The organism is Chloroflexota bacterium (assembly GCA_015478725.1).
GTDB lineage: Bacteria > Chloroflexota > Limnocylindria > Limnocylindrales > CSP1-4 > C-114.
This window is the reverse complement of the sequence record JADMIG010000002.1, coordinates 1-226,634: the sequence shown is the minus strand read 5'-3', so window position 1 is coordinate 226,634 and position 226,634 is coordinate 1. Positions and strand designations below refer to the sequence as shown.

The 226,634-nt window shown below is 70.7% G+C and carries 225 protein-coding genes, 2 tRNA genes, 1 other RNA gene and 4 pseudogenes (1 of these 232 running past the window's edge); 109 read left to right on the top strand and 123 right to left on the bottom strand.

Going from position 1 to position 226,634, the window contains the following annotated elements; all coding sequences use genetic code 11:
• The 15 genes from IVW53_03880 to IVW53_03810 all read right to left on the bottom strand — a co-directional run.
• Positions 1-34, bottom strand: partial view of a F0F1 ATP synthase subunit A gene (locus tag IVW53_03880; protein MBF6604702.1) — the start only. It extends 1,052 nt beyond the left edge of the window; the window shows 34 of its 1,086 coding nt (coding positions 1-34); it begins with the start codon at positions 32-34; its stop codon lies off the left edge, out of view.
• Positions 35-75: 41 nt separating this feature from the next.
• Entirely contained in the window at positions 76-342 is a 267-nt protein-coding gene (locus IVW53_03875; GenBank protein MBF6604701.1) for an AtpZ/AtpI family protein, read from the bottom strand.
• Between the two features lie 114 nt (positions 343-456).
• Positions 457-1,554 carry an undecaprenyl/decaprenyl-phosphate alpha-N-acetylglucosaminyl 1-phosphate transferase gene (locus tag IVW53_03870; GenBank protein ID MBF6604700.1) on the bottom strand — a complete coding sequence of 366 codons (1,098 nt, stop codon included), beginning with the start codon at positions 1,552-1,554 and terminating at the stop codon, positions 457-459.
• Between the two features lie 7 nt (positions 1,555-1,561).
• Entirely contained in the window at positions 1,562-2,890 is a 1,329-nt protein-coding gene (locus IVW53_03865; GenBank protein MBF6604699.1) for a serine hydroxymethyltransferase, read from the bottom strand.
• Positions 2,891-2,976: 86 nt separating this feature from the next.
• Entirely contained in the window at positions 2,977-3,630 is a 654-nt protein-coding gene (locus IVW53_03860; protein ID MBF6604698.1) for a threonylcarbamoyl-AMP synthase, read from the bottom strand.
• Positions 3,627-4,487, bottom strand: a complete 861-nt coding sequence (locus IVW53_03855) for an HAD family phosphatase (GenBank protein MBF6604697.1) — start codon at positions 4,485-4,487, stop codon at positions 3,627-3,629. Before IVW53_03855 ends, IVW53_03860 begins: the two co-directional genes overlap by 4 nt.
• On the bottom strand, positions 4,480-5,409 hold the full coding sequence (gene prmC / locus IVW53_03850; GenBank protein ID MBF6604696.1) for a peptide chain release factor N(5)-glutamine methyltransferase: 930 nt from the start codon (positions 5,407-5,409) through the stop codon (positions 4,480-4,482). Before prmC ends, IVW53_03855 begins: the two co-directional genes overlap by 8 nt.
• Positions 5,410-5,474: 65 nt before the next feature.
• Entirely contained in the window at positions 5,475-6,560 is a 1,086-nt protein-coding gene (prfA, locus tag IVW53_03845) for a peptide chain release factor 1 (GenBank protein MBF6604695.1), read from the bottom strand.
• 22 nt (positions 6,561-6,582) lie between these two features.
• Positions 6,583-7,578: a DUF1385 domain-containing protein gene (locus IVW53_03840; GenBank protein MBF6604694.1), complete on the bottom strand. Its 996-nt coding sequence runs from the start codon at positions 7,576-7,578 to the stop codon at positions 6,583-6,585.
• A 62-nt stretch (positions 7,579-7,640) separates the two neighbouring features.
• The gene (gene rpmE, locus IVW53_03835) at positions 7,641-7,853 is read right to left on the bottom strand and encodes a 50S ribosomal protein L31 (GenBank protein ID MBF6604693.1); all 213 of its coding nucleotides are present in this window, start codon (positions 7,851-7,853) and stop codon (positions 7,641-7,643) included.
• 84 nt (positions 7,854-7,937) lie between these two features.
• Positions 7,938-8,240: a 50S ribosomal protein L27 gene (gene rpmA, locus IVW53_03830; GenBank protein MBF6604692.1), complete on the bottom strand. Its 303-nt coding sequence runs from the start codon at positions 8,238-8,240 to the stop codon at positions 7,938-7,940.
• A 5-nt stretch (positions 8,241-8,245) separates the two neighbouring features.
• The gene (gene rplU / locus IVW53_03825) at positions 8,246-8,995 is read right to left on the bottom strand and encodes a 50S ribosomal protein L21 (GenBank protein ID MBF6604691.1); all 750 of its coding nucleotides are present in this window, start codon (positions 8,993-8,995) and stop codon (positions 8,246-8,248) included.
• A 154-nt stretch (positions 8,996-9,149) separates the two neighbouring features.
• Positions 9,150-9,956, bottom strand: a complete 807-nt coding sequence (locus IVW53_03820) for an ABC transporter permease subunit (protein ID MBF6604690.1) — start codon at positions 9,954-9,956, stop codon at positions 9,150-9,152.
• Positions 9,953-11,014 (bottom strand): ATP-binding cassette domain-containing protein, encoded by a 1,062-nt coding sequence (locus IVW53_03815; protein MBF6604689.1) that lies wholly within the window; start codon positions 11,012-11,014, stop codon positions 9,953-9,955. The genes IVW53_03820 and IVW53_03815 overlap by 4 nt, the downstream gene beginning before the upstream one ends.
• Before the next feature lie 115 nt (positions 11,015-11,129).
• Positions 11,130-11,864 (bottom strand): DUF2344 domain-containing protein, encoded by a 735-nt coding sequence (locus IVW53_03810; protein ID MBF6604688.1) that lies wholly within the window; start codon positions 11,862-11,864, stop codon positions 11,130-11,132.
• A 44-nt stretch (positions 11,865-11,908) separates the two neighbouring features.
• On the opposite strand from IVW53_03810, the gene IVW53_03805 reads away from it, so the two are divergent.
• The 3 genes from IVW53_03805 to IVW53_03795 are packed head-to-tail and all read left to right on the top strand — an operon-like array spanning position 11,909 to position 14,855.
• On the top strand, positions 11,909-13,108 hold the full coding sequence (locus IVW53_03805) for an AI-2E family transporter (GenBank protein ID MBF6604687.1): 1,200 nt from the start codon (positions 11,909-11,911) through the stop codon (positions 13,106-13,108).
• Positions 13,105-13,629 (top strand): DnaJ domain-containing protein, encoded by a 525-nt coding sequence (locus IVW53_03800; protein MBF6604686.1) that lies wholly within the window; start codon positions 13,105-13,107, stop codon positions 13,627-13,629. The genes IVW53_03805 and IVW53_03800 overlap by 4 nt, the downstream gene beginning before the upstream one ends.
• Positions 13,626-14,855 (top strand): cation:proton antiporter, encoded by a 1,230-nt coding sequence (locus IVW53_03795; GenBank protein MBF6604685.1) that lies wholly within the window; start codon positions 13,626-13,628, stop codon positions 14,853-14,855. Before IVW53_03800 ends, IVW53_03795 begins: the two co-directional genes overlap by 4 nt.
• An 81-nt stretch (positions 14,856-14,936) precedes the next feature.
• Here IVW53_03795 and rodA read toward each other — a convergent pair whose 3' ends face one another.
• The 3 genes from rodA to mreD are packed head-to-tail and all read right to left on the bottom strand — an operon-like array spanning position 14,937 to position 18,502.
• The gene (gene rodA, locus IVW53_03790; protein MBF6604684.1) at positions 14,937-16,094 is read right to left on the bottom strand and encodes a rod shape-determining protein RodA; all 1,158 of its coding nucleotides are present in this window, start codon (positions 16,092-16,094) and stop codon (positions 14,937-14,939) included.
• A gap of 21 nt (positions 16,095-16,115) precedes the next feature.
• Positions 16,116-18,005: a penicillin-binding protein 2 gene (gene mrdA, locus IVW53_03785; protein MBF6604683.1), complete on the bottom strand. Its 1,890-nt coding sequence runs from the start codon at positions 18,003-18,005 to the stop codon at positions 16,116-16,118.
• Positions 18,002-18,502: a rod shape-determining protein MreD gene (gene mreD, locus IVW53_03780; protein MBF6604682.1), complete on the bottom strand. Its 501-nt coding sequence runs from the start codon at positions 18,500-18,502 to the stop codon at positions 18,002-18,004. The genes mrdA and mreD overlap by 4 nt, the downstream gene beginning before the upstream one ends.
• Before the next feature lie 254 nt (positions 18,503-18,756).
• On the opposite strand from mreD, the gene IVW53_03775 reads away from it, so the two are divergent.
• The 19 genes from IVW53_03775 to IVW53_03685 all read left to right on the top strand — a co-directional run bounded on the left by IVW53_03775 (position 18,757) and on the right by IVW53_03685 (position 40,697).
• Positions 18,757-19,191 (top strand): hypothetical protein, encoded by a 435-nt coding sequence (locus IVW53_03775; GenBank protein ID MBF6604681.1) that lies wholly within the window; start codon positions 18,757-18,759, stop codon positions 19,189-19,191.
• Between the two features lie 6 nt (positions 19,192-19,197).
• Positions 19,198-20,517 carry an ISKra4 family transposase gene (locus IVW53_03770; protein ID MBF6604680.1) on the top strand — a complete coding sequence of 440 codons (1,320 nt, stop codon included), beginning with the start codon at positions 19,198-19,200 and terminating at the stop codon, positions 20,515-20,517.
• A 294-nt stretch (positions 20,518-20,811) separates the two neighbouring features.
• Positions 20,812-21,651 carry a ParA family protein gene (locus IVW53_03765; protein MBF6604679.1) on the top strand — a complete coding sequence of 280 codons (840 nt, stop codon included), beginning with the start codon at positions 20,812-20,814 and terminating at the stop codon, positions 21,649-21,651.
• The gene (locus IVW53_03760; protein ID MBF6604678.1) at positions 21,648-22,520 is read left to right on the top strand and encodes a ParB/RepB/Spo0J family partition protein; all 873 of its coding nucleotides are present in this window, start codon (positions 21,648-21,650) and stop codon (positions 22,518-22,520) included. Before IVW53_03765 ends, IVW53_03760 begins: the two co-directional genes overlap by 4 nt.
• Positions 22,517-24,475 carry a DNA topoisomerase (ATP-hydrolyzing) subunit B gene (gene gyrB, locus IVW53_03755; GenBank protein ID MBF6604677.1) on the top strand — a complete coding sequence of 653 codons (1,959 nt, stop codon included), beginning with the start codon at positions 22,517-22,519 and terminating at the stop codon, positions 24,473-24,475. The genes IVW53_03760 and gyrB overlap by 4 nt, the downstream gene beginning before the upstream one ends.
• 100 nt (positions 24,476-24,575) lie before the next feature.
• Positions 24,576-25,106 carry a PaaI family thioesterase gene (locus IVW53_03750; protein ID MBF6604676.1) on the top strand — a complete coding sequence of 177 codons (531 nt, stop codon included), beginning with the start codon at positions 24,576-24,578 and terminating at the stop codon, positions 25,104-25,106.
• Positions 25,103-26,167, top strand: coding sequence for a DNA alkylation repair protein (locus IVW53_03745; GenBank protein MBF6604675.1), 1,065 nt, complete (start codon positions 25,103-25,105; stop codon positions 26,165-26,167). The genes IVW53_03750 and IVW53_03745 overlap by 4 nt, the downstream gene beginning before the upstream one ends.
• Before the next feature lie 44 nt (positions 26,168-26,211).
• Complete coding sequence (gene gyrA / locus IVW53_03740) at positions 26,212-28,725, top strand: DNA gyrase subunit A (GenBank protein ID MBF6604674.1); 2,514 nt, start codon at positions 26,212-26,214, stop codon at positions 28,723-28,725.
• A 45-nt stretch (positions 28,726-28,770) separates the two neighbouring features.
• Positions 28,771-29,871: a ribose-phosphate pyrophosphokinase gene (locus IVW53_03735; protein ID MBF6604673.1), complete on the top strand. Its 1,101-nt coding sequence runs from the start codon at positions 28,771-28,773 to the stop codon at positions 29,869-29,871.
• Entirely contained in the window at positions 29,868-30,119 is a 252-nt protein-coding gene (locus IVW53_03730) for a hypothetical protein (protein MBF6604672.1), read from the top strand. The genes IVW53_03735 and IVW53_03730 overlap by 4 nt, the downstream gene beginning before the upstream one ends.
• 60 nt (positions 30,120-30,179) lie before the next feature.
• Complete coding sequence (gene secA / locus IVW53_03725; GenBank protein MBF6604671.1) at positions 30,180-33,206, top strand: preprotein translocase subunit SecA; 3,027 nt, start codon at positions 30,180-30,182, stop codon at positions 33,204-33,206.
• A gap of 208 nt (positions 33,207-33,414) precedes the next feature.
• On the top strand, positions 33,415-33,639 hold the full coding sequence (locus IVW53_03720; protein ID MBF6604670.1) for a hypothetical protein: 225 nt from the start codon (positions 33,415-33,417) through the stop codon (positions 33,637-33,639).
• Positions 33,640-34,765, top strand: a protein-coding gene (gene prfB, locus IVW53_03715) for a peptide chain release factor 2 (protein MBF6604669.1) whose coding sequence is annotated in 2 segments (ribosomal slippage) — positions 33,640-33,699 and positions 33,701-34,765 — 1,125 coding nt in all. Because the reading frame shifts where the segments join, the coding sequence is not laid out codon by codon here.
• Positions 34,762-35,736, top strand: coding sequence for a GNAT family N-acetyltransferase (locus tag IVW53_03710; protein MBF6604668.1), 975 nt, complete (start codon positions 34,762-34,764; stop codon positions 35,734-35,736). The genes prfB and IVW53_03710 overlap by 4 nt, the downstream gene beginning before the upstream one ends.
• A 184-nt stretch (positions 35,737-35,920) precedes the next feature.
• A complete protein-coding gene (gene ftsE / locus IVW53_03705; protein ID MBF6604667.1) occupies positions 35,921-36,622 on the top strand; it encodes a cell division ATP-binding protein FtsE in 702 nt (233 codons plus the stop codon).
• Between the two features lie 9 nt (positions 36,623-36,631).
• Positions 36,632-37,516: an ABC transporter permease gene (locus IVW53_03700; GenBank protein MBF6604666.1), complete on the top strand. Its 885-nt coding sequence runs from the start codon at positions 36,632-36,634 to the stop codon at positions 37,514-37,516.
• 10 nt (positions 37,517-37,526) lie between these two features.
• A complete protein-coding gene (locus IVW53_03695; GenBank protein ID MBF6604665.1) occupies positions 37,527-38,873 on the top strand; it encodes a S41 family peptidase in 1,347 nt (448 codons plus the stop codon).
• Positions 38,874-39,133: 260 nt separating this feature from the next.
• On the top strand, positions 39,134-39,619 hold the full coding sequence (gene smpB / locus IVW53_03690; GenBank protein MBF6604664.1) for an SsrA-binding protein SmpB: 486 nt from the start codon (positions 39,134-39,136) through the stop codon (positions 39,617-39,619).
• Between the two features lie 10 nt (positions 39,620-39,629).
• Positions 39,630-40,697: a proline racemase family protein gene (locus IVW53_03685; GenBank protein ID MBF6604663.1), complete on the top strand. Its 1,068-nt coding sequence runs from the start codon at positions 39,630-39,632 to the stop codon at positions 40,695-40,697.
• Between the two features lie 15 nt (positions 40,698-40,712).
• Here IVW53_03685 and IVW53_03680 read toward each other — a convergent pair whose 3' ends face one another.
• The gene (locus IVW53_03680; protein MBF6604662.1) at positions 40,713-42,485 is read right to left on the bottom strand and encodes an urease subunit alpha; all 1,773 of its coding nucleotides are present in this window, start codon (positions 42,483-42,485) and stop codon (positions 40,713-40,715) included.
• Positions 42,482-43,105, bottom strand: coding sequence for an urease subunit gamma (gene ureA / locus IVW53_03675; GenBank protein ID MBF6604661.1), 624 nt, complete (start codon positions 43,103-43,105; stop codon positions 42,482-42,484). Before ureA ends, IVW53_03680 begins: the two co-directional genes overlap by 4 nt.
• A gap of 187 nt (positions 43,106-43,292) precedes the next feature.
• Here ureA and ssrA point away from each other — a divergent pair.
• Positions 43,293-43,665: a transfer-messenger RNA gene (gene ssrA / locus IVW53_03670) on the top strand.
• A gap of 34 nt (positions 43,666-43,699) precedes the next feature.
• On the opposite strand, the gene IVW53_03665 is transcribed toward ssrA, so the two are convergent.
• The 8 genes from IVW53_03665 to rpmH all read right to left on the bottom strand — a co-directional run bounded on the left by IVW53_03665 (position 43,700) and on the right by rpmH (position 51,401).
• Positions 43,700-45,445 (bottom strand): NAD-dependent malic enzyme, encoded by a 1,746-nt coding sequence (locus IVW53_03665; protein ID MBF6604660.1) that lies wholly within the window; start codon positions 45,443-45,445, stop codon positions 43,700-43,702.
• 92 nt (positions 45,446-45,537) lie between these two features.
• The gene (locus IVW53_03660) at positions 45,538-46,254 is read right to left on the bottom strand and encodes a hypothetical protein (GenBank protein ID MBF6604659.1); all 717 of its coding nucleotides are present in this window, start codon (positions 46,252-46,254) and stop codon (positions 45,538-45,540) included.
• 111 nt (positions 46,255-46,365) lie between these two features.
• Complete coding sequence (locus IVW53_03655; GenBank protein ID MBF6604658.1) at positions 46,366-48,210, bottom strand: VanW family protein; 1,845 nt, start codon at positions 48,208-48,210, stop codon at positions 46,366-46,368.
• Between the two features lie 109 nt (positions 48,211-48,319).
• Positions 48,320-49,468 (bottom strand): Jag N-terminal domain-containing protein, encoded by a 1,149-nt coding sequence (locus IVW53_03650; GenBank protein MBF6604657.1) that lies wholly within the window; start codon positions 49,466-49,468, stop codon positions 48,320-48,322.
• Positions 49,469-50,659 carry a membrane protein insertase YidC gene (gene yidC, locus IVW53_03645; protein MBF6604656.1) on the bottom strand — a complete coding sequence of 397 codons (1,191 nt, stop codon included), beginning with the start codon at positions 50,657-50,659 and terminating at the stop codon, positions 49,469-49,471.
• 20 nt (positions 50,660-50,679) lie between these two features.
• Positions 50,680-50,877 (bottom strand): membrane protein insertion efficiency factor YidD, encoded by a 198-nt coding sequence (yidD, locus tag IVW53_03640; GenBank protein MBF6604655.1) that lies wholly within the window; start codon positions 50,875-50,877, stop codon positions 50,680-50,682.
• A gap of 21 nt (positions 50,878-50,898) precedes the next feature.
• The gene (gene rnpA, locus IVW53_03635; protein MBF6604654.1) at positions 50,899-51,234 is read right to left on the bottom strand and encodes a ribonuclease P protein component; all 336 of its coding nucleotides are present in this window, start codon (positions 51,232-51,234) and stop codon (positions 50,899-50,901) included.
• Positions 51,235-51,266: 32 nt separating this feature from the next.
• Positions 51,267-51,401, bottom strand: coding sequence for a 50S ribosomal protein L34 (gene rpmH / locus IVW53_03630; GenBank protein ID MBF6604653.1), 135 nt, complete (start codon positions 51,399-51,401; stop codon positions 51,267-51,269).
• 522 nt (positions 51,402-51,923) lie between these two features.
• Between rpmH and dnaA the strand changes: the two genes are divergently transcribed.
• From dnaA to IVW53_03600, 6 genes are all read left to right on the top strand, one after another.
• Complete coding sequence (gene dnaA / locus IVW53_03625) at positions 51,924-53,303, top strand: chromosomal replication initiator protein DnaA (GenBank protein ID MBF6604652.1); 1,380 nt, start codon at positions 51,924-51,926, stop codon at positions 53,301-53,303.
• A 440-nt stretch (positions 53,304-53,743) separates the two neighbouring features.
• Positions 53,744-54,862, top strand: a complete 1,119-nt coding sequence (dnaN, locus tag IVW53_03620; GenBank protein MBF6604651.1) for a DNA polymerase III subunit beta — start codon at positions 53,744-53,746, stop codon at positions 54,860-54,862.
• On the top strand, positions 54,859-56,073 hold the full coding sequence (locus IVW53_03615; protein MBF6604650.1) for a DNA replication/repair protein RecF: 1,215 nt from the start codon (positions 54,859-54,861) through the stop codon (positions 56,071-56,073). Before dnaN ends, IVW53_03615 begins: the two co-directional genes overlap by 4 nt.
• The gene (locus tag IVW53_03610) at positions 56,070-56,384 is read left to right on the top strand and encodes a DUF721 domain-containing protein (GenBank protein MBF6604649.1); all 315 of its coding nucleotides are present in this window, start codon (positions 56,070-56,072) and stop codon (positions 56,382-56,384) included. Before IVW53_03615 ends, IVW53_03610 begins: the two co-directional genes overlap by 4 nt.
• Before the next feature lie 26 nt (positions 56,385-56,410).
• Positions 56,411-58,711 (top strand): hypothetical protein, encoded by a 2,301-nt coding sequence (locus tag IVW53_03605; protein MBF6604648.1) that lies wholly within the window; start codon positions 56,411-56,413, stop codon positions 58,709-58,711.
• A 51-nt stretch (positions 58,712-58,762) separates the two neighbouring features.
• Entirely contained in the window at positions 58,763-59,335 is a 573-nt protein-coding gene (locus IVW53_03600) for a bifunctional nuclease family protein (protein ID MBF6604647.1), read from the top strand.
• A gap of 41 nt (positions 59,336-59,376) precedes the next feature.
• On the opposite strand, the gene IVW53_03595 is transcribed toward IVW53_03600, so the two are convergent.
• Genes IVW53_03595 through IVW53_03585 form a run of 3 tightly spaced genes read right to left on the bottom strand, consistent with a single transcriptional unit; the run spans position 59,377 to position 63,222 of the window.
• Complete coding sequence (locus IVW53_03595) at positions 59,377-60,195, bottom strand: glycosyltransferase family 2 protein (GenBank protein ID MBF6604646.1); 819 nt, start codon at positions 60,193-60,195, stop codon at positions 59,377-59,379.
• Positions 60,195-61,829, bottom strand: coding sequence for a DUF2723 domain-containing protein (locus IVW53_03590; protein MBF6604645.1), 1,635 nt, complete (start codon positions 61,827-61,829; stop codon positions 60,195-60,197). Before IVW53_03590 ends, IVW53_03595 begins: the two co-directional genes overlap by 1 nt.
• The gene (locus tag IVW53_03585; protein ID MBF6604644.1) at positions 61,819-63,222 is read right to left on the bottom strand and encodes a hypothetical protein; all 1,404 of its coding nucleotides are present in this window, start codon (positions 63,220-63,222) and stop codon (positions 61,819-61,821) included. Before IVW53_03585 ends, IVW53_03590 begins: the two co-directional genes overlap by 11 nt.
• Positions 63,223-63,356: 134 nt before the next feature.
• On the opposite strand from IVW53_03585, the gene IVW53_03580 reads away from it, so the two are divergent.
• A complete protein-coding gene (locus tag IVW53_03580) occupies positions 63,357-68,639 on the top strand; it encodes a phospholipid carrier-dependent glycosyltransferase (GenBank protein MBF6604643.1) in 5,283 nt (1,760 codons plus the stop codon).
• A 27-nt stretch (positions 68,640-68,666) separates the two neighbouring features.
• Here IVW53_03580 and IVW53_03575 read toward each other — a convergent pair whose 3' ends face one another.
• From IVW53_03575 to IVW53_03545, 7 genes are read right to left on the bottom strand one after another with little or no spacing between them, the layout of a single operon-like run.
• On the bottom strand, positions 68,667-69,863 hold the full coding sequence (locus IVW53_03575) for a glycosyltransferase family 4 protein (protein ID MBF6604642.1): 1,197 nt from the start codon (positions 69,861-69,863) through the stop codon (positions 68,667-68,669).
• The gene (locus IVW53_03570; protein MBF6604641.1) at positions 69,860-70,681 is read right to left on the bottom strand and encodes a PHP domain-containing protein; all 822 of its coding nucleotides are present in this window, start codon (positions 70,679-70,681) and stop codon (positions 69,860-69,862) included. The genes IVW53_03575 and IVW53_03570 overlap by 4 nt, the downstream gene beginning before the upstream one ends.
• Positions 70,678-71,688, bottom strand: a complete 1,011-nt coding sequence (locus IVW53_03565) for a hypothetical protein (GenBank protein ID MBF6604640.1) — start codon at positions 71,686-71,688, stop codon at positions 70,678-70,680. Before IVW53_03565 ends, IVW53_03570 begins: the two co-directional genes overlap by 4 nt.
• Positions 71,685-72,728 carry a lysophospholipid acyltransferase family protein gene (locus IVW53_03560; protein MBF6604639.1) on the bottom strand — a complete coding sequence of 348 codons (1,044 nt, stop codon included), beginning with the start codon at positions 72,726-72,728 and terminating at the stop codon, positions 71,685-71,687. Before IVW53_03560 ends, IVW53_03565 begins: the two co-directional genes overlap by 4 nt.
• The gene (locus IVW53_03555; GenBank protein MBF6604638.1) at positions 72,725-74,002 is read right to left on the bottom strand and encodes an inositol-3-phosphate synthase; all 1,278 of its coding nucleotides are present in this window, start codon (positions 74,000-74,002) and stop codon (positions 72,725-72,727) included. Before IVW53_03555 ends, IVW53_03560 begins: the two co-directional genes overlap by 4 nt.
• Positions 73,989-74,744: a CDP-alcohol phosphatidyltransferase family protein gene (locus tag IVW53_03550; protein MBF6604637.1), complete on the bottom strand. Its 756-nt coding sequence runs from the start codon at positions 74,742-74,744 to the stop codon at positions 73,989-73,991. Before IVW53_03550 ends, IVW53_03555 begins: the two co-directional genes overlap by 14 nt.
• Positions 74,741-75,106, bottom strand: a complete 366-nt coding sequence (locus IVW53_03545) for a winged helix-turn-helix transcriptional regulator (GenBank protein ID MBF6604636.1) — start codon at positions 75,104-75,106, stop codon at positions 74,741-74,743. Before IVW53_03545 ends, IVW53_03550 begins: the two co-directional genes overlap by 4 nt.
• Positions 75,107-75,278: 172 nt before the next feature.
• Between IVW53_03545 and IVW53_03540 the strand changes: the two genes are divergently transcribed.
• The 4 genes from IVW53_03540 to IVW53_03525 all read left to right on the top strand — a co-directional run bounded on the left by IVW53_03540 (position 75,279) and on the right by IVW53_03525 (position 79,177).
• A complete protein-coding gene (locus IVW53_03540; protein MBF6604635.1) occupies positions 75,279-75,713 on the top strand; it encodes a hypothetical protein in 435 nt (144 codons plus the stop codon).
• 6 nt (positions 75,714-75,719) lie between these two features.
• Positions 75,720-77,039 carry an ISKra4 family transposase gene (locus tag IVW53_03535; GenBank protein MBF6604634.1) on the top strand — a complete coding sequence of 440 codons (1,320 nt, stop codon included), beginning with the start codon at positions 75,720-75,722 and terminating at the stop codon, positions 77,037-77,039.
• A 327-nt stretch (positions 77,040-77,366) separates the two neighbouring features.
• Positions 77,367-77,555, top strand: coding sequence for a hypothetical protein (locus IVW53_03530; protein MBF6604633.1), 189 nt, complete (start codon positions 77,367-77,369; stop codon positions 77,553-77,555).
• Positions 77,556-77,569: 14 nt separating this feature from the next.
• A complete protein-coding gene (locus IVW53_03525; protein ID MBF6604632.1) occupies positions 77,570-79,177 on the top strand; it encodes an MFS transporter in 1,608 nt (535 codons plus the stop codon).
• On the opposite strand, the gene IVW53_03520 is transcribed toward IVW53_03525, so the two are convergent.
• Together IVW53_03520 and IVW53_03515 are read right to left on the bottom strand one after the other, a co-directional pair.
• Positions 79,178-79,483, bottom strand: coding sequence for a hypothetical protein (locus tag IVW53_03520; GenBank protein MBF6604631.1), 306 nt, complete (start codon positions 79,481-79,483; stop codon positions 79,178-79,180).
• A gap of 161 nt (positions 79,484-79,644) precedes the next feature.
• Positions 79,645-79,834, bottom strand: a pseudogene (locus IVW53_03515) (hypothetical protein).
• Positions 79,835-79,964: 130 nt separating this feature from the next.
• On the opposite strand from IVW53_03515, the gene IVW53_03510 reads away from it, so the two are divergent.
• The gene (locus tag IVW53_03510; GenBank protein ID MBF6604630.1) at positions 79,965-80,696 is read left to right on the top strand and encodes a TlpA family protein disulfide reductase; all 732 of its coding nucleotides are present in this window, start codon (positions 79,965-79,967) and stop codon (positions 80,694-80,696) included.
• A 53-nt stretch (positions 80,697-80,749) separates the two neighbouring features.
• Here IVW53_03510 and IVW53_03505 read toward each other — a convergent pair whose 3' ends face one another.
• The 16 genes from IVW53_03505 to IVW53_03430 form a co-directional block, all read right to left on the bottom strand.
• A complete protein-coding gene (locus tag IVW53_03505) occupies positions 80,750-82,213 on the bottom strand; it encodes an NADH-quinone oxidoreductase subunit N (protein MBF6604629.1) in 1,464 nt (487 codons plus the stop codon).
• A 17-nt stretch (positions 82,214-82,230) separates the two neighbouring features.
• The gene (locus IVW53_03500) at positions 82,231-83,781 is read right to left on the bottom strand and encodes an NADH-quinone oxidoreductase subunit M (GenBank protein ID MBF6604628.1); all 1,551 of its coding nucleotides are present in this window, start codon (positions 83,779-83,781) and stop codon (positions 82,231-82,233) included.
• Between the two features lie 5 nt (positions 83,782-83,786).
• Positions 83,787-85,748: an NADH-quinone oxidoreductase subunit L gene (nuoL, locus tag IVW53_03495; protein MBF6604627.1), complete on the bottom strand. Its 1,962-nt coding sequence runs from the start codon at positions 85,746-85,748 to the stop codon at positions 83,787-83,789.
• Positions 85,749-85,770: 22 nt separating this feature from the next.
• A complete protein-coding gene (nuoK, locus tag IVW53_03490; GenBank protein ID MBF6604626.1) occupies positions 85,771-86,082 on the bottom strand; it encodes an NADH-quinone oxidoreductase subunit NuoK in 312 nt (103 codons plus the stop codon).
• Positions 86,079-86,615, bottom strand: a complete 537-nt coding sequence (locus IVW53_03485) for an NADH-quinone oxidoreductase subunit J (protein ID MBF6604625.1) — start codon at positions 86,613-86,615, stop codon at positions 86,079-86,081. The genes nuoK and IVW53_03485 overlap by 4 nt, the downstream gene beginning before the upstream one ends.
• Before the next feature lie 7 nt (positions 86,616-86,622).
• Positions 86,623-89,319, bottom strand: a complete 2,697-nt coding sequence (locus IVW53_03480; protein ID MBF6604624.1) for an FAD-dependent oxidoreductase — start codon at positions 89,317-89,319, stop codon at positions 86,623-86,625.
• Positions 89,320-89,335: 16 nt separating this feature from the next.
• Positions 89,336-90,667 carry an NADH-quinone oxidoreductase subunit L gene (locus IVW53_03475; GenBank protein ID MBF6604623.1) on the bottom strand — a complete coding sequence of 444 codons (1,332 nt, stop codon included), beginning with the start codon at positions 90,665-90,667 and terminating at the stop codon, positions 89,336-89,338.
• 4 nt (positions 90,668-90,671) lie between these two features.
• On the bottom strand, positions 90,672-91,334 hold the full coding sequence (locus tag IVW53_03470) for an NAD(P)H-dependent oxidoreductase subunit E (protein MBF6604622.1): 663 nt from the start codon (positions 91,332-91,334) through the stop codon (positions 90,672-90,674).
• A gap of 22 nt (positions 91,335-91,356) precedes the next feature.
• The gene (locus tag IVW53_03465; GenBank protein ID MBF6604621.1) at positions 91,357-92,703 is read right to left on the bottom strand and encodes an NADH-quinone oxidoreductase subunit H; all 1,347 of its coding nucleotides are present in this window, start codon (positions 92,701-92,703) and stop codon (positions 91,357-91,359) included.
• On the bottom strand, positions 92,700-93,938 hold the full coding sequence (locus IVW53_03460; protein MBF6604620.1) for an NADH-quinone oxidoreductase subunit D: 1,239 nt from the start codon (positions 93,936-93,938) through the stop codon (positions 92,700-92,702). The genes IVW53_03465 and IVW53_03460 overlap by 4 nt, the downstream gene beginning before the upstream one ends.
• Positions 93,939-93,947: 9 nt before the next feature.
• Positions 93,948-94,499, bottom strand: a complete 552-nt coding sequence (locus IVW53_03455; protein MBF6604619.1) for an NADH-quinone oxidoreductase subunit C — start codon at positions 94,497-94,499, stop codon at positions 93,948-93,950.
• Between the two features lie 3 nt (positions 94,500-94,502).
• Positions 94,503-94,985 carry an NADH-quinone oxidoreductase subunit NuoB gene (nuoB, locus tag IVW53_03450; GenBank protein ID MBF6604618.1) on the bottom strand — a complete coding sequence of 161 codons (483 nt, stop codon included), beginning with the start codon at positions 94,983-94,985 and terminating at the stop codon, positions 94,503-94,505.
• Between the two features lie 224 nt (positions 94,986-95,209).
• A complete protein-coding gene (locus tag IVW53_03445; GenBank protein MBF6604617.1) occupies positions 95,210-95,617 on the bottom strand; it encodes an NADH-quinone oxidoreductase subunit A in 408 nt (135 codons plus the stop codon).
• 438 nt (positions 95,618-96,055) lie between these two features.
• On the bottom strand, positions 96,056-97,129 hold the full coding sequence (locus IVW53_03440) for a hypothetical protein (GenBank protein ID MBF6604616.1): 1,074 nt from the start codon (positions 97,127-97,129) through the stop codon (positions 96,056-96,058).
• 38 nt (positions 97,130-97,167) lie between these two features.
• Positions 97,168-97,512: a metal-sulfur cluster assembly factor gene (locus IVW53_03435; protein MBF6604615.1), complete on the bottom strand. Its 345-nt coding sequence runs from the start codon at positions 97,510-97,512 to the stop codon at positions 97,168-97,170.
• On the bottom strand, positions 97,505-98,188 hold the full coding sequence (locus IVW53_03430; GenBank protein MBF6604614.1) for a MarR family transcriptional regulator: 684 nt from the start codon (positions 98,186-98,188) through the stop codon (positions 97,505-97,507). Before IVW53_03430 ends, IVW53_03435 begins: the two co-directional genes overlap by 8 nt.
• Here IVW53_03430 and IVW53_03425 point away from each other — a divergent pair.
• The 7 genes from IVW53_03425 (at position 98,136) to IVW53_03395 (ending at position 102,098) form a co-directional block, all read left to right on the top strand.
• Positions 98,136-98,882 (top strand): hypothetical protein, encoded by a 747-nt coding sequence (locus IVW53_03425; protein ID MBF6604613.1) that lies wholly within the window; start codon positions 98,136-98,138, stop codon positions 98,880-98,882. The two genes, IVW53_03430 and IVW53_03425, sit on opposite strands and share 53 nt — an antisense overlap.
• A 328-nt stretch (positions 98,883-99,210) precedes the next feature.
• Positions 99,211-99,669 carry a hemerythrin domain-containing protein gene (locus IVW53_03420; GenBank protein ID MBF6604612.1) on the top strand — a complete coding sequence of 153 codons (459 nt, stop codon included), beginning with the start codon at positions 99,211-99,213 and terminating at the stop codon, positions 99,667-99,669.
• 45 nt (positions 99,670-99,714) lie between these two features.
• Positions 99,715-99,978, top strand: a complete 264-nt coding sequence (locus tag IVW53_03415) for a DUF2249 domain-containing protein (GenBank protein ID MBF6604611.1) — start codon at positions 99,715-99,717, stop codon at positions 99,976-99,978.
• A 3-nt stretch (positions 99,979-99,981) separates the two neighbouring features.
• A complete protein-coding gene (locus IVW53_03410) occupies positions 99,982-100,458 on the top strand; it encodes a carboxymuconolactone decarboxylase family protein (GenBank protein MBF6604610.1) in 477 nt (158 codons plus the stop codon).
• Positions 100,458-100,850: a DUF488 family protein gene (locus IVW53_03405; GenBank protein ID MBF6604609.1), complete on the top strand. Its 393-nt coding sequence runs from the start codon at positions 100,458-100,460 to the stop codon at positions 100,848-100,850. Before IVW53_03410 ends, IVW53_03405 begins: the two co-directional genes overlap by 1 nt.
• Positions 100,847-101,476 (top strand): DinB family protein, encoded by a 630-nt coding sequence (locus IVW53_03400; GenBank protein MBF6604608.1) that lies wholly within the window; start codon positions 100,847-100,849, stop codon positions 101,474-101,476. The genes IVW53_03405 and IVW53_03400 overlap by 4 nt, the downstream gene beginning before the upstream one ends.
• Before the next feature lie 229 nt (positions 101,477-101,705).
• Positions 101,706-102,098, top strand: coding sequence for an AraC family ligand binding domain-containing protein (locus tag IVW53_03395; GenBank protein MBF6604607.1), 393 nt, complete (start codon positions 101,706-101,708; stop codon positions 102,096-102,098).
• A 303-nt stretch (positions 102,099-102,401) separates the two neighbouring features.
• On the opposite strand, the gene IVW53_03390 is transcribed toward IVW53_03395, so the two are convergent.
• Together IVW53_03390 and IVW53_03385 are read right to left on the bottom strand one after the other, a co-directional pair.
• Positions 102,402-103,610, bottom strand: coding sequence for an SAM-dependent methyltransferase (locus IVW53_03390; protein ID MBF6604606.1), 1,209 nt, complete (start codon positions 103,608-103,610; stop codon positions 102,402-102,404).
• The gene (locus IVW53_03385; GenBank protein ID MBF6604605.1) at positions 103,607-104,734 is read right to left on the bottom strand and encodes a hypothetical protein; all 1,128 of its coding nucleotides are present in this window, start codon (positions 104,732-104,734) and stop codon (positions 103,607-103,609) included. Before IVW53_03385 ends, IVW53_03390 begins: the two co-directional genes overlap by 4 nt.
• A gap of 29 nt (positions 104,735-104,763) precedes the next feature.
• Between IVW53_03385 and folK the strand changes: the two genes are divergently transcribed.
• Complete coding sequence (folK, locus tag IVW53_03380) at positions 104,764-105,393, top strand: 2-amino-4-hydroxy-6-hydroxymethyldihydropteridine diphosphokinase (GenBank protein MBF6604604.1); 630 nt, start codon at positions 104,764-104,766, stop codon at positions 105,391-105,393.
• A gap of 39 nt (positions 105,394-105,432) precedes the next feature.
• On the opposite strand, the gene glpX is transcribed toward folK, so the two are convergent.
• Both glpX and purH read right to left on the bottom strand, forming a co-directional pair.
• Positions 105,433-106,428, bottom strand: coding sequence for a class II fructose-bisphosphatase (glpX, locus tag IVW53_03375; GenBank protein ID MBF6604603.1), 996 nt, complete (start codon positions 106,426-106,428; stop codon positions 105,433-105,435).
• A gap of 1 nt (position 106,429) precedes the next feature.
• Entirely contained in the window at positions 106,430-107,977 is a 1,548-nt protein-coding gene (gene purH, locus IVW53_03370; GenBank protein ID MBF6604602.1) for a bifunctional phosphoribosylaminoimidazolecarboxamide formyltransferase/IMP cyclohydrolase, read from the bottom strand.
• A gap of 135 nt (positions 107,978-108,112) precedes the next feature.
• Between purH and IVW53_03365 the strand changes: the two genes are divergently transcribed.
• On the top strand, positions 108,113-108,586 hold the full coding sequence (locus IVW53_03365) for a hypothetical protein (protein ID MBF6604601.1): 474 nt from the start codon (positions 108,113-108,115) through the stop codon (positions 108,584-108,586).
• 7 nt (positions 108,587-108,593) lie between these two features.
• The gene (locus IVW53_03360) at positions 108,594-109,058 is read left to right on the top strand and encodes a cupin domain-containing protein (GenBank protein ID MBF6604600.1); all 465 of its coding nucleotides are present in this window, start codon (positions 108,594-108,596) and stop codon (positions 109,056-109,058) included.
• On the opposite strand, the gene IVW53_03355 is transcribed toward IVW53_03360, so the two are convergent.
• The 12 genes from IVW53_03355 to IVW53_03300 all read right to left on the bottom strand — a co-directional run bounded on the left by IVW53_03355 (position 109,052) and on the right by IVW53_03300 (position 123,344).
• Positions 109,052-109,699 (bottom strand): CoA pyrophosphatase, encoded by a 648-nt coding sequence (locus tag IVW53_03355; GenBank protein MBF6604599.1) that lies wholly within the window; start codon positions 109,697-109,699, stop codon positions 109,052-109,054. The two genes, IVW53_03360 and IVW53_03355, sit on opposite strands and share 7 nt — an antisense overlap.
• A 2-nt stretch (positions 109,700-109,701) precedes the next feature.
• Positions 109,702-112,497: an ATP-dependent chaperone ClpB gene (gene clpB, locus IVW53_03350; protein MBF6604598.1), complete on the bottom strand. Its 2,796-nt coding sequence runs from the start codon at positions 112,495-112,497 to the stop codon at positions 109,702-109,704.
• Between the two features lie 29 nt (positions 112,498-112,526).
• Positions 112,527-113,624, bottom strand: a complete 1,098-nt coding sequence (locus IVW53_03345; protein MBF6604597.1) for a J domain-containing protein — start codon at positions 113,622-113,624, stop codon at positions 112,527-112,529.
• A gap of 45 nt (positions 113,625-113,669) precedes the next feature.
• Complete coding sequence (gene lon / locus IVW53_03340) at positions 113,670-116,153, bottom strand: endopeptidase La (protein ID MBF6604596.1); 2,484 nt, start codon at positions 116,151-116,153, stop codon at positions 113,670-113,672.
• A 166-nt stretch (positions 116,154-116,319) separates the two neighbouring features.
• On the bottom strand, positions 116,320-116,670 hold the full coding sequence (locus IVW53_03335) for a MerR family transcriptional regulator (protein ID MBF6604595.1): 351 nt from the start codon (positions 116,668-116,670) through the stop codon (positions 116,320-116,322).
• A 614-nt stretch (positions 116,671-117,284) separates the two neighbouring features.
• Positions 117,285-117,962 carry a TrkA family potassium uptake protein gene (locus IVW53_03330; protein ID MBF6604594.1) on the bottom strand — a complete coding sequence of 226 codons (678 nt, stop codon included), beginning with the start codon at positions 117,960-117,962 and terminating at the stop codon, positions 117,285-117,287.
• A gap of 2 nt (positions 117,963-117,964) precedes the next feature.
• Positions 117,965-118,465: a TrkA family potassium uptake protein gene (locus IVW53_03325; protein ID MBF6604593.1), complete on the bottom strand. Its 501-nt coding sequence runs from the start codon at positions 118,463-118,465 to the stop codon at positions 117,965-117,967.
• Entirely contained in the window at positions 118,462-118,923 is a 462-nt protein-coding gene (locus IVW53_03320; GenBank protein MBF6604592.1) for a universal stress protein, read from the bottom strand. The genes IVW53_03325 and IVW53_03320 overlap by 4 nt, the downstream gene beginning before the upstream one ends.
• 154 nt (positions 118,924-119,077) lie before the next feature.
• A complete protein-coding gene (locus IVW53_03315; protein ID MBF6604591.1) occupies positions 119,078-121,141 on the bottom strand; it encodes an APC family permease in 2,064 nt (687 codons plus the stop codon).
• Positions 121,141-121,860, bottom strand: coding sequence for a metallophosphoesterase family protein (locus IVW53_03310; protein MBF6604590.1), 720 nt, complete (start codon positions 121,858-121,860; stop codon positions 121,141-121,143). Before IVW53_03310 ends, IVW53_03315 begins: the two co-directional genes overlap by 1 nt.
• Before the next feature lie 18 nt (positions 121,861-121,878).
• Entirely contained in the window at positions 121,879-122,715 is an 837-nt protein-coding gene (gene rsmG, locus IVW53_03305) for a 16S rRNA (guanine(527)-N(7))-methyltransferase RsmG (protein ID MBF6604589.1), read from the bottom strand.
• A 275-nt stretch (positions 122,716-122,990) separates the two neighbouring features.
• On the bottom strand, positions 122,991-123,344 hold the full coding sequence (locus IVW53_03300) for a metal-sensitive transcriptional regulator (GenBank protein ID MBF6604588.1): 354 nt from the start codon (positions 123,342-123,344) through the stop codon (positions 122,991-122,993).
• A gap of 120 nt (positions 123,345-123,464) precedes the next feature.
• Here IVW53_03300 and IVW53_03295 point away from each other — a divergent pair, with 120 nt between their 5' ends.
• The 3 genes from IVW53_03295 to IVW53_03285 are packed head-to-tail and all read left to right on the top strand — an operon-like array spanning position 123,465 to position 125,027.
• Positions 123,465-124,028 carry a hypothetical protein gene (locus IVW53_03295; GenBank protein MBF6604587.1) on the top strand — a complete coding sequence of 188 codons (564 nt, stop codon included), beginning with the start codon at positions 123,465-123,467 and terminating at the stop codon, positions 124,026-124,028.
• A 7-nt stretch (positions 124,029-124,035) separates the two neighbouring features.
• Positions 124,036-124,602: a hypoxanthine phosphoribosyltransferase gene (gene hpt, locus IVW53_03290; GenBank protein MBF6604586.1), complete on the top strand. Its 567-nt coding sequence runs from the start codon at positions 124,036-124,038 to the stop codon at positions 124,600-124,602.
• Complete coding sequence (locus tag IVW53_03285) at positions 124,599-125,027, top strand: hypothetical protein (protein ID MBF6604585.1); 429 nt, start codon at positions 124,599-124,601, stop codon at positions 125,025-125,027. The genes hpt and IVW53_03285 overlap by 4 nt, the downstream gene beginning before the upstream one ends.
• A 20-nt stretch (positions 125,028-125,047) precedes the next feature.
• Here IVW53_03285 and IVW53_03280 read toward each other — a convergent pair whose 3' ends face one another.
• The 6 genes and pseudogenes from IVW53_03280 to IVW53_03255 all read right to left on the bottom strand — a co-directional run bounded on the left by IVW53_03280 (position 125,048) and on the right by IVW53_03255 (position 130,544).
• Complete coding sequence (locus IVW53_03280; protein MBF6604584.1) at positions 125,048-125,752, bottom strand: ABC transporter ATP-binding protein; 705 nt, start codon at positions 125,750-125,752, stop codon at positions 125,048-125,050.
• 59 nt (positions 125,753-125,811) lie between these two features.
• Positions 125,812-126,600, bottom strand: coding sequence for an ABC transporter ATP-binding protein (locus tag IVW53_03275; protein ID MBF6604583.1), 789 nt, complete (start codon positions 126,598-126,600; stop codon positions 125,812-125,814).
• Positions 126,598-126,804: pseudogene (locus IVW53_03270) on the bottom strand (ATP-binding cassette domain-containing protein). Before IVW53_03270 ends, IVW53_03275 begins: the two are co-directional and overlap by 3 nt.
• Entirely contained in the window at positions 126,801-128,063 is a 1,263-nt protein-coding gene (locus IVW53_03265; GenBank protein MBF6604582.1) for a branched-chain amino acid ABC transporter permease, read from the bottom strand. The pseudogene IVW53_03270 and the gene IVW53_03265 overlap by 4 nt, the downstream one beginning before the upstream one ends.
• Positions 128,060-129,001 carry a branched-chain amino acid ABC transporter permease gene (locus IVW53_03260; GenBank protein ID MBF6604581.1) on the bottom strand — a complete coding sequence of 314 codons (942 nt, stop codon included), beginning with the start codon at positions 128,999-129,001 and terminating at the stop codon, positions 128,060-128,062. Before IVW53_03260 ends, IVW53_03265 begins: the two co-directional genes overlap by 4 nt.
• Before the next feature lie 220 nt (positions 129,002-129,221).
• Positions 129,222-130,544 (bottom strand): branched-chain amino acid ABC transporter substrate-binding protein, encoded by a 1,323-nt coding sequence (locus IVW53_03255; GenBank protein ID MBF6604580.1) that lies wholly within the window; start codon positions 130,542-130,544, stop codon positions 129,222-129,224.
• Positions 130,545-130,960: 416 nt separating this feature from the next.
• Between IVW53_03255 and IVW53_03250 the strand changes: the two genes are divergently transcribed.
• The 4 genes from IVW53_03250 (at position 130,961) to IVW53_03235 (ending at position 135,011) form a co-directional block, all read left to right on the top strand.
• Positions 130,961-131,425 carry a hypothetical protein gene (locus tag IVW53_03250; protein MBF6604579.1) on the top strand — a complete coding sequence of 155 codons (465 nt, stop codon included), beginning with the start codon at positions 130,961-130,963 and terminating at the stop codon, positions 131,423-131,425.
• Positions 131,426-131,486: 61 nt separating this feature from the next.
• A complete protein-coding gene (locus IVW53_03245) occupies positions 131,487-133,415 on the top strand; it encodes an NYN domain-containing protein (protein ID MBF6604578.1) in 1,929 nt (642 codons plus the stop codon).
• Positions 133,416-133,428: 13 nt separating this feature from the next.
• The gene (locus IVW53_03240; protein MBF6604577.1) at positions 133,429-134,697 is read left to right on the top strand and encodes a DNA polymerase III subunit; all 1,269 of its coding nucleotides are present in this window, start codon (positions 133,429-133,431) and stop codon (positions 134,695-134,697) included.
• The gene (locus IVW53_03235) at positions 134,694-135,011 is read left to right on the top strand and encodes an acylphosphatase (GenBank protein ID MBF6604576.1); all 318 of its coding nucleotides are present in this window, start codon (positions 134,694-134,696) and stop codon (positions 135,009-135,011) included. The genes IVW53_03240 and IVW53_03235 overlap by 4 nt, the downstream gene beginning before the upstream one ends.
• A 42-nt stretch (positions 135,012-135,053) precedes the next feature.
• Here IVW53_03235 and IVW53_03230 read toward each other — a convergent pair whose 3' ends face one another.
• On the bottom strand, positions 135,054-135,860 hold the full coding sequence (locus tag IVW53_03230; GenBank protein ID MBF6604575.1) for an SDR family oxidoreductase: 807 nt from the start codon (positions 135,858-135,860) through the stop codon (positions 135,054-135,056).
• Positions 135,861-135,976: 116 nt separating this feature from the next.
• Here IVW53_03230 and IVW53_03225 point away from each other — a divergent pair, with 116 nt between their 5' ends.
• The 5 genes from IVW53_03225 (at position 135,977) to IVW53_03205 (ending at position 139,883) form a co-directional block, all read left to right on the top strand.
• Positions 135,977-136,252 (top strand): hypothetical protein, encoded by a 276-nt coding sequence (locus tag IVW53_03225; GenBank protein ID MBF6604574.1) that lies wholly within the window; start codon positions 135,977-135,979, stop codon positions 136,250-136,252.
• Between the two features lie 103 nt (positions 136,253-136,355).
• Positions 136,356-136,685, top strand: coding sequence for a hypothetical protein (locus IVW53_03220; protein MBF6604573.1), 330 nt, complete (start codon positions 136,356-136,358; stop codon positions 136,683-136,685).
• Between the two features lie 4 nt (positions 136,686-136,689).
• On the top strand, positions 136,690-137,358 hold the full coding sequence (locus IVW53_03215) for a hypothetical protein (protein ID MBF6604572.1): 669 nt from the start codon (positions 136,690-136,692) through the stop codon (positions 137,356-137,358).
• Positions 137,355-138,107, top strand: coding sequence for a hypothetical protein (locus tag IVW53_03210; GenBank protein ID MBF6604571.1), 753 nt, complete (start codon positions 137,355-137,357; stop codon positions 138,105-138,107). Before IVW53_03215 ends, IVW53_03210 begins: the two co-directional genes overlap by 4 nt.
• A 141-nt stretch (positions 138,108-138,248) precedes the next feature.
• Positions 138,249-139,883: a diguanylate cyclase gene (locus IVW53_03205; GenBank protein ID MBF6604570.1), complete on the top strand. Its 1,635-nt coding sequence runs from the start codon at positions 138,249-138,251 to the stop codon at positions 139,881-139,883.
• A gap of 39 nt (positions 139,884-139,922) precedes the next feature.
• Here IVW53_03205 and IVW53_03200 read toward each other — a convergent pair whose 3' ends face one another.
• Positions 139,923-140,579, bottom strand: a complete 657-nt coding sequence (locus IVW53_03200) for a TetR/AcrR family transcriptional regulator (protein MBF6604569.1) — start codon at positions 140,577-140,579, stop codon at positions 139,923-139,925.
• Positions 140,580-140,629: 50 nt separating this feature from the next.
• Here IVW53_03200 and IVW53_03195 point away from each other — a divergent pair, with 50 nt between their 5' ends.
• The gene (locus tag IVW53_03195) at positions 140,630-140,860 is read left to right on the top strand and encodes a hypothetical protein (protein ID MBF6604568.1); all 231 of its coding nucleotides are present in this window, start codon (positions 140,630-140,632) and stop codon (positions 140,858-140,860) included.
• 36 nt (positions 140,861-140,896) lie between these two features.
• A complete protein-coding gene (locus IVW53_03190) occupies positions 140,897-141,412 on the top strand; it encodes an LURP-one-related family protein (GenBank protein ID MBF6604567.1) in 516 nt (171 codons plus the stop codon).
• Positions 141,413-141,526: 114 nt separating this feature from the next.
• Here IVW53_03190 and IVW53_03185 read toward each other — a convergent pair whose 3' ends face one another.
• Positions 141,527-141,715, bottom strand: coding sequence for a hypothetical protein (locus tag IVW53_03185; protein ID MBF6604566.1), 189 nt, complete (start codon positions 141,713-141,715; stop codon positions 141,527-141,529).
• 328 nt (positions 141,716-142,043) lie between these two features.
• Here IVW53_03185 and IVW53_03180 point away from each other — a divergent pair, with 328 nt between their 5' ends.
• A complete protein-coding gene (locus tag IVW53_03180; protein MBF6604565.1) occupies positions 142,044-142,400 on the top strand; it encodes a VOC family protein in 357 nt (118 codons plus the stop codon).
• Between the two features lie 99 nt (positions 142,401-142,499).
• Complete coding sequence (locus IVW53_03175) at positions 142,500-142,976, top strand: DUF1801 domain-containing protein (GenBank protein MBF6604564.1); 477 nt, start codon at positions 142,500-142,502, stop codon at positions 142,974-142,976.
• 107 nt (positions 142,977-143,083) lie between these two features.
• Here the strand turns inward: IVW53_03175 and IVW53_03170 are convergent.
• Both IVW53_03170 and IVW53_03165 read right to left on the bottom strand, forming a co-directional pair.
• Positions 143,084-143,194: pseudogene (locus IVW53_03170) on the bottom strand (transposase).
• Positions 143,195-143,551: 357 nt separating this feature from the next.
• Positions 143,552-146,440, bottom strand: a complete 2,889-nt coding sequence (locus IVW53_03165; protein MBF6604563.1) for a DUF2791 family P-loop domain-containing protein — start codon at positions 146,438-146,440, stop codon at positions 143,552-143,554.
• 131 nt (positions 146,441-146,571) lie between these two features.
• Between IVW53_03165 and IVW53_03160 the strand changes: the two genes are divergently transcribed.
• Positions 146,572-146,823, top strand: coding sequence for an SCO4226 family nickel-binding protein (locus tag IVW53_03160; protein MBF6604562.1), 252 nt, complete (start codon positions 146,572-146,574; stop codon positions 146,821-146,823).
• Positions 146,823-147,380: a hypothetical protein gene (locus IVW53_03155; protein ID MBF6604561.1), complete on the top strand. Its 558-nt coding sequence runs from the start codon at positions 146,823-146,825 to the stop codon at positions 147,378-147,380. Before IVW53_03160 ends, IVW53_03155 begins: the two co-directional genes overlap by 1 nt.
• A gap of 155 nt (positions 147,381-147,535) precedes the next feature.
• Here IVW53_03155 and IVW53_03150 read toward each other — a convergent pair whose 3' ends face one another.
• The 4 genes from IVW53_03150 to IVW53_03135 form a co-directional block, all read right to left on the bottom strand.
• Complete coding sequence (locus tag IVW53_03150; GenBank protein MBF6604560.1) at positions 147,536-148,501, bottom strand: succinylglutamate desuccinylase/aspartoacylase family protein; 966 nt, start codon at positions 148,499-148,501, stop codon at positions 147,536-147,538.
• Positions 148,502-148,586: 85 nt separating this feature from the next.
• Positions 148,587-149,384, bottom strand: a complete 798-nt coding sequence (locus IVW53_03145) for a methyltransferase domain-containing protein (GenBank protein MBF6604559.1) — start codon at positions 149,382-149,384, stop codon at positions 148,587-148,589.
• A gap of 53 nt (positions 149,385-149,437) precedes the next feature.
• Complete coding sequence (locus IVW53_03140; protein MBF6604558.1) at positions 149,438-149,692, bottom strand: zf-HC2 domain-containing protein; 255 nt, start codon at positions 149,690-149,692, stop codon at positions 149,438-149,440.
• Complete coding sequence (locus IVW53_03135; protein ID MBF6604557.1) at positions 149,689-150,327, bottom strand: sigma-70 family RNA polymerase sigma factor; 639 nt, start codon at positions 150,325-150,327, stop codon at positions 149,689-149,691. Before IVW53_03135 ends, IVW53_03140 begins: the two co-directional genes overlap by 4 nt.
• A 174-nt stretch (positions 150,328-150,501) precedes the next feature.
• Here IVW53_03135 and IVW53_03130 point away from each other — a divergent pair, with 174 nt between their 5' ends.
• Complete coding sequence (locus IVW53_03130; protein MBF6604556.1) at positions 150,502-151,065, top strand: OsmC family protein; 564 nt, start codon at positions 150,502-150,504, stop codon at positions 151,063-151,065.
• A 60-nt stretch (positions 151,066-151,125) separates the two neighbouring features.
• Here the strand turns inward: IVW53_03130 and IVW53_03125 are convergent, their stop codons facing one another.
• Positions 151,126-151,755, bottom strand: coding sequence for an LUD domain-containing protein (locus IVW53_03125; GenBank protein MBF6604555.1), 630 nt, complete (start codon positions 151,753-151,755; stop codon positions 151,126-151,128).
• A 215-nt stretch (positions 151,756-151,970) separates the two neighbouring features.
• Here IVW53_03125 and IVW53_03120 point away from each other — a divergent pair, with 215 nt between their 5' ends.
• From IVW53_03120 to IVW53_03110, 3 genes are read left to right on the top strand one after another with little or no spacing between them, the layout of a single operon-like run.
• The gene (locus IVW53_03120; GenBank protein MBF6604554.1) at positions 151,971-152,291 is read left to right on the top strand and encodes a helix-turn-helix transcriptional regulator; all 321 of its coding nucleotides are present in this window, start codon (positions 151,971-151,973) and stop codon (positions 152,289-152,291) included.
• Positions 152,288-153,538, top strand: coding sequence for a type II toxin-antitoxin system HipA family toxin (locus IVW53_03115; protein MBF6604553.1), 1,251 nt, complete (start codon positions 152,288-152,290; stop codon positions 153,536-153,538). The genes IVW53_03120 and IVW53_03115 overlap by 4 nt, the downstream gene beginning before the upstream one ends.
• Positions 153,539-153,583: 45 nt before the next feature.
• On the top strand, positions 153,584-154,066 hold the full coding sequence (locus IVW53_03110; GenBank protein MBF6604552.1) for a hypothetical protein: 483 nt from the start codon (positions 153,584-153,586) through the stop codon (positions 154,064-154,066).
• A 20-nt stretch (positions 154,067-154,086) separates the two neighbouring features.
• Here IVW53_03110 and IVW53_03105 read toward each other — a convergent pair whose 3' ends face one another.
• Positions 154,087-154,491, bottom strand: coding sequence for a type II toxin-antitoxin system VapC family toxin (locus IVW53_03105; GenBank protein ID MBF6604551.1), 405 nt, complete (start codon positions 154,489-154,491; stop codon positions 154,087-154,089).
• Entirely contained in the window at positions 154,488-154,754 is a 267-nt protein-coding gene (locus IVW53_03100; GenBank protein MBF6604550.1) for a type II toxin-antitoxin system prevent-host-death family antitoxin, read from the bottom strand. Before IVW53_03100 ends, IVW53_03105 begins: the two co-directional genes overlap by 4 nt.
• 246 nt (positions 154,755-155,000) lie before the next feature.
• Here IVW53_03100 and IVW53_03095 point away from each other — a divergent pair, with 246 nt between their 5' ends.
• From IVW53_03095 to IVW53_03075, 5 genes and pseudogenes are all read left to right on the top strand, one after another.
• Positions 155,001-155,591 carry a hypothetical protein gene (locus IVW53_03095; protein MBF6604549.1) on the top strand — a complete coding sequence of 197 codons (591 nt, stop codon included), beginning with the start codon at positions 155,001-155,003 and terminating at the stop codon, positions 155,589-155,591.
• Positions 155,575-156,468 (top strand): helix-turn-helix transcriptional regulator, encoded by an 894-nt coding sequence (locus IVW53_03090; protein ID MBF6604548.1) that lies wholly within the window; start codon positions 155,575-155,577, stop codon positions 156,466-156,468. Before IVW53_03095 ends, IVW53_03090 begins: the two co-directional genes overlap by 17 nt.
• A gap of 199 nt (positions 156,469-156,667) precedes the next feature.
• Positions 156,668-156,775 (top strand): annotated as a pseudogene (locus tag IVW53_03085) (NAD(P)H-binding protein).
• A 20-nt stretch (positions 156,776-156,795) separates the two neighbouring features.
• Positions 156,796-157,092, top strand: coding sequence for an NAD(P)H-binding protein (locus tag IVW53_03080; GenBank protein MBF6604547.1), 297 nt, complete (start codon positions 156,796-156,798; stop codon positions 157,090-157,092).
• Positions 157,093-157,158: 66 nt separating this feature from the next.
• The gene (locus IVW53_03075) at positions 157,159-157,593 is read left to right on the top strand and encodes a DUF1801 domain-containing protein (GenBank protein MBF6604546.1); all 435 of its coding nucleotides are present in this window, start codon (positions 157,159-157,161) and stop codon (positions 157,591-157,593) included.
• A gap of 314 nt (positions 157,594-157,907) precedes the next feature.
• On the opposite strand, the gene IVW53_03070 is transcribed toward IVW53_03075, so the two are convergent.
• The 6 genes from IVW53_03070 to IVW53_03045 all read right to left on the bottom strand — a co-directional run bounded on the left by IVW53_03070 (position 157,908) and on the right by IVW53_03045 (position 163,728).
• Positions 157,908-157,983, bottom strand: a tRNA-Arg gene (locus IVW53_03070).
• A 970-nt stretch (positions 157,984-158,953) separates the two neighbouring features.
• Positions 158,954-159,445 carry a peptidylprolyl isomerase gene (locus IVW53_03065; GenBank protein ID MBF6604545.1) on the bottom strand — a complete coding sequence of 164 codons (492 nt, stop codon included), beginning with the start codon at positions 159,443-159,445 and terminating at the stop codon, positions 158,954-158,956.
• A gap of 9 nt (positions 159,446-159,454) precedes the next feature.
• Positions 159,455-160,171, bottom strand: coding sequence for a peptidylprolyl isomerase (locus tag IVW53_03060; GenBank protein MBF6604544.1), 717 nt, complete (start codon positions 160,169-160,171; stop codon positions 159,455-159,457).
• The gene (locus tag IVW53_03055; protein ID MBF6604543.1) at positions 160,168-160,866 is read right to left on the bottom strand and encodes a hypothetical protein; all 699 of its coding nucleotides are present in this window, start codon (positions 160,864-160,866) and stop codon (positions 160,168-160,170) included. Before IVW53_03055 ends, IVW53_03060 begins: the two co-directional genes overlap by 4 nt.
• A gap of 7 nt (positions 160,867-160,873) precedes the next feature.
• Positions 160,874-162,619, bottom strand: coding sequence for a DUF885 domain-containing protein (locus IVW53_03050; GenBank protein ID MBF6604542.1), 1,746 nt, complete (start codon positions 162,617-162,619; stop codon positions 160,874-160,876).
• A complete protein-coding gene (locus tag IVW53_03045; GenBank protein ID MBF6604541.1) occupies positions 162,616-163,728 on the bottom strand; it encodes a hypothetical protein in 1,113 nt (370 codons plus the stop codon). Before IVW53_03045 ends, IVW53_03050 begins: the two co-directional genes overlap by 4 nt.
• Before the next feature lie 129 nt (positions 163,729-163,857).
• Here IVW53_03045 and IVW53_03040 point away from each other — a divergent pair.
• Positions 163,858-163,934, top strand: a tRNA-Asp gene (locus tag IVW53_03040).
• A gap of 9 nt (positions 163,935-163,943) precedes the next feature.
• On the opposite strand, the gene IVW53_03035 is transcribed toward IVW53_03040, so the two are convergent.
• On the bottom strand, positions 163,944-164,939 hold the full coding sequence (locus IVW53_03035; GenBank protein ID MBF6604540.1) for a DUF2029 domain-containing protein: 996 nt from the start codon (positions 164,937-164,939) through the stop codon (positions 163,944-163,946).
• A gap of 11 nt (positions 164,940-164,950) precedes the next feature.
• A complete protein-coding gene (locus tag IVW53_03030; GenBank protein MBF6604539.1) occupies positions 164,951-165,898 on the bottom strand; it encodes a PIG-L family deacetylase in 948 nt (315 codons plus the stop codon).
• Between the two features lie 82 nt (positions 165,899-165,980).
• On the opposite strand from IVW53_03030, the gene IVW53_03025 reads away from it, so the two are divergent.
• The 4 genes from IVW53_03025 to IVW53_03010 all read left to right on the top strand — a co-directional run bounded on the left by IVW53_03025 (position 165,981) and on the right by IVW53_03010 (position 169,734).
• Positions 165,981-166,478 (top strand): YbaK/EbsC family protein, encoded by a 498-nt coding sequence (locus IVW53_03025; protein MBF6604538.1) that lies wholly within the window; start codon positions 165,981-165,983, stop codon positions 166,476-166,478.
• A 73-nt stretch (positions 166,479-166,551) separates the two neighbouring features.
• Positions 166,552-167,799 carry a CoA transferase gene (locus IVW53_03020; protein MBF6604537.1) on the top strand — a complete coding sequence of 416 codons (1,248 nt, stop codon included), beginning with the start codon at positions 166,552-166,554 and terminating at the stop codon, positions 167,797-167,799.
• Between the two features lie 120 nt (positions 167,800-167,919).
• The gene (locus IVW53_03015; GenBank protein MBF6604536.1) at positions 167,920-168,738 is read left to right on the top strand and encodes an SDR family oxidoreductase; all 819 of its coding nucleotides are present in this window, start codon (positions 167,920-167,922) and stop codon (positions 168,736-168,738) included.
• 18 nt (positions 168,739-168,756) lie between these two features.
• Positions 168,757-169,734 (top strand): ribokinase, encoded by a 978-nt coding sequence (locus IVW53_03010; protein MBF6604535.1) that lies wholly within the window; start codon positions 168,757-168,759, stop codon positions 169,732-169,734.
• Here the strand turns inward: IVW53_03010 and IVW53_03005 are convergent.
• The 7 genes from IVW53_03005 to IVW53_02975 form a co-directional block, all read right to left on the bottom strand.
• Complete coding sequence (locus IVW53_03005) at positions 169,720-170,139, bottom strand: hypothetical protein (protein ID MBF6604534.1); 420 nt, start codon at positions 170,137-170,139, stop codon at positions 169,720-169,722. The genes IVW53_03010 and IVW53_03005 overlap by 15 nt on opposite strands.
• Complete coding sequence (locus IVW53_03000; protein MBF6604533.1) at positions 170,139-170,633, bottom strand: hypothetical protein; 495 nt, start codon at positions 170,631-170,633, stop codon at positions 170,139-170,141. Before IVW53_03000 ends, IVW53_03005 begins: the two co-directional genes overlap by 1 nt.
• Complete coding sequence (locus tag IVW53_02995; protein ID MBF6604532.1) at positions 170,630-171,319, bottom strand: hypothetical protein; 690 nt, start codon at positions 171,317-171,319, stop codon at positions 170,630-170,632. The genes IVW53_03000 and IVW53_02995 overlap by 4 nt, the downstream gene beginning before the upstream one ends.
• A gap of 129 nt (positions 171,320-171,448) precedes the next feature.
• Positions 171,449-172,312, bottom strand: coding sequence for a metal ABC transporter permease (locus IVW53_02990; GenBank protein MBF6604531.1), 864 nt, complete (start codon positions 172,310-172,312; stop codon positions 171,449-171,451).
• Positions 172,309-173,154 (bottom strand): ABC transporter ATP-binding protein, encoded by an 846-nt coding sequence (locus IVW53_02985; GenBank protein MBF6604530.1) that lies wholly within the window; start codon positions 173,152-173,154, stop codon positions 172,309-172,311. Before IVW53_02985 ends, IVW53_02990 begins: the two co-directional genes overlap by 4 nt.
• A gap of 3 nt (positions 173,155-173,157) precedes the next feature.
• On the bottom strand, positions 173,158-174,099 hold the full coding sequence (locus tag IVW53_02980) for a zinc ABC transporter substrate-binding protein (protein ID MBF6604529.1): 942 nt from the start codon (positions 174,097-174,099) through the stop codon (positions 173,158-173,160).
• The gene (locus IVW53_02975; protein MBF6604528.1) at positions 174,096-174,518 is read right to left on the bottom strand and encodes a transcriptional repressor; all 423 of its coding nucleotides are present in this window, start codon (positions 174,516-174,518) and stop codon (positions 174,096-174,098) included. The genes IVW53_02980 and IVW53_02975 overlap by 4 nt, the downstream gene beginning before the upstream one ends.
• A gap of 180 nt (positions 174,519-174,698) precedes the next feature.
• Here IVW53_02975 and IVW53_02970 point away from each other — a divergent pair, with 180 nt between their 5' ends.
• Together IVW53_02970 and IVW53_02965 are read left to right on the top strand one after the other, a co-directional pair.
• Positions 174,699-175,568 (top strand): thioredoxin domain-containing protein, encoded by an 870-nt coding sequence (locus tag IVW53_02970; GenBank protein MBF6604527.1) that lies wholly within the window; start codon positions 174,699-174,701, stop codon positions 175,566-175,568.
• On the top strand, positions 175,565-175,993 hold the full coding sequence (locus tag IVW53_02965) for a vitamin K epoxide reductase family protein (GenBank protein MBF6604526.1): 429 nt from the start codon (positions 175,565-175,567) through the stop codon (positions 175,991-175,993). The genes IVW53_02970 and IVW53_02965 overlap by 4 nt, the downstream gene beginning before the upstream one ends.
• A gap of 11 nt (positions 175,994-176,004) precedes the next feature.
• On the opposite strand, the gene IVW53_02960 is transcribed toward IVW53_02965, so the two are convergent.
• The 5 genes from IVW53_02960 to IVW53_02940 form a co-directional block, all read right to left on the bottom strand.
• Positions 176,005-177,267, bottom strand: coding sequence for a hypothetical protein (locus tag IVW53_02960; GenBank protein MBF6604525.1), 1,263 nt, complete (start codon positions 177,265-177,267; stop codon positions 176,005-176,007).
• Between the two features lie 50 nt (positions 177,268-177,317).
• On the bottom strand, positions 177,318-178,472 hold the full coding sequence (locus IVW53_02955; GenBank protein MBF6604524.1) for a multicopper oxidase domain-containing protein: 1,155 nt from the start codon (positions 178,470-178,472) through the stop codon (positions 177,318-177,320).
• A gap of 97 nt (positions 178,473-178,569) precedes the next feature.
• Positions 178,570-178,995 (bottom strand): Rrf2 family transcriptional regulator, encoded by a 426-nt coding sequence (locus IVW53_02950; protein ID MBF6604523.1) that lies wholly within the window; start codon positions 178,993-178,995, stop codon positions 178,570-178,572.
• Between the two features lie 78 nt (positions 178,996-179,073).
• Positions 179,074-180,324 carry a hypothetical protein gene (locus IVW53_02945; protein ID MBF6604522.1) on the bottom strand — a complete coding sequence of 417 codons (1,251 nt, stop codon included), beginning with the start codon at positions 180,322-180,324 and terminating at the stop codon, positions 179,074-179,076.
• On the bottom strand, positions 180,321-182,633 hold the full coding sequence (locus IVW53_02940) for an MMPL family transporter (GenBank protein ID MBF6604521.1): 2,313 nt from the start codon (positions 182,631-182,633) through the stop codon (positions 180,321-180,323). The genes IVW53_02945 and IVW53_02940 overlap by 4 nt, the downstream gene beginning before the upstream one ends.
• Before the next feature lie 211 nt (positions 182,634-182,844).
• On the opposite strand from IVW53_02940, the gene IVW53_02935 reads away from it, so the two are divergent.
• Both IVW53_02935 and ablA read left to right on the top strand, forming a co-directional pair.
• Entirely contained in the window at positions 182,845-183,168 is a 324-nt protein-coding gene (locus IVW53_02935) for a hypothetical protein (protein ID MBF6604520.1), read from the top strand.
• Positions 183,169-183,464: 296 nt separating this feature from the next.
• Entirely contained in the window at positions 183,465-185,000 is a 1,536-nt protein-coding gene (ablA, locus tag IVW53_02930; protein ID MBF6604519.1) for a lysine 2,3-aminomutase, read from the top strand.
• A 325-nt stretch (positions 185,001-185,325) separates the two neighbouring features.
• On the opposite strand, the gene IVW53_02925 is transcribed toward ablA, so the two are convergent.
• Positions 185,326-186,744: a S41 family peptidase gene (locus tag IVW53_02925; protein MBF6604518.1), complete on the bottom strand. Its 1,419-nt coding sequence runs from the start codon at positions 186,742-186,744 to the stop codon at positions 185,326-185,328.
• 160 nt (positions 186,745-186,904) lie between these two features.
• Here IVW53_02925 and IVW53_02920 point away from each other — a divergent pair, with 160 nt between their 5' ends.
• The 6 genes from IVW53_02920 (at position 186,905) to IVW53_02895 (ending at position 192,762) form a co-directional block, all read left to right on the top strand.
• On the top strand, positions 186,905-187,372 hold the full coding sequence (locus IVW53_02920; GenBank protein MBF6604517.1) for a hypothetical protein: 468 nt from the start codon (positions 186,905-186,907) through the stop codon (positions 187,370-187,372).
• Positions 187,373-187,598: 226 nt separating this feature from the next.
• Positions 187,599-188,462 (top strand): sulfurtransferase, encoded by an 864-nt coding sequence (locus IVW53_02915; GenBank protein MBF6604516.1) that lies wholly within the window; start codon positions 187,599-187,601, stop codon positions 188,460-188,462.
• Between the two features lie 109 nt (positions 188,463-188,571).
• Positions 188,572-190,086: an anthranilate synthase component I family protein gene (locus tag IVW53_02910; GenBank protein MBF6604515.1), complete on the top strand. Its 1,515-nt coding sequence runs from the start codon at positions 188,572-188,574 to the stop codon at positions 190,084-190,086.
• On the top strand, positions 190,083-191,003 hold the full coding sequence (locus tag IVW53_02905; GenBank protein MBF6604514.1) for an aminotransferase class IV: 921 nt from the start codon (positions 190,083-190,085) through the stop codon (positions 191,001-191,003). Before IVW53_02910 ends, IVW53_02905 begins: the two co-directional genes overlap by 4 nt.
• Positions 191,000-191,407, top strand: a complete 408-nt coding sequence (locus IVW53_02900; protein ID MBF6604513.1) for a hypothetical protein — start codon at positions 191,000-191,002, stop codon at positions 191,405-191,407. Before IVW53_02905 ends, IVW53_02900 begins: the two co-directional genes overlap by 4 nt.
• Positions 191,404-192,762: a DUF885 domain-containing protein gene (locus IVW53_02895; protein ID MBF6604512.1), complete on the top strand. Its 1,359-nt coding sequence runs from the start codon at positions 191,404-191,406 to the stop codon at positions 192,760-192,762. Before IVW53_02900 ends, IVW53_02895 begins: the two co-directional genes overlap by 4 nt.
• A gap of 21 nt (positions 192,763-192,783) precedes the next feature.
• Here IVW53_02895 and IVW53_02890 read toward each other — a convergent pair whose 3' ends face one another.
• The gene (locus IVW53_02890) at positions 192,784-193,329 is read right to left on the bottom strand and encodes a hypothetical protein (GenBank protein MBF6604511.1); all 546 of its coding nucleotides are present in this window, start codon (positions 193,327-193,329) and stop codon (positions 192,784-192,786) included.
• A gap of 83 nt (positions 193,330-193,412) precedes the next feature.
• Between IVW53_02890 and IVW53_02885 the strand changes: the two genes are divergently transcribed.
• The 8 genes from IVW53_02885 to IVW53_02850 are packed head-to-tail and all read left to right on the top strand — an operon-like array spanning position 193,413 to position 198,943.
• Complete coding sequence (locus IVW53_02885; GenBank protein ID MBF6604510.1) at positions 193,413-193,895, top strand: hypothetical protein; 483 nt, start codon at positions 193,413-193,415, stop codon at positions 193,893-193,895.
• 19 nt (positions 193,896-193,914) lie between these two features.
• Complete coding sequence (locus IVW53_02880; protein MBF6604509.1) at positions 193,915-194,268, top strand: DUF433 domain-containing protein; 354 nt, start codon at positions 193,915-193,917, stop codon at positions 194,266-194,268.
• A 55-nt stretch (positions 194,269-194,323) separates the two neighbouring features.
• Entirely contained in the window at positions 194,324-194,692 is a 369-nt protein-coding gene (locus IVW53_02875; GenBank protein ID MBF6604508.1) for a DUF59 domain-containing protein, read from the top strand.
• 24 nt (positions 194,693-194,716) lie between these two features.
• A complete protein-coding gene (locus IVW53_02870) occupies positions 194,717-195,361 on the top strand; it encodes a cob(I)yrinic acid a,c-diamide adenosyltransferase (protein MBF6604507.1) in 645 nt (214 codons plus the stop codon).
• Positions 195,362-195,401: 40 nt separating this feature from the next.
• On the top strand, positions 195,402-196,106 hold the full coding sequence (locus IVW53_02865; GenBank protein MBF6604506.1) for a Bax inhibitor-1/YccA family protein: 705 nt from the start codon (positions 195,402-195,404) through the stop codon (positions 196,104-196,106).
• A 53-nt stretch (positions 196,107-196,159) separates the two neighbouring features.
• Positions 196,160-197,011: a polysaccharide deacetylase gene (locus IVW53_02860; GenBank protein ID MBF6604505.1), complete on the top strand. Its 852-nt coding sequence runs from the start codon at positions 196,160-196,162 to the stop codon at positions 197,009-197,011.
• Between the two features lie 37 nt (positions 197,012-197,048).
• The gene (locus tag IVW53_02855; GenBank protein MBF6604504.1) at positions 197,049-198,266 is read left to right on the top strand and encodes an amidohydrolase; all 1,218 of its coding nucleotides are present in this window, start codon (positions 197,049-197,051) and stop codon (positions 198,264-198,266) included.
• Entirely contained in the window at positions 198,263-198,943 is a 681-nt protein-coding gene (locus tag IVW53_02850; GenBank protein MBF6604503.1) for a GNAT family N-acetyltransferase, read from the top strand. Before IVW53_02855 ends, IVW53_02850 begins: the two co-directional genes overlap by 4 nt.
• Here IVW53_02850 and IVW53_02845 read toward each other — a convergent pair.
• Positions 198,919-202,443, bottom strand: a complete 3,525-nt coding sequence (locus IVW53_02845; GenBank protein ID MBF6604502.1) for an AAA family ATPase — start codon at positions 202,441-202,443, stop codon at positions 198,919-198,921. The two genes, IVW53_02850 and IVW53_02845, sit on opposite strands and share 25 nt — an antisense overlap.
• 217 nt (positions 202,444-202,660) lie before the next feature.
• Here IVW53_02845 and IVW53_02840 point away from each other — a divergent pair, with 217 nt between their 5' ends.
• The 9 genes from IVW53_02840 (at position 202,661) to IVW53_02800 (ending at position 210,814) form a co-directional block, all read left to right on the top strand.
• The gene (locus IVW53_02840; protein MBF6604501.1) at positions 202,661-203,902 is read left to right on the top strand and encodes an ATP-binding protein; all 1,242 of its coding nucleotides are present in this window, start codon (positions 202,661-202,663) and stop codon (positions 203,900-203,902) included.
• Positions 203,903-204,761: 859 nt separating this feature from the next.
• Positions 204,762-205,193: an Rrf2 family transcriptional regulator gene (locus IVW53_02835; protein MBF6604500.1), complete on the top strand. Its 432-nt coding sequence runs from the start codon at positions 204,762-204,764 to the stop codon at positions 205,191-205,193.
• Positions 205,190-206,086 (top strand): Fe-S cluster assembly ATPase SufC, encoded by an 897-nt coding sequence (gene sufC / locus IVW53_02830; protein MBF6604499.1) that lies wholly within the window; start codon positions 205,190-205,192, stop codon positions 206,084-206,086. Before IVW53_02835 ends, sufC begins: the two co-directional genes overlap by 4 nt.
• Positions 206,087-206,091: 5 nt before the next feature.
• Positions 206,092-207,369, top strand: coding sequence for a cysteine desulfurase (locus IVW53_02825; protein ID MBF6604498.1), 1,278 nt, complete (start codon positions 206,092-206,094; stop codon positions 207,367-207,369).
• Between the two features lie 2 nt (positions 207,370-207,371).
• Positions 207,372-207,791 carry an iron-sulfur cluster assembly scaffold protein gene (locus tag IVW53_02820; protein MBF6604497.1) on the top strand — a complete coding sequence of 140 codons (420 nt, stop codon included), beginning with the start codon at positions 207,372-207,374 and terminating at the stop codon, positions 207,789-207,791.
• A 42-nt stretch (positions 207,792-207,833) separates the two neighbouring features.
• Positions 207,834-209,033, top strand: a complete 1,200-nt coding sequence (gene moeB / locus IVW53_02815) for a molybdopterin-synthase adenylyltransferase MoeB (protein ID MBF6604496.1) — start codon at positions 207,834-207,836, stop codon at positions 209,031-209,033.
• Positions 209,030-209,302, top strand: coding sequence for a MoaD/ThiS family protein (locus IVW53_02810; protein MBF6604495.1), 273 nt, complete (start codon positions 209,030-209,032; stop codon positions 209,300-209,302). The genes moeB and IVW53_02810 overlap by 4 nt, the downstream gene beginning before the upstream one ends.
• Before the next feature lie 88 nt (positions 209,303-209,390).
• The gene (locus tag IVW53_02805) at positions 209,391-210,359 is read left to right on the top strand and encodes a cysteine synthase family protein (GenBank protein ID MBF6604494.1); all 969 of its coding nucleotides are present in this window, start codon (positions 209,391-209,393) and stop codon (positions 210,357-210,359) included.
• Positions 210,275-210,814 (top strand): M67 family metallopeptidase, encoded by a 540-nt coding sequence (locus IVW53_02800; protein ID MBF6604493.1) that lies wholly within the window; start codon positions 210,275-210,277, stop codon positions 210,812-210,814. Before IVW53_02805 ends, IVW53_02800 begins: the two co-directional genes overlap by 85 nt.
• Positions 210,815-210,817: 3 nt before the next feature.
• Here IVW53_02800 and IVW53_02795 read toward each other — a convergent pair whose 3' ends face one another.
• From IVW53_02795 to IVW53_02775, 5 genes are all read right to left on the bottom strand, one after another.
• Positions 210,818-211,672 carry an ABC transporter ATP-binding protein gene (locus IVW53_02795; GenBank protein MBF6604492.1) on the bottom strand — a complete coding sequence of 285 codons (855 nt, stop codon included), beginning with the start codon at positions 211,670-211,672 and terminating at the stop codon, positions 210,818-210,820.
• A gap of 3 nt (positions 211,673-211,675) precedes the next feature.
• Positions 211,676-212,476: an ABC transporter ATP-binding protein gene (locus IVW53_02790; GenBank protein ID MBF6604491.1), complete on the bottom strand. Its 801-nt coding sequence runs from the start codon at positions 212,474-212,476 to the stop codon at positions 211,676-211,678.
• Positions 212,473-213,243: an energy-coupling factor transporter transmembrane protein EcfT gene (locus tag IVW53_02785; GenBank protein ID MBF6604490.1), complete on the bottom strand. Its 771-nt coding sequence runs from the start codon at positions 213,241-213,243 to the stop codon at positions 212,473-212,475. The genes IVW53_02790 and IVW53_02785 overlap by 4 nt, the downstream gene beginning before the upstream one ends.
• 68 nt (positions 213,244-213,311) lie before the next feature.
• Positions 213,312-214,133 (bottom strand): hypothetical protein, encoded by an 822-nt coding sequence (locus IVW53_02780; protein ID MBF6604489.1) that lies wholly within the window; start codon positions 214,131-214,133, stop codon positions 213,312-213,314.
• A 217-nt stretch (positions 214,134-214,350) separates the two neighbouring features.
• The gene (locus IVW53_02775; GenBank protein MBF6604488.1) at positions 214,351-215,403 is read right to left on the bottom strand and encodes a nucleoside hydrolase; all 1,053 of its coding nucleotides are present in this window, start codon (positions 215,401-215,403) and stop codon (positions 214,351-214,353) included.
• A 463-nt stretch (positions 215,404-215,866) separates the two neighbouring features.
• Between IVW53_02775 and IVW53_02770 the strand changes: the two genes are divergently transcribed.
• Genes IVW53_02770 through IVW53_02755 form a run of 4 tightly spaced genes read left to right on the top strand, consistent with a single transcriptional unit; the run spans position 215,867 to position 219,313 of the window.
• Positions 215,867-217,657: a 5-(carboxyamino)imidazole ribonucleotide synthase gene (locus tag IVW53_02770; protein MBF6604487.1), complete on the top strand. Its 1,791-nt coding sequence runs from the start codon at positions 215,867-215,869 to the stop codon at positions 217,655-217,657.
• Entirely contained in the window at positions 217,654-218,199 is a 546-nt protein-coding gene (gene purE, locus IVW53_02765; GenBank protein ID MBF6604486.1) for a 5-(carboxyamino)imidazole ribonucleotide mutase, read from the top strand. Before IVW53_02770 ends, purE begins: the two co-directional genes overlap by 4 nt.
• Positions 218,196-218,672 (top strand): hypothetical protein, encoded by a 477-nt coding sequence (locus IVW53_02760; protein ID MBF6604485.1) that lies wholly within the window; start codon positions 218,196-218,198, stop codon positions 218,670-218,672. Before purE ends, IVW53_02760 begins: the two co-directional genes overlap by 4 nt.
• Positions 218,654-219,313 carry an NUDIX hydrolase gene (locus IVW53_02755; protein MBF6604484.1) on the top strand — a complete coding sequence of 220 codons (660 nt, stop codon included), beginning with the start codon at positions 218,654-218,656 and terminating at the stop codon, positions 219,311-219,313. Before IVW53_02760 ends, IVW53_02755 begins: the two co-directional genes overlap by 19 nt.
• On the opposite strand, the gene IVW53_02750 is transcribed toward IVW53_02755, so the two are convergent.
• From IVW53_02750 to IVW53_02740, 3 genes are all read right to left on the bottom strand, one after another.
• A complete protein-coding gene (locus tag IVW53_02750) occupies positions 219,306-220,781 on the bottom strand; it encodes an aldehyde dehydrogenase (GenBank protein ID MBF6604483.1) in 1,476 nt (491 codons plus the stop codon). The two genes, IVW53_02755 and IVW53_02750, sit on opposite strands and share 8 nt — an antisense overlap.
• A gap of 70 nt (positions 220,782-220,851) precedes the next feature.
• Positions 220,852-221,658, bottom strand: coding sequence for an ROK family protein (locus IVW53_02745; GenBank protein ID MBF6604482.1), 807 nt, complete (start codon positions 221,656-221,658; stop codon positions 220,852-220,854).
• Between the two features lie 69 nt (positions 221,659-221,727).
• A complete protein-coding gene (locus IVW53_02740) occupies positions 221,728-222,495 on the bottom strand; it encodes a glucose 1-dehydrogenase (protein ID MBF6604481.1) in 768 nt (255 codons plus the stop codon).
• 149 nt (positions 222,496-222,644) lie between these two features.
• Here IVW53_02740 and IVW53_02735 point away from each other — a divergent pair, with 149 nt between their 5' ends.
• Positions 222,645-223,583 carry an NAD(P)H-binding protein gene (locus tag IVW53_02735; protein MBF6604480.1) on the top strand — a complete coding sequence of 313 codons (939 nt, stop codon included), beginning with the start codon at positions 222,645-222,647 and terminating at the stop codon, positions 223,581-223,583.
• 21 nt (positions 223,584-223,604) lie between these two features.
• Here IVW53_02735 and IVW53_02730 read toward each other — a convergent pair whose 3' ends face one another.
• Together IVW53_02730 and IVW53_02725 are read right to left on the bottom strand one after the other, a co-directional pair.
• Positions 223,605-224,639, bottom strand: coding sequence for a polysaccharide deacetylase family protein (locus IVW53_02730; GenBank protein MBF6604479.1), 1,035 nt, complete (start codon positions 224,637-224,639; stop codon positions 223,605-223,607).
• 116 nt (positions 224,640-224,755) lie between these two features.
• Positions 224,756-226,150, bottom strand: coding sequence for a glutamine synthetase (locus IVW53_02725; protein ID MBF6604478.1), 1,395 nt, complete (start codon positions 226,148-226,150; stop codon positions 224,756-224,758).
• Positions 226,151-226,634: the final 484 nt, after the last annotated feature.

Genomic DNA, 226,634 nt, shown 5'->3' with positions numbered 1-226,634 from the left:
TCGCGGCGGCGGTTGGGCGGGGATCGCTCGACAACGATGGCTCCACTCACGGACGCAGCGTGACCGCCGCGTCGCTCAGTCTTCGTCAGTCGGCCTGTCCGGGGCGGTCGGCCGGGCTGGTGTTTCGAACCGGGCGAGGAAGCGTGTCACGAGACGGTACATCGCCCACGCTCCCACTCCCGCGCCCATGAGGAACCCGCCGATGACGAGCGCCGGAGAGGTCCCCAGCTGTCGATCGATCCAGTCCCCGGTGAGGGCGCCGGCCAGGGTGGTCACCAGGAGGACGATCCCGATCTCGGAGAAGAGGGCGAGGTAGGCTCCCGCCTGACCAGGCTCGATCATGGGCTCCCTGACAACGGCGGGCGGAGTATAGCAGCTGCCGATCGGAGGTCGGGCCGCTGTGTCGGCGGATGTGGCAGCGTGCGGGCACGGGCCCGGCGACGCGGCGGCACGTGCTCAGCCCGCCTGACCCCGCCGCGAGCGATCCGTCTCGCGCCGGGTGACGACGAACAGGGCGAGGCCGGACAGGGCGAGGAACAGGAGGAAGGACGCCACCTGGCCCGCCGCCGGGAGGGTGAGGGCGAGCACCCCCAGGACGGCGCAGATGCCGTAGATAAGGAGGACGGTCTGCGTGTGCGACAGGCCGAGGTCGAGGAGTCGATGGTGGATGTGGCCGCGGTCGGGCGTGAACGGCGATCGGCGTGCCGCGATCCGGCGGACGATGATCCAGAACGTGTCGATGATCGGGACGCCGAGGACGAGGAGCGCGACCGCCACTTTCGCCGAGCCGAGGATCGACAGGAGGGCGAGGGTGTAGCCGATGAACATGACGCCGCTTGTGCCGGCGAAGATCGTCGCGGGGTGGAAGTTCCAGCGCAGGAATCCGGCGAGCGCACCCACCAGCGCGAAGCACAGCGCGGCCACGAACGGCTGACCCTCCGGACCCACCGCCACGGTCAGGCTGATGAGCCCGAGGGTGAGCGCGGCGATGAGTCCGATCCCGGACGACAGGCCGTCGAGCCCGTCGATGAAGTTGATGCTGTTGATCATGCCGAGGATCCACACGACGGCGAAGACCACGGCGATCGGACCGTCGAGCGCGATGGTCCCGCCGAGCGGGTTGTTGATGACGTCCGGTGTCGCACCGAACGCAACGGCCACGACCGCGACCGCGAGCTGACCGCCGAGCTGCCAGCGGGCGCGGAGCTGCCAGCGGTCGTCGAGCGCCCCGACGAGGGCTGCGAGTGCGCCGCCGACCACGAGCGCGGTCAGCTCCGGTGTCCCGATCGTGGTGGGCGGCCGGAGTGCGCCCTCGCCGCGGTTGATGACGAGGAAGGCGAGCATCGCCACGATCGAGGCGACCGCCACCGCGATCCCGCCGCCGCGTGCCACCGGGCTCGTGTTGACCCGGCGCTGGTCCGGCAGGTCGAGCAGCGCGAGGCGATGGGCGAAGCGGCGCACGAGCGGCGTGAGCCCGAACGAGAGAACACCGGCGAGCAGGAGGACCCCGAGAAGGACCGGCAGCGCCTCCGCCGCGCCGACGGCGAATCTCACGGCGGCGTCACGCCCGGGCGAGCCCCGGCACCGGGAACCGGTCCACGATCTCGCGGACCTCGGCGGCGAGCCGAGCCTGCTCGGCAGGCTCGTCCCGACTGGCGATCGCAGCGACGATGATCCGCCCGATCTCGCGCATCTCGGCAGGGCCGAATCCGCGGCTCGTGGCGGCAGGGGTGCCGACCCGGATCCCGGACGCGATGTTCGGCGGGTTCACGTCGAACGGGATGGCGTTCTTGTTCACGGTGATCCCGATCTCGTCGAGGAGTCGTTCGGCCTCCCGGCCCGTCACCCCGAGCGGCGTGACGTCGACGAGGATGAGATGGTTGTCGGTGCCGCCGCTCACGAGCCGCGCGCCGTTCGAGGCGAGCGTCTCGGCGAGGACGCGGGCGTTCTCGATCGTGCGCTCCATGTCCCGCCGGAAGCCGTCCGTGAGGGCCAGCTGGAAGCCGACGGCCTTGGCCGCCACGACGTGCATGAGCGGCCCGCCCTGGACGCCGGGGAACACGCTCCGGTCGATCGTCGCCGCGAGGTTCGGCCTGACCATCGGATAAGCGGCCGGGTCCGCCGTCGAGGGCAGCTCCCTGCGGCTGAAGATGAGCCCGCCCCGCGGCCCGCGGAGCGTCTTGTGCGTCGTCGTCGTGACGAGGTCGCTGTGGGGGAACGGGCTGGGATGCAGTCCCGCCGCCACGAGCCCGGCGATGTGGGCCATGTCCACCCAGAGGAGCGCGCCGACGCCATGGGCGATCTCCGCCATCCGCTCGAACTCGATGATCCGCGGATAGGCGGACGCACCGGCGATGATGAGCTTCGGGCGGACCTCGCGGGCCTGGATGGCCAGCGCGTCATAGTCGATCCGCTCGGTGTCCCGCCGGACTCCGTAGCCATGGATCTCGAAGTAGCGGCCGCTGAAGTTGAGGGCCATCCCGTGCGTGAGGTGGCCGCCCTGGTCGAGCTTCATGCCGAGGACCCGGTCGCCCGGACTCACCGTCGAGAGATAGACGGCCATGTTCGCCTGGGCACCGCTGTGAGGCTGGACGTTCACGTGCTCGGCGCCCGGAAAGAGGCGCAGGGCGCGTTCCTGGGCGAGTCGCTCGGCGACGTCCACGAACTCGCAGCCGCCGTAGTACCGCCTGCCCGGCAGCCCCTCGGCGTACTTGTTCGTGAGCGATGAACCCTGAGCTTCCATGACGGCCGCGAACGTGTAGTTCTCGCTCGCGATGAGCTCGATCTTGTCGTGCTCGCGCGCTCGCTCCCCCTCCATCGCCGCCCACAGGTCCGGGTCGATGTCCGCGATCCGCGCCCACGCGAGTTCCGTCGAGCCGGTCAGCACCATGTCCTGATCCTCATCTGGCGTGCCGTCCCTCGCCCGGCCGATGGACCCCGCCCGGTATCGTGCCACATCGCGACCCGGCTACGTTCCTAGCCGCGAAGGTCGTGGGCCAGGCCGGCTGCGTCGAGCGCGGCGGCGAGGGACGCCGGCGAGATCGCGCCGGCGCGGAGCAGCCGCGGACGCCGGACCGTGCAGTCCACGACGGTCGACGGGGCCACGCCCCGGGCAGGGCCGCCATCGAGGACCAGATCGACCATCGCCCCGAGGGCTGCGGCGGCCTCTGCCGCGTCGTGGGCATCCGGCTCCCCGGAGCGATTGGCCGAGGTCGTCGGGAGCGGGCCAACGGCTCGAGCCAGGGCGCGGGGCGTCGCGTGGTCCGGCAGTCGGACGCCGAGGGTCCTCGTGTCGGCGGTCAACGCCCGCGGAAGGCGCGCCGCGCGCCGGAGCGGCAGGACGAGGGTGAGTCCGCCCGGCCAGCCCGTGGCCGCGAGGGTCAGCGCGGCCTCCGGCAGCTCCACGAGCCGCTCCACCTGGTCGAGCGCGTCGACGAGCACGGTGATCGCCTTGTCCGGCGGGCGCCCCTTCGCGGCGAAGAGGCGCTCGATGCCGCCGGCCGTTCGAAGATGGACGGCGAGGCCGTAGACCGTGTCCGTCGGGATCGCGACGAGGCCGCCGGCCTCGAGGACCCGGATCGCCTCGCTGCGACCGGCGTCCGAATCCTCGACCACGCGCGGGCCGGTCACGCCGCCCCCGTTCGAGAGACCACGAGCCTCTCGAGGATCGTGGCGACGCCTTCGACCTCCACCGGCGGCGCGACATGGCGGGCCACCTCGATCACCGCAGCGGGAGCGCCGGCCATCGCGACGCCATGACCGACCGCCTCGATCATCTCGAGATCGTTCCACTGGTCGCCGATCGCCATCGTCTGCGCGAGCGGGACGCCGAGCCGACGGGCGAGCCAGCGCACTGCGCGGCCCTTCGAGACGCCGGGGGCGAGGAACTCGATGAAGCGCGGGTGGCTGATCGTCGCGGTCGCCCGTCCGGCGAATCTCCGCCGCGCCTCGGGGAGGGCCGCGGCGATCGACGCCTCGTCGCCGACAGCGAGGACCTTGGTGATCGGGTGGCCGATCGCGGCCACGAGGTCCGGAACGAGCTCGGCCCGGGCACCCATGAAGCTCGAGTAATCGTCCGCGTTCGGGTCGTCCGCCCGGAGGATGAACCGCTCGAGGTGGTTGAGGTGCGGGTCGAGGCCATGGTCGCGCGACCACACGACGACCTCCCGGGCGATCTCGGCCGCCATCGGGGTGTGGACGAGCAGGCGCCCGAGGACCGGACGCCGTCCCTGCGGATCGACCGCCGCCGGCATCGCCCGGATCAGCGCCCCCTGGTAGGCGATGAGCGGGTCGCTGAGGCCGAGCGCCTCAGCGAATCGCATCGCGCTCGACGCCATGCGGCCGGTCGCGATCGCGACGTGGACGCCGTGGGCGCGCGTGGCCGCGACGGCGGCTCGCGTCCGTTCCCCGAGCACGAGGTCGGCACCCACGAGCGTTCCATCGATGTCGAGGACGACGAGGCCGATCGGCAGGCGCGACTCAACCACGGGCCGGCCCGCCTGACGGCTCGGACGGCGCTGGACCGATGCGGGCGACGCGTGGCTGACCCGCGAGATCTCGCTCCACGGTGCACGGCCAGCCCGGGACGGACTCGGCGGCCGCGTCCACGATCGCCGCCGCCTGGTCCGCGCCGATCTCGAGGAGCGCGACGCCGGCCTCCGTCACGGTCTGCGGCAGCCGCCGCAGGAGTGCGCGGATGACGCCGAGCCCGTCGGGGCCGCCGTCGAGCGCGAGCCGTGGCTCGAACGATGCGGCGACCGGCAGTCCGGCGATCTCGGCCGTCGGGATATATGGGAGGTTGGCGACGACGACATCGAACGGAAGCGGGACGACCGGAGGGAGGAGGTCCGCCTCGACGAACCGCACGCGATCGGCGACGCCGTGACCGACGGCGTTCTCGCGGGCCAGGTCGAGCGCCTCCGGCGACAGGTCCGTGCCGAGGATCTCGACGTCGGAGAGGCTCCGTCGGCGGCGGAGGGCGACGGCGAGCGCGACGGCGACCGTGCCGCTCCCTGTCCCGACGTCGGCGATGCGGAGCGGCGGGGTGCCCGGCGGTCGCGGTGACGCGACAAGGCGGCGCATCGTCTCATGCTCGGCGAGCTCGACCAGAAGCTCGGTCTCCGGCCGCGGGATGAGCGCTCGAGCGTCGGATGAGAGGGCCAGGCCGAAGAACTCCTTGAAGCCGCGGATATAGGCGACCGGTTCGCCGCCCGCCCGTCGCTCGAGGTCCGCGGCGAAGGACGCGCGCTGGCCATCGGCGACCGGCGCCTCCGGGTGGGCGAGGACGGCGGTCCGCTCCACCCCGAGCGCGCGGGCGAGGAGGAGTTCGGCATCGATCCGGGGGCTCTCGGACCCGGCCTCGCGGAGGCGGTCCACTCCAGTCCGGAGCAGCTCGGCGACGGTCGACACGATGTGGTGCGACGCGGTGCGGTCCGCTCGTCGGCGCCGACCCGAACGGTCGCCCGCCGAGGGCGTCAGGCCGCGCCGTCCTCCACGAGATTCGCGAGCCGATCCGCCTGGTCGGTCGTGATGAGCGCGTCGATGAGGCGGTCGAGGTTGCCCTCGAGGACCCCCGGCAGATTCGAGAGGTCGAGGCCGATGCGATGATCCGTCACCCGATCCTGGGGGAAGTTGTAGGTCCGGACCTTCTCGGACCGATCGCCCCCGCCGACGAGGCTCTTGCGAGCAGCCGAATCGGCCGCCCGCTGGGCCGCGAGCTGGCGGTCGTAGAGCCGCGATCGGAGGACGGCGAGCGCCTTCGCCTTGTTCTTGTGCTGGCTCTTCTCGTCCTGGATCTCCACGACGAGGCCGGTCGGGAGGTGGGTGATCCGGACGGCCGAGTCGGTGGTGTTGACGCTCTGGCCGCCCGGACCGGACGACCGCTTGACGTCGATCCGGAGATCACGATCCTCGTCGATCTCGATCTCGACCTCCTCCGCCTCGGGCATGACGACGACGGTCGCCGTGCTGGTGTGGATCCGGCCGGACGATTCGGTCGCCGGGATCCGCTGGACGCGATGGACGCCGCTCTCGAACTTCAACCGCGAATAGGCGCCGTCCCCGGCGATCTCGACGATCGCCTCCTTGATCCCGCCGATACCCGTCTCATTGACGTTGATGAGCTCCGTCCGGTATCGATGCTGCTCGGCATAGCGTAGGTACATCCGGAGGAGCTCGGCTGCGAAGAGGGCCGCCTCATCGCCGCCGGCGCCGGCGCGGATCTCCATGATGACGTTCTTGTCGTCGTTGGGATCCCGGGGGAGGAGGAGCATCCGCAGCTCGTCGACCTGGCGAGCCTCCGCCGCGGCAAGGCGGTCGACCTCGTCCCGAGCCATCGTCCGGAGGTCATCGTCCGATTCGGACTCCCGCATCTCACGAGCTCCGGCGAGCTCCCGGCGGGTCGCCTCGAGCAGCCGGTAGGCCCCCACGACGGGCTCCATCCGCGCGAGTTCGCGCCCGAGCCGGCGAAGCGCATCGGGGTCCCTGAGCGTCTCCGGTCGGGAGATCTCGACATTCAGAGCGTCGTACTGCCCGGCGATGTCGGCGAGCTTGGCGTCGATCGCGCTCATCGAGCCGGCGGGCTCAGCGGATCGCGTCGTCGACGGCGACGGTCGACAACGGGTCCGGGATGTCGACCGCGGGCGCGGGACCTGCGCCGGGGAGCATCGCGAGCGGCGCCCGCGGGAACTCGGCGCTGCCGGACGGCACCGTCGCGCCGTCGGCGAGGAGGGCCTCCTCGAGCGCGACGATCGCGACCTCGATCATGTCGTCCGTCGGCTGACGGGTCGTGATCATCTGGACCCAGATGCCCGGCAGGAAGAGCGCGTGGACGACGGGATTGGCCCGGTGGCGGGCGCCCCAGCGGAGGAGCTCATAGCCCGCCGCGGCGATGACGGGGATGAGGACGATCCGGCTGCCGACCATGACGAGCGGCTCCTGCCTGCCCACGAGCGAGAAGGTGAGGATCGAGAGCGCGACGACGATGACGAGGAACTCGGTCCCGCAGCGCTGGTGGGCCGTCGGATAGCGTCGGACGGCATCGACCACGAGCGGATCGCCGGCCTCGAGCGCATGGATCGACATGTGCTCCGCGCCGTGGTACTGGAAGACACGACGGACATCCGGCGCCCGCGAGATGAGGAGGAGGTAGCCGATGAACAGGCCGACCCGGATCAGTCCCTCGACGAGATGCTGGACGAGGCCGTTCTGAGCGCTGCCGGCGGCCGCACTCGCGAGCACGAGCGGCAGGACGAAGAAGATGCCGATGCCGAAGAGGAGCGTCAATCCGAGCATGAGGGCCACCGCGCCACGGCCGAGCTCGATCCCCTCCCCGCTCGCCGCGACCGAGGCGCTCCGGACGAGCCAGCGCGTCCCGACGACAAGCGTCTCGTAGAGGACGACGAGCCCCCGGACGAGCGGCCAGCGCGACGAGGCGCGCCCATGGAAACCGCTGTCGAGACGTTCCGTCGCCGTGACGATCCGGCCGTCCGGCGCCCGCAGGGCGACCGCGATGGCGTCGCGGCCGCGCATCATGACGCCCTCGATGAGGGCCTGACCACCGTACGCATAGCCGGGCATGGCGGAAGTCTACCCGGCCCCGCCGCCGGCCCGGCTGGCCGGGCGGCTCGATGACCGGACGATCAGGCTCGCGTCGAGCGCTCGAGCCGCTTCTGGAAGCGCTCGACCTGACCGGCGGTGTCGATGATCGTCTGCTTGCCGGTGAAGAACGGGTGGCACTGGCTGCACACGTCCACCCGAAGCTCGGGCCGGGTGGAGCCGACGGTGAACGAGGAGCCGCACGTGGCGCAATGCGTCACGGCCTGGTGGTACGTGGGATGGATGCCGGTCTTCACGGGGTTCTCCTCCGCCGCCGTCCGCACGGGTCGCTCCCGCCGGTGGTCGGTCGGTATGGCGTCGGTCATCCGACGCCGGGCTGGCTAGACGGTCGCTTCAGCCGTGGCGGCGGCGACCGGTCGGGCGGGCAGGCCGTCCGGGACGACCCGGATGCGCTTCTTCGCCTTCGTTGCATGCTCGAACTTCACGCGACCCGTCACGGTCGCGAAGACGGTGTAGTCGTGGCCGAGACCGGTCCCGGCGCCGGAGAGGAAGGTCATCCCGCGCTGCCGGACGATGATGGAGCCCGCCGGGACGAGCTGTCCGTCGCCGACCTTGACGCCGAGCCGTTGGCCGACACTGTCGCGGCCGTTCTTCGAGCTGGAGCCTGCTTTCTTGTGGGCCATCGGGCTTACGTGTCCTTCTTCGTGCGCGGGCGCTTCGGCGCGTCCGCAGCCGGCGCGTCACCGGCGGTCGGGGTCCGCGGGCCCTTGGCGGGCGCACCGGTCGCGGGCTTGCCCGACTTCGGTGTGCTCGTGCGTGCCGTGGCGGGCGTGTGGGCGGGCTTCGCGGCCGAGGCCTTCGTCGTCGCACCCTTCGCGGTCGAGCCGGGCTTCGCGGTCGAGGCCTTCGTCGCGGCCTTCGTCGTCGCACCCTTCGCGGTCGAGCCGGCCTTCGTGGTCGTCGCGGCCTTCGCCGTCGCTGCCGAGGCCTTCGCCGCATCGGCAGCGAGCCTGGACGCGAGCGCAGTGTCCTCCGCGGCCTGCCGGGCGGCGGCCTCCTCGAGGCGCTGTCGCTCGGTCTTCGCCGCCGCCTGGGCCTTCCGCACCGCCTCCGCCGCACTCTTGCCGCCGAACACGATGTCGGCGACGCGGAGGATGGTGAGCTCCTGGCGATGGCCCTTCTTCACGCGCCGGCGCGCCTTCGGGCGGTACTTGAACGCAATGACCTTGTCACCGCGATCGAACCGCACGACCTCGGCACTCACGGTCGCGCCGTCCACGACAGGCCGACCGATCGCGGTGGTCTCGCCGTCCGCGACGAGGAGCACCCGATCGAGGGTGATCGTCTGGCCCGGCTCGACCTCGAGCAGCTCGACCTCGAGCTCGGTCCCCACCTCGACGCGATACTGCTTGCTGCCGGTCTCGATGACTGCGTACATGGATCCTCAGGTCGTGCGGCTGCCGGCGGGCGAACCGGGCGCGGCTGGACATGCCGATGCGCCCTTCGTCTCCAGGCGCGGGAGGCGGAGTGTACGCGTCCGCCACGCGGACCGTCAAACCGTGGCGCGGCTGCCGCGGCGCCGCGGGCCACGGTCAGCCGCTGATCTCGGCCCGTTCCGTGAACACGGCCGCGACGATGAGAGCGCCGACGAGCCAGGCCGCGACGATGATGACTGCCTGGTCGGGCGGCAGCGGATCGGCGATGCCGCCGCCGTTCGCCCCGGTGGTCGCCCGGGGAATGACCGCATTCGCGGCGTTGAACGGGAGGTACCTGACGATGTCCGGCAGGAAGATGCCGGCGAACTGCTCCCCGAAGTAGACGCCGATGCCCGTCCCGATCCCGGCGAGCTGCGACCGCGCGATCGTCGCGATGGCGAAACCGAGCGCGCCGGCCTCCGCGACCGCGAGCCAGCCGCGGGCAAGCTCGTCCGGCAGCCGGCCGATGGTCGCCGCGTCGCCGAGGCCGCTCGTCGAGACTCCCGCAAGCCCGGCGGCGAGGAACGCGACCACGACGCCGACGAGATAGGCGAGGACGAGGCCGAGGCCGAGGAAGACGGCGACGGCGACGAACGTGGCGACCATGTACCGGCTGCGGCTCTCGCCGCGCGCGACGGCGTTCTTCAGCGTGCCCCAGCTCCACTCCGAGCCCGCGATGGCGGCGCCGTAGATGACGGCGAAGAGGCCGCCGAGCCCGAGGACGAACGAGAGGACGAACGAATACGCACCGGGGAACGTGACGAGCAGGAGCGCCGCGGACCGACCCGTCTCGGTCGGCTGCTGCTTCGCGGTCGCCCCCACCGCGAGGAGAATGAGGGCGAGCAGGCCGACGAGGAGGCCGAAGCTGATCCACGTGACCATCCGTCGAGCGAGCTTGCGCAGCCCGGAGGCGAAGACTCTCACGCGCCGCTCCCCCATCCGCTCGGAAGGGCGCTCGCCGCGGCCGCGCCGGCGCGACCTGCCCGATCCGCCGGCGTGGCCGCGCCGGGCGTCGACGCATCGGCGGTGAGCTCGAGGAAGAGCGTCTCGAGGTCGCTCCCGGTCTCGAGACCTGAGGCGAAGATCCCCGCTGCCGCGAGATCGCGATTGATCCGCACGGCCTCCGTGCGACCGCCGGCCACGCTCAGCCAGGCGATCTCCGCCGCGTCCGCCCCGCTGGCGGAGCCATGTTCCTGGACGGTGGGGGTGGTGCCGACGGTCCCGGCGACGACCCCGCTGGCACGCTCGAGCTCGGTGGTCGCGACCCGGACGCGGACGACCCCCTCGCTCTCGAGGAGGTCCCGCATGAGGCCTTCGCGGATGAGGCGCCCGCCGGCCACGATGCCGACCACGTCGGCGAGCTGCTGGACCTCGCCGAGGATGTGACTCGACACGAACACCGTCTTGCCGTTCGACGCGAGATAGCGGAGCGTGTCGCGCATCGCGACGATCCCGGCGGGATCGAGCCCGTTCGCCGGCTCGTCGAGGAGGAGGAGCTGGGGGTCGCTGAGGAGCGCCGCCGCGATCCCGAGCCGCTGGCGCATCCCGAGCGAATAGCGGGAGACGGCGTCGCTCGCCCGGGCCGTCAGACCGAGCAGCTCGAGCAGCTCGTCGATCCGGCGGCGCGGTACGCGGGCGCCGGTCGCGGCGAGGACGCGCAGGTTGTCGCGTCCGGACAGGTACGGATAGAAGGCCGGCGACTCGATGAGCGCTCCCACCTCGAAGAGCCGATGGCGGTCACCGCGCCCGAAGGGCCGGCCGAGCATCTCGATGCGTCCCGAGTCGGGGTGGATGAGTCCGGTCAGCAACCGCATCGTCGTCGTCTTCCCGGCTCCGTTCGGCCCGAGGAAGCCGTACACCACGCCGGCCGGGACGGACAGGTCGAGGCCGGCGAGGGCGACCCGCTTCCCATAGCGCTTGTGGAGGTCGCGCGTCGACAGGGCGAGCCCGTCCGTCTGGCCGGACTTCGTGCTGGTGGTCATCCCCGGTCATCCGTCATCACTGGAGCACCCAGTGTACGGCAGGGACGCCGGCGCACCACGTCCGCCGCTTGGCACACCACGCCGATCGGGACCCTCACCCGGCCGATCGAGACGCTCACGAGGGGAGCGGCTCGTCACCCGTGATGACGACCCGTTCGCGGATCGCCTGCTGGATCCGCATCGCGCGGCCGGTCCGCGCGGCGATCGCGGCGACCAGCTCCGCCGGCCGCCCCATCGGACCATCGCCGCCGAGCCGGAGGCGCATCCACAGACCGAACTCGCCGCTCCCCGCGGTGTCCGCGGTGTCCGCGGGGCGGGCCTCGATCGCCATGGATCGCAGCGCGATGAGCGAGGGGCGGATATCGATCTCGACCGTCCGCCCGCCCTTCTCTCTTGGGACTGCGATCCGGTCCGCGGACACGAGCGCGGCGATCGCCCCCGCGAGGGCACCGGGCACTGCCGGATCGCCGCTGTCCACGCCGACGATGATCCGGTAGTCGGCGGCCGCGATGGATGCCGTGAGCGCGGGCGCCCCCGGCCAGACGTCGTACAGGTCGGCGAGCAGGAGACCGGCGGGGAGGACGCCGGCGAGCGCCTCACGCACCTCATGGATCCGGCGCCGCTCGGCGAGCCCGAGATCGAGCGGCTCGCGCTCGCCAGCCATCCCCGCCGGCAGGGGCGGACCGAACCACAGCCGCGGTCGCGGCGTCGCGCCTTCGGCCATCGCGACCGGCAGACCCGACCGGACGACGGCGGCCTCCCAGTCCGTCACGAGCGCCCCGGCGAGCGGTGCGTCCACGTTCGCGAGGGAGGCGATGAGGAGCCGCCAGCGCTGGCGGATCCCGGTCATCGAGCCGCGGTCCGGGAGGTCACGTCTGGTAGTCTGCGCCAACGATGGTGGAGGACGCCCACTCCCGATCCGTTGCGGTCCCCACCGCCCCGTCGGACGCGGCCGTGCCGGGTCGCGGCGGCCATCGGCTCCGGCGGCCGACCCCCCGCGTCGCCCTCGTCATCGTCGCCGCGGTCGCCCTCGCGTTCGTCCTCTACCTCGGCCGGGACGCGCTCAGTCCGTTCATCGTCGGGCTCCTGCTCGTCTATCTCCTCGACCCGGCTGTGGAGCGGCTCGGCCGGATCGGCCTGCCGCGCGGCCTCGCGATCCTCCTCCTCTACGCGGTCCTCGTCGCGGTGGTCGTGGCGGCCCTGAACCTCACGATCCCGCCGCTCGTCCAGCAGGTCGGGCAGTTCTTCGGCGACACGCCGAAGCTCGCGGCGCTCGTCCAGGACCAGCTCGTGCGGCTCCGCCAGGCGTACGAGTCGCTCCAGATCCCCGCGCCGGTCCGGGCGACGGTCGACCAGTTCCTCGCCCAGGTCGGTCGGGGGACCACGTTCAACCCGAGCGATGTCCTGCCGGTCTTCAACTCGGTCGCGGCGTTCGTCGCCTCGACGTTCGGGTACCTCATCATCCCGGTCTGGGTCTTCTACCTCCTCAAGGACCTGCCGTCGCTCACCCGGTCCTTCGATCGCTCGCTGCCCGACGAGTGGCGCGACGACGTCTGGGCGGTCATCCGCATCGCCGAGCGGGTCTTCGGTCAGTGGGTCCGCGGCCAGATCGTCCTCGGGACCACCGTCTCGCTCGCGACGTTCCTCGGCCTCGTCTTCCTCGGCCAGGTCGTCGATCCGATCTTCTCCCAGTTCGCCCTGTTCCTCGCCATCCTCGCCGGGCTGCTCGAGCTCCTCCCGATCCTCGGCCCGATCATCGCGGCCGTCCCGCTCGTCCTCCTCGGGGCGACGGCGAGCGCCCAGGCCGCCCTGGCGGCGCTGCTGCTCGCCCTCGCGATCCAGCAGCTCGAGAACTACCTCCTCGTCCCGAAGATCCAGGGCGGGGCGGTGAAGCTTCATCCCTCGGCCGTGATGTTCGCCCTCATCCTCGGCGGCGCCATCGCCGGCCTCCTCGGCGCGATCCTCGCCCTCCCGATCGCCGCCACGGGCCGCGACATCTTCCGTCACCTGTTCCGACGCCTCGGTCCGGCGGCCATCGACCGCCAGGCCGGTGGCGGGACGACCGCGAACCCGACCGCGGACAGGGCCCCATGACCAACCGGGAAGCCGAGGCGGGCCAACCACTCGATCCCTACAAAGCCCTCCAGGTGGATCCGGAGGCGGACCCGGAGGTCATCCAGGCGGCCTACCGGCGTCTGGCGCGAAAGTGGCATCCGGACGTCGCGGTGGGGCCGGACGCCGCGGCACGGATGGCGCGGCTGAATCGCGCGTGGGAGATCGTCGGCGATCCTGAGCGCAGACGGGAGTACGACCGGATCCGGGCGGCGGTGGATCGCGGAGCGGCCAGCGCGAGCGAGCGGACCGCGGACGGCGCCGGATCAGTGGGCCCGCCGCCGGGCAACGCGTCGGGCAGCGTCCTCAACTTCGGGCGCTATGCCGGCTGGTCCCTCGGGGAGATCGGCCGCGCCGACCTCGAATACGTCGAGTGGCTGGACCGGACGCCGATCGGGAGGCCGTATCGGGAGGAGATCGACGCGATCCTCCGTCGCACCGGCCGACGACGAACCGCCGCGGCCGAAGCGGCACAGCGCCGCGGCCTGTTCCGGCGTCGATGACGGACGACGCCACCCTCCGGATCGTCGAGCTGTTCGTCGGGCTCGTCGCCGCGGCCTCGATCGTCGCGCTCGTCGCCCGCCGCCTCGGCCTGCCGTACAGCGTGGCGCTCGTCGTCCTCGGTCTGTGCATCGCCGCCATCGGGCCCGGACTGCGTATCTCGATCACACCCCAGCTCGTCCTCGTCGTTCTCGTCCCGGGGCTCGTGTTCGAGGCGGCCTACCGGCTCGACATCGAGGAACTGCGCCGGACGTCGCTCGGCGTCGTGGTCCTCGCCGTGCCCGGCGTCCTCATCTCGGCGGTCACCGTCGCCCTCCTGCTCTCGCTCACGGGGCTCCCGTTCGGCCTCGCCTTCATCGTCGGCGCGATCACGTCGGCGACGGATCCGGTGGCCGTGGTTGCCACCTTCCGGGCGCTCCATGCGCCCCGACGCCTCTCAACGCTCGTCGAGGCCGAGAGCCTCTTCAATGACGGGACCGCGATCGTCGTGTTCGGTCTCGCGGTCGCCGCGCTCAGGACGCCGACATCGCCGGTCGATGCCGTCGTCTCGTTCACGTCCATCGTCGTGGTCAGCGCCGCGATCGGGGTGCTCCTCGGCGTCGTCGCCACCCGGATCATCGCGTTCGCCGACGATCACCTCGTCGAGCTGGCGATCTCGGTCGTCCTCGCCTACGGGACGTACCTGCTCGCCGATCGGCTCCAACAGTCGGGCATCATCGCCACGGTCGTCGCCGGGATCGTCCTCGGAACGTACGGTCGGCGGATCGGGATCGCGGGCCGGACGTTCGACGCGCTCGACGCGACGTGGGAGTTCGCCGCCTTCCTCCTCACCGCCCTCGTGTTCCTCCTCATCGGACTCGCCATCACCGTCGGCCAGCTCGCGACGGACGCGCCCGCCATCGCCCTCGGCGTCGTCGGGATCCTGCTCGCCCGCGCGGTCGTCGTGTACGGGCTCCTCGGCGGCGCGGACCGCCTCGTCCACCGCGCGCGGCACGGGCCCCCGATGCCGATCGGCTGGCTGCACGTCCTCTTCTGGTCCGGCCTGCGCGGCGCCATCGCGGTCGCCCTCGCCCTGTCGCTGCCGGCGGACCTGGCGGAGCGGATTCACCTCCAGGGCATCGTCTTCGGCGTGACCCTCTTCACCCTCCTCGTCCAGGGTACGACGAGCGACCTCGTCCTCCGTCGGCTCGGGATCAGGGACGGCGGGCGGGCTGCGGAGGTGGTCTGACCGACGGAGTCAGGATGGGGGGCGTGCGATACGCCTGGACGAGTGGCCCGACGACCGGGCCCACGGTCCCGGATCAGCCTGTCACCACTCCGCGCGCATCTGGCGGATGTTCACGCTCTGGAGGATGCCGAGCCCGAAGGCCAGGCTGATGAGCGAAGCGCCGCCATGGGTGACGAACGGCAGGGGGATACCGGTGATCGGCATGAGCCCGATGACCATCCCGACGTTGACGACGAACTGGAAGAAGATCATCGACCCGACCCCGGCCGCCACGAGCAGCCCGAACGGATCGCGGGAGCGCCAGCCGGCGACGAGGACTCGCCAGATGAGCGCGCAGAAGAGGAGGAAGACGACGAGGGCGCCGATGAATCCGAGCTCCTGACCGAGCTTGGCAAAGACGAAATCGGTCGTCTGGACCGGAAGGAAGCTGCCGTCCGCGGTCCCGTTCGTGAGGCCCTTGCCGAACGGCCCTCCCGAGCTCACCGCCGTTTGCGCCTGGAGGAGCTGGAAGCCCGAACCCTGGGGGTCGGCGGCGGGGTCGAGGAAGCTGATGAGCCGCTGCTTCTGGTAGTCGCGGAGGACGTACGTCCAGGCGATCGGGATCGCCGCGAGGATCACGGCCACGAGCGCGCCGAGCCAGCGGAGACTCGCCCCCGAGAGGAACAGCATCCCGATGAGGATCGCCCCGAAGACGAGTGAGGTCCCGAGATCCGGCTGCAGGGAGACGAGGATCATCGGCGGGCCGACGAGGAGACACGCTCCGAGGATCGGCCAGGGGCGATCGAGCGAGCCCTGCCGGCGAGCGAGGTAGTTGGCGAGGACGATGATCATGAGGATCTTCGCGATCTCACTGAACTGGACCTGGAACGGCCCGATCGAAACCCAGCGGGCGGCGCCGCCGAGTCCGTCGCCGATCGCGAGCGAGAGGACGAGGATCCCGAGGTTCACGAAGTAGAGCGGCCAGGCGAATGTCCGGAACCACGTGTAGTCGAACGCGGTCGCGAGGGTGAAGACGACGATCGCGAGCCCGGCCCACATGAGTCCCCGAACGAAGGTCGAACCCGGGGCGAGGACGGCGACGCCGCTCTCCACGCTGTTGCTGTACGCCATCGCCAGTCCGAAACCGGCGAGGAGCAGGGCGTAGATCGTGAGCTGGAGGTCGTAGGCCCGCCAGACAGCGCCGATGGAACGAGCGGCCCATTGCTGGGCGCGAGCGGGTTCGACCCGGAGGACGCCCATCAGCCGCCGCCGTGACGCATGTCAGTTGCCGCCATAGAAGTTGCCCTTCGCGAGGAGGGCCGGCAGGCGAAGATCGACCTTGAGGTTGTAGTGGAGCTGCAGGTAGTACTTGGCCATCTCCGTCGCGACGTTGCCGACCGTGTTCGCGTCCTGGGCGAAGGCGACGACCGCCAGCTGCGAGTCGGGCTTGCTCACATCGCCGTGCGCGGGGACGAAGCCGACGAACCACTCGTGGAACGGCAGGCGGCCCTTGCTGTCCCGAACCCCGAACTCGGCGGTGCCGGTCTTGCCGGCGACGACGATCGGCAGATCGACGAGGTTGTACGTCATGCGGCTCTCGACGACCTGGCGGGCGGCGAGCCGCATGATCTGGAGATCGGCGGTCGGCGCCGGGACCTTGCGGATCACCTTCGGCGCGAACGGCCGGACGATGGAGCCGTCCGGGCCGAGGATCTCGCGCACGACCTGGGGCTGGTACAGGGTGCCGCCGTTGGCGAGGGCGCAGTAGGCATCGAGCAGCTGGAGCGGTGTAGCGGTGTCGTAGCCCTGGCCGATGCCGGCCTGGGCCAGCTCGCCCTCCTGCATCGGCTGGCCGAACGTGTCCTGCTTCCATTGTTCGGTCGGGACGATCCCGGACACTTCGCCCGGCAGGTCGATCCCGCTCGGCCGCCCAAAGCCGTACTGCGACGCCCAGTAGGCCAGACGGGTCACGCCGAGGCGCATCGCCACCTGGTAGAAGAACGTGTCGCTCGAGAACGCGAAGCCGTCCTGGAGGCTGATGTCGCCGAAGCCACCCGAATGCCAGTCCCAGAACTTCGTGTTGCCGATCATGATGTACGAGGCGGTGTGGAGCGTCTCGGTCGGCGTGATCTTCCTGTCCGCAAGGGCCCCGGTCGCGGTCACGAGCTTGTACGTCGACCCTGGCGGGAACTGCTCGGCGATCGCGTGGTTGAGGAGCGGCTGGTCCGGGGCGTTGAGGAGCGCCTGGTAGGCCTTCGAGCTGATCCCGGTCGCGAAGGCGTTGTTGTCGTAGGTCGGCTCACTCACCATCGCGAGGATCTCGCCGGTCTGCGGGTTCTCGACGATCATCACCGCGCTCTTGAGGTTCGCCGTCTTGAGCGCCCAGTCGACCGCCTTCTGGGCGAGTTCCTGCTCCCTCACGTCGATCGTGAGCCGGAGGGAATCGCCCGGCACGGCCTGCTGATTCGTCTCGAGGACCTGGAGCAGTCGACCCGACGCATCCCGCTGCACGGTCTGCGTGCCGTAGGTCCCGCGGAGCTGCTGCTCGTAGACGGCCTCGACGCCCGTCTTGCCGATGAGATCGTCCGACAGGTAGCCCTGGCCCTGGAGCGCGCTCAGCTCCTGCGCGTCGATCGGTGCGGTGTAGCCGAGGATCTGGGAGAGGAGCGGTCCGTCGAGATAGCGGCGCTGCGTTTCCACGGCGACCACGACCCCGGGGAGGCTCGATCCCTCCTCCGAGATGAGATCCGCGGTCGCCTTCGGTACAGCCTGGGCGATCCGGACCAGGTCGTAGCGCGAGCCAGGGCTGCCGTCGATCGCCGCGTTGATGTCCCCGACGTTCATCTTGAGCAGCGTCGCGAGCTGCGCGACGACGCGGTCGCGTTCCGTGTTCGGGAGATCGGCCGGCCGGATCTTCACCGCGTAGCTCGGGTCGTTCACGACGAGCGGTCGCCCGAGGCGGTCGTAGATGAGGCCGCGCGTCGAGGGGATCGCGACCTGGACCGTCGTGTTCGCGGTCGCCTGGCGGACGCCCACAGCGACGTTCGTCACCTGGAGGAAGAACAGGCGACTCGTCAGGCCCGAGACCGCGAGGACGACGACCACCCCGAAGGCGACGAATCGCAGGATCCGACGGTCGGCGGCGGGGCTTTCGCCGGTCACCGAGTTCACCAGTCCACCCGATCACGCTCGGCCTGCCGAGCGTGGAGCCGGACGACGAGCGGTCCCACGATCGCTCCGATGGCCGCGTCGAACAGCGCGGTCGGAACCATCGCGGCCAGACCTTCGCCGAGGGGGACCGGTCCCCGGAGCGCTCGGGTGATGAGGAGATAGAGCGACGTGTACATCAGACTGCCGAACAGGACGGCGATGACCGGCCGAACATAGCGGCCTCGGGTGACGACTCGCCCGCCGAGGGCGACGGCCCCCACCGTCAGGAGGAGCGCGAAGGCCGTCGAACCGAGCGGCCGGGGCGCGAGAAGGTCGATGAGGAGCCCTCCGACGAAGGCCCAGGTGAGGCCGCCCTCGAACCCCACGACGATCGTCCAGATCACCGCGAAGACGAGGACGAGATCGGGTTGTGCTCCCCCGATCCGGAGGTATGGTGCGATGCTCGTGTCGAAGAGCGCGGCCACCACAGCGCCGACCGCAGCGAGAGTCAGGCTCATGACGGTCGATCCTCGGCATTGGCCAGGGTCGCGCGTCAGTGGGTCCGGTCGACCGCGACGACGGTGGCGACGACGTCGGGCGGAGTATAGGTCGGGCCTCCGGTGGAGGCAACGGACGGCCTGTCAAGTTGTGGACGGCCTGTCAAGTCCGGGTCGGGTGTGCGACGAAAACGTAGGTGTCTCGAGAGGCGAGCGTAGTCTGTGGTAGTCTGGTTGTTGATGCCGCAACCAGACCCCGGACAGGAGACCGCACCGTGGCACAGCGCTCGCTCCCAGACCTCGAGCAGCAGCGGGCCCGGCTCCACGCCGAGCTCGCCGACGTCGGCGACTTCCGGCGCGGTTCGCTCACCGAGAACTACCGCCGCTGCGGCAAGCCGAACTGCGCCTGCGCGGCGCCTGCGCATCCCGGCCACGGGCCACGGCACCTGTGGACCCGTTCGGTGGCCGGTGGCCCGACGAAGGGGCGTCAGCTCTCGGCGGGCCCGGAGGTGGACAAGGTGCGCCGGGAGCTGGCTCACTACCAGGAGTTCGTCGCGCTCAGCCACCAGATCGTGGCGGTCAACGAGGCGATCTGCGATGCCCGGCCGATCTCCCCGCTGGCCGCGGGCGAGCCGGCGAGGAACGGCGCGATGGGGCCCGAAAAAGGGGGCTCTACGCGGGCCTCGGGGCGGACTTCGCCGCCGAGGTAGCACCGGCTGGCCGCCCTGGCCGCAAGCTCGCTCGCCGCCGGCGACGCCGAGGGCCTGGCCGCGCTGGAGCTGGCGATCCGGACCGCGATGACCAGGCTCGGCGGCTCGCTGCTCGAGCAGCTGCTGGCCCTCGATACCGGCCACCGCGGGACGCGCATCGACTGCGGGTCGGGCCATCAGGCCACGTTCGTCGCCTATCGGACCAAGGCCCTCGACACGGTGCTCGGGCCGGTCGAGCTGCGGCGCGCCTACTACCACTGCACCGCGTGCGGCCACGGGGTGGTGCCGAGGGACACCGAGCTCGGCGTCACCGGGGCCTCGCTGTCCCCGGGGCTGGCCAGGATGGTGGCCCGGGTGGGTGCGGCGGCGCCGTTCGCCCAGGCCAGCGAGCTGTTGGCCGAGTTGGCTGGGGTCGAGCTGACCACGAAACGGGTGGAGCGCAGCGCGGAGGCCGACGGACAGGTCCTCGTCACGATTGCTGACCGGGAGGCGGCCGCGGTGCTCGCCGGTCGGCTGGTCCCGTTCGCTCCGGCCCCCCCGGTGGCCAAGCTCTACCTGGCGATCGACGGCACCGGCGTCCCCACCGTGCCCGCCGACACCGCGGGGCGGGCCGGCAAGTACCCCGACGGGCGGGCCCGCACCCGCGAGGCGAAACTCGGGGTGCTGTTCACCCAGGCCGGCCTGGACGAGGCCGGCCAGCCGATCCGCGACCCGGGCTCCTCGAGCTACCTCGCCACCCTGGAGCCCGTCGAGCACTTCGGTGCCCTCGTCTACGCCGAGGCGCGCCGGCGCGGCTCGGAGACGGCGAAGCAACTCGTCGTGCTCGGCGACGGGGCGCCCTGGATCTGGCGTCTCGCCGACCTGCACTTCCCGGGCGCGACCCAGATCGTCGACCTCTACCACGCCCGCGAGCACGTCCACGCGCTGGGCGCGCTGGTCGCGCCCACCCTCGGCGACGACGCTCCGGGCTGGCTCGCCGAGCGGCTGGCCGACCTCGACCGCGGTGACGTTCCGGCGCTGCTCGCCACCACCAGGAACCTCTCCCTCCCCGACGCGCAGACCCGCGAGGTCGAGAAGGCACTCGGCTACTTCGAGACCAACGCCGAGCGGATGCGCTACGCGCACTTCCGGGCACTCGGCCACTTCGCCGGGTCCGGCGCGGTCGAGGCCGGCTGCAAGGCCGTCATCGGCCAGCGGCTGAAGCTCTCCGGCATGCGCTGGAGCGTGCGCGGCGCGGCCGGCATCGTCAGCCTGCGCTGCCAGGAGGCGAGCGGCCGCTGGGAGGAAGTCTGGGGGCGCATCCACAACCAGACGACCGCGGCCTGACCGTCAGCACCTACAAATCTGTCGCACACCCGTCCGGGTGTCCGGGTCGGTCGCCTCGCCGCGTGTCGACCGCCGAGGCGATGTTGCACGTGCAACACGCAGCCTGACGCGATCGCCGACACGTCGCAGCTACGTAGGCGTGCAGGGGTGCCTGGCAGAGTGGTCCGACGATGGCTCGATGGATCGCGTCCCGAATCCCCCGACCGGCCGCTCTCGGCCGTCGGTCGGCCGAAGAGAAAGCGGGTCCCGATGGTAAGATTCACCATCGTGACCCCGTTCCTCCGTGGTTCCTGAGTGGGCCAGACGATCGCCTGCGCCAACCAGAAGGGGGGCGTCGGGAAGACGACGACCGTCGTCAACCTTGGGACGTACCTCGCCCTCGCCGGGGACCGGGTCCTCATCGTCGATCTCGACCCGCAGGGCAACGCGACGAGCGGGCTCGGCCTCGATCGGGGCACGCTCCGGCGTTCGATCTACGAGGCGCTCATCGGAACCGCCACGCTCGGCGACCTGATCCTGTCCACGGAGGTGCCGCGGCTCTCGATCGTCGGATCGACGATCGAGCTCGCGGGCGCGGAGGTGGAGCTGGCGCCGCTCCCGCAGCGCGAACGGCGGCTCGCGGCGCTCATCGGGCCAGTCGCGCCGCAGTTCGACTACGTGCTCATCGATTGCCCACCGTCGCTCGGCCTGCTCACCGTCAATGCGCTCACCGCCGCCGACGCGGTCCTCATCCCGATGCAGTGCGAGTTCTATGCGCTCGACGGGCTCACCCAGCTCATCGCCACGGTGAACCTCGTGCGTGACAACCTCAATCCAGACCTGGCCGTCAAAGGCGTGGTCCTCACGATGTACGACGCCCGGACGAATCTCTCGGCTGACGTGAGTGACGAGGTCCGGCGGCACCTCCGCGGAGCGGTCTACCGGACCGTCGTGCCGCGGAGCGTCCGCCTTTCGGAGGCGCCGAGCCACGGTCGCCCGATCGCGTTCCATCGACCGGACTCGGCCGGCGCGCTCGCCTACCGGGCCCTCGCCGACGAGATCCGCCTGGCCGACCATCGGCCGGGCACCGGTGCCGTGGCACCGACCGGCGGTGCGGCGCCGACCGCCACTGCGGCGCTCGGGTTGAGCGCATGACGACGAAGTCGGTCCGGCCCGCGAGCGGACTCGGGCGCGGGATCTCGGCCCTCATCCCCCAGCGGACGAGCGCGGTCGCGGCGCCTGCCGAGATCCCGCTCGCACGGATCCGACCCAACCCGTATCAACCCAGGCGCCAGACCGCCTCGGCGGCGATCGACGAGCTTGCCGCGAGCATCCGTGAACACGGCGTCCTCCAGCCGATCCTCGTCACCGAGGTGCTCGACGGCTACCAGCTCGTCGCCGGAGAGCGGCGGTTCCAGGCTGCCCGACTCGCCGGCCTCGAGCGGATCCCGGCGGTGGTCCGCCAGCTCGCGGAGCGCGATCAGCTCGAGCTCGCTCTCGTCGAGAACATCCAGCGCGAGGATCTCAATCCTATGGAGGAGGCTCACGCCTACCGCCAGCTCGTGGATGTCTTCGCGATGACACAGGAACAGATCGCCATCCGGGTCGGCCGCGCCCGGTCGACGATCGCCAATACGCTCCGGCTCCTCGATGCCGATCCGGCCGTCCAGGTCGCGGTCGCCGACGGCTCGATCAGCGAGGGACACGCGCGGGCGATCGGCGGGTTGCCGGGCCCGACCCAGGCAAACCTCCTCCAGGCGATCGTCGGTCGGGACCTGTCCGTTCGACAGACCGAGGCGCTCGCGAAACGCCTCCGCGAGCGACCGACAACCGATCCGCTCGGCAGCGTGACCTCGGCCGCCGTGGATCCGGACCTCGAGCGGGTAGAGGAGGACCTCCGTCGCTCGCTCGGCACGAAGGTTCGACTGGCCCGGACGAGACGCGGTGGGCGCATCGTCATCGAGTACTACAGCGACGAGGAGCTCGGGCGCCTCTACGAACGCCTGACCGGAGGACACGCGTGACCCAGGAACCGAACCGAACGGCCCCCGCGACGGCGTCCCGACGCACACGTGCGAGCGCGGCCGGGAGCGACTACACCGCCGCGAGCATCCAGGTCCTCGAGGGCCTCGAGGCCGTGCGCCGCCGACCGGGCATGTACATCGGCTCCACGGACGTCCGCGGCCTGCACCACCTCGTGTGGGAGGTCGTCGACAACTCGGTCGACGAGGCGATGGCGGGTTACGCGACCCGGATCGACGTCACGATCCTCGCCGACGGGACTGTCGTGGTCCAGGACGATGGGCGCGGCGTACCCGTCGGTCGCCACTCGACCGGCAAGGACGCCCTCGAGGTCGTCCACACGGTGCTCCACGCCGGCGGCAAATTCGGCGGCGGCGGCTACAAGGTGTCCGGCGGCCTCCACGGGGTGGGCGTGAGCGTCGTCAACGCGCTCTCGGAGTGGCTGCGGGTGGAAACCGCCCGCGATGGCGCGGTCTGGTCCCAGGAATACGCGCGCGGCAAGCCGACCACAGCAGTCACGAAGATCGGACCGTCGCACGGTCGACACGGGACGACGACACGGTTCCGGGCGGATCGCGAGATGTTCGAGAGCACGGACTACTCGTGGGAGCTCATCGTCCAGCGGCTTCGCGAGTCCGCCTACCTGACGAAGGGCGTCTGGATCACCCTCATCGACGAACGGGCGGGTCGCGAGCGATCGTTCTACTTCGAGGGCGGCCTCACCTCGTTCGTCCGCCACCTCAACCGGAACAAGGAGGCGCTCCACTCCCGCCCGATCTACGTCGAACGTCGGGATGGGACCACGACCGTCGAGGTCGCCCTCCAGTACAACGACTCCTACACGGAGAACGTCCTCGCCTTCGCGAACAACATCAACACGGTGGACGGCGGGACGCATGTCACGGGCTTCCGGGCCGCGCTCACGAGCTCGCTCAACGACTGGTCGCGTCGGGCCGGGATCCTCAAGGACTCCGACACGAACCTGTCCGGTGACGACGTCCGCGAGGGACTCACCGCCGTGATCAGCGTGAAGCTCGTCGAGCCGCAGTTCGAAGGCCAGACGAAGGCAAAGCTCGGGAACGCCGAGGTGAAGGGCCAGGTCCAGACCGCCGTCGCAGACTCACTCGGCCAGTACCTCGATGAGAACCCGGCCGATGGCCGCCGGATCATCGAGAAGTGCCTGACCGCGGCTCGGGCTCGCGAGGCTGCTCGGAAGGCGCGCGACCTCGTCATCCGGAAGGGCGCGCTCGAGGGGATGTCTCTCCCGGGCAAGCTTGCCGACTGCCAGGAGCGCGACCCGGCGAAGAGCGAGCTCTACCTCGTGGAGGGCGATTCGGCCGGCGGATCCGCGAAGCAGGGCCGGGACCGGCGGTTCCAGGCGATCCTCCCGCTGCGCGGGAAGCTGCTCAACGTGGAGAAGGCGCGCCTCGACAGGATCCTCTCGTCCGAGAACGTCAGACCGCTCATCATCGCCCTCGGGGCCGGGATCGGCGACAGCTTCGACCTCGCCAAACTCCGCTACCACCGGGTCATCATCATGACGGACGCCGACGTCGACGGCGCCCACATCCGGACGCTCCTCCTCACGTTCTTCTACCGCCACATGCCGCAGATCATCGAGCACGGGTACCTCCTCATCGCGCAACCGCCGCTCTATCGCGTGAGCACCGGGAAGGTGACCCGCTACGCGCAGTCGGAGAAGGAGCGGGACGAGATCGTCCGGCAGATGAACGTGAAGTCCGTGTCCGTCCAGCGCTTCAAGGGCCTCGGCGAGATGAACGCCGACCAGCTCTGGGAGACGACGATGAACCCGCAGACGAGGACGCTCCTGCGGGCCGAGATCGAGGACGCCGCCGAGGCTGACGCGATCTTCACGATGCTCATGGGGGAGAAGGTCGCGCCGCGCAAGGACTTCATCAAGTCCGAGGCCCGGAAGGTTCGGAACCTTGACGTCTGAGACATCCTCGCGTCGCGTCACGTCGGCGTCCGTCCCGGCCGCCATGCAGGCGGGATCTGCGACGCCACGAGCCACCGCCTGGTCGGCTCGATCGAGCGCCGTGGCTTCGGCCTTTGCGTTCCGGCCCCATCGCTGCTTCGCCTGCGGCACGCTGAACGAACACGGGCTCCATCTTGTGTTGCACGTGGAACCCGGGCGTTCGTGGACCGAGCTTGCGCTCGGTCCCGAGTTCGAGGGGTGGGAGGGCATCGCGCACGGTGGGATCGTCTGTACGATCCTCGACGAGGTCATGGCCTGGTCGCTCGTCGGCTCGGACAACTGGGGCGTCACGGCCCGGATGAGCGTCGAGTTCCGGCGGCCGGTCCCGATCGGACGCGAGATCCTGGCCGAGGGCTGGGTCGGCCGGTCGCGACGGCGGATCGTCGACACGAGCGCCCGAATCGTCGATCGTGAGAGCGGTGAGGTCCTCGCGACCGCGGATGGCGTGTACCTTGCCGCAGACGCCGCTCGGAAGCTCGAGCTTCAGGAGCGCTACGGAGTCCGTTCGATCGGCGGAGCGCCCGACTCCGTGGACACTCCCGACTCCGTGGACACTCCCGACTCCGTGGCTCGCCTCGACGGCCGCAGATGAGCGCCCCTGCCGTGGATCCGTCCGCCCCCGGCCGATCCGTCGCGAGACGATCCGACGCGACGCCGATCATCGCCCGGCGACGTGGCCGCGCACGATCCGGCGACCAACCGACGACCGATGGCGCTTCCACCATCGTCGCCGTGCGGCGGCCCGCCGCCGAGCGACTCGGCCACTCCCTGGCGGAGCTTGTCGGCGACCCGGACGAGTTCGCCGCGGTGCTGGCAGCCGGCCTGACGGAGCTCGGCGACGACGCATACCTCGCCGGACAGCGTCGCATCGCGCCGGGCATCGGGCCGCTCCTCGGCGTCCGCTGGCCGCTGCTCGCGGCCGTCTCGCGTGGGTTCGGATCCGCCACCCGCGGCGAGCGACCGGGCGCGGCCCTCCTCTTCGTCGCGGACCGCCTCTTCCGCGAACCGACCCTCGAGCCACGCTGGTTCGCGTTCGGCCTGCTCGACCGCCTCGTGCTCGTCGATCCGGAGCGGAGCTGGCAGCTCCTCCGTCGAGCGGCGCGCGAGGCCGGCGACTGGATCACCGTCGACAGCCTCGCCCACCCGGTCGGTCGCGGCATCCTCAGCGAACCCTACCGCTGGGCCGAGCTGGAGCAGCTCGTGTACGCCGCGTCACGCTGGGAGCGCCGGCTCGTCGGCAGCACGATCGCGACGATCCCGTTCATCGACCGGCGGGCCGGCCGGGCTGCGGGGGTCGCCGAGCGTGGCCTCGCGCTCATCCGGGAGCTCATCGGCGACGCCGAGGCGGACGTGGAGAAGGCGCTCGCCTGGGCGCTCCGATCGCTCGTCCTCGTCGATGCGACCGCCGTCGAGCGCTTCCTTGAGGGCGAAGCGGAACGGGCCGTCGAGCAGGCCGACGGACACCGTGCGTGGGTGGTCCGGGAGGCGCTCATCAAGCTCCCGGCCGAGCGAGGAGCGGCGCTGCGCGAGCGACTCGCCGGCATCCGCCGCCATGGTGACACCCGCTCGACCTCGCGCGCCGCCGAGATCGCCGGCCGTTTCGGCGACCTGCCGCACGCTCAGCCTGAACCTGCCAGGAGACCGACCCCGTGACCGACGATCTCGGCGAGATCCGCACCGTCCGCATCGAGGACGAGATGCGGGTGAGCTACCTCGACTATGCGATGAGCGTCATCGTCGCCCGCGCCCTGCCCGACGTCCGCGACGGCCTCAAGCCGGTCCATCGCCGGATCCTCTACACGATGGGGGAGATGGGGCTCTCCGCGACGAGCTCGTTCCGCAAGTGCGCCGCGATCGTCGGCGAGGTCATGGGCAAGCTCCATCCGCACGGCGACGCCGCGCTCTACGACGCCCTCGTCCGGCTCGCCCAGGACTTCTCGATGCGCTATCCGCTCGTCGACGGGCAGGGCAACTTCGGATCGGTCGACGGCGACAGCGCCGCTGCGATGCGGTACACGGAGGCGCGCCTCACCGGCATCGCGGCCGAGATGCTCGCCGACATCGACCGGGAGACCGTCGACTTCGTTGACAACTACGACGGGACCCAGCGCGAGCCGTCCGTCCTGCCGGCCAGGCTGCCGAACCTCCTCATCAACGGTAGCTCGGGGATCGCGGTCGGGATGGCGACGAACATCCCGCCGCATCACCTCGGCGAGATCTGCGACGCGACCGTCGCCCTCATCGACGATCCGGAGCTCACGACGGACGACCTCTGCCGTCACGTCAGCGGGCCGGATTTCCCGACCGGCGGGACCATCTACCGCTTCGAGTCGCGCCGGAACCAGTTCACCGGCGAATGGGAGACGATCGACGCGATCCGCGACATGTACGCCCACGGCCGCGGCCGGGTCGTCATCCGAGCCCAGGTCGCGTTCGAGGAGACGAAGGCGGACCGCATGGCGATCATCGTCTCCGAGCTGCCGTACCAGGTGAACAAGGCGACGCTGCTCGAGAAGATCGCCGACCTCGTGAAGGACAAGCGGATCGAGGGCATCAGCGACCTCCGCGACGAGTCGGATCGCGACGGGATGCGGATCTACGTCGAGATCAAGCGCGACCACAACCCGCACAAGGTGCTGAACAACCTGTTCAAGCACACCCCGATGCAGCTCGCCTTCAACCTCAACATGCTCGCCCTCGTGGACGGTCAGCCCCAGACGCTGCCCCTCAAGGCCGTCCTTCAGCACTACGTCGACTACCGCCGCGACGTGGTCCGACGACGGACCGAGTTCGATCTCCGCAAGGCACGGGCCCGCGCTCATATCCTCGAGGGCCTCAAGATTGCCCTCGACCACCTCGACGAGGTGATCCGGACGATCCGGGCCTCGGCCGACGTGGACCTCGCCCGGACGAACCTCATGGCGGGTTTCGACCTCTCCGAGCTGCAGGCCCAGGCGATCCTCGACATGCGGCTCGCCCGCCTCGCCGCCCTCGAGCGGAAGAAGATCGAGGACGAGTACCTGCAGGTCATCCAGCTCATCGCGGAGCTCGAGGACATCCTCGCCAATCCGGCGCGCGTCCTCTCGATCATCAAAGAAGAGCTCGTCGAGCTGAAGCGCAAGTACGGCGGCGAGCGGCGGACCAGGGTCGTCGACGACTCGAGCCGGGAGATGACGGACGAGGACCTCATCGCCGACGAGGACGTCGTCATCACGATCAGCGGCCGCGGCTACATCAAGCGCCAGCCGGTGGCGACGTACCGGCGCCAGCACCGCGGCGGCAAGGGGATCATCGGCCACGTGACCCGCGAGGAGGACGCGGTGGAGCACCTCCTCGTCGCGAACACCCACGACTGGGCCCTGTTCTTCACCAATCGCGGTCGCGTCTTCAGCAGCAAGGTCCACCAGATCCCCGATGCGAGCCGCCAGGCGAAGGGCATCCCGATCATCAACCTCCCGGGCGTCCAGGTGGAGGCCGGCGAGGTCCCGCTCGCGACGATCACCCTCTCGGACTTCACGGCCGGACGGTTCCTCGTCCTCGCGACCCGCAACGGGATCGTCAAGAAGACGCCGCTCGAGCAGTTCGAGAAGGTCCGCTCCAGTGGCATCCGGGCGATCACGGTCGCCGAGGACGACGAGCTCGCCTGGGTCGACGTCGCGACCGGCGGCAGCGACGTCCTCCTCGCCACCGCCCAGGGCAAGCTCGCCCGGTTCCACGAAGCGGAGGTCCGGGCCATGGGCCGGGATGCGGCGGGCGTCATCGGGATCCGTCTCGCCCGCAAGGGTGACGGCGTCGTCGCGATGAGCGTCGTCCAGCCCGAGGCGGACCTGCTCGTGCTCACCGAGACCGGCTACGGCAAGCGCGTGCCCCTCACCGGGTTCCGGGTCAAGCATCGGGGCGGCCAGGGGGTCCAGCTCATCAGTCTCGAGGGCCGCAAGACGGGCGACGTCGCGGCGGTCCAGCAGGTCACGGACGCGGATGAGGAGCTCATCCTCATCAGCGCCGGCGGGCAGGTCATCCGGACCGAGACGAACACGATCAACCGCTACTCGTCGAGTGCCCGCGGGGTCATCGTCATGCGCCTCGAGTCGGGCGATCGGGTCGTCGGCATCGCCGCCTTCCGGGCGGGGCTGGCGGACCGGGGGGTCATGGGCGACAATGGCGATCCCGACGGGACGGATCCGGTCGACGCCGGGGGCACGCGATCCTGAGCCCAGGCCGGGGCTCAGGGCGCGGCCCGGGATCAGGAGGCGCCGGTGTACGCGGACCAATTCGAGATCTACCACGGCAACGCGAACCCGGACCTGGCTGACAAGATCTGCCGCTACCTCGGGACGCAGCCTGGCAGGGTCGAGGTGTTCCAGTTCGCCAACGAGAACATCTTCGTCAAGATCCTCGACAACGTCCGCGAAAAGGACGTCTTCCTCGTCCAGCCGACGTGCCACCCGGTCAACCAGTCGATCATGGAACTCCTCATCATGATCGACGCGTTCAAGCGGGCGAGCGCCGGACGCATCACCGCGGTCCTGCCGTTCTACGCCTACGGGCGATCTGACAAGAAGGACCAGCCGCGCGTTCCGATCACCGCCCGCCTCGTGGCGGACATGATCACGGTCGCCGGCGCGGACCGGGTCCTCACGATGGACCTCCACCAAGGCCAGATCCAGGGCTTCTTCAACATCCCGGTCGACGAGCTGACGGCGGTTCACCTCCTCTCCAACTACTTCATCCACAAGCACATCGAGCGGCCCGTCGTCGTGACGGACCTCGGCTTCGCGAAGCGCGCCCGGACGTTCGCCGAACTGCTCGGCGCACCGCTGGCGATCATCGAGAAACGCCGCCAGGGCAACCTCGACAAGGCCGAGCTGATGAACGTCATCGGCGATGTCCGGGGTCGCCGGGCGATCATCGTCGACGACGAGATCGACACGGCCGGCACGCTCTTCGAGATCGTCACCGCGCTCGAGCGGGAGGGCGTCGACGAGATCTACGCCTGCGCCACCCACGGCGTCCTGTCCGACCCGGCGGTCGACAAGATCCGGGCCTCGAGCCTCCGCGAGGTCGTCCTTACCGACTCGATCCCGCTCCCGCCGGCGAAACGCCTCCACCAGATCACGACGCTGTCCGTCGCCCCGCTCATCGGCGAGGCGATCAAGCGCATTCATCGCGGTGAGTCCGTCGGGGCGCTGTTCAGCAGCGAGGTCACCTTCACCCAGGAGATGACCTTCTGGGAGGGTGGCGAGCAGCGCTCGGTCGATGTCCGCACCCACCACCCGGAGATCGGCGACACAAGCGAGAGTGGGAAGCCCGGCACGCCCTCCATGCTCGCCCCGGCAACGAAGGTGGGAGATCGATGACCCTCCAGCTCCATCGACCGGACGGCAAGGGCGGCATCGAGCCGCGGCAGGCCACCGATCAGAACTGGCGCCGGGCGCTGCGGTCGTCCCGGTGGGGGAGCGGCAACCGGCGCGGCCATCTCACGCCCCTCGCGAACCCGGAGATGAACCCGACCCGGACGGCAATCTCCGTCGGGTTCTGGCTCTTCCTCGCCGTCCTGACGTTCGTCCTCCTCGTCGCTGGGTACGGCAGCGGCTTCTGGCGCTGACCGGCCGCGCCCGGCGGGCGCGGGGGTCGTCCAACCGGCTCCCCGTATACTTCACCGGCCATGGTGCTTGGATTCCTCAACCGATTCGTCGACTCGAACGACCGCGAGGTCCGGCGGATCCAACCCCTCGTCGACGAGACGAACGCCCTCGAGACCGAGTTCGAAGCGCTCTCCGATGCGGAGATCCGGAGCCGGATCGACGAGATCCGGGAGGAGATCCGCGGGGCGGCGGTCCCGGACGAGCCGTCGGACGACGAGCTCGAGCATCCGGATCCCGAACGGCGTCGCGAGATCGCGAAGGCCCGCCGGAAGCGGGAGCGCGAACGCGTCCAGCGGGCGATGGACGAAGCGCTCCCGGAGGTCTTCGCGGCGACCCGGGAGGCGATGCGGCGGACGCTCGGGATGCGCCATTTCGACGTCCAGCTCATCGGCGGGGCGGTCCTCCACCAGGGCAAGATCGCCGAGATGAAGACGGGCGAGGGCAAGACGCTCATCGCGCCGCTCGCCGCGGTCCTCAACAGCATGTCCGGCCGGGGCGTCCACGTCGTGACGGTCAACGACTACCTCGCCCGCCGCGACCCGCAATGGATGGGCCCCGTCTTCCACTTCCTCGGGGTGAGCGTGGGGATGATCACCCACGACGCGAGCTATGTCTTCGAACCCGGCTACCCCACGTCGGATGAACGGCTCGTCAACCTCCGTCCGGTGGAACGACGGGAGGCGTACGCCGCCGACGTCACCTACGGCACGAACAACGAATTCGGCTTCGACTACCTCCGCGACAACATGGTCGTCGAGCTCGAACAGCGGGTCCAGCGCGATCGGGCCTTCGCGATCGTCGACGAGGTGGACAACATCCTCATCGACGAGGCCCGGACGCCGCTCATCATCAGTGGTCAGGCGGAGGAATCGGCGGACAAGTACTTCACGTTCGCGCGGATCGTCCCGCGCCTGACCGGCCGGGCCGAGGGCGAGGAGGAGGGCGGCGACTACTTCGTCGATCTCAAGGACCGCGCGGTCAGCCCCACCGAGGAAGGCATCCACAAGATGGAGGGCTGGCTCGGCGTCCCGAACCTCTACGACACCGACCCGACCCTCGCCCGCCATTTCGAGCAGGCCCTGAAGGCGCACGCCCTCTACAAGCGGGATCGCGACTACATCGTCAAGGACGGCGAGATCATCATCGTCGACGAGTTCACCGGCCGTCAGATGCCGGGCCGGCGCTGGAGCGAGGGGCTCCATCAGGCGATCGAGGCCAAGGAGGGCCTCCGCGTCCAGCGCGAGAGCGTGACCATGGCGACGATCACCTTCCAGAACTACTTTCGCCTCTACGACAAGCTCGCCGGCATGACCGGGACGGCAATGACCGAGGCGGAGGAGCTCTCGAAGATCTACAACCTCGAGGTCGTCGCCATCCCGACCCACCGGGAGATGATCCGCGAGGACGATCCGGATCTCGTGTTCCGCAACGAGACCGGCAAGTTCAACGCCCTCATCGACGAGATCGTCGAGATGCAGGGGGCGGGCCGTCCGGTCCTCGTCGGGACGGTGAGCGTCGAGAAGAGTGAGATCCTGTCTCAGATGCTGAAGCGGCGCGGCATCAGGCACGAGGTCCTCAACGCGAAGTTCCACGAGAAGGAGGCCCCGATCGTCGCCCAGGCGGGCCGGACCGGCGCGGTGACGATCGCGACGAACATGGCCGGCCGTGGCACGGACATCCTCCTCGGCGGCAATCCGGCCGGGCTCGCGTCGGAGATCCTCCACCGCCGCGGCCTCAACCCGGCCGAGGTGGACGCGGAGACGTACGCGGCGGCGCTGGAGGAGGCGAAGGCGACCTGCGACGAGGACCACCGGCGGGTGGTCGAGGTGGGCGGCCTCCACATCATCGGGACGGAACGGCACGACAGCCGCCGGATCGACAACCAGCTGCGCGGCCGGGCCGGCCGGCAGGGCGATCCGGGATCGAGCCGCTTCTACCTGTCGCTCGACGACGACCTCATGAAACGCTTCGCCTCGGAGCGGGTCGCCGGGCTCATGGAGCGGATGGGGCTCGAGGACGACGTGGCCATCGAGTCGCGGCTCGTGAGCCGGACCATCGAAGGTGCCCAGACCCGGGTCGAGGGCTTCAACTTCGACATGCGAAAGCGGGTCGTTGAGTTCGACGACGTCATCAACAAGCAGCGCGAGACGATCTACGCGGAGCGCGACAAGGTGCTCCGCAACGAGGACCTCGGTGCGACCGTGCTCGTCTTCCTCGACGACGAGATCGATGCCCTCACGGACACCTTCGCCGCCTCCGAGGCGCCGGTCGAATGGAACCTCGAGGGGCTCTCGGCCGCGCTCCGGGCGATGGGTCTCGACGGGGAGCGGACGAGCGAGGACGCCCTCGCGGAGATCCCGTCGCGGGACCAGCTCATGGGCCACCTCAGGGAGCTCGTGGATGCGACCCTCGGCGCCAAGGCGGCCGAGGTCGGCGAGACGGACTGGTCCCTCGTCGAGCGGCTCGTCCTCCTCCGCACGATCGACTCGCTCTGGATCGAGCACCTCACCGAGCTCGACGACATGCGGCGCGGCATCGGCCTGCGCGGATACGCCCAGCAGGATCCACTGAACGAGTTCAAGAAAGAGGCGTTCGCCCTCTACGAGGAGCTGCGGTCGCTCATCCGTCATCAGGTCGCGACGACGATCTTCCGCGTGACCGTCACCCGGAATCCGCCACCCGCCGCCCAGGAGGCGCAGCTGGCCGCGGATCTCGCGGCGGGTGCTTCGGCGGTGCGATCGGCCGGCACGAGCGGAAGCGGACCGTCGGGCTCGACGACGAGCGACGGTGCCGACGCCGACGGACCGCGGTCGATCTCGGCCTCCACGTCGACCTCCACGGGCTCCGAAGGGCTCGTGACCCGGGGTCTCCCTTCGAACCCGACGAGTCGGGCCACCGCATCGACCGGGGGCCTGACCGGCGGAGGTGCCAGTGGCGGGAACGGTGCTCAGCGGCCCGGCTTCGCGCCCGACGGATCGCGGATCGGACGGAACGATCCGTGTTTCTGCGGATCCGGCCTGAAATACAAGAAGTGCCACGGCCGCTGACCGTCGCGCACCTGGACCGGGTCGGCCACGAAACACTCGGAAAAGGATGGTCCTGACCTCTTGGCGCGCCCGGATTGACCCCCTATACTGGGCCAAATCCACCGTTCGGCGAACGATCCGCGCACGACCGAGCCCATGCCACGTGCCGTCCGTCCGCCTTCACGCCGCCCGCACGCCACGTTCCGCCGGTCGAGGAGAGAGGGACCACGTGAAGCAGGCTGAGGAAGCAGCGTTCGTCGACCTCATCGCCTGTGAGCGCGATTGCCGCACCTGCAGCTATGCGGCGGCCCTCGACTGCGACGGGAACTGCGGGGTCTGCCCCCACAACGGCTATTGCCCATGCGTGAACCCCGTCGTCGCCCGGAGCAAGACCGCCCTGCGGCTCATCGAGCTCCGTCCGATCCTGCTCCAGGATATCCAGGGGCGCGGCTAGGTGGACACCGCCGCCGTCCGCGACCTGGCGGAGCGGATCCGGTCGACCTCGGGGCGGCTTTGACCTTCCCGCCAGGGAGACACGCCTCGCCGAACTCGACGCACTGACGAGCGCGCCCGGCTTCTGGGACGACCAGCGGGTCGCGCAGCGGGTCCTCCGGCAGGCGGACGGGCTGCGGACGGAGATCGATCTGTGGCGGTCGCTCGCCCGACGTGCGGACGATCTCGTCGAGCTCCTCGACCTCGTCGCGGAGGCGGACGACCCGGAGTTGACGGCCGAGGTTGAGCGCGACGTCGCCGACCTGTCGGCGACCTTCGATCGGGAACGGACCGCCCTCCTCTTCTCCGGCGAGTACGACGAGCGGTCGGCACTCATCACGATCATCGCCGGCGTCGGCGGGACGGAGGCGACGGACTGGGCGGAGATGCTCGTCCGGATGTACCTGCGCTGGGCGGAGCGGCATCGGTTCGCGACGGAGATCGTCGACCAGCTCGAGGGCGAGCAGGCCGGGCTCAAGAGCGCGACGATCGCGGTGGAGGGGCGCCGGGTGTACGGCTGGCTCCGTGCCGAGCGGGGCGTCCACCGCCTCGTCCGGATCAGCCCCTTCGACTCCCAGAAGCGACGCCAGACGACGTTCGCCCTCGTCGAGGTCCTGCCCGAGGTCGAGGAGGACGACACGGACGTCGAGCTCGACTGGGACGACATCCGCGTCGACACGTACCGCTCCCAGGGCGCCGGTGGACAGCACGTCAACAAGACGGATTCGGCCGTCCGCCTCACCCACCTGCCGACCGGGATCGTGGCCCAGAGCCAGAACGAGCGATCGCAGACGCAGAACAAGGAGACCGCGGTCAAGGTCCTCAAGGCGCGGCTCCTCGAGAAGCGGCTCGAGGAAAAGGAGGCTGAGCTCCGTCAACTCAAGGGCGAGCACGTGACGGCGGGCTGGGGCAACCAGATCCGGAGCTATGTGCTCCACCCCTACCAGATGGTGAAGGACCTTCGAACGGCATTCGAGACGTCGAACACGACGGCCGTCCTCGACGGCGATCTCGACGGGTTCATGCAGGCGGAGCTCGAACGCCTCGCGACCGGGGCACCGCTCGCCGGGGAGGATGACGGGGAATGACGGTTCGCCGCGGGACGCAGGTCGCCGACCTTCGCCCGGCGGTCGCGGCAGACCTGCCGGCGTGCGCGGCGGTCTGGCACGTCGCCCTCGCCGAGTATCTCGGGCGGCTCGGCCAACCCGATCCCGTCGGCGACGTCGGAGCGATCACGGCTCTGTACGACCACCTCCTCGCCACGGACCCGGAGACCTTCATCGTCGCGACACGTCCGGACGAGGACGCTCCGGGCGGAGAGCGCGTCGTGGGGTTCGTGGTGGCCCTCCGCCGTCGCGACGTGTGGTTCCTCTCGATGCTCTTCGTCCTGCCGGAGGAGCAGGGCCTCGGTCTCGGGCGAGCCCTGCTCGAGGCGGTGGTCCCGGTGTTCGGCTCCGCGCGGGCGAGGGCGACCGCGACCGACAGCGCGCAGCCGATCTCGAACGCACTGTACAGCCGCTTCGGGATGGTGCCCCGCGTGCCGCTTCTCCATCTGCTCGGCGATGTCCACCGGCCGGAGCGACTTCCGGACCTGCCGGACGGGATCCGCAGCGTTCCGTTCGAGGAGATCGCCGCCGTCGGGGCGGGCGGGTCGGGCCATCGCGAGCTGGCCGAGACGGTCGGGCGGATCGACCGCGAGATCGTCGGCTTCGATCACCCGGACGACCATCGGTTCCTCCGGCTTGCCGGGCGGCAGGGTCGGCTGTTCATCGACCGTGCCGGGGAGTCGATCGGCTATGGCTACGCGGCGCCATCCGGGCAGCTCGGACCGCTGGCCGTCCTCGATCCCGCACTCGTCGCCCCGGCTCTCGGGCGCCTCGTCCGGTCCGTGACGCCGCGTGGCGCGTACGCCGTCTGGGTCCCGGGCGCAGCCGCGGCGACGGCGATGGCCCTGCTCGAGGCCGGACTCAGGCTCGAGAGCTTCCCGATCCTCCTCTGCTGGGACGAGCCGATCGCGGACTTCGCGCGGTACCTGCCGATCTCCCCCGGCCTCCTCTGACCGGCGGCCCCGCGACGACCGCGTTTCGGCGCGCTCGGAGAGGCGGTGGTAGCCTCTGACGGACGTGACCCACGCACCCCCTGCGGCCACAACCCGACCCGTCCGGGTCGTCGCGCCCGCGCTCGATGACGACCGCTGGACGGCGAGCGTGCCGCTGGCCGTCCGGCCGATCGGCGGCGCCGACGTGGCCCGTCGTCCGGTCGTCGTGCTCCATGACGTCGCCAAGGAGTATCCGAACGGGAGGATCGCCCTTCGCGACGTCGACCTCGTCGTGCCGGAGGGGGACTTCGTGTTCCTCGTCGGGCCGTCCGGTGCCGGCAAGTCCACCCTCATCAAGCTCCTCATCCGCGAGGAGCTCCCGACGAGGGGCCAGGTCGTCCTCGACGGTCAGGATCTCGCCCGGCTGCCCCGCCGCCACGTCGCGAAGGTGCGGCGCCGCATCGGCACCGTGTTCCAGGACTTCAAGCTGCTCCCGACGAAGACCGTCTGGGAGAACGTCGCCTTCGCGCTCGAGGTGACCGGCACTCCGCGGCGACGGATCGGTCCGGCGGTGGACGGGGTCCTCGCGGTCGTGGGACTCTCCGAACAGGCCCGCCAGCTGCCGAGCCAGCTGTCCGGCGGGGAGAAGCAGCGGACGGCGATCGCCCGCGCCCTCGTCCACGACCCGCGGATCCTCATCGCCGACGAACCGACGGGCAACCTCGATCCGCTCATCAGCTGGGAGATCATCCAGCTCCTCCTCCGCGTGCACGAGCTCGGCGTGACCGTCCTCATGGCGACCCACAATGCGGAAGTCGTCACGGCCCTCCGCAAACGCGTCGTCGCGCTCGAGGACGGACGGATCGTGCGCGACGAGGTCGGCGGGGCCTATCACCGTGAGGATTGAGGCCGGCCGGTGATCGGCTTCATCGCCTTCAGCCTTCGGCGGGCCTGGCAGGGGTTCTGGCGGAACACCGCCATGAGCCTGGCGGCCACGGCGACGATGGTCTTCATGCTCGTCCTCCTCGCCGGGTTCTGGGTCGTCCAGACCGGCCTCACCGCCGGCATCGATTTCGTCGAGCAGAAGGTCCAGGTCGTCGCGTACCTCAAGGACGGCGTGAGCCAGGCTGACATCGCGGCGGTCGAGACACAGGTCCGGGCGCTCCCCGAGGTCGCCCAGGTGGACTACGTCTCGAAGGATCAGGCGGCGGCCGACTTCCGGGCCCGGGAGGCCCAGGCGGGGCATGGGGACCTGACCGCATATCTCGACACGAACCCGTTCCCGGCAAGCCTCCAGGTCCGCCTCCAGGACCCGAAGCAGTACGGCTCGGTCGTCGACCTGCTCACCACCGAGTCGATCGTCGACCACGTGAACCCGGTCCAGAGCATGGTCGACCGGCTGCTCACCGTGACCTCGATCCTCCGCACGGCGGGCGTCGTCATCCTCGGGCTCGTCGGCCTCACCTCGCTGTTCATCGTGATCAACACGATCCGCCTCGCCGTCGTGGCCCGGGCCGACGAGATCGAGATCATGCGGCTCGTCGGTGCGTCGGACGCCTTCGTCCGCTGGCCGTTCATCTTCGAGGGCGCCCTCGTCGGGCTCATCGGCGCGGCGGTCACCCTCGGCCTGTTCGCCCTCGTCGCCGACCCGGTGAGCCGTGTCCTCACCTCGTTCTTCCAGGTCCTGCCGCTGCGCCTCGGCTCGATCGTCCGCGACGTCGTCGTCCTCGTCCTCGGGACCGGCGTCGGCCTCGGTGCGTTCGGGGCGTGGATCTCCGTGCGGAGCTACCTGGCCCGCTGAGGAGACGCGGATGAGCGGGATCGAGCTCGAGGGCGGGGCATCGGACGCCGCCGTGGACTCCCCACCGGGGGCATCCCCGGCGGTGAACCGTCGTCGCGCTGCGCCGACGATCGTAGCGACCATCCTCGTCGCGGTCGTGGCCGGCAGCGGCCTGTTCGCCGCCGGGTTCGCGCTCGGCGACCAGACGTCGAGCGAACCCGGGACCCCGGCCGGCGCCGCGCGGGCCTTCCAGCCGTTCTGGGACACGTACGCGGCGATCACCGAGCACTACGCAGGCACGCCCGTCAGCGTCAGGCAGCTGGTCGACGGCGCGATCAAGGGGATGCTGGCCGCACTCGGCGACCCGTTCAGCTTCTATATGAGCCCGTCCGATTTCACGAGCTCGCTCCAGGGACTCGCCGGCCAGTTCGAAGGGATCGGTGCGACGATCGCGTCACGGCGGCCTGACGGGACCGAGGGCTGCACCTCACTCGGGCCCGCCTGCGCGCTCATCGTCGTCGCGCCGCTGCCGGGGTCCCCGGCGGACCAGGCCGGTCTCCGCGCTGGCGATCGGATCACTGCCGTCGACGGCGCGACCGTCGACGGCGCGACCGTGGACGCGACCCTCGCCAGGGTCCGTGGGCCGAAGGGGACGGTCGTGACACTGACGATCGTCCGCGGTGCCGCCGCGCCCGTGGCGATCGCGATCACCCGCGCCGTCATCGTCCAGCCGGAGATCGTCGCGAAAGCCCTTGCCGGCGGGCGGGTCGGCTACATCCGCCTCAACGGCTTCTCGGACAACTCGACCGCCCAGTTCGTGAGCGCCCTCACCGCTGACGTCAAGGCGGGCCAGAAGGCGATCGTCCTCGATCTCCGCGGCAACCTCGGGGGATATGTGACCGCGGCCCGGACGATCGCGAGCCAGTTCATCGCCTCGGGGCCGATCTTCTGGGAGAAGGCGGCGACCGGCGACCCGATCCCGACACCCGCCCTTCCCGGCGGCGTCGCCACCGACCCGACCATTCGGCTCGCCGTCCTCATCGACAGGAACAGCGCCTCCGCGAGCGAGATCGTCGCCGGGGCGCTCCAGGACACCAGGCGCGGCACGCTCGTCGGCCAGCAGTCGTACGGCAAGGGGACGATCCAGCAGTTCCTCCCGCTCGACGATGACAACGGCGGCTTCCGCCTCACGATCGCCCGCTGGCTCACCCCGAACCAGCGCTGGATCAACAAGGTCGGCCTCGCGCCGGACGTCGTCGTGCCGGTCGACGCGGCGGCCGCGGCCGGCGGGACGGGGGACGCCGTCCTCGATCGCGCGCTCCAGGTGCTCGGCTTCGGCGGGACGGCGCGGGCCCCTGGACGGGCGAAGGCCGCCTGACCGTCCCGGCTCTTGCGCCATCGGGCGGGCTCGGGTAGGGTTCCCTCGAACGAAAGGAGGTGATGTGCAGTGATCGACAGTACGCGTAGCTGCACCACCTCGCAGGAGATGGCCGTTTAGTCGGACACCCTGCGTGGTGGCGAAGCACTCGAACGCCGGTCCGCACAGGGCCGGCGTTCCTGCGTTCGGACTCCGGATCGGCGGCCACCCCCGCGCCGTTCGCCCCGATCCCCCACCCTCGGACCGAAGGAGCCATCTCCATGAGCGGCGACGGGACCATCGCCGTCAATCGCCGGGCCCGGCACGACTATCACATCGACGAGACGTTCGAGGCCGGCCTCGTCCTCACCGGAACGGAGATCAAGTCAATCCGCGCCAACAAGGTCAACCTCGCGGGGGCCTACGCGCGGGTCGAGGGCGGCGAAGCCTGGCTCATCGGCGCCCACATCGCCCCGTACGAGCAGGCGAGCCGCGACAACCACGAGCCCCGGCGGACCCGCAAGCTCCTCCTCCACCGGTCGGAGATCGACGAGATCGTCGGTCGCGCCAGGCAGAAGGGCCAGACGATCGTGCCGCTGCGGCTCTACATCAGCCGCGGCCGGGCGAAGCTCGAGCTCGGGCTCGGCCGTGGCAAGCAGCTCTACGACAAGCGGCGCGACATCGCCGAGCGGGACGCGAAACGCGAGGTGGCCCGTGAGTTCGCCGAGGCGCGACGACGCCAGGGGTCCGGTCGGGACGGAGGCTGAGGAGGGCGACGTGCGGCTCGGGCGGATGATCCACGCGGTCGACCTCCACGCCGGCGGAGAGCCGGGCCGGGTGATCGTCGGTGGCGTCCTCGACGTCCCCGGCACCACGATGTTCGACAAGATGACCTGGCTCCGCGCGAACGGTGACGATCTGCGGCGGCTCATGCTCCGCGAGCCGCGAGGCTACCCGGCGGCGAACTGCAACCTCATCCTCCCGACGACCGATCCCGAGGCCCAGGCCGGATACGTGATCATGGAGCAGGTGGAGTACCCGGGGATGAGCGGGACGAACACGATGTGCGTCGTCACCGCGCTCCTCGAGACCGGGATGATCCCGATGGTCGAGCCGCAGACCGAGCTCACCCTCGAAAGCCCGGCCGGACTGATCCGGGTCCACGCGGAATGCAGCGGCGGCAAGGTCCGTGCCGTGACGTTCCGCAACGTGCCGGCGTTCGCGACCCATCTCGATGCGGCGGTGGAGGTACCGCACCTGGGGACGGTGACGGTCGACGTGGCGTACGGCGGGATGTTCTACGTCATCGCGGACGCCGAGACGCTCGGCTTCCGGCTCACGCCGGATGAGGGCCGGGACATCGCCCGAGTCACGGAGATGATCAAGGCGGCCGCGGCGACCCAGCTGCCGGTGGTCCATCCGGAGCAGCCCGGCTTCGCGGGCATCACGATCGGCCAGCTCTCCGGACCGGCCCACGACCCCCGGAACACCCGGCGGAACGCGGTCACCGTCTCGACTGGAACGTTCGACCGGGACCGGCCGGCGACGTGGACCGGGGCGATCGACCGCTCCCCGTGCGGCACCGGCACCTCGGCGAAGATGGCGGTCCTCCACGCGAAGGGCGAGCTGCGAGTCGGGGACGAGTTCCGCCACGAGGGGATCCTCGGCACGGTGTTCACGGGTCGGCTCGTCGAGGAGACCACGGTCGGGGCGGGGCCCGAGGCCCGTCCGGCCATCGTGCCGACGATCACGGGGACGGCCTGGATCACGGGGTTTGCCTCGTACGTCGTCGACCCGGAGGACCCGTTTCCGGAGGGGTTCACCGTCGGCGACATCTGGGCCTGAAGCTGGCCGTCGCCGTCAGCGGAGGAAATAGCGGCGGCTGATCGGAACCTCCGCGACCGGCGCGACCGCCAGTCGGCGTCCGTCGAGCGTGACGGACCCGTCGACCGGCGAGACCTCCACCGGCGGTGCGGCCCGGTTGAATGCGAGGTCCGCCCGGGAGATCCGGCGCATCCCATGGACGGCGATGAGGCGTCTGCGCGTGCCGAGCCGGCGGCGGAGCGCCTCGCCGGCGGAGGTACCTGGACCTGCGGCGGCGCTGACGAACGTGATCCCGAGCGTCGCCGCGGTCCAACCCGATCCGCCCCAGCCCGGCCGGTAGCGAGTGGGCTCGGAGCGCTCGAGCGAGGCGTTCCCGTCGCCGAGCGGTCCCCACGCCGGGTAGCCCGCCTTGAGGACAAGCTCCGGCTTCGCGCCGAAGAAGGCGGGCAGCCACAGGACGATGTCGGCGAGGCGGCCGGGCCGGAGCGAGCCGACATGATCCGCGACACCATGGGTGATCGCCGGCTCGATCGTCACCTTCGCGAGGTAGCGAAGGACGCGATCGGTGTCGTCGTGCGCATCCAGGGGGAGTGGCGGGAGGCCGGGGAGTCCGGCGGCGGCCTCGCCCGCTCGCCAGGCCTTCATGACGTGGGCGAGCTGGATCGTCCGGCGGAGCACCTCGCCGATCCGACCCATGCCCTGTGAGTCCGAGTTGACGATCGCGATCGCTCCGAGCTCGTGGAGCGGCCCTTCGGCTGCCATGGAGGCCGGATGGATCCGTTCCCGGACGAGCGCGACGTCCTCCGGCACGCCCCACGACCCACCGTGGTTGAGGAGGATCATCCCGAGGTGCTCCGCCGCCGCGGCGACGCCGAACGGGAGGGTCGGGGTCGTCGACGAACAGATGATGTTCGGCTCGCGGACGAGGCCGAGCAGGTCCGGCACGTGCCCGCCTCCCGCCCCCTCGACGTGATACGCGTGGACCGTGCGGCCGGCGATCGCCGCGACCGTATCCTCGAGCTCGGCCGACTCGTGCAGGCCGTCCGTGTGGAGCGCGACCGAGACGTCGTGCACGTCCGCGTAGGCGAGGCAGCGGTCGATGAGCTCCGGGTAGGCGCCGTAATCCTCGTGGATCTTGAAGCCGACCGCGCCCGCGGCGAGGAGCGCATCGAGACTGCCGTCCGCTGCCGGGCCTTCGGACCGGGCGCCGGCCTGCAGCCCGACGTTGAGCGGCCAGCCTTCGAACGCTTCGAGCGTCCGCTCCATCGCCCACGGCGGCTCCTCGAAGCCGGCGGTGATGACGGTCGTGACGCCGCCGGACAGCGCGGCCGGCAGGAGCTGCGGGGAGATCGTGTGGACGTGGCTGTCGATCGCGCCCGGGGTCGCGATGAGGCCGTAGGCCATGATCGGGACGGTATGGGGACCGATGAGGAGCTCGATGCCGTCCGCGATATCGGGGTTGCCGGCCCGGCCGACACCGGCGATCCGGCCGTCCTTGATGCCGATGTCCGCCTTGACGACGCCGAGCATCGGATCGAGGACGACGGCGCCGGCGATGACGGCGTCGAGCTCTGAGGGACGGGCTCGACCATGATCGTCCGGAGAACCGACGATCGGCCCCGCCGGGGCCGATCCAGCCTGGGTCATCCGCGCCCGAACATTCTTCGCGTAGCCCCAGATCGGCTCGTCGCCCGGGGCCTGACGATCTTCGCCCACGCGGACCCAGAGGTCCGTATCCGCGAGGCGGATCGCGTCACCGGTCGTGGGGCCGTGGCGGGCCAGCCGCTCCTCAGGGGAGAGCCGGGTCATCTGCCGGCCGGGTCATCTGTGACGTCTGCGGTCGCCGGCCGCCCGATCCGGCCGCCATACCGGATGAGCTCGACCTCACGCGTCTCGCCCGGCGCCCAGCGAATGCTCGCCCCGGCCGGGATGTCGAGGCGGAATCCGGTCGCGGCGTCGCGGTCGAACTCGAGGCGGGGATTCGTCCGTTCGAAGGGATAGTGGGAGCTCACGCGGACGACTCGGCGGGAGCCGTTGCGGACGCCCAGGGACCGGCGATCCCGTTCCATCTCGGGTGGAGACAGCGGGGAAGTCAGTATCTCGCCCGGTCGCAGCGTGTCAGCTCCGCCGCCGAGCGGGTCGACGAGGACGACGAGGCGCGTCCCGTCGCCGATGAGCACCTCGAGGCGAACCTCGTCCACCAGCGAACGGACTCCATCCATGACGTCTCGGGGGCCGACTGCGGCGCGACCAGCCGCCTCGACCTCCTCGTAGCTCGCGCCGGACCGGGCCGCCTCGAGCATCGCCTCGCAGATGAGCGCGACCGCCTCCGGGTGGTTGAGCGCGAGGCCCGCCGCGCGGTGGCGTCGAGCGAGCTCGGCGGCGGCGAAGATGAGGAGGCGCTCCTCTTCCCAGGCGGTCAGGCGCATGGCCGCCATCGTAGCGGTCGGGAATAGCCCGAGGGACACTCGCGGCTCCTGGCGGATATCGAGGGCAGGGGCGAGATCGATGCAGCGAGCATCGCGGAGGGCTGCGGCGCGGGACCGCCGCCCGGCGGTCGACAGGAGACCTGATCCGGTGCTAGGCTCCGCCATCCGAACGCAGGGTTCGGCCTGTGGGGATGCGTGGTTTCGACAGGATCCGGATACCAGGAAACGCGAGCCGAGGTGCCGTCGGGCCTCGTTAAAAGGCGGCAAAACGAAGTAACTGGCAACCGCCAGCCTGCTCTCGCCCTCGCTGCTTAGGCAGTAAGGTGAGCGTGGAAGCAGCCTCCTCCCCGTGGGCTGTGGAAGCGTCATTCAGCGGGGATGCGTCCGGCGTCAGCGTCGCGTAGCGACGGACCAAGCCCGATCTAGGGAGACGCGACTGGAGCGGCCGGCAGCCTGCCGATGGGCGTCCGACCGTTCGACGACAAACCATCGGACACGCTCGTAGTGGATCCTGGCGAAGGGTTCTGGACGGGGAGTTCGACTCTCCCCCATCTCCACCACTCCGCCTCCGCGGACCGTCGCTCTGCACCCCGATCATCCCTGTCCTCCGCCGCCGCCCGCCACGTACGGGGCGTAGGCCGGCCACCAGATGGCGCTGTCCACCACCGCCTCGATGTCCGCGTGGTCCGGAAGGCCGGCGGCCCCTGCCGCGACGGCCTCGCCGGCGACGGCGATGGCGACGGACCGGGCGACCGCCCGCAGCTGACCGATGGGCGGGTAGAGCGTGCCCCCGGCGAAACGATCGGCGGTCACGTGACCGGCGAGCGCCGCCGCGGCGGCGAGGAACATGCGGTCCGTGACGACGCGGGCCTCGGCGGCCACCGCCCCCAGGCCGACACCCGGGAAGATGAACACGTTGTTCGCCTGCCCGATGATCCGAGGGCCTCCGGCGGCCTCGACCGGCGCGAACGGCGAGCCGGTCGCGACGAGGGCACGACCGTCCGTCCAGCGCAGGACGTCGGCCGGGGTCGCCTCCGAGGCGGATGTCGGGTTCGAGAGCGGCAGGACGATCGGCCGTTCGGCGAGCTCGTCGAGCGTCCGGACGGCTGCCTCGTCGAAGGTGCCCGCCACGCCGGTCGCACCGATCAGGACGGTCGGCCGGATCGCCCGGATCGACGCGAGGAGGCCAGGCGGAACGCCGGTCCCGCGGTCCGCCGCGATCGCCGCCGGCACGGCGAAGGGACGCTTCGTCGGATCGAGGTCCGCTCGCCCATCGTGGACCAGGCCCTGCGAGTCGACGAGGGCGACGATCCCGGGTCCGGGATGGTGACCACTGATTGAATCGCCGCCGCTTCCGGCGGGTTCCTGGACCGCCAGCCCGATGAGACGGGCGATCCCGATCCCGGCCGCGCCCGCCCCCACGATGAGGATCCGCTCGTCGGCGAGGCGCGTGCCCCGCTGCCGCATCGCGGCGAGGAGGCCGCCGACGACCACCGCGGCGGTCCCCTGGATGTCGTCGTTGAAGCTCGGCACCCGGTCTCGATATCGATCGAGGATCCTCAGTGCGTTCGCCTGCTTGAAATCCTCCCACTGGATGACGCAGCCGGGAAGCTCCCGATCGACCGCCGCGACGAACGCTTCGACGAGTGTGTCGTACGCCGGGCCCCGCAGCCGCCGGGCGCGGTGGCCCACGTAGAGCGGATCGTCGAGCAGGCCCTCGTTGTCCGTCCCGACATCGAGCGAGACCGGGAGCGTGAGCGCCGGATGGATGCCGCCGGCCCCCGTGTAGAGGGCCAGCTTGCCGATCGGGATCGCCATGCCTCCCGCCCCCTGGTCGCCGAGACCGAGGATGCGCTCGTTGTCCGTCACGACGATGAGGCGGGTGTCCTCGTACGGGCTGTTCCGGAGGAGCTCGGGGATCCGGTCGACATCGGCCGGGGTGATCCAGACCCCGCGGGTCCGACGAACGATGTGGCTGTACTCCTGGCACGCCCGACCCACCGTCGGGGTGTAGACGACCGGGAGGAACTCCTCGAGATGTTCAGCGATGAGGCGGTAGTACAGCGTCGCATTCCGATCCTGGAGCGCCGCCAAACCGATGTACTGCTCGAGCGCGTCGTCCTTCCGCCGGATGTGCTCGAGCGCGAGCTCGAGCTGATCGTCGATCGTCAGGACGCTGGCGGGAAGGAGGCCCTGGAGCCCGAGGGCGGCACGCTCGTCCGGCGGGAACGCGAGATCCTTGGTGAGGAGTCGCTGGCCGAGGAGGGAGCCGCCACGTTCGCGGATCGTCGCCGGAAGGCCGGCCGCGATGCGATCGAATGGTGCGGGGAGCGCGCGCATGGCCGAATCATAGGAGGCCCGACCGGGCGGCCGTCGATCGGGCCGCCACGCAGCGATCCAGGCCCGCGCCCGGCTCCGGCTCCGGCTCCGGCTCAGACGACCGTGAGGGTCCCCTCCATGAAGCCCATCTTCGCCGCCATCGCGGTGCCCCAACCGGTCGCCCCGGCGCCGCACGGATCCATGCACCGCCAGGCGTACGTGCCGGGCGCCCCGGTGTGGATCGTGAACGTCGTGCGCGACATCGCCGGGATCGGCACGTTGATTCCGAGCGCGGCGATCGTGAACGTGTGCGAGACCATCGCCGGATCGAGCGAGGCAAGGGTCCGCGTCGTGCCGGCCGAACCGTTCGGATAGGCGGACCTGATCGGCGTCGACGTCATCGTGCCGCCGACGGTCCCGCTGACCTTCGCATAGCTCTCGGCACCCCTCGGGAGCGGCGTCGCGTTGTCGAAGTTCGTGATCGTCCCTTGACACGACCGTCGAGTTCGCCGGGAGGGTGAAGCTGGACGGTCGTAGGCCGGGAACTCGGTGTGAGCGATCATGTCGCCGGTGACGATCGTCAGGTCGAGCCGGGTGACGATCCCCGATCCGCCGCCCGCAGCGGCGAGCGCCGCGTTCGGAGCTGTGGCCGGGGCCGCGAGGGTCGTCCGGCCGGCTCCAGCGGCGGGTGCGGCGGAAGCGGGTGCCGCGGAGGCGACCGGCGGGAAGGTCCAGGTGGGCGCCTGCTGCGCGCTTCCGGCGCAGGCGCCGACGGCGAGTGCGGCGAGGATCCCAAGAGCGGGAAGGGTGATGGGTCGAATGGGGCGCACGGGACGCTTCCTTTCGCGGTCCGGACCGGTCGTTCGGTCACGGCCGAGCATGCGTCGGGGGTGGGCGCCATCCATCAGGCCAGCCCGGCCGTAGGCTGCTCCGAGCGCCGATCAGGCCGGCGGTTTCGCCGCCCCGACGAGGATGAGTCCGACGACCCTCGCATAGTGGGACTGGAACGTGTCGTCGTGGACGACGGCGCCGGAGGCGTCGCGGACGGTGCGGGTCACCCACGCGTCGAAGCCGGCCGCTTCGTACTCGACCTGCTCACGCTGGCCGGGCGGCAGCGAGGTCGTCTCCTGGGTGATCGTCGTGCTCGGCTGATAGTTCTTGATGATCGGCTGGGTGAACGTCACCTGACGGCCGGTCGGGACGCTGTACAGCACGAACGTGACGACCCCCGGTCGAGTGGACGCCTTGATGAGCACCGGGTACGGAGTGTCGTTCCGCCAGGTCATGTCCTGGGCGACGCCCGCGTCGTTGATGAAGACGGTCGCGTCGAGGCCGACGGGATACCGGCTGATGTAGTAGTAGTGGTTCTCGCGCGCCCCCATCTCGAATCCGGCCCGCAGCGCGGCGTTGAACAGCGTCGTCGACGTGCTGCAGATACCGCCGCCGATGGTCTTTCCCTCGACGGACTTTCCGTCGATGATCGCACCGCCGAGGGTATAGCCCTTGGCGAGGGTGACGTCGCCGACGGACTTCCAGAAGCTGAACCACTCGCGGGGCGCGACGACGGTGCCGGAGATCGCGAGGGCCGGGATCGTGATGTTCGCGCTGTTCCCGTTGTGCGCCCCGGGGATGTAGTACGTCGTCCAGGTCGAGATCTGCTTCATGAGTGGCGCCGACTGTGCGGCCGTCGCCGTCGAGAGCTTCGGCTGGCTGAGGCTGAGCGCGGCCGCCACGGTCTCACTGGGCGGGAGGGTCCCGGCGGCCCGACCCGCGAGTGCCGCCGCCACCGCCGCAGCGGTCCCGTTCACATCGAGCCTCCGTCCCACCACGGCCGCCGTCACGCCGACCACGAGACCGCCCTTGCCCACGAGGAACGCGGCATCCTTCGGGGTCCGGGCGATCCGGGTCGCGAACGGGCCGAGGGCGGTCGTCAGGTCCGGCATGTCGACGATCGGTCCGTAACTCCCGGCCGTGCCCGCGAACCGGATCCACGTCCGGATCGTGTCCCCGCTCAGCGTCCAGGTCTCCGAACCCGCCGCGACGACGAGATCCTGGGCCATCGCGGCGGCCTGCGCACGGGCAGTGTTCGCCGCGTCGTCCGTGACCGCAGGCGACACGGTGGTCATCGTGAGCGCGACGTGAACGTCGGGCGGAGCCTTGGGATCGACGAGCGCCGCCTCGATCGCGGCGACCGCCGCGGCTCGATCGACCGCGCTTCCCGCGACCGCGGGCGTGGTCGTGAAGCCGGCCGACGCCGGGACGGCGCTCGCATCGACCGCCGGGCGGTCCTCGCGCCCGGCCACCGCCGCGACATCACGCTCGATCGCTCCGACGTCCACCGTGACGGCCGGGGCGATGTCCGCGCCGCTGACGGCGGTCCGAACGTCGTCGAGCGCGCGGTCGAGGATCGATCCGCTCCGACCGACCGCGAATCCCCGCTCGAGGAGGCCCGCGACATCCACTCGTCGCCCGAGCTCGGCGTAGGAGAGCGTCTCGCTCGCCGTGCCGCCCGAGAGCGTGACGGTGCCGTTGCCCATCGCCGCGAACGCCTCATCCAGGCGCCTCGCCGCGGCGGTCCGATCGAGGCCGGAGAGGTCGACGCCGCCGACCCGAACGCCGGGAAGGACCCGACCGAGATAGGCGCGATCGTAGGCGTAGAGCCCGGCCGCTGCGAGGAGCGCTGCGAGGACAACTCCGGCGCCGAAGGCCACGAGGACCGCACGGACGCGGGGCACGCGCCGCGCCGCCGTTGCCGTGGCGGATGGCGCGGTGTCGATCGTCGTCATGGCATCGGTGCCATCCTAGCAGGGCGGTCCCGTGCGCCCGCCCGGGCGCACGGGTGGGACGCGCGAGCCGCGACCGACGTTTCGTTCGCGGTGGCGCGAGAGGACGGCCTCAGCCGCCCCGAGGCAGGACGACGATCCGACGGTTCGGCTCCTCACCGATCGATTGCGTCGCGACGGTCGGGTGATCACGAAGGGCGATGTGGACCCAGCGGCGTTCGAGCGCGGGCATCGTCTCGAGCTGGAGCATCTTCCCCGTCGTCGCGACGTGCTCGGCCGCCCGGAGGGCGAGATCGCGGAGCTGACGCTCTCGGCGTCCCCGGTAGTCCTCGACATCCACGAGGACCCGGGTCCAGTCGCCCATCTTGCGGCTGAGCATGAGGTTGACAAGGTGCTGGAGGGCCGAGAGCCGCTCGCCCTTGCGACCGATGAGGGCCCCGAGCGCCTCCTTCGCGTCGCCTTCACCGACGACGTTGAGTCGGCTCGTGTCGCCCGTCTCGACTTCCACCCGGACGTCGAGGTCCATGAGCCGCATGAGCTCCTCGAGAATCGCCTTTCCGGCGGCGAGCGACTCGGGCGACGCTTCGGACGCCTCGAGGTCCGCGCGCTCGGCGGCGAGCGAGCCGCGGGCCGCGGAGACCTCCGCCGCCTCCGATGCGCTCACCTCGGACGACTGCGGGCCACGATCGCGCTCCGCCGGTCGGCGAGCGCCACCCCGCTCATCCCGCCGCGGGCCCCGATCGCGGTCCGCCGGCAGCGGGCGCACAGCTCGCGCCGGTTCGGCCTCCACGGCTGCCGGCACGGTCGCCGGGGCAGGGGTGGACGCGGTCCGCTCGCCGGGCACTGTCCGCTCGGCAGGCGCGGTCTGTTCGACCCGCTCCGGGCGCGGTCCACGATCGTCCGGCCGGCGCGGTGCGTGATCGCGGTCGTCGCGCCGCGGGCCACGATCGCGTTCGCCGGGTCCCCCGCGGTCGTCGCGCCGCGGGGCGCGATCGCGCTCGCCGAACGCCGGCCGATCGTCTCGGACCGGCGCCGGCAGTGGTCGTGCGGCGGCCGCCTCCCGCTTCGGGGCCGCTCCGCCGAGCTCGGAACGAGGAGCCGCCACGATCCGCGCCGGCTCGGCGCCCATACCGAGGACACCGCGGCTCCCCGGGGTGAGGATTTCGAAGTCGAGATCCTCGAGCCCCGCTCCGAACTCCTCGCGGGCGGTGCGGAGCGCCTCTTCGACGGACTTGCCGGTGAACTCCCTGTACGCACTCATCTAGCGACGTCTCCCTCGGCGGCCCTGGCGGCCGCGTTCATGGGGCCGGACGGTCGAAGCCGCGCTCGCGGCCCGGTCCTGGGCGGTGGGTCGCGCGGGCGCTCCCGCCGCGCGCGTGGATGACAGCGGTGCCGGAGGGGCGACCGGGAAGCGCGGGGTGTGGGCCCTGGCGAAGGCGGGGTCCCAGCCGAAGAACGGGAAGGTGGACCCCCAGCCGACGATGAGGTACTGCTGGATGATCGAGATGATCGTGCTCGCGATGTAGTAGATGTAGAGCCCGGCCGGGAGGATGTTCGCATAGAAGATGAAGATGAGCGGCAGGAACAGCATCGTCTGCCGCTGGATCCGCGCGTTCGGATCCGGGTTGTTCTTGTCGAGCGGCGGCAGCGTCATCCGCGACTGGAAGATCTGGAGGACGGCGGACAGGATCGCGATGAAGCTGATCCCGAAGCCGCCGAAGATCGCGAAGTCGATGTGGGACCGGCCCGCGTCGAGGCCGCCGAGCCAGGCGATCGAGGTGTTGATGCACGGCTGGATCACGCCGTTGACCTCGTGCAGCGGCGCGCACGAGATGTCGATGAGCCTCTGACCCGCGATGGAGAGCATCGGCGTGATGTCGTAGCTCGTCAGGCCCTCGCGGATCACCTGGTACATGACGAACAGGAGCGGCATCTGGAGGAGGATGGGCAGACAGCCGGAGAACTGGCTCACGCCGCTCGCCCGGTACATGGCCTGGGTCTCCTCGAAGATCTTCTGGCGGTCGCCCTTGTAGCGCCGTTGGATCTCCTTGACCTGGGGCGCGAGCAGCTGGGTCGAGCGCATCGAGACGATCTGCCGCCGGAAGAGCGGGATGAGCGGGATGCGGATGACGATGGTGAGGAGGAGGATGGCGATCCCGATGTCCCCCACGACCCGGTAGAAGGCGACGAGGATGATGAAGAGCAGCTGGAAGATTGGCGTGAAGGCGAAGGCGAGGAGGCTGAACGGGTCCGCGCCGAGCGAGGCCGGCCGGAGCGGGGTCGGCTGTGGCGTCGCCGTCGCCGCCGCGGACGCCCCGGCCGAGGTGCCGGCCGCAAGGGAAGCGGCAGGCGACGCGCCAGGCGCCACGGCACAGGCGGCCAGCACCAGGGCGACGATCGCCATGAGCAGGAGGGGCCCGGCCCACGAGCGGTTCGGTCGGGAAGGTCTCACGTGGTCAGTCGTCCTTCGTGTCAGCGGACGGGGTCGTAGCCGCCGGGATGCCATGGATGACAGCGGGCGATCCGACGGGCGCCCATCCAGCTTCCGCGGATGAGCCCGTACTTCTCGATCGCCTGTTCCGTATACCGTGAACAGGTCGGCTCGTATCGGCATCCGCCCGGCAGCCAGGCGAACAGGACACGGTAGAGCTTGATCGTGCCGACCCCGATCCGACTGCCAAAGCGCCTCACCTACGTTGTGGGCCCATCGAGGACTCCTCCCCGCTGGAGCAGCCGCCGGATGGCTCCGACGACTGCGTCATGGTCGGCAGCGACGATCGCCGGCCGGGCGATGATGAGGACGTCCCAGCCCGGCTGGAACGCGGGCACCATCACCCTGAGCACCTCGCGGAGCCGCCGCCGAACCCGGTTCCGGACCACCGCGCCGCCGAGCTTTCGCCCGGTCGACAGCCCGAAGCGGGTCATCTCGAGGTCCGTCCGCAGGAATCGCGCGTGGAGGAGCGGGTGGGACCGCGAGGTCCCGAGACGCTGCAGCGCCGCGAAGTCCTGAGGGCGGGAGATCGTCACGAGCCGCGGCGCGGAGCTGCCGCGTCCGTCCGTCAGACCGTCAGCCGCTTCCGACCGCGGACACGCCGCGCGGCGAGCACTCGTCGTCCCCCGGTCGTCTTCATCCGGGACCGGAAGCCATGCTCCTTCGCGCGATGGCGCTTCTTGGGCTGGTAGGTCTGCTTCATCGGGCTGGCGCGCGATCCTCTCCATGGCCTCGGGGATGGCTGTTCCGACCCCTGAAGGCACACGAACGCGCCGTGCGCACGGGAGCGCCTGGCGCGTCGTCGTCCGGCGGATGATATGCCCGCCCGAAAGAGGGTGTCAAACCAGCGGGTCGCCGGGATGGCCTGGACGATGTGCCCGCGATCGATTCAGGGCGCCCGCAGCGGCGTGGCCGGCGATCCTCGCACGGTGCGGCGATCGTCACGCTCCGATACTCCCTGGGGGTATGGCGGAAACGGGACTCCATCGCCTTGCGGCGGCGTCCGCAGCGGTGCTATCCTTCGGCCTCCCAGCGGCGCCGGGACGCTCGATCGGGAGTGTTCGGAGACCACCGGCCAAGCCCCAGCGCGGCCCCCGAGACCCCTCATCCGGCGTCTGCGGCGTTCACATCTCGGGTTTCCCGTGCCCGGAGCGGTCCGGCTCGCCCTGCCCGACGCCACCCAACATCCATCCACCGACACGATCAGGATCCGGATCGAGCGAATATGGATACTCGACAAGTCTGGCGTGCCGCTCTCGGCGAGCTCCAGGTCTCTCTCTCCCCGGCCAACTTCGAGACCTGGCTCCGCGACACGGCGCTGGTCGACGTCGAGGACAACCGGTTCCGGATCGCGGTCCCCAACGGCTTCGCGAAGGACTGGCTCGAGTCCCGCTACCGTTCGCTCATCTCACAGACACTCGCCCGGATCGTCGGTTACAGCACGGTCGTCGAGTTCGTCACGTCCGCCCCGAGCGCCCCCGTGGACGCCCCGGCGGACAGCCTCCGCGGCGTCCACGGGCCGAGCGTCGCGCCACAGCCCGTCCGCCTCGAGCCGACCCGGGTCGGTGGCGAGGGTGGCACGACGAACCTCAACCCGCGATACACCTTCGCGAACTTCATCGTCGGGTCCGCCAACCGGCTCGCCCACGCCGCGAGCCTGTCCGTCGCCGAACGTCCCGGCCACGCCTACAACCCGCTCTTCCTCTACGGCGGCGTCGGTCTCGGCAAGACCCACCTCATGCACGCCATCGGCAACCAGGTGATCGCCAAGTTCCCGCGCAAGCGGGTCCTCTACGCGACGAGCGAGAAGTTCACGAACGAGTTCATCACGAGCATCCAGCAGGGCAAGATCGACGAGTTCCGAGCCCGCTATCGGCGGATCGATCTCCTGCTCATTGACGACATCCAGTTCATCGCGGACAAGGAGCGCACGCAAGAGGAGTTCTTCCACACGTTCAACACGATCCACGAGGACGGCAAGCAGATCGTCCTCAGTTCCGATCGGCCGCCCAAGCAGATCGTGACGCTCGAGGAGCGACTGCGCAGCCGCTTTGAGTGGGGGCTCATCGCCGATCTCACCGCGCCTGACCTCGAGACACGGATCGCGATCCTCCGGGCCAAGGCGGAGGAGGGGTCGGTCCCCATGACCTCCGACGTGATGGAGTTCATCGCCCGCAAGGTCGTGAGCAACATCCGGGAGCTCGAGGGCGCGCTCAACAGGATCGTGGCCTACGCGTCGATGGGGGCGCTGCCCATCAGCATCGAGCTCGCCCAGGCCGTCCTCTCGAACGTGCTCTACAACCCGAAGAAGCGCCAGGTGACGCCGGAGCGGATCGCCCGCGCGGTCGCCGAGTACTACGGCGTCCCGATGGACGTGCTTCAGGGACAGAAGCGCGACAAGGCGATCGTCGTCCCCCGCCAGATCGCGATGTTCCTCATGCGGGCCGAGACGGACGTCTCCCTGCTGCGGATCGGGGCAGAGCTCGGTGGCCGCGACCACTCGACGGTCCTTCACGCCTGCGACAAGATCACGCGCGAGTCCTCGGTGAACGACGAGCTGCGCCGCGAGATCGCCGCCGTTCGCGAGTTGATCTACGCCGACTGACGTCCCGGTGCCCGAGGCCACGGCAGGGCTTCGAGCGACCACGCCAACCGCCCGCGGGGCTCCCGATCAGTGGATAACCGGGCGGAATCAGTGGATAACCGCCTCGTCGTGTGGACAGGCAGAGGCCCTGCGAGGGTTCTTCAGGGGACGGGCGAGCCGTCCTGGCGGTCTGGCGTACCTCGGCCACGGCCGCGGGCACGCTGTCAACCGGGCGTCCACGGAGCCATCCCCACCCGACGCCCGCTCGTCCACGACGAGCGCCTGGTCGTCCACGACGCGGGCTCGCGGGGCCACGAGGGTTCGTCCACGCCATCCACGCCCTTATGGTGATGATGATGAGGTGAGAAGATAGGTCGGTCTACATCACGTTCACCGGTGGGGCTTCGCGTGACCGGGACGCGGAACCCGGCCCAAACCGTCGCATCCTGGAGCACCGAATCGTGAAGCTGTCCGTCATGCAGGAGAACCTCGCCCGCGGCCTCGCCGTCGCCAGCCGGGCCGTCTCATCGAGGAGCACGCTCCCGGTCCTCGCGAACGTCCATCTCAAGACGGAGGACGCCGGTCTCAAGCTCACCGCGACGAACCTTGAGATCGGCATCACGTACTGGGTGCCGGGCAAGATCGAGACGGACGGTGCCATCACCGTGCCGGCCCGATTGTTCACGGACCTCGTCGCGTCGCTCCCGGGATCCGAGCGCGTGGACCTCGAACTGCAGGCGGCCGACACGCTGCACATCCGGGCCGGGCGGTTCGCCACCCATGTCAAGGGGATCGACGCTGAGGAGTTCCCGGCGATCCCGAGCGCTGGCGAGCGGCCGACGACGAGAATCGCCCAGAACGTGCTCCGCCAGGCGCTCTCCGAGACGACGTTCGCCGCCGCGAGCGACGAGGCACGACCGATCCTCACCGGCGTCCTCGCGAGATTCGAGGGTGACCGGCTCACGCTCGCAGCGGCAGACAACTACCGGATCGCCGTCAAGACCATCCCGATCCTCGACCCCGTGGAGGACACGAGTCTCGTCATCCCCGCCCGGTCGCTCGCCGAGCTGACGCGTGTCCTCGCGGACACGGACGACGCGGTCGACCTCGTCATCTCTCCCGCCCGGAACCAGGTTCTCTTCCACCTCGACGGTATCGAGCTCGTGAGCCGGCTCATTGATGGCCAGTTCCCGAACTACCAGCAGGTCGTCCCGGCCGCCCACACCACGCGGGCGATCGCGGACCGGGAGGAGCTCCTCAAGGCGGTCCGCGTCGCCGGGCTCATCGCCCACGAATCGGCCAACATCGTCAAGCTCCAGGTCGGCGTCGACGGGGATGCCGGCATCGTCGTGAGCGCCAACGCGGAGGTCGGCGACAACGAGGGCCACGTGGAGGCGATCGTCGAGGGCGACGGGACGACGATCGCATTCAACGCCCGGTACCTCGCCGACGTGCTCCAGAACGTCGCGGCCGAACGCTTCGCCATCGAGCTCAACGGCCCGCTGTCGCCCGGCGTGTTCAAGCCGATCGGCGATGATGCGTACGTCCACGTGGTGATGCCCGTCCGGACGACGAGCTGAGGGACTGGGGCATCCGCCCGCCCGGTCAGCTGCTCCACTCGATCACCGTCGCCGACCTCCGCGGGTACGGCGCTCTCCACGCGGCATTCGGACCGGGCCCCCAGCTCGTCTGGGGTCCGAATGCCGCCGGCAAGACAAGCCTGCTCGAGGCGATCGTCCTCCTCGCCTGGGGTCGCTCCCACCGGACGACGACCGATTCCGAGCTCATCCGGTGGGGCGCCGACCTCGCCCGCGTCGAAGGATCCGTCGGGCCGGCGACCGAGCCGGATGGCGGACCGTCGTCCGAGACGATCGAGGTCGCGATCGTCCGCAGCGGACCGTCCGGCGGACGCAGGCGGATCCGGGTCAACGGCGTTCCAAGGCGCTCGAACGTGCTGGCCGACCTGCTCCGTGTCGTCGTCTTCGCGCCTGAGGAGATGCTGCTCGTCGCCGGGCCGCCCGCCCTCCGTCGCGCGGCGATCGACGGCCTCGCGACCCAGCGCTCGCCGGTCTATGCTCGAGATCTGGTCACGTACGGCCGGGCGCTCCAGCAGCGCAACTCCCTCCTCCGGGCGATCCGCGACGACGGGGCGAGTCGCGCTGAGCTGCGCTTCTGGGACACCGCGTTCGTCGAAGCCGGCGGAGCGCTCGTCGCGGCGCGCCTCGCGCTGCTCGGGGACCTCGCTGTTCCGCTCGCCCGGGCGCACGCCGAGATCGCACCGGACGAGGCGGCCACCGCGCCGCTCCACCTCCGCTACGGCACGAACGCGACCGCAGCCGCTGGTGAGTCGCCCCGCGACGCGCTTGCGCGGCGACTCACCGAGACGGCGGACAAGGAGCTGTGGAGCGGCACCACGCTCGTCGGTCCTCACCGCGACGACCTCGTGTTCGAGCAGTCCGGCCGCGACCTGGCCTCGTTCGCCTCGCGCGGCCAGCAGCGGACGGCGATCCTCGCGGTCAAGCTCGCCGAGCTCGATCTCCTCACCGAGCTCGACGGACGACCACCGCTCCTGCTGCTCGACGATGTCTTCAGCGAGCTCGACCCGGAGCGGCGCGCCCATCTCGTCCGGCGCATCTCGGAGTTGCCCCAGGCCTTCGTGACGACGACGACCCTCGACGACCTCGACCCGGTCCTCCGGGCGCACGCCACGAGCTGGGAGGTCCGGGCCGCTGCGACGGACGAGCCGTTCGCGGTCGGGGCGCGGCTCCTTGGCCCGGCCGTCACGCGATGAGCGGCCGGCGCCGGATGGAGCGTGTCGGCGACCTCATCCCGGCCGCCGCCCGGCACCTGGGTCTCGAGGAGGAGCTCCGGCTGGCGCGGGCGATCGCGACCTGGGAGGCGATCGTCGGCGAGCGGGTTCCTGCGGCGGTCGGAACGAGCCGTCTCGTCAGGCTCGACGGCTCCGCTCTCGTCGTCGAGGTAACGGAAGCGCTCGCCGCCCAGGAGATCCGCCTTCGCTCGGCCGAGCTGCTCACCGCCTTCCGAACGGCGCCGGGAGGCCTTCCGGCGGCCGACCTTCGTGTCGTCGTCCGCCGCGTATAATCGCCGCCACACAACGAGGGGCACGCATGGCCGTACGGCTCCACATGAAGCTCGGCTTCGTGCCCGAGACGGACCGTCTCGCCGACTCCCCGGACACGATCCGAACGCACGAGCCCGCGGTCGGGGCCGTCGTCCGTTCGAAGGGAGCGCTGTACCTCCTCGCCACGTCGCGCGCGAGCGGTCCGAAGGTCCGGGACGCCACGAGGCTCGTCGCGGACACGATCGAGCACGACTACTACTACGACGAATCGGCAGGCATCCGCGTCTGCCTCGAGAAGGCGATCCGGAACGCGAACCGCCGCCTCGCCCATGCCGGCGACAAGTTCGGCCTCGGGCGCGCGGAGGCCGAGAACGGGCCGATCGGCGTCGCCGTCGCGGTGATCCGCGGCGGGGAGCTGTACGTCTCGACGATCGGTCCGGCCGAGGCATACCTCGTCCGGCAGGCCCGACTCTCGACCCTGCCGGATCCGCATCGGGAACGCGGGCTGCCGACCGGCGCCATCGATCCGGAGGTGTGGCGTGGCGAGATCGCGGTCGGCGACTCGCTCATCCTCGCTTCGTCCAACCTCGTCGCCCGGCTCGGGCCGGACGAGCTGAAGGACGCCATCACCACCCTCCATCCGCAGTCGGCGATGGAGCACCTCCACCATCGCTTCATCGCGGCCACGGGCAGCGGTAGCGACGGGGCGATCGCCGTCGAGGCGACGGAGGTCGCCTCGACGGCGAGGCACCGGGCACTCGTCCCGGTCCGACCGCTGGAGCCGCTCGCCGGAGCACCCGATCGCTCCCCGATCCCGCTCGCCGACTCGGTGGGCGACGGCGTGGCGGCCGTCTCCGCGTCGGCGGCCCGGGCGAGGACCGCTGCCGGCGGCGCGATGACCCGCACGCTCCGACGGTTCCAGGAGGTGCTCCCGGCGCGGGGCTCGCCGTACCGGCGGGTCACCCCGGCCTCGTCGCGTGTGGAGGCGCAGCGGCGGGCGGCCGTCGCGATCCTCGTCCTCGTCATCATGGCCTCGCTGCTCGGTGCGGGCATCTGGTTCGTGGGAGGCGGGGCGAGCAGTCCGCGCGCATCGATCACGACGGCCTCGACGGCGGTCCAGGACATCCGCGACGATCTGGCGAAGATCTCCGGCCCCGGCATCAACCTCATCCGCGACGACCCGCGCCAGGCCGAGGGCCTGCTCCTCGACGCGTACGGGAAGCTCGCGGAGGCGCAGGCGGCGGGTGTCCCACCGGCGACGCTGGGCCCGCTCCGAGCGGAGGTCCTCCGCGGTCTCGACGCGATCTACTCGGTCGTGCCGGTCGCCTCGACCGTCGTCTTCAGCTTCCCGACCACGACGGCCGCGGATCTCGGGACGATCGTCCTCGGTCCGGACGGGGTGCCGTACATCCTCGATCGCGCCACCCAGACCGTCTATCGGGTCGACCCTGGGACGAAGAAGGCGACGATCGTCATCAGGGCCGGCCAGGCCGCTGCGGGGCTCGTCGCCGCGGCCCCCCGCTACCTCGCGGTGGGCGGCCGGGACGTGCTGGTCCTCGACGCCCGCAACGTCCTGTGGCGGTGGAGGCCCGCCGATTCCAAGGGAAGGGGTACCCTGACCCGGATCGCGATCAATGGGTCGGCGAGCTGGGGGGCCGACATCCGCGGCTTCGGGACATTCCTCCGCGGCGACTCGGCGAGCGGCCAGTACAACCTCTACGTCATCGACCCCTCCTCGCAGCAACTCCTCCTCTACACGCCGGCGGCCGACGGGTCCGGCTATCCGGGATCGCCGACCGGCCGGCTGCCCACCGCCCAGCCGGTCGGCGACGTCGACGCGATGCTCATCGACGGCGACATTTACTTCGCCGAGGCCGGGCTGGTGAAGCGGGTCGTGCCGGCGGGCGCCTGGACGCCCGGGCCGATCGGCGACACCGCCCTCCGCCCGACGAGCCATTTCGTGGCGCTCGCCTCCTACGCCGACCGGCGGACGGGGATCCTCTATGCGTTCGATGCCCTCAACTCCCGGATCGTCGCCTACGACAAGGGGACCGGCGCGTATCGCCAGCAGTTCCGCCTCGCCGACGGAGCGCCTGGCTGGAGCGATCTGCGCTCGTTCTACGTGGTCCCGGGGACGGCCTCGACGCCGCCGACGGTCATATGGATCTCCGCCCGCGATGTATCGATGGCGCCCCTCAGCCCGGTCCCCGATACGCTGACCGGCGGGGCGACGGCATCGCCGGGCCCCTCGCTCGCCCCTGCCTCGCCGGCCGCGCCGACGACGAAGCCGAAGGCGACGGCGCGCCCGACCGTCCGCCCCGGCGCGACCTCGAGCGTGCATCCGTGACCGCGGGCGGCATCGGCCAGCTCGTCGTCGGCGGGGTGGGATAATCTGGCCATGTCCGGTCCGCTGGTCGAGATGGTCGTCGAGAGCGTCCGGGTCCACATGCTGTCGAGCAACCACGTCGTCATCCTCAAGTCGAGCGATGGGGAGCGATACCTGCCGATCTGGATCGGCCAGTGGGAGGCGAGCGCCATCGCGATGCGCCTCCAGGGGGTCTCCCCGGACCGCCCGCTCACCCACGATCTCCTCGCGACGACGCTCACCGAGCTCGGCGCCGAGGTCCGGCGGATCGTCATCTCCGAGCTCGCCGACGACACGTTCCATGCCCGGATCGCCGTCGCCATCGGCGATCGGATCGTCGACGTCGACGCCCGACCGAGCGATGCCCTCGCCCTCGCCCTCCGGGCAGGCGCCCCGATCTACGCTGAGCCCGAGGTCCTCGAGGCGGCGGGGATCACGCCCGGGTCGGACGAGGGGTCGGCGGACGATCTGGCTGGCTCGCTGCTCGATCGCCGGCCGGTCGGCGATCGTACGGTAGACCCCCGCCTCGACGTCTTTCGCGACTTCATCAACTCCCTCGGCGCGGACCCGGAGGGTGGACAGCGGGAGGGACCGCAGCGCGGCTGACCGCCCGGGCGCGCGAGGTCCGGTCAGCCGGCGGGAGCCCCTCAGCCGGCGTCGATCATCCGCTCGCCGCGGGTGAGCGCACTTCGGGGATCGGCCCAGAGACGGAGCCTGAGCCACCAGAAGTCGCGGACCGCGCGAAGGACGACGGACGGCCTCGCGCCGGTCGGCGAACCGGCCGTGCGCGGGTGATGCGGCACGCCGACCTCCGTCACGCGGCGACCGTCCGCCAGGAGCTTGATGAGCAGTTCGGCCGAGAAGAACGCCCCGCCGGACTCGACCCTGAGGCCGCCGAGCGCCTCGCGGCGAAACAGCTTGCATGCGCAGTCGACGTCGCGGACGCGGAGTCCGAAGAAGAGACGGTTCGCGAGGCGGTAGGCGCGAGCGTACAGGGCGCGGATGGGAGGGTCCGCCCGCTGGAGGCGGAAGCCGACGACGACGTCGGGATGGTCAGCATCGACGAGCCGGGCGGCGAGCCGGCCGAGGTCGACGACGCGGAACTGGCGGTCGCCATCCGTGAACGCGATGAGCTCGTGGCGCGAGGCCCGGAAGCCTGAGCGCAGGGCGGCCCCGTAGCCGCGGTTCGTCGGGTGATGGATCGCCCTGACGATTCCCGGGTGCGCTCCGGCGAGCCGATCGGCGATCGCCGACGTCGCGTCACGCGAGCCGTCATCCACGATGACGATCTCGAATTCGCGGGCGATCGATGGGAGCGTCTCGAGTGCCTCGGCCACGAGCCCCTCGAGGTTCGCCTCCTCGTTGTGTGCCGGGAAGAAGTACGAGAGGCGCTCGAGCGGCGGCGCGCTCGCGGTCTCGCCCTGGGACTGGCTCGCCGAGGCGTCCGGCGGGAAAGTCTCGCTCATCAGAACCCCGTCGAACGCCGGCCGACGACCTCGGCGAGTCCCGACCGCGGCGGGTCGGGGAGCATGGCGAGCTGATATCGCCGGCCGAGCATCGCGGTCTCCGCCGGGAGGCGGATGATGTAGACAGGGCGACGGCCGAGATACGAGTCGATCACGGTCGGTACGTCTCCGAGGTTCTCATCGAGCCGGGTGCGATCGTCGATGATCGTGATATCGGGCCGCCGCCCCTCGACGTCGCGCGCATACCATAGCGGAGTGGAGTAGCTCCACCAGCTGATCACGACGGCGTTCGGCTTGAGCTCCGCGAGGACGAGGTCGAGCCAATCGGCGGCGGCCGTGTCGAGGTGGCGGTCCGCGAGGACGCTCACCGCCGGCGCCGCGGTCACGGCCGGGACTGCAAACAGGCCGGCGCCGACCAGCTCCCCGACGAGGCCGAGGACCGCGGCCGTCGTCGCCCGCGATCGACCGGATCTCCCGAGCATCGCCCGGGCGGCTTCGGCGGCGCCGGTAATGGCGATGGCGACGGCGATGGCGCCCCAGGTGATCGCGATGAGCAGCGGCCCGAGGTAGTAGCGGTCGATGTCGGCGTTCCGATACGAGACCGCGAAGAAGCAGGTGATGGCGAGCGTCGGGACCGTGAGGAGCGCATACCGCGGCCGGCGCACGATCGTGGCCGCCAGTCCGAGCGGGACGAGCGGGGCGAGGGATCCGAGCTGGGTCGTCGTCAGGTCGATGAGATCGTGGAGCTTCCGCCCCAGGTCGGCGAGGGGAGTGCCGAGGGCGCCGCGGAACTGCTCGGCGAGGACCACGTAGGCGAAGCCGGCGGGCGTCTCGGGGTGACCATAGACGAGCGGCGCTCGGAACGGACCGGCCCGCAGCGGAAGCTCGAGATAGAGCGCGGCGACGAGCGCACCGAAGACGCCGATGCAGCTGCCCACGAGCCGCGGCCGGTGAAGGACCCCGGGTTCGACGGCGAGGACGAAGAGCGCGATGCCCGGGGCCACGAGGAGCGCGAGCGGGTGGTTCGCGACGGCGACGGCGTACGTCGCGGCCGCCGCGATGAGCCACCGATCGGCGGCCTGGTGCGACCCAGCGGCTGCCCGCACCCGCTCCTCCCAGCCGACGAGGAGGACGAGGAGCAGCGCGAGCAGCACGAGGTGGAGGCTGTGGGCGTCCGCGTGCGAGGAGATGTCCCACGTGATCCGGGTGAGGAACAGGACGATCCCGGCGGCGAACGCGAGGAATGGCCGTCCGGTGAGCTGGCGGACCAGCACGACGGTGAGCCCGACCGCCGCCGCGACGCACAGGGCCGCGAAGAGATCCATCCGGAATGCCGGCTCGCCGAACGGCTGGAGGACGATTGAGGCGACCCAGCCGAGGATCGCGTAGGCCGGGAACCCCGTCGGGTGAAGCGTGCCCAGCAGGGGCGGCACGGTCTGGAACTCCGCGGTGTCCCAGAACGCCACGCCTGGCAGGAGCGTCCCCCGGGCGAGCCACAGGGCGACGAACGCCGCGCCGACGGGACCGCCGATGCCGACGACGCGACCGATCGACGTGATGGCCCGGGTCGCCGCTCCGCCCGCCGGCGCACCCGCGGCCGAGCGAGGGTCTGTCAGCAGTTCGCTACCAGCCATAGGCGGCCGCCCACCAGACCCCCCACAGGTTGACCGCGATCGAGACGGCGATGAGGCCGCCACCGATGACGATCGCCCGGCCAGGCGCCGAGCGGGACAGCCGGGCGAGACCGAGCGCCACGAGGACGAGGGCGAACGGAGCCCAGTCGAGGCTGAAGCGGTATCCGAACTGGACCCACCCCTGGCTGAAGTGCATGAGATCGATGAATCCGATCGCGACGATCGCGACGATGGCCGCGACGACGATCCGGCCCGGACGCCGCGTGAGGATCGCCGGCGTCGCAAGGAGGTAGGCGGGGCTCGTCAGGAGGAGGCCCATCCCGACCGAATTCGGCGCGACGATCGGGCAGGCCGGGTCGAACCAGCCGCGGACCGCCCCAGCGGCCGTGCACAGGCGGGCTCCGAAATCGAGGGTCGTCGGCGCGATGTCCGGCGGCCCGACGAGTGCCAGGGCGAGATTCTGCGGCACGTAGCGGAGATCCTCGATCGCCCAGTCCGGGTGGTAGCCGAGGAACGCGTAGCCGACGGCCTCCTGGCGGTAGAGGAAATCGTAGACGGGATTGAAGACATGCCCGCTCGCTGCGAGGTTGTACGCCGCGAGTGCAGCGAGCGGCAGCGCCGCGCCGAGGCCGGCCGAGGCCCCGCGCCGGAGCCACGTCCCGCCCGAGCCGACGAGGAGGAAGAACGGGGCGCCGAAGACGATCGTGAGGCGCGCGGTGCAGGCGAGCCCGAACAGCATGCCGGCGACGAACTGCCGACCGTCGAGCGAGAATCGGCGTCCTCGGCCCGGCCGGGTCAGCTCCCCGCCGAGCGCGAGCCCGACAGCGGCGAGGCACAGGCCCACCGCGACGACATGGGCGAAATACCACGTCGTCCCCTTTTCGGCGGCGAACCAGAACACGGTGCCGAAACCGAAGAACATCGTGACGGCGACTCGGACTCCACGTCCGACCGGGAGCCGGCCGAGCATCCAGAACGCGAGGCCCACGTCGAACGCGCCGAGGACGGCGGCGAGGAGCTGCTCATTCGTCGCGAGTCCGTAGACGGCGACGAACGGCAGGAGGACGACGGCCGGGAGGGGCGGGAACGGGAGGAGGCCGCGCCCGGTCGGCATGCCGTTCGAGCTGAGGATCGCCTCGACGTCGTTGAAGTAGTCGTTGCCGGGTGCGCCGCCGCCACCGACGACGGGAAAGGCGATCGAGGTCTTCCCGTCGAGCCAGGCGGCAGCCTGCCAGACGAAGTGGTTGTAGAAGTTCGGGCGCTCGAGATCGGATGCGACGTAGACGACGAGCGCGATCGCGACGATCGCGAGCCCGACGGCGACGGTGATGGCAGCGTCCGTCGATGGGGCGAAACGCAGGCTGGCGGAGCGGGGTCGATCGTCGTCGGCCATGGTCCCGTCGATCCACCGGTCGGTCGCCGACGGACCCTGTGCTATCCTCCGATCCACCTCAGCGCCCGTGCAGGAGTCCGACCCGCTTGACTGGCGCCGCCACGGGTGAGCCCGATCGGAGCACCGCCGCCCCGATGCGGACCACCGGGGCCCGTGACGCGGTCGGCGCGATCGCGGTCATCCTGGCGCTCGCGTTCGGCCTGCGATTCATCATCGCATACATCCTGCCCGGGTCCGGCTTCGGCGTCGACCTCAACGCGTTCCGGTTCTGGGCGAGCGACCTCGCCCAGAACGGTCCGTGGGGCTTCTATGATCGGCCGTTCTTCCACGACTACACGCCCGGCTACCTCTACGTCCTGTGGCTCGTCGGCACGGTGGAGCGCGTCCTGCCGACGCTCGATCTCATCAAGGTGCCGGCGATCCTCGCGGACCTCGCGGTCGGATGGCTCATCTGGTCCATGGCGCTCGAGCTCGGGGCGAGCCGGCGGAAGGCCGTCCTCGGCGCGGCGCTCTACCTCTTCATCCCCGTCACCTGGTTCGACAGCGTCGTCTGGGGCCAGGTCGACTCGGTCGGCCTCGTCTTCCTGCTCCTCGGTCTCCGGGAGCTGTGGCGCGACCGGCCGGAGCGAGCGACCGCGCTCGCCGTCGTGGCGGCGATCGTCAAGCCACAGCTCGGGATCCTCGTCCCGATCGCGGCCGCCGTCCTCCTCCGGCGCTACCTCGTGGATCGTCCGCCTCTCCGGGACCTCCGGCGAGGCCCGGCCCGCCTCCTCTCGTCCGGCGCGGCAGGGCTGACGACCGCCGTCCTCCTCTGTGCGCCGTTCCGGTTCTCGATCCTCGACCTCATCGCCCAGGTCCAGAAGACCGCCGGCGGATACCCGTACCTGACCCTCAACGCGTACAACCCGTGGGCGCTCGTGACGTCCGCCGCCGGCAGCGGCCTCGCCCAGAGCGGCCAGTGGCTGTGCGACGCGGTGACGGGCAGCGGGGCGAACACTCCGTGCCCGCCCGGCTCCGAGACGCTCATCGGGCCGCTGCCTGCCGTCGTCGTCGGCACGGCGATCTTCCTCATCGTCGTCACGATCGTCGTCGGGATCGTCATGTGGCGACCCGATCGCCTCACGATGCTGGTCGGCCTCACCGTCCTCGCGGTGGCGTTCTTTGTCCTCCCGACCCGCGTCCATGAACGCTACCTGTTCCCGTTCTTCGCCCTCGCGGCGATCCTCGCGGCCTTCTCCACGCGCTGGCGAGTCACGTACCTCGTCGTCGGCGCGGCGACGTTCCTCAACCTCTATGTCGTCCTCACGACGCTCTACCAGAACAACCCGGGTATCTCGGACTGGTTCGGCATCGGCCCCGCGATCCGGAGCTGGTCAGGGGTCGCCGCGATCGCCGCCGTCTTCAGCCTCGCCTTCGTCTGGGTCGCCATCCAGCTCCGACCCGGAGGCCGGCGGGCCCTCGAACGCGAGCTCGACGCAGGGATCGACGGTCCGGTCGAGCGCCCCGTCGCGCGACCGGTCGCCGCCGGGCAGCTGCTCCCGGCCGTCGCGGGATCGTCGCCCCGGACCTCTGCGAACTCGTCGGCTGCAGGTCAGACGCCGCGGGGCGTGGACCCGGCCCGGTCGTCCTGGTTCGGGCCGCTGGGCGCTCTCCGGGGGAGGCTCGGCGCGCCATCCCTCCGCGCCGATCGTTCGCGTGCGCTCGCCGGGGAGATCGGCGGTCGCCTCGACCGGCTCGACCTGTGGCTCGTGGTCGTGCTCGTCGTCGCCGCGACCGTCTTCCGGATGTGGCGGCTCGGCGAACCCACCTCGATGCACTTCGATGAGGTCTACCACGCGCGGACGGCGACGGAGTTCCTCCAGGACTGGCGGTATGGCGAGCCGCACGCGATCTACGAGTTCACCCATCCGCATCTCGCGAAATACGCGATCGCGCTCGGTATCATCGCCTGGGGCGACGACCGGACGACCGCCGCGAGCGACCTCGGCGTCCCCGTCCGCGACGTCGCGATCGAGACGCGCTGGGACGATCCGCTTCTGCCCGATCATCGTGCCGGAGATCGGCTGTACGTCGCGACCGGGTCCGCCGTCCGCGTGTACGACCTCCAGACGCGGGCCGTCGTCGCGACGATCCCGTCGCCCGGAGCGTCCCTCCTCGCCGTGGACCAGGCCGGTCACCGGCTGTTCATCGGTTCGACCGACGGCTCGCTGACGGAGATCGACACGAGTCCGGCGTTCGACGCGGTCCGCCGCGGCGCGGACATCCGATCGATCGGGCCGCCGATCGCGTTCGGCTCCTTCGGGACGTCCATCCGGCGCCTGGTCGCGACGGACGACGGCGCGTTCGTGGTCGCCCTCTCGACGGCCGGCGATGTCGTCTCGATGGACGGCGGGAGCGGAGCGATCCTCGGCAGCGTCGCCGCCCCCGGCGCCGTCGACATCGCCTCGGCCGGGACCTCCCAGGGCCTGGTGGCGGACCTGGGTGCCGTCCCGGATCCGTCCGCGGCCGCGACCACGCTCGCCGCACTGCTCGGCTCGGACGCGGCGACACTCCGCTCGCGGCTCGTCGGCCACACGGGCCGTGTCGTCCTCGGCGGCTCGTTCGACCCGACCGTGCAGGCGAAGGTCCAGGCGGCGATCACCGACGGCCGCCTCGCCGGATTCTCGTTCAGCCAGCTCGCCGAGGTCGCGGTCGCCGACACGCAGGGCGTGACGATCGTCTCGCCCGCCGACGCGAGCGTCGACGCCGAGGTGCCGATCGCCGGGGGCGCGACCGGCCTCGCCCTCACCGCCGGCCTCGACGCGCCGCGACTGTACGTCGCCGCAGGATCGTCGGTCACCGTCATCAAGCTGCCTGCCTCCTCCGACGCGAGCGGCCAGCCGGTCGTCGAGACGTCCATCCCGATGCCGGGACCGGTCTCGCGGGTGACGTTCGACCCGGCGTCCGTCATGGTCCACGTGCTCGGCCTGACGCCGGACCGGACGACGAACACGATCTACGTGATCGAGCCGCATGGGAATGCGGTCTACGCGGACGCGCATCTCCCGTTCGCGCCGGTCGCCTGGGCGACGGACGTCGAGCCGCTCTATCCATCGACGGACCGCCAGGCGATCCTCGCCCTCGACGCGTCCGGCGCCGTCGCGAGCGTCGACATCGGGAACCATGAGTTCAGCTGGCGGGTGCCGGGCGTCATCGCCGGCTCCCTCACCGCCGGCCTGCTCTTCCTTCTGACCCGCATCCTCTTCCGCCGCCGGACGGTCGGCGTCCTCGTCGCGATCTTCTCGCTCGTCGACGGGATGTTCTTCGTCCAGTCCCGGATCGCCATGAACGATGTGTACGTGGGCCTGTTCCTCATGGCCGCCTACGTGGTGTTCGCGGGGCTGTGGCTCGGAATCTGGCGTCGCCGCTGGGCGTTCTGGGTCGCCATGCCGGCGATCGGGGTGCTCCTCGGCCTCGGCCTCGCGAGCAAGTGGGTCGCCGCGTATGCGATCGCCGCGGTCGGGCTCCTCGTGCTCCTCCGGTCCGCCCTCGGGCGAGTCCTCGCGATCGTCGGCATGGTCGCGGTGACGATCGTCCTCGGCTACATGGGCCTCGCGACCTCGGTCCCGGAGGCCGGCCAGACCGCGTCGAGCGGCGCGAACTTCCTGTTCATGTTCCTCATGATGGGCCTCACCCTCATCGCGGTGGTCGTGGCGATCCTCCACCCGATCGCCTGGTCACGCGAGGAGATGTGGTTCGCGGTGGGCGCCCCCACGGTGGCCGGAGTCGCCCTCGGCCTCGGCGGGATCGCCCTCGCGGCGCGCGGCGGACCGTCCTCGACGGCGCCCTCGGCAGTGGGCTTCGAGACCGGCCTGGCGGGCCGGGCGATCGAGGCGGGGATCGCCGCGCTCCTCCTCGCCGGGCTCATCGTCGTCGCCTTCCGGTTCGCGGGTCGATACGGCTTCGGGCCGCTCGCGGAGCCGCCCGCTCCGGACGATCCGGCCCGCTTCCTCGAGCCACCGGCGCCGGCACCCCTCGGCTGGCTCCGACCGGGCTCGGCGTACGGGCTGCCGGTCGTGTGGATGCTCCTCTGCATCCTCGTGCTGCCGATCGCGGTGTATGTCGTGTCGTACATCCCGTGGGCGTTGAACAGCGGCGGGCCGGCGGGATCCCCGGTCATCTTTCCGGCCGGCACACCGCTCGTCGGAGCCTGGCCGCCGGGTCACACGGGCCAGACGCTCGTCGACCTGACCAAGTCGATGTACGCCTACCACAACGATCTTCGGGCGACCCACCCGGCGTCATCTCCGTGGTGGGCCTGGCCGTTCGACCTCAAGCCCGTCTGGTTCTATCAGGGCGGCTTCGCGGGCAACACCTCGGCGGCGATCTACGACGCCGGCAACCTCGTCACCTGGTGGCTCGGCGTGCCGGCCATGGCGTTCGTCGTGTGGCAGTCGTTCAAGCGGCGGAGCCCCGGGCTCGCACTCATCGCGATCGCCTTCGCCTTCCAGTGGCTCTCGTGGGCGCGGATCGATCGGGCGACGTTCGAGTACCACTACTACACGAGCGTCCCGTTCGTGATCGTCGCCCTCGCGTACCTGCTCGCCGAGCTGTGGCACGGGGCCTCGTCGCGGACGTGGCTCCTCGCGCGCGTTTCCGCGGCGGTCGCGATCATGGGGCCGGGATTGCTCTGGGTCCTCAAGGCGCCACTGTGCGCCTTCGTCGGCGTGGACCGGGCGAACCCGGGCTCGCAGGCGTGCACCGGCGACCCGGCGACGATCGTCGTCACCGCCCGGACCGCGGGACTCCTCCTCGTGGTCGGGATCGGACTCGTCGCCCTCGCCTATCAGCTCGCCCACCTCGAGGCGGTCGACGACGGGCGGGCCCGGCCTCGGCGGCGCGGCGGTGTCGGCTCGCTGCTCCTGACGGCCGTCGGCGCGACCGTCGCCCTGGTCGTCGTCGGTGCGACCTTCGGCAACGCCGTTCTCGTCAACCTCCAGGCGTTCTCGACCGCTCCGCTCGCCATCGGCGCGCTCGTGGTCCTCGCCTGCGTCGCCTGGTTCATCGCGGGGGCGCGCGATCCCCGCCGATTCGTCGTCGGAGCGGTGATCGCGGGGGTCGCTGAGTTCCTCGTCGTCTATCCGAACATCGCCGCGCTGCCGCTCCCGTCGACGATCTTCAACGCGTACCAGGGCATCCTGCCCACGTACCTGTATCCGTTCCAGTTCCCGACGAACACGGACCCGCCGGCGACCGCGCCGAGCCTCTTCGCGCCCGACAGGAGCTTCCTCGGGTTGCCCCCCGGCCCGGTCCTGCTCCTTTTCCTCACGATCGCCTGTCTCGTCGTCGCGTACAGCGCCTGGACGTGGCGGATCGCGCTGGCCGAGCGGTCCGCCGCAGCGACGGACGAGGCGGACACGCCCGCCCGCAGCGGTTGACGCTCGGATCCTCGACGGGCTCGTCCCTCAGGTCGGTCCGGCCTCGGCGCGGCCGCTGACGCGTGACGCAGGCGGCACCTCGGCATGGAAGTCCGGGGGAAGCGCGTCGGCGGCGGCGAGGCGCCGGATGACGAAGCCGTAATACGACTCCACCTTGGCCGTCACCCGATCCCACGAGAACTCCTCCGCCCGAGCCCGACCGCTCGCACTCATCTCGGCCCGCAGCCCCGGATCGGCGAGGAGCCGGGCGGTCGCCGCGGCGAGCGCCTTCGGTTGGCGGGGCGGCACGAGCAGCCCCTGCTCGCCGCGTCGGAGGACGCCCTTGTAGCCGTGGATGTCGCTCGCCACGATGGGCGCGCCGGACGCCATCGCCTCGAGGAGGACGATGCCGAACGATTCCTTGCCGGTGGCGGGTGCGATGAAGAGGTCCGCCGTCCGGAAGAGCCGGGCCTTCTCCTCGTCGCTCACCCGACCGAGGAACTCGACGCCGCTGAGGCGATGGGTGAGGACATACCGGCGGGCCTCGCGCTCCTGCGGCCCGGTCCCGACGACGAGGAGCCGGCAGTGGCAACCCGTCTTGCGGAGGATGCGGTACGCCTTGAGCAGGTCGAGCAGCCCCTTGCGGGGTTCGTGACGGCCGACGAACAGGAGGTTGGATGTGCCGTCCTGCCACCGCGCGACGGGGACCGCGCGCCGGAAGCGGGCGACGTCGACCCCGTTCGGGATGACCTTGTAGTCGCCCTCGAAGTAGCGATCGATGAAGTGGCGAGCGGCGGCACTGACGGCGATCCTGCCGTGCAACCGGGCGGCATACCCGCCCATGACCCGGCGCCCGAACTCGTACGCCGGCGACCAGCCGCCGAAGGCGTGGAACGTCGCGATGTTCACGCTCCGCGACCGGCGCAGGACGATCGGCGAAAGGAAGGGCACGAACGGCTCGTGGAGGTGGAGGAGGTCGAAGCGCTCGCGGTCGAGCATCGCCGCCACCTGGGAGAGGTAGCGGGGCGAGAGCGTGATGGTCCCGACGGAGCCGTTCGCCGGCATGCTGAAGCCCTTGCCGAGGCGGATCACGTCGCCCTCGCTCGCTCGCTGGAGGCCGTGGCTCGAGCTGATGATCCGGACGTCGTGGCCCCGCGCCCGGAGGCCCTCGTACAGGTAGCGGACGTGCTCGTTGACGCCACCCGGGAGCGGGTAGACGTACGGCGTGACGAGGCCGATCTTCATCGCTCGATCTCCGCCCCGGCCGGCCGGTCGCTGTCGAAGCGTGGCGGGCGCCGGCGGCCCCCGGGGTACCCATGGTCTCGCCCGGTGCCGTCGCGGCGAAGGCGACCGCCGACCTCGTCGCGGGCGTCGCGACCGTACTTGCGGAGCTGCTTCGCGAATGTGCCGAGCTGACCGAGCGAGCCGTGGAACGAGCCGTGAGCATGGGTCCGGCGTTCGACGATCGCCGTGCGGAGCTCCGTCGCGGTCCGGCCCGGGAAGGTCGTATGGCCGATCCCGACCGCGTCAGCCGAGTGGGCGTCGCTGTTGCCGACGGCGGCGAGTTCGTATTCGGTCGCGAACCGGACGGCCCGGTCGTGGAACGGCCGGCCGAGGGCCGTCGGATTGAACGTCTCGAGTCCGTCCGGATGGACCCGCGGATCCGGGTCTGCGAGCAGCCGCCGGAGCGCGAACGCCTGGGCGCAGAGCGGGTACGGAACGAGTGGATGGGCGGGGATCGCCAGGCCGCCCTGTTCGTGGACCGCCGCGATCGTCGAGCGGAGGGAGCGAAGGGAGCGGACGGGTGCCTCGATGTAGAGGGCGAGCAGGTGTCCGCCGAGGGTCGTGACCTCCTCCCCGACGACTACCTCGAGCGGGAGGCCCCGGTCGAACGCCATCGCCCGGGCCGCGACGGCGGCGTCGATCCGCTCGTGGTCCGTGATCGCGATGACGTCGAGCTCGGCGACCTCGACCGCATGGGCGAGGATCTCCTCGAGGCCGGACGTTCCGTCCGAGGCGAGGGTGTGGATGTGGAGATCCGCCCGACCGAGGCGATCGGTCATCGTCGTTCGAGCACGGCGTCGGGCCGCGACTCGGCGGTCGGCGCAGGATTCGGTTCGGCCGTCGGCGCGGCGGCGGCCTCGAGGTCCGGCCAGATCGGAAAGAAGATCGCCCACCACTGTTCGGGAGCGTCGGCGATCGCCCGCTCGAACGCCCGAGCCTCGTCCGCCAGGATCGCCGTCACCCGTTCCCGGCGCGTGCCTCCGGTCGGGACGGGGATCTCCTCGAGGCGGCCGGCGAAGCGTCCCGGAGCGAGCCTTCGAACGGCCGTCGCGTAGAGCCGTGCGCCGCTCTCGATGGCGAGGAGGGCCGGCCCGGCTGGCAGCGGAGCCGGCGCCCCGAACAGGGTCGTCGCGATGCCGCCGCCGGTGAGGTCGCGATCCGCGACGAGCCCGACCGGGTCACCGGCCCGGAGCGCCGCGAGCAGCTCGCGCCGTGCTTCCCGGACGCTGACGATCCGGATCCCCATCGCGCCGCGCGTCCGCACGAAGTATCGCTGGAGGGCCGGATCGCGGAGCGTCTCCATCGGGGCGACCGGCGTCCGGCCACTCCGTGACGCGAGGTAGAGGCCGGGCAGCTCCACGGACCCGAAGTGCGGCGCGATGAAGATGATCGGGCCCGCTGTGGCGAAAGCGCGATCGACCACCTCCGGCGAGTCGATGGCGAGCCGGTCCCGGATGAACGCCGGCGTCCACGATGGGACCTGGGCGACTTCCAGATAGTACCGGGCGGCATGGCGGAACGAGGCCCGGACGAGGCGCTCGAGGACTGCCGGATCCGTCGCCGCGCGCCGGGCCCGGGCCGGGCCCATACCCTCGGCCGCGAGCCACCCGCAGACGCGCCGGAGATTGCGGCGGGCCCGGCCGGCGCGCTCGGGAGCGAGCCGGTACCACAGCTCGCCGACGAGATCGGCGATCCCGCTGAGGAGCCGATCCGGCAGGCGGCCGGCGAGCCAGGAGACGAAGCCGAGCCCAGCAGCCGCCATCCGGCCCCCGATCACCCGGGTCACGCCCCGGAGGCGAGCATCGCCGCGGCCCGCGCCTCGAGCTCCGCCGACTCTTCCGCGGTCGGGGGCCACATCGGCTTGAATGAGTACCACTGCTCCGGCGCGGCCGCGATGGTCCGCTCAAGCGCGTCCGCGACCGCCTGGGTCGCGCGCTGGAGCTCGGCGGGAGCGTTCGACGCGACCCGGATCGGCATGTCGAGGGTCGCCCGGAACCGCCCGTCGGCGAGACGGCGGATCGTCACCGGGACGATCGTCGAGCCGGTCTTCGCGGCGAGCGCCGCCGGGCCTGCCGGAAGTGTCGTCCACGCTCCGAACAGGCGGACCGGGATCCCGTCGGCGCGGTAGCCCCAATCGATGAGGAGCGCGAGCAACTCCTTCCGTCGGAGGACCGCATAGACGGCCCGGAGGTTCCGCCACGGGATGACGGAGACGCCCCACGACTCGCGCTGCCGGCGGAGGAGCTCGAACATCTCCGGGAACGACGAATCGTCGGCGACGACGCTGATCGGCCAGCCCCGGGACGCGACGCCGGCCGCGCAGGCCTCGTTGTTCCCGACGTGGCCCGCCACGAGGATGACCCCGTCCGACTCGCGCCAGTAGCGTTCGAGATCCTCGATGCCCTCAGGCTCGACGAGCCCGCCCACGGCGGCCGGAGGAAGCGACGGCAGGCGCATGAGCTCCACGAGGTAGCGAGCGTAGTGGCCGTAGGCGCGGAGGGCGAGGCGCCGCACGGAACGATGGGACGGCTCGCGGCCGAGGACGTGACCGAAGTTCGCGTCCACCCAGTGTCGCTTCTTTGGCCAGAGCAGGTAGCCGGCCTGGCTGAACCAGCCGATGACGGTCCAGGCCGGCCGCGGCGGGAGGTGGGCGAGGAGCCACGCTGCGGTCCGGTACGCTCGGACGGTCACCCGCTCCAGCGGTCGGAAGCGTTCCTCGAGCCGACGGTGCGGCGCCTCGAGCCCGATCCGCGGTCCCGCCGGCCGGTCCCGCGTCTCCCGTGCGGCCTCTCGACCGGCGATGTCGCTCGTCCCGGGCTCCGTCACCGGGCCGCGGCGGCGACCCGCGCCTTCGCCCCGGCGAGCCGCTTGAGCTTCGGCGTCGGCGCGGCCTCCGTGCCGACGAGCGTCTCGGCGTCCTCGCCGCGGATGAATGCCTCGACCCGGTTGAAGGCGATGTCGTCGTGGATCTGGCGCGGCGGGCTCTTCATGAAGTAGCTCGCCGGCGCCACGAGGGTTCCCTTGAGCCCACGATCGAGACCGAGCTTGATGCAGCGGATCGCGTCGGTGATGACGCCGGCACTGTTCGGGCTGTCCCAGACCTCGAGCTTGAGCTCGGCGTTGAGTGGGACGTCGCCGAACGTCGTGCCCTCCATCCGGATGTAGCACCACTTGCGGTCGAGGAGCCAGGGAACGTGGTCCGACGGGCCGACGTGGATGTCGTCGGGGTCGATCTCGTAGTCGAGCATCGACGTCACGGCGTTCGTCTTGCTGATCTTCTTGCTCTCGAGCCGTTCCCGCTCGAGCATGTTGAGGAAGTCCGTGTTGCCGCCGAAGTTGAGCTGGTACGTGCGATCGAGCCGGACGCCGCGGTCCATGAAGAGGCGAGTGAGGACGCGATGGGTGATCGTCGCGCCGACCTGGCTCTTGATGTCGTCGCCGATGAGCGGCAGGTTGCGCTCGGCGAAGCGCCGCTGCCAGTACGGCTCGCGGCCGATGAAGACGGGGATCGCATTGACGAAGGCGACGCCGGCCTGGAGCGCCTGTTCGACGTACCACTTCGTCGCCTGCTCGGAGCCGACCGGCAGGTAGCTCACCATCACGTCGACCTGCCGCTCGCGGAGGATCCCGACGATGTCCGCGGTGGGCCCGGGCGCCTTCTCAATGATCTGGCTCAGGTACTTGCCGAGACCGTCGTGGGTCATCCCGCGCTCGACCGGAACGCCGAGATGAGGGACCTGCTGAAAGACGTACGTATTGTTCGGCTTCGTGTAGATCGCCTCGGAGAGGTCCTTGCCGACCTTGTTCCGGTCGATGTCGAAGGCGGCCACGAACTCGATGTCGCGGACGTGGTAGCCACCGAGGTCGACGTGCATCAGTCCGGGGACGAAGTCGTCCTTCTTCGCGTTCTCGTAGTAGTGGCGTCCCTGGACGAGACTGCTCGCGCAGTTGCCGACGCCGACGATGGCGACCCGGATCCTGCCGTCTCCGCGACGGGGAGCGCCGGCGTGCGTGGGGTCGGGGGCCACGCCGTTCGTGGCCGCACTGCCGTTCTTGCCGTTCTTGCTCACGCGTCTCTCCGTGCTGCTATCGGTGACCATTCGACTGATCGTGGACATGGACGATGCGCTGGGCGATCGTGATGGCGCAGGTGAGGACGACGATCCCGAGGGCGACGGCCAGGGCGGTCGCTCCCGCCAGATGGCCGGGATTCCCGGCACCCGGCACCGGGTAACCCACCACGCCGAGCGCTCCGGCGGTCGGCACCGGGTAGCCCACTCCGCCGAGTGCTCCGGCGATGACGAGCCCCGCCGCGAGGACGATGAGACGCTCCGGTCGCGGAGCGATCCCGACCTCGGCAGTCAGGCCGACCGCCTCCGCCCGCGCCCGGGTATAGGTGACGATCGACGAGGTCGCCATGGCGAGCGCGGCCAGGCCGGCGCCCTCGGGGAAGCCGCCGATGGCGGAACCGAAGGCCACGCCCGCGAGGACGAGGTTCTCGCCGGTCCGGTCGAGCGTCGAGTCGAGGAACGCCCCGAAGGCCGACGCGGTGCCGGTCGCCCGTGCGAGCGCGCCGTCGAACAGGTCGAAGATCCCGAAGGCGATGACGAGCACGCCGGCGAGGACCCAGGCCTGCTGCGCCGCCGCCACCGCCGCGACGCAAGTGCCGAGGAAGCCGACGATCGTGATGGAGTTCGGCGTCAGGCCCAGCCGGCCGAGGACGAGGGCGATCGGGACGGCGACCGCCCGCAGGCGGGCCCGGGTGGCCGGCGATACGAATGAGCCGCCATGTCCGCCGGGCTCGCCGTGTCGGCGTCCATCGGCGCGCCGCGCGCCGCTCATGGGACCCCGCCCGACGGGAGCCCGAGGATCAGCCGCTCGCGATCGACGTTCTCGGCAAACGACTCGTCGCGGAGCGAGCAGACGGTCCCGCGGCCGGCGCGTCGTGTCACGACGAGCCCCGCGGCGCGCAGCCGGCCGATGTGCCAGCTCACGAGCGGCTGCGAGAGACCGACGTGGTCGACGAGCTCCATGACGGTGGCCGGCCCGCCGGCCAGCCGGCGCACGATACGCAATCGATTCACGTCCGCGAGCGCCTTGTGGAATCGGCGCAACTCGCGGAGGTCGTCGGGTTGATCGACGATCGTCGCGAGCGTGGAGCGGATCCGGGCGGGTGAGGGGGACAGGGCGGAGGCCTCGAACATCAACGGCCATTGATATAAAGCGTCGTTGATGCTAGCGATGCGGCGCGGGTGAGTCAAGGACACGCCTCCCGGGGGGTGTGCGACGAAAACGTAGGTGTCTCGAGAGGCGAGCGTAGTCTGTGGTAGTCTGGTTGTTGATGCCGCAACCAGACCCCGGACAGGAGACCGCACCGTGGCACAGCGCTCGCTCCCAGACCTCGAGCAGCAGCGGGCCCGGCTCCACGCCGAGCTCGCCGACGTCGGCGACTTCCGGCGCGGTTCGCTCACCGAGAACTACCGCCGCTGCGGCAAGCCGAACTGCGCCTGCGCGGCGCCTGCGCATCCCGGCCACGGGCCACGGCACCTGTGGACCCGTTCGGTGGCCGGTGGCCCGACGAAGGGGCGTCAGCTCTCGGCGGGCCCGGAGGTGGACAAGGTGCGCCGGGAGCTGGCTCACTACCAGGAGTTCGTCGCGCTCAGCCACCAGATCGTGGCGGTCAACGAGGCGATCTGCGATGCCCGGCCGATCTCCCCGCTGGCCGCGGGCGAGCCGGCGAGGAACGGCGCGATGGGGCCCGAAAAAGGGGGCTCTACGCGGGCCTCGGGGCGGACTTCGCCGCCGAGGTAGCACCGGCTGGCCGCCCTGGCCGCAAGCTCGCTCGCCGCCGGCGACGCCGAGGGCCTGGCCGCGCTGGAGCTGGCGATCCGGACCGCGATGACCAGGCTCGGCGGCTCGCTGCTCGAGCAGCTGCTGGCCCTCGATACCGGCCACCGCGGGACGCGCATCGACTGCGGGTCGGGCCATCAGGCCACGTTCGTCGCCTATCGGACCAAGGCCCTCGACACGGTGCTCGGGCCGGTCGAGCTGCGGCGCGCCTACTACCACTGCACCGCGTGCGGCCACGGGGTGGTGCCGAGGGACACCGAGCTCGGCGTCACCGGGGCCTCGCTGTCCCCGGGGCTGGCCAGGATGGTGGCCCGGGTGGGTGCGGCGGCGCCGTTCGCCCAGGCCAGCGAGCTGTTGGCCGAGTTGGCTGGGGTCGAGCTGACCACGAAACGGGTGGAGCGCAGCGCGGAGGCCGACGGACAGGTCCTCGTCACGATTGCTGACCGGGAGGCGGCCGCGGTGCTCGCCGGTCGGCTGGTCCCGTTCGCTCCGGCCCCCCCGGTGGCCAAGCTCTACCTGGCGATCGACGGCACCGGCGTCCCCACCGTGCCCGCCGACACCGCGGGGCGGGCCGGCAAGTACCCCGACGGGCGGGCCCGCACCCGCGAGGCGAAACTCGGGGTGCTGTTCACCCAGGCCGGCCTGGACGAGGCCGGCCAGCCGATCCGCGACCCGGGCTCCTCGAGCTACCTCGCCACCCTGGAGCCCGTCGAGCACTTCGGTGCCCTCGTCTACGCCGAGGCGCGCCGGCGCGGCTCGGAGACGGCGAAGCAACTCGTCGTGCTCGGCGACGGGGCGCCCTGGATCTGGCGTCTCGCCGACCTGCACTTCCCGGGCGCGACCCAGATCGTCGACCTCTACCACGCCCGCGAGCACGTCCACGCGCTGGGCGCGCTGGTCGCGCCCACCCTCGGCGACGACGCTCCGGGCTGGCTCGCCGAGCGGCTGGCCGACCTCGACCGCGGTGACGTTCCGGCGCTGCTCGCCACCACCAGGAACCTCTCCCTCCCCGACGCGCAGACCCGCGAGGTCGAGAAGGCACTCGGCTACTTCGAGACCAACGCCGAGCGGATGCGCTACGCGCACTTCCGGGCACTCGGCCACTTCGCCGGGTCCGGCGCGGTCGAGGCCGGCTGCAAGGCCGTCATCGGCCAGCGGCTGAAGCTCTCCGGCATGCGCTGGAGCGTGCGCGGCGCGGCCGGCATCGTCAGCCTGCGCTGCCAGGAGGCGAGCGGCCGCTGGGAGGAAGTCTGGGGGCGCATCCACAACCAGACGACCGCGGCCTGACCGTCAGCACCTACAAATCTGTCGCACACCCGGCGACAACACGGAGGCCGTCGCCCGGGAGATGTCCCCGGATGTCCGGACGGCCTGCTGCTCTCATGCGTTCACAGGGGGAACGTTGGAGTCGCGTCTTCCACCGACCACGTCTCACGCGGTCCCTGGATGCAGGGATGAGATGGATCGGTCCCTCCGAACCCCGGATCGCGTATCCAACGTTCCGGGAATGGGCCGATGAGAATCGGCCTGACCCGACGGGAACCGGTCGTCGCGTCCCCCGTACACTGAGGCACCGCGAGGAGATGAGGACCGTTGGACGCGAGCCGTGAACTGGTGCGCCGCTGGATCGACGTCTCTGACATGCACGATGCCGGCATCTGCGAAGCCATCGTTGCCGAGGCGCACGTCGAGCCGGCCTCCGCGCCGTTCGGCCGTGCCGAGCCGGCAGCGATCCATGGGCCGACCCACCTTCGGGAGGCCGCGGAGGGTGCGCGACCGCTCTTCCCGGCGCCGGGCGGCTGATCACTCGGCCGACGATGGGACGCCGCGACGCATCGATCATCCTGGCGGTCCTCGGCGTCGGCGTCTTCCTTTCCGGCCTCGAGCTCATGATCACGGCGGTCGCCCTTCCGTCCATCCTCCGCGACCTGTCGGATATCACGGATCTGCGGCACGCGGCGTGGATCGTCACTGGGTATCTCCTCGTCTCGATCGTGACCATGCCGCTCGCCGGTCGCCTCGCCGATCTGTGGGGCGTCCGACGCCTGTTCCTCGGCGGGCTCGTCGCGTTCACCGTCGGCTCTGCGCTCGCCGGCGCCGCGCCGACGATCGACGCGCTCATCGCCGCCCGGCTCGTCCAGGCGGTGGGGGGAGGGATCCTCATCCCGGTCGGGACCGCCGCGGCCGCGCACCTCTTCGAGGGTCACCGGCGAGCTCGGGCACTCGGCATCATCGGCGGCCTCACGTTCCTCGGGATGGCGGCCGGACCATTCGTCGGAGCGACGATCCTCGGAGCGCTCCACCCGGCCTCGGCACTTGCCGGCATCGGGATCACGAGCGGTCCGATACTCCATGCCCTCGACCCGGCCTGGCGGTGGGTCTTCTACGTCGACGTCCCGATCGGCATCGTCGCCCTTGCCCTCGCCTGGGCGGCGAGCGACGGCTGGGACACGCCCCGCCGGGCGAGCCGGATCGACCTCCGCGGAGCGGTCCTCTTCTCGCTCGGGCTCGCCGCGGCGCTCGGGTCGGTGAGCCTGATCGGCAGCGCCGGACCGACCGCCGGCGGGTTCGATCCGACCGTCCTCGCCGGGTTCCTCACGGTCGTCGCCGTGGCCGCGATCGCCGGCTACGTCCGTGGCGCCCTTCGGCGCGACGATCCGTTCATCGACCCGCGGCTCTTCCGGGACAGGGTCTTCAGCGCCGCGACGATCGTCTCGCTCCTCACCGGCTATGCCTTCGCCACCGCGATCGTCGGCGGCGCGCTCTTCGTGGACCGGGTCCTGTACGGCGGACCTGACGACCAGCGTCTCGTGCTCGGCGCGCTCGCCCTCGCGACCGCGATCGGCGCGCTCGGGGCCGGCTGGCTCATCCGCACGCTCAGCCTCCGGGCAGTCTCCGCCGTGGGCCTCGGTCTCGCCATCGGCGCGCTCGTGGTCATGAGCCGCTGGGCGCCGAGCGTCGACCTCGGGACGGTCGCCGGCGTGCTGGCGATCTTCGGGCTCGGATTCGGGCTGACGGTGACGCCGCGCTCGACCGCTGCCCTGGGGGCGGTGCCCGCGAGCTCGTACGGCGCGGCCTCCTCGACCGTGACCGTCGCCCGGATGGTGGGCATGGCGATCGGCCTCGCCGTCCTCGCCGCCTACGGCTCGACCGTCATCACCCATCTGTACGACGAGGTCTATCGGACCCCGGGCGGCTACAAGGCGTTCATCCCGGCGGATCTTCGCGATCGGCCGCTCAAGGACGGCCTCGTCGTCGGCGCCCTCGAGTCCTGGGCCGCCATGGAGGCGACATCGGTCATGGTCGGTCTCTTCGCCGTCGCCGCCGGGGTGACTGCGGTGGCGATCCCGGCGGCACTCGTCCTCGGCGGCGGCCCTGGCCGGTCGCGAAACGAGGTCGCGCCCGAGCCTCGCCTCCAGGTGTGATCAGGCGCAGACGATCGGGTGCGGGGTGGGGTGGGCCTGGGCGGCATCCGCCGGCCCGCTCGAGAGGAGGTCGGCGACGACCTGCAGCTTCGGCGAGCCCGCGTACGGTCCCTCCGACGTCTGGAGCCACACCTGATCGTCCTTCGTCTGGAGCGTCGAGAGACTGCGGTCGGCCGGATAGTGCCGCCGTACCTCGACCACCCGGTAGAGGAACAGCTGGTCATCGCTCGTGTACAGCTCGACGAGCATCCCGATCATCGATGCGCCGTCGCTCACCTGGGAGCGGGTGAGGAGCGGCAGGAACATGCCAGTCCGGGCATGGGCGAAGAGGTACGTCGGGCCCGGCTCGCCCGGCTGCGAGAAGAGGTCGAGGTACATCGCGACGTTGCAGAAGGGGAACCCGGCCGGTGGCTTGACCACCGGAAGGTCGATGCCGAGGGCGGGCACGACGACCCGCGTGGTGACCCTCGTCGTGGGCGAGGACGACGGCCCGTCGCTCGGCGTGGGGAATGGAGGCAGGGTGAGCAGGCTGAAGCTCGGCGGGACCGACGTGGGCGCGCTCGACGACGGCGCGCTCGCCGCGCCGCTCGTCAGGACGACCGGCCCGGCATCGACGGGTGTCGAGTAGGTGAGCAGGCCGGCTGTCACGAGGGCGATCCCGGTCGCAGTGAGGACGGCCGGGAGGATCCGGGACCGGAGATGGCCGCGCAGGAGGTCCATGGGTCGGCCATGCTAGCAGCGGTCCTTCGGGACTGCCCTCGAACGGTCGTACTGGTACGCTCCGAAGGTGCATCGCCGCCTCGTCATCCTCCTCGCGGTGCTCGCCGGTGCGGTGACGATGACAGGCGCGCTCGCGGTCGTCATCGCGGTGGCGCCACCGGTGGTCCATCCGGAGCCGACGGTCCCGGCTCCCGGCGGCCCTCCGAACGCCGCCCCGAGCGCGCCCTCCGCCTCCCCGGCCTCCAGCCCGATCCCATCGACGTCCACGCCCGCCGGGTCGGCCCCGCCCGCCTCGCCGTCCGTCGGGACGGCCTCGGCCTCGGCCGGCGCCTCGCCATCCGTCGACCAGCTCGCCGGCCAGTTCCATCTCGGCCAGCCTGCGCCATCGCTCATGGTCGCCAGGCTCGGTGGCGGGACGATCGACCTCTCGAAGCTGCGCGGCACGCCGGTCTGGCTCGACTTCATGGGGACGTACTGCCCCGCCGCCCGAGCCGAGTTCGCGCTCATGGAGGGGTTCGCGACGCGCTATGCGCCGACCGGGCTCACGGTCGTCGCCGTCGACGTGGCCGAGAGTGAGGCGACGATCGCCGCCTTCGCGAAGTCGCTCGGGACGACGTTCCCGATCGGGCTCGACCCGGACGGCACCGCCCAGCGGGCGTGGGGCGCGGTCGTTCTCCCGCTCCATTACTGGATCGGCGCGGACGGCATCATCCGAGCCGCCGCGTACGGTGGTCTCACCGCCGCCGGTATGGCGGCGAACCTTCAGCAGATCCTGCCGACGACGTCTGTCACGCCCTGACGGCCTGGCTCAGCCGAGTCGGACGGTACCGCGGGAGACCGCGTCCGCGACCGCTATGGCAAGGCGCGTGCGGCGTCGCCGACGATCGCGAGCAGCGGGCCGGGGAAGAGTCCGAGCACGATCGTGAGCACGGTCGTCGCCCACAGGCCCGTCCAGACGAGCGAGCTGTGGGGCGACCGGTCCGCCTCGCCGGCCGGTTCGCGCATGAACATGTACACGACGACGCGGAGGTAGTAGAACGCCGCCGCGGCGGCATTGAGGACGGCGAGGACCGCGAGCGCCGTGAGCCAGCCACCGGCCTGGATGGCGGGCAGGATCACGCTGAACTTGGCGAAGAAGCCCGCCGTGGGAGGGATCCCGGTGAGGGACAGCATGAACAGGGTCATGAGGATCCCGAGGATGGGCTCCCGCCGCCCGAGGCCGGCGAACGTGTCGAGCTGGCTCGTCACGCCGGGCCGTCGCTGGAGAGCGGCGACGACGGCGAACGCGCCGAGGTTCATGAACGTGTAGGCGGCCGCGTAGTAGAGCAGCCCCTCGATCCCTTCGATCCGGCCGGCGGCGTACGCGGCGAGGCCGACGAGCATGTACCCGGTGTGGGCGATCGAGCTGTAGGCGAGCATCCGTTTCACGTTGTCCTGGGTGAGGGCCACGAGGTTGCCGAGCGTCATCGTGAGGGCGGCGAGGACGACGATGACGACGAGCCAGTCCGCCTTCACCGGATCGAGCGCGCCGACGAAGAGCCGGAGGATGAGGGCGAAGGCTCCCACCTTGGGGCCCACCGAGAGGTAGCCCGTGATGGGGGTCGGCGAACCCTGGTACGCGTCCGGCGTCCAGTAATGGAACGGGACCGCGGCGATCTTGAAGGCAACGCCGGTCGTGAGGAAGGCGAGGCCCATCGCGAGGCCCGGTGAGAATGGCGCCGAGCCGCTCACCATGGACGACAGATGGGCGGCCACGTCCGCGATCCGGGTCGACCCGCTGAGACCCCAGATGAAGGCGAGTCCGAAGAGGAAGATCGCCGAGCTGAACGAGCCGAGGAGGAAGTACTTGATCGCCCCTTCGGTGGACAGGGCGTCGTGTTTCGCGTACCCGGCGAGGAGGTAGCCCGGCAGGACCATGAGCTCGAGGCCGAGGAAGAGGACGAGGAGGTCGGCCGAGGCGGAGATGAGCATCGCGCCCGTCATCGCGAAGACGAGGACCGCGGCGAACTCGGCGACCGGCAGGCCACGCGGCTCGAGGTAGTCCGGGGCGAAGAGGATCGTCAACGCGACGATCGAGACGAACAGGAGGTCGAGGAAGGTGGTGAGGGCGTCGACCCGGTAGGCACCCGCGAAGGCGTCTGCCGGCGTCCGCCCCGTCAGCAGTGTGAGCGCGGCGACGATGGCGAGGCCGGCGAAGCTGACGATGAGCGCTGCCGTCCGGTCACCGGGCCGGATCATATCGGCGACGACGATCGCGGCGGCGACGAGGATCGCGCCGGCCAGCGGGGCGATGGTGACGAGGTCGGCCCAGGCCATCGTGCTCGCGTGCTCCGCTACTGCCAGGGGAGGAGGTGGATCGCGGTCGCCGCCCCGACGCTGCCGAGCACGGAGTTCACCGTGCCCGAGACGAGGTCGAGGATGAGGCCCGGGAAGAGGCCGAAGACGACGACGAGGGTCCCGAGCGGGACCAGCGTCACGATCTCGACCGGCCGAAGGTCCGTGATGTGGTGGCCGAGGCCGGCGAAGAATTCGGACACGTCGCCGGTGAACATGCGCTGGAACATCCAGAGGAGGTATCCGGCCGCGAAGATCATCACGAACGCGGCGATCGCCGCGACGACCGGGCTGTATGCCCACGCCCCGACGAAGACGAGGAATTCGCCGACGAATCCGGACAGGCCGGGCAGGCCGACGGAGGCGAACACGAAGAACCCGAAGGTCGCCGCGTAGACCGGAGTGAGCGATGCGAGGCCGCCCATCTTCGCGATCGTCCGGTCGTGGGTCCGTTCGTAGATGACGCCGACGAGGAGGAACAGGGCGCCGGTGATGAGCCCGTGGTTCACCATCTGGAGGATCGCGCCGTTCATCCCCTGCGGCTGGAAGATGAAGATCCCGAGGGTGACGAACCCCATGTGGCTCACCGAGCTGTACGCGACGAGCTTCTTGAGGTCCGGTTGCACGAGGGCCACGATCGCTCCGTAGATGATGGCGATGAGGCTCAGGGCGATGATCCACGGCCCGTACGTCCGGGCGGCCTCAGGGAACAACGGCAGGGCGAACCGGATGAACCCGTAGCCGCCGAGCTTGAGGAGCACACCGGCGAGGATGACCGAGCCCGCCGTGGGCGCCTCCACGTGGGCGTCCGGCAACCAGGTGTGAAAGGGGAACATCGGGATCTTGATGGCGAAGGCGAGGAAGAACGCGGCGAAGGCGAACATCTGGAGCGTGTTCGAGAAGCCGGCGGTAGCGGCGTAGTCGCGGAGGTGGATGAAGTCGAACGCCCCCACGAACGAGCCCCCGTGACCCTGCGCGTAGGTGAACGCGGTGGCGAGGATGGCGACGAGCATGAGGAGCGACCCGACGAGGGTGTAGAGGACGAACTTGATCGTCGCGTAGATCCGGCGCGGCCCGCCCCAGATCCCGATGATGAGGTACATCGGGACGAGGACGACCTCCCAGAAGATGTAGAAGAGGAAGAGGTCGAGCGAGAGGAACACCCCGATCATCCCGACCTCGAGGATGAGGAAGGAGATCATGTACTCCTTCACCCGCTCCTTGATCGGCCCGAAGCTCGCGAGGATGCTGATCCACGACAGGGTCGTCGTGAGCAGGACGAGGATGAGGGACAGGCCGTCCGCCCCGAGCTTGTACTGGATCCCGAAGGCGGGGATCCAGTCCGCCTGCTCGACGAACTGGAACCCGCCGCCCGGGCGGCCGGGGAGGAAGCCGACGAGGAGGAGGAGGCTGAACAGCCAGGCCAGGCCGGACGTGCCGAGCGCCGTCCAGCGGGCGAGATCCGGGCGGTTCCGGGGGAGGAAGCCGATGACGATCGCCCCGGCGAGCGGGAGGAACGTGACGATCGAGAGGATGGGGAACGCGGCGATCGACATCAGTGGCCGACGATGAGGAGGTACGAGCCAGCCATGACGATGAGGCCCACGGCGATGCCGAGGGCGTAGTTCTGGACGTGCCCGGTCTGGACCCGGCGGAGCTCGCGCCCGCCGCCGATCGTGAGCGTGCCGATGCCGTTCACCGCCCCGTCGACGACATTCCGGTCGAACCACCACATCGCCGCCGCGACGCGGCCGCCGATCCGGATGAACAGCAGGTCGTAGAGGTCGTCGAACCACCACTTGTTGAGCGAGGCCCGATAGAGGAACGGGACACGGGCGCTTAACGCCCGGACGCGCGCCGGATCGGCCCGCCGGCGGAGGCCGCCGAGCTCGACGCCGAAGAGCCGCCAGGCGATGGCGATGCCGACGACCGCCACGGTGACGCTCGCGAGGAGGAGCGCGCCGTCGATGCCGAAGAGTGAGTAGCTTTCGGTTCGGCCTGACAGCCGGACCGTACTCTCGAAGACGGGCCGGAGCCAGTTCGCGAGGAGGCCGTTCTCGGGCGGCAGGCCGATCGCGATCCCGAGCAGCGCGCTCGGGATCGCGAGGAGGATCAACGGCACCGTCATCGAGCGCGGCGACTCGTGGATCGTCGGCTCGACGGCCGGATCCACCCGGCTCTCGCCCCAGAAGGTGAGGGCGATGAGCCGGAACATGTAGAACGCGGTCATCCCGGCGACGATGAAGCCGACCGCCCAGACCCACAGGAAGCCGTTCTTGAACGCGGAGGCGAGGATCTCGTCCTTGCTGAAGAACCCGGCGAGCGGCGGGATGCCGGAGATCGCGACCGCGCCGATGAGCATCGTCCAGTACGTCACCGGGATCTTCTTCGACAGGCCGCCCATCCGGCGCATGTCCTGCTCGCCGCCCACGGAGTGGATGACCGAGCCCGAGTCGAGGAAGAGGAGTCCCTTGAAGAAGCCATGGGCCATGAGGTGGAAGATCGCCGCCGCCCACGCCCCGACGCCGAGCGCGGCGAACATGTAACCGAGCTGACTGAGCGTCGAATAGGCGAGGACCCGCTTGATATCCGTCTGGGTCGTCGCGATGGAAGCGGCGAGGATCGCGGTGAAGATGCCGATCGCGGCGACGACGACCATCGCCTCCTGGGCGTGGCCGAACAGCGGATTCACGCGGGCGACGAGGTAGACGCCGGCGTTCACCATCGTCGCCGCGTGGATGAGGGCGGAGACGGGCGTCGGGCCCTCCATCGCATCGGGCAGCCAGACGTGGAGCGGGAACTGGGCGCTCTTGCCCACCGCCCCGCAGAAGACGAGCAGGGCGATGACGACGACGAGGCCGTGGTTCTGCGCGTCGAGCGCGCCGAGCCGCTCGAGCGCGACGCGGATGTTGAGCGTCCCGGTGTTCACCCAGATCGCCATGATCCCGAGCGCGAAGCCGACGTCCCCGACGCGGTTGACGATGAACGCCTTCTTCGCCGCCAGGCCGGCGCTCGGCCGGCGATACCAGAAGCCGATGAGGGCGTAGCTCGACAGGCCGACGAGCTCCCAGCCCGCGAAGACGAGGAGGAAGTTGTCGGCGAGGACGAGGAGGAGCATCGAGAACATGAACAGGTTGAGGTAGGCGAAGAACCGCCAGTAGCCGCCGTCGTGACTCATGTAGCCGATCGAGTAGATGTGGACGAGCATCCCGATCGTCGTGACCACGATGAGGAGGACTGCGGTCAGCTGGTCCACCGTGAACCCGATGTCGACGGTGAAGGTCCCGGCGTGGATCCACTGCCAGAGCGTCACGTTCGCGCCCGTCTCGCCGAAGCCGCCGGTCAGGGCCGTCGCCGCGACCGCCATCGAGATGAGCCAGGTGAGCACGATGAGCCCGACCGGCACGAGGCTCGCGGCGGGCTTCCCGTAGCGCGCCTGGAGGCGCCGGCCGAAGAGCGCGCTGAACGCGAAGCCGATGATCGGGATGAGCGGGATGAGCGGGATGAGCTGGTTCATCGGTCGGTCCGGCGGCGTCCGGCTATTGCCGCATCGAGTCGTACTCGTCGACGAGGGGCGTCTTCCGGTTCCGGTAGATCGCGATGACGAGGGCGAGTCCGACCGTCGCCTCGGCGGCCGCGACCGCCATGACGATGATGGCGATGACCGAAGCGTTCGACCTGAACGGCTCGATGAACGACCCGAACGCGACGATCGTGAGGTTCACGGCGTTGATCATGAGTTCGATGGACATGAGCATGCTGATCGCGTTCCGCCGGGCGAGGAAGCCGAATGTCCCGATCGCGAAGAGGATGCCGGACACGATGAGGTAGCTGTCCAGGTTGTCGCTCACGGGCGCTCGCCGCCCTCGCGCCTGGCGAGGAAGATGCCACCGATGACGGCCGCGAGCAGGAGGACGCTGACGATCTCGAACGGCAGGGTGAACGAGGCGAAGAGCGCTCGCGCGACGTCCTCGGTCGCGCTCCGGACCCGCGTCGCGAGGCTCCCCCAGTCCGTGGCGGACACCGTCAGGGCGATGATCGCGGCGAGGACGATCGAGGCGATCGCGGCCGGCCGGGCCTGGGTCTGGAAGACGAGCCGCGCGGGCGCGGCCTTGTTCTCCGTGAGCATGATCGCGAAGAGCACGAGGACGCTGATCGCCCCGATGTAGACGAGCACCTGGGCTCCGGCGACGAGCGGCGCGCCGAGGACGACATAGATCCCGGCGAGGGCGCCGAAGCAGACGATCATCGCCAGGCCGCAGCGGATGATGTCGCGCATCGTCACCACGAGCAGTCCGGCGACGAGGAGGATGGCGGCGAAAAGGACGAAGAGGAGGTCGTCCCAGGTGCCGCCGATGATCGGGATCGTGCTCGGGATGGGCATCCGTGTCTCAGCCGTGCCCGCCGGCCGTGCCGACGCCGTGGTCTGCCGCCGGGCCGGGGACGGCGCCCGCGCCGAGGGCGGGTAGAGGCGCGCCATGACCGGTGCCGTGAGCGTGGCCGTTGCCGTGAGCGTGGCCGTTGCCGTTGGGCACGCCGCCGGCGGCGATCGCTGCCGGCAGCATCGGGAGGAGCCGCGGCGCCGTCGAGCGGCCTTCGGCGAGGGCCCGGGTGGCCCAGTCACGCTCGCGACGGATGTACGTCACCTCTGTCTCGCGGTCGACGGCGGCGAGGGCGAGGAGATCGATCTGCGGGTCCGCCCGGCTCGTGTGGGCGAGCTCGAAGTCCGCTCCATCGCGGAGAGCGTCGTACGGGCAGGCGTCCACGCAGATCCCGCAGAGGATGCAGCGGCTCTCGTCAACCTCGTACTTCTCGAGCACCCGCGGCTTCGGCATGAGGGCACCGGTCGGGCACGTCTCTGCGCATCGGCCGCACGAGACGCAGGGCGTGTCGTTGAGGCTCATGTCGAGCGGCGTCGTGACCAGGGTGTCGAAGCCGATCCGCATGAAGTCGTAGCAGGCCGCCCCGACCACCTCCGAGCAGACCTGGGCGCAGCGGCCGCAGTCGATGCAACGTGATGGCTCGCGCAGGATGAACGCGTGCGAGTCGTCGCGGATGTAGTCGTGGTTGGAGCCCGTGAAGCGGTTCTCGGTCACGCTCCGGTAGCCGGCTCCCTGGTGGTACGCCGGCTCGAGCGTTTGGAGTGTCGTCCCGTACTCGATGCCGAGGCGACGGAGGTCGCAGAATCCGATGGCCTCGCACGTGCACTGGAGGCAGCGGCTCGACTCGGCGACCGCCTCGGCCGGGCTGTACGGGATCTCGTACTCGACATAGCTGCGGTTCCGAGCCTCGGCCGGCATCGCCGTGAGGCGGTGGCGCGACTCCTTGACCTCGCTCGTGAACGGGACGATCGAGAGGAACTCGGGCTGCGGCTCGGCGAGCTGCTGGCGGGTCCTGATTGCCCCGAGGTCGAGCCCCTTGAGGTACGCGTCTGCGGCGTACGAGGCGCGACGTCCCTCGGCCACGGCGGCGACGACCGTCGCTGCGCCGATCCGCACGTCGCCCGTCCCGAACACGCCAGATCGCCCGGTCTCGAACGTCACCGCGTCGGCCTTGAGACGGCGCTGCCTGGTCGCGGTCAGGCCTTCGTTTCCGGGTCCGAACCAGCTGAGATCCGGTCCCTGGCCGATGGCGAGGAGGACCCGGTCGGCCGGCAGGGTGAACTCCGTTCCCGGGGCGGGCTCGGGGCGACGCCGTCCCGAGGCGTCCGGCTCGCCGAGCTTGTTGCGGATGAACTCGACCCCGGTGACCCGGTTCTTCGCGTCCGTGATGACCCGCACCGGTGCGGCCTGGAAGATCGCCGTCGCGCCTTCCTCGATCGCCTCGTGGACCTCGCCGGAGGCCGGCATGTCCTTCATGTCCCGGCGGTAGACGAGGGTCACCTCGGCCGCGCCCTGGCGGATCGACGTCCGGGTGCAATCCATCGAGGTGAAGCCGCCGCCGATGACGATGACCTTCGTGCCCCGGTGGCCGGGGTATTCGAGCCCGAGGGTTGCCGTCTGGAGGTATTCGAGTCCGTCGATGACGCCGTCGGCGTCCTCGCCGGGGATCCCGAGCTTGTTCGTGTCGTAACAGCCGATGGCGATGAGGACCGCATCGTAGCCCTGGTTCTGGAGGTCGTCGAGCGAGAAGTCGCGGCCCAGTCCCTGGCCGCAGCGGATCTCGCCGCCGAGGCGGGTGACGCTCTCGTATTCGGCCTCCAGGACCTCCACCTTGGGCAGGCGGTACTGCGGGATGCCGTAGCGGAGCATCCCCCCGGGAGCCGGGTCGCGCTCGAAGACCGTCACGTCGTGGCCGGCGAGGAGGAGGTAATAGGCCGCCGCCATCCCGGCCGGCCCGGAGCCGATGACCGCAGCACGGCGGCCGGACCTCGGCTGCTGCTCGAACGGGATCGGCGGATCGACGCCCTCGTCGAGCATCGCCCGGAGCACCTGGTCCCCGGCATAGCGGTGGCTGTCCCGGATGGCGATCGCCTCGTCAACCTCGTCGCGCCGGCAGTGCTCCTCGCACGGTGCCGGGCAGACCCGGCCGAGGACCGACGGGAATGGGATCGTCCGCTTGAAGATGCGGGTCGACTCGCGCCAGTTCGCCTCTGCGTTCGCCTTGAGGAAGCCGGGGATGTCGATGTGGCTCGGGCACTTGTTCTGGCACGGGGGAAGGCAGTACGCGTTGTGGTCGCTGAAGATGAGCTCGAGGTTCGTCGCCCGCAGCTGGCGGACCATCTCGGTCTGCGTCTGGACGACCATTCCGGCCGTCGCCCGCTGCGAGCAGCTGATCGGCGGGTGCTCCTCGCCCTCGACCTCCACGACGCACATCCGGCAGGCGCCGAAGCCCGGGAGCTTCGGCTCGTAGCAGAGGGTGGGGATCTCGATCCCGTTGTCCCGACAGACCTCGAGGATCGTCTGGCCCTCGCGCCCCTCGATGAGGCGGCCGTCCACCTCGAGACGGATCGCCGGGGCGGACTGCGGTCGCTGCGGTGACTGGGTCGTGATGAGGCGCTCGGCGAGCGAGTCGTCGCGAGGCGTGACCGTGTCCACGACGGCGAGCAGGCCGGGGGCTTCGTGGGGGCGGACGATGAGGTCGGTCATCGGGTCGCGGTCTGCCTCACTGGGCCCCGGCGCCGGCGATCACCGCGATCGGGTGGCATACGCCGGCGGGGCATGAGCTGCGGAGGATGTGGTCGTCGAGCTCCGCCCGGAAGTATCGCATCCCGCTCGTGTACGGGAGGGTCGTCAGGCGCTCGTGGTCGCACAGGGCGCTCTCGACCATGTCGTGGGACAGGTCGGCGAGGAGCTGGAGGTCCGTCGGGCGCGGCCGACCGCCGACGACCCGATCGCCGATCTCCGTCAGGCGTCGCGTCCCGATCCGGCACGGGATCGTCTTGCCGCACGCCTCGTCGGCGCAGAACCGGGTGAGGACTCGAGCGAGATCGACGACGCAGGTCCGATCGTCGACCGCGACGACGCTCCCCGAACCGATGTGCGCCCCCGCGAGCCGGAGGGGATCGAAGTCGTAGAGCGTGTCGAGGGCGTCGGCCGGCAGGAGTCCACCGGACGGGCCGCCGACGAGGACGGCTTTGAGTCGGTGGCCCGCCGTGACCGGCCCGCCGAGGGCGACGATCTCGCCGAGCCGGGTCCCGAGCGGGATCTCGGCGATGGCGGACCGCTCCGCTCCGCGGACCTGGACGAGGATCGTGCCAGGACTCGCGGACCCGCCGAGCGCGGCGAAGGCCTCCGCGCCGTGGCGGACGATCCACGGCACCGCGGCGAGCGTCTGGACGTTCTGGACGACGGTCGGCGCGCCGAACAGGCCGCGCTCCGTCGGGTGGGGCGGGCGTTGTTCCGGCTGGCCGCGCTTGCCCTCGAGGGCCTTGAGGAGGACCGTCTCCTCGCCGAGCATGTACGCGCCCTGGACGGTCCGGACGTGGACCGTGAGGTCGCGGCCGGGAGCGATCGCATCGGGGCCGAGGTGACCCGCCGCCTCGGCCGCGGCGATAGACGCTTCGAGGGCCGAGATCGCGGCGGTCGCTTCGGCGCGGACGGCGATGATCGCCTCTGCCGCGCCGATCGCGAAGGCGGCGATCGCCGCTCCCTCGACGACCGCGGACGGGGCGCGCTCCAGGAGCGTCCGATCCGTCGAGACCGCCGGGTCCGCCCCGTACCCGTTGGCGACGACATAGCGCCGTCCGGTGTCCATCGCCGCCGCCGCGCGCCACTTCTCACCGGTCGGGAAGCCGCCACCGCCGCGACCCCGAAGCCCCGACGCGACGACCGCGGCGATCGTCCCGGCCGGACCGAGCTCGGCGATCGCCCGCCGGAGGCCGGCGAACGATCCGACCGCGCCGTCCGTCCCGGTCGTGCCGCCGCCGGCGTCCGCTCCACTGCGCGGAAGGAGGATCGCCGGCCAGGTGGCCGGCGTCGCGAGGATCTCGGTCATCGGGTCAGGCCCGTCCCGGGCGTCCGAGCGCGGTGTCGAGCGCCGCGATGAACGCCTCCTCCGACGGCCGGTGGTGGGCGACGGCCGCGGCCTGCTCGACCGCCTCGGGTGCCTCGAAGCGGAGATGACGGTAGTACGAGGCGGTGCCGTAGATCATCGCGTACCACGCCCCCGTCGCGTGGGAGATCCGCTTGAGCGCCGCCACCGGGAGATAGCCGAACCGGGCCTGCGTCGCCTCGAGGATCGCGAGCATGCGGGCCGGGTCGCGGTCGTGCGCATCGAGGATCGCGTCGACGGCGGCGAGGCCGTCCGGTGTGTCGAAGTGGGCGTACGCCTCGTCCGGCACCGTCCGCCCGGATCGGCGGAGTGCTGACTCCTCGCGCCGCTCGCCATACGTCTCCGGCGCTCCCCAGTGGACGTGGTAGCGGCCCTTCGTGTCCGTCCCGCCCATGTCGATGCATTCGATCGGGCAGGCCTGGGCGCACTGGAAGCAGGTCTCGCACTTGAGCGTGCCCCATTCGTCATAGAGGAGCTGCAGCCGCCCCCGGAACTTCGGCGTGATCGTCGCCGCGACTTCCGGGTAGCGGATGGTGGCCTTCGGCTCGAAGAAGCGCCGAAGCGTGATCGCCATCCCCTTGACGATGCCGAGGCCGGGCAGCTGGCTCACCGGACGACCCTCACGGATGCGCTCACCGACCCACCACGACGATCGCGGCGGCCGTGACGAACAGGTTGAGGAGCGAGGCAGGCAGGAGCCACTTCCAGGCGAAACCCATGAGCTGATCGATGCGGACCCGTGGCAGGGTCCCCCGGAGCCAGACGAACGTGAACACGAAGACGTACGTCTTGCCGAGGAACCAGAGGAGCCCGGCGACCCAGTCGAAGGTGAGAAACGCCCAGCCGGCCACCGCGACGACCGCGAGGAGATTGAAGAGGATGAACCCGATGACGAGGGCCTGCCAGGCGGGCATCGAGCTTCGGGCGACGAAGAACGGAGCGGCCAGGAGGAGGGTCCCGATCAGCGGCACGATCGCGATGAGGATGAGCAGGCCGATTCCGAGGCTGCCCGGGTCGAGCGAGGAGACGATCGGCCACGGCCAGTCGAGCGGTGCCGTCCAGCCGCCGAAGAAGAGGGTCACGGTGAGGGCGGAGATGATGAAGACGTTGACGTATTCGGCGAAGAAGAAGAAGCCGAACCGCATGCCGCTGTACTCGGTCGCGTAGCCCGCGACGATCTCGCTGTCCGCCTCGGTGAGGTCGAACGGTGTCCGGTTCGCCTCGGCTGCAGCCGCGATGAGGAAGATGAGCGCCCCGAGCGGCTGGCGGAAGATGTTCCAGTCGAGGACCGAGCCGGATTGCATGAGGACGATCCGGTTGAGGCTCATCGTCCCGGCGAGGAGGATGAGCCCGACGACCGAGAGCGTGAGCGGGATCTCGTAGCTCACGACCTGGGCTGCCGACCGGAGTCCGCCGAGGAGCGAGTACTTGTTGAAGCTCGACCAGCCGGCCATGAGCAGGCCGACGACGGACAGCCCGCCGATCGCGAAGAAGTAGAGGAGGGCGAGGTTGATGTCGCCCTGCCCGAACAGCCCCGGCCCGAAGGGGATGACGAGGAGGGCCATGACGCTCGCGAGGTAGACGACCACCGGCGCCCACGTGAAGACGAGTGGGTCCACCCCGGTCGGCGTGAAGTCCTCCTTCATGAGGACCTTGAGCCCGTGGACGACGGACAGGGCGGATCCGAACGGACCCACGCGATCCGGACCGACCCGCAGGTTCATGAGGGCGATGACCTTCATCTCCATGTAGATGATGAGGAAGGCCGTCGGGACGGTCATGAGGAGGACGGCCGTCGCGGCCACGGCGAACCGGACGAGCGGGAGATTCGCGGCGAGGAAGTCGACGATCGCGCCGCCCCACAGGACGATGGCGATACCGAGCGGCACAAGCAGGGCGAGGAGCAGCGGGACCGCGACGAAGACCACCTTGCCGGCGATCGTCAGCCTCGTCCAGGTGCGGCCGACGGCGGCGGTCACTTGTCCACCCCGCCCATGATCGGATCGAGGGAGGCCATGACCGCCATCGTGTCGGCGATGAGGTGGCCCGGCATGACGAGGCCCACGGTCTGGAGATTGACGAAGCTCGGGTCGTGGATCCGCATCCGGAACGGCTGATCCGTTCCGTCGCTCATCGCATACGTCGCGAGCTGGCCGCGCGGTCCCTCGACCGCCGCGTAGGCCCGACCGGGTCGCGGGCGGAGAAGCCGGGGGAGCTTCGCCATGATCGGCCCGTCCGGCATCTCATGGAGACACTGGTCGATGATGCGGAGACTCTGGCGCACCTCGTCCATCCGGAGCAGGTACCGCGCCAGGCAGTCGCCCTCGCTCCGGGTCGGCACGTCGAAGTCGAGCTCCGGGTAGACGCTGTACGGATGAGCCCGGCGGACGTCGAACGGGACGCCGGTGGAGCGCAGGTTCGGGCCGCTCAGGCACATCCGCATCGCCGTCTCCCGATCGACGACGCCGAGGCCGCGCATCCGGCGGACGAAGATCTCGTTCTCGTTGAGGAGGGCGAGCTCCGTGTCGAGCTGGCTCGTCGCGTGACTCATCCAGCGCCCGAGACGGCTCATGAAGTCGTGGTTCAGGTCGCCGTTGACCCCGCCGATCCGGAAGTAGTTGAAGAGCATCCGCTGACCGGCGATGCTCGCCAGCATCTCGACGATCTCGTCGCGTTCGATGAAGCCCCACAGGATCGGGGTGAGACCGCCGAGGTCGAGGGCCATCCAGCCGACGAACATGATGTGGCTCATCACCCGGTTGAGCTCGCCGGTGAGGACCCGGATGTACTCGGCTCGTCGCGGAACCTCGACGTCGAGGAGCTTCTCGAAGGCCATGACCGGCGCCCACTCCATGAAGAGCGAGCTCACATATTCGAGCGGGTCCGTGTAGCAGATCGCCTGGTGGTAGTCGGCGTTCTCGCAGAGCTTCTCCACTCCGCGGTGGAGGTAGCCGAGGACCGGGTCGAGATCCACGACCTGCTCCCCGTCGATCTTGAGGACGATCCGCAGGACGCCGTGCGTCGACGGGTGCTGTGGTCCGATGTTGATGAACATCTCGCCGTCGCCGAGGGTGTAGAACTCCGCCTCCCGCTCGGTGCGTGGCGGATACGGCGGGACCGGCTCGAAGACGCCGATCTGCTCGTCGAGCATGACTCGCGGATCGTCGGCCGAGGCGTGGCGCGGCGTGCGACGGTCGTCTGCGGTCGTCGTCATGGCGCTGGGTCAGCCGGCCGTCGAGCGGCGGACGACCGCTCCCGGGGTGGCGTTCACCGGCGCGTGGACCTGCTCCATGTGGCGGACGCCGCCGCCCGGCGAGCGTGACGCATCGTCAGGCAGGAAGAAGTCCTTGCGGAGCGGGAAGCTCGTGTAGTCGGGCGGCATGTAGATCCGCCGGAGGTCCCGGTTCCCCTCGAACGTGATGCCGAACATGTCATAGGCCTCGCGTTCCTGCCACTCGGCACCCTTCCACAGGAAGGTGACCGACGGGACGCGCGGATCGTCCCGCGACAGGCCGACGGCGACGACGCGGAGCCAGTCCGGCGAGGTCTCGCTCCAGAGGTGATAGACCGCCTGCATCTCCGTGCCCGTGTCCACCCCGCACAGGTCGCCGAGGAACGTGAATCGGAACTCCGGCTCGTCGTGGAGCGCCCGGAGGACGGCCGGGACCTCCGCCGGTGGGATCCGGATCTCCGTCTCGTCGTGGCGCTGGTGGACCGGGCCACCGAGCAGATCGCCGAACCGCACCTCGAGGCGGCGCTTGAGCGCTCGGTCCATCGCCTAGACGCCGTCCGGCACGGTCGGGCCGATGGCTCGCTCCGGCCAGTGGCCGCGGCGGTCCTTGACGATCTGCTGGAGCTTCATCATCCCGTAGATGAGCCCCTCCGGCCGCGGCGGGCAGCCGGGGACGTAGACGTCGACGGGCATGATCCGGTCGATCCCCTGGATCGTCGAGTAGCTCCGCTTGTAGCGGCCGCCCGAACACGTGCAGTCGCCCATCGCGACGCACCACTTGGGCTCCGGCATCTGCTCCCACAGGCGGACGAGGGGGCCGGCCATCTTCGTCGTGCACGTCCCGGCGACGATGAGGACGTCCGCCTGGCGCGGGCTCGCGCGGAACGGGAACATCCCCCAGCGGTCCATGTCGTTGACGCTCGTCGCCGCCGACATCATCTCGATCGCACAGCAGGCGAGGCCGGACAGGAGCGGCCAGAGGCTGTTCGCCCGGAGGAGGTCGAGCACATAGTCCGCCTTCGTCGGGATGACCTCGAGGGCGCCGCCCCAGCGGGCGTCGTCCCGGGCGCCGACGCCGGACGCCTCGAACTCCGCGAGGTGGGTGATGTCCGACGGTCGCCCACCGTCGTAGGCGAGCGGGTCGCTCGACTGCCACAGGGTGTTCGGGACCACGATCGGCGCGCTGGGGGCATCCGTTCCCTCGGCCGCGACGAGGGCAGCGCCGGGGCCGGCGAGGCCGCGGCGCGGGTCTGTCACTGCCACGTGAGCACCCCCTTGCGCCACGCATAGCCGAGGCCGAGGAGGAGGATCGCCACGAAGATGAGCATGCTGACGAAGCCGCCGAGGAGCAGGTCGCGGAACACGAGCGCCCAGAGGTAGATGAAGATCACCTCGATGTCGAAGGCGACGAACAGCAGGGCGTAGATGTAGAAGCTCAGGCCGAACCGGGCGTGGGTGTCGCCGTAGGTGTCGATGCCGCTCTCGTACGGCAGGCCCTTGTGGACGTCGCCGCGATTCCGATGGGAGATGAGCCACGCCATGCCGATCGTGAGGAAGACGAACGACACACCGGCGAAGGCGAAACCGACGATGTACCAGAGGGCAGTCAACGGAACCTCACTCCGGGCGCGTCCGGCACCGCCGGCCGCCGTGCGGCTCATGGGCTTCGGGCGCGGGCGCCCAAAGGACGGCGGCCCGCGCCGGAATTCTAGCAGCGGAGCCGTTCCGGCAGCGGTCGAGGTCCGACGGCTTGGGTGCACGCGACTGCGTCAATGCCAACGGCTACGGTGCCAGCCCGCCCCCGCGATGCAGGCGACGCACCACGACCGGCTGGGAGCGGCATCGAGCGTGGGTCTGTCGAGATCCTCACCCGAACCTCGTCAGCCTGCGCACGCGCTCGCGAGGCGGCGCGGAAGCGGTGTCCCCCCGAGTGGTGGGATTTGATCGCGGCTCCTGACGCCGGCTGAGCCGGACAGTCAGGGGCCACCGGTGTGATTCTCAGCGTGTCCCGAGCACGGATCACGAAGGAGGCACCGAGTGCCCTCTCACAGAGGTGGTGGAGGATTGACCTCCCCGGATCCGTGGTCTCGGGTGTCGCCTCATCGCACAGTCCTGAACAGGCTCGCTCGGCGTCGTGTCTCGACGACCGACGTGACGACCGACCCGCCGAGGAAAAGCAGCACAGCCACGACGTTCAGGACGCCGCCCAGCTGCCAGCCCGCGCTCCGGCCCATGACGTCGCCGATGACGATCCGGATCAGCAGGCCCGCGTGGAGCAGGACGAGGTGACCATAGAACCACGGCCGGTACGGGAGTGGGAGGCCGAGGATCGCCGGAAGGATCACGGGCGCGTGGCCGAAGATCATCGACATGACGAACCCGAGGAAGAGGGCATGGAGCATCGTGTCATAGGGGCGGCCGGCGATCACCGCTCCGAACGCGAGCCAGGCACCGCCGGCGACGGCCAGCCAGGCATAGCCGATCAGCAGGCAGAGGGCGATGAACCGTGTCACCCCCGGCATCCGGACGGTCTGACGGGCGAGGTCGTTTCGAGCCAGCCAGGCCGCGAGGCCGAGGAGGCCGACACCCGCCAGCCGGACGCCGGCATCCGGAACGACGAGGGTCGCGACGATCCCGCCGACGAAGACCGCCGCAACGAGGATGAAGGCGGTACGTTTCGGGCCCGACAGACGACCGAGCCGGGCGAGCTCGAGTCGCTCGCCGGCGATCGTCAGGACGAGGAACCCGGCGAGCCACGGGACGACGGCACTCACCGGCCGGCCCGCGACGAGGAGGAGTGCCGCGACGAGCCAGGCGAACGCGCCGACCGCCTCGACGCGGGTGTGCAGCGCGACTTCGATCCGGTCGAATGCGCCATAGATCGCGATGAACAGGGCTCCGCCGATCGTGAAGAGGACGGTCCCGACGGCCATCGGCAGCCCGACGATCAGCGCGAGCCCGCCGAGACCGGTCGCCAGCGGCGCGAGGTATCCCCACGGCCGGCCGAGTGCGACCGCCCGCTCGAGCGAGATCAGCGTGCCGAGGAACCCGAGGGTCATCAACAGGCCGTGGTCCGCGGCCAGTCGCACCGTACCGGGCGCCAGTGGCAGCCCGAGCAGGACGAGTGCACCTGTCAGGCCCACCAGCAGCGCCGCCGCCCCGAGCACGAGCATCGCCAACCGCCATGATCCGCTCGCGATCCCGATCGCCCTCACCGGTCCCACCCGAGCTGGGCCTTGGCCGCGTCGCTCATCCGGTCCGGCGACCACGGCGGTTCGTGGGTCAGCTCGACCTCGACGTCGAGGACCCGATCGACCCGAAGCAGCGCCCAGCGGATCTCGTCACGGAGGTATGACCCGATCGGACACGCCGGCGTCGTCGTCGTCATCAGGATGTGCGCGACGCCATCGACCATCTCCGCACCGTAGACGAGCCCGAGGTCGACGATGTTGACCCCGAGCTCGGGGTCGATGACCGCGCGGAGCTCCTCGACGAGCCGCCCGGCGTCGACCTCCGGGCCGAGCAGGCGGGCCAGGCGAAGGGGCTGGTCAGCCATCGGCCGAACCCTCTCGAGGCCCGAGATGTGCGACGCACAGGTCCGGGGCGACGAAGGGTTCGAGGCGGACGGCATCGAGCGGTGCCCCCAGCTCCCGGAGCGCTCCCCGCATCAGGCCGAGATGGACCCCACAGACGACGTCTTGGTGCTCCCGCGCAAGAGGCCCGAACGGGCAGTGGCGAAGGCGGATCGGGTCACTGGCGCCTGCCGGCCGCTCTGGAGCGAAGCCCGCGTGGTCGAGCAGCGTGACGAGGCGGTCGACGGCGTCGCTGGCGTTGGGCGTGGGTGCTGCGTCGGCGGCCATCGTGCGGCCCCAGCGGTCCCCGGCGCGGGTCGCGGAACCGGCCGGGTCGGGCTGGAGGGCGAGCTGGTCCGCGAGGACCCGGGCGAGTTCGCGATAGGCGCTGGGGTCGGGATCTCCATCCTCCGGTTCGGCAACATACCGGAGGCTCGGTCGCCCGCGGCCCGCGGATGGGGCGATGCTCCGGGCGACGAGCCCCGCGTCCACGAGCTGGTCGAGCTGCTCGCGTACGGAGTTCGGGTGGAGGCCGACCGTCTCGGCGAGCTCGCGCACCCCAACCGGACCGTCGGCCTGGCGGAGGACGGCGAGGAGTCTCGAGCGGGTGAGCCCGGCGAGGACACGGTGGCGGTGCTGTGGCGATGACATGGCTTGCATTTTGCACGGATATGGACGTAAATATCAAGTACCAACCATCTGGTCGTTGCTTGAAGGAGAAGCCGCGGGTGTCGAACTGGGCAACGAGGAAGCCGCAGCGGCCATCCGAGCTGACCACGCGGAGCTCAACGACAATCTCCTGATCCCCGCTCTCGTCGCGAACCTTGGCAGTGTCGCTCACCCGCGGCTGGCCGGCGAGGCCACGCGTCGGCGCGCGGCAGGTGAGACCTTCAACGGCTGGACGGCGTCAACGCAGTACCCGGCCCGGCTCGAGGCAGCCGGGAGGACCACTGGAAGGAGCCATCCGATGACCGATGATCGTCTTCTCGACGTGCGCGAGGAGCCGTCGATCCGGCACCATGCCCGGAGCGTCGAGACGTTCGACGCCCTCGGTGACATGGTTACCGCATCAGATCCCGAACAGGCCCGCGCTGAGGCCCTCGCCGCCGAGGGGGTCGAGAAGACCCGATCCGTGATCGCGGCCGACAAGGCCGAGAAACGGGAGGCAGCCAACGGGCGGGCCAGGCTCCGCCGAGAACTTGCGCAAGTTCTGGCCAAGGCGACGGTTGACGACATCGCCAGGATCATCGCCCACGATCCCGCCCGGGCGCGTGGCCTGAAGGATGCGCTCACCTTTTACGAGGACAGCCGCCCCTGCCCCTCCTGCGGCTGGAGCGGACGATCTCACGCCTGAGGAGCAGGCCGAGGTGGACGAGCGCTACCGGCGGGTCGGCCATCACGTCGCCTGCAATCATGGTCGGGGAGGGCCAGCCTGCCAGAGATAGGCGGGCCAGCGCACCCGAACTGCCCGGTCTGTTTCGCGTGGAGACCGACCGCACCGGCGAGCTCCCGGACGCCCATCGATCCCCCCGAGTCGCGCAGGACGGCGAGCAGCCGGGGCCGGGTCAGCCCGGCGAGGAGGCGATGGCAATGGTGTGCTGCAGTCACCGCTTGCATTTTGCACGGAGATACCCGTAAAATATCAGGTATCAATCCCAACGCGCCCCAGGAGGACCCATCAGATGCCGATCCAGCAGGACGCGGAGGCCGCCGCGGCGATCCGGGCGCACCACGACGAGCTGCGGGACACCCTCCGCGCACGCGTCGGTGATCTGCGCGATGCGGTCCGGGCCGGTCGACCGCGCGGGGTTTCGGAGCGCGCGGTCCTCGGCTATCTGGAGGGCGACCTGCTGCCGCACGCCGCCGCCGAGGAGGCAGCGCTCTACCCGGCCGGCGACACCGGCCTGACAGCCCTCCTCGTCCGGGCCATGCGCGAGGAGCACAAGGGAATCATCGCCCATGTCGAGCGCCTCCGCGGGGCCGCCGACGGACTGGAGGCGGTGGCGACCGCGAGCGCCATCCTCGCCCTGTTCGAGGCGCATCTGTGGAAGGAGAACGAGCTGCTCATCCCGGCCCTCGTGGCCGACCCGAGCGTATCGCTCGGCGAGCTGCTGAGCGGTCTCCACGAGCTGGTCGGCTGAGGTCGCCGGTCCTGGCCACCACGACATCCGAAAAGGAGCGACACCATGACTGTCGAGCGCATCCTTGACGTTCGCGCCGAGCCGCCGAGCCGCCGCCACACTGTGATCTTCGAGGCGTTCGAGGCGCTGGACGCAGGCGTGGGCTTCGAGCTCGTGAACGACCACGACCCCAAGCCCCTCTACTACCAGTTCGCAGCGGAGCGGCCGGGAACGTTCACCTGGGACTACCTCGAGGAGGGCCCGGAGGTCTGGCGCGTCCGCATCGGGCGGCCCACCGTGCCGAACGTGACTGCGGCCGCGGGAGCTTGATCGATGACCGCCCGACTGGATTACAGGGCGGAGCTGCCCGCTGCCATCGGGGCCATGAGTGGACTCGAGCAGGTCGTCGAGTCGAGCACGCTCGAGCCTCTCCTGCTTGAGCTCGTGAAGGTTCGTGCCTCCCAGATCAACGGCTGCGCGTATTGCCTCGACATGCACACCAAGGATGCCCGGGCCATCGGAGAGGATGAGCAGCGGCTCCACCTCGTCACTGTGTGGCGCGAGGCGCCGTTCTTCACGCCCCGCGAGCGGGCTGCCCTGGCCTGGACCGAGACGCTCACCCTGTTGCCCGAGACCGGTGCTCCCGACGAGGTCTACGAGGCGATGGCCGCCGCGTTCGACCCGGCCGAGCAGGTCGCGCTGACCCTGGCCATCGTGGCCATCAACGGCTGGAACCGGCTGGCGGTCGGCTTTCGGCGGCCCGTCGGATCGTACGTCTCCCACCGCCATCAGGAGCCAGCGGCAGGTTGATGACTGCCTCGAACACCCGCAACGTCCGACTGCAGCGGGCCTATGACGAACCGACCCCGGACGACGGGTACCGCGTCCTCGTGGACCGTGTCTGGCCGCGTGGACGGACGAAGGAACAGCTCAGGCTCGACGCCTGGGCACGCGATCTCGGTCCGAGCACGCAGCTCCGCACGTGGTTCGGACACGATCCGGCGCGCTGGGCGGAGTTCCAGGCTCGGTACCACGCGGAGCTCGCCGAGCCAGACCAGGCGCAGGCGCTCGACGTTCTCGCTGAGCGGGCGCGTCAGGGTCCGGTGACCCTCGTCTTCGGTGCGCGCGATCCGGAGCGCAACCAGGCGCTGGTGATCGCCGACGAGCTGGAGCGACGCTTGGGGGTGGCGGAACGATCATGACCGAGCGGACCGTACCCGACTGGGATCCTCGCGACCCCTCCGTGGGGGCCCAGCTCAGTGCCGCGGGCACCGACCGAGAGCCAACTGCGCTGGCCACGATGCGCGCGATGCTGACGGTGCTCGATGCACTGGTGCGATCGGCCCCCGCCGACTTCCTCGAGCGGCGGCCGGCGCCCGATGAGTGGTCCCCGCGAGAGGTGCTCGGTCACCTGCTCTATGTCGAGCGGCTGCTCCGGGAGCGGACGGCGACCATGGTGGCGGACGCCCAGGAAACCCCCATGCCAAAGGGCGCGCCGGCGCCGCCGGCGCCCGCACCGATCGCGTCGCTGGCGGAGTGGCGCCGGGAGCGCGGCGAGACCCTCGCCTGGCTGCCCACGCTCGGGCCAGCCGAACTCGAGCGGGCGAGCGTGAGCCCGCGTTTCGGACGGATCACCGCCCGCGAGCAGATCGACGAGTGGGCCTATCACGACCTCGACCATCTCCGCCAGCTCCTGGCCGCGATCGAGAGCGAACTCTACCCGCGGATTGGTGGGTACCAGAGGCTCTATCCACCGCCGTTCTCGGCGGCCTCGTCCACGGACGATGGGCAGCCGCCTCCGGCGTCGGTGCCCGCCGGGCCGGACTGACAGAGCGAGGCGCGACCGGCCTGCGGCGGCGTTCGAAGCGCGGGAGCGAACAGGCCGACCCGGGGACCGGGATCCTGCTCGCGAGGTGCCCGCGCATCTGGGCGAACATGCTTCCGGAAGCGATCATGTACGTCGTGAAAACGTCGTTCGCCGCGCGGCGCCAGGCATCGTCGGGAGCGCACGCACCTATGATGGGCGGAAACCCGCACGGCATCGGGAGGTTCAAGCGATGGAACAGCCGCCGGCACGGTTGCGTCGGCCGCCGGCCGAACGGTTCGCTGGCGCCGAGCACGTCTATAACCTCGCCGACAGTGCCGCCCAGCTCCGACTCGAGCCCCACCCGGCAAAGGACGGTCATCGGCAGGTGACGATCGTCCATCGCGGCCCGGTGGCGCTCGTGCTCTTCGACTTCGAGCAGGACGGCCGACTCGTCGACCACGTGGCTGATGGCCTCGTCACGATCCACACCCTGGCCGGTCACATCCAGGTAACGACCCGTGAGGGCCGCCACGAGCTGGGCGCAGGCACGCTGCTCGTGCTCTCGCCAGGAGTCGTCCACGATCTCTACGCCGCCGTGCAGAGCCAGGTTCTGCTCACGGTTCATCTGGAGTCCAAGGTGTAACGAGGGATCTCACGAGCTCCGTCGTTGAATCGCGGTGACACGACCTTCTGCATGCGTGCGTGTCGCTCGGATGGCTCGGCGACGGGCTGCTTCCCGCAGGGATCAGACGGGGTCCGAACCGTGCAGCTGCCCGCACTGACGGGCCATACGGACAACGTCCTATTGTCGAGGCCGCCGGCTGACGGGCACGCTGCGTGGGCTGGGCACAGCACCGTCGGGGAGCGGTCCGCGGACCTGCACGCGCGCTCGGCGCGGCCGCTCCCCGACCCTTCACGCACCGCGCTCCCTTTGCGAACCCGCGTCTCAGCGACGGACGCGGTAGCCGAGCCCGGTAAGCGTCGCCTCTTCAGGCAGTCCGCGGCCCAGGACGAGCACGCGGAAGCCGCCGAGAGCGTTTGGGTCGAGGAGGCGTGCGACGGCCGCCCGCACGGCGAGCCCCCCCGCGAGCTCAAGGTCCGGCGCAGCCATCCGTGCGGCGACGATCTCCCCGAGGCCGGATCCGACGAGGAACTCCGCCTGCGATGTCAGACCGAATGTCCGCCAGCCGGCGGCCGTCGCCGCCCGCTCGACCGCCGTGAAGTCGACGTGGGCGGTGAGATCCTGCCGGCCGATCGCGACGAACGGGTCGCCGTGGGCTCGATGACCGCTGTAGGCGCGGAGCGTGCCGTCCATGCGGTTCGGGGCATGGAGCGCGGCAGCCTCGGATCCGTAGTCGATGACGACCGCGAAGCCGCGCTCCAGGGTGGGCAGCGCCTCGAGCGCCCACGTGTCGATCGCGAGGTTCACCTCCGCGCGGTGGCCGTTCGCGAGGTCGATGTCCTCGGCGGCGAGTCGCTGTGCGAGAAGTGGGGTGGATGGCGGGGCCGGCGCCTCGACGAACCGTCCGCCGCCTTCCGCCGACCAGTCGACGTACAGCTCGAGGAGTCGCCCGTCCCGCCACTCCACTCGATGGACCGGCAGGGCGTCGAGGAATTCGTTGGCGAGGATCGTGCCGGCCCGATCGCCACGGCCGCCATCGCCGCGACTGTCGCCTGCCACGGCTCGAGCGAAGCCGGCGGTCGCAAGCCGGTCTCGGATCCGCGCTTCGCGATCCGGGAAGAGTTCGATCGGGGTGTAGGCGATCGCCTCGAGCAGGTGCGAGCCGTCCCGTTCCAGCGCGCGAAGGATGTCCTCGGCGAGCGTTCCTGAACCCGCTCCGTACTCGCGGAGGAGGTATGGGTCGGGTCGTCCGAGGAGCCGCCACTGCTCCTCGAGCGATCGCGCGATGGTCGCCCCGAAGATCGGATGGAGCTCCGGCGCGGTGAGGAAGTCACCGGATCGCGTCGGTCGATCGTGGGACGTCGCGTAGTAGCCGCGTTCGCGATCGGTGAGGGCGAGCTCCATGAAGCGGGCGAACGTCAGCGGCCCGCCGGTAGCGATCTCCGCGCGCAGTCGCGCCACGAGGACCGGGTCGCTGTCAGGCAGCGGTCCATCGTCGGGCGGCGTCCTGCGGATACCGGGCTCGAAGGTCATCCCCTCGGCGCGCTTCCGGCTGCACGGGCGCCACGGTGGCGGAGGGCGAGCCGGACGCCGGGTCCGACGAGGCTGTGCCCACCGAGCGCGATGGGGATCTCGGCCGTCGCGGCGGCCGCCGTCAGGGCGCGCAGCCACGGGTCTCCGATCCGATCCGCGAGCAGGAGATCGGACGCGAACCGATCTTCTGCGGACGGCCAGGAGTGTTCGTCCGCGCCGAGCCGGTGGGCGAGCAGGACCCGGGTATCGACGAGCGCCCCGTCGGCGAGTACGGAGAGGAGGACCCCGAGCGTCTCCGGCCCGTCGCGGTCGAGGGCGAGGCCGAGGATCGAGCGCGGCGGTCGGCCAGGTGGTCGATCGGGCCGTGATCGGGCGCCGTCTTCGTCGCCACCGAGCGCGAGCCGGCTGCTCGCCCGCAGACCGCGCTCCTCGATGAACGCCCGGACTCGGCACCGGGTGTTCGATTCAAGCCAGCGGACGGTCGCGGCCGACGTGCGGCCCGCGACGAGGAGCTCCGCCCGCCGATCCGCGGCGACGGCCTGAAGCGCGGCGAGTCGCGCCCGGACGAGGTCGAGTTCCGGATCGGCGTCGCGCCCGGGGAAGGTGAGCTCGACGTCGAGCGGGCTGTCGAGGTCGACCCGCAGGCGCCAGCTCCGGCCGAGGTCGGTGACAGTCCACCCCGCCCGCTCGGCAAGCCAGCGCGGCAGGGCGTTGTCGTTCGGGAGGTCGGGGATGGGAGGGAGCGCCGAAGGATCGGCGATCGCGATCGCATCGGCCGAGTAGCGATTGTTGGCGAGAGCCGTCCGAGGGCCCTGGAGGCCTGCGGCGACCTCGACGAACCGGCGCCGATCCGCCAGCGTGGCCAGCGGCATCGAACCGGAGCCGACCACGACGAGGCCCGCTTCGCACTCGGACGCAGTCGCCACGAGACGGCGGAGGCGCGCGCCGAACGGTGTATCGTCGGCCGGCTCGCTGAGCATCGCGACGTCCTCGGCACCAGCGCGCCTGAAGCTCGCGACGTGCCGTTCGGCGCCAGAGAGGCGGGCCTCCGCGAGTCTGTGCTCGAGTGGCGCGGCGGACGGAGCGAGCGGCGGATGGAGGATGCGGACGATGACCCGAGCCATCGATCGAGTCTAGCGAGGGAGCACGGACGATCGCGACGGTGAATGCGCGGCGAGCACGGCGCGTGCGCGCCTATGTCGGCCTCGGTGCGAACCTCGGCGACGCGGGGTCGACGCTCGCCGCCGCCGCCGCGTCGCTCGCTGGCCTTCCCGGAGCGTCCGTTCGTGCGGTGTCACGCCTCTACGCGACGGAGCCGTGGGGTGTCGCGGACCAGCCGGAGTTCCGGAACGCGGTTGTGGCGCTCGACGTGCCGGCCGGTCCGGATCCGGGGACCGGGGCGATGGAGCTGCTTGTCGCGCTCAAGGACCTCGAACGAGGCTTCGGCCGGCAGGCCCGCGCACGGTGGGGTCCGCGGGAGCTCGACCTCGATCTGCTCATCTTCGGCCGTGCCCGGCTCTCGGTCGCGCGTCCGCCTGAGGGGCGATCCGCCGACCCATCGAAGTCCGGCCTGCCGCTGACGGTCCCGCATCCCCTCGCGCGCGAGCGGCTGTTCGTCCTCGCCCCGCTCGCCGACGTCGCGCCGGGGCTCGTGCCGCCGGACTGGAGCGAGCGGGTCGCCACCGCTCGCGATCGGCAGGCGCGTCTCGAGGGTCCGTCCGCGGTCCGCCCGATCGCCCGCTGGGACATGGCCAGCGGCCGCTGGCATCCGCTCGGAGACTGAGCGCGGAGCGCCTGCGCCGGCGGTCCGGTCAGATCGTCCCTACAGGCGGACGCTCGGGGGTCGGTTGCGGTCGAACATGTGAACGGTGTCGACGAAGCGGACCTGCTTCGTCCGGTAGGCCATCACGAGCGAGTGGGTCCGGGCTCCGCCGCCGAAGAACCGGACGCCCTGGAGCAGGTCCCCCTCCGTCACGCCGGTGGCGGCGAACACGAGGTTCTCTCCGGACGCGAGCTCCTCGGTCGTGTAGACATGGTCCTCGTCGCCGTGGCCCATCGCGACCGCCCGCCGTCGCTCCTCGTCGTTGCGGAAGCGGAAGCGGGCCTGGATCTCGCCGCCGAGACAGCGGAGCGCGGCGGCCGTGATGACGCCCTCGGGCGCGCCGCCGATGCCCATGACGGCATGGACGCCGGTGCCGGACACCGCGCACGAGATCGCCGCCGAGAGGTCGCCGTCGCTGATGAGCTTGATCCTGGCACCGGCATCGCGGACCTCCGCGATGAGCGTCTCGTGACGCGGTCGGTCGAGGATGACCACGGTGATATCCGAGACGCTCCGCCCGAGGGCCGACGCGATCCGCCCGACGTTCTCCGTCGGCGAGAGGCGGATGTCGACGCGACCGGCCGCGACCGGTCCGACGCACAGCTTCTCGAGGTACGTGTCCGGTGCGTGCAGCAACCCACCCCGCTCCGAGGCGGCGAGCACCGTGATCGCGTTGGACTGGCCCATCGCGACGAGGTTCGTCCCCTCGAGCGGATCGACGGCGATATCGATCGCCTGTCCCTCCCCGGGATCGGCGCCCGGCCGGCCGGCCAGGCGGCCGACCTGCTCGCCGATGTAGAGCATCGGCGCCTCGTCGCGCTCGCCCTCGCCGATGACGATCGTGCCGGCCATCTCGAGCTCGTCCATCGTGCGGCGCATCGCCTCGGTCGCCGCGCGATCCGCCCCCATCCGATCGCCGCGGCCCATGTAGCGGGCGGAGGCGATGGCGGCCGCCTCCGTCACGCGGACCATGTCGAGCGCGAGGACCTGCTCCATCTCAGTGGCGGAAGTGGCGACGGCCGGTGAAGACCATCGCGAGGTGGTGGCGGTCGGCGGCCTCGATCGCCATCTCGTCGCGGATTGATCCACCCGGCTGGATGATCGCCGTGACGCCCGCGTTCGCGGCGGCCTGGATGCCGTCCGGGAACGGGAAATATGCGTCCGACGCCATGACCGCGGTCCTGGCACGGTCGCCCGCGCGTCGGAGGGCGATCTCCACGGCGACCTGGCGGCTCGCCTGGGCCGCGCCGATCCCGACGGTCGCACCGCCGCGGCCGAGGACGATCGCATTCGAGCGGACGTGGCGAACTGCCCGCCAGGCGAAGAGGAGGTCCGTGAGCTCCTCGAGCGTCGGTCGTCGCCGCGTCACGACCTGGAGCTGTCCCTTGTCGAGCCCGAGGTCGTCCAACGTCTCGACGAGGAGGCCGCCGGCGACGCGCTTGAAGTCGAGGGAGGCGATCCCGTAGTCGCGCATCCCGTCCGTGGGATCCGGGGGCACGGACAGGAGCTCGAGGCCCGCCTTGCCGCGGAGGATGCCGAACGCCGCGTCGGTGAAGCCCGGCGCGATGACCGCCTCGTAACTGTTGGCGGCGATCTCCCGGGCGGTCGCCCCATCGAGCGTCCGGTTCACCGCCACGATGCCACCGAAGCTCGCGACGGGATCCGTCTCGAGGGCGTGCCGGTACGCTTCGACGAGCTCGTCGTGCGACGCGATCCCGACCGGGTCCGTGTGCTTCCCGATCACGACCGTCGGCCCGGTGTAGTCCGACGCGATCCGATATGCCGCGTCGAGGTCGAGCAGGTTGTTGAAGGACGGCGCGGCGCCCTGCAGTCGAGCCCCGTCCGCGAGGGTCCCGCTTCGATGCGTCGTCTCCCGGTAGAACGCCGCCCGTTGGTGGGGATTCTCGCCGTAGCGGAGGTCCTCCACCTTCTCGAGGACCATGGCGAGCCGGGTGGGGAATGTCTTGCCGCTCACCTGATTGAGATAGGCGGCGATCTCCGCGTGGTAGGCGGCGATCGCGCCGAACGCGTCGGCGGCGAGGAGCTGGCGGAACTCGGCCGAGACGCCGCTGAACGCTCGCAGCTCGGCGATGAGCTGCGGGTAGTGGCGCGGGCTCGCGACGGCGGCCACGCCGGCACTGTTCCGCGCCGCGGCGCCGAGGAGGGCCGCCCCGCCGATGTCGATCATCTCGATGGCCTCGTCGATCCGCACGAGGCGGGCTCCCACCTCCGGGGCGAACGCCTTGACGTTGACGACGACGATGTCGATCAGGCCGATGCCGTGCTCCGCCAGCTGCTCGAGCTGGGCCGGCACGTCGCGCCGCGCGAGGATCCCCGCGTAGACCGCGGGATGGAACGTCTTGACCTGGCCGCCGACGAGCGGCGGGACATTCGTCAGGTCCGAGACGGCGCGGACCTCGATGCCGTCCGCCGCGAGGTGCTCGCGGGTCCCATCCGTCGCGAACATCTCGACATCGAGCGTGCGGAGGTCGCGAGCCAAGGTCGAGATCCCGTCACGGTCGGCCACGGAGAGCAGGGCACGCACCCCGGTTTCCTCCCATTCGGCGGCGGGATCCGTCCCGGTCCGGCGCGAGTATACCCGGGTCCGTGGCATACTCGGGCCCGCCGACCGGACTCTGGACCCGTCCGGGCGGCGATCGCGTGGAGGACCCAGTCGACCGTGAAGCTCGCCCCGTGGGACTACCTGTTCCTGCCGTTCAACAGCCGGAACTTCCACGACCTCTTCATCCCGATCGTCGTCGCGTCCCTCGTCTGGCTCGTCGTCCTCGTCGCGATGTACAACCTCCGCACGCGGCGGCTCCACGGTCACCCCCCGTACCTCGACCTGTACGAGTGGCTCCTCTGGACCGGGATCATCACGTTCAGCCTCGTCCTCGTCTTCTCGGTCTTCGTCTTCGACTTCTTCTTCGTGCCGGTCACGCTCACCATCGGCCTGGCCGTCTTCGTCTGGATCCGCTTCTCGCACTTCCCGCCGGTCCTCGCGGCGTACGAGCTCAAGCTCGCCAAGCAGCGCTACTTCACGCGCACCAAATACGCTCATCCGGAGTCGACCATCCGCCCCAAGGCCACCGGGCGCGCCTCGGCCAAGCCCGTCCGGGTGGCCCCGTCGAAGCGCGGCCGCAAGCGGCGCTGAACCGGCCGTGGAGGTCGTTCGGTTCGGCGTCGGGCATCGTCGTCCGGAGGGCCCGGCCGGCACGACCGGCCTGACCGGGGTCGTCGTCCACGCCGACGGACGCGGCTCGATCGCCGAGTTCGCCTTCGCTCGCAGCGCCCACATCGCTCCGCACTCGAATCCGAACACGACGTGGTTCGTCGTCATCGAAGGCGGCGGCTGGGTCGCGGTCGGCGAGGAGCGCTCGCGGGTGAATGCCGGCGAGGCGGTGCTCTGGCCCGCGGACGTTCTCCATGCGGCCTGGACGGAGCACTCCGAGATGCGGGCGATCGTCGTCGAGTTCGCCGCCGATGACGAGACGGGCCGGGCGGTCCTCGAGGGCGTGGCACGTCCAGCACTCGCCTCGTCCACCCGGGACGCGCCGGCGATCGGCGGACTCGCGGCCCGCGATCGGCCACGCGAGCCGACCGCCCGCGAAGGAGAGCCCTACTGATCCGCGCCGAGGACCGCGCCGAGCTGACCGAGGATCCGGGCGGTCGCGCCCCATACGTGGAGCCCGTCGATGCGGTAGCCCCCGAAGCGGAGTGGCCAGTCGCGGACCATCCGGTCCAGCACCTCGATCGGAGCGCCCGGGAGGAACGCCTCGAGGGGCGGCGTGAGGATGCGGGCCACCTCCGCCGGTGCGGCGACCAGCGCCGGCCGCCGCTCGGCGACGGCGACGACCGGGATGATCCGGAAGTCGCTCACCGGGATCCACACTTCCTCGAGCACCCCGAGGACCGAGACGTGCGCCGCTGCCGCGTCGAGCCCGACCTCCTCGGTCGCCTCGCGCAGCGCGGTCGCGGCCGCATCCAGGTCGTCCGGCTCCGACTTGCCGCCGGGGAAGCTCACCTCACCGCTGTGGAGGCCCTCGTAGGTCGTCCGTTCGGTGAGGACGACCCGTGCCTCGCCGTCGTCCGATGGATGGACGAGCACCAGCACCGCCGCCTGCCGCGCACCGGGCGGGATGTCGAGGCGGGGCCCCCTGCGACCATCGGTGAACCTGGGCATGAGGATCTCGGGGCCGCGGGGCAGCGGCCCGCCACCACCGTCGCGGAGGCGCTCGAGGCGGGCGATCGCGCCCTCGAGGCGCACGATCAGTTCACGAGCTCGCCGCCCTCGCGCTCGCGAGGCCGGTCGCCATCCACGTCGGGAAGGTCCAGCGGGGAGCGCCGTCGCGTCGCGCGGCCGTCCCCGCCGCCGGGCTCGCCCGCGCCACGTGCCGCCGGCCCGGCCCCGCTCGGCGATCGCGCATCGCGGTGGTCGCCGGCGTCCACCGTCACGGAGGCCGCGTCCGTCGAGAAGACGATCGTGCCGCCGATGACGTCGGCATCGGCGGCGACGTGGTCACCGGGCCTGAACTGCCCCTGGAGGAGCGCCCGGGCGAACGGGTTCTCGACGAGTCGCTGGATCGTCCGCTTGAGCGGGCGTGCGCCGAACGCCGGATCATGCCCCTCTCGGGCGATGAGGGAACGAGCGGCGGCGGTGAGCTCGAGGCCGAGGTCCTGGCTCGCGAGCCGGCGCGACAGGTCGGCGAGGAGGAGATCGACGATCGCCGCGAGGTCGGCTTCCGTCAGGGCGTGGAAGACGATGATCTCGTCGATCCGGTTGAGGAACTCCGGCCGGAACTGGAGGCGGAGCGATTCGGTCACCTGCGCCTTCATCTGCTCGTAGGCGGCGGCCGCCCGAGCGTCCGTGGTGCCGCTGAATCCGGCGATGAACTGGGATCCGACGTTGCTGGTCATGATGAGGACGGTGTTCCTGAAGTCGACCGTGCGACCCTGGCCATCCGTGAGACGACCGTCGTCGAGGACCTGGAGGAGGACGTTGAAGACGTCCGGGTGGGCCTTTTCGATCTCATCGAGGAGGACGACCTGGTACGGCCTCCGGCGGACCGCTTCGGTCAGCTGCCCCCCTTCCTCGTAGCCGATGTAGCCGGGTGGGGCGCCGACGAGCCGCGAGACCGAGAACTTCTCGAGGTACTCGCTCATGTCGAGGCGGACCATCGCCGTCTCGTCGTCGAAGAGGAACTCGGCGAGGGCACGAGCGAGCTCGGTCTTTCCGACACCGGTCGGGCCGAGGAAGAGGAAGGATCCGATCGGACGGCGCGGATCCCGCAGACCAGCCCGAGCACGACGGACCGCGTCCGAGACGGCGGCGATCGCCTCGTCCTGGCCGACGACTCGCTCGTGGAGCCGCTCCTCCATGTGGACGAGCTTGGCGGTCTCGCCCTCCAGGAGCCGGGTCACGGGGATGCCGGTCCACGAAGCGACGATCCCGGCGATGTCATCCGCCCCCACCTCCTCCTTGAGGAGACGGCCGGGCCCCTGGAGCGCGGCGAGCGCGGCAGCCTGTGTCCGGAGCCGCTCCTGGAGCTCGACGAGGGTCCCGTACTTGAGCTGAGCGGCCGTCCCGTAATCGGCCTCCCGCTCGGCCTGCTCGATGCGGACCTGGGCGCTCTCGAGCTCCGACTTCGTGGCGCGGAGCGCGGCGATGGCGGTCTTCTCGGCCTCCCAGCGCTGCTTCATCCCGCCGCTCTCCTCCTCGAGGTCGGCGAGCTCGCGCTCGAGGGCGGCGAGGCGCGTCCTGGACGCGTCGTCCTTCTCCTTGCGGAGGGCTTCCCGCTCGATCTCGAGCTGGATCTGCCGTCGCTCGAGCTCGTCCAGCTCGACCGGCATCGAGTCGATCTCCATCCGGAGCCGGCTTGCCGCCTCGTCGACGAGGTCGATCGCCTTGTCCGGCAGGAACCGGCCGCTGATGTATCGGTCGGAGAGCGCCGCTGCCGCCACGAGGGCCGAGTCGGTGATCCGTACACCGTGGTGGACCTCGTAGCGCTCGCGCAGGCCGCGAAGGATGCTGATCGTCTCCTCGACGCTCGGCTGATCGACGAGGACGGGCTGGAAGCGACGCTCGAGCGCCGCGTCCTTCTCGATGTGCCGGCGGTACTCGTCGAGTGTGGTCGCGCCGATCGTGTGGAGCTCGCCCCGGGCGAGCATCGGCTTGAGCAGGTTCGAGGCGTCCATCGCGCCCTCGGCGGCGCCTGCGCCGACGACCGTGTGGAGCTCGTCGATGAAGAGGATGACCCGGCCCTCGGCGTCCCTGATCTCCTTGAGTACGGCCTTGAGCCGCTCCTCGAACTCGCCGCGGAACTTCGCCCCGGCGATGAGGGCGCCGAGATCGAGCGAGACGACGCGCTTGTCCTTGAGCGTCTCCGGCACGTCGCCGCGGACGATCCGCTGGGCGAGGCCCTCGGCGATCGCCGTCTTGCCGACCCCCGGCTCGCCGATGAGCACCGGGTTGTTCTTCGTCCGCCGGCTCAGGACCTGGATGACCCGTCGGATCTCCTCGTCGCGGCCGACCACCGGATCGAGCCTGCCGGCCCGCGCCTCCGCGGTCAGGTCGCGGCCGTACTTCGCGAGGGCCTGATACGTGGTCTCGGGCGTCGGGCTCGTGACGCGCTGGCTGCCGCGGACACCCTGGAGGGCGGCGAGCATCGCCTCCATGCCGGCCCCGTCGCGCTCGAGGAGCGCCGCTCCGTCGCCACCGACCTCGGCTACGCCGAGGAGGAGATGCTCCGTCGAGACGTACTCGTCGGCGAGGCGACGCGCCTGCGCCTGGGCGAGCTCGATCGCCCGGCTCGCCCGCCGATCCACCGTGAGCGACCCGCCCTGGAGACGCGGCCGTCGGGCGAGGAGTGCCGCGAGCTCGCCGCGGAACACGGGCAGGTCCACGCCGAGCCGGCGGAGCGTCTCGGCCGGTATCCCGTCGTCGGGCTCGACGAGGGCGGCGAGGATGTGCTCCGCGTCGAGGACAGGGCTCTGGAGCGTCTGGGCCAGCTGCTGGGCGGCGACGATCGCCTCCTGGGCCTTTTCCGTGAAGCGGTCGAGTTGCATGTGGGTCCGATTCTCTCTGCTGCTGCGTGTCAGGTCGCGTCGACGCGTGGATCCGGCTGCTCGACGAGCTCGAGGAACCGGCGGGCGGCGTCCTCGGCCTCGCTGCTCAGGCGTGTCGGAAGGACGATGCGGATCCTGACGTAGAGGTCGCCGATGCCGTCGCCGGAGAGCCGCGGCATCCCCTGCCCGCTGAGTCGGAACGTCCGGCCATTCTGGGTCCGGGCCGGGACCGTGAGCAGGACGCGGCCACGGAGCGTCCCGACCGGCACCTCGGCGCCGAGCAGCGCTTCGCGGAGGGTGACCGGCACCTCGCGTTCGAGGTCCGCTCCGCGCCGGGTGAATGTGGGGTGGGGTCGGAGGGACGTCACGAGGTACAGATCCCGACCGTCACCGCCCCTACCCGCGAGCCGGATCCTGCTCCCGGCGTCGACGCCGCGCGGGATCGTCACCTCGAGCCGCTTGCCGTCGATCTCGACGAGCCGGGTTGTGCCGTTGTAGGCCTCCTCGAGCGTCACATCGACGGTCGCCTCGAGGTCCCGATCGTGTCGGCCCGCCCCGGCCCCGGCTGTCCGCGAACCGCCGCGACCGCTGCTCGGTCGTCGCCCTGCGCCACCGGTCGCGCCCGTCGCAGGGGTCGAGCCGGCAGCGTCGAGGCCCATCCCGGCGAGGATTTCCTCGAACGTGGCGTCGTTCGTCGTGCGCGCCCGCGTCGAGCTCCCGGACGGGCCGCCGTCACGGGCGTCGCCGCTGAAGAAGGTGCGGAAGAAATCGGAGAATCCGGACGCGTCGCCGGTGGTCCGGAACTCGTAGCGGACGTTGCCGCCACCGAAACCGGCGAAGGGGCCCGCGCCACCGGCCGCCGACGCCCCCCGGCCGGCATGGCCGGCGCCGGCCCGGGCGACCGACTCCCAATCCGGGCCGAGCGTGTCGTACTGGGCCCGTTTTCCCGGATCCGAGAGGACCGCGTTCGCCTCGTTGATGTCCTTGAAGCGACGTTCCGCGGCCTTGTCGTTCGGCTTGACGTCCGGATGGTGCACCCGAGCGAGCTTCCGGAACGCCTTCTTGATCTCCGCCTGGCTCGCCGTCCGGGCCACGCCGAGGGTCGCGTAGTAGTCCCTGAATTCCATGTCAGGCCCTCCGGGTCCCGCCCGACACCCGTACCCCGAGGGGGCTCAGTCGTACCGTCGCCGGCCGCCGGTCGGTGCGCGTATCGCCCGTCGCGCTGGTGGCTCGACCATGACGGGCGGTTGATCCGACGGCGGGAAGTTCGGACGGCGGACATGCCCGCCGTCCTCGGCCGTCGTCCCGCCGCCGCGCTCGTCGGACGCCGCCTTCGGTGTCTTCGGCACGAGGGGGGTCGGACGGCGACGAAGCGCCGCCTCGAGGACCTGCTCGGCCGTCTCGACCGGGATGATCCGGATCTGCTTGCGGATCTCGTCGGGGATGTCGCGGAGGTCCTTCTCGTTCTTCTTCGGGATGATGACGGTCTTGGCTCCCGAGAGGTGGGCCGCGAGCGTCTTCTGCTTGAGCCCGCCGATCGCGAGGACACGCCCTCGGAGGGTGATCTCGCCGGTCATGGCGACATCCTTGCGGACGGGGATGCCGGTGAACGCGCTCACCATGGCGGTCGCCATCGTGACGCCGGCCGACGGGCCGTCCTTCGGCGTCGCCCCAGCCGGGACATGGATGTGGAGGGTGTTCTTCTCGAACGTCTCGCGCTCGATCCCGAGGGCCGCCGCGTGGCTGCGGATCCACGACAGGGCTGCCCGGGCGGACTCGCGCATGACCTCGCCGAGCTGGCCGGTGAGGATGAAGTCCTCCTTGCCCTCCATGATCGTCACCTCGACGGCGACCACGTCCCCGCCGACCTCCGTGACGACGAGACCGGTCGCCGAGCCGATCTGGTCCTCCCGCTCGAGCTCGCCGTACTCGAAGCGCGGTGGCCCGAGGTACTCGTCGAGCTTGCGCAGGTCGACCACGGTCTTCCGCTTGCGACCCTCGGCCACGGTCCGCGCCACCTTGCGCATGATGTTCGCGATCTCGCGCTCGATGTTTCGGACGCCGGCCTCGTGGGTGTACGCTTGGACGAGCTCGAGGAGCGCCTCGTCGGTGATGTCGATGTGCTTCGTCTTGAGGCCGTGGTTCTCCATCTGCTTCGGGATGAGGAACCGGCGAGCGATCCCGACCTTCTCCTTCTGGGTGTACCCCGGCAGATGGATGATCTCCATCCGGTCCCGAAGCGGGGCCGGGATCGGGTCGAGCAGATTTCCGGTCGCGATGAACAGGACGCGGCTCAGGTCGAAGGGGACCTCGAGGTAGTTGTCCTGGAAGGTGTTGTTCTGCTCCGGGTCGAGGACTTCGAGCAGCGCGCTCGACGGATCGCCCCGGAAGTCCATCCCGATCTTGTCGACTTCGTCGAGCATGAAGACCGGGTTGTTCGATCCGGCGGTCTTGATGTTCTGGATCACCCGTCCGGGCAGAGCGCCGATGTACGTCCGGCGGTGACCGCGGATCTCCGCCTCGTCGTGGATCCCGCCAAGGCTCATCCGGACGAACTTGCGGCCCATCGCCCGGGCGATGCTCTTGCCGAGGCTCGTCTTGCCGACGCCGGGCGGTCCGACGAAGCAGAGGATGGGGCTGCGGATCTGGTCGGCGAGCGTCCGGACCGCGAGATACTCGAGGATCCGATCCTTGATCTTCTCGAGGCCGTAGTGGTCCTCGTCGAGGACCTTCGCGGCCTGCTTGATGTCGAGGAGGTCGGTCGTCGCGACGTTCCACGGCAACCCGACGAGCCAGTCGACGTACGTCCGGATGACGCCGACCTCCGGGCTCGCCGACGGGATGCGGCTCATCCGGTCGATCTCCTTGATCGCCCGGGCCTTGATCTCGTCCGGCATGCCGGCGGCCTCGACCTTGTCGCGGAGCTCGCCGATCTCGGCCTGCTGCGGATCGTCCTCGCCGAGTTCGCGCTGGATCGCCTTCAGCTGCTCGCGGAGGATGTACTCCCGCTGGGTCTTGTCCATCTCGGACTTGACCTCGGACTGGATCCGGCCCTTGAGCTCGAGGATCTCCACCTGGCGGGCGAGGAAGCCACTGACGAGCTTGAGGCGCTCGATGACGTCGACGGTCTCGAGGAGCTCCTGGCGCTGCTCCGTCGTCATATCCGGGCTGTAGGCGACCATGTCCGCGAGGAGCCCCGGATCCGTGATGTTCCGGGCGGCGACGGCCGCCTCCGGCGGGACGGGCGCCCCGTTCGCGACGTACTGCTCGATCTGCGCCTGGACCGATCGCATGAGGGCTTCGACCTCGACCCCGTCGGGGATGCCGTCCGGGAGCTCCTCGATCGTGGCCGCGAGGTACGGGGCAGTCTGGGTGAAGCTGACGACCCTGATGCGGCGCTGGCCCTGGACGATCGCCCGCACGGTGCCGTCCTGGAGCTGGACCACCTGGGCGATCTTGGCGAGCGTCCCGATGGCGTACAGCTCGTCCGGCTTCTCGATCTCCTCCTGTTCAGCGCGGCGCTGCGTGACGAGGGCGATGGGTCCGCCCGCCGCGACGGCGGCGTTGAGTGCGTTGACGCTCTTCTCGCGGCCGACCTGGAGCGGGACGATCATCTCCGGGAAGATGACCGTCTCGCGGAGGGCGACGAGCGGCATCTCGAGCGGTCCCGTCGGGCGGCTCTCCGGGCCCGGTTGAGCGGCGGGTCGCGCCTCCTCCGGCTTGGCGGTCTTGTCGGCCATCAGGTTCTCCTCGGCGGGACGGCGATCATTGTCGTCGCCGGATGCGTGTCGAACGGGGCGACTGCCCTGTCCATATGGATGATCACGGGTCGGTGCGGTCCGGTCGGTCGCCGTCGGCGGTCCTGGCCCGGTCCGCCATCCCCTCGTCGAAGAGCGCCTCGAGGACTCGAGTCCCGAGTCGCTCCTCCAATTCGAAGAGGAGGCGGATCCCGGCCAGGTTGACGCCCCGGTCGCGGGTCAGGTGGCGGATCCAGAGGACCCGTCGGATGTCGTCCTCACTGTAGAGCCGGTTGTTGCTCGGTGTCCGCGCCGGGCAGAGGAGACCCTCGTCCTCGTAGATCCGCAGGGTCCGCGGATGAACGCTGACGATGCTGGCCGCCACGCTGATGACGTAGACGGGCCGCGCCGGGTCTCGTTCCGCGCGCGAGGTCATCCGCTCAGGCTCCGGTTCCGGCCGGCTCGACGGCCGGGTCCGCCATCGAAGACGCCGGTCCAGCGGGCCGGTCGAACGAAACTGTCATCAACGAGCCGATCCGTCGCCGAACCAAGCGACAGAGCTCTCCGAACGGCGACGGGCGGCACACGATCGTTATCGTCGTGAACCTCCGTGCTGGGTGCGGGCGTCCGGAACCCGCACGCGTGGTGTTCATGTTTAAGGAACCGGACATGGTCGGATGCTAGAACATTGACAATCTTGTTGTCAAGAGACGTGTGCTCGGTGTTTGATGGGCCGGGGATCCGGGGGCGTCCTGCCTGCCGGGCAGGTCGGACTGCGCCGGATACGCGCGGGGTGCGTACTGGACTCGGCGAGCGGGGCGGAAGGCGCCCAGGTCAGGGTCCGCGGTGCGGGCGCCAGGGCGGCCGCCGCCGCTCCCACGGTCTACCACGCATCGGGCGCGTACGCGACGCGAAGTCGGGACAGACGAGCGACGCGAACGGGCAGGCGAGCGACGCGAACGGGTGGACGCCGACGCGAACGGCTGGACGCCGACGCGAACTTCGGCGAGGCGAGCGAGGCGAGGCGAGGCGCGAGGGCGATCCCCAGGATCAGCCGCCGACCGCCTCGGTCTCGCCCATGAGCTGGCTGTGGAGGGCCGCCTCGCATTCTGCGCGCCCGATCGCGATGACCTTGTCGCCGACCGCGAGCGTCATGTCCGCGCGGAGCGGCATCGCCCGCCCGGCCCGGACGACGGCGAACAGCGCGCATCCCTCGGGGATCGTCAGGTCGTTCGGCGACCGGCCGATGGCGGGCGAGCCGGCCTGGAGCGGCGCCTCGATGAGCTCGAGATCCGACCCGCCGAGGGTGCCGAGGTGGAGGAGCTCGTGGACCGGGATGTCCTGCTCGATCGAGCCGAGGATCATCCGGGTCGGGCTGATGATCTCGTCGACGCCGAGGTGCTTGAACAGGGACTCGTTCTTCGGATTGTTCACGCGGGCGATCGTGCGCGGGACGTCGAAGTGATGCTTCGCCATCTGGCAGATCACGAGGTTGTCCTCGTCGTCGCCCGTCACCGCGGCGACGATGTCGGCCCGGTTCGCCCCGGCCTCGCCGAGGTACTTGCCCTCGCAGCCGTCGTGGGCGAGCACGATCGAACCGATCTCGTCCGCGATCTGATCGGCCCGCGCTCGGTCCTTCTCGAGGAGGACCACCTCGTGACCGGCCTCCACGAGCTCCTTGGCCAGGTAGTAGCCCACCTTGCCGCCACCCACGACGAGCACGAACATGGTCAGCCCTCCGTCGTGGCGGCGCCGGTCGCGGGCGCCGGTTCGTGATGCGTGCCGCCCGGGTGGGTCCCCTTCGGGCGCAGCACGCCCCGCGGTCCGCCGTTCGGAAGCCCGGCGAAATCGAGGATCGCGTCGAGCATCAGGTCGGTCCGGCAGATCGTGGCGATGCCGAGGTCGGCATATGCGTCGGCCCGGAGCGGATCGTTGATCTTGGCGACGACGCGCTGCGCCCCGAGTGCCTCGAGCGCGAGCTGGGCGGACATGGTGTTCCGATTGTCGCCCTCGGTGAGCGCGAGGAACAGGTCCGCCCCTTCGGCTCCGGCGCGGCGGAGCACGTCCTCGTCCGTGCCGTCGCCCCGGACTGCCTCCCCCTTGAACGAGGAGTCGAGCTTGTCGAATGCCGCGGTCGAACGGTCGATGATGATCACCTGATGGCCGGCTCGATCGAACGACTCGGCGACGACCGCGCCGACGCGGCCACAGCCGACGATGACCGCCTTCATGGTCCCTCCTCGGGGATGGGGTCCCGCACGACCCACACGGCGCACGGGGCGTTCTTCAGGACATACGGGATGGTCCGCCCGATCGCGAAGTCGCCGCCGAACCGCTTGCGGTACGGCAGGCCGAGGATGAGGAGGTCGGCGGACCGCTCCGTGGCCTCGTCGACGAGCGCCGCGCCGACATCCCGGGCCTGGAGGAGCACCGGTTCGATCCGGTAGCGGGCGTGATCGGCGATCTGCTCGGCGAGGTCGAGGACGCGCTGGGTGTCCTCCGACCGACCGGCCACGTCCGCGTCGAGCGGGAGGGTCCAGTCGATCTCCACGACGTGGACGCCGACGAGGATCGACTTCGAGGGGCGGGCGAGGTCGATCGCCAGCCGGACGATCCGGGGGTCGCTCGGCCCGCCGTTCAGAGCGACGACGGCGCACCGGATGGCGGTCTGCGGTTCATGGTCGGACACCGGTGGGTGGGCTCCCGGATGAGCGGGGTGCGAGGTCGGAAACGCCGCTTCGACCGCGCGGATGATGGTCGGTTTGCGGTGGTCGGCGCCTGTCCGGCGTCGACGCGGCGGTCACGATACCACCGCCCGGGCCCGACCGGAGCCGGCGGGCCGCTCAGGGCTCGACGGTATCCGGCGCCTCCCCGGGCTGGTGGTCGAACGACGCCGCGTCCTCGCGCCGGTAGGGGACGTTGACGACGACCGTGTTCGGTCGACCGAGGAGGGCCTTGCGAAGACGCTTGGAGGACTGGTTGTAAAGGATCCGCTCCCACCAGTTGCGGGCGACATATTCGGGGACGACGATGAACGTGATCGGTGCGTCATGATCGGACGCCCCGCCTCGGTCCAGCACGTCGAGGTAGGCGATGAGCGGACCGACGAGCGCCCGGTACGGAGACTCGACGACGACGAGCGGAACGCCCGGGACTCGCCGATCCCACTCCGCCCGCATCGCAGCCGCGTCGTCCGGGGCGTCCGAGATGTAGACCGCCCGGACGTCGTCGCTGATGGAACGGCCGACGTTGACGGCCTGGACGACTGCCCGGTTGAGGGTCGGGATGGGGATGACGACCCGTTCCGCGCGATGTGGCGGTCCGATCACCTGGTCCGGGCGGAGTGCGAGCTGGCGCCTCGACGCGGCGTACTGTCGGTTGATGAAGAGCATAAGGCTGACGAGGACGGGGATGAGGATGACGACGAGGTACGCGCCGTCGCGGAACTTCACCGCGACGACGACGGCAAGGACCACCGCCGTGAGGACGCCGCCGAACGCGTTGACGAGCGCTCGCCACCGCCAGCCCGCCTCGCGGACCCTGCGCCAGTGGCGGACCATCCCGGTCTGCGAGAGCGTGAAGCAGACGAAGACGCCGACCGAGTACAGCGGGATGAGCGCGTGGGTGTCGCCGTTGAAGATGACGAGGAGGCCGAACGCGACGGCGGCCAGCAGGACGATGCCCCAGCTGTAGGCGAGCCGGTCGCCCCGGAAGCTGAACTGGCGCGGCATGTAGCCGTCCGCGGCGAGGATCGCGGCGAGTCGCGGGAACGCGTTGAAGCTCGTGTTCGCGGCGAGGAACAGGATGAGGGCTGTGCTCGCCTGGAACAGGATGAACAGTGGGCTGTTCAGACCGAGGGCGGTGGCGGCGATGATCGCGACGACGGTCGGACCGCCGCTGTTGTCCTGGCTCGGCACGATCGCATAGGCATGGGCGATGATCGTCAGGCCGATGAAGATGACGCCGAGGATGACGGCCATCGAGATCATCGTGTTCGCTGCGTTCTTCGCCTCGGGGGGCTTGAAGGCGGGCACCCCGTTGGCGATGGCCTCCACGCCGGTGAGGGCGACGGAGCCGCCCGCAAAGGCCTTGAGGAGGAGGAACAGGCCGAGCGCTTCCGTGCCCGGCTGGACGGCCCCCGGCTGCGGAAGCATCGGGGCGGCGGTGCCGCCGACGATCCGGCTGAGCCCGACCGCGACGATGAGCAGCGCGAGGCCCACGAACAGGTACGTCGGGACGGCGAAGATGTTTCCCGATTCCCGGAGGCCGCGCAGGTTGCCGATCGTGATGAGCGAGATCGACACGAAGGCGATCTCGATCCGGTAGTCGTAGGCCTGTGGCACGACCGACTGGATCTGCTGGATCGCCGACGCGGTCGAGACCGCCACCGTCATGACATAGTCGATGAGCAGGGCGGCGGCCGCGATGAGGCCGGCCATCGGGGCGAGGTTCTCACGCGCGACGATGTAGGCGCCGCCTCCCGAGGGGTAGGCGCGACAGACCTGTCGGTACGAGATGGAGACCACGGTGAGCATGACGGCGATGGCCACCGAGACCGCGATCGAGTAGGCGAGGGCTCCCGCCGCGGCGGCGACGATGAGGACGCGGAGGATCTCCTCCGTCGCGTAGGCGGACGAGGAGATCGCATCGGAGCTGAAGATCGCGAGGGCCTTCTTCTTCGCGAGGCGCTCGCCGATCTCCTCCTCGTTCGAGAGCGGGCGGCCGAGTGCGACGGCCTTGACCCGGGCGACGATCCGACCGGCTGGCGTGAGCGGCCGGCTCGCTGCCTCCTTCGCGACGAGCGACCCCTGGCCCGTGTACCGGAAGTAGGCCGCGTGGGGTCGGTCCACCCGCAGGCGTCGGTCCGCGATCTTCCGCCCCTTGAGCGGGCGTCGGCCGCCGGTCATCAGGCGCCTCGGTCGAGCCGGGCGATGAGCCGTGGAGGGAGGCCGGCCGATCGCATCGCTGCCTGCGTGGCGGCGATGTCGTACGGGGTCCGTCGCCACGTCACCGTGGGTCCGGCAGTGTCGAGGAGGAGCCAGCTCGCCGCCCGGATGCCGTCCCGCGGTTGTCCGACGCTGCCCGGGTTGACGAACGCGGTCCGCTCGTCGAGTGTCAGCGGGCTGCTCGCCGCCGGGAGCTCGCGCATCCCGTCCTCATGCCGCAGGAACGCGAGCGGGATGTGCGTGTGGCCGAAGAGGCAGTGCCGGGTCGCGAGATGGACGAGGTTCTCGCCGGCGATGCCGGCGTCCACGATGTACTCCCAGGTGGGATCTCGGGGGCTCCCGTGGACGAGGGTGAACGGTCCGTCGACGAGGCGTTCCGGGAGAGCCGCGAGCCAGGAGCGGGTCGTCTCGCCGATCGTGTGCCGCGTCCATTCGATCGCCGCCCGAGCGTCCGGGTTGAACCAGTCGACCCCCTCGCCGTCGAGGGCCGCCAGATCGTGATTGCCGCGCACGCCGGTCGCCCCGCGGTTGGCGAGCAGTTCCACGACGGCGTCGGGATCCGGTCCGTAGCCGACGATGTCGCCGAGGACCCGGATCCCGTCGACGGGTCCCGCAGCGGCGAGGACGGCTTCGAGAGCGGCGCGATTCGCATGGATGTCGGAGAGGATCGCGAGGAGCATCGCGTCAGGGTAGCGCCGTCACCACGGGCGTCGCTTGCGCAGCGCGGGGTCGCGCGGGTAACCGGGCGGCGTCGCAGCGATCTTGTCGACGACCACGAGGACGTGGTCGCCGAGGCCCGCGAGGTGGACAGGGTGAACGACCGGCTCGGCGAAGCCGAGCAGGTCCGCGCTCCGTCGCGCGGCATCGAACTCACCCGCCGTTCCGACGAGCGATCCGTCGATCCTGCCGCCTCGCCCGGTAGGCTCCGCGAACCCGGTCGGATCTCGCCGCCGCTTCCAGGCGACGAGCACGCCACCGGTGGTGGCGAGCGGCGCGGCGAGCTCGATGAGCTCGGCGAGCGGCCCGACCGCGCGGGCGGTGAGGATCGGCCAGTGGGCTCGATGATGGCGATCCGCCGCGAGGGTCTCGATGCGCGTCGCGGCGACGGCGACCCGTGGGCGCAGGCCGAGTGCGTCGATCACGGTCGCGAGGAAGCGTGCCTTCTTGCCGACGGACTCCACGAGCAGGGCTCGCTCCGAGCCGAGGGCCAGTGCGAGCGGCAGGCCCGGGAATCCGCCGCCGGACCCGAGGTCGAGGATCGGCGCCGCGCCGTGCCGCCGCAGGAGCGGGATCGCGGTGAGGCTGTCGAGGACGTGGTCCCTGGCCACCGCGACGGGGTCGCGGATCGCGGTGAGGTTGATCGCCTCCGTCCACGCGAGGAGGAGCCGCACGTGGTCGGAGATCGCCTGGAGAACCGCCGGGTCGAGCGTCAGGCCCATCGACAGGAGGCCCTCGGCGATGGTCTCGTGGAAGCGCTCCGGCAGGGCCGGCGATGCTTCGACGTCCGTCGGGAGCGGGTCGCGGCGGTGGGTCACGCACCTCCCTGTGGGCCGTGCGCGAGGTCCGCCTGCGCTCCGTTCCCGGCGTCGTCGTACGGCGCACGCGCGGTGGGTCAGCGTCGGTCTTCCGCGGCCCGTCCGGTCACGGTCCGGGTTTCCCCGGACCCCTCGCGAGCGACGGTGCCCGACGGCCTCGACCCGCGTGCGGAAGCCGGACGTTACGGGTGCGTCAACGGGGTGTCAACGGGCTTATCCACCAATCCCCAGGCTGTCCACATGTTCGTGGATAACCAACCCGTTGCGGCGCGTCGTCAGGCCGGTCGGCCCGCCCGGACCGGCCGCCCGAGGGTCCGTCGAACGACGTCCATGACCTCGTCCACGTACGCATCCGCCTCCCCGCGCTCCGCGGCGGTGCGGACACACCCCTGGACGTGATCCTCGAGGACGAGGATCGACAGGGCGTCGACCGCTGCCCGAAGCGCAGCGGTCTGTTGGAGGATGTCCACGCAGTACTCCTCCCGCTCGATCATCCGGGCGATCCCACGGACCTGTCCTTCCATCCGCGACAGTCGCCGCGCGAGCAGCGACTTGTCCTTCGAGTAGGAGTGGCGGAAATCCGCGGCGGGTGGCGGGGTGGGCCTGCTGCGTCGTTCGGTTCCGGTCATGACCCGATCATACCCCCAGGGGGTATGTCCGAACAAGCCCGCCGCGGCAGCCCGCCGCGCGGTACACTCACCGCCGATGGAGCATCGGTGCCGTCCGTCCCGTCCCCGTCGCGGCCGCCCGTGAGTCGACTCGCACTCGGTGCGGGGCCCGCCTCGAGCCAGGACCTCCCGGGCTTCGCCCACGCGAGCGAGGCGGAGTTCGCCCGGATCCTCGACTTCTACGGCGTCCGCTGGGAATACGAGCCGCGGACGTTTCCGATCCTGTGGGACCTTCAGGGGGCTGTCGTCGAGAGCTTCTCGCCCGACTTCTGGCTGCCCGATCTCGAGCTGTACGTCGAGATGACGACCCTCAGGCAGAGCCTCGTCCGAAAGAAGAACCGGAAGCTCCGCCGTCTTCGCGAGCTCTACCCGGACATCAGGATCAAGCTGTTCTACGGCCGTGACTTCCGGGCGCTCATGCTGAAATATGGCAAGGTCGCCCTGATTGACGAGATGACCGGCACGCTCGGTCAGGCGACGCCGGCCCACCGTCGGGGGGCAACGAGCGCGGCCATTGCGCCTGCGGCCGAGGCGGCCACCGTGGATGCGCCTGCGCGCGTCCACCGCACCCGCCGCCGGACCGTCCGCGTGGGTCCGGATGCGAGCCCTGCCGCGGACGCCGTCGCGGCTGCGACGGAGCGCTGACCAGGGGATGCGCGAGACCACCGACCTGCGGGCCGACGTGGCCGAGGTCCTCGTCTCCGAGGACCGGATCCGGGCGCGGGTCGCCGAGCTCGGCCGCCAGATCAGCGCGGACTATGCCGGTCGCCGTCTCACCCTCGTCAGCGTGCTCAAGGGATCGCTCCCGTTCATGGCCGACCTCATGCGCGAGATCGACATCCCGCTCCGGATCGATCTCATGGAGGTGAGCTCCTACGGCGGAAGCACGACCGAGTCGACCGGCCTCGTGCGCATCCTCAAGGACCTCTCGGCGACCATCGCCGACGAGCACGTGCTCCTCGTGGAGGACATCATCGACACCGGCCTCACCCTCAACTATCTCCTCCGCTACCTCCGCGGCAAGGGTCCACAGTCGCTCCGGATCTGCACGCTCCTCGACAAGCCGGCGCGCCGGCTTGTCGAGATCCCCGTGGACTACACCGGTTTCACCATCCCGGATCAGTTCGTCGTTGGCTACGGGCTGGACTACGGCGAGATCTATCGGAACCTCCGCTTCGTGGGCGTCCTTCGTCCCGAGGTGTACGGAGCGGCCGAGTGACGATGCACCGTCGTCCGCTCGGGCGTGGGCGTCGCATCGCCGCGGCATTCGCCATCGTCACGCTCGTCGGCTGCCTCGTCCCCTGGTCGACCGTCGGCGGCGCGGATGGCCTTCCGCCATACAGCGACAACGCCTTCGTGGGAACGGGCCTCCTCGTGTTCCTCGCGGCGCTCGCGATGCTGGCCCTCGTGAGCCTGCCGTTCACGAGCGAGCGACCGATCGGCCTCGACCGATGGCCGGCCTACCTCATCGTCGTCGTGGTCGCCTTCGTCGGCTTCATCGTCCGGCTGGCCGCCCTCATCGCGGAGGGCCCGCTCGACGCACTCCGACCTGACCACGCCCCGGGGCTGGTCATCGTGGCGATCGGGATCGTCGGGCTCGGTCGCGCGGTCCTCGAGATCCACCACGAGCCGGAACCGCGCTGAAGCGAGACGGTCCTCGGTCCTCAGTCCTCGCCGAGGTAGAGCTTCCGGACCATCGGGTCGGCGATGAGCGAGCGCGCCGGACCCTCGAGTGCGATCGTCCCGGTCTGGAGGACGTAGCCGCGATGGGCGATGTTCAGTGCCTGGAGCGCGTTCTGCTCGACGAGGAGGACCGTCGTGCCGAGCGCGTTGATCTCGCGGATCGTGTCGAACACCTGCTGGACGAGGATCGGTGAAAGCCCGAGCGACGGCTCGTCGAGGAGGAGCACCCGCGGCTGGCTCATCAATGCCCGGCCGATGGCGAGCATCTGCTGCTCTCCGCCCGACAGGGTCCCGCCGAGCTGATGCGTCCGCTCGCGGAGTCGCGGGAACAGGGTGAAGACGCGTTCGATGTCCGGTCCGATCGTCTTCTGGTCGCGGGTGAACGCGCCCATCTGCAGGTTCTCGAGGACACTGAGGCGCGGAAAGATCCGGCGGCCCTCCGGGGCGTGGCCGATTCCGTCCCGGACGAGGTGATGGGCCGCGGTCCGACTGATGTCCCGCCCCTCGAACGTGACCGATCCGGCACGCGGATGGAGCAGCCCGCTGATCGTCTTGAGCGTCGTCGTCTTGCCGGCGCCGTTCGCGCCGATGAGGGTGACGATCTCGCCTCGCCCGATCGTGATCGAGACACCCTGCAGGGCGTGGATGTGGCCGTAGTAGGTGTGGACACGATCGAGGACGAGCATCGGCTCGGCCGAGCCGTCGGCCGGTGCCGAGCGCGATGTCGAGGCTGCGTTCACGGCCGTCATGCGGCTGGCGTCCCGAGATACGCCTCGATGACCTTGGGATCCCGTCGCACCTCTTCCGGTGTCCCCTCCGCGATCTTCTCGCCGTGGTCGAGGACGGTGACGCGGTCGCTGATGCCCATCACGACCCGCATGTCGTGCTCGATGAGGAGGATGGTCAGGCCGAGTTCGTTGCGCAGCTTGCCGATGAGCGCCGTCATGTCCGCCGTCTCGCGCGGATTCATGCCGGCCGTCGGTTCGTCGAGGAGGAGAAGGGCAGGTTCGGAGGCCAGTGCGCGGGCCACCTCGAGGCGCCGCTGGTCGCCGTAGGGCAGGTTCTTCGCGAGCTCTGGACCACGGTCCGCCAGCCCGACGAGGGCGAGGAATCCGGCCGCCCGGACGCGGGCCTCCGCCTCTTCGCGCCGGTCGAGCGGCGTCGAGAGCATCGCGTCCAGCCAGGTCGCCTTGAGCTTCGTATGCATCCCGACGAGGACATTCTCGAGGGCCGTCATATTCTGGAAGAGCCGGATGTTCTGGAACGTCCGACCGAGGCCCACGACCACCATGTCGTTCGGGCGCGCGCTGCGGAAGATCCCGAAGCGGACGAGGTTCCGCTGGTAATACGGCGGTCTGGCGACGCCGGTGACGAGCGTCCCGAGGAGCACGACGAGCCCGATCACGGCGCCGAGGACGACGATCGGACCGCTGAGGCCGCTGGTGCTGAGGAGCCACGTGAGGGCGAAGACGATCCCCGGCGGCACGAGCCAGAGGAGCGGCTCGAGCCACGCTCGCCGCGGGTGGGCGATCATCGTCCGCCCCCGGAAGTCGATCCGGCCGGAGGTGGGATCGTAGATCCCGGCGATGATGTTGAAGAACGTCGTCTTGCCCGCGCCGTTCGGGCCGATGAGGCTGACGATCGACCGCGCCGGGATCGTGAAGTCGATGTTGTTGACGGCTACGAGGCCGCCGAAGCGCTTGGTCACGCCGCGCGCGTCGAGCAGGAGGTCGGTCACGATCGGTCTCCTCGCGCGCCCTCGCCCGCCTCTTCCCCGAACTCCTCCTCCGCGCCCGACGTCTCGCCGAGCGAGCCGAGGACGGCGGGAGCGACGGCCTCATCCGGCCCGCCGAGCTCGTCCGCGACGTGGAGCTCGCGCCGCCGCCGCTGGCTCGGGAAGAGACCCTCGGGCCTGAACAGCATCATGAGGACGAGGGCGAGGCCGTAGAGGAGGAACTGGTAGTTGAGGAAGTTGATGTGCGCGACGAAGTTCGTCACGTCGTGGAGGCCCGGGATGGACGCGGTGGCCGTGGCGAGGGCCCCGAAGACAGTGTTGAGCTGCTTGAGGACGACCGACTGGATGTTGAAGACGACGAACGCTCCGACCGCGACGCCCCAGATGTTGCCCATCCCGCCGATGATGACCATCGCGAGGACCGTGAATGAGACGGTGAAGGCGAACTGGTCCGGCGACACGATCGTCAGCTTGGACGCGTTGAAGACGCCGGCCAGCCCGGACGTCGTCGCTCCGAGGGCGAAGGCGAGGAGCTTCGTCGTGACCGTGTTGATCCCGTTCGCGGCGGCGGCGAGCTCGTCCTCCCGGATCGCCATCCACGATCGCCCGATCCGGGAATCCTGGAGCCGATACATGAGGATCATGACGATCGTGATGATGACGAGCATGACGATGAAGTAGGCGAAGGGCGTGAGCGCCCCGAACTCGCCGACGAGCGGCAGCGGTTCGGGGCGGTAGATGCCGCCGATCCCATTCGTGCCCTGGGTGTACGGGTCCGCGTTGAGGAAGACGATCGGCACGATCTCACCGAAGCCGAGGGTCATGATCGCGAGATAGTCGCCGCGGAGCCGCAGTGTCGGCGCGCCGAGGGCGATGCCGAACATCGCCGCGACCCCGGCCCCGATGAGGAGCATCGGCAGGAACGGATAGTGGTTATGGCTGAATGGCGAGTCCGCGAAGGCGTACGTGTAGGCGCCGATCGCGAAGAACGCCGCGTACCCGAGATCGAGGAGCCCCGCCATCCCGACGACGACGTTGAGGCCGAGGGCGAGGAGGACGAAGACCCCGGCGTTCGCGAACGAGTCGTACCACGGCTGCGCCGGCTGGAGGAACGTGAGCGGAGGGACCTTGGGCAGGAAGATCATGAGGACGCCCGCGATGAGCATGCTCACGATCACCGTCGTCGATCGGTGCTGCTCGGCGTGGGTGGCGAGTGCCTCACGCCAGGTCGGCCCTCTCCGCTTCGCCACCGCCGTGCTCATGCCCGGTCACCGAGCTGCTGGCCGAGGATGCCGGACGGCCGGAAGATGAGGACGAACGTGAGGACCATGAAGGTGAGGAACTCGGACCAGCGGGAGAAGCCGATCGAGCTCGCGAAGTTCTCGATGAAGCCGATGACGAAGCCGCCGAGCACCGCCCCCGCGATGTTGCCGATCCCGCCGAGGACCGCGGAGGTGAAGGCTTTGAGCCCGGCGTTGAAGCCGAGGTCCTGCCGGACGTAGCCGTGGGTGAGGCCCCACACCACGCCGGCCGCGCCGGCGAGCATGCCGCCGAGGAGGAACGTCAGGGCGATCGTCTGGTTGAGGTCCACACCCATGAGCGCCGATGCCTCGCGGTCCTGGGCCGTCGCGCGCATCGCCCGCCCGAGTCGGGTCCGGGAGACGAACGTCTGGAGGGCGACCATGAGGACGATCGCGAGGACGAACACGAAGATCGAGAGGAGCGGGATGTTCGCGCCACCGAGGTCGACCTGCCAGGTGAGCGGGAAGATCTGCGGCGCGGAGCGGTCCCCGCTGCCGGCGATGACGAGGGCGACGTTCTGGAGGATGAACGACATGCCGATCGCGGTGATGAGCGGGGTGAGGCGCGGCGCGTTCCGCAGGGGCCGGTAGACGGCGCGCTCGATGAGCATGTTGAGGACGCCGACGATCGGCATCGTGAAGAGCAGCGCGCCGACGATGAGGATGACGAGGAGCGGCAGGTTGTTCGTGATCGGGCCGCTCTGACCACCGATGTAGCCGGTGACGATGACGGCGAGGAAGGAGCCGATCATGAAGATGTCGCCGTGGGCGAAGTTGATGAGCTCGATGATGCCGTACACCATCGTGTAGCCGAGGGCGATGAGCGCGTAGATCGACCCGATGGACAGCGCGTTGGCCGTCTGCTGGAGGGCGAGCCGGAACGATGCGTCGACGGGCAGGCCCTGGGTGAGGACGAGGGCTCCCCAGAGGAACAGGGAATAGCAGGCGACGAGGGCGATCGCGGCGACGATGAACCTGGCGTTCCGCCGGCGCGGATCCACCAGCCTGGCGGGGCTCGCTGCGACCGCGGTCACGTCCTCGACCTCCGATCAGGTGAGCGGGCGGATAGTGCGAGGCCGGGGCTCGAAGAGCCCCGGCCTCGCCGGTCAGTGGCTGGTGCTACTTGGCGCCGTAGTTGACCTGGATCTTGAAGACCCAGTCGCCCTTGCCGCCCGCTGCCGTCGGATCGACGGCGTAGATCGAGACGATGTGCTGGCTCGTGTCGCCGTTCGCGTCGAACGTGACCGGGCCGAGGATCGTCGTATAGCTATGCGACGTATCCGTGGCTGCGACGCGGACCGCCTCGCGGAGGCCGGCCATGTCCGCGGGGTTGGTCGCCGCGGCGCGATTGATCGCGTCGAGGATGACCTGGCCGCAGGCGTATCCCATCCCGGCATAGCCGGTCGCGTCCTGGCCGTAGGCGGCCTTGTAGTCGGTGTTGAACTGGACCTTGCCCGGGAAGTCGCCGATGCCGGCGAGCGTGCTGAATGCGTTCGCCGCAGCGGCACCCGCCAGGTTGAGGAACGAGTCCTTCGTCTGGCCAGAGCCGTCATTGATGCCATCGCCGCCGACGAACGGGACATTCCCGAGGCCGGCCTGGGCGGCCGCGAGGAGGATCCGTGCGCCGCCGGTGGCGGTGACGCCGCCGAAGTAGATGGAATCCGGCTTGAGGGCCGCTGCCGCGGTCATGATCGAGACGTAGTCGTTCGTCGTCTTGGGAGCGGCGTCGTGCTTGACGACGGTGCCGCCTTCCTTCTTGAACTCGGCCTCGAAGGCGTCGGCGATGCCCTTACCGTAGGTCTCGGTGTCGTCGATGATGTAGACGGACTTCTTGCCGAGCGTCTGGATGATGTACTGGGCGGCCGCCGGACCCTGGAGGTTGTCCGTGGTGACGACGCGGATGTAGTTGTTCGGCTTGGTCCGGAGCTGGGCCGCGGGGGCGCCCTGTGTGAGCCCCGGGTTCGTGTTGGCCGGTGAGCACTGGAGCAGGCCGGCCGCGTTGGAGATCGGGATCTCCGCCTGGGCGACGTTCGAGTTGAGCGACGCGACCACGGCCACGGTGCTCGCGTCCGCGACGATCTTCGTCATGTTCGCCGCGCCGGTCTGCGGATCGTGCGCGCCGTTGAGGGCGTCGTCGTAGATCGCCGACTGCGGGACGTCGACGGTGTATCCGCCGGCCGTGCCGCCGGCCTGCTTCACCGCGAGCAGGACGCCGTTGATGATCGGCTGGGATGCCGCGAGCTCGCTGCCCTGGAGCGGGAGGCTGATCGCGATGTGGATCGTGCCCTTCGTCGCGCCGCCGCTGGCGGCGGCCGATGTGGCCGCGGACGGTGCTGTCGAGGCGGCGCCGCTGGTGGACGGGCTCGGGGTGGCCGCGCTGCTGCACGCGCCAAGGACGAGCACCGCACCGGACGCGAGCGCGCCGAGCTTGGTGACTTTCATGAACTGTCTCCTCCTGATCGCTCATCGACCGGCGACTGCCGGTCGACGCGCCGGTCGACAGCCCGCGCAGCACCTCGGGATCGTCATCCGGCGGGCTGACGGCGCCCTTCGCCCTCGTATCCCGACGATCCGGCGGCGATGGGACGCGGCCGTTCATCGGGGGAGGCGGTGGTGCGTTACGACAGCGTCGCGGATGACGAGGCCGGGCGGCGCGCAGGTAGCCGCCGAAGCGATGCCGTATATTACCGAGTGGCCAGCCGATTGCAACACCGGTCCACGAGCGACCCGGATCGGCCGCAGCCGACGTCATCGTCGGACGCGACCCCCGTGCGGTCCCTCCGCTGCCGGCTCCCGGGATTCGATCCGGGGCGAGACAGCTCCGGCGGCCACCACCTCGCGAGGTTGTACCCGTCCGCGTGGAATATCAGGTCCGAGCGGCCCGCATCACGGACATCGACCGGCTCGTCGCGCTCTGCGAGGTCTCCTCGTGGGCGACCGAGGGGTCGGGTCCGCTCGCCGCGGCGGACCTCCTGCGCCAGCTCGTCTACCTGCCGCAGGCCAGTGTCATCGTCGCGGAAGCGCGACGCGAGATGGTCGGCGGCGCGGTCCTCGCGCTCCGGCCGTCCGTCCGCGCCGGCGGTTTCGTCGGTGTGGTGGACCTGTTCGTCGTCGATCCGGGACACGACGTCGACCGAGTGACGGGGGCGCTCCTCGAGGAGATCCTCCGGTCGGCGCGCAACAAGGCCTGCGCCGAGGTCGAGGCGCCGCGACCCGACGATCCCGCCGAGCGGACCCGGTGGGAGGACAAGGGATTCATCGATGCCGGTCCGAGCATGAGTCGATCCGTGGCCGTGACGAAGGCCGTCGCGCGTCGCAGCTGAACCATCCGGGACGCCGAGCAGCGGTCATCGCGCCGGCCCCATACAGCCCTGAGGAGTCAGAGTGGGCAAGAACGTCGCCGTCTTCGTGGACGTGGCGAACATCTTCTATGCGGCCAAGTCGGCCGGCGTCGACATCGATTACGTGACGATGCTCAAGTCGGCGACCGCCGGGCGGGATCTCGTGCGGGCGTACGCCTATACGGGCCTCGATCCTGACAACGAGAATCAGCGGAACTTCCACGACTTCCTCCGTCGCCACGGCTACAAGGTCGTGAGCAAGGACATCCGCAAGTATGGTGACGGGAAAGTCAAGGCGAATCTCGACATCGAGCTCGTCGTCGACATGATGAAGACGGCCCGCAACCTCGACATCGCCATCGTCGTGTCCGGCGACGGGGACTTCGCCCCGGCCATCCGGGCGGTCCAGGAGATGGGCGTCCGCTGCGAGGTCATCAGCTTTCGCGGCAACACCTCGTCGGACCTCATGGAGGTCGCCGACCTCTTCACGGACATCACCCAGATCGCAAAGGTCGAGAAGGGATCGTCGCGATCCGGACGACGCGTCGCCACGGACGACGAGGATCTGTCCATGACTGAGGTGCCGGACAAGCAGACTGAGGGGACGGGAGCGGGTCGCGGCCGCGGCCGACGCGGTCGCGCGACCGAAGGCGAGCGTCCGGTCGCGGCCGAGCGTCCGGTCGCGGCCGAGCGGGCGTCCGGTCGAGGACGCAGTCGGCCAGCTCCTGTCGCGGACGAAGGATCCACCGCCGCGATCGCACGGCCGGCGATGGTCGCCCTGCCCGGCGAGAAGCTGTCGCGCGTCCGGCCGGTCGCCGACGTCGTCGCTGGTCCGGAGGACGTCGTCGAGGAGCGAACGGAGCCAGCGGACGAGATCCTCGGGGAGGACGGCCGGCGGCGTCGTCGTCGCGGCGGGCGGGGCCGCGGCCGGGGGCGAGGACGGGCCGAAGGAGAGCTCGTCCCACCAGGCTCGACGGTGGAGCAGGACGATCGTGGTGTGGAGATCCTCGCCGCGGAGCAGCCGGTCGCGCCTCGCACGGCGAAGCCGGCGGCGTTCGGATCGGTCTGGGACTCCCAGCTCGGTCAGCGCCAGACATCGAGCCCGCGGCGGGACGCAGCCCTCGACGAGGAATTCGACGACGAGCCGGCGATCCCGGAATACCTCATCGCCGAGCGGCACGGGGGGACGCGTTCCGTCGGTCGGACGGGCGGTGCGCGCGGCGTCCGGAGCGGGTATGCCGCAGCGGTCGACCGGGAGCGATTCGGCAACCGGAGCGGAGGCGGTCTCACCGGCGGAATCAATCGGTATCCGGACGTGAGTGGCCGCACCGTCGCTCGAACCGAGGGCGTCCGTCGCGACGTCGGACGGCGCGACGAACGCGGCCCGGGTCAGGGCCCGGGCCGAAGCGATCGACCGGATCGCATCGGTGGTGCGCCGCGACCGGGCGAAGGCTGGAGCGAGGTCCCACCGGAGCTCGAGGCGATGCTGCGCGCCCAGCTGGCTGTGGGCGCCGGGAACCGACCTCGCCCATCCGGACGCACGCCCGCGGCCGGGAGCGCGATGCCGGTGCCTGCCACCGAGACCGATGTGGCCACCCCGAAGGCTCGCGGTCCGCGACGACCCCGTGTTTCGGCGGAGCCGGTCGACGCGGTCCCGATGACCGCTGCGATCGCGGAGCGGACGAGCGCCGCCGGATCCGCCTCGACCACCGCCGAGCTGGCACCGACACGGCCACGGACGACGCGGGCCAGGACCTCCGCAACGCCGGCCAACGAGTCGAACGTGCCCGCCTCGTCGTCCGCCGCCGCGGGCGACCAGCCGGTGGCCAGGCGTCGCGCCACACGGGCGAAGGCGCCCGGGACGGCCTCGGCCGTCGACGCGCCGGCCGCGTCGCTGCCTCCGGACACTGCCGTGCCGACGGCTGCGAGGCGGCGCGCCGTGCGCGCGAAGGCCGTGCCGACCGAGGGCTGAGGGTGGTCGGCGCGTGAGACCGGCGCGCTCGACGACGGACGACGACCCGGGGGCCGGCATGCTCACACGCGGGCAGCCGGCCGCCGTCCGCGCCGTCCGGGCGATGGCGAGGCGTGGGTTCCCGCACGCGCTCCTCATCGTCGGACCGCCGTCGGTCGGCAAGACGACGCTCGCGCTCGACATCGGGGCACTCCTGCTCTGCGGAGCCAGCGGGTCGGCGGTCAGACCCTGTCGGTCGTGTCGGGCGTGCCGGCTCGTCGCCCACGGCAACCACCCCGACCTCCACCGGCTCAGCCCGGGCGGGGCCGGGAACCAGATCAGGATCGCCGCCACGCCGACCGACCCGCGGCCCGGCATCCGTGAGCTGACCAGCGAGCTCGCGCTGTCGCCGCTCGAGGGAGGAGCCAGGGTGGCGCTCGTCGAGGGCGCCCATCGGATGAACGAGGATGCCCAGAACGCGCTGTTGAAGCTCCTCGAGGAGCCTCCGCCCGGCGTCCACCTCATCCTCGCGGCGGACGATGAGGATCGGCTCCTGCCGACGATCCGCTCGCGCTGCGCCCGGATCCGGCTCGGGACCGTCGCCACGCGCGAGATCGAGCGCTGGCTCGCCGACCTCGAGATAGCCGATCCGCCGACGGCGTCCCGTCTCGCGAGGCTCGCCGGCGGTCGACCGGGCATCGCCCACGCTTACGCCGTCGCTCCGGAGGTGGTCATGGTGCGTGGCGAGATCGATCGCGGCCTGCTCGACCTTCTGTCCGCCGCTCCGACGGGCCGGCTCTCGGTCGTCCGCGGTCTTCTCGGCCGGGCGGCCGTCCTCGACGCGGCACTCGTCGGGGGCCTCGTGGGGGCCGGGCCCTCGTCTCGCGGTCGTCGCGCGCCCCGGCAGGACGCCGATCGTGCCGCGACGGCGAGCGACGCGGCGAGCGCTGATGGCGCACCGATCGGGTCTCCAGCCGCAGATCCGACGGCGGACGGATCGACCACCAGGTCCGTACCGGCCGCCGAGCGGCGCCGGGCCGCGCTGGCCCTGTTCGACGCATGGCGCGACATCGCCCTGGACCTGGCGCGCGCCGCCCAGGGCGACGTCCGCCGGCTCCACGATCCGACGCTCCTCGAGGAGATCGTCGCGATCGCCGGGCGGATCGCCCCCCGCTCGCTCGCTGACTTCCTCGTCCGCCTCGATCGAGCGGCGACGGCCGTCCTCGGGAACGCGAGTCCGGAACTGGCGGTCGATTCACTCGCTCTCGCCTGGCCGTCGATCCGACCTCCTCGCGCGGCGTGAGCGGGCGACACCCGGACGGGTCGGCAGTCCGGCTGGAGGCGACGGTCGTGGGTCGCGTCCAGGGCGTCGGCTTTCGGTTCTTCGCCCGCGACGCGGCGATCGGGCGAGGGCTCGTCGGCTGGGTCGCGAACGACATCGACGGCTCCGTACACTGCGTTGCGGAGGGTCCGCTCGAGGCGCTCGAGGCGCTCGTCGGGGACCTCGAGCGCGGCCCGCTCGGAGGGCAGGTGGACGCGGTGCGTGTCGTATGGCAGCCGGCGAGCGGAACGTTCGAGCGGTTCGCCATCCGCTCCGGCGCACACTCGGGGGACTGACCAGTCAGTCCCGGTGGCCCTCGATCCAACGTGGGCGGAGCCTCACGGGAGGCCGGCGATGAGGCCGCCGTCCACGGCGCTGAATGTGCCCGTCTGGTAGCTCGCCCGCTCCGAACACAGGTACGCGACGAGGCTCGCGAGCTCGTCAGGGCGGCCGTAGCGTCCGGCCGGGATCGTTGCCAGGTGGGAGGCCCGGACCGCCTCCTCCGTCTCGCCGGTCCGCTCAGCCCGGCCGCGGTCGAGGGAGACGATCCGCGGCGTCTCGAGGCGACCCGGCACGACGCCGTTGATCGTCACGCCGCCGCTGGCGACGCCGCGCGCCGTCGTCTTGAGCCAGGCCATGAGTGCGCTGCGACCCGCATTCGAGTAGACGAGATCGGGGATCGGCTGCCGGATCCCCGATGAGAGGATCGCGACGATCCGTCCCCAGCTTCGCGCCTGCATCCCGGGCAGGAGATGCGTCGCGAGTTCGATCGGGGTCGTGGCGAGGAGCTGGAACGCGCGTGCCCACCCGGCCGGGTCCGTGGCGGTCGGGTCGACCGGTGGAGGCCCACCCGCGTTGAGCACCACGATGTCGACGTCACCGAGCGCGGATCGGGCGGCTGCGGCGACGATCGAGGCCGCTTCCGGGTCCGCAGCGTCCGCCGCGACCGTGGCGACCTCGACGCGATGCCGGGTTCGGAGCATCGTGGCGGCATCGTCGAGCCCCGGACCGCCGCGCGACCAGAGGACGAGCCGGCAGCCTTCCGCAGCGAGCGCCTCGGCGCTCGCCAGGCCGAGTCCGGACGAGGCGCCACCCACGATAGCGCCGCGGCCCGAGAGTCCGAGATCCACCGAGATCGCCTCCATTCATCACGATCCGACACCGGGAGGTGCCGAGAGGCACCGGCCGGTGGTCCCTTCGGCGGCCGTCGCCTGACCACTTCCCTATCGAGTCCGGGGCGGCGACCGGTCATGCTCGACGCATGCCCGCCCAGTTTTCCCCGAACGACGAGTTCCCGGCACTGTACCGTGCCGTCCTCGACCGAGTCGCTGCACTCGAGCGGCGCGGCGAACGGGAGGTCGCAGCCGCGATCCGGCGGCAGGCGATCGCGGCATACTCGGCCGCGTGGGATGGGGCGCATCGGACGACCCTCGTCGACCTTGCCGCGAGGGCTCGTCGCGACCTCGACCGGGAGCCGGCCGACGGGCGCCGCTTCGCGATCGGCAGGCGGACGGTTCTCCTGCCGCGAGATCGCTGACCGGACGATCAGGTCCCGACGATCACGTCCCGGCGATCACCTCCCGACGACCAGCCTGCCTCTCTCGAGATCCCCCCGTCGCCGGTTCGGATACGCTCATCCGGTGAGCGAACCCATCGAAGACCTCGTCGCCGCGGCGGTCGAGACCGTCGCTGGACTCGAATCGCTCGGCGAGGCGATCGACGATGCGTGGACCTACGTGACGGACCTGGCCGCCGCTCAGCGACGAAGGCTCGACGAGATCGCGGATCGACGAGCGGGCGAGCGACTCGCCACGGATCGCGCCGCCGCCATCCGCCTCGCGATCGAGGAGGCCGGCCGGATCGCCGATCCGCATCGGGCGATCGACTGGCTCTCCACGTTCCCGGACCTCGTCGCGCTCGCGCTCGACGAGCCGGTCGGCGGTCCCGCGTCACGCGCGCCGGCCGCCTGAGCCGGTGCGCTTCCAGGACGCGTCACCGGACGCCCGAGCGGTCGTGTATTCGGGGATCCAGGCCGACCCGCTCGTCGCTCGCCTCGCCGAACTCATGGCGCACGCGTCGCCGGCGCAACTCGTCCTCGCGAGGGCGGTGATGAACGGGGAATCGTCCGACCCGTCGTTCTGGCGGGAGATGGTACCGACCTGCTTCCCGGACGAGCGGTCCGAAGCGCTCCTCGGCGCATCGCTCGAGGTGGCGGCCAGGGGCGAGCAGGTCCGCAGCCAGTTCCGCGGCGCGGTCGTTGAGGCCGTCACGGAGCTGCTCCTCGCCCGTCGTCTCACCGCGAACGGCGGTCCGCGCTCGGCCGTGCGCCGGGAGCGTCGCATCCTCTTCGACGGCGTCCGGGCGGAGATCCATCCGTACGACGTCACGGTCGAGCTGCCGGGCAGGGCGGAGGCCTTCGACTGCAAATGGAGCGCCCGCGGCATCGATGGCGACGTCCTCCATCAGCTCGACGACGCCCGCTCCCATGCCGCCGACGAGGACGAGCGTCTCGCCGTATTCTTGGTTGTCTTCGACACGCGACTCGCCTGCCGGGTCCGTCTCGCCGGCCGCACGGAGCCGCACGCCGGGACCAGGATCGTGACGATCGAAACCCTCGCCCGCCTGGCCGGTGCACCAGCGTGAGCGATTCCGAGGAGCACGCATCGGCGACGATCCCCTATCGCGCCCGTTTCGACGAGTGCGGTCCGGATGCGGCGATCCGCGCCGGGACGCTCCTCCGCTGGACCCAGGATGCGGCCTGGATCCATTCGGAACGGCTCGGGTTCGGACGGGAGTGGTACGCGGATCGCGGCCTTGCCTGGCTCGTCCGCGGGCTCGACCTCGAGGTCCGCGAACCGATCTCGATGGGGACGACCGCGACGGTCACGATGCAGGTCACCGGCTTCCGGCGGGTCATGGCACGCCGACGAACGGACGTCACACTGCCGAACGGCGACCTCGCCGCCACAGTCCTCACGGACTGGGTCATGACCGGGGTGGCTCGCGGGATGCCGACCCGCATCCCCGACGAGTTCCCGGCCCTGTTCGCCGTCCCACCGGCGGGGTTCGTCCCGACCCGCTTCGATGCGGTCGCCCCGCCCGCCGGGGCGTCCGCGTCGTCGTTCACCGTCCGGCCGCACGAGATCGATCCGTTCCGACACGCGAACAACGCGAGCTATCTCGAGTGGATGGAGGAGGCGATCGCTGCGGCCGGCGGCGGCGCGGCACTCGCGGCGGAACCGCGCCGCTATCGGATCGAGTACCTGGCGCCCGCCTCGCTCGGCTCCGAGCTGCAGGCTCGCTCCTGGCAGAGCGACGGGCGACGATGGCAGCACGTCCTCGTGAGTGCCGACGCGACCGTCCTCGCTCGTGGGTCCCTCACCATCGAGTGAGCCTCGGGCCGTCGAGTCGGACCGCCCGGGTCGGGTACCTGCCCGGACCATCGCGCTATGGTCCCCGGCTCCGCCCGGGTCGAACATCCGTCGTGCAGCCACGTCGGCACGATCACTCCGCCGGGGGATCCTCAACAAGACATGCTGGACCACGTCGACTTCGCGCCTGGCCTCACCCTCGCGGTGGCCGGGCTCGCGGTCGGCTTCATTGGCGCGCTGATCGGGACCGCGGGCTATGCCCTGACCGTGGGACGGCGCCAGACCCGCCGGATCGCCAGGCTCACGGAGCGCCTCGTCGCGGCGACGGACGCGCGCCATCTCGTCGGGGCAAAGGGCATCGAGGATCCGCGGCTTCGGGCGAGCTTCGGTCGACTCGCCGAACGGGTGACGGAGGCGTGGACGCTCGCGACGGTCGATCCGCTCACTGGTGTCCTCAATCGCCAGGCGCTCCTCACGCGCCTCGAGGCGGAGATCGAGCGGGCGGCGCGCTACGGGCATCAGCTCTCGCTCATCATCGTCGACCTGGACCACTTCAAGCGCCTGAACGACTCCCACGGTCACGCGGCGGGCGACCTCGTCCTGCGTGAGATTTCGGATGCGCTTCGAACGAGCGTCCGGGCGATCGACATGGTCGGCCGCTACGGCGGCGAGGAGTTCATGGTCATCCTGCCCGAGACGGACGTCGACGCGGCCGCCTCGCTCGCGGAGAAGCTTCGTCGCAACGTCGCCCGCCGGAGCGTCGTCCTCGAGGACGGTTCCGCGGCCTCGATCACCCTCTCGGCCGGCGTCGCCGGTGGGTTCGGGGGCCATCTCGATCTCACCGGCCTCGTCCGCGACGCCGACAACGCCATGTACAGCGCCAAGGCCCTCGGGCGCGATCAGGTCTACGTGTTCCACGAGCTCGAGGACGACGGTCTCGTGCGGCGGGCCGCGATCACTCCCGGCGCCCGGGAGCAGGCGACGCAAGTCGGGCGGGCAGCATTCGGGGCGGCGACGGATTCACTCACCGCCGCCCTCGAGTCGCGTCCCGGCTGGGCCGGCCGACCCTCCTCGATGATCGCCGGCGCGGCGATGGAGCTGGCTCGGTCCATCGGCCTGCCGGACGGCGAGATCGAGCGGATCAGGGTGGCGAGCCTCCTCCATGACCTCGGCAAGCTCGCCATCCCGGACGAGATCCTCACCAAGCCGAGCGAGCTCGACGAGCCGGAGTGGCGCGTCGTCGCGGAGCACCCGAAGATCGGCCAGGTCGTCCTCGAGCAGGCAGGCGCGCTCCGCGATGCGGCGACGATCGTCCTCCACCACCATGAATGGTTCGACGGTCGTGGGTATCCACACGGTCTGGCGGGCCGGGAGATCCCCGTGGGCGCCCGGATCGTCGCGATCGCGGACGCGTATGAGGCAATGGTCGCGGGCCGTCCGTATCGCGACAGCGTCACCCACGATCAGGCGATCGCCGAGCTCCGTCGCCACGCCGGGATCCAGTTCGATCCTGAGCTCGTCGACCTCTTCACCGACCTGTTCGCGGCTGGCATGCCGTACGCGATCGATCCGCACGGCCACGCGCACGTGCATCCACCGCTGGCCGCCGCCGGCGCGGCCGCCCGGCGCGTCCGCGGTCATCCCGCCGCGGCCGTCGCCGCCGACGGTCGGACGCACGCGGAGATCCACGACGCGCTGCACGATCGTCGTCGCCGTGTCGGTCGGCCGGCCGTGCAGAAGGAGCTCCGCGTCGCGCCCGAGGGGATCTCTGACGCCACGACCGGGACGACCGGCTGACGGTCCTTCGAGAGCACCCTGTCGCCGGGTCGCCGGGGTTCAGACCCGGAAGGCGCGGAACACGGCGTCCGCCACGTTCGCCGCGAAGTCCGGGGTGAGCCCACCACCGAAAATGAGACGGAAGTAGACCGGGCCGACGAGCAGTTCGGTCGCGATCTCGACGTCGGCGTCCGGCCGGAGGTCGCCGCGAGCGATGCCACGCGCGACCACCTTCGCGATCTCGTCGCGCCGGCCCTGGACCACGGTCGCCCGGAACGGATCGCCGAGAGAGCGGTTGCGGGCGATCTGGGAGAGGAGCGCCCGGATGACCGGACCGAACGGTGTCTCGGTCAGGGCTCGCATCGCGTTCGTCACGGCGGCCGTGAGCTCCTCGCGGGTGTCGGCCAGGTCCGCGATCGCGATGTGCGGTCCGGCGAGCTCCATGAGGAGATCGAGGGCGAGCGCCTCCTTTGTGGCCCAGCGGCGGTAGATCGTCGTCTTCCCGACGCCCGCCCTGGACGCCACGCGCTCGAGGCGGAGTGTCGCGAACCCGTCCGCGACCAGCAGCTCGCGAGTCGCGTCGAGGATCGCCCGGTGGGCTCGGTCGCTCCGCGGCCGACCCCGACCGATGGCGCGTCCGCGGGTCGGCGGTCCAGGCTCGTCGCCCACGGGAGGCGCGCCCGAGGGGGTGGTCGTCGTCTCCGGCTCGTCGTACATTTCGTTATGATACGCTACGGACCGTATCTCCAGAACGAGGCCATCCGACGATGAACAACGATCAGGCTCTCGAGCTCATCGAGGGTGCTCTGCGCGAGACCCCCACCTGCGACTGCGGCGCAGCCACTGTCCCGGTCGACCACGCCGACGTCATCTGGCTCGAATGCTCGACGCTCGCCGCGCGCCGCGGCGTGCTGCGCCAGCTGCTCACCCTCGACTTCGCGGCGGCTCACTCCCGCCGGCCGGTCGTCGACGCGTCCCACCTCGCCGTCGCCGCCTGATCGCGATCGCGGTCACCGCTCCCCTGGAGGTCCTGCATGGCACCGGACGGTCAGACCTATGTCCTGAACCAGAAGCTGCTGTCGATCGGCGGCGACCTCTGGATCGAGGATGACACGGGCGATCGCGTCTTCGAAGTCGACGGCAAGGCGTTCAGCCTCCGCCGGAGCCTCGAACTCCGGGACCCAGCGGGCGAGACGCTCTACACGATCGGTCAATCGCTGGCGCACCTGCACAGGACCTTCGAGATCAAGCGCGGCGGTGACCTCGTGGCCACCATCGAGGAGGCACTATTCAACGTCATCGGGGACCATTTCACCGTCCGACTCGTTGCCGGCGACGAGCTCGCGGTCAAGGGCGACTGGATCGACCGCGAGTTCCACGTCATACGTGCGGGCAGCGGAGATAGCGAAGTGATCGTCGCTTCGCGCCGCCTGATCAGCCTGCGCGACAGCTACGGCGTGCAGGTTGCCTCTGGCTTTGACGCGGCCCTGGCGGTGGCGATCGTCGTTGCGCTCGAGCAGATGGAGCTTGAAGGACGCCGCGACCGGTAGGCTGCGTCTCCGTTGCCATCGGGCGTCTCGTCTGGTGCCCGTGATCAACCGACCGCCGTCACGAATGCAGGTTCCTGGTCCCGTGACGACGTGCGCCCGCCATCCGGTATCCCGTCAGGACGTGGGTCGGATCCGGGCGAGGGCGCGACGAGCCTGTGCCAGATGGAACCGGTCGTGACCGGCGATGAGCCGGAACGTCAACTCGTAGCTCTCCGCGCCGCGCTCCGCGTGGACCCCATACCGTGGTCGATCCGCCGCGAGCGTCCCACGCCACAGAGCGAGGTTTGCGGCCCAGAGCGCCACGAAGAGCGCGAGGAGGCCCTCCGGGTCCGCCCGCTCGAGACGAGCTCGGCGTCGGTGATATGACCCACGAGCTCGACGATGGCCCAGTCCGTGGGTGCTGGCCGCGTCCGCAGGTCTGCGCCAGCCTGCTCCACGAGCCCTCGCAGCGCCGCCGGCGTCTCTTCCTGGACTGCGCCCGGATCGTCAGCTCCGAGACACGTCGCGTCCGCCGTAGGCGGTGCGGTGGCGAAACAGGTGACCAGACCGGTCAGGAATCGAGAAGCGCCGGTCACCGAGGTCACCTAGAGTGACCGCCATGGACATCACCACCACGACTTCAGGAGTGACCATGACCGGCTCTTCCACCCAGGGAATCAAGACCGTGCTGCATCCCGTGTCCGACCTGGCGACGGCCAAGGCGGTGTACGCCGCCCTGCTCGGCGTACCGCCGCAGACCGACGAGTCCTACTACGTCGGCTTCGAGGCCGCGGGCCAGCACATCGGGTTGGTGCCGGGCGGCGGACCGCAGGGCATGACCTCACCGGTGGCCTACTGGCACGTGCCGGACATCGAGGCGAAGCTGGCCGAGGTGACCGCCGCCGGTGCCACCGTGAAGGAGCCCGCGCACGACGTCGCTTGGGGCCGCCTGGTGGCCACCGTCACCGACCCCGATGGCAACGTCCTCGGGCTGCTTCAGGACCGATGAGTGCCGACCTCCGCTCCCGCGCTCAGCGTCGTCGCGACACCGAGCGTCGGCTCACCTGAGGGTCGTCCCGATCGAACCTAGCAGAGGAGGAAACCTGCAATGAAGGACACGCAGAAGTCCACCAGGAGCACCACCGCGACAAACAAGGCGTCCGCGGGATTCACCGACGAGGAACGAGCCGCGATGCAGGAGCGCGCCCAGGAGCTGAAGGCGGCTTCGCGCCGCGGCCCGCGCGCGGACAGAGCGGACGGGGAACGCGACGTGCTCGCGAAGATCGCCGAGATGCCGGAATCGGATCGCGCCATGGCCGAGCGGCTCCATGCCATCATCAAAGCCAGCGCGCCAGCCCTCTCGCCGAGAACCTGGTACGGCATGCCCGCGTATGCCAAGGACGGCAATGTCGTCTGCTTCTTCCAAAGCGCGCACAAGTTCAAGGCGAGGTACGCGACGTTCGGCTTCAGCGACAAGGCGAACCTCGACGAAGGCGCCATGTGGCCGACCTCCTTCGCTCTGACGGAGTTGACCGCCGCCGACGAGGCAAGGATCGGCGCGCTCGTGAAGAAAGCGGTGAGCTGAGGACTGAACTCGCCACTCGCCCCCGCCCCAGGCGGGACGGGCTGAGCAGTCCGGCCTGGCTTCTGGTGTCGCGCGCCGGAATCGGCTTGCGTCTTGCGGACGGCGCTGACGGCCCGGACGCTCTCGAAGCTGCCGCGCCGGATGGCCTGGCGAGAGAGGATGCCGAACCACGTCTCGATCTGGTTCATCCACGACGCCGAGGTCGGGGTGAAGTGAAACTGGGTCTTCTCGTCGACCGACAGAACGATCGCCCGCTCGGGCGGGTTGAGATACAGCCCGACGACGTCGGTCACTTTGGCCTTCTGCCGGCTCCGGTTCCATCGGACGGGGTACGGCGCGGCATGCCGTTCGTGCCAGATGACCCCCAGGCGGGCGTTGGTCACCGACTCTCCACGGGGCGCTCGTAGACCTGAGCGTGGAGCGGGCCGGGTCGGCACGTCGATCCTGCCAGATGCCCGGGTGAGGGCCGCCTGTCACCGACCTGCAGACCAGTGCCCGCCTCATGGCCATCTGCCGGAACCCTGGGACGGAGGGCTCGATCCGATGGGCATCCTCGTCAACGACGTGTCCGGCGATCACGGCGAGCGGCGATCCGGCGCGCGCTCCACGGCACTCGCCCAGGCGGCAATCTCGGTCCGGCGTGACGCGCCGAGCTTGGCGAGGATGTGTTCCACATGACTGCTCGCCGTCTTCGAAGCGATCGCCAGTTCCGTGGCGATCTCGGCGTTCGTCATTCCCTCCCTGATCAGCCTCGCCACCGCGAACTCGCGGGTCGTCAAAGGGCGCCACGGCTCGTCCGTCGCCACATGACCGCGGGCCATCCGCTGCAGGGCATCCGCCCGATCCGCGAGCGGCCGACTGTCCAGTCTGGAGGCGACCGCGCGAGCTTCGGCGGCCAGCACGACCGCTTCGGCGAACCGGTTTGAGCGGGTGAGGCAGTTCGCGAGGTCGAGGCGCGCCCAGGTGGCCTCCCAGATCCGTCCCCGCTCGTCCCATCCAGCGAGCGCAGCCTCCAACGCCTGGCGCGCCACGCCGGTCGCACCCGCGGCGAGGGCGACCAGGCCGTGGCCGTGATCGAGCGCCGGCCGGGCGATGGCCGGCAGCGCCGAGACGTGCTCGGCACAGGCCGCAAGCCAAGCCTGCGCCCCCTCGGGTCGCCCGGCCGCCTGCTCGGCGCGGACGCCGGTGACGACGAATGGGGTCAGCAGGGCCCGCTCGCCGACCGCACGTGCCCGCTCGAGGGCGTCGTGGCACCGCTCGGCCGCCCCGTCGGGACGGTCGGCGAGGAGCGCGGCCTCGGCCAGCCCCCAGAGCGGCGGGAGGATGAGGTCGATCGCGCCACTCTCCTCCCCGACCGACAGTGCAGACGCCAACTCCGCGTCCGCAGTTCGGAGATCCCCTCGACCAAGGGCCACGTATCCGACCGCCCAGCGAGCCATCGACACCGCGCGCCGGCAGCCGTGGTCCGCCATCGTCTGGCGGCCCGTCGCGGCCGCATCGTCCCAGTCCGCCCCGGCCCACGCGACGAGCGCGGACGTCGCGCCCATCACGTGACGACAGTGCGACTGCTCGATCGCGTCCGCGTAGCGCAACCCCTCGCTGAGGAAGCGGTCCGCCCGCGCGTAGTCCATCGTCCGGACGGCCATCGTGGCGGCGTCGCGGAAGGCGGTCACACCGGACTCCTCGAAGCCAGCGCGCTGTGCCTCGTGGGCGGCGGACGCGATCCCGTCGAGACCCATCGCCACCCGGCCCTCGAGCACGTCGACGGTCGCCGCGAAGGCATCCGCCTGGATCGCGGCGACCGCGTCCCCAAGAGACGTCGCGGTCCCGCGCATCCTCGCGATCGTCGAGCGGGCCGCGTCGACCGAGATCGTGTCCAGGTGGATCCGCGTCCATTCGTCGAACAGCGCACCGCGGGCGACCTCCCGCTCGCTGCTGTCAGGCAGGACCTCGAGTTCGTCGAACGACGTGGCGGCAAGGCGGGACCGCTCGGCGATCGATCGGGCCTCGCGGCGCCAGATGCCGAGCACCCCGATGAGCATCTCGGCGGCCTTCGCCGGCCGATCGGCCGCGAGGTAGGCGGCTCGCGCGTGCCGGCTCGCCTGTTCGGCTATCCCGTTCTGCTCGATCGTCGCCGCTTCGCGCGAATATGCCTCGAGCAGCGCGCCGCGATCCGAGTGGTCGAGGTCGTCCGGCATGTTGTCGACGGCGCGTCGATAGAGCCCGAATGCCTCTCGGTGTGCCGACAGCCGCGTCGCCTCGTGGGCACCCGCCAGCGCGGCCTCGAATGCCTGGCGGCGGAGCCCGGCGCGCTCGTAGTGGACAGATGCGTGGATCTCCGATGCTCCCTCCAGGTGAGCCCCGAACTCCCCGGCGCGAGCGTGGAACCGGCGCCGCTCCGAGGCCGGGATCGTGCGGTAGAGCGCATCGCGCAGCAGCTGGTGCCGAAAGTCGTACAAACCGCGCGGCCCGGGAGGATCGAGGATGAAATGGTCGACAAGCTCCTGGAGCGGCGTTTCGAGGGCGTCCGGCGGCAAGTCCATGATTCCAGCCAGGACCTCCGGGACGAAACAGCGACCGATGACGGCCCCCGCGCGGGCGGCCGCCCGCGCCTCGGGCGAGCGGTGGGCGATCCGGGCGATCACGGCGTCCTCGATCGTGTCGGGGACCGTGGCCTCCCTGATCGCGGTCCCATCCGCTCGGTCCTCGGCGCTCAACGCGCCGAGGAGTTCCTCGATATGGAGCGGGATGCCATCCGTCCGCTCGAACACGGCGGCCGACACCTCTCGTGGCGCGGGGAGTCCGGTGTCGAGGATCAGGGTCGTGGCCAGGGCGGTCTCCGCCTCGGTCAGCGGGACGAGCCGGACCTCTTCCGCAATCCGCTGGGTGATGAGCCGTGCTCGCCAGTCCCGAAGGCCCGCGCCGGACGCCACATCCTCTGTCCGGTAGTCGCCGGTCAGGAGGAGCGTGCGGTCACGTGACCGTCGCGCCAGCTCCGCGATGATCTCGAGGCTGACATCGTCCGCCCATTGCAGATCCTCGAACGAGAGCATCGTCGGGCCCGGCAATGTGTCGAGGATCCGTTCGACGATGTCCATCACCAGCCGTCGACGCTGCACGTGCTCCGCCGTCATGGTTGTGTCGCGCAGATCGAGCAGCCGCCGACCGAGTTCGGCGAACGGCGCGAGCCGGGTCATGCTGCGAGCGAGGTCCAGGATCGACGATGCCGGCACGTCGCGGTCCTGCGGGGCGACCGACCCCGCGACAGCGACGAATCCGCGGGCTTCCGCCCTGCGTCGGATGGCCGCAAGCAGCCGGGTCTTGCCGATCCCTGCCTCGCCGGCGAGCAGAAGAAACTGGCCCCGCCCGGCGGTGACGTCGTCGAGACGCCGATCCGCGAGGACGAGCAAGTCGTCACGACCGATCAGGAGCGGGCACCGAACGGCCCTCAGGGCGGCGTGCATCGCCGCCGAAGTGTAGGCCCCGCACGCGGGAGGTCATCGGTCATTCGACCGATGACCCGCCATGCATTCCCCGCGAACCTCGCTCCATCGAACACCGGCACATGGCCGGGCTGATAGACGGAGGTTCGTCGATGGCGACATTCATGGATGTCCACAGCGGGTTCGTCGGCGTCACAGCGCAGCAACTCAGGGAAGCCCACGAGCGAGATCTCGCGATCGAGCGGGACGAGAGCGTCCATTTCGAGCGCGCCTGGCTCGACGCGGAGTCGGGCAAGGTCTTCTGCCTGTCGCACGGGCCATCGAGAGAATCAGTCATGCGGATCCACGAGCGGGCGGGACACCCGACCGCCGAGGTCTATGAACTGACGACGGAGGTGGCGTGATGCGCAACACGAAGGTGCGGATCTCCGCGTCGATCGCGCTCGTGTCGATCGTCGCCGTGCTCGGCACGGCGGTCGCCTCCGCCGCGAACAACTCCGCCGCGAACAACGATGAAGGTCGTAACCTCGGCGACGTCCGGGCGGCAACCGCGCCGTTCCACAATCTCGACGTCGCGATCGCGGCCGGCTACGGGCCGGTCAAGGGCTGCGCCCAGAAGCCCGGCGTCGGCGGCATGGGCCAGCACTACGTCAAGGGCGCCCTGGTCGGTGACCCGGCGCTCAACCCCCTCCGGCCAGAAGGACTCGTCTACGAGCCGCGGGGCGATGGCAGCTATCGACTCGTCGCGATCGAGTACATCGTCCTCAAGGACGCCTGGCACGCGGCGAACGGCAGCAGCCCGCCGCGCCTCTTCGACAAGCGGCTGGCCCTCGTCACGGCGCCGAACCCTTACGACCTGCCGGACTTCTACGAGCTCCACCTGTGGCTCTGGTCGAACAACCCCGCGGGTCTCTTCTCCGACTGGAATCCGCGGGTGTCGTGCCGCGGCCTGCCGTTCTAGTTGGTCTCTGGGATCGGCCCGGCGGCGGCGGCGCTCAGCGACCGTCGCCGCTGCCGCCGGTCGGCGGCGCTCAGCGACCGTCGCCGCTGCCGCCGGTCGGCGCCGCCTGCCCGGCCCACCCGGCCGCATGGATTCGTCCGACGACTTCGGGTCGGTCAGCCGGCGATCGCAAGGAGCGGGTCTCCGACATTCATCGCGAGCGAGGTCACGAGGAAAAGGACGACCCCCTCGAGCGGCGCGCGGACGACCTGGAGCGGCGCACCGAAGACGTCGCGGACCATGCCGACCTCCTGGCCGACGCTCACGCGATCGCCGACGGCGACCGCCGGCTCCCAGCACCCGTCGGCCTCGCTCCGCAGCCATGCCTCGTGGTCGAGCCGGAGGGTCGGCCGCCGTGGCTCGTCCGGCGCGGTGTCCACCATCCCGAGCGAGCGCAGGACGCGGCGCAATCCCGCCGCGTGGAGGGCCACGTCCTCGGCCGGCCAACGGCCCTGGCCGCCCACCTCTCCGAGGACGGCGGGGATCCCCGACGCTGCGGCTGCCGTGGTCGTGGATCCGGGCGTCGGGCCGACGAGGACGGTCCCCAGCCCGTAGGCCTCGGCCATCGCAAGCGATCGTGCGTCCACCGCCGGATCGCCGGTCTCCTCGATACCCGTGAAGGACGCGAGCGCCTCGTTCATGTCCCCGCAATGCATGTCGACGAACGCGTCCGCGGGTCGGATCACGTTGTCGAAGATCCAGGCGGCCAACTGCTCGCTCGGCGTTCCTGCCGGGTCACCCGGGAAGACGCGATTGAGGTTCCGGCCGTCGATCGGGTTGACGTAGATCGAGCGTGCGGTGAAGGCGGCAGGGTTCGCCGTGAGGACGGCGACGAGCGACCCGGACAGGACGGCGGGGTCGAGGCTCATCGCGACTTCGCGGAGTGCGGCGATCGAGACGTACTCCGCCCCGTGGATCCCGGCGGTGACGCCCAGCCGCGGTCCTGGCCGCGCTCCGTTCAGGAGCACCACCGGCACGTCCACGACCGGCCCGCCGAGGTCGATGGAAATGCGGTCCGTGGCCCGGCTTCCGGGTTCGGCGCTTGTGCGTCCGATGGCCAGTGTTCGATTCGGCTTCAGCATGGCATGAGGCTACCGCAACGGCCGGTCCGCCTCCCCCTCTCACCACGGGAGCCTCTGGCGCGGCGCTCATCGCAAGCGGCTAGCCTCAGCCCCGTGCGCGCCCCGGCAGCGACTCGAGCGGGCCGGGTTTGCGGGCGCCGACATACACGCTCCTCGCGATCCGGCCGAGGCGCTCTGCCGGGACGAGACGCCGAAACATCCCGAGGAGCTCGTCGCTGAAGAGCGGGTAGAGAGCGCAGTCTCCGATGCCAAAGTCGCTCGATGGCTCGATGCCGACGTCGCGGAAGCCCGCCCGCCGCATGCCCTTGTACAGGGCGGTCTCGGACAGGGCCCCCGACAGGCAGCCGGCCCAGGCCGCCGGGTGGGTCTGGATCTCGGGCGGCAGATCGTGATCCAGGACGAGGTCGACGATCGCCAGGCGGCCACCCGGTCGCAGGACGCGGAACGCCTCCGACAGCGCCCGCACCTTGCGTGGCGAGAGATTGATCACCCCGTTGCTGATCACGACATCGAACGAATCGTCCGGCAGCGGCAACGCCTCGATCTCGGCTTCGACGAAACGGGCATTCGTCAGCCCGGCGACGGTCGCCGCGTACGTCGCCCGCGTGATCATCTCGGCGAGAAAGTCGACGCCCACCACGTGGCCCCCCGGCGCGACGGACCGCGCCGCGATGAGGCAGTCGATCCCACCGCCCGAGCCGAGATCGAGGACATCGTCGCCGACGCGCAGACCGGCACGGCCCACCGGATCGCCCACGCCGAGGGCCATGCGGACCGTCTCGTCCGGCAGGCCTGCCAGCTGCTCCGGGTGGTAGAAGCGCTCCGCCACCCGCCGGTCGGTCGGGCCCACGGTGCGATACGTCTCGCGGACGGCAGTGCGGATGGCGTCCTGCTGAAGGAAGTCCGTGCCGGCGATGTGGCCGACCGGCACGTCGGTCACGGCGTGTCCCCTCCAGGGGACGGCAGGCTGCCGCCCTCGAGGAGCAACTCGATCCGCCGGCGAAACTGGTCAGGCATCGTCTCGGAGCCGGTCGCCGCCACCATCTCCTTGAGATGGCGCGAGAACTCGAGCTCGCCACAGCATCGCTGGCAGGCCTCGAGGTGCGTCTCGAACTCCTCTGCCGGGCCGCGCTCCAGGGCGTGGTCGAGGTATTCCCACATCCGGCGGACGGCCTCGCGGCAGTCGATCATGGTTCGTCACCAACCTCCACGAGGCCGTTCCTGACGGCATAGTCCCACATGCCCCGTTCGAGCTGCTTCCGGCCTCGATGCAGGCGGGAGAGAACGGTTCCCAGCGGCACGTCGAGGATCGCCGCCGCCTCCTTGCAGCTGAAGCCGTGGATCGTCGTGAGGATGAGGGGCGCCCGAAAGACCGGGTTGATCCGGGCGAAGACATCCTGGACATCCTCGTCGCGAAACAGGCGAAGGAAGTCCAGGTGCAATTCGTCGGAATAGGGGAACGGGTCTTCGATGGCCAGGGTCGCGAACAACGAGAAGTCGTCATCCGGGTCGCGGCTGTCCAGCGAGATCGTCGGAAGCGTGCGGCCGCGAGCGCGGCAGAGGTCCCGCCAGGCATTCGTCGCGATCGCGAACAGCCAGCCCTTCGCGCGCGCCGGGTCGCGGAGCTCCGGGTACGCCCGCATCGCCCGCAGCAGGGTGTCCTGGACGAGGTCCTCCGCGTCGGTCCGATCGCTCGTGAGCCGGACGCAGTAGCCGTAGAGGCCATCGAGCTGGTCTCGAGCGATGGCGGCGAACGCCCGACCTGGTTCGTCGGCGCTGCTCTCCGCTTGGGGCTGGCTCTGCGCGTCGGTCACAGTCGCGATCATCGCTCCCTCGGCGGCTGCGTGCATGCGATCCGCTTGTCCGTCCTGACGTTGCGGCTGGGCCGATTATTCCCGTTTCTGCCCGAGCGCGGCGACGGAATAACTTCGATCGGCGAGGCGTCTCTACTCCCGAAGCGGTCATCCACCTGAGGTGACCGCAGGACAGGAGGCAGACCAATGGCCACCATCACCGCTCGGAACGGTGTCAACGTCGAGCAGCTCATCGCCACGATCGGGGCCGTCCAGCAGGACCCGAACGTCGGCGCCTTCACGTTCAAGGCATCGAGCACCTGGCGCTCCGGCGCCCGCAACGACGGCGAGATCAAGGACTTCGTCCATGCCGGCCAGCCGGCGGTGCGGCCCGAGGCCTTCCGCCTCATCGGCGACGAACCGCCGGTCCTCCTCGGCTCGAACGAGGGCCCGAACGCGGTCGAGCTCCTGCTCCAGGCGCTCGGCTTCTGCTACGCGGTCGGCTACGTCTACAACGCGGCCGCCCGAGGCATCGACATCACCGAGCTGCGCTATGAGATCGAGGGCGATCTCGACCTGCGAACCTTCGTCGGCCTCGGCGGACCGCGGGCCGGCTTCAGCGCGATCCGCGCCACCGGCTGGGTGAAGAGCCCGAATGCGACCACCGAGCAGCTCGAGGAGCTCTGCCAGTACGTCCAGGACACCTCGCCGGTCCGCGACTGCCTGGCGAACCCCATCCCGATCACGACGGACCTCATCGTCCTCGGCTGAAGCCAGCCGCGCCGGGCATGGATCGCCGGGCGCCCACCCGGGCGCCCGGCAGAACGATCGTCAGACGCCGACCGCCTCGCGGACCAGAACCACCGTAATCCGACCCGGTCGCGCCGCCTCGTAGATGACGAGCAGCTCGGCAAGCCGGGTCGGAACTCCGAGCTGCGCCCGAAGGGACGCGTCCTCGTACGGGAGGACATGTTCGCGGGCGCGGCGCAGGCCTTCATCGAGATCGGCCACGATCTTCTGGCCGCCGACGACGAGGATGACCCGGCCGGCTCCGCTCGCATACGGACCGATCTGGCTGGCCGAGTAGGACACGACCACCAGGGCGCCGTCGTCGGTGATCGCCTGAACGCTGCCGAGCATGAAGTCCGGGGCGCCGACGAGCTTGCGGATCTCGCGGCCCTGGGTCGCCCGATCCATCGCGAGGTACCGCGGTCGGAGGGCGTCATAGCGGCCATCCGCGAGCAGGTCCGCCGTGAGGCCGATCTCCTCGAGCGTCCGCGACTTGCTCCAGTGGACCTCGGCGCCCGCTGGGATCATCGAGAGCACCCGTTCTCGGGCCTCCGCACCCATCGCGACGACGATCGCCTCGATGTTGTGGCGCCCGAGGGCCTCAGCCACGCGCTCGATGCGCTCGGTCGGTGCGGGTGCCGTGAACGGCGGCGGGATTGACTGGGTGGTCATCAGGGACTTCTCTCCTGCGCGGTGGTTGCGCCCGCAATCATATGTCACAAGCACGAAGCGCGCGGGCTCGGATCGGCGGCGGATCGTTTTCGCCCATCGCCTGCCGAACACGGTGGACGCCCTCACGTTGTCGTCCGGATCCCGATCCCGCGGCGGCACCAACCGAGTGTCCAAATAGCTTGACGATAGCGACCCTACCGTCTAACATATTGGACATGAGCAAGCAGACGCTGCCATCGTTCCCGCGCTACCAGCGGCTCGCGGAGTCGCTGGGAGACCGCGTGCGCCTTGCCCGCCTACGCCGGCGCATGTCCGCGACCGAGATGGCCGAGCGAATGGACGTCTCCCGCATGACCCTCTACAGCCTCGAGCACGGGGACCTCTCGGTCGGGCTCGGTGTCCTCGTCCGGGCGCTCGGCGTCCTGGGGCTTGACGAGGACATCGCCCGCGTCGCCGCGGACGATGAGCTCGGCCGCCGGCTCGCCGACGCCGTCGTCCGGCCCACGCGGCGCATGAAGCGGACCACGGACCGATGAGTCGCGAGCTGCCCCACGAGGTGATCGTCGAGCTCGATGCCGCGGAGCTCGGCGGCCCGGTCCGTGTGGGCACGCTGCGTCGGGTCCCATCGCCGTCCGGCGCGGTCGTGGCGTTCGGGTATGACGAGGCCTGGCTCGCCCGACGCGACGCCTTCGTCATCGACCCCGCTCACGGTCCGTACGCCGGCGACCAGTATCCGCGGGCCGGCGACGGCATCGCCGCAGTCTTCACCGACGCCGCGCCGGACCGCTGGGGCCGGACGCTCCTCGAGCGCCAGGAGGCCGTCCTGGCCCGTGCCGAGGGGCGTCACCGGCGGACCCTCGGGGAGTGGGAGTTCCTGCTTGGCGTCAGCGACTTCTCGCGCATGGGGGCGCTCCGGTTTGTCGACGGAGACGGCCGGTACCTCGACGACGAGCCTCCGGGCGTGCCGCCGATTGCCGGCCTCCGCGAGCTCGAAGCAGCCGCGCGGGAGCTCGAACATCCCTCGCGCGGCGCTCGGTCGCTCGAGGCGGAGCGGTTGGCCCTCCTGCTCGCGCCGGGCAGCTCGCTCGGCGGCGCGCGACCCAAGGCCACCTTCGAGGGCGCGAGCGGCGCGCTCTGGATCGCCAAGTTCCCGTCGCGGATGGATCGCCATGATGTCGGCGCCTGCGAGTACGTGCTCAATGACCTCGCGGTCCGCGCCGGGATCGCGGTGCCCGAGCACCGGCTCCTGACGCTCGATGATGGGCACCGCATCTTCGCCGCGAGGCGGTTCGACCGGGCCCCCGGGACGCGACGCCTCTACATCTCGGCGATGACGATGACGTCTCGACGCGACCGTGACGACGCGAGCTATCTCGACATCGCCCTCGCCATCGCCGACCACGGGGCGCCCGGCTGGATCCGCGAGGACCTGGCCCAGCTGTTCCGGCGTGCCGCCTTCAACGTCGTGGCGTCACACCGTGACGACCACCTGCGCAACCACGGCTACCTGCGGACGCCCGAGGGCTGGCGGCTGGCCCCGGCCTTCGACCTGAACCCCACGCCTCGCAAGCCCGAGCACGAGCTGTCCCTTGATGGCGCGGTCCACCGGGGCGATCTCGACGTCCTGCGCGAGACGGCCCCGTTCTACCGGTTGTCGGGATCGGAGTCGGAGGTCATCATCGACGAGGTCCGGGCGGCGCTCGCCACCTGGCGCGACACGGTCCGGCCCCTGGACCTGGGCAGTGCCGAGCTCGATGTGCTCGATGACGCGATTCGAGCCTGACGCCCCCGGACGTTGACACTCGATCGTCGCCCGCGGCGTCTGTCGATGCTGTCGCTGGAAGAGCACCGTCAGGGGTTCGTGGCGGCCATGGCGGCCATGGCCGCCCTGGTTGCCGAGTTCAACAGCTACCTCGACCGCGAGCACGCCAACCCGACAGCTGATTCGGTGGGGTACAGGCAGCTTCCACTCTGGTTCGACCCGGAGGAAGTAGCCGAAGCGGCGTCGCGATGGACCGACTGCGGGACCCTCGGCGAGCTCACGCTAGCAGGCCCCACCAAGGCCCGACGATCGGCGCACGGTGTCGGTCCGCCCAAACGAAGGATCACGGGCGCCGGCTTCAGCGGCGGCTCCCGTCGCCGGATCATCTGGACCAGCTCCACGAGGGTGCCGACCTCGCCGTTGGTCGTCGCGCGTGCGGGTGCCGATGCTGCCTTGGCGGGTGGTTGCGCTCGGGCCTTCTTGAACGATGGCGTGACCGCCCATCCGTCGCAGCGACCCCTCGAGCGTGTCGGTGCGCTCCTGGCGTGAGCGCCGAAGCGGGCCGTCCGCTACGACCCGATCACCGCGAACCCCAGGGACCGGCCAGCTTGCGCGAGCCGCACATCGAACGTGACGATCGGCACCGATCGGCCCCCAGCTCGCTCGGCCGCCGCCAGGTGCAGGGCATCGAGGGAGCGAGCTCCGGTGACGATGCCGAGCTCCGCGGCGCGACGGCACACCACGTCGTCGAGAGCCACAACGAACGTGCGTTGCCAGTCACGCTCGAACGCCGTCGTCGCCACGTGACGCTCCGTATCCCCGAGTCGGCGGTGGATCGCCAGAAGAACCTCGACGAACGAGTGGCGACCGGTGACCCATTCGGTGTCGCCGAGCAGGATCGCATCGGCATCCTCGCTGTCGTCCTCCGCGACGTACCGCTTGATCAGCACGCTGCTGTCGACATAGAGCGTCATGCCCCCCGGTCCCGAGAGATCAGCTGGGTCGTCGTCAGTGTTCCGGGAAGTGGCCGCTGACGGAGGACCGGCTCAGGGGGGCGCTCCACCTGACGCGTGACCCAGCCCTCCGCGAGGCCGCGATCCAGGCTGTCCCGTCCCAGGATGGGCACGATCTGCGCCACGCGTCGGCCACGGCTGGTGACCGTGATCACCTCACCATGGGCCACCCGGTCGAGGTGCTCTGAAAGGCGTGCCTTGAGGTCGCGAATGCCCACGTCCATGTGGTCATCATAGCAGCCGCCGGGCCCGTTGTGTGACTACTTGGCGGGACAGGGCTCAGATATCCGGATCCCGGACAGCCTGTTGTCGGCTAAATGATCGCCGCGTCTGGTATGTCAGTGCATGGCCGATGCCTGCCCACCCACCGGCGAGAACCGAGAAAAGCTCGGTCATGTGCTCTATTAAGAAGACTCATTGCATCGATTCGATAGATTGACTCTTTCATGGCGCCCGTCTACAGTCGAGGAATGACATCGATCGGACGAACCCAGCTCGAGACAGCGCTCCGGGCACTCGGAGAACTCCTCGAGGCCCGCTGGCTCCACTATGAGGTCGTCCTCATCGGGGGCGGCAACCTCATCCTGCGCGGGCTCGTCACGCGACCCGCCACGAAGGATCTCGACCTTCTCGGCGAGTGGACGAGCGACGGAATCAAGCCCATGCGGCCCATGCCCGAACCGCTCCGCATCGCAGTCGTTGACGTCGCGCGCACCTACGGACTCGCCAGCGACTGGGTCAACCTCGGTCCCGAGTCGCTGCTCGATCTGGGCCTTCCTGACGGCTTCTCAGGGCGCCTCGAACGACACGACTACCGCGGTCTCGTCGCCTGGCTCGCGGGTCGATTCGACATGGTCTGTTTCAAGTTCTACGCGGCCGTCGACCAGGGACCTCGGAGCCGGCACATACAGGACCTGCGCGAACTCGGTCCGGGCCGCGACGAACTCCTCGCCGCTGCTCGCTGGACCGTCACGCACGATCCATCGCCCGGTTACCGATCACTGCTCATCGAAACGCTCCGCCGACTCGGGGTGGACGACGCCGATGGCTGGCTCGACTAGCACGCTCCAGAGTGCCCTGCTCAACCGGGCGTGGATCCAATGGATCGCGCTCGGGGTCGACGCGGTCGGCGAGTCCGACGACGCCGTGGTCGATCCCGAAGCGCTCATCGCGCTCACGGCAGAGCTGGGCGATGCCGATGCGCGCCTGCGCGATGTCAGCACCGACTGGTGCGTCGCCTACGGCCGGTACGTCAACGGATCGCGTCTCAAGCAGGTGGCGCGCGAGCTCAAGACCCCACCCGAAGCGATCGGCGAGTACGTGGCCACGGTCGCCGCCGCCGGGGGTCCGGCCTGGCCGATGGCGACTCAGCCGCGCCCCGGGTACTCGTCACGAGGAAAGGCTCGACTCGAATCGGCCCGGTCACAGTCGCGACTGCGCATCCGCCTGCGCGCCGCGTTCGGGGTGAATGCCCGGGCCGACGTGCTCGCGGCTCTGTTGGCCGCTCCGCAGATCGGTCTGAGTGTCGCCGACCTTGCCCGCAAGACGCGCTTCACAAAGCCCAATGTCGCCTTCGCCGTGGACGCGCTCATGCTGGCGGGCTTGCTCGAGGCACGGACCGTGGGCAATGAGCGGCGTCTCGTCCCGACCAAGCCAGGCGAGATCCTCCCGGGACTCCGACCGCCCATCGCCCAGCCCGACTGGGTGACCCGGTTCGGTGTGGCGCTCGAAGTGCTTCGTTTCCATAAGCAGGATGGGATGTCTCCGTCCGTGCGCGCGATCGAGGCACGGCGGGTCGTCGAGTCTCTGCGGGACCGGATCACGAGCGAGGGGCTCCCCCAGCCGAATCTCGACGTCCTCGGCGACGACTTCGCAGACGCATTCGACCGATGGCTTGTTCAACTCGTGGACAGCCTCGGGAGTCCGAGTCGAACGTAGGGGCGGAGCGCCCGACCGGCGCATGCAACCTGAGCAACATAGAACGCGTGTTCGTGGCGCGCCCGACAGGAGTCGGACGTGGGCGGCATGCAGCCAAGTGAGCGATACGAGCTCGAACGGGATGAATGTCACGACCCTCTCTGCCAGTCAGGGCTACGGTTGCTCCGCCTACCGAGCTGTCGTTCGCCAGAATCGGCTGATGCAGCTCACGGTGCTCGGAGTCACAGGCAGTATCGGTGAGCTCGTCGTCGAGCAGGCGCTCGCGAAGGGTCACGACGTGACTCTGCTGGTCCGCGACCCACGGAGGTCGGTCGGATCGGCGAGCGCGTGCGGGTCGCAGCTGGGCAGGTCGCCGACGCCACCGCCGTCGCCCAGGCGATCGAGGGAGCAAATGCGGTCATCAGTGCGCCCGGACCCGATGGGGATTCCGTTGACGAGGTTGTGATGCTGCGTCATGGCAAATACCCCGTGATCAATGCGATGGAGGACCATGGTGTGCGGCGCAATCGTCAACCTGTCGGGGGCAGCGATCGACGCCCGCAAGGCACTCGGTTTCGCGACGCCGGCCGCTACACTCGAACGAACTGTCGCGACGACCAGTTGATATTCACAGGGATTGGGTAATTGGAATCGCCGCGGACAACCGGCGGCGTCATTGATGCACAGGTGCGAGGCAAGGGAGGGTCACCCATGGCTGAGGCCAGCGAGGACATCCGGGCCTACCTTGATGGGGTTACGTCTCCGAAACGGCGAGCGGATGCCGAACAGCTGCTCGACCTCATGTCTCGAGCCACGGGGGAGTCGCCACGTCTGCAGTACGGCAGCGTGATCGGCTTTGGTCAGTACCACTACAAGTACAGGAGCGGCCGAGAGGGCGATGCGACGGCCGCTGGTTTCGCGCCGCGCAAAGCCGCGATGACGATCTATCTGCTCGACGGCATCGGGCGGTATGGCACACAACTGGCGCAGCTAGGACCTCACACAACGGGTGTCGGGTGTATTTACATCCGGGATCTCGACAAGGTGGACCTCGGCGTGCTCGAGGCGATCATCGCGGAGTCATTCCGCACTCTTACCAGGGACACGTACGTGCTGAGGGCACGCGAAGGGGGCCACAGCGGGTGACTCTCGCACGCCGGCCAGGGTAGTGTCGGTCGGGTCGCATCCTCTGGGTCCTCGTCAGGCTCGGCGTCCCTTCGTATTGCGGGGAGATCGTCACACTTTCGCTCGTCGGTCGCAGGACTGGGAAGGCGCGGCCAGTGTTCGTCGCGATGATCATGCTTGACGATCGACGCTGGGTCGGCCACCCGAATGGCACGACGGCGTGGCTCATCAATCTTGGCGGCGATGGAAAGCGCACGGCTTCGCGCTCGCTCTCCCGGCGCAGGTATCCGTTCCTCTGCTGCCTGGGCGCGGCCGACCACGGAAACGTATGTCAATGGCGCGCCCGACAGGATTCGAACCTGCGACCTTCGGCTCCGGAGGCCGACGCTCTATCCGCTGAGCTACGGGCGCGAGGCGTCGATGATACCGGCCGAACGACGTTATGGCTTCAGCCTCAGGTCCAACGCTGGATGCGATTGCCGGTCGCGTCCTTGACGAGGATGCCCATCGGATCGAGCCAGCCCTCCGTTCGAGATTCCGGCAGATGGCCATCATGCGGGCGCTCGTCTGGAGGTCGGTGACAGGTGGCCCTCAGCCGGGCATCGGGCAGGATCCCCGCGCCCGCCCAGCCCGATCCACGCTCAGATCTGCCAGCGCCCCGTGGGGAGTCGGTGACCAACGCCCGCCTGAAGACCACCTGTCGGGAACGGCGTGTGTCGCGCCGTACCCCGGCCGGTCGTCGGATCCGGCGAAAGCCGGGCAGGTCTCCGCTGTCGACAACGTCCTGTGAGAATCACATCTGCCGCGGCGCGTCGACCGCCGTACCGCGGCGACCTGGTTGCGCATCGGCTCGCCCGAGATCGTCCGCGGCCATCCGGACGGGAGGGGCGGGTGCGTACTGCAGGCCGACCGAGGTGGCCCGGAGGCTGCCCTCGCGGATCCAGCGCCGGATCGTTTCGGCGCTTGTGGTGCACGCCACGCAGCGGAGAATCGCACAGACCACAGGTCGTTTCAAAAGGGCCGGTCGGATCCAGCACCCGCGCGCCCACGTGGTCGGCGGCGGTGAACAGAAAGAACGGAGCGGTTCCCGAAGGAACCGCTCCGCTGCTGTCCCGGTGAAGGTGCGATCCGCCGAAGCGGGACGCCTTCTGCCATCGCGCCAAGGGCATCTATCACGTCGGCTGCACCGACTACCCTGACCCTACCTACCCATGACCTTGGAGCTGGGGCAGCTGGCCGCTCTCGCAGCGACGATACTGTACCGCTTTCAGCCTCACACGCCAAGGGTTTTGTGCGGCGCGCGTGTGTAAATTCCTTAACCTTCCGCGCCCGAAAGCCCACGATGCCCTGACGGCCGCTTCATGCACCACGATCGGGCCGGTCAGTCCTCGTGGATCGTCACGGCCGTCATGGCGACCGGCGCGTTCGGCAGGTCGCGACCGTTGCGGGGCGCGGCGACGATCCGGTCCACGACGTCCATCCCCCTCGTCACGAGGCCGAACAGGGTGTAGTTCTTCGGGAGCTTGCCGGTGAGGTCGTCCGTGCAGATGAAGAATTGAGAGCCATTCGTGTTCGGTCCGGCGTTCGCCATCGCGAGCGAGCCGCGGACGTAGTCACCCTTGATCGGCTCGTCATCGAAGCGGTAGCCCGGTCCGCCGGTGCCGACCTTGGCGCTGTCGAGCGCGGACTTCTTCCCGTACTGGCCGTCGCCGCCCTGGATGACGAAACCCGGGATGACGCGATGGAAGATGACGTCGTCGAAGAACCCCTTGCGGGCGAGGGCGAGGAAGTTCGAGACCGCCTTCGGGGCGGACTGGTCGTACAGGTCGACCTCGATATCGCCGATCTCGGTCGCAATGGTCGCTCGGGTCATGGAGGCTCCTTACGGCGTGGTGATCGTGACCTTCGTCATCGGCACGGGAGCGATGGCGGCGTTGTTCGGGGTCCCGCTGTTCGGCATGGCGGCGATCGCGTCGACGACGTTCATCCCGGACGTCACGTGGCCGATGATCGCGTACGTGTTCGCGCTCGCGAGGGCCGGTCGGGCGGCGTCGTCGAGGACGATGAAGAACTGCGAGCCCTCCGAATGCGGAGCCTGCGTGCGGGCCATCGCGACGACGCCCCGACCGTATGCCGCGCTGACCGGGTCGTCGTCGATCGTGTAGCCGGGGCCGCCGGCACCGACCTGGTTCGGATCGACGTTCGGACTCCGACCGAACTGGCCGTCGCCGCCCTGGATGACGAAGCCCGGCACGAGTCGGTGGAAGACGACGCCGTCGTAGAAGCCGCACTCGACGAGGGCGATGAAGTCGGCGACCGCCGCCGGACCGAGATCCGCCTCGAGCTTCACGACGATCGTCCCCTTCGGCGTCTGGATCGTCGCCGTGGCGGTCGAGCCGGCGGCCGCGTGCGGCGGGGCACTCGTTGGGCAGGTCGTCGATCCGCTGCTCGGCCCGGCGGCCGACGAGGCGGCCGGGGCAGGGCTCGAGGCCGGAGTCGGACTCGAGGCAGGCGTCGGTGCGCTCGCGGCGCTGCAGCCACCGATCGCGAGCGCCATGAAGGCGACGACGATGGATCGACGGGGATGGAAGAACGTCACGCGGCGGCCTCCAGGGCGGCGGGGAGCTCGATCGCTCCCGAGAGGAGCGCTTCGCCGATGATGACGCCGGCGACGCCGGCATCTCGCAACCGAAGGATAGCGGGGATGTCCGCCACCCCGCCCGCGACGAGCACGTCGACGGCACGGGTCCGGGCGATCCCGACGATGCGGGCGGCGTCGCGGCCGCCTCCGTGCGTGAGGACGATCCGTCCCACGCCACGATCCGCGAGCTCGCCGAGGAGTCCGTCGAAGGTGGGCGGTGCGGGCCGCCGCCAGGGGAACGCGGCGAGCCGCTCGGGTCGCGGGTCGAGCCCCACGGCGAGCCAGTCGCCGGCGACGGCGAGACACTCGGCGAGCACATCCGGGCTGTCGAGGACGTTCATCGCGAGGACGACCCGGGTCGCTCCTGCGGCGAATGCGAGGCGGACGTGATCGGCCGATTCCAGGCCGCCGGCGAGCTGGATCGGCACGGCCGTGCGTGCCGCGACCCGACCCACGGCCTCGAGGTTGGCGGGCGCTCCCGAGCGGGCCCCGTCGACGTCGACGAGATGGACGATCCGGGCGCCGAGAGCGACGAAGCGCTCGACGATGGCCTCCGGTCGATCCGTGGGAGCGCCGATGCCGGCGGCTGCGCCTGGCCAGTACACGACCCGGGAGCGTCCGCCGGCGAGATCGATCGCCGGGATGACGAGCATCCGGCGGTCAGCCCCTGGCGGCGACGTCGAGGGTGCCGGGACCGCCGCCCGCGGCGCGCGGCCGGCGTGCCGCGGCGGCGCGAAGCAGGCGGCGCTGGAAGCTGATCGGCAGGCTTCCGTTGCGGAGGAGGGTGTCGTGGAACTCGCGAAGGCGGAACGCGGACCCGAGCCTGCGCTGCTCGTCCGCGCGAAGCTGGAGGAGGAGGACCTTGCCGAGGAGGTACGAGAGCTGGTAGGTCGGCGTGTACGTGTAGCGGTGGACCTCCGCCCGGGCGTTCGGTTCCTCGAAGTTCGTCTGCTCGACCATCCAGCGGATCGCCTCGTCCACCCCGATCTCGCCACGGTGCATCCGGACGTCGAGGATGATCCGACAGGCCCGCCAGATCGCGTCCGTATGCATGTTGAAGCGGAAGTTCGGGGCGTCGTCGAAGCCCTGCTCGCGCATCATCTGCTCGGAATACATGCCCCAGCCTTCGACGAACTCCGGGGCTTCGGTCGTGAGCCGCGTCAGCGACGGGTGGCGGCCGCCCACCGACAGCTGGAGGTGGTGGCCGGGATATGCCTCGTGGATGCTCGTGTTGCTGATCGAGCTGTGGTTGTGCTCCCGCATCGCGCCCGGTCCATCCGTGACGAACGGGGTCACGACATAGATGCCGGACGGGTCGCGGTCGAACTTGGGTGGGTCGAAGTAGGCGGCGAACGGTATGACGTTGCGGAGGTAGTCGGGCGTCTCGATGACCGCGATCCGCTCGTCCGACGGCACCGTGACGATGTCCCGCTCGATGAGGAACCGGCGCGCTCGGACCATGACCTCGCGATACGCGTCGAGGGCCTCCCCGAAAGTCGCCGGGTGGTCCGACTTGATGCGCTCAACGACGGTCGCCTCATCAACCGTGGGGTCGATCTCGCGGGCGGCGGCGATGCGGGCCGCCTTCTGCTCGGCGAGCTGGCGCCAGCCGATGTCGAGGATCGCGTCGGCGTCGAGGCCGTCGAACGCCCGCAGGCCGATGAGCTCGTCGTACGTCTCGCGGCCGATCGCCCAGTCGTCGCTGCCGCTGGCGAGCGACGCCGTCAGCCACGCCGCGTAGTCCACGACGGCCACCCGGGCCGCCGCCGCGGCTCGCTCGAGCGCAGCCTGGTCCAGGCTCGGCAGGACCGCCGCCCGGCCGGCCGCGACGATCTCGTCGAAGAGGGCCGGGAGCTCGCCGGCGGACTCGATCTCGAGCCGCTGCCAGAGGCGGACCTGGGGGATGGCCGGTCGGCGACGCGCGGAGGCGAGGAAGTCGGGAACGGCCGCCAGGCGGCCGCTCGCCGATGCCAGGCGCTCCCGGAGCGGCGCGAAGTCCCGGGCGAAGACGAGGAAGAGGGCCTCCCCGACCGCGTCCATCGCGGTCGATCGCCGCTCCCAGAAGCGGAGTCGTTCGCCGTCGAACAGGACGCGCTGCAGGTTGTGGATCTCCAGCTCCCGCTCGAATGACGCCTCGGGCGACAGGCCCGCCGGGTCGAGGACCTCGATCGCCGCGAGGTGGGCGCGCTCGTCGGCGAGCTCCTGGAGCGTGGCGTCATGGCTGACGTCGCCGAGTCGGGCGTCCTCCGTGTGGATCCCGACGTAGGTCGCGAGGACCGGGTTGTCGCGGAGGAGCCGCCGGAACCGCGCTTCGACGAGGTCGTAGAGACGATCGTCGAGCGGTCCCGGCACCGCGGCCGGAGCCGGGCGCGAGAGCTGGGCGTCGGCGAGACTCGCGCCGGTCATCGCGTTCCTCCCGTCTCGCTGAGTGCCGCGCGCGTCGCGGCGATCGCGGTCTCGGTGTCGGCCGCCTCGATCCCATGGTGGGTGACCGCGCGGACCTGACCATGCGGGTATTCGACCATGAGGACACCACGCGCGGCGAGGGCCGCGAGGAAGGCGGCCCGGTTGCGTTCGACACGAAAGATGACAAAGTTCGTCCGTACCCGCTCGGGGTCGAGCGGCCCCTCCGTGGGCTGGGCGATGCCGCCCGGCGAGACGATGCCCGGCAGGCCGGCGAGCCCCTCGGCGAGGCGTCGCGCGTTGGCATGGTCCTCGGCGAGCCGCTCGATCATGCCGGCCGGACCGTCGCGCAGCGCCACGAGGCCGGCGGCCGCGAGGATCCCGACCTGGCGCATCCCGCCGCCGACGAGCTTGCGAGCCCGGCGAGCCCGCCAGATGACGTCGCGGCTGCCGACGACGAGTGAACCCACCGGGCAGGCGAGGCCCTTCGAGAGACAGAAGCTCACCGTATCCGCCGGACCAGCGAGGTCGGTCGGGCGGGCGCCAAGCGCGACGACCGCGTTCCAGAATCGCGCTCCGTCGACGTGGAGCGGGACGCTCCGCTCGTGGGCGATCGCGGCGACCTCCGCGGTGTACTCGGCGGAGAGCGGCTGGCCCATCGAGTGGGCGTGGGTGTTCTCGATCGTGACGAGCCCGCTGATGGGTTCGTGGACGTCGCGCGGGTCGCGGAAGGCCTCCCGGATGCGGTCCGTGTCGATCGTCCCGTCCGGCTGCTCGTCGATGGCCCGGACGCTCGTCCCGACCACGACGGCATGGCCCGCCGCCTCATCGAGGACGATGTGGCTGCTCGATCCGGCGATCGTCTCCTGGCCGCGGGCGAGGTGGGCGAGCTGAGCGACGAGATTGGCCATCGCGCCGCTCGCGACGAACAGGCCGGCCTCCTTGCCGAGGAGCTCGGCCGCACGGTCCTGGAGGGCGTGCACCGTGGGGTCGTCGTCGAAGACGTCGTCGCCGACCTCCGCCTCGGCCATCGCCCGGCGCATCTCGTGGGTCGGCTTCGTGACGGTGTCCGAGCGCAGGTCGATGCGGTGATCGGAGGCGTGGGCCTGCATGGGCCGCGAGTATACCGGGCTCGCGGATGCCCCCGGCTCGTCAGGTTCGCACGGGGTGTGTCGGGTGCCGAGGGGTGTGTCGGGTGCCGAGAGCGGTCGCAGCTGCTATCCTGCCCATCCGCCGTTCCCGGACCCGTGGTGTAGCGGCCCAACATGCCAGCCTGTCACGCTGGAGATCGCCGGTTCGAATCCGGTCGGGTCCGCCAGATCGCCGGTCAGCCGCTCGACCCGACGCCCCGTCCTCCCGCCAGGACGGGGCGTTCCTTCGTTCCGATCGCGGTGGCCCGCGCGCCGGTCGTCATGAGCGGAACGATGACGATGAGCAGGCTGAACACGGTCGTCCACAGCGTCGGATTGGCGATCACGATCGCGACCACGAGCAGCGGCTCACCGATCCGCGGTCGGAGCAGGCCGGCGATCACGGCGAGGGCGAGGCCGGCGACCGCGCGGAGGACGAACGGCACCGGGACGAGGCTCGCCCCGATGGTCGGACCACGGACGGCTACCACGGTGATGAAGTCGGCCCAGGCGCTCGGCGAGATGGCGACGCTCACGACGAGGATCGCGAGTCCCAGTGCGGAGGTCAGCAGGGCGTCCCGCCAGCGCCGCCCGGCGACGAGGTACACGATCCCGAGCCCTGGCGCGAGCTTGATCGCGGCACCGACGGCGAACAGCGCGGGCCATCGGCGGATCGCGAGCAGGATGAGCACGGCCAGGACAAGGTGAACATTCCGGTACCAGAGTTCGACCGCGACAGGGACGAAGGCGATGCAGGCGAGCGCCACGAGCGGCCGTCGCCCGGCGATCCACCACAGGCACAGCAGGAGCAAGACCGTCCACATGGCCGTGAATACCGACTCGGACATGATCAACGTCAGTGGCGCAAGGACCTGCGCGAGGGGCGGAGGGTAGAAGTAGGCATAGGGGGTCCCCGGGTCTGCCTGTGGATCGTAGACGGGCGTGCCTTGGACGAGTCGCACCGCCGCACGCCAGTACGCTGCCTCGTCGGTCGGGGTTCCCCACCTCGACGACGCGACGATGACGAGGAGCGAGGCGCCGATCGCGGCGAGGACGACCAGCCCGAGCGGCGGCAGGCACCGGCTTCCGACTCGGGTCGGCTCGACGAACAGCCGCTCGCCGAGCGCCGCGAGCCGCGAGCGGGTCGCGGTCCGGGTCGCGGCTCCCGTCCGCAGATCGCCGCCTGGGGTCATCCGGCCCGTCGTCAGGCGAGTCCCGCGAAAAGGTCGGATTCGGGGAGCGACACGTCCACGTCTCGCGACGCGCGCAGGACGTACGCCTCGCGCGACCAGTGCTCCCGCCAGGCGTCGAGTCCGAAGGCCATGAAGCCCTGCTCTTCGCTGATCTGCGTCGCATGCCGTCGCAGGGCGTTCCACTTCGCGTCGAGGACGCCCGAGACGTCAACCCACGTCGTCACCTGCTCGTCGGCCACGAGGGCCCGGGCGATGAACGTCTCGTACTCCGCCTGCTGCTCGGGAGTCGCGTCCTCCGGCGGCAGCCAGAAGCTCCGCTGTCCGAGCTCGGCGAGACGCTCATTCATCGCCGTCCGGATGGACGCCGGGATCGCCTGCTCGTAGAGCTTGCGCGGTGCCCACGGCGCAAGGCCGCCATCCTCCGTCGCCGCGCCTGTCCCGCCGAACTCGGGGGCAAGCTGGCCCGGATACCAGGCCGGATCGCCCGCTCGATCGAACGCCGGGACGCTCACCTGGTGGACGCGCATGTGGTCGGGGTGGCCGTAGCCGCCGAAGTCGTTGTAGGTCGTCATGACATCCGGCCGGTATCGCCGCACGAACCACACGAGACGTCCCACGGCCTCGTCGAGATCGGCCTGCCAGAAGGTCCGTGGGTCGCCGTTCCCGGGCCGCCCCATCATGTCCGAGTCCCGGTATCCGAGGTTCTCCCACTCGGTGACCCCGAGGACGCCCATCGCGGCCTCGAGTTCGGCCATCCGCATCTCGCCGAGCCGCCGGTGGTTCGCCGGCGTGTCGAGCTCCGGGATGACGATCTCGCCCTGTTCGCCGCGGGTCGCGGTGATGAGGACGACCCGAAGGCCGTCGCGGACTGCCCTGGCCATGACGCCGCCCGTGCCGATCGCTTCGTCGTCCGGGTGGGCATGGACGGTCATGAGGGTGAGTGGACGCGACTTGCTCATCCACGCATCGTAGCCGTCAGGCCTCGACGCGGCCGGGCGGGAGTCGCTACCCTGCGGAAACGATGGATACCGGCGGGCCAGGATGACGGAGGTCCCGGACTCGACGCCGGCGATCGAGGCGGTCGCGGCGACCGGCATCCCGTTCAGGGTCGTGCGGACGCGGCCCGCCCGCGACCCCGCGGACAGCGCCGAGCTCCAGGGCATCGCGCTCGGCGACCTCGTCCGGACGATCGTCGTCCGGCGCGCCGAGAACGACTACGTCCTCGTCCTCGTTCCGGCCGGTCGCCGCTTCGACTGGGCGCGCCTCCGCGAGCACCTCGGCATCCGCCGACTCTCGCTGCCGGATGCCGAAGAGGCGAAGGCGGCGACGGGCTACGAACGTGGAGCGATCACGCCCTTCGGGGCGAACGGGGGATGGCCCGTCGTCGCCGACGCCTCGATCGTGGGTCGTGCCCGTGTGGCGATCGGCGGCAGCGCCCGCGGCGTCAACCTGCACCTCGCCGCGGCGGACCTCGTCGCGGCGACCGGCGCGGTGGTGGCGGATGTGACCAACCTCGAGGAGACCGCAGAGGTCGGCTGAGCCGTCGCTCTCGGCCGACCGGTTCCGGACGGCGGCGGTCCGCGACGGTCCCCAGCCCGATACCATCGGGTCCGTGGCCGCCTCGTCGTCCGGACCGCTGTCCGGCATCCTCGTCGCCGATTGCTCGACGGTCCTCGCCGGGCCGTACTGCACGATGCTCCTCGCGGACCTTGGCGCGGATGTCGTCAAGGTGGAGCCGCCCGAAGGGGACGGGACGCGTTCCTGGGGACCGCCGTGGGTGGGTGCCGGCCGGATCGCGCCGGACGATCCGGGCGTCGCGGCGTACTACCTCGCCGTCAATCGCAACAAGCGATCGATCCGCCTCGATCTCTCGGTGGGCGACGGGCGGGAGGTCCTGCGGCGGCTCGTCGGCCGGGCGGACGTGCTCGTCGAGAACTTCCGGGTCGGCGCCTTCGCCCGCCTCGGCTTCGACGATGCCACCCTCGAGATGCTCAACCCGGCGCTCGTCCACCTCGCGATCAGCGGTTACGGACCGTCCGGTCCGGACGCGGGCCGACCGGGCTACGACTTCGTCCTCCAGGCGGAGGCGGGCCTCATGTCGATCACCGGTTTCGCCGATGGCGAGGGCGGTGCGCCGACGAAGGTCGGCGTCGCGATCGCCGACCTCGTCACCGGACTCCACGGAGCCGTCGCGGTCCTCGCCGCGATCGCCGGCCGGGAGCGGGCCAGTTCGCCGGCGGCCGGCCGAGGCCAGCGCATCGATGTCTCGATCCTCGAGGCCGCCCTCTCGATCCTCGTCAATCAGGCGCAGAACGCGTTCGCGACGGGCGTCGCTCCAGGCCGGCGCGGGAACGCGCACCCGAACATCGTTCCGTACGAGACGTTCGCGACGGCGGACGGCGACCTCGCGGTGGCCGTGGGTTCCGAGCGTCAGTGGCACCGCTTCTGCCGGGCGCTCGATCTCGCGTCGCTCGCCGGCGATCCGAGATTCGCGACGAACGCTGCTCGCGTGACCGCCCGCACCGAGCTCCGTCCGATGCTCGCGGAGCGGTTCGCTTCGGCCACATCGGCCGTCTGGCTCGAGCGCCTCGGCGCCGCCGATGTCCCGTGCGGGCCGATCAACGACATCCTGGCCGCGTTCGCGATGCCACAGGCGCAGGCCAGATCGATGGACGTCACGGTCCACCATCCGATCCTCGGACCCGTCCGCCAGGTCGGACTGCCGACGAAGCTCTCGGCGACCCCCGCCTCGATCCGCACGGCGCCGCCGCTCCTCGGCGAGCACTCCGACGCGATCCTCGCGGAGCTCGGTTACGAGCCGGCCGAGATCGGCGCGCTCCGCGACCGCGGCGTCGTGTGACCGGGACCCGGAGCGTCCCGCGGCCGCCGTGCCTGGAACGCGGCGCGGCCGCGGCGGATCGCGCTGCTAGACTCGGCCGAGCGAACCGCCACCGATGAGCGCCCGAAGGAGCGAACCCGGATGACCGACGACCGCGAGCGCTGGGCCCTCATCCTCGGAGCGTCGTCCGGGATGGGCGAGGCGACGGCGCGAACCCTGGCGGCCGCCGGCTACCGGATCTGTGGCATCCATCTCGACTTCCGGGCCGCCCTCGGCCGTGTCGAGGAGATCAGGACGGCGATCGCCGCGGCGGGATCCGAAGCGTTGTTCATCAACATGAACGCTGCCGACGACGAGAAGCGCGCGGCGGCCCTGGCGACCCTCGCCGAGCGGTTCGAGCGGAGTCGCGCGCAGGGGCGGCATCCGTATGTCCGAACGGTCATGCACTCACTCGCCTTCGGCAGCCTCGTCCCGTTCATCGCCGACGATCCGAAGGACGCGGTCGACCGCAAGAAGATGGAGATGACCCAGGACGTCATGGCGAACAGCCTCGTCTACTGGGTCCAGGATCTCGTCCGCGGCGGCTTCCTCGAGGCCGGCAGCAGGATCTTCGCGATGACCTCGGAAGGGTCGAGCCGGGTCGTTCCTTCCTACGGCGTCGTGAGCTCGGCGAAGGCGGCCCTCGAATCGCACATCCGGCAGCTCGCCATGGAGCTCGCCCGCCGCGGGACGGGGATCACGGCGAACGCCATCCAGGCCGGCGTTACGATCACGCCGGCGCTCATGAAGATCCCCGAGCACGATGAGATCATCCGGGTCGCCCTGGCTCGCAATCCGACCGGCCGCCTCACCACGCCGGTGGACGTCGCGAATGCGATCGCGGCGCTCTCCGCGGACGGCCTCGAGTTCATCAGCGGAAACATCATCCGCATCGACGGCGCCGAGTTCGTCACCGGCTGACGGTCCGATGAGCGCTTCGTGAGCGGGCGCGTCGTCGTCGTCGGCTCGGTCAACGTCGACCTCGTGATCCGCGGGTCGCGGCTGCCCGGTCCGGGCGAGACGGTCAACGGCGGAGCCTTCGGACGACATCACGGCGGCAAGGGCGGCAACCAGGCCGTCGCCTCCGCCCGGCTCGGAGCGCCGACACTCTTCGTCGGTGCGCTCGGGGACGATGCGTTCGGATCCGAGGCGCGCGCCGCCCTCGCCGCGGCGAACGTCGACGTCTCGCGACTCGCCACGATCCCGGACGCACCGACCGGCGTCGCGCTCATCCTCGTCGACGCGACGGGCCAGAACCTCATCAGCGTCGCCCCGGGAGCGAACGATCGGCTCTCGCCGGCGATGGTCGTCGACGCGGTCCGGCGGCTCGGTCCGCTCGCCGGCGATGTCGTCCTCGTGAGCCGGGAAGTACCGGCCGCTGCGGTACGCGAGGCGCTCCGCGCCGGACGGACGGCCGGAGCGCGGACGATCCTCAATCCCGCTCCGGCGTCCGATCTCGAGGCTGCCGACCTCGACTTCGTCGACATCCTCGTCCCGAACGCGATCGAGCTGGCGGCGACCGTGGTGGCCCTCGGCGGGCGGACGGCCCTCGGCGGGCGGACGGCCGGCGTGGACGTGGCCGCCGACGCGCGTCGGGTCGCGTCGGAGGGCCGGATCCGCGAGGCAGTCGTCGTGACCCTCGGCGCGGACGGGGCGATGGCCGTGCCGTCTGCCGGCGGAGAGACCATCCGGATCCCGGTCCACCCGGTTCGGGCGATCGACACGACCGGCGCCGGAGACGCGTTCTGCGGGGCGCTCGCCGCGATGCTCGCCCGCGGCCACCCGTTCGGCGACGCGGTCGGCAGGGCAGTCGTCGCCGCGAGCCTCTCGACCCGGGTGGCGGGTGCTCGCGACGGGATGCCGACGAGCGCCGAGCTCGACGCGGCACTTGCCGCGCGCGGGTCAGGGAGCGGCTGACGCGCCCGTCGTGACCTGGGCGGCCGACCGGCTCACCGGATTCGCCGCGGCGACGGCCGGCAGCGCCACCAGCTGCGGCATCGCGATCGCCGACCCCTGGATGCGCTTCGTCACGCCGACGAGCGCGCGGAGCTTCCCGTCGAGCGAGCCGAGTCTCCCGGCGATCCGGTCATATGAGGCGGCGGCGGCGTCGTACGTGGAGACCGCCGCCGAGAGCCGTCGTTCGAGGTCGGCATGAGCTGCCGCAAGTGCGCCCGCGGTGTCGGCGGTGGACCCGAGGGTCGCTCGATTCGCCGCGTCGGCCCCGGACTGCAGGGCGGTGACACCGGCCAAACCGGCCGCGTAGACGCTCGCCGAGACGCCGATGATGACACCGAGATGGAGGGGCCGGCGCACTTCCGCCATCAGTCGTCGCCCCCGGGGGCTCGTCCGCCGGCCGGCGGCGCGGTGGTCAGCGGTGCGGGTGGGGCGTTCGCGGCGGCCGCGGCGTTCGCGGCGGCCGCTGCGAGGGCTGCATTCACCGTGGCGAGGCGTGCCTGCGCCGCGCTGAGCTGCGCCCGGAGCGTATCGGCGGTCGCCGAATCCCGGACGATCCGCGTGTTCGCCGTGGCGAGCACCTGGCCCAGACTGTTCGCCTGGGCCTGGAGCGCCGCGACCTGCTGCTCGAGCGCCGCCGAGCGAGCCTGCTCGCCGGCGAGTTGTGCCGACAATGCCGTGGCGCTCAGCGGGGGGGCTGCGAGCGGCGCGGCGGACGCCGTCCAGGCAGCGGCCGCGCCGATCGTCAGACCGCCGACGATGACGACGAGGACGACACCGGACGTCACGGCCGCCCGGCGCAGGCCGGTGCGGATCGCATCCGTGGGTCGGGGCATCGAGATGGGGAGCGGACGAGCGGTCATCTGGGTGGTACCTCCGTGGTGAGTGCTTCACGAGGATCGGCCGCCGCGCGAGCGACGCGCCGGGCGACTCGGGCGATCCAGTAGCGGTAGGCGGTGAGGCAGACGACGAGCCCGCCCGTCGTCACGTACATCGCCCGGAGCGGCTCGCTGTCCGTGCCGGCGAGCAGCCCATGCATCCAGGCGAGCCCGAACACCACCGCGCTCAGTCGATGGAGGCGGAGCCACATGCCCGGCGGCAGGAGCGAGGTGTAGCGAGCCGTGAGGCCCGTCACGAGCAGTGCGTAGAGGGCGAGCGTCCCGAGGGCGACGGGAGCGCTCCGGTAGCTCGACAGGCCGGGCAGGAACGCTCCCGGCACACTGACACCGGCGTACGGATCGGCCAGGAGGCTCACGACGTGGGCGAGGACGAACGCGACGATGAAGATGAAGAGGTTCTCGTGCCACGGGAAGAGCCGTTTCGATTGCTTCCATGTCGAGCGGTTCACGGGGTGACTGAGGACCAGCCCGAGGGCGACGTCCGCAGTGAGCAGAAGGTAGGCGGTGATGCCCGTCGCCCGGCCGGCGAGCCAGAGACGAACCTGCGCCTGGTGGACGGACGTCGCCGGCAGGATCTGGTCGGTCGCGAACACGATGAGCAGCCCGACGGCGGCTCCGAGCACGACGAAGGCGCGCCCGCTCAGGCGCATCGAGCGACGCTCAAGCGAGCCTCGACGATGGTGGATGAGCGGCGACGCTCGCAGTCCGGCATGGCGATACCTCGGAGATGGGTCCTGTCTCGTCCGAGACACCAACCGGGAAAAAGGTTTCGCGGGCCGTCACACCGCCCGGGCCGTCTGTCCGGATCGGCCCGACGATCGCTCACGGCCCATGAGCGCAGGACCGACGAGGAACCGCCCGAGCAGGTAGCAGGCGAAGCTCAGTGAGGTCACGAAGACGCTCACCGGGACGTTCGTCAGCAGGGCGAGCACGATCCCGCCGAGCACGGAGAACAGGGCGATCCCCACGCTGGCGATGGTCGCCCGGCCCGGGACGGCGGTCAGACGCTCGGCGGTGGCGCCGGGCGTGATGAGGAGGGTCAGGATGAGCAGCACGCCAACGACCTGCACCGCCTCGGCGACCGCGGCGGCCATGATGAGGAGGAAGACGATCGCGATCAGGCCGACCGGCACGCCGCGTGCCTGGGCGACCTCCGGATCGACGGTCGCGAACGTCAGCGGGCGGTAGAGCAATGCGAGGGCGAGCAGGGTGACCGCGCCGATCGCCAGCAGGAGGACGACATCGCCGCCGCTGACGCCGGTGATCGTGCCGAAGAGGATGGCGAACGCCTGCCCCGCGAAGCCGGAGTAGAGCGACAGGAAGAGGACACCGAGGCCCAGGCCGAACGCCATGACGACACCGACGACGGCATCGCGCTCGCGGACGCGGACCCCGAGCGCGCCGATGAAGAGCGCCGTGACCACGGTGCCGGTGAGCAGGCCGACGACGGGCGAGACCCCGATGAGGATCGCTCCAGCCGATCCGGTGAAGCCGAGTTCGGCAAGGGCGTGGACCGCGAACGCCATGTTGCGCGCCACCACGAAGCGGCTCACGACGCCGGACACGATCGCGATCACCACGCCCGCTTCGATCGCATGCTGGACGAAGTCGTAGCCGAGCAGGTGGACGAGCTGGTCGATCATCGGGCGCCCCCGGATGGATCGCCGTCGTGGTCGACGCGCGGCAAGTGGTGGGGCTCCTCGAGCTCGAACCCCGAGGCGAAGGCCTCGCCGACGACGAGGATCCGTCCGTGCACCCGGAGCACGTCGACGTGCGAGCCGTACAGATCCGTCAGGCGCTCCGAGGTCAGGATCTCATCCGGTGTGCCCGCTGCCCACCGCCCGTTGACGACGAACAGCACCTGGTCGACGAACCCGAGCACCGGGTTGACGTCGTGAGTCACGAAGACGACCGACCGTCCGGATCGTGCGTGCCAGCCGCCGATGAGCTCGGTGATCTCGCGCTGGTGGCGCAGGTCGAGATGCGCCAGCGGCTCGTCGCAGAGGAGCAGCTGCGGGTCTCCCACCAGGGCCTGGGCGATCCGCAGGCGCTGCTGCTCGCCGCCGGAGAGGCGACCGATCGGGGCGTCGGCGTATGCGCCCGCCTCGACCGACGCGATCGCGTCGGCAACCCGACGGACGATGGCTCGATCCGGCCGACCGATCCCCCAGCGGTGACCGTCGATCCCCAGCCGGACGAGGTCGCTTCCCCGGAGGGGCAGGTCGCGATCGAAGACCTGACCCTGGGGGACATACCCGATGCCCGGATTGCCGCGCCGTGGCGGTTGCCCGAGGACCTCGACGGACCCAGCGCTCAGTCCGGCCAGGCCGAGCACCACCCGCAGCAGCGAGGTCTTCCCCGATCCGTTCGGACCGAGGACCGCCACGAAGGCCCCTTCCTCGAAGGCCAGCGACAGGTCCCGCCACACCTCCCGCCCGTGGTAGGCGAGGGTGGCGTGATCGAAGCTGATGGCAGATGCGGCCATGGTTCAGGTGCCCTTCGCGAGGGCCTGTTCGAGTTGTCCCATCTGACCGAGCTGCCAGTCCTGGTAGGTGCGGTATTGCGACGGCAGCGTCTCGGCCATGCCGACCACCGGGATGCCGTTGGCGACCGCGAGGTCGTGGATCTGTTGCGTGAGTGGCGTGACGACCTGGCTGCTGAAGATGAGGACGCGCACCTGTCGCCCCGTCAACAGGTCGCGCTCGGCGGCGACGTCGGCGGGCGCCGGATCCGTTCCGTTCTCGATCGCCTGCTGGAACCCGGCGGGCGTCAGCACCTGAAGCCCGATCGCCTGCGCCAGGTATCCCGCGATCGGCTCCGTGAACGCGACGGGCGCACCTTTGTATGTCGCCTTCAGCTCGGCGATCTTCGCCCCGATCGGCGTCATCGCGGCGAGATAGGCTTGCTCGCGGGCCGCGAAATTCGCGGCGTTTGCCGGATCGAGCCTCGCCAGGGCGGCCCCCGCCGCCGCCGCGACCTTCGGCATCGTGCCCGGGTCGTACCAGATGTGGGCGTTGACGCCGTTCGACAGACCAAGCAGCTGCTGCACGTCGATCACGATCCGGTCCGCCCTGGGAGACGCGGCGAGCAGCTTCTGCATGAAATCGTCATAGCCGAGGCCGTTGACGATGATGAGCTTCGCATCGGCGACGACCGCGGCGGCCTGCGGGCTCGACTCATAGGCATGCGGGTCCGCGTTGGGATCGTTGAGCAGGCTGGTGGCTCGGACCCGGTCGCCGCCGATCTGGCCGAGAAGATCGGCGTAGAAGTTCTCCGTCCCGAGGACCGCGACGGGGGTCACAGCCCCGCTCGGGCCGCTTGCCGGGCTCGTCGCGGACCCGCCGCCGCAGGCCATGAGCGAGGCGGCCACGGCGAGGCCCGCGAGGAGCGCGATGCCGCCGAACGCCCCGTCCGGGCCGTGACGGCTCACCCGGCGGCGCGACAATCCGGGCAGAGGCCGAAGAGTTCCACCCGGTGGCGGCCGATCTCGTAGCCGGTCCGTTTCGCGACCTTCTTCGTCAGCGCCCGGATGCCTCGATCATCGATCTCCGTGCTTCGTCCGCAGCCGGTGCAGACCACATGGTGGTGGTGGGCCGGCTCGCAGACGACATAGGCGTGCTCGCCGCTCGGCAGGTCGATCCGCTCGACGACTCCGAGCGCAAGGAACAGCTCGAGCGCTCGGAAGACGGTCGCGCGGCCGATGCCGGGTCGCCGGAGACGGGCGTCCGCGACGAGGTCGGCTGCGCTGAAGTGCCCCGGCCGTCCGTCGAGCAGCTCCGCGACGGCTCGCCTGGGCTCGGTCAACCGGTGTCCGGCGGCGTCGAGCGTCCTGAGGATCGGATCGTTCATCGCCGGATGATACTCAGTCTCATGTCGCGTCGTCAAGCGACATCGGGCCGAACGGCCCGCGGCGACAGGCCGGTCGTCCCTTCGCGCCGGCCACGCTACTCAGGCATCGTCGAGACGCGGGACGTCGTTGTCCGACACCGTGGTGGGATGTGCGCGACAATCGCCCGAGGAGGACGACGTTTGGACCAGCGAACCGGAGAGACCCCGTCCCGTCGCGATCGTCGCGAGCGACGGCTCACCGAGCGCCGTGCCGAGCGCGATCGTGCCCGGACCCGGGGGCGTCGGTCGGCCTGGCGGTCGCCGACCGCTCTCGTGACCATCGGCGCGGCGGCGATCGGGCTCGTCGGCATCGTCATGGTGATCGCCCTGTCCGGGAACGGCTCGGGGGCCGCCGTGCCGTCCGCCGCGGCGCTCGTCCGCCCGCCGAGCGCGATCCCGGCCGGGCTCGCGAACGACCGGTCCCTCGGCCGCGCCGGCGCTCCGGTGACGATCGATGTCTGGACGGATTTCCAGTGTCCCTACTGCGGACGCTTCGCGCAGGAGATCGAGCCACGGCTCATCACCGACTTCGTCGTGCCGGGAACGGTCCGCCTCGTGGCCCACGACCTGTCCTTCCTCGGCGCCGGCCATACACCGGACGAATCGAACGACGCTGCGGTGGCCGCCCGCTGTGCGGCCCGGCAGGGGCGCTTCTGGGAGTACCACGACTACCTGTTCTGGAACCAGCTGGGCGAGAATGTCGGGTCGTTCACGGCGTCGCGGTTGCTCGCGATGGCGCAGGCCGTGGGGCTCGACACGTCCGCCTTCCAGGCATGCACCTCCGACGGGACCGTCGCCGCCGCGGTCGCGGCCGAGACCGCCGCCGGCGCGGCGAAGGGCGTGACCTCGACGCCGACGCTCTTCGTCAACGGTCGGATGATCGTCGGCGTTCCCTCGTACGACAGTCTCGCGTCGGCGATCCGCGCGGCGGCAGCGGCGGCCGGGTCCACGGCCGCAAGCCCGTCGCCGCCGACTGCTCGTCCGAGTCCGAGCGTATCCTCCGCTGCGTGAGGGAACGACGCTCGGGGGCGGCGATGACCGTCTCCGCCGCGATCGGCCTCGTGGTGGCGCTCTACCTCGCAGCGACGAAGCTCGCCGGCGAGCCGCCCGTCTGCGGCCCGCTCCGCGGCTGCGAGACGGTCGCCTCGTCGTCGTACAGTGCGGTGGCCGGTATCCCGGTCGCGGTGTTCGGGGTCGCATTCTCCGTCGCCCTGCTCGCACTCGGCGCGTGGTGGTGGCGGACGGGCGATCGCCGTGCGCTCCTCGCGACGTACGGACTCGCCCTGCTCGGCTGCTTCGTCGTCGCGGCCCTCACGTATCTCGAGCTGTTCGTCATCCACGCGATCTGCGTCTATTGCGTGGCCTATGCGGTCACCGTCGTGGCCGTCCTCGCGCTCGCCGCACGGGAGGTCCGCCGGGGAGCGGAGGATTCATGACGCGCCGCTGATCAGGCGCGTTCGCGGCTCAGGGCGTGCGCATCGGCGTTCGCCCGCATCCCGACGATGACCGAGACGCCGATGAGGACGACCGTGGTCGCCATCACGGCGGCGACGGTCGCTTCGCCCACGATCGCCAGCCCGGGCACGTCCCCGAGTCCCCCGACAGTCAGGAGCAGCGTCCCGACCTGCAACGAGGCCAGACGGGTCCTCGACAGCAGCCCGAGGGTCGCCCGCTGCCGGCCGTGGGTCGCCGGGTCTCCGGGGCCGATCGCCGGCACGAGGTGTGTCGCCGACCCGAGGATGACCTGGACGACCCAGCCGACGACGATCGGTCCGACGAGCGGGTCGATCGACCATGCCGCCGGGACGGCGCCGAGCGCGGTGATCCGCGCCGCCAGGATGGCGACGCCGACGATGAACCAGCCCTGCGCGGCGGTGAGGCAGCCGATCGCGACCCGATGCCAACCGGGATCCGTCGTCCATCGGGCTCGGGTCAGCCAGAGCGCCCGCGCATTCGCCACCAGTGCGACGGCGCCGATGAGCTCGGTTCCGGCGCCCGCGACGCCGAGCAGCGTGGAGCCGATCGCGAATCCCGTCGCGATGAGGGGCGGTCCGGCCGCGAGACCGAGGATGGCGGACCGGGCCGCGCGTCCGGCCGCGATCCGCGCCCCGACGACGGTCGGATAGAAGTGAAGGAGCGTTCCGGCGATGACGAGGCTCACGAAGCCGAACAGGTTGAGCGTGGCGTGAGCGGGCTTGATCGACGCCCAGGCCTCGACGATCGGAGACCAGCCGGCCACGTACGCCGTGGCGAGACTCGCTCCGACGATGACGTCGAGGACGGCCGCGCCGTACGTGACGACGACGTACCGCCGGTGTCCGGTGAGCGACCGGCGGTGCGGCATGAGGGTCGCCGCAAGGAGGGCCATGCAGCCCGCGATGAACAGGATGCCGCCGACGGTGGCGAGCGGTCCGGCGCCGGCGGCGAACCCGCCGGTCACGGTGCCGGCACCGACGGCGACGAGGACGACGGTCGCGAGCCGGAGCCGTGGATCCGCCGGCGGGGCCGCCGCGGAGGCTGCCGAGAAGAACGGGGCGACGGCGGCGATCGCCGTGGTCGCCCCGCCCGCAAGGACGAGATGGAGCGGCAGCCAGTCGCCGTGCCTCGCCCCGGATGGGACGAGGACCGAGGCCACGCCGACGGCGAGGAAGGCGAGGCTCGTCACGAGGCCACCGACCGTGATCCAGCGGTCCGACGACCGGTCGACCATCGGTTGACGCGATCCGCTCCTCGCCCCGACCCGAGCGAGCCGTACGCGCATCAGGGCAGTGGCTTCCCGTCGCCCGCCTGGATGATCCCCATCGCTCCCCGGCCGACGAGGTTGAAGGCGTGGGTAACCATCACGTACAGGCCAGGTTCCTGGGGACTGAACTCCATGATCGCGCCCTGGGCCGGCGACAGGTCGACGGCCTGACTGCCCCAGCCCCCGGCGTTGCCCCTGAGGAGAGCGACCCCCTCCTTGACGACCGAGTCGAAGATCGTCCCGACGACGTGGAACGAGCTGTCGAGGTTCGGTCCCGCGTCGAGGAGGAAGACCCGCACCCGACCCTTCACCGGGACGTCGATCGGGTTGTCCTTGTATTGGAACGCGACGCCGTTGAACACGACGAAGTCCGGTGCCGCCGCGGCGGCGTTCGCCTTCGCGTAGTCGGCGGGCTGGCCCTGGGCGCCGAGGTACCACTCGCTCTGGACGAGCGCGATCTCCTTGTCGACCGGCTTGAGGCCGCCCTTCGGCTCGACGATGACCATCCCGAACATCCCGTTCGCGATGTGGAGGAGGGCCGGCGCGGTGCCGCAGTGATACATCCACACGCCGGCGTAGTCAGCGGTGAAGGTGTAGGTGAAGGTGGCTCCAGGGGCGATATCGACCATCTGGCGGTTCCACGCGGTCTGGCTCGCGTGGAAGTCGATCGAGTGGTTCATCTTCCCCTCGTTCGTCAGGTGGATGCGGACGGTATCGCCGAGGTGGACGCGGATCGTGGGCCCGGGGACCGTCCCGCCGAACGTCCACGCGTGGACCACGAAGCCCTTCGCAACCGTGATGTCCTTCTCGATGATGGGCATGTCGATATCGTGGACGGTCCCGGTCATGAGGGCCGGCGCGGTCGCGTCACGGAGGACGTAGGCAGGGGCGTTCGGGTCGGCCACGGGCGCGGCGGCAACCGACGCGCCTCCGCCGCCGGTGCCGGTCGCCGGGCTCGGGCTCACCGAGCTCGCCCCGCTCGCGCCTGGCGATGGCGTCCCGGCAGGAGCGGCCGAGGCGGCCGCGGCGGCGGCGCCAGCCGAGGCTGGGGGGAAGGTCCATGTGGGTGTCGCCCCGGCCGTCGAACAGCCGGCGAGAGCGATCGCGGCGAACAGGGCGATGCCCCCGCCGATCCGGCGTCCTGCGTGTCGCGGCCGTGCCGGTCCGTTCATCGTTGCGTGCCTCCTCTCCTAACTCGTACCATCGGAGTACGAGTTTGACGTCGTACTGCGGACGTGGGACGGGCCATTCGGCCCGGATCGGACCGTGCTATCCGGGCGCTATCGATCGGCCGGTGACGACGTCGGCGAGCATGGCCACGCCCAGGCGTTCAAGGAGGGCGGCCTGGGCCGCGAAGAAGACCTCGTGAACGTCGCAGTGACCGTCCTGGCCGCATGGGCCGCCGCGGAGGACGCACGTCGTCCTCCGCGCATCGCCCTCGATCGACTCGACGATCGAGAGGATCGAGATGGTCGATGACGACCGTGCGAGCCGGTAGCCGCCACTCCGCCCGGTCGCACCCGCGACGAGGTCCGCGGCGACGAGATCGCGCATGACCTGCGGGAGGAAGGCGACGGGGATGTCCATCTCCTCGGCGATCCGGCGGACGGATCGGCGCTCGCCGTCCGGGACGCGGGCGAGGGCGATCATCGCCCGGATCGCGTAGTCGCCCCGATGGGTCAGCTCCAGTCGCACGTCAGCGAGTATGCCTCGCCCCGACGATGCCGACGCCCCGACGATGCCGACGCCGGACGCCGGACGCCGGCGTGGGCGTCAGGGACCGTAGCCCGTCAGCTCGACGTACCCCTCGCCGCCGATCGACCGCCCGGCGCGGACGGCGGTGACGACCTGCGAGCCCTCCCAGTAGACGACGCCCGTCGTCGCCCGCGTGTCGAGCTCCTGGCCGGCAACCGTGGGTCGGAGGTCGATCGCAAGCGCGAGCCGAGGCACAGAGATCCGCCAGCCGGCCGGGTACGTGGTCCCGGTGAGAGGACTCGTCCAACGGTCCGTGACGGTCACCGAGAAGTCGGTCGCGGCGAGGTGGGTGGTGGTCCCATCCGGCGCCACGGACGTGCCGTACATGAGCGGATGGCCGCCTGACGCGTCGCGGACGAGCGACAGGGTGAGGTCCGTGCCGTCGCCGAGGTTCATCGCGAACCAGTCCCACCCGCCGCCGCCCACGGCGATGAAGTCGCCCCACTGGTGGTCGAACCACGCCGTGCCGTCCACGGCGAGCGTGCGGCCGTCCACGACGAGCGATCCCGTCGCCGCCAGCCGCGTTCGCGAGTAGTAGTACGACCCGCCGGCCGGACCGAATGCGATGAAGCCGTTCATGCCATGGAGCGCCGGCGGCTTGCGCGCCGAGAGCGCGAGACGGAGGCCGACACCGGCCGGGCTCCCGGCGGCGGCCGCCTCCGTCGGCGACATCGTCGCGGCGAGGATGTCCGAGCCGTTCGCACCGGCCATCGTCCACGACCCCGGGAACGCGGTCACCGGCGCCCCGGGACTCGCGCCATCGATCGCGAGCCGGAAGCCGGTCGGCGTGCCGTTCGGATCGCGCGGCGACCCGTCCACCTGCGGTCCGATCTCGCTCCGCTGGGCATACAGGAAGCGGCCACCGCGTTCGTCGGTGATCGCGAGATGCGAGGCCCATGAGACCGGGAAGTCGCCGCGCTCGGCCCGGAAGACGACGAACTCGAAGCCATATCGCGCGCCGGTCGTGCGATCGCGGAGATGACCGGTGTAGTACCACCATTCCGTGAGCCGGTCGTGGGGGCCGTCGTCCCGCGGGAAGACGATCGGGATGGGATCGGGCGGAACCGGCAAGCGGGTCGCCGCGGGAGCCGGTGACGGTCGCACGACGGGTGCGTTGGCGAGTATCGGACCACCGCCGGCCATCCCGGCACAGGCGCCGACGATGAGGGCGATCGCGGCTGCGACCACGAGCGCCCGAACCCGGCCGGCCTGAACCCGCCTCGCCCGGGTGCACGGTTGGCGGTTGCCAGCGGCGTGATTCCGGTTCATCGCGGCGTGATCCCGGCGTCCGCCTCGCCGAAGGCGAGGCGTCGGGCGAGCCACCGTTCGAGGCGGCGCGGGATCCACCAGTTCCAGTGCCCGAGGAGTCGCATCGTGGCCGGCACGAGGAGTGCCCGGACGACGGTCGCGTCGAGGGCCACCGCGATCGCCATGCCGACGCCGAGGGCCTTGATGAGGACGATGTCGGCGAAGGCGAACGATCCCGCGACCACGACGACGACCGCCGCGGCGGAGGTGACGATCCGGCCGCTCCGTTCGAGGCCCCGGGCGACCGCCTCCGTGTTGTCGCCCGTGCGGTCCCAGGTCTCCTTCATCCGCGTCAGGAGGAAGACCTCGTAGTCCATCGACAGGCCGAACAGGACGCAGAAGAGGATCACCGGCTGGGTCGTCTCGACGAAGCCGAGCGGCTGGAAGCCGAGGATCGCCGAGAGGTTCCCCTCCTGGAAGATCCAGACGAGGGCCCCGAAGCTCGCGCCGATGGACAGGGCGTTCATGACGAGTGCCTTGAGCGGGAGGATCACCGACCGGAGGAGGACGAACAGGACCAGGTAGGTCGTCACGAGGATGAAGATGCCGGTCCGCGGGAACTCGGCGGCGACCTCCGAGACGACGTCCTGGACGTCCGCCGCTCCGCCACCCACGAGGACCGTCGCTCCGGGTGGAGCGGCGAGCGGGCCGCTCGGTGCGCGGAGGTCGCGGACGAGCGCTCTCGCGGCGTCCGCGTTCGGGCCGTACGGCGTGTAGACGGTGAAGGCGGTGAAATCGCCCGCGGTCGTCGCGGCCAGCGTCGCCTGGACGAAGCGGTCGGGCGGGCCGGTCGGCGCGGTATAGAGGAGCTCGTACTGGGCGAGCGTGAGCCGCGGGTCGACGTTGACGAGACCGACGACCCGGCTCACCCGCGGATCGGCGGCCAGCCGGCGCGAGTAGTCGTAGAGCGCGGCGATGTTCCCCGCCGACGTCGCCGGGCCGGTCGTCCGGATCGCGAGCATGAGCGGGGCGAACTCGCCCTCGCCGAACTGGCTCGCGAGGAGGTCGTACGACGCGCGTGACGGCACGGACGGCGGCAGGATCGTCGCGTCTGGTGCGTTGAAGCGCACCTGGCTGAATGGGGCGGCGAGGACGAGGAGGGCGGCGAGGGTCGGGACGAGGACGGCGACCGGGTGGCGCATGACCCGGCGAGCGAGCCGCGCCCATGGTCCCTCGCCGTCGGCGGCGACCGTGACGCGGCGCACCGCCAGGGCATCGATGCGCGGGCCGAGGGTGCCGAGGATCGCCGGCAGGAGCGTGAGGGCGGCGAGGACGGCGACGCCCACCACGACGGCACCGGCGATGCCGACGGACCGCAGGATCATGAACTGGAACAGGACGAGCCCGATGAGGCCGAGGAGGACGGTGAGGCCCGAGAAGAAGACGGCCCGTCCGCCCGTGGCGACGGTGACCCGGATCGCCTCCTCGATCGCGGCGTCGCGGGCGGTCTCTCGCTCCGGCCCCGGCGCCATCCGCCTCCATCCGGTGCGCGCCGCGAGCTCCTCGCGGAAGCGGCTCGTCAGGAGGAGCGAGTAGTCCACACCCAGGCCGAGGCCGAGGAGGGTCGCCAGATTGAGGACGAAGATGCTCATCGGAATCGCGCTCGCGAGCGCGAAGATGATCGCCAGGGCCACGATCACCGCCGCGCCGCCGACGGCGAGCGGGACGGCGGCCGCGACGAGGCTGCCGAAGACGAGGATGAGGGTGAGTCCGGCGAGGGGCAGCGAGATGAGCTCGCTCCGTCGAAGGTCGGATTCGGAGACCGTCTGGACGTCGCCGTAGAACGCGGGACCTCCGGCGAGTGAGACGGACAGGCCCGGAGCGGGTCCCAGAGCCGGGCCGACCGTGCCGAGCGCAAGGGGCGAGGCGTCCGGCGAGAGATCGAGGAGGACCACGTCGTACGCCGTGTGACCGTCCCGGCTCACCTGGCGCGGCGCGGTCAGGTGAGAGAGGACGCTCGTGACGTGGGCCGCGGCCGGGACTCGGGCCATCGCCGACGCGACGGAGCGCTCGAAGGCAGGCGTACCGGCCGTGAGATCGGCCGAATGGAAGACGACGACGAGCGCCGACGGCGGGACATGGAGCGTTTCGCCGAGGATCGCTCTCGCTCGCGACGCCTCGAGCGTGTCGAGGGTGAAGCCGCCGGCCCGAAGCGCGCCACCGACCTGCGGGGCGAACGGGAGGGCTGCCGCGATGACCAGGCCCCAGGCGACGATGACGGCGCGCCGATGGCGATGGACGGCCCGCCCGAGGCGCTCGAAGCGCGTCATGCCGATGCCTTCGCGCGACGGTTCCTCAGGGACATCCTGCGGGCCGGCGCACGAAGGTAGAAGGCAGCCCGGTGCGCGCGTGGCCGGCTACGCCGTTCGGATGAGGACTCCATCGACCGCCCATGCTATACACGGCTGGCGGTCGCGGTCCGCGTCGCGTCTGCTAGGATGCGACCCGTCGAGCACCTCCCCGATCGGTCGAGGATCTTCGGTGGACCTGTTCCTGCTCCCGATCAATCAACCGATCCCGTTCTTCGCCTCGGTCGGCGTCGCGGGGGTCATGCTCCTGATCGTGCTGCGCTCGTCCATGTCGGCGGAGGGACGGCCCTCCGGCTGGGTCCGCGCGATCACGAGCCCGAACGCCCGCTTCCTCTTCACTCTCCTGTTCATCGGGTGGGCGCTCGTGTTCGGGATCGGGCTGCAGCTCGTCCCGCACCAGGGTGCCAACTCTCCGTACGGCGGGTTCGCGCTCATCGCCCTGTTCACCGGGTTCTTCATCATGATGGGCTTCCTCTGGTCCGTGATCGGCGAGTAGCGCAGGCGAGGCGCGATCCGGCGCGGCGCGACCCGACGCGCCCGGCACTGGACCTCGCCGAACCCGCCGCTCTATAGTCTCCCCCTATACAGTCTGCATAGACTTTATGCGTCGCCGGCTCGTGGCGGCGACGAGGTGGAAGGCTGGAGGTGGGCGACGTGGACGCGCAGGGGATCGAGGCGGTCGTCGTCCAGACTCCGGTCGGTCGGTCGGCAGTCGATGCCGCGACGGTCGACCAGCCATTCGTCAATCGCCGCGATCCGGCGAGGGCGCTCGGTCCGGACGGTCGACCGGCGGTGAGTCGCCGGGCTCCGAAGTGGCTGGACGTGCCGGCCGAGAAGTGGAACGACTGGCGCTGGCAGCTGAGCCACCGGGTCAATGAGCTGCACGAGATCGAGGAGATCCTCGATCTCACGGATGAGGAGCGGGCTGGCCTCTCCGCACCCGACAAGTTCCGGGTGGACATCACCCCCTATTTCATCAGCCTCATCGATCCGCACGATCCGAACGATCCCATCCGCCGCCAGGTGATCCCGCTCGGGCGCGAACAGCAGGCGTTCACGGCGATGATGGAGGACAGCCTCGCCGAAGACCGCCACTCCCCCGTGCCGGGACTGGTCCATCGCTACCCGGACCGCGTCCTCATGCTCGTGACGACGCAGTGCGCGAGCTATTGCCGGTACTGCACCCGGAGCAGGATCGTCGGCGACCCCACCCAGAACTTCAACCGCAAGGATCACGAGGCGCAGCTCGACTACCTGCGGCGGACGCCGCAGGTCCGCGACGTGCTCATCTCCGGCGGAGATGGGCTCACGCTCGCTCCGAAGCTCTTCGAAACGATCCTCCGTGGTCTCCGCGAGATCCCGCACATCGAGATCATCCGGATCGGTTCTCGCGTGCCGGTCTTCCTCCCGCAGCGGATCGACGACGAACTGTGCGAGATGCTCGAGCGGTACCACCCCCTCTGGATCAACCTCCACTTCAACCACCCGAACGAGATCACGCCCGAGGTCTCGCGGGCCGTCGACAAGCTGACGAAGGCGGGCCTGCCGGTCGGGAACCAGAGCGTCCTGCTCGCGGGCGTGAACGACTGCGTCCACATCCAGCGCGCTCTCGTCCACCGGCTCGTCGAGAACCGGATCCGACCGTACTACCTCTACCAGTGCGACCTCGTCGCCGGGAGCGGTCACTTCCGGACACCGGTCGGCAAGGGACTCGAGATCATGGAGGGATTGCGCGGCCACACCTCCGGGTACGCCGTCCCGACCTTCGTCATCGACGCGCCTGGCGGGGGCGGCAAGATCCCGGTCATGCCGAACTACCTCATCTCGTACTCGGACCACAGGGTGGTCCTTCGGAACTACGAGGGCTACATCACGACGTACGAGGAGCCGCCGACCTACGAGCGGCACGACAGCACGCGATGTGCGTACTGCCAGCGGGAGCGACCCGAGCCCGGCCAATCCGGCGTCCTCGGCCTGCTCGAGGGCGAACGGACGTGGATCGAGCCACGAGGCTTCGACGAGACGCACAGCCGCGGCAACACCGAGGCGCACCGCCTCCAGGACCCGCACAAGTGGGTCCCGTTCGGCGTCGGCGCGATCGAAGGGCAGACTCGTTTGCCGCTCGTGGTCCTCGAGGCCGGCGGCGCGGCCACCGCGCCGGGCGGGGACGAGGTCACCGCCGTGTCCGCCGTGTCTGGCGAGATGGCCGTCGAGTCTGCCGCGCTCGCTGGATCCGCGTCCGGATCCGAGCCGCGGTACGGTCCGGGCGAGGAGCCGAGACCCCGCGAGGGCGAGCCGACGGCCTCGGCGCACGGCGAGCTACTGTAGTCCGGGTCCGCCCGCGTTCGCCGCGGGCCCCGCCCGTCTCCGCCGCGGGCCCCGCCCGTCTCCGCCGCGACCCGGCCGTATTGATCAGCCGTCTCCGCCAGATGGTCCTCACACGCGCACTGGTCAACCGTTTCCTGACAGAAGGCGCGCGAACAGGACAGATGGCAGCAGTCGCGACGAGACCTCCGCGCCACTCACGCTCATTCGGCTGCCTGTGCGCCCGGCATCGTCCTCTGCGCCCCGGACGAGTGCCCGCCTGGGGGTCATCTGGCAGGTCTCGGTCGCCCGCGGCATGGGAGCCGGCTCGCCGCCCCGCGGCGAGCCGCTACTTGCCCGCGGTGAGCCCCTTGACCGCAGCCGCCAGCTGGGTGTCGTTCGCCTTGGCGTACGCGGCCGACCCACCCGAGCGGAGGACGTCCGGGGTGACGAGCTGCGACGTCGTCGGCAGGGCGACCGTGACGTCCGGCGCGATCCCGTGGTGCCAGATCTGACGGCCCTTGGGCGTGAGCCATTCGACGGTCCCGAGGAGCAGCGCGGATCCGTCCGAGAGGTCGAACTCCTGGAGGACGGTCCCGGTCCCGAAGGTCGTCTCGCCGTAGAGCCTGGCCCGACCAGCGTCCTGCAGGGCACCCGCGACGATCTCGGAGGCACTGGCGGACCCGAGGTTGACGAGGACCGCGAGGGGCAGTGCCGACGCCGGCTGGCCCTGCTGGACGGAGATGGGTCGGATCGCTCCCGAGGCGTCCCGCTCCTGGTACACGACCCCGCTCGAGAGAAACACACTCGCGACCCCGATCGCCTCGTCGACGTACCCGCCCGGATCGTCGCGGAGATCGAGCACGACCGAGGTCGCGCCGGCCGCGGTGGCGTCCGTGAGCGCGGCCCTGAGGTCGTCCGCAGCGCCCTTGCTGAACTCCTCGATCCGGATGTCCGCGACCTTCGTGCCCGGGACGAGCGCCCAGCTCACCGCCGGCACTGTGATCGCCGCACGGACGATCGAAACGCTGAACGGATTCTGCCCCGGCCGCCCGATCTGCAGGCGGACCGTCGTGCCGGCCGGGCCGCGGATGCTCGCAACGACCTGGTCGAGCGTCTGTCCGTCCACCGGCGCCCCGTTCACCTCGAGAACGGTGTCCCCCGAGCGAAGGCCGGCCTTCTCGGCCGGTGAGCCCGGCACGACGGATTGGATGACGAACTGCGAAGCCACCTGGGCCATCCGGGCCCCGATGCCGGTGATGGAACCGGACAGCGACTGATGCGACGCCGTGACCTCCGCCGGGGTAAGGAATCGCGAGTGTCCCGTGTCACCGAGTGCATCCACCAGACCGGTCGTCGCGCCGTAGGTGAGCTTCGTCGGGTCGAGCGCGGATCGGTCCACGTAGTGCTGCTGGATGATGTTCCACGCTTCCCAGAACGTCTTGAACTGGGGCGGTTGGGAGGCGTTGCCCGAGACGCCGGTGCTCGTGGCGGAGGGCGCGGTCGCGAGGACGGCGCGGTCCACCGCGGCACCGGACGAGAATGCGAGGGCGAGGACGACGACGACGGCGATCCCGAGTCCCACGCGTGGTCGGCGGGGCTCGACCACCCGCCATGGGCCGCCGGCGGGCAGTCCCGCGTCTCCCGACGCGGAGCCGAGCCCGGGCCAGGCCGGGGGAACGGTCTCGGACGACGTCGCGCGTTGCGGCGTCTGCTCGTCGGCAGCGTGCCGATCGTCGGCGCGTTGCTCGGGCCACATCGGGTCCACGGTCGATCTCCCGGTTCGGCAGGCCGCGTCGACGCGGCGGGGATGGGTCGGCAGAGGATGCGCCAACTCGCGGATCTCCGCAGCCGCCCGCAGCAGGCAGGGCCGGCCTGGGGAGGGCCTGTGCTATCCTCCGACCGAAATCCGAGTAGATAGGTCGGAGATGCCCGAGACCATCACCGAGGTCCTGACCGCCCGCCCCGGCACGATCACGCTCCGGCCCGGACCGTCGGGTCTGCCTGCGGTCGATATCGACCCGCCGACGATCGCCGAGTCGGGCGATCCGTTCGCCACCGCCCGCATCCTCCACCTCGTCGCGCGGCTCGATCGTGGCCGGCCGATCCGCCTCGACGATATCGTCGCCGCGCTCGACGGCACCTATCTCGATTGGATCTTCGACCGCCGCGTCGTCGGGGACGCCCTCCTCGCGCTTCAGTCGAACTGGCGCTCCGACTACCGGACGGCGGCGGGCATCGAGCTCGATGAGGGCCCGTACGGACCAACCGTGACGATCGAGGACTCGAGCCGCGTCGATCCGTGGATCGTTCGCCAGGTCGAGCGCGAGGTCGCCGCCTGCCGGGCCGCTCTGACCGCCTTCAGCAGGCTCGATCGGGTTTCGGGCGATGCCTGACGGTCGGCGATCGCCTTCCCTCGTGGCCGATCCGATCCTGGGCCGCTGCTCGTGTCCCCGGCGGGCCGGGAGGCTCCGGACGTCGCGCTGATCGCGACCCGGCCCCCGGGGACCCGCCCGCATCGTCCGCCGCCCACCCGGGCGGCCGCCCGCGGCCCCGTTTCACCCGGGTCGCGTCCCTCGGCATTCGGTCAACCGACCGGCCCACCTTCGGAGATCGATCCCCATGACCGCATCCACCCATCCCGCCGTCCTCGTCGACGCCACCTGGGCCCAGGCACACCTGGACGACCCGGCGGTCAGGTTCGTCGAGGTCGACGTCGACACGACCGCCTACGAACAGAGCCACATCCCTGGCGCGATCGGCTGGAACTGGACGAGCCAGCTCTCCGATGGCATCCGCCGCGACATCGCCGGACGCGACGACCTCTCCGCTCTCCTGTCGAACTCCGGCATCGGGCCGGACACGATCGTCGTCCTGTACGGCGACAACAACAACTGGTTCGCCGCGTGGGCCTACTGGCAGCTCAAGCTCTATGGTCACCGCGACACGCGGATCCTCGACGGAGGCCGCAAGTACTGGCTCGACCACGGCCTTCCGCTCACGACGGACGCAGCGGGCCATGCCCAGACGGGCTACCGGCTGCCCGAGCCGGACTTCGCCCTGCGGGCGTTCCATGACGACATCCTGCCCCGTCTCGGTGATGCCGAGCTCGTCCTCGTCGACGTGCGCTCCCCGGCCGAGTTCAACGGCGAGATCATCGCCCCTCCCGGCATGACCGAGACGGCGCAGCGGGCCGGCCACATCCCCGGTGCCGCCTCGATCCCGTGGGCTCAGACGGTGCGCGAGGACGGCACGTTCAAGCCCACCGAGGAGCTCCGGGCACTCTACGAGGCGAAGGGCGTGACGCCGGACAAGGACGTCATCGCGTACTGCCGGATCGGCGAGCGCTCCTCGCACACCTGGTTCGTGCTCCACGAGCTACTTGGCTATCGGCGAGTCCGGAACTACGATGGCTCATGGACGGAGTGGGGGAGCATGGTGGCGATGCCGATCGAGCGCCCCGTCCCGGTCGGCACATCGGCGTAATCGGACCGACGGAGCGCCTGCGACAGACGTCGGTCCAGCGGCGATGGTCGCACCTTCCGAGGGGCGTCAGGCTTCCCCCCAGCCTGGCGCCCCACCCTATGATCGGCGCATGATCGGGATCGAGGCCGCGAGCCGGGCACGCACGACGATCGACGCGTCGCCCGCCCGCCTCGAACGACTCCCCGACGCGGTCGGTCGTCGGGCCCCCATGGACGTCGCCGAGATGTTCCGCGACCTGCCCGGGCTCGCCCTTCTCGAGAGCGGCCGGCCGGGTCGTCGGTCGCGCTGGAGCTACCTGACCGCCGACCCCGTCGCGACTCTCGAGGTGACGGATCCCGACGGGAGGATCGACGAACGGACGGGACGTGGCTCGACGGCGAGCGGTGCGGGTCCGGCCTGGTGGGCGTTCGTTGAGGCGCGCCGGATGCTCGGACGCCTCGCCGCTGATCCCGTCAGCCTCGCTGCGTCCGAGGGACGCACGGCACCGCCGTTCGTCGGCGGCCTCGTCGGCTACCTCGGGTACGACGTCGGCCTCGCCCTCGAGTCCCGGCGGACGATCGCCATCGACGACCAGGAGCTGCCGATCGCCCGGCTCGCCCTCCACGACTGGGTGGTGGCGTGGGACCGACGGACGGGCGCGGCATGGCTCGGCGGGCGCGCCGCCGATCGTCGGGGATCGGCGTTCGAGGCCCGACTCGCACGGGTCCGTGAACGGCTGCTTGCCGGACCGGCCCAGATCCTCCCTGCGGACGGCGTCGCCTTCGATGGCGCTGTGTTCACGTCGTCGCTCACGCGTCCGGACTTCGAAGCACGGGTGGAGGCGATCCGGTCGGCGATCGCCGCCGGCGAGATCTACCAGGCGAACCTGAGCCGGCGGCTCGAGACACCGTTCACCGGCGACCCGTGGCCGCTCCACCGGCAGGTGCGGACCGGCGATCCGGCGTTGTACGCGGCGTATCTCGATCTCGGTGCGGCGCCATCGGGCGCCCGCCGCGCGATCGTCTCGGCATCGCCGGAGCCGTTCCTCGCCGTCGACCCGGCCGGCATCGTCGTGGCCGATCCGATCAAGGGCACGCGCCCGAGGGGACGCGATCGGCGCGACGATCGGGCCCTCGCGCACGAGCTCCTCACGTCGGCGAAGGATCGAGCCGAGAACACGATGATCGTCGACGTCCTCCGCAACGACCTCGGACGTGTCTGCTCACCGGGGAGCGTCCGAGTCCCGCGACTCTGCCGCCTTGAGCGGACCGCCGCGGTCCAGCATCTCGTCTCGACGGTCACCGGACGGCTCGCGCCCGGGCGGGACGTGTTCGATCTCCTCGCCGCGGCCTTTCCCGGAGGATCGATCACCGGCGCGCCGAAGATCCGGGCGATGGAGATCCTCGAAGGCCTCGAGACGATCAGGCGCGGGCCGTACACCGGGGCACTCGGCTGGATCGGGCCGGATGGGGCGATGGCGACGAGCATCCTCATCCGCACGTTCGTGGCGGACGGGAGGCGACTGAGCCTCAACGTGGGCGGCGGCATCACGTGGCGCAGCGATCCCGCCGCCGAGTGGGAGGAGACGGTCGCCAAGGCCCGCGGTCCGCTCGGGGCGATCGGCGGCCGTGAGGCGGATCGGTGACCGGCGGAGCGGGCGGACCGCGCCACGTCTGGGTGGATGGCCGGCTGCTTCCGGCGGAGGGAGCGCACCTCTCGGCATTCGACCGCGGGTTCCAGCTCGGCGACGGCATCTTCGAGACGCTGCGCGTCCGCGCCGGCAGGGCGACCGAGCTCGCCGAGCACACCGCCCGCCTCCGTCGATCCGCCGATGGTCTCGGGATCGGACTCCCGGACGATCTCGAGATCCGGCTCCGCGCCGGGATCGCCGAGCTCGTGGAAGCGGAGGCCCAGGGAGGAGCGGACGGTGACGTGGCGGTCCGGGTCACCGTGAGCCGTGGTGCGATCGTCGGCCGTGGACTGCTGCCGGCGGACGAGTCGGTCGAGCCCACGATCGTCATCCAGGCGTGGCCGGTCGTCCCGCCGCCCGCCGGCCACATCGAGCGGGGGCTGCACCTGGTCGCGAGTGCCGTGCGACGCGACCCGGAGAATCCGCTCGCGGGGCTCAAGACGACGAGCCGGGCGGACTACGTACACGCCAGACTGGAGGCCCGTCGGGCGGGAGCGGACGACGCGCTGTTCCTCACGATGGACGGGTTCCTGTCGGAGGCGACCACCGCGAACATCGTGCTGGTCCGGGGTCATGAGCTCGCCACACCCGCGCTCGCGTGCGCGGTACTGCCGGGGACGACCCGGTCGTGGGTCCTCCGCTGGGCAACCCGCGTCGGGCTCGACCCGCTGGAGGGGTGGCTCACGAGCCGCGACCTCGCGGAGGCGGATGAGGCGTTCCTCTGCAGCAGCGTCGCCGGCATCCTCCCGCTCACGCGATTCGCGGGTTCGCCGATCGGGTCGGGGAGACCGGGACCATGGACGATCCGCGCCCGCCGCGACCGCGAGTCGTTCATCGTCGGCGGCGACGAGCCTGCAGGTGGCCGACCATGACCCGTGCCGAGCTCATCGCCCGGACCCGGCGGCTCGTGCAGGAGGGCGACCGGCTCGCCGCGAACCCGAGCCTCGATGCGCTCCGGACGTGGCTCCAGCTGTCCGACGACCTGCTCGTCGAGGCCTGGGGCTCGATGGACCGCTATCACCTCGCCTGGCTCATGGTCGGCAAGCCCCGCACGATTGTCCGCGGGCGGCCGATGACGCTCGACGAGGAGGCGGGATATGTTCGGGAGGTCGCCGCCGCGAAGACCGCCGCCCTCCGGATGAGCCTGGACGCGGTCGAGCGGCAGGGAATGCCGTTCCGCGGTGAGGAGGGCGGCGTGGCGGTCGGCCAGGGCATGGGCGAACTGCCGCACGGGGACTCGCCAGCGCGCGGACGGCCGGCCCGGCCGGATCAGTGACCTCGCCCCGCGCCATGGTGCCGGCCGTCGGTGGTGAGCGCCACGTCCCCGCGCCCGACCCGATCGCGCGCGACTACCTCCTCCTCGCACTTCGCCTCGACCAGCATCGGCCGGGGCTTGTGGACGCCTTCTACGGACCGGCCGAGCTCAAGGCGCAGGTGGATATCGAGGCGCGCCGTGCCCCCGCCCGCCTCCGCGAGGACGCGCTCACGCTCCGCGAGCGCGTCGAGAGGGAGGTCGAGGACGGCGCCCGGCGATCGTGGCTCGTCGACCAGCTCGTCGCGCTCGAGGCGCAGGCTCGCCGGCTCGCCGGCGACCCGCTCCCGTACGAGGCGCACGTCGCGGCGTGCTTCGGCATCCGGCCGACGCGTCGGCCCGAGTCGGAGTTCGCCGCCGCCGCCGCAGCGCTGGAGGCGCTCCTGGCGGGCTCGGGCTCGGGCTCGGGCTCGGGCTCGGGCTCGCGCTCGGGCTCGGGTTCGGCGTCGGGCTCCGGGCCGATCGGCGACCGCCTGGCAGCGTGGGATGCGGCGACCATCGTCCCCGTCGATCGGCTCCCGGCGGTCGCGGAGGCACTGGTCGCGGAGTACCGCGAACGGGCTCGCGCGATCTTCGGCCTGCCGGAGGGTGAATCGCTCCGCGTCGGCCTGGTCCGCGCGCAGCCGTGGACCGGCTATGACTGGTACGACGGCGGCTTTCGCTCCCGCGTCGACCTGAACACGGACGTTCCGATCCGGGTGGACGGGCTCACGCACACGCTCGCCCACGAGACGTATCCCGGCCACCATCTCGAGCACGCCTGGAAGGAGGCCGACCAGGTCGCCGCGGCAGGCCGCCTGGAGGCGAGCATCCTCCTCATCGATACCCCCGAGTGCCTCATGAGCGAGGGCCTGGCGGACCTCGGCGTGCGATTCGCCGCACCGGCGGACCGCCTCGTGGACCTGCTCGTCGAGCTGTACCGGATCGCCGGCCTCGCGCTCGCCAGAGACCCGATCGCCGCTCGCGAGCATGCCCTCCGGACCGTGGCGATGGCTCCGGCGCGAGCGACGCTCCGGGCGGTCGCGGTCAACGCCGCGCTCATGCTCCACGTCGATGGGGCGGATCGCGACGCCGTGCTCACCTATCTGGGCGATGTCGGGCTCATGGCGCCCGACCGGGCCGAGCAGCGGCTCGCGTTCATCGAGCACCCGCTCTGGCGCGCCTACGTGTTCGTCTACACGGAGGGGGAAGCGCTCCTCCGTCGATGGCTCGAGGTGGTCCCGGAGCCCGATCGGTCGGCGAGGTTCGGTCGCCTCCTCCGCGAGCAGCTCACGCCACGGCTGATCGAGGAGGAACTCGCGGCGGTCGAGATGCGCTGACGGCCACCGGTCCGGCGCTCGTCAGGCCGCTGCCCAGGCGGCGATGCCGGCGGCGACCGGCTGGAGCACCCCGACCGGCCCGAAGGCCTGGAGCTCGTAGTCGGGGAAGGCGAGGTCTCCCCCCTGGGCGAGCGCCAGGCGCCACACGACGATCTCCGCGACGAAGACGGCGATGAGGGCGGCCGAGACCGCGAGCATCCGCCGCCGCCGGCGCTCGACTGCGCCGCCGCCTCCGCGTCGCGCCCCGAGGCCGGTCGCGATCCCGAGCCCGAGGGCGACGAGGACGAGGGGCTCGGCCAGCGCGAGTGGCGAGCCGAGAACGACGAGCGCGGCTCCACCGACGAGGGCCGGGACGATCGCACCGATGAGCGCTCCTCGAAGCGATCCATGCGGCGGCCCGTCGGATCGCTCGTCCGTCCCGTGGACCTGGCCGTATCGTTCGGACGGCGCTCGAGCGAGGGTCCGCCGGACGGCGGTCGGCACGACCTCCCCTGGGTCGAGGGGACGTCTCGCGCCTGCCGCCTCGTCGCGAGCGGTGCCGGCCTGGTCGGGTGCGGATGGTTCCATCGGTGTCTCCACGGTGGCATCGATCGGTGTCCGTCGGCGCACATCGTCGCGCACCGCCTCCCTCGGCGCTAGACTTCCGTCCCGTGAGCCATCCGAACCTCGGTCTGCCGCCTCTCGACGAACGCGCCGGCTTTCCGGCCGGAGCCGCGCGTCTCCGGGCGGCGACTGCCGAGGTGGGCGTTCGGGTGATCGAGGCGGCGACGTCCGCCGATCCGACGCTTCGCGATCGCCTCGGTGAGGTCGGCCTCCGCCAGCTGCTCCGCGACACCGGGATCTGGACCGACCGGATCGCGCTCTGCGTCGCCGCCGGCGACCCCACCCCGATGCGGACGTTCGCCGAGCAGATCGCTCCACCGTATCGCCGGCGCCGAGTCTCGATGGACGATCTCACGACCCTCGCCGAGGCATTCCGGGCGGTCGTCCGGGCCATCCTCACACCCACCGAGCAGACCGCCGCCGACGCCGCGCTCGACGCCGCGATCGAAGTCTTCCGCTGGCACCGCCGCATCGCCGGCGACGCACGCAAGCGGAACCGCATCCTCCAGGCGATCTACAAGGGCGCATGAGGGTGCCGGAGGAAGTCCGATGACGATCAAGTGGGTGAAGGTGGACCCGCTCGTCATGAACGGCGAGCCGTTCTGCTACGGCTCGCGACTCACGGTCCACCAGCTCCTCGAGCTCCGCCGCAACGGCTACACCCTGACGGACATCCTGACGGACCATCCAGAACTCCGGACGCTCGGCATCGCGACGGCCTTCGTCTACGCGGCAGAGCATCGCGACCGATACGCCGCGTTCTTCGCCGAGGATGGCTCGCTGCTCGGCCCGGGCTACACCACCGACGAGGCGCGCATCCTCCCATCGGAACTTCGCGTGCCGGGGATCGTCGTCGGGGCCACCGCGACCGTCGTCGGGGCCACCGCGACCGTCGACACCTGACGCCCCGCGGGATGACCCGGCGGTCATTCCCGAGTCCGGTGGTAGGATTTCCGCGATGACGGACGAGACGACCACCACGATCGACGAGACGACCCCCATGACCCCCATGACCCCGACGATCCCCGCGGCCCCGCCGTTCGATCCGGAGAAGCGCGCCACGGAGCTCGCGATCCTCGACGCGCTCCGCTCGGTCGTGGATCCGGAGATCGGCATGAACGTCGTCGAGCTCGCCCTCATCAAACAGGTGATCCTCGGACCGGACAGCACCGAGATCAAGATGATCCTCACGACCCCGTTCTGCCCCTACGCCGGATCGATGATCCAGCAGGTCAAGGAGCAGGCCGAGTCGGTCGTCGAGCACGACGTCAAGGTGACGCTCCTCGCCGAGCGGTGGGACCCGCGCGAAGCGGGTCTCATGTGGTGAGCGCGGAATCGTGAGCCCGGAGTCGTGACGGCGGAGCGTCGCGCGTTCGACTCGGCAGTCGCCACGCGACGCGGTGACGACGGCACGACGGGCCTCCTCTACGGCGGCCCCCGCATCCCGAAGGACGACCCGCGGACGGAGGCGTACGGCACGATCGACGAGGCCGTCGCGGCCCTCGGCCTCGCGCGTGCCGAACTCGATGTCAAAGGGCGCTATGGAACGCTCCCGGCCGGGCTTGCGGGTCTCGGCGAGCTCATCCTCCGGCTTCAGCGGGAGCTGTTCGTCGTCGGCGCCGAGCTGGCCACCACGCGGGACGCCTGGGATCGGCTTCGCGACGGCGAGACGCGGGTGAGCGCGGCGATGGTGGAGGGCATCGAACGCCTCCTCGCCGAGACGGAGGCGGGGATCGAGATGCCGCGCGAGTTCGTCGTCCCGGGCGAGACGCGGCCGAGCGCGGCCCTCGAGCTTGCGCGGACGGTCCTCCGGCGCGCGGAGCGTCGTGCCGTGGCGCTGGACCACGACGGGATGGTCCCCGGCGACTACCTGCTACCGTATCTCAATCGCCTGGCGGACCTCGTCTGGGTGCTCGCCAGGGCGGCCGAACAGGCCGAGGCGCGAACCGCGAATCCGGCCCGCCCGAACCGCGGACGGGCACGGCGCGAACCATGAGACGGGACGGATCTCCGTCCGGACTCACGAGGTGGACACGATGAATCAGTACGGCTCCTCCTTCTCCCCATCTCGGCTCGGCGTCAGGCCCACGACCGCCCTCTCCACGGCGTTCCTGTCGCAGGCCTTCCTCTGGATGTTCGTCGGCCTGCTCGTCACCACCGGGGTCGGCTGGTGGGTCTCGTCCCTGCCGACGACGCAGCTCGCCAACCTGTCCGGCCTGTTCCTCCCGATCATCGTCGCCCAGCTCATCGTCGCGATGGTCCTGAGCTTCGCGATCCGGAGCATCCCCGCGACGATCGGGCTGGGGCTGTTCTTCGTCTACGCGGCGATGACCGGCGTGACGTTCGGCTTCGTCCTTCTCGTCTACCCCGTCGCCTCCGTCCTTGCCGCCGGCCTGAGTGCGGCGGCGGTGTTCGGCGGAGCTGCCGTCTACGGTGCCGTGACGAAGCGCGACCTCACCTCGATGGGCGCCTACCTGTTCATGGGCCTCATCGGGGTCATCGTCGCCAGCGTGGTGAACCTGTTCCTCCAGTCGAATATGCTCGGCTACATCGTCTCGTTCATCACTGTCATCGTCTTCACCGGGCTCACCGCCTGGGACGTCCAGCGGATCCAGCGGGGAGATGTCGCGGCGTGGGCCGGGACGATGGAGAAGGGCGCGGTCATGGGGGCGTTCCGCCTCTACCTCGACTTCATCAACCTGTTCTTCGCGATGCTCCGGCTCCTCGGCGGCCGCCGCTGATCGAAGCGCCGGCCCTGCCGCCGCCGCGATCGATCGCCGAAACCCTGCCCGGCGTGGAGGCGACCGCCGGCCCGTCGCCCCGGCTGACGGTCGCCCTCACGTTCGACCACGACGCCATCTCGTCCGAGGTCAGCCGCGGACACGGGCCTGTCCTCATCTCGCGCGGCGAATTCGGGCCTCGGGTGGGCGTGCCGCGGATCCTCGACCTCCTCCGCCGGCACGAGATCCGGGCGACCTTCTTCGTCCCCGGCCACACGCTCGCGACGTTCCCGGAGAGCGTCGCCGCGATCGTTGCCGGCGGCCACGAGCTCGCCTGCCACGGCTGGGCGCACGAGGACCTGGCCGCGCTGGACCCGACGGAAGAGCGGACGATCATGGCCCGCTCGTTCGAGGCGATCGCGAACGCCGCGGGCGCCCCGCCGGCCGGTTTCCGCGCCCCGTACTGGTCGCTGTCGCCACGGACGCTCGAGCTCGCCGAGGAGCTCGGCTTCCGCTACGACTCGTCGCTCATGGCGGATGACCTCCGCCTCTCGTGGGTTCGTCGCGGCGACCGCCACGACACGGCTCGATCCGTCTTCGGTGAGGCGGGTCGGCTCGTCGAGGTTCCGATCAGCTGGGCGCTCGACGACTGGCCGCACTTCGAACCCGGGGATCGCGGGGTGGGGCCGATGAGCGCGCCGTCCAAGGTCGAGGAGATCTGGCTCGGCGAGCTCCGCTACGCCTGGGAGCACGAGCCCGGCGGCGTCCTCACCCTGACGATGCATCCGGAGGCGATCGGCCGCGGCCACCGGATCGCCATGCTCGAACGCTTCATCCTCGCCGCCCGCGAGCTCGAAGGCGTCCACTTCGATCGGCTCGACCGGATCGTGGGCCGGTGGGCGGCGTCACAGGGAGCACCGGCATGACGATGGACATGTGGTCGGACCGCGCGATACTGCGACGATGACGACGACCCCCGCCGACCTGCTCCCCGCCGCCTCGGCCATCCTCCCCGAGCTCATCGCGATCCGTCGGGTGTTGCACGCCCGGCCGGAGATCGGCCTCCACCTGCCGGAGACACAGGCCGCGATCGCCACCGACCTCCGGGCCCTCGGGCTCGAGCCCCGGCTCGGAACCGTGCTCTCGTCCGTCGTCGCCGTCATCGAGGGGACGGCGCCTGGTGCCGCGACCGGCCCGGCGGTCCTTCTTCGGGCGGACATGGACGCGCTCCCGCTTCACGAGGATTCCGGCCTGCCGTTCGCGTCCGCGACGGATGGCGCGATGCACGCGTGCGGGCACGACACCCACGTCGCGATGCTCCTCGGCGGGGCTCGCCTGCTCCTTGCGCGCCGCGACCGCCTGGCGGGGAGCGTCATCCTCATGTTCCAGCCGGGCGAGGAGGGCTATCACGGGGCGCGGTTCATGCTCGAGGAGGGACTGCTCGAGGCGGCCGGCCGGATGCCGAGCGAGGCATTCGCGCTCCACACGAGCACCCGCTACCCGAGTGGGGCGATCGCCGTCCGTTCCGGGGCCATGCTCGCCTCCGCCGACACCCTCCGGATCACCGTCCGCGGCCGAGGTGGGCACGCCTCCGCGCCCCACCTCGCCCTCGATCCGATCACCGTGGCGGCGGATCTCGTCCTCGGGCTCCAGACGATGGTCGGTCGACGCATCGATGTCTTCGATCCCGCGGTCGTCACGATCGCCCACGTCACGGCGGGCACCACCTCCAACATCATCCCCGAGACGGCCTTCCTCGAAGGCACCATCCGGACGGTCTCCGAGGAGACCCGGACCGGCATCTCGACCCACATCCGCCAGCTGGTCGCCGGGACGGCAGCCGCTCACGGGGCGGCCGCGGACGTCGAGATCGAGGCGGGTTACCCGGTGACGATGAACGACCCGGCCGCGGTGGAGCGGATCGTCGCAACGGCGACCGACCTCGTCGGCACGGACGCGATCCTTCGCCTCGACGCGCCGATCATGGGCGCGGAGGACTTCTCCTACATCCTCCAGCGTGTCGACGGGGCGATGGCGTTCATCGGTGCGCGGCCGGCCACGGACGACCCGATGACCGGCCCGCAGAACCACTCGAACCGGGTCGTCTTCGAGGAGGCGCCCATGGCGATCGGGGCGGCTTTGCACGCCGCGGTCGCGCTGCGGGCCCTCGCCCCGCGATGATCGCGGTCCTGACGGACGCGGAGATCCTCGATCTCGTCGATGAGAATCTCGCCGCGTTCCGGCGATCCCTCGTGGGCGGCCGGATGGACCGATCCGCGCGGGGGACCACGGGGCACGAGGATGGCTACCGCACGTGGACCCGAGGCCACGTCGACGGCGCGCTCGAGCGCGCGCTCCCGCTGGCCGGCTTCAGGCCGTCGGTCGATCTGCCCGTCATGATCCTCGAGGGGCCGCCGACGCCGGCGAGCGGGACGTCCGGAACGACGGTCCGGCGGGTGGCCGACGCGATCGATCGGGCGGCACTGAGGTCCGTCGTGGAGCTCGCCGACCCGGGCGGGGCGATCGATCGAGCGGGGATCGACATGGCCCTCGACGACGACAGATGGTTCGACGGGGCGGGGAACGCCGCGTTCATGGGGTTCGACGAGCGCGGCGTCGCGGCCGCCGCGGCGATGTCGTTCACCCACGGCCCGATGACGCGGATCGTCTGGGTCGGGACCGCTCCGGCGATGCGGCGGCTCGGTCATGGCGCGGCGGTCCTCGGCGCGGCGGTGCAGTCCGGGCTCGCAGGCGGCGCCCGCCTGACCGTCCTCGAATCGTCGCCGTCGGGCGAGCCGTTCTATCGCGCTCTCGGCTTCCGGACGATCACCCGCTATCGGGTCTGGATCGCCGACTGAACGGCGGAGTCGAGACGGTCGAGGTACGGTCGCGCCCCGACGCGCTCGAAGGTCGTCCGGGCCTCGTCCGCGGCGGAGCGGACCTCCGGATCGTCCAGGCCGAGCAGGATGACCATGTCCAGATCCACGCAGGCAAGCTTGAAGCCGAGCCGAAGGTCGCGATATCGGTCTCTGGCGTCGCGGTAGCCCGCGAGCGCGTCCTCCCGGCGCCCTTCGAGAGCGGCGATGCCGGCCCGGGCGGCTACCCTATCGGCGGCCTGGAGCGCCGCGCCGGCATCGGGATCGGCATCGAGTCGGTCGGCCGTCGAGCGCGCGGCGGCGAGGTCGCCTCCCCAGAGGGCGGGCCGCATCGCGTCGTCGAGGTAGATCGCGGTGAGCCCATGCTCCGTGTCCGCCGCTCGGACCATCTCGTCGAAGGCGACGCGGTACTCGCCTCGCCAGAGTGCTCGGTCCCCGCGGAGATACGCGGCCGCCGCGATCGTCCCCGTGTAACTGCTGCCGGCAGCGACCGCGTCGAGGCGTTCCGCGTCAGCGTCCGTCGGTTCGCCGCGGGAGACGAGGATGAGGGCTCGGCTGGCGAGGATCGCCGCCTCGTCGATCGGTGAGCGTGCGACGGCGAGCGCCTCTTCTGCGATGACGAGTGCAGCGTCCCAATCCTCACCGGCCCACCACGCGGTGGCGATCGCCGAATTCGCGATCCATTCGGCCATCTGGAGGTTGCCGACCCGACGCGCGAGCTCGAGGTTGGCGAATTGCATCTGGCCAGCCCGATACGGATCGGTGCTCCAGAGGACAGACGTGAGGTTGCTCCGGGCGCGCAGTTCCGCGGCGACGAACCCACCGTGCTCGGCGATGGCGATGGCGGTTTCCATGAGCGCGACCGCCTCCCGCCGCCGTCCGAGATACGAGAGCGCCGCGGCCTTGTTGTTGAACGCGTCCGCGACGACCTCCTCGAGGTCGAGGCGCTCGGCAATGGCGAGCGCGCGATCGGCCATCTCGACCGCCTCGGCCGACCGGTCGTTCCGATAGAGCGACCGCGAGAGGTTCGCGAGCAATCGCGCCCGGACCTGCTCCGGCGTATCGTCGGAGAGCCCATCGAGCGCCGTCCGCAGCTCGTCGAGGGCGGACGCGACCTTTCCTGCATTGAGGAGGATCGCTCCGAGCTCGGCGGTGGCCCGGCCTGCGCCGGCGGGATCTTCGGCCCGTCGAAATTCCTCGACGGCCTCCCGGGCCAGGGTCTCGGCGCGGTCGTGATCCGCCGCATCAGAGGCGGAGGTCGCGGCCCGGATCCGCAGGTCGGCGCGCTCGGCCGCATCGGGCGTTACGGCGACCGCCTGGACGAGATAGGTCACGGCCTGGTCGTGGGCGCCGAGCGATGCCGCTCGCTCAGCCGCTCCGCGGAGCGCGAGTCGGGCCTGGATCGCGACCGCCTCCGCCTCTGCCCCGGCGGCGGACGCCTCGTGCGCGGCGAGGTAGTGCGACGCGAGCGCGCCGGCGAGCTCGTCCTCACCGAGCATCTCGAAGTAGCGGGCGGCGGCGAGGTGGCGCGTCCGACGCTCCCGCCGCGCCAACGCCGAGTAGGCGACCTCGCGGATGAGCGACTGGACGAAGCGATACTGGCCCCGCTCCGGCGAGCGCGGGTCAGCCTCGAGCTCGAACATCTCGCGACGGACGAGCGCGAGGAGTCGCGCCTCGAGATCGGCCGGCTGCCAGCCGTTCACCGCCGCGAGGCCGGCGACCGTGAAGGCGTGGCCGAGGACCGACGCATCGAGGACGAGCGAACGGTCCGTCGGATCGAGGGCGTCGAGCCGCGAGGCGATGAGCGAACGGAGCGTCTCCGGGATCGCGAGCTGATGGAGGTCCCCGATCGGCCGGTAGGCGCCGTCCGATACCTCGAGCCGCCCGTCGGCGACGAGGGCCCGGACGGTCTCGACCGCGTAGAGCGGGATCCCGTCGGCACGGCCGAGGATCGCGTCGACTGCGGCGCGCGGGAGGCCGGGCACGAACCCCGCCAGCAACTCGCGCATCGCGGCTTCCGAGAGCGGCTCGAGCGCCACCGCGGTGACGTTTCGACGGGCCGTGCCCCAGTCCGGACGGCGGTCGAAGAGCTCCGGTCGGGCGAGCGTGATGACGACGATCGGGACGCCCTTCGACCAGTCGAGCACATGATCGATGAAGTCGAGGAGGCCGGAGTCCGCCCACTGCAGGTCCTCGAAGAGGAGAACCGTGGTGCCCTTCGCCGCGATCCGCTCGAAGAAGATCCGCCACGCCGCGAACAGGACGTCGCGACCGCCCGGCGGCGCGGGCTCCAGGCCGAGGAGGGTGAGGAGGGCCGGCTCGACCCAGCGGCGGTCGTCCGGGTCCGGGATGTGCTCGTCGAGTGTCGCCGAGATCCGCGCCCGAGTCGTCGGTTCGTCGTCCGTCTCCGCCAGCCGGGCCCGGCGGCGGACCATCTCGCCGAGAGCCCAGAACGTGATGCCGTCGCCGTACGCGGGGGAGCGGCCGCGATGCCAGTAGACAGTTTCCATGAGCCCGTCGATGTACTTCTCGACCTCCCAGGCGAGGCGGCTCTTGCCGATGCCGCCGGCACCCGTGATGGAGACGAGCCGGGTGCGTCGATCGCGGCCCGCCGTCGTGAGGGCGTCCTTGAGCAGGCGGAGTTCGTCGTCGCGGCCCACGAACGGTGGTTCCGGCAGGTCCGACCGGCCCTGCCCGCCGCGCTGGGCCACCACCCGCAACGCTCGCCACGCCGGGACCGGTGACGTCTTGCCCTTGAGAAGTTGCTCGCCCACCTCCTCGAACGCGATCGCCCGCGACGCGGCGCGGTGGGTCGCCTCGCCGACGAAGACGGACCCGGGCGGTGCGATCGACTGGAGCCGGCTCGCGGTGTTGACGAGGTCGCCGGCGACCATCCCCTGGTTCGTTGCCCCGAGGGTCACGGCGGCCTCTCCGGTGAGGATGCCGGCCCGTGCGGTGATCGACGGGTGGAGGGTGCGCACGGCGTCGACGAGGTCGAGGCCCGCGCGGACCGCGCGCTCCGCGTCGTCCTCGCGAGCGATCGGGGTGCCCCAGACCGCCATCACCGCATCGCCGATGAACTTCTCCACCGTGCCGCCGTAGCGGTCGACGACGTCGGAGGCGAGCCCGAAGTAGCGCGAGAGGGTCTCGCGGACCTCCTCCGCATCGCGGCCTTCGGCGAAGGTCGTGAACCCGACGAGGTCCGCGAAGAGGACCGTGACGAGCCGGCGCTCGGCGATGGGGGCCTGGTACGACGGGGTCGCGCCGGGGCGGGTCGGTGTGGCTGCGTCGGCACCGGCAGTCGGTGTGGCCGCTCCGTCGCCGGGTGTCGACACGACGGGAACGCCGCACTCGCCGCAGAACCGTGCCGTCGGACTGAGCGAGCTCCCGCAGCCCGCACACGCGATCGCGAGCTTCGTCCCGCACTGTTCGCAGAACTTCAGTCCGGCGGGGTTCGTCGCCCCGCACTTCGTGCAGATCACGCCGGCACCGCCGTCGATTCGCTTCCTCGTTCGTGGGTGCCGAGAGGGTAGCCCATCGCGCGAGCCGTCGCGACCCGCACCGCCTATGCGGCATCTGCGGTAGAACACGTGGTTCCTTATCGCCCTCCTGTAGCAGCGCGAAACAACCCCCTGACATCGGCGCAAAACAACCCCCTGTTGATTGACAGATCCGGACTCGGCGACGAGACTCGTTCGTATGGAATACCGCCCGAGAGTCATCGACGCGCAGCTCAACGCGGCGCTCCAGTCTGCGGGGGCGGTTGTAATCGAGGGCCCCAAGGCGAGCGGCAAGACCGAGACAGCCCGGCAGGCGTCGCGGAGCGAAGTGCGGATCGACACGCTCGCGTCGCACCAGGCAATGGCTGTCTCGCCCGAGCTGCTCCTCGAGGGGCCCACTCCGCGCTTGCTTGACGAATGGCAGGTCGAGGAAGATCTGTGGAACTACGTTCGCCATGCCGTCGATGATCGGCAGGCCAAGGGGCAGTTCATCCTCACGGGCTCCGCTGCCGCTCGCGACGACCCGAGGCGTCACCCTGGAGCCGGCCGCTTCATCCACTTGCGGATGCGGCCGATGACGCTCGCGGAGACTGGCCACTCGACTCGACGGGTTTCGCTCGCGTTGGTTCTCGCTGGCGAACCTGTGGCCGCACCGGAGCCCGGGCTCACCGTTCCAGCCATCGCCGAACGCCTCGTCATTGGCGGATGGCCGGCCCACATCGACCTCAACGCGCGCCAAGCGCAGCGTCTGATGGCCGGCTACATCGAGGATGTGTGCCGCGACGACATCACTCGGCTCGACGGGATCCGACGCGACCCTGCCGGCGTCCGTCGTGTTCTCACCTCCTTGGCCCGGAATGTCGCGACTCCCGCGAGCATGGAGGCGATTACGGCGGACGCTGCGGGCGCGGATCGCACGATCAAGATCGAGACCGTGAAGATCTATCTCGACGCGCTCGCTCGGTTGATGATCATCGACGACCTGTCCGCCTGGAAGCCTGACCTCCGCAGCCGAGCCAGGCTGCGCGCGGCGAGCATCCGGCATCTTGCTGACCCAGCTCTTGCGGCCGCGGCCCTCGGGGCGACACCAGCGCGGCTACTGGGTGACATCAACTTCATGGGCTTCTTGTTCGAGTCGATGGTCGTTCGTGACCTGCGGGTGTATGCCCACGCGTTGGAAGCAGAGGTCTTCCACTACCGGGACGAGAAGGGCCTCGAGGCAGACTCAATCATCGAACTTGCCGACGGCAGGTGGGCGGCCTTCGAGATCAAACTTGGGTCGTCACCGGAGGTCGTTGACGGCGCAGCTGCGGCTCTGCGCAAGCTCGCTGAGAAGGTGGCCACTCCACCGGTCGCGCTCGCCGTCATCACCGGGACCGGCTATGCGCTCACTCGCAAGGATGGCGTGCTCCAGATCCCTGTGGGTGCGCTCGCCGGCTGATTGGCCAGGGCGCCTTTCCAGTCGGCCCGGAGGTCGTCGTGGCCCATCGGTTGCTCAAGAACCACGCCGCCGAGCTCATCGGCCATGGAGCGTATGCCCTGATCACGGAGCCGGCGGCGTCATACCTCGAGGTCCCCGACGACGGCGCGCGAGCTCATCGAGACATACGAGCACTATCCGCCGATTGCCACGCGGGTGTACCCGCTCCGCCAGATGTGATTCCGACGGACGTTGTCGACAGCGTGGACCTGCCCGGCTTCCGCCGGATCCGACGACCGGCCGGGGTATGGCGCGACACGCCGTTGGGGACAGGTGACCACCAGGCGCGCGATGGTCAGCGACTCCCCACGCGGCGCTGGCAGAGCTCCGACCTGCAGACCAACGCCCGCCTGTGGCCATCTGCCGGAATCTCGGACCACACCCATGCACGTCGTGCTCCCGCGAGGTCTCAGGCGGACTCCTGTACGACCGGCAACCGGCGGCCGGGCTTCGATGGAACGGTCGGTGGAAAGACATCGGCGATCGAACGGTAGTGAGCCATGGCCTCCGACGCACGGTCAAGGTTCCGCCCGACAGATCTCTAAGCTCCGGCCCACGAGGAGCCGCCCGCGGCAACTACCCCCCGCCACCGCGTTGACGCGTTCGCGCTGTCCGCCGTACAGTAATCCCGAGCAGATCGCTCGGGATTGAGGACCGACCCCTGACCGCGACCGTACCCACCGCCAACCCCGCTCCCGGGACCGCGCCGAACACGCTCGCCCCCGCGCCCGCCACGAACGTACCCGCGCCCGTCACCTCGCACCGCGGCCAGTTCCACGGCAGCGGCGCGGTCTCGTTCAGCACGAAGGGCGAGTACGGCGTGCGACTCATGGTCCAGCTCGGCCGGCACCACGGTCGCGGTCCGGCGAGTCTCGCCGAGATCGCCGCCGAGGAGGACCTGCCGCGGGCCTATCTCGAGCAGCTCGTCATGAGCCTTCGCGACGCGGGCCTCGTCACGAGCACGCGGGGGGCGCGCGGCGGCTACGAGCTGACCAGACCCCCGGCCGAGACGAAGATGGGCGAGATTCTCCGGGCGCTCGAGGGGCCGCTGGCACCGATGGTCTGCGCGAGCGAGGATCCGGAGCACGCGCTCCACTGCGACCGGAGCGCATCGTGCACGGTCAACCTGCTCTGGGTCCGGATCCGCGACGCGATCGCCGGCGCGCTCGACAGCATGACCCTCGCCGACCTCGTCCCACTCCGCAAGACGGATCCCCCCGCCGTCGCCACAGGAGCACCGAACCCATCGTGACCGACCGTACCGCCGCCCAGCCGAACTCGACGGACCGCGACCTCGTCATCCGCGGTCTGCGCGTCGCGCCCATCCTCAACCGTGAGCAGGAGATCCTCCAGGGCATCGACCTGACGATCCACCCGGGCGAGGTCCACGCGATCATGGGCCCGAACGGCTCCGGCAAGACGACCCTCTCGTATGCGCTCATGGGACACCCGGGCTACGTCGTGACCGGCGGCCAGGTCCACTGGAAGGGTCGCGACATCCTCGCCCTCTCGCCGGACAAGCGAGCCCGCCTCGGGATGTTCCTTGCCTTCCAGTACCCGACGGCCGTCCCCGGCCTGAGCGTCGCGTCCTTCGTCCGCTCCGCCTTCAACGCCCACCTCCAGGGGGTCGACAAGAGCGGCGACATCGACCCCACGGATCCCGCCCGCGGCGGCATCTCCATGCGCGACTTCCGCAACAAGATGCGCGAGACGTTCGCCCTCCTCAAGATCGATGAGGGCTTCGCCACCCGGTACGTGAACGACGGCTTCTCCGGCGGCGAGAAGAAGCGCCTCGAGATGCTCCAGATGGCGGTCCTCCGGCCGGAGATGGCGATCCTCGACGAGACGGACAGCGGCCTCGACATCGATGCCCTGCGGATCGTCGCCGAGGGCGTCAACGCGATGCTCAGGCCGGAGATGGGCGTCCTCGTCATCACCCACTACCAGCGGCTCCTCGACTACATCACGCCGGACTTCGTCCATGTCCTCGCGGCCGGCCGGATCGTCCTGTCAGGCGGCAAGGAGCTCGCCCTTCGACTCGAGGCCGAGGGATACGGCCCGATCCTTCGCGAGTCGGGCCTCGAGGTGACGGTCCCGGACGAGGCGCTCGCGATCCCGCGCGAGCCGCTCGAGGTCGCGTCCTGACCGCCATGACGATCGCCGAGCCGTTCTCGATCGCAACGGACCCGCGAGGCCCGCTCGACCCCCACGCCCTCCGAGCCGAGTTCCCGATCCTCGCGACGACCGTCCATGGGCACCCGCTCGTCTATCTCGACTCCGCGTCCACGAGTCAGAAGCCACGCGCCGTCATCGACGCCCTCGATGGGTTCTACGAGGGATACAACGCGAACGTCCATCGCGGGATCTACGAGATCGGCGAGCGAGCCACGGCGGCGTACGAGGCCGCCCGCTCCTCCGTCGCCCGGTTCATCAACGCGCCGGACCGCCACGAGATCGTCTTCACCCGCAACGCGACGGAGGCGATCAACCTCGTCGCCTACAGCTGGGGCCGCCGGAACATCTCGCGCGGCGACACGATCGTGCTGACCGAGATGGAGCATCACGCGAACCTCGTTCCGTGGCAGCTCCTCGCCCAGGAGCGCGACGCGGACCTCGAGTTCATCCCGATCACGGATGACGGCCTCCTCCGCCTCGACGTGCTCGACGTCCTGCTCAGGCTCAAGCCGAAACTCGTCGCCTGCACCCAGGTCTCGAACACGCTCGGGACGATCAATCCAGTCCGCGAGATGGTGGAGCTCGCCCACGCGGCGGGCGCCCTCGTTCTCGTCGACGGTGCGCAGGCGGTCCCGCATCTCCCGGTGGACGTCCAGGCGCTCGGGGCGGACATGTACGCCTTCAGCGGCCACAAGATGCTCGGCCCGACCGGCTCCGGAGCGCTGTGGGCCCGGCGCGAGCTCCTCGAGGCGATGCCGCCGTTCCTTGCCGGCGGCGAGATGATCCGCGAGGTCCACCTCCGCCGCTCCGAGTGGAACGACATCCCGTGGAAGTTCGAGGCGGGGACGCCGGACATCGCCGCGGCCATCGGCCTGGGCGTCGCGGCGGACTACCTCCGCGAGCTCGGCATGGAGCGGGTCGCCGCCCACGAGCGGGAGCTCGTCACGTACGCGCTCGCGACGCTCGCCCGCGAGATCCCGGGGATCGTCCTCTACGGCCCGCAGGCCGTTCAGCGAGGCGGGGTGATCCCGTTCAATCTGCCGGGCATCCATCCCCACGATGTCGCCCAGATCCTCGACCGATCCGGGGTCGCCGTCCGCGCCGGCCACCATTGCACGATGCCCCTCCACGAGCGGCTGGACCTGGCCGCGACCGCCCGGGCGAGCTTCAGCGTCTACTCGACCCGCGAGGACATCGATGCGCTCGTCGCCGGCCTGCACGACGTCCAGCGCGTCTTCGGGAGCGCCTCCTGACGATGGACGATCTCTATCGCGACTACATCCTCGAGCACTCCCGCCGGCCCCACAACTTCGGGATCATCGAGGCGCCGAGCGCGAGCTACGAGGGCTCGAATCCGCTGTGCGGGGACCGGATCACGCTGCAGCTCGCCGTCCGCGCTGGGCTCGTCGAGCGGGTGGGCTTCACCGGCCGCGGCTGCGCGATCAGCCAGGCCAGCGCGAGCCTCCTCACCGACGAGATCAAGGGCAGACCGCTCGCCGAGGTCGAGGCGTTCCGCGCGGACGACCTCCTCGACCTGCTCGGCATCGACATCAGCCCTGCCCGCCTCAAGTGCGCGATGCTCAGTCACGACACCCTGCGCCATGCCCTCGGCGAGCTCGACGCTCCCGGCGACCCGGCGATCTCATCCGCAACCCAGGAACCAGCCACGCCCTGACGCCCGAGCGTCAGCCTGTCGATCAACGGAGTCCCCGTCCTCATGCCACGAACCTATGCAGAGCTCCTCAAGGCGGCTCGCATCGAGATCCCCGAGGTCAGCCCGACCGAAGCCGACCAGCTCCGCGAGTCCGGCGCCGAGGTGACGATCGTCGACGTCCGGGAAGACTCCGAATGGGAGCAGGGCCATGTCCCGGGCGCGCTCCACATCTCGAAGAGCTACGTCGAGATGGAAATCGAGGCGGCCGTCCCGGACCGCGATCGGCCGGTGATCCTCTACTGCGCCGGCGGCGTCCGCTCGCTCTTCGCCGGCCAGACGCTCCACGCACTCGGCTACACGAACGTCCGATCGCTCGGTGGCGGCTTCCAGGCCTGGAAGAGCGCCGGCCGTCCATGGTCGATGCCCGCCATCCTCACCCACGAGCAGAAGCAGCGCTACAGCCGCCACCTGCTCATGCCGGAGGTCGGGGCGGAGGGCCAGGCGAAGCTCCTCGACGCGAAGGTCCTCCTCATCGGTGCGGGCGGCCTCGGCAGCCCGGCGGCTCTCTACCTCGCCGCGGCGGGCGTCGGGACGATCGGCATCGTCGACTTCGATGTCGTCGACCTCAGCAACCTCCAGCGCCAGGTCATCCACACCACCGACCGAATCGGGACGAAGAAGGTGGACTCCGCCCGGGCGGCGATCGCGGCCCTCAACCCGGAGGTCCGCGTCGTCGCTCACGAGGAGATGCTGACCGGGGCGAATGTCGACCGCATCATCGCCGGCTACGACGTCATCCTCGACGGGACGGACACGTTCGAGACGCGGTACACGCTCAACGACGCGGCCGTCGCTGCGAGGATCCCGGTCGTCCACGCGTCGGTCTACCGATTCGAGGGACAGCTCACCGTCTTCCGTCCGTTCGAGGGACCGTGCTACCGCTGCCTCTACCCGACGCCGCCGCCGCCGGAGCTCGCACCCGGCTGCTCGGTCGCCGGCGTCCTCGGGGTGGTGCCGGGGATCATGGGTCTCCTCCAGACGAACGAGACGCTCAAGCTCATCCTCGGCATCGGCGAATCGCTGAGCGGCCGGCTGTTGCTCTTCGATGCCCTCGACGCATCGTTCACGGAACTGAAGCTCCGCCGCGACCCGGCCTGCCCGGTCTGCTCGGATGCTGCGGTCGCGGCGCTTGAGGGCGGCACGCCGCTTGAGGTCGCGTCCGTCGGCGGCGAGGCGCCGTTCGCCCTGGAGGTGCGACCGTGACCGTCGTCCGCATCCCGCCCGTCCTTCGGGCGACCGTCGGCGGTGCCAAGGAGGTGACCGTCGCCGGCTCGACCGTCGGCGAGGCGCTCGCGGCGCTGGTCGGCGCCCATCCGAGCCTCCGCGACCAGCTCCTGACGGCGGACGGCACGCTCAATCGCTTCGTCAACGTCTATCTCGACGGCCAGGACATCCGCTACCTCCAGGAGCTTGCAACGCCGGTCACGGAGCGCGATTCGATCATCGTGCTGCCGGCGATGGCCGGTGGCTGACGTGGCCGCCGACGCGCGGGCGTCGGCCGTCTCGGCCGCCGACTCGGCGTCGGCTCTCTCGGCCGCCGACGCGGCGGAGCCCGTGCTCTTGGCCGGCGGCGGCCGGAGGCGGTTCGCTTCGATCGTCGACGCGATCGGGAACACCCCGCTCGTGGAGATCGCGCGGCTGTCCCCCAGTCCGGAGGTCCGCCTGTTCGCGAAGCTCGAGATGCTCAACCCCACCGGGTCCGTGAAGGACCGGGCGGCGAAGTACCTCATCGAGGATCTCGAGCGGTCCGGGCGGCTCAGGCCCGATTCGATCATCCTCGAGCCCACGTCCGGCAACACCGGGATCGCGCTCGCGATGATCGCCCGTCGCAGGGGATACCGGATCGCCCTCGTCATGCCGGACAACGTCACCAGCGAGCGACGCGAGGTCGCCCGACTCTTCGGAGCGGAGATCCTCGACTCGCCGGGCGTGCAGGGAAGCAACGGCGCGATCGCCCTCGCCCGCCGGCTTGCCGCCTCGGATCCACGCTACGTGATGCCGGACCAGTATGCGAACGAGGCGAACCCGCGGGCGCACTACGAGACGACCGGGCCGGAGATCCTCGCCGATTGTCCGGAGATCGACGCGTTCGTCGCCGGATTCGGGACGGGCGGCACGCTCATGGGGGTGGGCCGATACCTGCGCGAGCACCGTCCGGACGTCCGCATCTACGCGGCCGAGCCGATGCCCGGCGAGAACGTCCAGGGACTCCGCTCGCTCGACGACGGGTTCGTGCCGGAGATCTTCGACCCCGCCCTCATCGACGGGAAGTTCCTCGTGACGAACCGCGAGAGCATCGTCGCCCTCCGCGAGCTCCTCGACCGCGAGGGGATCTTCGCCGGACCGTCATGTGGCGCCGTCCTCGTGGCCGCGATCCGCGTGGCCCGCGCGATGATCTCGGCCGGTCGTGGCGGCACGATCGTCGCGCTGCTTCCGGACGGGGGATGGAAGTACCTTTCTGCCGGCGCATTCACCCGCGACCTGGACGAGATGGAGAGCGATCTCGAGGGCGGAGTCCACTGGTGGTGATCGGCCATCCTGGGCCGGCCTTCGCAACCCTTCGGGAGGTGCTTCGCGAGGCGCTCATCGAGCATGCCCGACACGAGTATCCGAACGAGGCGTGCGGGATCGTCGTCGGCGACCGGCCGGCAGCGGAGGGCGGCATCGCGCTCCGCTTCGCCCCGACGCGGAACGCCGCCGCGTCGCCGCTCCGTTACGAGATCGACTCCGCCGACCTCCTCCGGCTGACGCTCGAGACGGACGATGCCGACGAGTCGTTCTGGGCCATCGTCCACTCGCATGTGCGCTCGTCGGCCCGTCCCTCGCCGACGGACGTCCGCGCCGCCCGTTATCCGGACGCGCTGTACATCCTCGTCTCGCTCGCGGACGACCAGGCGGATCCGGTCACGGGCGAGCCTTCCGTCCGAGCCTGGCGGATCGTCGGCGACGACGTGTTCGAGGTGGTCCTCCAGCGCGCCGACTGACCGTCAGCCCGGCGGCGTGGTCGCCGCACCCGCGGCACCCCCGGCCCGCGCCACGAGCGCCTCGATGAGGGCATCCTCGGTCGGCGTCGATCCGAGCCCTGCGGCAGCGCCGACATGGGCGGCGAGCGGTGCCTCGAGGTACGTCGCGGCGAGGATCGGCCAGCTCACCTCGGCAAAGACCCGAGCCGGGGGTCCGTCGAGGACCACCCGGCCGGCCTGCATGACCACGACGCGCGGGAACGTCTCGGCGACGAACCGCATGTCGTGGCTGATCGCGACGACCGTCCGGCCGGTGGCAGTGAGCTCCGCGACGATCGTCCGCATCTGCGCGATCCCCGCGAGATCCTGCCCGGTCGTCGGTTCGTCGAGCACCACCGCGGGCGTCTCCATGGCGAGGATGGAGGCGGTCGCGAGGAGTTTGCGCTTCGAATGACCGAGGTCGTAGGGGTTGTCCGTCGCATGACCCGTCAGGCCGACCCGCTCGAGCGCAGCGTCGACGCGCGAATCCAGCGCGGACCCGCGAAGGCCGACATTGCGGGCTCCGAAGGCGACCTCTGCCCGGACACGCCCGGCGAAGATCTGGCGATCCGGATTCTGGAAGACGACGCCGACGAGCCGGGCGAGCTCCGCCACGTGCCGCCGCCCGACGTCCGTCCCGCCGACGATGACGCGACCCCCGGTGGCGCGAAGCAGACCGTTGAGGTGCCGGACGAATGTCGACTTGCCGCTCCCGTTCTGGCCGACGATGGCGACGGACTCCCCGGCCGCGACCCGGAGGTCGATCCCGTCGAGCGCGCGCGTCCCATCCGGATACACGAAGCCCAGACCCACCGCCTCGAGCTCGATCCCGCCGTCCATCGTTCAGCTCACCGCGGGGAGGGAGACCCCGGCCAGTCGCGCGGCTCGCTCGAGGCGGATCCGCGACGGTGGTTCCACGCCGAACGTCTCGAGGCGCTCGTCGGCGAGGACGGCAGTCGCGGATCCCGTCAGCGCCACCCGTCCAGCCGCCACGACGGCGACCGTGCTCGCGAACCGGGCGAGGAGGTCCGTCTTGTGCTCGACGATGAGGACGCCCGCGCCGGTCGCGGCGACCAGACCGTCGAGCGCTTCGCCGACCAGCCGCGTGCCGAGCGGGTCGAGCTGGCTCGTCGGCTCGTCGAGGATGAGGTAGCGCGGCCGGAGGGCCAGGACCCCGGCGAGCGCCACGAGCTGTGCCTGGCCGCCGGACAGTCGCTGCGGATCGCGTTCGGCGAGGTGGGCGACGCCGAGGGCGGCGAACGCCGCGTCCACCCGGGCGACGACCTCCTCCAGCGGCAGGCCGAGGTTGCGCGGTCCGAAGGCGATCTCCTCCCAGACCGTCGATGCGGTGCCGGACAGCTGGGTGACCGGGTTCTGGAAGAGGATCCCGCAGCGCTGGGCGAGCTCGTGTGGCCGGGCGTGGATGGTGGTCAGCCCGTCCATCTCGACGGAGCCCTCGAGCCGACCGCCGATCGTGGCCGGTGCGAGGCCGGCGGCGACGAGGCAGAGCGTCGACTTGCCCGCCTCGTTCGCGCCGACGATGCCGAGGACCTGGCCGGGCTCGACGGTGAGATCGATGCCGTCGAGCGCCGGGCGCGTCGATCCCGCGTAGCGATACCGGACGTCGCGGACGATGAGGCTCACGGCAGGCCCGCGAGCAGCCCGGCGATCGAGAGGATGAGGAGCACCACGGTCCCCACGACGATCGACCACGCCAACGTGCGCTCGAGCGGGGTCTCGGGGAAGGACTTCAGCTGTATCCGACGAGTCGGAGCCGAGAAACCGCGGGCTTCCAGGGCCATGGTTCGCTCCTCGACCTCGGTCAATGAATTGAAGATCACGGGTCCGACGAGAGGCACGATCCCCGCGACCCGACGGAGGCGCGAGCTCTCGGTGTCGAGGCCCCTAGCTCGCTGGGCTTCGGTAACCTCGGCGATGCGTTCGCGCATCCGGGGGATCGTGCTCAGGGCTGCACCGATGACGAAATGCCCTCGACGGCCGAGTCCTCGTCGCTCCAGATCGGCAAGGAGGTCGTCGGCCTGAGTCGTGAGCGAGAACAGCGAAACTGACAAAGCAAATGCGGCCACTCGGAGCACAGCCTGCGCCGCGGCGGTGACCCCTGTGGTGGTCGCCGTCAATGGGCCGAGCCGAACGAGCACGTCATGCGCTCCCGGGAAGAAGAATGTATTGACAAGGACGATGGAGAGCACGAGCGGTGCCGTGAGGGTCACGATGACGAGGGCGCGCCTGAGCACTCGCGCATATGCGGCGACGACGACTACCGTGCAAGCGACCGCGAGGGGACCGGTCCAACCCCGCACGCCAATGGCGATCAGGGCTTCGGCGAACGCGATGACGAGCTTGGTGGTCGGGCAGAGCCGGCGATACGGTCCGACAGAGAGGCGCGTCACGAAATCGGGGAGAAGGCTCCTCGGATCCAGGTCCTGGGGAGGCGATGTCACCGTTGCCGGACGCTCGGTCAGGTTCCGGCTACAGCGATCCGGTCTCCGAGTGGGAAACGCGCGACGAATCGGCTCGACAGACTGCCGAGGACGATGAATACGACGAACGACGTGATCGTCTTGTCGATGGGGTCGCTGAAAAGTCCCTGGCCGAGCGAAGCGTTGTAGACGTCCGCTCCGCCCTGTCGCAGGGCTGCCACGATCAAGTCGGTCCCCGATCCCGTCACGCCTCCGTAGACGATCGCTGCGATGGGGGCAGAGACGATGGCGGCGACGATCCCAGTCAACGCTCCGGCAACGGCGACCCAGGCCCCTGCCGCATCACGGCGCACGAGGATGAAGCCGGCGACGGTGAGGCTCGCCACGGCCGCTATCGCCACGATCGCGGTGAACACCCAGGCCGGATACCCGCCCACTTTGGGATCTGTGTAGGCCGGGTTGTCGTAAATGCGCGAGGCGAGAAACAGGACGAGCACCACGCCCACGATGGCGGCACCGTAGAGCGCTACGCCGGACGACGGCCGCGGCCTGAAGACACCGAGATAGCCCCACAGGCCCGCCAGGAGGCCGATCACCGCCGCCGTCACGGCGAACGGTCCGATATTGCTGCCGGGTCCGATGCCCGGCGCGTATTGCCAGATCAGATTGCTCAGGACACCGGTGACCGCTCCGGCGATCGGTCCGGCCAGCACACCGACAAGGATCGTCCCGATCGAGTCGAGATATATCGGGAGATTGAGGATCTTCTGGACCGTGAACCCAAGCACGATGTTGATCGCGATCGCGATCGGCATGAGCACGATGACGCGGGTACTGAACTGTCGCGACAGCCACGCCATGGCGGATGGACCTCCTCGCTCCGCGTCCGGCGATCGCCGGACAGAACCCTCGCGTCCAGCTTGCCACGCCGGGCGGCGCGCTGCCAGCCCGTCGCGGTCGTCCGCCCCGGTTCGTCGCGGTCGTCCGCCCGAGCCGTCGCGGCGACGTGCGCCCCCGGGTCAGTCGGGCCGGCTCGGCGAAATCCGTTCAGGCGTGAATTGTTCGGCGATACAGCATTCAGGCCTGCGCGAGCCTCTCGGCCAGCGCTCCGACGCGTTCGACGAATCGATCGAGGAATCGATCCGCGTCGGCCTCCACCGCGACCTCGCAGCTCGGTGGCCGGCCCCACAGGTGTCGCCAATCGGCCACCGTCTCGCCGGTCGTGACCGCACCGTGGGTCTCGACGTCCACGGTGACCTTCTCCGTGCGGACGAGGCCCGGGTCGAGCGCGGTGGCGATGGCGAGCGGATCGTGGACGAACGCACCGTAGAACCCGTCGTATCGAGCGTGGAATTCCATATAGAAGCGGAGGGCATCCGCGAGGTAGCGCACGATCGGATCCGAGGCGACGCTGCGAGCCGCGCGCAGCGGGTCGTCGCCGCGTGCGAGGGCGAGTGAGTCGTCAGGACGGCTGCCGGCGCGCCGGGCAAGGGCGACGAGGTGGTCCGGCAGGAATCGCGCCCGCTCCGTGACGTCGAGGCCGAGGACGAGGGGCAGGCGCTCGACGGGGGACTCGCCGAACGCGGAGAAGACGATCCTCGCCGCCTCCGGATCGCAGTGGATGTTCCACTCCTCGCGCGGTGTCGTGTTGCCGGCGACCCGGAACGCGCCTCCCATGACGACGACCCGCCGGAGCAGTCGGGGGAGCTCGGGTTCGAGGAGCATCGCCAGGGCGAGGTTCGTCAGGGGGCCGAGCGTCACGAGCGTCACCTCGTCCGGCCGGCTGCGGGCAGTCTCGACGATGAGCTCGACCCCGTGGCGGTCCGAGACAGGCCGCGTCGGTGGCGGCAACACGGCGTGACCGATGCCGCGCGGGCCATGCGTCTCGGGCGTCGTCTCGAGCGCCCGCATGAGCGGCGTTCGACGTCCGATCGCGACCTCGATGTCGGTCCTGCCGGCGAGTTCGAGCACGGCTCGCGTGTTCTCGGCGACCTGCTCCGCAGCGACGTTTCCGGAACAGCAGGTGACCGCGAGGATCTCCGCCTCGGGGCTCGCGCATGCGTAGAGGAGGGCAAGGCTGTCGTCGATGCCGGTGTCGCAGTCGATGAGGAGGGGGATCCGGTCGGTCACGAGTCACTCCTGTGTCAAGCGGCATCTCCGATGCTAGCGGATGGCGCGATCCGGGATTCCTGGGACCGCTTGCGCTTCGCTCACCCCTGACGCCGGCTCTTCACGCGGCCGTGGCGTCGCAGGGACGACGCCACGGCGCCACTCTGTGGAACGCCGGGCGTTCCAACTAGCGCGCGCTCACGGCGAACATCGATCAGCCGAACTCCGGGCGTTCCAAGTGTGCGAGATCGCCGCGCGTGACGCATCGGATGGAACTCCGGGCGTTCCAAACGGTCGGAGGCGCGGGCACAACATCTGGACGGCACATCGGATGGAACGCCGGGCGGTCCAGGCACGCGGCCGGAGCGCGCACGCAGCGGCCGGAGCGCGCACGCAGCGGCCGGAGCGCGAGCGATCCGGCAACGAGCGATCCGGCCCGTCCCGGACCGACTGCCCGGCTGCGACCGCCTACACTTGCGCCCCCATGCCCGACCGACCGCCGACGCGGGATCCACGCATCGCCGCCTCCGGCGCCGGCTCCCACGCCGAACCCCACGCCGGACCCCCGATCCTGCCCTACCCCCAGCGACCCCTGATCGTGACCGCTTCGGACCCGATCTGGCCGGTCCTCGCTGCGCGGGTCATGGAGATCGTGCGGGCGGATCGTCCGGAGATCGAGATCCATCACATCGGCAGCACATCCGTTCCCGGGCTCCTCGCGAAGCCGATCCTCGACCTCGGCGTCCTCGCCGACCCGTCGTCGATCGCGGACATCGCCGAGCACGCTCGACGCCTCGGCTTCGGCGCCCAGACCGGGATGTTCCCGTTCCCGCCGACGCGACCGCTGCTCCTCGGTGCGCTGTCGCGGGACGACGGGCCACCCATCCCGATCCACCTTCACGTCATGCCGACTGCGGGACGCTTCCAGCACGACCTTCGCCGCCACCTCGTGTTCCGCGATGCGCTCCGGGCGGACCCGGATCTCCGCCAGGCCTACGCGGATCTCAAGCGGGGGATCGTCCGCGCCGGAGTCGGCACCGGCCTCAGCTATTCGCTCAACAAGACGGCCTTCATCCGTGATGTCCTCGCGGCCCACGGGGAGGAGGACTCGCCGCTCGCGCCCGGCTCGACGATCGGCATCATCGGCGGCGGTCAGCTCGGCCGGATGCTCGCCCTCGCGGCGCGCCGGCTCGGCTACCGGATCGTCGTCCTCGACCCGGATCCGGCGTGCCCAGCTGCCGCGGTGGCGGAGCGGGTCGTCGTCGCCACGTACGATGACGTGGATGCGGCCGGGGAGCTCGCCGCGTCATGCGATGTCGCGACGTACGAGCTCGAGCACATCGCGGCGGCGATGGTTCGCCGGATCGACGCGGACCGACCCATCCACCCGGTCGAGTACGCCCTCAGGATGACCCAGGATCGCCTCGCCGAGCGACGGTTCCTCACGGCGGTCGGCGCCCCGACGGCTCCGTGGCGCGAGGTCCGGACGCTCGAGGATCTCCGACGCGGAGCGGCCGAGCTCGGCTATCCACTGCGCCTCAAGGTCGCGATCGGCGGCTACGACGGGCGCAGCCAGGTGCGCCTGGCCGCCGAGGAGGATCTCGGGCCCCGGTTCGCTGCCCTCGCCGGGTCCGTCCAGCGCGACGGTCTGCTCCTGGAACGGGAGCTCGAGTTCGCCGCCGAATGCTCGGCGATCGTCGCGCGTGACGCCCGCGGCCGCACGGTCGCTTATCCGCTCGCCCGGAACCTCCACGACGATGGGATCCTCGTCGAATCCATCGCCCCGGCCCCGCCACCCGTGACCCCGGCGATCGTCGCGGTCGCGCAGGAGCTCGCGGGCCGGCTGGCGACGGAGCTCGACCTGGTCGGCATCCTCACCGTCGAGCTGTTCGTCCTCCACGACGGGTCGCTCGTGGTCAACGAACTCGCACCGCGGGTCCACAACAGCGGCCACTGGACGATCGAGGGCGCGGTGACGAGCCAGTTCGAGCAGCACATCCGGGCGCTCGCGGGGCTGCCGCTCGGGGCACCCGACGCGACCGGCATCGGCGCGACGGTCAACCTCCTCGGTACCGGCCGGCGCCGGCCGGCTCGCCTCGCCGGCCTCGATCGGGCGCTCGCGGACCCCGCCGTCCACCTCCACGTCTACGATAAGCGCGAGGTGTTCGAGCGCCGGAAGATGGGCCATCTCACCGTGGTGGCCGCTCATCCGGACGAGGCGATCACCCGAGCCCGGACGGCGCTCGCCGCCCTGCACTGGGAGGACGAGCCGTGAGTGAGGAGCGCGAGCGACGCGACAGGAGCGTCGAGGCGACTGGCGCGGCAGCGTCGGATCGGCGACCGATCGTCGGGATCGTGGGAGGAAGTCGCTCGGACTTCCCGATCCTCACCACGGCCGCCGCGCTGCTCGACGAGCTCGGGATCCCGAACGAGCTTCGCGTGGTGTCCGCCCATCGGACACCCGACCTCATGTTCCGCTATGCCGAGTCCGCCGCCGATCGGGGTCTGCGGGTCATCATCGCTGGTGCCGGCGGGGCGGCCCATCTGCCCGGCATGATCGCGGCGAAGACGCTCCTTCCGGTCATCGGCGTGCCGATCCCGCTCGGCCAGCTCGACGGACTGGATTCGCTCCTCTCGATCGTCCAGATGCCGCGAGGCGTGCCCGTCGCGACGGTCGCCATCGGCAACGCGGAGAACGCGGCTCTGCTCGCGGCCCGGATCCTCGCTCTCCACGAGCCGACCGTCGCGGCGGCGTTGGCGGCGTACCGCGATCGACAGGCGCAGCACGTCCTCGACGATCCCTCGAACGCCGGTTGACCGATCCGATGGACGACCCGCGCTGGGAGGCCGGCATGCCGGTCCTGGACCGCCAGACCGGTCGTGACCCGTCCTCCGGCCGGGGTCCGGTCGAGCCGCCGATCGCCGGGATCGCAGGCCGGCCCACCCTCGCCCAGCTGCCGATCCGCTCCGTCCCCGAGACGGCGCCGACGCCCCTTCAGCCGTACTACATCAACCTCTCCGTCATCGCCCTCATCTCCGGGGCGATCGCGATCACCGCACTCGAGCTCGGCGCCGGACCCGGCTCGGCGCTGGTCAAGCTCTGCGTCGTCGTCGGCGCCCCCATCCTCGCCCTCACGACGGGCGACGCGACGCTCCGGATCTGGCGCTCGGCCCGGGCATGGATGCCGGTGGATCGGACGAAGGGCTGGTTCCGCATCGGATGGGTCGGCGCCTCGATCGTCCTCATCGCGGTGCTCGTCGGCTTCTCGTGGTGGGTGCTGACGTCGTGACGGACGACGATCTCAGCCCGGACCGCCCGCGGTTCGATCGCGGGCCCGACGCCCGCTCGACCGGCATCGACTCGGGCCGAGGCGTCCCCCACTGGCTCGCCGCGGCGCTCCGCCACTGCTCGCGCTGCGGCGCGCCCCTGCGGTTCGGAACGATCGACGCTGAGGATCGCGAGCGCCTGGGCTGCGACGCGTGCGGCTACATCGCCTACGTCAATCCGCGGCTCGTGGTCACCACCCTCCCGATCACGGACGCGGGCGATCTCGTCCTCATCCGCCGCGGGATCGAGCCCGGACGGGGCGCCTGGGCCCAGCCCGGCGGCTTCCTCGAGGTCGACGAGACGGTCAACGAGGCGGCGATCCGCGAGGCGTTCGAGGAGACGGGTCTCGTCGTCGAGCCCGGGGAGATCGTGGGCCTTTACTCTCGGCTCGAGGCGGCGGTCGTCGTCATCGCCTTCGAGGCCCGCGTGGCCGGCGGGTCGCCGCGGATCAATCCCGAGGCGCTCGAGATCGTGGCCTTCGCTCCCGACGCGATCCCTTGGGCGGGCATCGCCTTCAGCACGACGTTCTGGGCGATCCGTGACTGGCTCCGGCGGCGGCACCCGGAGATCCCCCCGCCCGACCTGCGGGCCGGCCTCAGCTGAGGTCGACGAAGATGTTCTTCACCTCGGTGTACAGCTCGAGGGCGTGCATCCCGAGCTCGCGACCGATGCCGGACATCTTGTAGCCGCCGAACGGGGCCTCCGTGTGGACGGAGCTGTTCGAGTTCACCGAGAGGACGCCTGCCTGGAGCCGCTTCGCGGTCCGCAGGGCCCGGCCGATGTCCCGGCTCCAGACCGAGCCGGAGAGGCCGTACGGCGTCGCGTTGGCGAGCTGGATCGCCTCGTCCTCCGTGTCGAACGGGATGACCGTGACGACCGGACCGAAGATCTCCTCGACGGCGATCCGCATGTCGTTCGTCACGTGATCGAAGATCGTCGGCATGAGGTAGGCCCCGCCGGCGAGTGCCGGATCGCTCGGGATGTCTCCGCCGACGACGACCGTCGCGCCCTCGCGGATGCCGATCTCGATGTAGTCCATGACCCGCTCGCGCTGGCGGAGGCTCACGAGCGTCCCGACCTCCGTCGCCTCGCTCGCCGGGTCGCCGACCTTGACCTTCCGGGTCGCCGCGGCGAGCAGCTCGACAGCCCGTTCGTGGACCGAGCGCTCGACGAAGATCCGGCTCCGAGCGCAGCAATCCTGGCCGGTGTTGTCGAAGACGGCGTACGGCGCAGAGGCGGCCCAGGCCTCGAGATCGGCGTCGGCGAAGACGATGTTCGGGCTCTTGCCGCCGAGCTCAAGACTGATCTTCTTCACGTTGCCGGCCGCGAGCCGCATGATCTCCTGGCCGGTCGTGGTCTCGCCGGTAAAGGCGACCTTGCCGACGCCCGAGTGGGCGGCGATGCTCGCCCCGGCCGTGCCACCCGGCCCGGTCACAACGTTGAGGATGCCGGCCGGGATGCCCGCCTCGAGGGCGAGCTCGCCGAGCCGGATCGCCGTGAGCGGCGAGTAGCTCGCCGGCTTGAGGATGCAGGCGTTGCCGGCCGCGAGCGCCGGCCCGAGCTTCCAGCTCGCCATGAGGATGGGGAAGTTCCACGGCACGATGAGCCCGACGACGCCGATCGGCTCGCGGAGGGTGAAGTCGAGGCCGGGCTTGCTCACCGGGATCGTCTCGCCGAACAGCTTGTTCGCCGCGCCGGCGTAGTAGTCGAAGACGAGGCTCGCGCCGATCACCTCGCCCCGGGCGCCACCGATCGGCTTGCCGACGTTCCGGCTCTCGAGCGAGGCGAGCTCCTCCGCGTGGTCCTTGATGAGCGTCGCGAACTTCGCGAGCGTCCGGCCGCGCTTGCCGGCCGCCCAGTTCGCCCAGCCCTTCGGGTCATCGAAGGCCTTCCGGGCCGCGGCGACCGCGCGATCGACGTCCTCGCGGCCGCCGAGCGGCGCCCGGGCGATGACCGCGCCGTTCGCCGGGTTCACCACATCGAAGGTCTGGCCGTCCGCCGCGGCGAGCGAGTCGCCGCCGATGATCATGCGGGTGTCGAGGATCGGCGTCGTCTGTGGTTCGGTGGTCATCGTCGGTCTCCGGTTGAGCGGACGCGAAGCCGCGGATCGATCGTCATGGGACCGCCCGATGATACGCCGCTCAGTCGTCGGCGCCCTCCTGGGCTCGAGCGGAGGGGTCGACCGCGAGGAGCGCGGCACCGACGATGCCGGCCTCGTTGCGGAGGGTCGCCGCGATGACCGGCGGCCGGCAGGTGAGGCGGGGGATGAACCTGTCGCCCTGCTTGCTGACCCCGCCGCCGAGGATGAACAGGCGCGGCCAGAAGAGCCGGTCGATCGCTTTGAGGTGCTCGTCGAGGTCCTCCGCCCAGCCCTTCCAGGACTCGCTCCGTCGGAGGCGGGCGGCGGCGGAGGATCGCCACTCGGCGTCCTTGCCGCGGATCTCCATGTGGCCGAGCTCGGTATTCGGGACGAGGACGCCGTCATTGAACACGCCGGATCCCACGCCGGTGCCGAGGGTGAGGAAGATGACGACGCCGCGACGGACGGACGGATCCGTCGCTCCCACGCCGAAGCGGATCTCGGCGAGGCCCGCGACATCGGCGTCGTTGCCGAGCGCCACCCGGCGTCCGACCGCCTCGCTCATCGCGTCACGGGCCGCGAAGCCGATCCAGCGCTTGTCGATGTTCGCCGCCGTCATCGTCGCCCCGTCGAGGATGACGCTCGGCAGCCCGACCCCGACCGGCAGGTCCGGCGCCCCCATCTCGACGCCCGCCCGCTTGACGAGCGAGGCGATGACCTTGATGACCGCCTCGGGTGTCGAGGGCTTCGGCGTCGCGATCCGGTAGCGCTGGCTGGCGAGCGCGCCGCTCGCCAGGTCGACCGCCGCGACCTTGATGCCACTCCCGCCGACGTCCACCCCGATCGCGATCCGCCGCTCATCCGCCATCGTCCTCGACTCCCGCTCTGGCCTTCCTGCGTCTTCGACCACCGCCGGCCGCACCGGTCCGGTGCCGAGCTAGAAGTAGTTCACGCTGATGCCGCCGTCCACGACGAGCTGTGCCCCGTTCGTCCAGCGACTCTCATCCGAGGCGAGGTAGACGGCCATGTGGACGATCTCCTCGGGCTTGCCGAAGCGGCCGGACGGGTTGCGGGCGAGGCGGATCCGTTTCGCCTCCGCGTCCTTCACGAGCCAGTCCATGAGGAGCGGCGTCTCCACCGGCCCGGGGCAGATCGCGTTCGAACGGACGCCCTTCGGCCCGAACTGGACGGCGAGGCTCCGGGTGAGGGAGAGGAGGGCGCCCTTCGAGGCGGTGTAGGCGTCCTGTGGGACCGAGCAGCCGAGGAGGGCGACGAAGCTCGCGATGTTGATGATCGAGCCGGAGCCCTGCTCGACCATCCGGGGGATGGCGAACTTGCAGCCGAGGAACACGCCGCGGACGTTGATCGCCATGACCTGGTCCCACGTCGCGACATCCGTGTCGACGACCGAGTGGTCCGCCTCGGGCATGATCCCCGCGTTGTTGTAGAGGACATCGACCCGACCGTACGTCGCGACCGCGTGATCGATCATCGCCTTCGCATCGGTCTCGTTCGAGACGTCCACCTTGACGAAGGTCGCATCGCCACCGGCCGCACCGACGAGTCGGGCGGTCTCGGCGCCGGCGGCGGTGTTGAACTCGGCGACGACGATCTTCGCCCCTTCGGCCGCGAACATCAGCGCCGCGACGCGGCCCATGCCGCCACCTGCCCCGGTGATGATGCAGACCTTGCCCGCGAGCCTCATCGATCCTCCTCTGATGGCGGGACTCCGCCGCGGATCCCTGTTCCGCAAGGGTACCGCCCATCCGTGCGGCGCGGGGGCGAATCCGGAAAACGTGCTATCTTCAGGTCGCCTGTTCTCGTCCGTCGCGAGGGGTAGCAGGGAAGGATGCCATGAGTGTCGTCGTCGCCGGGGGGACCGGGTTCGTCGGGAGCGCCGTCGTCCGAGAGCTGGCCCGGCGCCGTGAGGCGGTCGTCGCCCTGTCCCGCCACCCAGAGCGCGCCGCGACCCGCGTCCCCGCGGGAATCGAACTCCGCCGGGCGGACGTCGCCGCGTCGACCGCGGATGCCGGCCCCGCCCTCACCGCGGCGCTCGCGGGTGCCGACGCGCTCGTCATCGCGCTCGCATTCGACGACATGCCGATGGAGAAGCCGAGCCGCGGCCGGACCTTTGAGGCGGTCGACGCCGCCGGGACGGAGCACCTCGTCGCCGCGGCAAAGGCGGCCGGGGTGAGCCGGCTCGTCTATGTCTCGGGTGCCGGGGCTGCGCCGGACGCCCGATACCACTGGTTCCGGGCGAAGTGGCGCGCCGAGACCGCGGTCCGCGAGTCCGGGATCACGTTCACGATCGTCCGTCCGACGTGGGTCTACGGTCCCGGCGATGCAGCGCTCAACCGCTTCCTCGGCTTCGCCCGCTGGTTGCCCTTCGTGCCACTGACGAACGACGGCCGACAGCTGCTCGCTCCGGTCTTCATCGACGACATCGGCCGACTCGTGGTTGACGCGCTCTCGGACCCGGCCGCGGCGGATCGGACGTTCGAGGTCGGCGGTCCGGAGACATTCGAGATGAACGAGATCGTGCGCGCTGCCTTGCGCGCGGCGGGTCGCCGCCGACCGCTGCTCCACGGCCCCACGCCCCTCGTCAAGCTCGCCGCGTGGCCGCTCTCGTTCCTCCCGAATCCTCCGCTGACGCCGGCGGCCGTCGACTTCATCAATCAGCCGGCGACCGTCGACGTCGGTCCGTTGCTGGCGGCGATGCCACGGCGGCTCACCCCGCTCGAGGAGGGACTCGCCACGTATCTGCCTCGACGCAAGGATGGCCGAGCCGGCTGACCCGGTGCCGGTTGACCCGGACTAGCCGGCGATCCAGAGCATCTCCGCCAACAGGAAGCTCGGGGTGGTCGTCGGCCGCACCTCCAGGCGGGGCAGCAGGAAGCGGTTGGTGGCCGAGACCGGACCGCTCGCCTCATTCGTGACTGCGACAAGCAGGCCGGCCGCGCGGACGGCCGCGATGACCGCGGGATTTCGATCTCCGAACGGGTAGGCAAAGGTGATCGGGCGACTCCCGACGAGGGCGGCGATGCGGTCAGCGGCGGCCCCGATCTGCAGCGCGAGCGCCGGTCCTGACAGGCGCGCCAGGTTCACGTGGTCCACGGTGTGGTCGCCGATCTCCATGCCCGCCGCCGCGAGCGTGGCCAGGTCCCCCGGATGGAGGTTGGCCGCTCGTCCCAATCGACCCGTGACGACGTAGTACGTCGCGACGAGCCCGTTGCGGACGAGGATCGGCAACGCGTTCGTGAGGCCGTCGCGGTGCCCGTCGTCGATGGTGATGACGAACGTGCGGGCGGGCGGTGGTGTCCCCGCCATGAGATCGGCGGCCAGGGTCGCCATCGTGATCGAACGCCAGCCGGCGCGGACGAGGGCGTCCATCTGGGCCTGGAAGACCGGCGGCGGCACACACAGCCCGGCGAGGGACCCGGGAGCAAGGGCTGGATCGATGATCCGGTGGTACATGAGGATCGGCACCCGGAATACGACATCCGTGCCGGCGGGGGTGGGCAGCGGGACGACCGATGGCGGAGCCGACGGAGGTGACGACGGCGGAGACGACGGCGGGGCCGGCGCAGCGGTGGTCACGGGAGTCGCGGAGGCCTGCCCCGAAGGTGTCGTCGCCTCTGGCCCGTAGGTCCCAGCCGGAGTCGCCGTGGTCTGACTCTGCGTCGCGGTCGGCCAGACCGTGGGCGGTGCGGTCGGCTGAGCGCCGGTGGAGGTCAGCCGGTTCGACGGCGCGCCGGACCCGACCCCGCCGGGACTCGAGACACCAGTGCAACCGGCGCTGACGATGGCGAGGACGAGGACGAGTGCTCGACGGCTCGTCGCCGTCGCCACCCGACGCCTCCGCTGCCCGACGTGCGCTCCATCCACGGACGGAATCTTCGTGCCCCGATGTTTCGATGTGGCTGCTGCCCCGGTGTCGCTTCCATCATCCTCCAGCCGGGTTCCGGTCAGCTCCGCTCGAGGTACCGCTGGCGGTCCCAGTCGTGGACGACCGAGTCGTAGACCATCTGCTCGTGCCGCGCGGCGTTGAGGTAGTGGTCGACGATGTCCTGTCCGAAGATTTCGACCGCCGCCGCGCTCCGCTCGAGCTCCGGGATCGCCTCGTAGAGGGCCCGCGGCATCCGCGGGTGGCCGGTCGCGAGGTACCCGTTGCCCTTGAACTCGGGTTCGAGCGGCAGCTCGTGCTCGATGCCGTAGAGCCCGGCACCGACCATCGCCGCGTACGTCAGATAGGCGTTCATGTCGCCCCCGGGGAAGCGGTCCTCGACATGGAGCGCGTCGCCGTGGCCGACCACCCGGAACCCGGTCGTCCGGTTGTCGCGACCCCAGACGACGTTGACGGGCGCCCACGAGAGCGATGCGTAGCGCTTGTATGAGTTGATGTTCGGGGCGATGAAGATCGCCAGCTCGCGGGACAGCCGCATCATCCCGGCGACGAAGTGGCTGAACACCTTCGACATGCCGTATGGCAGGCCGGCCGCGGGATCGTGGGTGAGGGAGTGCGCGCCCGGTTCGTCCCAGAGGCTCATGTGGAGATGACCGGACGAGCCAGTCCACGACGCGTCCGGCTTCGCCATGAACGTGATGCCCCAGCCGTTGAGGTAGGCGATCTCCTTCGCCCCGTGCTTGAAGATGACACTCCGGTCCGCCGACTCGAGGACGTGGTCGTAGCGGATGTTCACCTCGTGCTGGCCCGGCGCGGCCTCACCCTTGCTGAACTCGATCGGGATCCGTGCCTCCGTCATCTGGTTGCGGAGGAGCCGGTGCAGTGGTTCCGCCTTCGTCGCCTGGAGCAGGTGGTAGTCCTCGTTGTAGTAGCCGAATCGCTCCGGGATGCCCCAGCCGCGGCGGTTGGATTCCTCCCACGATTCCTTGAGGACGTAGTACTCGAATTCCGAGCCGGCCTTGACCGCGAAGCCCGCCTTCGCGGCGAGGTCGACCTGCCGCTTGAGGATGGTCCGCGGTGCGATCGGGATCTCGGCCTGGGTCTCCTCGTCCGTCGCGTCACCGAGCACGAGAGCCGTCTTCTCGAGCCAGGGCAGGATCCGGAGCGTGTCCCAGACCGGGCTCGCGACCCAGTCGCCGTAGCCGGTCTCCCAGTTCATGAGGGCGAACCCGTCCGGTGTGTTCATTTCCATGTCCGTGCCGAGCAGGTAGGTGCAGAAGTGGGCGCCGTGGTCGATGACGCCGTCGAGGAACGCCTGCGCCTGGACGCGTTTGCCCATGAGCCGGCCCTGCATGTCCGTGATCGCGACGATGAGGGTGTCAATCCGTCCATCGCGGACCATCGCCTCGAGCTCCGCGAGTCGCGGATGCCTGGCGTCGTGGCTGTGATCGCTCATCGGGCTGTCCCTCGCAATGTCTGTGACCCGTCAGGTGTCGGGATGGGGGGTCGGGGTCGGGGTCGGATGCGTGGCCCGCGAGCATGAGGCGCGAGCCGGAGCCGGGCCCGTGGCCGGGCGCGTGGTCAGATGCTACGTGTCGCTGACGGCCGATGTTCGGTCGAACCGACGGCCGGAGCCTCGCGCCGATGCGCCGGGCCGGGTGTCCGCCCTCGCACGGCCCTCGCCGCCCTTCCGATTCCGCCATCTGCTCGTCAGGCGGGCGTTGGTCCGGGGCATCGTGTCAGATGTCGCTTCAGGCGCACATCTGGCACTCGAACGATCGCCGGGTTCCAGCGGCCACGCACGAGCAGACGATGTTTCGCGATCGGGCGCGATCCATGCTCGGACGAGCGCCCTCCTGAGGGTCATCTGTCCGGATCCGTGTCTCGCCGAGCCGGGAGGGGCCGGGGACGCGCCGAGCCGGGAGGGGCCGGGGACGCGC

What these genes read in the sequence shown, in the direction of transcription:
- IVW53_03875 (MBF6604701.1), bottom strand. Translation starts at nt 342, where the DNA reads ATGATCGAGCCTGGTCAGGCGGGAGCCTACCTCGCCCTCTTCTCCGAG.
- IVW53_03865 (MBF6604699.1), bottom strand. Translation starts at nt 2,890, where the DNA reads ATGGTGCTGACCGGCTCGACGGAACTCGCGTGGGCGCGGATCGCGGAC.
- IVW53_03840 (MBF6604694.1), bottom strand. Translation starts at nt 7,578, where the DNA reads ATGCCCGGCTATGCGTACGGTGGTCAGGCCCTCATCGAGGGCGTCATG.
- rpmA (MBF6604692.1), bottom strand. Translation starts at nt 8,240, where the DNA reads ATGGCCCACAAGAAAGCAGGCTCCAGCTCGAAGAACGGCCGCGACAGT.
- rplU (MBF6604691.1), bottom strand. Translation starts at nt 8,995, where the DNA reads ATGTACGCAGTCATCGAGACCGGCAGCAAGCAGTATCGCGTCGAGGTG.
- IVW53_03815 (MBF6604689.1), bottom strand. Translation starts at nt 11,014, where the DNA reads ATGACCACCAGCACGAAGTCCGGCCAGACGGACGGGCTCGCCCTGTCG.
- IVW53_03810 (MBF6604688.1), bottom strand. Translation starts at nt 11,864, where the DNA reads ATGACCGGGATCCGCCAGCGCTGGCGGCTCCTCATCGCCTCCCTCGCG.
- IVW53_03805 (MBF6604687.1), top strand. Translation starts at nt 11,909, where the DNA reads ATGGTGGAGGACGCCCACTCCCGATCCGTTGCGGTCCCCACCGCCCCG.
- IVW53_03800 (MBF6604686.1), top strand. Translation starts at nt 13,105, where the DNA reads ATGACCAACCGGGAAGCCGAGGCGGGCCAACCACTCGATCCCTACAAA.
- IVW53_03795 (MBF6604685.1), top strand. Translation starts at nt 13,626, where the DNA reads ATGACGGACGACGCCACCCTCCGGATCGTCGAGCTGTTCGTCGGGCTC.
- rodA (MBF6604684.1), bottom strand. Translation starts at nt 16,094, where the DNA reads ATGGGCGTCCTCCGGGTCGAACCCGCTCGCGCCCAGCAATGGGCCGCT.
- mreD (MBF6604682.1), bottom strand. Translation starts at nt 18,502, where the DNA reads ATGAGCCTGACTCTCGCTGCGGTCGGCGCTGTGGTGGCCGCGCTCTTC.
- IVW53_03760 (MBF6604678.1), top strand. Translation starts at nt 21,648, where the DNA reads ATGACGACGAAGTCGGTCCGGCCCGCGAGCGGACTCGGGCGCGGGATC.
- IVW53_03745 (MBF6604675.1), top strand. Translation starts at nt 25,103, where the DNA reads ATGAGCGCCCCTGCCGTGGATCCGTCCGCCCCCGGCCGATCCGTCGCG.
- gyrA (MBF6604674.1), top strand. Translation starts at nt 26,212, where the DNA reads ATGCGGGTGAGCTACCTCGACTATGCGATGAGCGTCATCGTCGCCCGC.
- IVW53_03730 (MBF6604672.1), top strand. Translation starts at nt 29,868, where the DNA reads ATGACCCTCCAGCTCCATCGACCGGACGGCAAGGGCGGCATCGAGCCG.
- secA (MBF6604671.1), top strand. Translation starts at nt 30,180, where the DNA reads ATGGTGCTTGGATTCCTCAACCGATTCGTCGACTCGAACGACCGCGAG.
- IVW53_03710 (MBF6604668.1), top strand. Translation starts at nt 34,762, where the DNA reads ATGACGGTTCGCCGCGGGACGCAGGTCGCCGACCTTCGCCCGGCGGTC.
- IVW53_03695 (MBF6604665.1), top strand. Translation starts at nt 37,527, where the DNA reads ATGAGCGGGATCGAGCTCGAGGGCGGGGCATCGGACGCCGCCGTGGAC.
- smpB (MBF6604664.1), top strand. Translation starts at nt 39,134, where the DNA reads ATGAGCGGCGACGGGACCATCGCCGTCAATCGCCGGGCCCGGCACGAC.
- IVW53_03680 (MBF6604662.1), bottom strand. Translation starts at nt 42,485, where the DNA reads ATGACCCGGCTCTCCCCTGAGGAGCGGCTGGCCCGCCACGGCCCCACG.
- ureA (MBF6604661.1), bottom strand. Translation starts at nt 43,105, where the DNA reads ATGCGCCTGACCGCCTGGGAAGAGGAGCGCCTCCTCATCTTCGCCGCC.
- IVW53_03665 (MBF6604660.1), bottom strand. Translation starts at nt 45,445, where the DNA reads ATGCGCGCGCTCCCCGCACCATTCGATCGCATCGCGGCCGGCCTTCCG.
- IVW53_03655 (MBF6604658.1), bottom strand. Translation starts at nt 48,210, where the DNA reads ATGACGACGATCGACACCGCGCCATCCGCCACGGCAACGGCGGCGCGG.
- IVW53_03650 (MBF6604657.1), bottom strand. Translation starts at nt 49,468, where the DNA reads ATGAGTGCGTACAGGGAGTTCACCGGCAAGTCCGTCGAAGAGGCGCTC.
- rpmH (MBF6604653.1), bottom strand. Translation starts at nt 51,401, where the DNA reads ATGAAGCAGACCTACCAGCCCAAGAAGCGCCATCGCGCGAAGGAGCAT.
- dnaA (MBF6604652.1), top strand. Translation starts at nt 51,924, where the DNA reads ATGGATACTCGACAAGTCTGGCGTGCCGCTCTCGGCGAGCTCCAGGTC.
- IVW53_03610 (MBF6604649.1), top strand. Translation starts at nt 56,070, where the DNA reads ATGAGCGGCCGGCGCCGGATGGAGCGTGTCGGCGACCTCATCCCGGCC.
- IVW53_03605 (MBF6604648.1), top strand. Translation starts at nt 56,411, where the DNA reads ATGGCCGTACGGCTCCACATGAAGCTCGGCTTCGTGCCCGAGACGGAC.
- IVW53_03600 (MBF6604647.1), top strand. Translation starts at nt 58,763, where the DNA reads ATGTCCGGTCCGCTGGTCGAGATGGTCGTCGAGAGCGTCCGGGTCCAC.
- IVW53_03595 (MBF6604646.1), bottom strand. Translation starts at nt 60,195, where the DNA reads ATGAGCGAGACTTTCCCGCCGGACGCCTCGGCGAGCCAGTCCCAGGGC.
- IVW53_03590 (MBF6604645.1), bottom strand. Translation starts at nt 61,829, where the DNA reads ATGGCTGGTAGCGAACTGCTGACAGACCCTCGCTCGGCCGCGGGTGCG.
- IVW53_03585 (MBF6604644.1), bottom strand. Translation starts at nt 63,222, where the DNA reads ATGGCCGACGACGATCGACCCCGCTCCGCCAGCCTGCGTTTCGCCCCA.
- IVW53_03580 (MBF6604643.1), top strand. Translation starts at nt 63,357, where the DNA reads ATGCGGACCACCGGGGCCCGTGACGCGGTCGGCGCGATCGCGGTCATC.
- IVW53_03575 (MBF6604642.1), bottom strand. Translation starts at nt 69,863, where the DNA reads ATGAAGATCGGCCTCGTCACGCCGTACGTCTACCCGCTCCCGGGTGGC.
- IVW53_03570 (MBF6604641.1), bottom strand. Translation starts at nt 70,681, where the DNA reads ATGACCGATCGCCTCGGTCGGGCGGATCTCCACATCCACACCCTCGCC.
- IVW53_03555 (MBF6604638.1), bottom strand. Translation starts at nt 74,002, where the DNA reads ATGGTCACCGATAGCAGCACGGAGAGACGCGTGAGCAAGAACGGCAAG.
- IVW53_03550 (MBF6604637.1), bottom strand. Translation starts at nt 74,744, where the DNA reads ATGAGCGGCGCGCGGCGCGCCGATGGACGCCGACACGGCGAGCCCGGC.
- IVW53_03545 (MBF6604636.1), bottom strand. Translation starts at nt 75,106, where the DNA reads ATGTTCGAGGCCTCCGCCCTGTCCCCCTCACCCGCCCGGATCCGCTCC.
- IVW53_03525 (MBF6604632.1), top strand. Translation starts at nt 77,570, where the DNA reads ATGGGACGCCGCGACGCATCGATCATCCTGGCGGTCCTCGGCGTCGGC.
- IVW53_03520 (MBF6604631.1), bottom strand. Translation starts at nt 79,483, where the DNA reads ATGTTCCTGCCGCTCCTCACCCGCTCCCAGGTGAGCGACGGCGCATCG.
- IVW53_03505 (MBF6604629.1), bottom strand. Translation starts at nt 82,213, where the DNA reads ATGGCCTGGGCCGACCTCGTCACCATCGCCCCGCTGGCCGGCGCGATC.
- nuoL (MBF6604627.1), bottom strand. Translation starts at nt 85,748, where the DNA reads ATGAACCAGCTCATCCCGCTCATCCCGCTCATCCCGATCATCGGCTTC.
- IVW53_03485 (MBF6604625.1), bottom strand. Translation starts at nt 86,615, where the DNA reads ATGCCCATCCCGAGCACGATCCCGATCATCGGCGGCACCTGGGACGAC.
- IVW53_03480 (MBF6604624.1), bottom strand. Translation starts at nt 89,319, where the DNA reads ATGACCGACCTCATCGTCCGCCCCCACGAAGCCCCCGGCCTGCTCGCC.
- IVW53_03475 (MBF6604623.1), bottom strand. Translation starts at nt 90,667, where the DNA reads ATGACCGAGATCCTCGCGACGCCGGCCACCTGGCCGGCGATCCTCCTT.
- IVW53_03460 (MBF6604620.1), bottom strand. Translation starts at nt 93,938, where the DNA reads ATGACGACGACCGCAGACGACCGTCGCACGCCGCGCCACGCCTCGGCC.
- IVW53_03455 (MBF6604619.1), bottom strand. Translation starts at nt 94,499, where the DNA reads ATGGACCGAGCGCTCAAGCGCCGCCTCGAGGTGCGGTTCGGCGATCTG.
- IVW53_03445 (MBF6604617.1), bottom strand. Translation starts at nt 95,617, where the DNA reads ATGAGCCGCACGGCGGCCGGCGGTGCCGGACGCGCCCGGAGTGAGGTT.
- IVW53_03440 (MBF6604616.1), bottom strand. Translation starts at nt 97,129, where the DNA reads ATGCTCGTGCTCGGGGCGGCGGCGCTGCTGGTGGGCCTGACAGGTGCA.
- IVW53_03435 (MBF6604615.1), bottom strand. Translation starts at nt 97,512, where the DNA reads ATGGCTGACCAGCCCCTTCGCCTGGCCCGCCTGCTCGGCCCGGAGGTC.
- IVW53_03430 (MBF6604614.1), bottom strand. Translation starts at nt 98,188, where the DNA reads ATGCAAGCCATGTCATCGCCACAGCACCGCCACCGTGTCCTCGCCGGG.
- IVW53_03420 (MBF6604612.1), top strand. Translation starts at nt 99,211, where the DNA reads ATGCCGATCCAGCAGGACGCGGAGGCCGCCGCGGCGATCCGGGCGCAC.
- IVW53_03415 (MBF6604611.1), top strand. Translation starts at nt 99,715, where the DNA reads ATGACTGTCGAGCGCATCCTTGACGTTCGCGCCGAGCCGCCGAGCCGC.
- IVW53_03410 (MBF6604610.1), top strand. Translation starts at nt 99,982, where the DNA reads ATGACCGCCCGACTGGATTACAGGGCGGAGCTGCCCGCTGCCATCGGG.
- IVW53_03405 (MBF6604609.1), top strand. Translation starts at nt 100,458, where the DNA reads ATGACTGCCTCGAACACCCGCAACGTCCGACTGCAGCGGGCCTATGAC.
- IVW53_03400 (MBF6604608.1), top strand. Translation starts at nt 100,847, where the DNA reads ATGACCGAGCGGACCGTACCCGACTGGGATCCTCGCGACCCCTCCGTG.
- IVW53_03395 (MBF6604607.1), top strand. Translation starts at nt 101,706, where the DNA reads ATGGAACAGCCGCCGGCACGGTTGCGTCGGCCGCCGGCCGAACGGTTC.
- IVW53_03390 (MBF6604606.1), bottom strand. Translation starts at nt 103,610, where the DNA reads ATGACCTTCGAGCCCGGTATCCGCAGGACGCCGCCCGACGATGGACCG.
- IVW53_03385 (MBF6604605.1), bottom strand. Translation starts at nt 104,734, where the DNA reads ATGGCTCGGGTCATCGTCCGCATCCTCCATCCGCCGCTCGCTCCGTCC.
- glpX (MBF6604603.1), bottom strand. Translation starts at nt 106,428, where the DNA reads ATGGAGCAGGTCCTCGCGCTCGACATGGTCCGCGTGACGGAGGCGGCC.
- clpB (MBF6604598.1), bottom strand. Translation starts at nt 112,497, where the DNA reads ATGCAACTCGACCGCTTCACGGAAAAGGCCCAGGAGGCGATCGTCGCC.
- IVW53_03345 (MBF6604597.1), bottom strand. Translation starts at nt 113,624, where the DNA reads ATGGAATTCAGGGACTACTACGCGACCCTCGGCGTGGCCCGGACGGCG.
- lon (MBF6604596.1), bottom strand. Translation starts at nt 116,153, where the DNA reads ATGCCGCTCGTCGCCCTCCGCGAGACGGTCATCTTCCCGGAGATGATC.
- IVW53_03335 (MBF6604595.1), bottom strand. Translation starts at nt 116,670, where the DNA reads ATGACCTCGCGCGCGGAACGAGACCCGGCGCGGCCCGTCTACGTCATC.
- IVW53_03330 (MBF6604594.1), bottom strand. Translation starts at nt 117,962, where the DNA reads ATGTTCGTGCTCGTCGTGGGTGGCGGCAAGGTGGGCTACTACCTGGCC.
- IVW53_03325 (MBF6604593.1), bottom strand. Translation starts at nt 118,465, where the DNA reads ATGAAGGCGGTCATCGTCGGCTGTGGCCGCGTCGGCGCGGTCGTCGCC.
- IVW53_03315 (MBF6604591.1), bottom strand. Translation starts at nt 121,141, where the DNA reads ATGACCGGCGGCCGACGCCCGCTCAAGGGGCGGAAGATCGCGGACCGA.
- IVW53_03310 (MBF6604590.1), bottom strand. Translation starts at nt 121,860, where the DNA reads ATGCTCCTCGCGATCCTCTCCGACATCCATGCGAATCGCGCCGCTCTC.
- IVW53_03300 (MBF6604588.1), bottom strand. Translation starts at nt 123,344, where the DNA reads ATGACCGGAACCGAACGACGCAGCAGGCCCACCCCGCCACCCGCCGCG.
- hpt (MBF6604586.1), top strand. Translation starts at nt 124,036, where the DNA reads ATGCGCGAGACCACCGACCTGCGGGCCGACGTGGCCGAGGTCCTCGTC.
- IVW53_03280 (MBF6604584.1), bottom strand. Translation starts at nt 125,752, where the DNA reads ATGCTCGTCCTCGATCGTGTCCACACCTACTACGGCCACATCCACGCC.
- IVW53_03275 (MBF6604583.1), bottom strand. Translation starts at nt 126,600, where the DNA reads ATGATCGCCCACCCGCGGCGAGCGTGGCTCGAGCCGCTCCTCTGGCTC.
- IVW53_03265 (MBF6604582.1), bottom strand. Translation starts at nt 128,063, where the DNA reads ATGAGCACGGCGGTGGCGAAGCGGAGAGGGCCGACCTGGCGTGAGGCA.
- IVW53_03255 (MBF6604580.1), bottom strand. Translation starts at nt 130,544, where the DNA reads ATGAAAGTCACCAAGCTCGGCGCGCTCGCGTCCGGTGCGGTGCTCGTC.
- IVW53_03230 (MBF6604575.1), bottom strand. Translation starts at nt 135,860, where the DNA reads ATGGAGGCGATCTCGGTGGATCTCGGACTCTCGGGCCGCGGCGCTATC.
- IVW53_03225 (MBF6604574.1), top strand. Translation starts at nt 135,977, where the DNA reads ATGCCCGCCCAGTTTTCCCCGAACGACGAGTTCCCGGCACTGTACCGT.
- IVW53_03205 (MBF6604570.1), top strand. Translation starts at nt 138,249, where the DNA reads ATGCTGGACCACGTCGACTTCGCGCCTGGCCTCACCCTCGCGGTGGCC.
- IVW53_03200 (MBF6604569.1), bottom strand. Translation starts at nt 140,579, where the DNA reads ATGTACGACGAGCCGGAGACGACGACCACCCCCTCGGGCGCGCCTCCC.
- IVW53_03195 (MBF6604568.1), top strand. Translation starts at nt 140,630, where the DNA reads ATGAACAACGATCAGGCTCTCGAGCTCATCGAGGGTGCTCTGCGCGAG.
- IVW53_03190 (MBF6604567.1), top strand. Translation starts at nt 140,897, where the DNA reads ATGGCACCGGACGGTCAGACCTATGTCCTGAACCAGAAGCTGCTGTCG.
- IVW53_03180 (MBF6604565.1), top strand. Translation starts at nt 142,044, where the DNA reads ATGACCGGCTCTTCCACCCAGGGAATCAAGACCGTGCTGCATCCCGTG.
- IVW53_03175 (MBF6604564.1), top strand. Translation starts at nt 142,500, where the DNA reads ATGAAGGACACGCAGAAGTCCACCAGGAGCACCACCGCGACAAACAAG.
- IVW53_03165 (MBF6604563.1), bottom strand. Translation starts at nt 146,440, where the DNA reads ATGCACGCCGCCCTGAGGGCCGTTCGGTGCCCGCTCCTGATCGGTCGT.
- IVW53_03160 (MBF6604562.1), top strand. Translation starts at nt 146,572, where the DNA reads ATGGCGACATTCATGGATGTCCACAGCGGGTTCGTCGGCGTCACAGCG.
- IVW53_03155 (MBF6604561.1), top strand. Translation starts at nt 146,823, where the DNA reads ATGCGCAACACGAAGGTGCGGATCTCCGCGTCGATCGCGCTCGTGTCG.
- IVW53_03150 (MBF6604560.1), bottom strand. Translation starts at nt 148,501, where the DNA reads ATGCTGAAGCCGAATCGAACACTGGCCATCGGACGCACAAGCGCCGAA.
- IVW53_03140 (MBF6604558.1), bottom strand. Translation starts at nt 149,692, where the DNA reads ATGATCGACTGCCGCGAGGCCGTCCGCCGGATGTGGGAATACCTCGAC.
- IVW53_03135 (MBF6604557.1), bottom strand. Translation starts at nt 150,327, where the DNA reads ATGATCGCGACTGTGACCGACGCGCAGAGCCAGCCCCAAGCGGAGAGC.
- IVW53_03130 (MBF6604556.1), top strand. Translation starts at nt 150,502, where the DNA reads ATGGCCACCATCACCGCTCGGAACGGTGTCAACGTCGAGCAGCTCATC.
- IVW53_03125 (MBF6604555.1), bottom strand. Translation starts at nt 151,755, where the DNA reads ATGACCACCCAGTCAATCCCGCCGCCGTTCACGGCACCCGCACCGACC.
- IVW53_03120 (MBF6604554.1), top strand. Translation starts at nt 151,971, where the DNA reads ATGAGCAAGCAGACGCTGCCATCGTTCCCGCGCTACCAGCGGCTCGCG.
- IVW53_03115 (MBF6604553.1), top strand. Translation starts at nt 152,288, where the DNA reads ATGAGTCGCGAGCTGCCCCACGAGGTGATCGTCGAGCTCGATGCCGCG.
- IVW53_03110 (MBF6604552.1), top strand. Translation starts at nt 153,584, where the DNA reads ATGCTGTCGCTGGAAGAGCACCGTCAGGGGTTCGTGGCGGCCATGGCG.
- IVW53_03105 (MBF6604551.1), bottom strand. Translation starts at nt 154,491, where the DNA reads ATGACGCTCTATGTCGACAGCAGCGTGCTGATCAAGCGGTACGTCGCG.
- IVW53_03100 (MBF6604550.1), bottom strand. Translation starts at nt 154,754, where the DNA reads ATGGACGTGGGCATTCGCGACCTCAAGGCACGCCTTTCAGAGCACCTC.
- IVW53_03095 (MBF6604549.1), top strand. Translation starts at nt 155,001, where the DNA reads ATGACATCGATCGGACGAACCCAGCTCGAGACAGCGCTCCGGGCACTC.
- IVW53_03090 (MBF6604548.1), top strand. Translation starts at nt 155,575, where the DNA reads ATGGCTGGCTCGACTAGCACGCTCCAGAGTGCCCTGCTCAACCGGGCG.
- IVW53_03075 (MBF6604546.1), top strand. Translation starts at nt 157,159, where the DNA reads ATGGCTGAGGCCAGCGAGGACATCCGGGCCTACCTTGATGGGGTTACG.
- IVW53_03065 (MBF6604545.1), bottom strand. Translation starts at nt 159,445, where the DNA reads ATGACCCGAGCGACCATTGCGACCGAGATCGGCGATATCGAGGTCGAC.
- IVW53_03055 (MBF6604543.1), bottom strand. Translation starts at nt 160,866, where the DNA reads ATGCTCGTCATCCCGGCGATCGATCTCGCCGGCGGACGCTCCCGGGTC.
- IVW53_03050 (MBF6604542.1), bottom strand. Translation starts at nt 162,619, where the DNA reads ATGACCGGCGCGAGTCTCGCCGACGCCCAGCTCTCGCGCCCGGCTCCG.
- IVW53_03045 (MBF6604541.1), bottom strand. Translation starts at nt 163,728, where the DNA reads ATGCAGGCCCACGCCTCCGATCACCGCATCGACCTGCGCTCGGACACC.
- IVW53_03035 (MBF6604540.1), bottom strand. Translation starts at nt 164,939, where the DNA reads ATGACCCCAGGCGGCGATCTGCGGACGGGAGCCGCGACCCGGACCGCG.
- IVW53_03030 (MBF6604539.1), bottom strand. Translation starts at nt 165,898, where the DNA reads ATGAGCAAGTCGCGTCCACTCACCCTCATGACCGTCCATGCCCACCCG.
- IVW53_03025 (MBF6604538.1), top strand. Translation starts at nt 165,981, where the DNA reads ATGACGGAGGTCCCGGACTCGACGCCGGCGATCGAGGCGGTCGCGGCG.
- IVW53_03015 (MBF6604536.1), top strand. Translation starts at nt 167,920, where the DNA reads ATGACCGACGACCGCGAGCGCTGGGCCCTCATCCTCGGAGCGTCGTCC.
- IVW53_03005 (MBF6604534.1), bottom strand. Translation starts at nt 170,139, where the DNA reads ATGGCGGAAGTGCGCCGGCCCCTCCATCTCGGTGTCATCATCGGCGTC.
- IVW53_03000 (MBF6604533.1), bottom strand. Translation starts at nt 170,633, where the DNA reads ATGACCGCTCGTCCGCTCCCCATCTCGATGCCCCGACCCACGGATGCG.
- IVW53_02995 (MBF6604532.1), bottom strand. Translation starts at nt 171,319, where the DNA reads ATGCGCCTGAGCGGGCGCGCCTTCGTCGTGCTCGGAGCCGCCGTCGGG.
- IVW53_02990 (MBF6604531.1), bottom strand. Translation starts at nt 172,312, where the DNA reads ATGATCGACCAGCTCGTCCACCTGCTCGGCTACGACTTCGTCCAGCAT.
- IVW53_02985 (MBF6604530.1), bottom strand. Translation starts at nt 173,154, where the DNA reads ATGGCCGCATCTGCCATCAGCTTCGATCACGCCACCCTCGCCTACCAC.
- IVW53_02975 (MBF6604528.1), bottom strand. Translation starts at nt 174,518, where the DNA reads ATGAACGATCCGATCCTCAGGACGCTCGACGCCGCCGGACACCGGTTG.
- IVW53_02960 (MBF6604525.1), bottom strand. Translation starts at nt 177,267, where the DNA reads ATGGTCGACCGGTCGTCGGACCGCTGGATCACGGTCGGTGGCCTCGTG.
- IVW53_02955 (MBF6604524.1), bottom strand. Translation starts at nt 178,472, where the DNA reads ATGAACGGACCGGCACGGCCGCGACACGCAGGACGCCGGATCGGCGGG.
- IVW53_02945 (MBF6604522.1), bottom strand. Translation starts at nt 180,324, where the DNA reads ATGAACCGGAATCACGCCGCTGGCAACCGCCAACCGTGCACCCGGGCG.
- IVW53_02940 (MBF6604521.1), bottom strand. Translation starts at nt 182,633, where the DNA reads ATGACGCGCTTCGAGCGCCTCGGGCGGGCCGTCCATCGCCATCGGCGC.
- IVW53_02920 (MBF6604517.1), top strand. Translation starts at nt 186,905, where the DNA reads ATGCCCGAGACCATCACCGAGGTCCTGACCGCCCGCCCCGGCACGATC.
- IVW53_02915 (MBF6604516.1), top strand. Translation starts at nt 187,599, where the DNA reads ATGACCGCATCCACCCATCCCGCCGTCCTCGTCGACGCCACCTGGGCC.
- IVW53_02910 (MBF6604515.1), top strand. Translation starts at nt 188,572, where the DNA reads ATGATCGGGATCGAGGCCGCGAGCCGGGCACGCACGACGATCGACGCG.
- IVW53_02900 (MBF6604513.1), top strand. Translation starts at nt 191,000, where the DNA reads ATGACCCGTGCCGAGCTCATCGCCCGGACCCGGCGGCTCGTGCAGGAG.
- IVW53_02890 (MBF6604511.1), bottom strand. Translation starts at nt 193,329, where the DNA reads ATGGAACCATCCGCACCCGACCAGGCCGGCACCGCTCGCGACGAGGCG.
- IVW53_02880 (MBF6604509.1), top strand. Translation starts at nt 193,915, where the DNA reads ATGACGATCAAGTGGGTGAAGGTGGACCCGCTCGTCATGAACGGCGAG.
- IVW53_02875 (MBF6604508.1), top strand. Translation starts at nt 194,324, where the DNA reads ATGACGGACGAGACGACCACCACGATCGACGAGACGACCCCCATGACC.
- IVW53_02865 (MBF6604506.1), top strand. Translation starts at nt 195,402, where the DNA reads ATGAATCAGTACGGCTCCTCCTTCTCCCCATCTCGGCTCGGCGTCAGG.
- IVW53_02855 (MBF6604504.1), top strand. Translation starts at nt 197,049, where the DNA reads ATGACGACGACCCCCGCCGACCTGCTCCCCGCCGCCTCGGCCATCCTC.
- IVW53_02850 (MBF6604503.1), top strand. Translation starts at nt 198,263, where the DNA reads ATGATCGCGGTCCTGACGGACGCGGAGATCCTCGATCTCGTCGATGAG.
- IVW53_02840 (MBF6604501.1), top strand. Translation starts at nt 202,661, where the DNA reads ATGGAATACCGCCCGAGAGTCATCGACGCGCAGCTCAACGCGGCGCTC.
- IVW53_02825 (MBF6604498.1), top strand. Translation starts at nt 206,092, where the DNA reads ATGACGATCGCCGAGCCGTTCTCGATCGCAACGGACCCGCGAGGCCCG.
- IVW53_02820 (MBF6604497.1), top strand. Translation starts at nt 207,372, where the DNA reads ATGGACGATCTCTATCGCGACTACATCCTCGAGCACTCCCGCCGGCCC.
- moeB (MBF6604496.1), top strand. Translation starts at nt 207,834, where the DNA reads ATGCCACGAACCTATGCAGAGCTCCTCAAGGCGGCTCGCATCGAGATC.
- IVW53_02800 (MBF6604493.1), top strand. Translation starts at nt 210,275, where the DNA reads ATGGAAGTACCTTTCTGCCGGCGCATTCACCCGCGACCTGGACGAGAT.
- IVW53_02795 (MBF6604492.1), bottom strand. Translation starts at nt 211,672, where the DNA reads ATGGACGGCGGGATCGAGCTCGAGGCGGTGGGTCTGGGCTTCGTGTAT.
- IVW53_02780 (MBF6604489.1), bottom strand. Translation starts at nt 214,133, where the DNA reads ATGGCGTGGCTGTCGCGACAGTTCAGTACCCGCGTCATCGTGCTCATG.
- IVW53_02770 (MBF6604487.1), top strand. Translation starts at nt 215,867, where the DNA reads ATGCCCGACCGACCGCCGACGCGGGATCCACGCATCGCCGCCTCCGGC.
- IVW53_02750 (MBF6604483.1), bottom strand. Translation starts at nt 220,781, where the DNA reads ATGACCACCGAACCACAGACGACGCCGATCCTCGACACCCGCATGATC.
- IVW53_02745 (MBF6604482.1), bottom strand. Translation starts at nt 221,658, where the DNA reads ATGGCGGATGAGCGGCGGATCGCGATCGGGGTGGACGTCGGCGGGAGT.
- IVW53_02740 (MBF6604481.1), bottom strand. Translation starts at nt 222,495, where the DNA reads ATGAGGCTCGCGGGCAAGGTCTGCATCATCACCGGGGCAGGTGGCGGC.
- IVW53_02735 (MBF6604480.1), top strand. Translation starts at nt 222,645, where the DNA reads ATGAGTGTCGTCGTCGCCGGGGGGACCGGGTTCGTCGGGAGCGCCGTC.
- IVW53_02725 (MBF6604478.1), bottom strand. Translation starts at nt 226,150, where the DNA reads ATGAGCGATCACAGCCACGACGCCAGGCATCCGCGACTCGCGGAGCTC.